Source organism: Pseudomonas petroselini, assembly GCF_045037875.1.
GTDB classification, from domain to species: domain Bacteria; phylum Pseudomonadota; class Gammaproteobacteria; order Pseudomonadales; family Pseudomonadaceae; genus Aquipseudomonas; species Aquipseudomonas petroselini.
On record NZ_CP173614.1, the window covers coordinates 5,747,226 to 5,977,911 of the forward strand.

The 230,686-nt window shown below is 60.9% G+C and carries 209 protein-coding genes, 1 other RNA gene, 1 pseudogene and 1 riboswitch (2 of these 212 only partly in view); of the genes and pseudogenes, 85 read left to right on the plus strand and 126 right to left on the minus strand.

The features are described 5' to 3' along the window. From flhA to ACI512_RS26620, 37 genes are all read right to left on the minus strand, one after another. Window positions 1-1,285 carry the 5' portion of a flagellar biosynthesis protein FlhA gene (gene flhA, locus ACI512_RS26440; protein WP_268947352.1) on the minus strand. It extends 830 nt beyond the left edge of the window, so 1,285 of the gene's 2,115 nt are visible here — the first part of the coding sequence; its start codon is at window positions 1,283-1,285; its stop codon lies beyond the left edge, outside the window. Window positions 1,286-1,615: 330 nt separating this feature from the next. After that, window positions 1,616-1,819: a cold-shock protein gene (locus ACI512_RS26445; RefSeq protein ID WP_236381078.1), complete on the minus strand. Its 204-nt coding sequence runs from the start codon at window positions 1,817-1,819 to the stop codon at window positions 1,616-1,618. A 352-nt stretch (window positions 1,820-2,171) separates the two neighbouring features. Next, on the minus strand, window positions 2,172-3,308 hold the full coding sequence (gene flhB, locus ACI512_RS26450) for a flagellar biosynthesis protein FlhB (RefSeq protein WP_064052733.1): 1,137 nt from the start codon (window positions 3,306-3,308) through the stop codon (window positions 2,172-2,174). Between the two features lie 3 nt (window positions 3,309-3,311). Then, window positions 3,312-4,097, minus strand: coding sequence for a flagellar biosynthetic protein FliR (gene fliR / locus ACI512_RS26455; RefSeq protein ID WP_064052732.1), 786 nt, complete (start codon window positions 4,095-4,097; stop codon window positions 3,312-3,314). A 4-nt stretch (window positions 4,098-4,101) separates the two neighbouring features. Further along, the gene (gene fliQ, locus ACI512_RS26460) at window positions 4,102-4,371 is read right to left on the minus strand and encodes a flagellar biosynthesis protein FliQ (protein ID WP_010208761.1); all 270 of its coding nucleotides are present in this window, start codon (window positions 4,369-4,371) and stop codon (window positions 4,102-4,104) included. 4 nt (window positions 4,372-4,375) lie between these two features. Beyond that, a complete protein-coding gene (gene fliP / locus ACI512_RS26465; RefSeq protein ID WP_015885180.1) occupies window positions 4,376-5,119 on the minus strand; it encodes a flagellar type III secretion system pore protein FliP in 744 nt (247 codons plus the stop codon). After that, the gene (gene fliO, locus ACI512_RS26470) at window positions 5,119-5,556 is read right to left on the minus strand and encodes a flagellar biosynthetic protein FliO (RefSeq protein ID WP_046036033.1); all 438 of its coding nucleotides are present in this window, start codon (window positions 5,554-5,556) and stop codon (window positions 5,119-5,121) included. Before fliO ends, fliP begins: the two co-directional genes overlap by 1 nt. Window position 5,557: 1 nt before the next feature. Continuing rightward, the gene (gene fliN / locus ACI512_RS26475; RefSeq protein ID WP_015885182.1) at window positions 5,558-6,025 is read right to left on the minus strand and encodes a flagellar motor switch protein FliN; all 468 of its coding nucleotides are present in this window, start codon (window positions 6,023-6,025) and stop codon (window positions 5,558-5,560) included. A gap of 56 nt (window positions 6,026-6,081) precedes the next feature. After that, window positions 6,082-7,050 carry a flagellar motor switch protein FliM gene (gene fliM, locus ACI512_RS26480; RefSeq protein WP_015885183.1) on the minus strand — a complete coding sequence of 323 codons (969 nt, stop codon included), beginning with the start codon at window positions 7,048-7,050 and terminating at the stop codon, window positions 6,082-6,084. A gap of 9 nt (window positions 7,051-7,059) precedes the next feature. Continuing rightward, complete coding sequence (fliL, locus tag ACI512_RS26485) at window positions 7,060-7,560, minus strand: flagellar basal body-associated protein FliL (protein ID WP_015885184.1); 501 nt, start codon at window positions 7,558-7,560, stop codon at window positions 7,060-7,062. Window positions 7,561-7,781: 221 nt separating this feature from the next. After that, window positions 7,782-9,128: a flagellar hook-length control protein FliK gene (locus tag ACI512_RS26490; RefSeq protein WP_236381076.1), complete on the minus strand. Its 1,347-nt coding sequence runs from the start codon at window positions 9,126-9,128 to the stop codon at window positions 7,782-7,784. A 336-nt stretch (window positions 9,129-9,464) separates the two neighbouring features. Further along, the gene (locus ACI512_RS26495; protein WP_064052729.1) at window positions 9,465-9,824 is read right to left on the minus strand and encodes an Hpt domain-containing protein; all 360 of its coding nucleotides are present in this window, start codon (window positions 9,822-9,824) and stop codon (window positions 9,465-9,467) included. Between the two features lie 30 nt (window positions 9,825-9,854). After that, window positions 9,855-11,573, minus strand: a complete 1,719-nt coding sequence (locus tag ACI512_RS26500) for a fused response regulator/phosphatase (RefSeq protein WP_043205711.1) — start codon at window positions 11,571-11,573, stop codon at window positions 9,855-9,857. After that, complete coding sequence (locus ACI512_RS26505) at window positions 11,570-11,875, minus strand: STAS domain-containing protein (RefSeq protein ID WP_236383433.1); 306 nt, start codon at window positions 11,873-11,875, stop codon at window positions 11,570-11,572. Before ACI512_RS26505 ends, ACI512_RS26500 begins: the two co-directional genes overlap by 4 nt. Before the next feature lie 264 nt (window positions 11,876-12,139). Next, the gene (gene fliJ / locus ACI512_RS26510) at window positions 12,140-12,589 is read right to left on the minus strand and encodes a flagellar export protein FliJ (protein WP_015885189.1); all 450 of its coding nucleotides are present in this window, start codon (window positions 12,587-12,589) and stop codon (window positions 12,140-12,142) included. A 3-nt stretch (window positions 12,590-12,592) separates the two neighbouring features. Continuing rightward, the gene (gene fliI / locus ACI512_RS26515) at window positions 12,593-13,951 is read right to left on the minus strand and encodes a flagellar protein export ATPase FliI (protein WP_046036030.1); all 1,359 of its coding nucleotides are present in this window, start codon (window positions 13,949-13,951) and stop codon (window positions 12,593-12,595) included. Beyond that, window positions 13,941-14,705, minus strand: a complete 765-nt coding sequence (gene fliH, locus ACI512_RS26520; RefSeq protein WP_236383435.1) for a flagellar assembly protein FliH — start codon at window positions 14,703-14,705, stop codon at window positions 13,941-13,943. The genes fliI and fliH overlap by 11 nt, the downstream gene beginning before the upstream one ends. 10 nt (window positions 14,706-14,715) lie before the next feature. Beyond that, entirely contained in the window at window positions 14,716-15,732 is a 1,017-nt protein-coding gene (gene fliG, locus ACI512_RS26525; RefSeq protein ID WP_015885192.1) for a flagellar motor switch protein FliG, read from the minus strand. Continuing rightward, the gene (gene fliF, locus ACI512_RS26530; RefSeq protein WP_064052726.1) at window positions 15,725-17,506 is read right to left on the minus strand and encodes a flagellar basal-body MS-ring/collar protein FliF; all 1,782 of its coding nucleotides are present in this window, start codon (window positions 17,504-17,506) and stop codon (window positions 15,725-15,727) included. Before fliF ends, fliG begins: the two co-directional genes overlap by 8 nt. 16 nt (window positions 17,507-17,522) lie before the next feature. After that, window positions 17,523-17,852 (minus strand): flagellar hook-basal body complex protein FliE, encoded by a 330-nt coding sequence (gene fliE, locus ACI512_RS26535; RefSeq protein WP_015885194.1) that lies wholly within the window; start codon window positions 17,850-17,852, stop codon window positions 17,523-17,525. A gap of 131 nt (window positions 17,853-17,983) precedes the next feature. Next, the gene (locus ACI512_RS26540) at window positions 17,984-19,360 is read right to left on the minus strand and encodes a sigma-54-dependent transcriptional regulator (RefSeq protein ID WP_405121428.1); all 1,377 of its coding nucleotides are present in this window, start codon (window positions 19,358-19,360) and stop codon (window positions 17,984-17,986) included. Between the two features lie 7 nt (window positions 19,361-19,367). Further along, on the minus strand, window positions 19,368-20,579 hold the full coding sequence (locus ACI512_RS26545; protein WP_236383557.1) for a PAS domain-containing sensor histidine kinase: 1,212 nt from the start codon (window positions 20,577-20,579) through the stop codon (window positions 19,368-19,370). Between the two features lie 110 nt (window positions 20,580-20,689). Next, entirely contained in the window at window positions 20,690-22,165 is a 1,476-nt protein-coding gene (locus ACI512_RS26550) for a sigma-54 dependent transcriptional regulator (RefSeq protein WP_015885197.1), read from the minus strand. A 170-nt stretch (window positions 22,166-22,335) separates the two neighbouring features. Next, complete coding sequence (locus ACI512_RS26555; RefSeq protein WP_015885198.1) at window positions 22,336-22,632, minus strand: flagellar assembly protein FliT; 297 nt, start codon at window positions 22,630-22,632, stop codon at window positions 22,336-22,338. Between the two features lie 41 nt (window positions 22,633-22,673). Then, window positions 22,674-23,078, minus strand: coding sequence for a flagellar export chaperone FliS (fliS, locus tag ACI512_RS26560; RefSeq protein ID WP_046036029.1), 405 nt, complete (start codon window positions 23,076-23,078; stop codon window positions 22,674-22,676). Window positions 23,079-23,217: 139 nt separating this feature from the next. After that, complete coding sequence (gene fliD, locus ACI512_RS26565; protein ID WP_231808606.1) at window positions 23,218-24,621, minus strand: flagellar filament capping protein FliD; 1,404 nt, start codon at window positions 24,619-24,621, stop codon at window positions 23,218-23,220. An 81-nt stretch (window positions 24,622-24,702) separates the two neighbouring features. Continuing rightward, window positions 24,703-25,053 (minus strand): flagellar protein FlaG, encoded by a 351-nt coding sequence (locus ACI512_RS26570; RefSeq protein WP_064052723.1) that lies wholly within the window; start codon window positions 25,051-25,053, stop codon window positions 24,703-24,705. A 73-nt stretch (window positions 25,054-25,126) separates the two neighbouring features. After that, window positions 25,127-26,584, minus strand: a complete 1,458-nt coding sequence (locus tag ACI512_RS26575; protein ID WP_064052722.1) for a flagellin — start codon at window positions 26,582-26,584, stop codon at window positions 25,127-25,129. Window positions 26,585-26,849: 265 nt separating this feature from the next. Next, window positions 26,850-27,779 carry a ketoacyl-ACP synthase III gene (locus tag ACI512_RS26580; protein WP_015885203.1) on the minus strand — a complete coding sequence of 310 codons (930 nt, stop codon included), beginning with the start codon at window positions 27,777-27,779 and terminating at the stop codon, window positions 26,850-26,852. A 276-nt stretch (window positions 27,780-28,055) separates the two neighbouring features. Next, on the minus strand, window positions 28,056-29,678 hold the full coding sequence (locus ACI512_RS26585) for a flagellar hook-associated protein 3 (RefSeq protein WP_015885204.1): 1,623 nt from the start codon (window positions 29,676-29,678) through the stop codon (window positions 28,056-28,058). Between the two features lie 14 nt (window positions 29,679-29,692). Next, complete coding sequence (flgK, locus tag ACI512_RS26590; RefSeq protein ID WP_236383741.1) at window positions 29,693-31,741, minus strand: flagellar hook-associated protein FlgK; 2,049 nt, start codon at window positions 31,739-31,741, stop codon at window positions 29,693-29,695. A 10-nt stretch (window positions 31,742-31,751) separates the two neighbouring features. After that, a complete protein-coding gene (flgJ, locus tag ACI512_RS26595) occupies window positions 31,752-33,023 on the minus strand; it encodes a flagellar assembly peptidoglycan hydrolase FlgJ (RefSeq protein ID WP_405121429.1) in 1,272 nt (423 codons plus the stop codon). 4 nt (window positions 33,024-33,027) lie between these two features. Beyond that, window positions 33,028-34,134: a flagellar basal body P-ring protein FlgI gene (locus tag ACI512_RS26600; RefSeq protein WP_236380890.1), complete on the minus strand. Its 1,107-nt coding sequence runs from the start codon at window positions 34,132-34,134 to the stop codon at window positions 33,028-33,030. A 9-nt stretch (window positions 34,135-34,143) separates the two neighbouring features. Beyond that, window positions 34,144-34,839 (minus strand): flagellar basal body L-ring protein FlgH, encoded by a 696-nt coding sequence (gene flgH / locus ACI512_RS26605; protein WP_015885208.1) that lies wholly within the window; start codon window positions 34,837-34,839, stop codon window positions 34,144-34,146. Between the two features lie 51 nt (window positions 34,840-34,890). Then, a complete protein-coding gene (gene flgG, locus ACI512_RS26610; protein WP_005790105.1) occupies window positions 34,891-35,676 on the minus strand; it encodes a flagellar basal-body rod protein FlgG in 786 nt (261 codons plus the stop codon). Between the two features lie 62 nt (window positions 35,677-35,738). Continuing rightward, on the minus strand, window positions 35,739-36,479 hold the full coding sequence (locus ACI512_RS26615; protein WP_015885209.1) for a flagellar basal body rod protein FlgF: 741 nt from the start codon (window positions 36,477-36,479) through the stop codon (window positions 35,739-35,741). Window positions 36,480-36,841: 362 nt separating this feature from the next. Further along, the gene (locus ACI512_RS26620; protein WP_236380888.1) at window positions 36,842-38,404 is read right to left on the minus strand and encodes a sigma-54-dependent transcriptional regulator; all 1,563 of its coding nucleotides are present in this window, start codon (window positions 38,402-38,404) and stop codon (window positions 36,842-36,844) included. 257 nt (window positions 38,405-38,661) lie between these two features. Between ACI512_RS26620 and phhA the strand changes: the two genes are divergently transcribed. The 3 genes from phhA (at window position 38,662) to ACI512_RS26635 (ending at window position 41,099) form a co-directional block, all read left to right on the plus strand. Next, window positions 38,662-39,453 carry a phenylalanine 4-monooxygenase gene (gene phhA / locus ACI512_RS26625; RefSeq protein ID WP_122810111.1) on the plus strand — a complete coding sequence of 264 codons (792 nt, stop codon included), beginning with the start codon at window positions 38,662-38,664 and terminating at the stop codon, window positions 39,451-39,453. A gap of 96 nt (window positions 39,454-39,549) precedes the next feature. Further along, on the plus strand, window positions 39,550-39,906 hold the full coding sequence (locus ACI512_RS26630; protein WP_236380886.1) for a 4a-hydroxytetrahydrobiopterin dehydratase: 357 nt from the start codon (window positions 39,550-39,552) through the stop codon (window positions 39,904-39,906). Continuing rightward, window positions 39,906-41,099: an amino acid aminotransferase gene (locus ACI512_RS26635; RefSeq protein ID WP_236380884.1), complete on the plus strand. Its 1,194-nt coding sequence runs from the start codon at window positions 39,906-39,908 to the stop codon at window positions 41,097-41,099. The genes ACI512_RS26630 and ACI512_RS26635 overlap by 1 nt, the downstream gene beginning before the upstream one ends. 126 nt (window positions 41,100-41,225) lie before the next feature. On the opposite strand, the gene ACI512_RS26640 is transcribed toward ACI512_RS26635, so the two are convergent. Continuing rightward, the gene (locus tag ACI512_RS26640; protein WP_015885213.1) at window positions 41,226-42,035 is read right to left on the minus strand and encodes a UDP-2,3-diacylglucosamine diphosphatase; all 810 of its coding nucleotides are present in this window, start codon (window positions 42,033-42,035) and stop codon (window positions 41,226-41,228) included. A 137-nt stretch (window positions 42,036-42,172) separates the two neighbouring features. Here ACI512_RS26640 and ACI512_RS26645 point away from each other — a divergent pair, with 137 nt between their 5' ends. The 3 genes from ACI512_RS26645 (at window position 42,173) to ACI512_RS26655 (ending at window position 44,320) form a co-directional block, all read left to right on the plus strand. Next, entirely contained in the window at window positions 42,173-42,922 is a 750-nt protein-coding gene (locus tag ACI512_RS26645; protein WP_046036026.1) for an AraC family transcriptional regulator, read from the plus strand. Window positions 42,923-43,021: 99 nt separating this feature from the next. Continuing rightward, on the plus strand, window positions 43,022-43,906 hold the full coding sequence (locus ACI512_RS26650) for a DMT family transporter (RefSeq protein ID WP_236380882.1): 885 nt from the start codon (window positions 43,022-43,024) through the stop codon (window positions 43,904-43,906). A gap of 132 nt (window positions 43,907-44,038) precedes the next feature. Further along, window positions 44,039-44,320 (plus strand): hypothetical protein, encoded by a 282-nt coding sequence (locus ACI512_RS26655; protein WP_236380880.1) that lies wholly within the window; start codon window positions 44,039-44,041, stop codon window positions 44,318-44,320. Window positions 44,321-44,360: 40 nt separating this feature from the next. Here the strand turns inward: ACI512_RS26655 and ACI512_RS26660 are convergent, their stop codons facing one another. Continuing rightward, on the minus strand, window positions 44,361-44,648 hold the full coding sequence (locus ACI512_RS26660) for a SelT/SelW/SelH family protein (RefSeq protein WP_015885217.1): 288 nt from the start codon (window positions 44,646-44,648) through the stop codon (window positions 44,361-44,363). Between the two features lie 84 nt (window positions 44,649-44,732). On the opposite strand from ACI512_RS26660, the gene ACI512_RS26665 reads away from it, so the two are divergent. Next, window positions 44,733-46,922, plus strand: a complete 2,190-nt coding sequence (locus tag ACI512_RS26665; RefSeq protein WP_046036025.1) for a patatin-like phospholipase family protein — start codon at window positions 44,733-44,735, stop codon at window positions 46,920-46,922. Between the two features lie 199 nt (window positions 46,923-47,121). Here the strand turns inward: ACI512_RS26665 and ACI512_RS26670 are convergent, their stop codons facing one another. Both ACI512_RS26670 and recQ read right to left on the minus strand, forming a co-directional pair. Continuing rightward, the gene (locus ACI512_RS26670; RefSeq protein ID WP_015885219.1) at window positions 47,122-47,556 is read right to left on the minus strand and encodes a MarR family transcriptional regulator; all 435 of its coding nucleotides are present in this window, start codon (window positions 47,554-47,556) and stop codon (window positions 47,122-47,124) included. A gap of 121 nt (window positions 47,557-47,677) precedes the next feature. Beyond that, window positions 47,678-49,804 (minus strand): DNA helicase RecQ, encoded by a 2,127-nt coding sequence (gene recQ / locus ACI512_RS26675; protein WP_015885220.1) that lies wholly within the window; start codon window positions 49,802-49,804, stop codon window positions 47,678-47,680. Window positions 49,805-50,080: 276 nt separating this feature from the next. Here recQ and ACI512_RS26680 point away from each other — a divergent pair, with 276 nt between their 5' ends. From ACI512_RS26680 to ACI512_RS26690, 3 genes are all read left to right on the plus strand, one after another. Next, window positions 50,081-50,668, plus strand: a complete 588-nt coding sequence (locus ACI512_RS26680; RefSeq protein ID WP_015885221.1) for a YecA family protein — start codon at window positions 50,081-50,083, stop codon at window positions 50,666-50,668. 20 nt (window positions 50,669-50,688) lie between these two features. Beyond that, entirely contained in the window at window positions 50,689-51,072 is a 384-nt protein-coding gene (locus ACI512_RS26685) for a YbaN family protein (protein WP_043205714.1), read from the plus strand. Window positions 51,073-51,190: 118 nt separating this feature from the next. Next, complete coding sequence (locus ACI512_RS26690; RefSeq protein WP_236380878.1) at window positions 51,191-54,661, plus strand: PAS domain-containing hybrid sensor histidine kinase/response regulator; 3,471 nt, start codon at window positions 51,191-51,193, stop codon at window positions 54,659-54,661. A gap of 25 nt (window positions 54,662-54,686) precedes the next feature. Here ACI512_RS26690 and rmuC read toward each other — a convergent pair whose 3' ends face one another. Together rmuC and ACI512_RS26700 are read right to left on the minus strand one after the other, a co-directional pair. Then, complete coding sequence (gene rmuC, locus ACI512_RS26695; RefSeq protein WP_175538080.1) at window positions 54,687-56,051, minus strand: DNA recombination protein RmuC; 1,365 nt, start codon at window positions 56,049-56,051, stop codon at window positions 54,687-54,689. A gap of 175 nt (window positions 56,052-56,226) precedes the next feature. Continuing rightward, the gene (locus ACI512_RS26700) at window positions 56,227-56,550 is read right to left on the minus strand and encodes a hypothetical protein (protein ID WP_015885225.1); all 324 of its coding nucleotides are present in this window, start codon (window positions 56,548-56,550) and stop codon (window positions 56,227-56,229) included. 457 nt (window positions 56,551-57,007) lie between these two features. Between ACI512_RS26700 and ACI512_RS26705 the strand changes: the two genes are divergently transcribed. From ACI512_RS26705 to ACI512_RS26720, 4 genes are all read left to right on the plus strand, one after another. Beyond that, a complete protein-coding gene (locus ACI512_RS26705) occupies window positions 57,008-57,313 on the plus strand; it encodes a hypothetical protein (RefSeq protein WP_015885226.1) in 306 nt (101 codons plus the stop codon). A gap of 443 nt (window positions 57,314-57,756) precedes the next feature. Next, entirely contained in the window at window positions 57,757-57,978 is a 222-nt protein-coding gene (locus ACI512_RS26710) for a hypothetical protein (RefSeq protein WP_024076751.1), read from the plus strand. A gap of 279 nt (window positions 57,979-58,257) precedes the next feature. Continuing rightward, window positions 58,258-58,740, plus strand: coding sequence for a hypothetical protein (locus tag ACI512_RS26715; RefSeq protein WP_015885227.1), 483 nt, complete (start codon window positions 58,258-58,260; stop codon window positions 58,738-58,740). Window positions 58,741-58,886: 146 nt separating this feature from the next. Beyond that, entirely contained in the window at window positions 58,887-60,182 is a 1,296-nt protein-coding gene (locus tag ACI512_RS26720) for an OmpP1/FadL family transporter (RefSeq protein WP_015885228.1), read from the plus strand. A 65-nt stretch (window positions 60,183-60,247) separates the two neighbouring features. Here ACI512_RS26720 and ACI512_RS26725 read toward each other — a convergent pair whose 3' ends face one another. The 13 genes from ACI512_RS26725 to cobO form a co-directional block, all read right to left on the minus strand. Next, complete coding sequence (locus tag ACI512_RS26725) at window positions 60,248-60,799, minus strand: glutathione peroxidase (RefSeq protein ID WP_236383453.1); 552 nt, start codon at window positions 60,797-60,799, stop codon at window positions 60,248-60,250. 150 nt (window positions 60,800-60,949) lie between these two features. Continuing rightward, window positions 60,950-62,149, minus strand: coding sequence for an MFS transporter (locus tag ACI512_RS26730; RefSeq protein WP_162471080.1), 1,200 nt, complete (start codon window positions 62,147-62,149; stop codon window positions 60,950-60,952). Between the two features lie 63 nt (window positions 62,150-62,212). Further along, window positions 62,213-62,617, minus strand: a complete 405-nt coding sequence (locus ACI512_RS26735) for a MarR family winged helix-turn-helix transcriptional regulator (protein WP_015885231.1) — start codon at window positions 62,615-62,617, stop codon at window positions 62,213-62,215. Between the two features lie 42 nt (window positions 62,618-62,659). Next, the gene (locus ACI512_RS26740; protein WP_231808613.1) at window positions 62,660-63,388 is read right to left on the minus strand and encodes an adenosylcobinamide-GDP ribazoletransferase; all 729 of its coding nucleotides are present in this window, start codon (window positions 63,386-63,388) and stop codon (window positions 62,660-62,662) included. A 2-nt stretch (window positions 63,389-63,390) separates the two neighbouring features. Beyond that, window positions 63,391-63,966 carry an alpha-ribazole phosphatase family protein gene (gene cobC / locus ACI512_RS26745; RefSeq protein WP_122810115.1) on the minus strand — a complete coding sequence of 192 codons (576 nt, stop codon included), beginning with the start codon at window positions 63,964-63,966 and terminating at the stop codon, window positions 63,391-63,393. Further along, window positions 63,963-65,018, minus strand: a complete 1,056-nt coding sequence (cobT, locus tag ACI512_RS26750) for a nicotinate-nucleotide--dimethylbenzimidazole phosphoribosyltransferase (protein WP_231808615.1) — start codon at window positions 65,016-65,018, stop codon at window positions 63,963-63,965. Before cobT ends, cobC begins: the two co-directional genes overlap by 4 nt. Then, window positions 65,015-65,536: a bifunctional adenosylcobinamide kinase/adenosylcobinamide-phosphate guanylyltransferase gene (gene cobU / locus ACI512_RS26755; protein WP_236383454.1), complete on the minus strand. Its 522-nt coding sequence runs from the start codon at window positions 65,534-65,536 to the stop codon at window positions 65,015-65,017. Before cobU ends, cobT begins: the two co-directional genes overlap by 4 nt. A 712-nt stretch (window positions 65,537-66,248) precedes the next feature. Further along, window positions 66,249-67,700 carry a cobyric acid synthase gene (locus tag ACI512_RS26760; RefSeq protein WP_236380178.1) on the minus strand — a complete coding sequence of 484 codons (1,452 nt, stop codon included), beginning with the start codon at window positions 67,698-67,700 and terminating at the stop codon, window positions 66,249-66,251. Beyond that, entirely contained in the window at window positions 67,697-68,686 is a 990-nt protein-coding gene (gene cobD, locus ACI512_RS26765; protein WP_236380176.1) for a threonine-phosphate decarboxylase CobD, read from the minus strand. Before cobD ends, ACI512_RS26760 begins: the two co-directional genes overlap by 4 nt. Further along, window positions 68,679-69,587 carry an adenosylcobinamide-phosphate synthase CbiB gene (gene cbiB, locus ACI512_RS26770; protein WP_236380174.1) on the minus strand — a complete coding sequence of 303 codons (909 nt, stop codon included), beginning with the start codon at window positions 69,585-69,587 and terminating at the stop codon, window positions 68,679-68,681. The genes cobD and cbiB overlap by 8 nt, the downstream gene beginning before the upstream one ends. Next, on the minus strand, window positions 69,584-70,234 hold the full coding sequence (bluB, locus tag ACI512_RS26775) for a 5,6-dimethylbenzimidazole synthase (RefSeq protein WP_015885239.1): 651 nt from the start codon (window positions 70,232-70,234) through the stop codon (window positions 69,584-69,586). The genes cbiB and bluB overlap by 4 nt, the downstream gene beginning before the upstream one ends. After that, on the minus strand, window positions 70,231-71,634 hold the full coding sequence (locus ACI512_RS26780; protein ID WP_236380172.1) for a cobyrinate a,c-diamide synthase: 1,404 nt from the start codon (window positions 71,632-71,634) through the stop codon (window positions 70,231-70,233). The genes bluB and ACI512_RS26780 overlap by 4 nt, the downstream gene beginning before the upstream one ends. Then, window positions 71,631-72,242 carry a cob(I)yrinic acid a,c-diamide adenosyltransferase gene (gene cobO / locus ACI512_RS26785; RefSeq protein ID WP_015885241.1) on the minus strand — a complete coding sequence of 204 codons (612 nt, stop codon included), beginning with the start codon at window positions 72,240-72,242 and terminating at the stop codon, window positions 71,631-71,633. Before cobO ends, ACI512_RS26780 begins: the two co-directional genes overlap by 4 nt. A gap of 77 nt (window positions 72,243-72,319) precedes the next feature. Next, a riboswitch (cobalamin riboswitch) is annotated at window positions 72,320-72,573 on the minus strand. Window positions 72,574-72,672: 99 nt separating this feature from the next. On the opposite strand from cobO, the gene ACI512_RS26790 reads away from it, so the two are divergent. Next, window positions 72,673-73,986, plus strand: coding sequence for a sorbosone dehydrogenase family protein (locus ACI512_RS26790; RefSeq protein ID WP_064052706.1), 1,314 nt, complete (start codon window positions 72,673-72,675; stop codon window positions 73,984-73,986). A 63-nt stretch (window positions 73,987-74,049) separates the two neighbouring features. Here the strand turns inward: ACI512_RS26790 and ACI512_RS26795 are convergent, their stop codons facing one another. The 5 genes from ACI512_RS26795 to ACI512_RS26815 form a co-directional block, all read right to left on the minus strand. Next, window positions 74,050-74,589 (minus strand): C40 family peptidase, encoded by a 540-nt coding sequence (locus tag ACI512_RS26795; RefSeq protein ID WP_046036011.1) that lies wholly within the window; start codon window positions 74,587-74,589, stop codon window positions 74,050-74,052. Between the two features lie 144 nt (window positions 74,590-74,733). Continuing rightward, window positions 74,734-75,363, minus strand: coding sequence for a C40 family peptidase (locus ACI512_RS26800; protein ID WP_236380170.1), 630 nt, complete (start codon window positions 75,361-75,363; stop codon window positions 74,734-74,736). A gap of 209 nt (window positions 75,364-75,572) precedes the next feature. Beyond that, complete coding sequence (gene hda / locus ACI512_RS26805) at window positions 75,573-76,277, minus strand: DnaA regulatory inactivator Hda (RefSeq protein WP_015885245.1); 705 nt, start codon at window positions 76,275-76,277, stop codon at window positions 75,573-75,575. A gap of 203 nt (window positions 76,278-76,480) precedes the next feature. Next, window positions 76,481-77,554, minus strand: a complete 1,074-nt coding sequence (locus ACI512_RS26810) for an AI-2E family transporter (protein WP_064052705.1) — start codon at window positions 77,552-77,554, stop codon at window positions 76,481-76,483. Between the two features lie 32 nt (window positions 77,555-77,586). Then, window positions 77,587-78,627, minus strand: a complete 1,041-nt coding sequence (locus ACI512_RS26815; RefSeq protein WP_236380167.1) for a DUF2066 domain-containing protein — start codon at window positions 78,625-78,627, stop codon at window positions 77,587-77,589. Between the two features lie 356 nt (window positions 78,628-78,983). Here ACI512_RS26815 and purM point away from each other — a divergent pair, with 356 nt between their 5' ends. The 4 genes from purM to ACI512_RS26835 all read left to right on the plus strand — a co-directional run bounded on the left by purM (window position 78,984) and on the right by ACI512_RS26835 (window position 81,866). Continuing rightward, entirely contained in the window at window positions 78,984-80,042 is a 1,059-nt protein-coding gene (gene purM, locus ACI512_RS26820; RefSeq protein ID WP_015885248.1) for a phosphoribosylformylglycinamidine cyclo-ligase, read from the plus strand. Next, entirely contained in the window at window positions 80,042-80,692 is a 651-nt protein-coding gene (gene purN, locus ACI512_RS26825) for a phosphoribosylglycinamide formyltransferase (RefSeq protein WP_236380166.1), read from the plus strand. Before purM ends, purN begins: the two co-directional genes overlap by 1 nt. 8 nt (window positions 80,693-80,700) lie before the next feature. After that, complete coding sequence (locus ACI512_RS26830; RefSeq protein WP_015885250.1) at window positions 80,701-81,414, plus strand: DUF3108 domain-containing protein; 714 nt, start codon at window positions 80,701-80,703, stop codon at window positions 81,412-81,414. A gap of 263 nt (window positions 81,415-81,677) precedes the next feature. Next, window positions 81,678-81,866 (plus strand): hypothetical protein, encoded by a 189-nt coding sequence (locus tag ACI512_RS26835; protein WP_003175379.1) that lies wholly within the window; start codon window positions 81,678-81,680, stop codon window positions 81,864-81,866. A gap of 180 nt (window positions 81,867-82,046) precedes the next feature. Here the strand turns inward: ACI512_RS26835 and ACI512_RS26840 are convergent, their stop codons facing one another. The 7 genes from ACI512_RS26840 to ACI512_RS26870 form a co-directional block, all read right to left on the minus strand. Next, window positions 82,047-82,592, minus strand: a complete 546-nt coding sequence (locus ACI512_RS26840) for a DUF2058 domain-containing protein (protein WP_003230516.1) — start codon at window positions 82,590-82,592, stop codon at window positions 82,047-82,049. A gap of 25 nt (window positions 82,593-82,617) precedes the next feature. After that, entirely contained in the window at window positions 82,618-83,451 is an 834-nt protein-coding gene (gene mazG / locus ACI512_RS26845; protein WP_015885251.1) for a nucleoside triphosphate pyrophosphohydrolase, read from the minus strand. 65 nt (window positions 83,452-83,516) lie between these two features. Further along, window positions 83,517-85,760, minus strand: a complete 2,244-nt coding sequence (relA, locus tag ACI512_RS26850) for a GTP diphosphokinase (protein ID WP_015885252.1) — start codon at window positions 85,758-85,760, stop codon at window positions 83,517-83,519. Between the two features lie 138 nt (window positions 85,761-85,898). After that, entirely contained in the window at window positions 85,899-87,251 is a 1,353-nt protein-coding gene (gene rlmD, locus ACI512_RS26855) for a 23S rRNA (uracil(1939)-C(5))-methyltransferase RlmD (RefSeq protein ID WP_236380165.1), read from the minus strand. Continuing rightward, window positions 87,251-88,153 (minus strand): cysteine synthase CysM, encoded by a 903-nt coding sequence (gene cysM / locus ACI512_RS26860; protein WP_015885254.1) that lies wholly within the window; start codon window positions 88,151-88,153, stop codon window positions 87,251-87,253. Before cysM ends, rlmD begins: the two co-directional genes overlap by 1 nt. A 232-nt stretch (window positions 88,154-88,385) precedes the next feature. Continuing rightward, on the minus strand, window positions 88,386-88,991 hold the full coding sequence (locus ACI512_RS26865) for a tRNA-uridine aminocarboxypropyltransferase (RefSeq protein ID WP_236380164.1): 606 nt from the start codon (window positions 88,989-88,991) through the stop codon (window positions 88,386-88,388). A gap of 6 nt (window positions 88,992-88,997) precedes the next feature. Then, window positions 88,998-89,891 (minus strand): LysR family transcriptional regulator, encoded by an 894-nt coding sequence (locus tag ACI512_RS26870; protein WP_049712094.1) that lies wholly within the window; start codon window positions 89,889-89,891, stop codon window positions 88,998-89,000. A gap of 296 nt (window positions 89,892-90,187) precedes the next feature. Between ACI512_RS26870 and speB the strand changes: the two genes are divergently transcribed. The 4 genes from speB to ACI512_RS26890 are packed head-to-tail and all read left to right on the plus strand — an operon-like array spanning window position 90,188 to window position 94,577. After that, complete coding sequence (speB, locus tag ACI512_RS26875) at window positions 90,188-91,138, plus strand: agmatinase (RefSeq protein ID WP_236380163.1); 951 nt, start codon at window positions 90,188-90,190, stop codon at window positions 91,136-91,138. After that, on the plus strand, window positions 91,138-91,560 hold the full coding sequence (locus ACI512_RS26880; protein WP_236380162.1) for a nuclear transport factor 2 family protein: 423 nt from the start codon (window positions 91,138-91,140) through the stop codon (window positions 91,558-91,560). The genes speB and ACI512_RS26880 overlap by 1 nt, the downstream gene beginning before the upstream one ends. 21 nt (window positions 91,561-91,581) lie before the next feature. Continuing rightward, window positions 91,582-93,171 carry a cytosine permease gene (locus tag ACI512_RS26885; RefSeq protein WP_236380161.1) on the plus strand — a complete coding sequence of 530 codons (1,590 nt, stop codon included), beginning with the start codon at window positions 91,582-91,584 and terminating at the stop codon, window positions 93,169-93,171. A gap of 23 nt (window positions 93,172-93,194) precedes the next feature. Then, window positions 93,195-94,577: a sodium:solute symporter gene (locus tag ACI512_RS26890; protein ID WP_064052699.1), complete on the plus strand. Its 1,383-nt coding sequence runs from the start codon at window positions 93,195-93,197 to the stop codon at window positions 94,575-94,577. 415 nt (window positions 94,578-94,992) lie between these two features. On the opposite strand, the gene ACI512_RS26895 is transcribed toward ACI512_RS26890, so the two are convergent. Next, on the minus strand, window positions 94,993-95,115 hold the full coding sequence (locus ACI512_RS26895) for a PA1414 family protein (protein WP_003193089.1): 123 nt from the start codon (window positions 95,113-95,115) through the stop codon (window positions 94,993-94,995). A 142-nt stretch (window positions 95,116-95,257) separates the two neighbouring features. Further along, entirely contained in the window at window positions 95,258-96,151 is an 894-nt protein-coding gene (locus ACI512_RS26900) for a putrescine utilization regulator PtrR (protein ID WP_236380158.1), read from the minus strand. 103 nt (window positions 96,152-96,254) lie between these two features. Here ACI512_RS26900 and ACI512_RS26905 point away from each other — a divergent pair, with 103 nt between their 5' ends. Further along, a complete protein-coding gene (locus ACI512_RS26905) occupies window positions 96,255-97,463 on the plus strand; it encodes an MFS transporter (protein ID WP_405121430.1) in 1,209 nt (402 codons plus the stop codon). On the opposite strand, the gene ACI512_RS26910 is transcribed toward ACI512_RS26905, so the two are convergent. The 3 genes from ACI512_RS26910 to ACI512_RS26920 form a co-directional block, all read right to left on the minus strand. Then, window positions 97,375-98,817 carry an NCS1 family nucleobase:cation symporter-1 gene (locus ACI512_RS26910; protein ID WP_405121431.1) on the minus strand — a complete coding sequence of 481 codons (1,443 nt, stop codon included), beginning with the start codon at window positions 98,815-98,817 and terminating at the stop codon, window positions 97,375-97,377. The two genes, ACI512_RS26905 and ACI512_RS26910, sit on opposite strands and share 89 nt — an antisense overlap. A gap of 197 nt (window positions 98,818-99,014) precedes the next feature. Next, entirely contained in the window at window positions 99,015-99,413 is a 399-nt protein-coding gene (locus ACI512_RS26915; RefSeq protein ID WP_236381301.1) for a DUF2177 family protein, read from the minus strand. 51 nt (window positions 99,414-99,464) lie between these two features. Next, entirely contained in the window at window positions 99,465-100,301 is an 837-nt protein-coding gene (locus ACI512_RS26920) for a S1 RNA-binding domain-containing protein (protein WP_015885267.1), read from the minus strand. Between the two features lie 324 nt (window positions 100,302-100,625). Between ACI512_RS26920 and ACI512_RS26925 the strand changes: the two genes are divergently transcribed. From ACI512_RS26925 to ACI512_RS26935, 3 genes are all read left to right on the plus strand, one after another. Then, complete coding sequence (locus tag ACI512_RS26925; RefSeq protein WP_003193095.1) at window positions 100,626-100,805, plus strand: hypothetical protein; 180 nt, start codon at window positions 100,626-100,628, stop codon at window positions 100,803-100,805. 206 nt (window positions 100,806-101,011) lie between these two features. Then, entirely contained in the window at window positions 101,012-101,734 is a 723-nt protein-coding gene (locus tag ACI512_RS26930) for a TorF family putative porin (RefSeq protein WP_015885268.1), read from the plus strand. Window positions 101,735-101,799: 65 nt separating this feature from the next. Continuing rightward, window positions 101,800-102,666, plus strand: a complete 867-nt coding sequence (locus ACI512_RS26935) for a DUF6279 family lipoprotein (RefSeq protein WP_405121432.1) — start codon at window positions 101,800-101,802, stop codon at window positions 102,664-102,666. Window positions 102,667-102,714: 48 nt separating this feature from the next. Here the strand turns inward: ACI512_RS26935 and ACI512_RS26940 are convergent, their stop codons facing one another. Next, window positions 102,715-103,104: a hypothetical protein gene (locus ACI512_RS26940; RefSeq protein ID WP_015885270.1), complete on the minus strand. Its 390-nt coding sequence runs from the start codon at window positions 103,102-103,104 to the stop codon at window positions 102,715-102,717. A 153-nt stretch (window positions 103,105-103,257) separates the two neighbouring features. Between ACI512_RS26940 and ACI512_RS26945 the strand changes: the two genes are divergently transcribed. Beyond that, complete coding sequence (locus ACI512_RS26945) at window positions 103,258-103,533, plus strand: hypothetical protein (RefSeq protein ID WP_064052693.1); 276 nt, start codon at window positions 103,258-103,260, stop codon at window positions 103,531-103,533. A gap of 50 nt (window positions 103,534-103,583) precedes the next feature. Here the strand turns inward: ACI512_RS26945 and ACI512_RS26950 are convergent, their stop codons facing one another. Further along, window positions 103,584-104,930 carry a DEAD/DEAH box helicase gene (locus ACI512_RS26950; protein ID WP_043205730.1) on the minus strand — a complete coding sequence of 449 codons (1,347 nt, stop codon included), beginning with the start codon at window positions 104,928-104,930 and terminating at the stop codon, window positions 103,584-103,586. Between the two features lie 193 nt (window positions 104,931-105,123). On the opposite strand from ACI512_RS26950, the gene ACI512_RS26955 reads away from it, so the two are divergent. Continuing rightward, window positions 105,124-106,422 (plus strand): mechanosensitive ion channel family protein, encoded by a 1,299-nt coding sequence (locus tag ACI512_RS26955; protein WP_236381299.1) that lies wholly within the window; start codon window positions 105,124-105,126, stop codon window positions 106,420-106,422. On the opposite strand, the gene ACI512_RS26960 is transcribed toward ACI512_RS26955, so the two are convergent. The 3 genes from ACI512_RS26960 to ACI512_RS26970 all read right to left on the minus strand — a co-directional run bounded on the left by ACI512_RS26960 (window position 106,419) and on the right by ACI512_RS26970 (window position 108,555). Then, complete coding sequence (locus ACI512_RS26960) at window positions 106,419-107,288, minus strand: carboxylate/amino acid/amine transporter (protein ID WP_236381298.1); 870 nt, start codon at window positions 107,286-107,288, stop codon at window positions 106,419-106,421. The genes ACI512_RS26955 and ACI512_RS26960 overlap by 4 nt on opposite strands. A 202-nt stretch (window positions 107,289-107,490) precedes the next feature. Then, a complete protein-coding gene (locus tag ACI512_RS26965) occupies window positions 107,491-108,090 on the minus strand; it encodes an FMN-dependent NADH-azoreductase (protein WP_236381297.1) in 600 nt (199 codons plus the stop codon). A gap of 150 nt (window positions 108,091-108,240) precedes the next feature. Then, window positions 108,241-108,555 (minus strand): 3-phosphoglycerate kinase, encoded by a 315-nt coding sequence (locus tag ACI512_RS26970; RefSeq protein ID WP_122810128.1) that lies wholly within the window; start codon window positions 108,553-108,555, stop codon window positions 108,241-108,243. A gap of 49 nt (window positions 108,556-108,604) precedes the next feature. Here ACI512_RS26970 and ACI512_RS26975 point away from each other — a divergent pair, with 49 nt between their 5' ends. From ACI512_RS26975 to ACI512_RS26990, 4 genes are all read left to right on the plus strand, one after another. Next, window positions 108,605-109,528: a LysR family transcriptional regulator gene (locus ACI512_RS26975; RefSeq protein WP_015885277.1), complete on the plus strand. Its 924-nt coding sequence runs from the start codon at window positions 108,605-108,607 to the stop codon at window positions 109,526-109,528. Between the two features lie 14 nt (window positions 109,529-109,542). After that, window positions 109,543-110,346, plus strand: a complete 804-nt coding sequence (locus ACI512_RS26980) for an alpha/beta fold hydrolase (protein WP_015885278.1) — start codon at window positions 109,543-109,545, stop codon at window positions 110,344-110,346. Window positions 110,347-110,349: 3 nt separating this feature from the next. Then, window positions 110,350-110,913, plus strand: coding sequence for a peptidylprolyl isomerase A (locus tag ACI512_RS26985; RefSeq protein ID WP_015885279.1), 564 nt, complete (start codon window positions 110,350-110,352; stop codon window positions 110,911-110,913). An 82-nt stretch (window positions 110,914-110,995) separates the two neighbouring features. Then, window positions 110,996-112,828, plus strand: a complete 1,833-nt coding sequence (locus tag ACI512_RS26990) for an ABC transporter ATP-binding protein (protein ID WP_236381296.1) — start codon at window positions 110,996-110,998, stop codon at window positions 112,826-112,828. 256 nt (window positions 112,829-113,084) lie between these two features. Here the strand turns inward: ACI512_RS26990 and ACI512_RS26995 are convergent, their stop codons facing one another. Then, window positions 113,085-114,209 carry a GNAT family N-acetyltransferase gene (locus ACI512_RS26995; RefSeq protein WP_064052687.1) on the minus strand — a complete coding sequence of 375 codons (1,125 nt, stop codon included), beginning with the start codon at window positions 114,207-114,209 and terminating at the stop codon, window positions 113,085-113,087. A gap of 284 nt (window positions 114,210-114,493) precedes the next feature. Between ACI512_RS26995 and ACI512_RS27000 the strand changes: the two genes are divergently transcribed. Next, on the plus strand, window positions 114,494-115,837 hold the full coding sequence (locus ACI512_RS27000; RefSeq protein WP_015885282.1) for a putative porin: 1,344 nt from the start codon (window positions 114,494-114,496) through the stop codon (window positions 115,835-115,837). 106 nt (window positions 115,838-115,943) lie between these two features. Here the strand turns inward: ACI512_RS27000 and ACI512_RS27005 are convergent, their stop codons facing one another. From ACI512_RS27005 to hrpA, 4 genes are all read right to left on the minus strand, one after another. Beyond that, entirely contained in the window at window positions 115,944-116,189 is a 246-nt protein-coding gene (locus ACI512_RS27005) for an anti-sigma factor (RefSeq protein ID WP_236381295.1), read from the minus strand. Next, on the minus strand, window positions 116,183-116,797 hold the full coding sequence (locus ACI512_RS27010; protein ID WP_405121433.1) for an RNA polymerase sigma factor: 615 nt from the start codon (window positions 116,795-116,797) through the stop codon (window positions 116,183-116,185). Before ACI512_RS27010 ends, ACI512_RS27005 begins: the two co-directional genes overlap by 7 nt. A gap of 144 nt (window positions 116,798-116,941) precedes the next feature. Next, window positions 116,942-118,063, minus strand: a complete 1,122-nt coding sequence (locus tag ACI512_RS27015; protein WP_064052685.1) for a beta-ketoacyl-ACP synthase III — start codon at window positions 118,061-118,063, stop codon at window positions 116,942-116,944. A gap of 308 nt (window positions 118,064-118,371) precedes the next feature. Continuing rightward, a complete protein-coding gene (gene hrpA, locus ACI512_RS27020; RefSeq protein WP_405121434.1) occupies window positions 118,372-122,283 on the minus strand; it encodes an ATP-dependent RNA helicase HrpA in 3,912 nt (1,303 codons plus the stop codon). A 394-nt stretch (window positions 122,284-122,677) separates the two neighbouring features. Here hrpA and ACI512_RS27025 point away from each other — a divergent pair, with 394 nt between their 5' ends. The 3 genes from ACI512_RS27025 to ACI512_RS27035 all read left to right on the plus strand — a co-directional run bounded on the left by ACI512_RS27025 (window position 122,678) and on the right by ACI512_RS27035 (window position 125,470). Further along, on the plus strand, window positions 122,678-123,304 hold the full coding sequence (locus ACI512_RS27025) for a hypothetical protein (protein WP_236380988.1): 627 nt from the start codon (window positions 122,678-122,680) through the stop codon (window positions 123,302-123,304). A gap of 23 nt (window positions 123,305-123,327) precedes the next feature. Continuing rightward, entirely contained in the window at window positions 123,328-124,566 is a 1,239-nt protein-coding gene (locus ACI512_RS27030; protein ID WP_236380989.1) for a hypothetical protein, read from the plus strand. A 301-nt stretch (window positions 124,567-124,867) separates the two neighbouring features. Next, complete coding sequence (locus tag ACI512_RS27035) at window positions 124,868-125,470, plus strand: hypothetical protein (protein ID WP_236380990.1); 603 nt, start codon at window positions 124,868-124,870, stop codon at window positions 125,468-125,470. Between the two features lie 6 nt (window positions 125,471-125,476). On the opposite strand, the gene aceK is transcribed toward ACI512_RS27035, so the two are convergent. Further along, a complete protein-coding gene (gene aceK, locus ACI512_RS27040) occupies window positions 125,477-127,192 on the minus strand; it encodes a bifunctional isocitrate dehydrogenase kinase/phosphatase (protein WP_236380991.1) in 1,716 nt (571 codons plus the stop codon). Window positions 127,193-127,596: 404 nt separating this feature from the next. On the opposite strand from aceK, the gene ACI512_RS27045 reads away from it, so the two are divergent. The 4 genes from ACI512_RS27045 to ACI512_RS27060 all read left to right on the plus strand — a co-directional run bounded on the left by ACI512_RS27045 (window position 127,597) and on the right by ACI512_RS27060 (window position 132,668). Continuing rightward, window positions 127,597-129,207, plus strand: a complete 1,611-nt coding sequence (locus tag ACI512_RS27045) for a methyl-accepting chemotaxis protein (protein ID WP_405121916.1) — start codon at window positions 127,597-127,599, stop codon at window positions 129,205-129,207. Between the two features lie 52 nt (window positions 129,208-129,259). After that, window positions 129,260-130,159 (plus strand): DMT family transporter, encoded by a 900-nt coding sequence (locus ACI512_RS27050; RefSeq protein ID WP_064052679.1) that lies wholly within the window; start codon window positions 129,260-129,262, stop codon window positions 130,157-130,159. Between the two features lie 78 nt (window positions 130,160-130,237). After that, the gene (locus ACI512_RS27055; RefSeq protein WP_236380994.1) at window positions 130,238-131,029 is read left to right on the plus strand and encodes a CPBP family intramembrane glutamic endopeptidase; all 792 of its coding nucleotides are present in this window, start codon (window positions 130,238-130,240) and stop codon (window positions 131,027-131,029) included. Window positions 131,030-131,102: 73 nt separating this feature from the next. Continuing rightward, a complete protein-coding gene (locus ACI512_RS27060) occupies window positions 131,103-132,668 on the plus strand; it encodes a PAS domain-containing methyl-accepting chemotaxis protein (protein WP_046035983.1) in 1,566 nt (521 codons plus the stop codon). Between the two features lie 101 nt (window positions 132,669-132,769). On the opposite strand, the gene ACI512_RS27065 is transcribed toward ACI512_RS27060, so the two are convergent. Continuing rightward, window positions 132,770-133,462 (minus strand): alpha/beta family hydrolase, encoded by a 693-nt coding sequence (locus ACI512_RS27065; protein WP_064052677.1) that lies wholly within the window; start codon window positions 133,460-133,462, stop codon window positions 132,770-132,772. Between the two features lie 79 nt (window positions 133,463-133,541). Here ACI512_RS27065 and ccoN (ACI512_RS27070) point away from each other — a divergent pair, with 79 nt between their 5' ends. The 14 genes from ccoN (ACI512_RS27070) to hemN all read left to right on the plus strand — a co-directional run bounded on the left by ccoN (ACI512_RS27070) (window position 133,542) and on the right by hemN (window position 147,686). Further along, on the plus strand, window positions 133,542-134,966 hold the full coding sequence (gene ccoN / locus ACI512_RS27070) for a cytochrome-c oxidase, cbb3-type subunit I (RefSeq protein ID WP_064052676.1): 1,425 nt from the start codon (window positions 133,542-133,544) through the stop codon (window positions 134,964-134,966). Window positions 134,967-134,976: 10 nt separating this feature from the next. Further along, on the plus strand, window positions 134,977-135,585 hold the full coding sequence (gene ccoO / locus ACI512_RS27075) for a cytochrome-c oxidase, cbb3-type subunit II (RefSeq protein ID WP_017735321.1): 609 nt from the start codon (window positions 134,977-134,979) through the stop codon (window positions 135,583-135,585). A 3-nt stretch (window positions 135,586-135,588) separates the two neighbouring features. Next, the gene (locus ACI512_RS27080) at window positions 135,589-135,789 is read left to right on the plus strand and encodes a cbb3-type cytochrome c oxidase subunit 3 (RefSeq protein WP_236380996.1); all 201 of its coding nucleotides are present in this window, start codon (window positions 135,589-135,591) and stop codon (window positions 135,787-135,789) included. Continuing rightward, window positions 135,786-136,733 carry a cytochrome-c oxidase, cbb3-type subunit III gene (gene ccoP, locus ACI512_RS27085; protein WP_064052675.1) on the plus strand — a complete coding sequence of 316 codons (948 nt, stop codon included), beginning with the start codon at window positions 135,786-135,788 and terminating at the stop codon, window positions 136,731-136,733. The genes ACI512_RS27080 and ccoP (ACI512_RS27085) overlap by 4 nt, the downstream gene beginning before the upstream one ends. A gap of 452 nt (window positions 136,734-137,185) precedes the next feature. Beyond that, window positions 137,186-138,628, plus strand: coding sequence for a cytochrome-c oxidase, cbb3-type subunit I (gene ccoN, locus ACI512_RS27090; RefSeq protein WP_015885300.1), 1,443 nt, complete (start codon window positions 137,186-137,188; stop codon window positions 138,626-138,628). Next, entirely contained in the window at window positions 138,628-139,236 is a 609-nt protein-coding gene (gene ccoO / locus ACI512_RS27095; RefSeq protein ID WP_003193167.1) for a cytochrome-c oxidase, cbb3-type subunit II, read from the plus strand. The genes ccoN (ACI512_RS27090) and ccoO (ACI512_RS27095) overlap by 1 nt, the downstream gene beginning before the upstream one ends. Window positions 139,237-139,242: 6 nt before the next feature. After that, window positions 139,243-139,428 carry a CcoQ/FixQ family Cbb3-type cytochrome c oxidase assembly chaperone gene (locus ACI512_RS27100; protein ID WP_003175465.1) on the plus strand — a complete coding sequence of 62 codons (186 nt, stop codon included), beginning with the start codon at window positions 139,243-139,245 and terminating at the stop codon, window positions 139,426-139,428. Further along, on the plus strand, window positions 139,425-140,402 hold the full coding sequence (gene ccoP, locus ACI512_RS27105) for a cytochrome-c oxidase, cbb3-type subunit III (protein WP_015885301.1): 978 nt from the start codon (window positions 139,425-139,427) through the stop codon (window positions 140,400-140,402). The genes ACI512_RS27100 and ccoP (ACI512_RS27105) overlap by 4 nt, the downstream gene beginning before the upstream one ends. 338 nt (window positions 140,403-140,740) lie before the next feature. Beyond that, window positions 140,741-142,168, plus strand: a complete 1,428-nt coding sequence (ccoG, locus tag ACI512_RS27110; protein WP_015885302.1) for a cytochrome c oxidase accessory protein CcoG — start codon at window positions 140,741-140,743, stop codon at window positions 142,166-142,168. Between the two features lie 21 nt (window positions 142,169-142,189). Next, window positions 142,190-142,729, plus strand: a complete 540-nt coding sequence (locus ACI512_RS27115; protein ID WP_015885303.1) for a FixH family protein — start codon at window positions 142,190-142,192, stop codon at window positions 142,727-142,729. Between the two features lie 111 nt (window positions 142,730-142,840). Further along, entirely contained in the window at window positions 142,841-145,285 is a 2,445-nt protein-coding gene (locus ACI512_RS27120; RefSeq protein WP_405121435.1) for a heavy metal translocating P-type ATPase, read from the plus strand. 22 nt (window positions 145,286-145,307) lie between these two features. Next, complete coding sequence (gene ccoS, locus ACI512_RS27125) at window positions 145,308-145,526, plus strand: cbb3-type cytochrome oxidase assembly protein CcoS (protein ID WP_064052672.1); 219 nt, start codon at window positions 145,308-145,310, stop codon at window positions 145,524-145,526. Continuing rightward, window positions 145,519-146,202 carry a sulfite exporter TauE/SafE family protein gene (locus ACI512_RS27130; protein ID WP_236382009.1) on the plus strand — a complete coding sequence of 228 codons (684 nt, stop codon included), beginning with the start codon at window positions 145,519-145,521 and terminating at the stop codon, window positions 146,200-146,202. Before ccoS ends, ACI512_RS27130 begins: the two co-directional genes overlap by 8 nt. Window positions 146,203-146,303: 101 nt before the next feature. Further along, complete coding sequence (gene hemN, locus ACI512_RS27135) at window positions 146,304-147,686, plus strand: oxygen-independent coproporphyrinogen III oxidase (protein WP_046035977.1); 1,383 nt, start codon at window positions 146,304-146,306, stop codon at window positions 147,684-147,686. On the opposite strand, the gene ACI512_RS27140 is transcribed toward hemN, so the two are convergent. Then, window positions 147,687-148,154 carry a FlxA-like family protein gene (locus ACI512_RS27140; protein WP_064052670.1) on the minus strand — a complete coding sequence of 156 codons (468 nt, stop codon included), beginning with the start codon at window positions 148,152-148,154 and terminating at the stop codon, window positions 147,687-147,689. Between the two features lie 153 nt (window positions 148,155-148,307). On the opposite strand from ACI512_RS27140, the gene fnr reads away from it, so the two are divergent. After that, window positions 148,308-149,042, plus strand: coding sequence for a fumarate/nitrate reduction transcriptional regulator Fnr (fnr, locus tag ACI512_RS27145; protein WP_236382008.1), 735 nt, complete (start codon window positions 148,308-148,310; stop codon window positions 149,040-149,042). Between the two features lie 106 nt (window positions 149,043-149,148). Further along, a complete protein-coding gene (locus ACI512_RS27150) occupies window positions 149,149-149,697 on the plus strand; it encodes an adenine phosphoribosyltransferase (protein WP_046035975.1) in 549 nt (182 codons plus the stop codon). Between the two features lie 134 nt (window positions 149,698-149,831). Here ACI512_RS27150 and ACI512_RS27155 read toward each other — a convergent pair. The 5 genes and pseudogenes from ACI512_RS27155 to dnaX form a co-directional block, all read right to left on the minus strand. After that, window positions 149,832-150,980: pseudogene (locus ACI512_RS27155) on the minus strand (acyl-CoA dehydrogenase family protein). 225 nt (window positions 150,981-151,205) lie between these two features. Continuing rightward, window positions 151,206-151,808 carry a recombination mediator RecR gene (gene recR / locus ACI512_RS27160; protein WP_015885312.1) on the minus strand — a complete coding sequence of 201 codons (603 nt, stop codon included), beginning with the start codon at window positions 151,806-151,808 and terminating at the stop codon, window positions 151,206-151,208. Between the two features lie 65 nt (window positions 151,809-151,873). After that, complete coding sequence (locus ACI512_RS27165; RefSeq protein ID WP_046036433.1) at window positions 151,874-152,908, minus strand: NADP-dependent oxidoreductase; 1,035 nt, start codon at window positions 152,906-152,908, stop codon at window positions 151,874-151,876. A gap of 133 nt (window positions 152,909-153,041) precedes the next feature. Next, window positions 153,042-153,380 (minus strand): YbaB/EbfC family nucleoid-associated protein, encoded by a 339-nt coding sequence (locus ACI512_RS27170; RefSeq protein WP_003175481.1) that lies wholly within the window; start codon window positions 153,378-153,380, stop codon window positions 153,042-153,044. Window positions 153,381-153,422: 42 nt separating this feature from the next. Beyond that, window positions 153,423-155,489, minus strand: a complete 2,067-nt coding sequence (dnaX, locus tag ACI512_RS27175) for a DNA polymerase III subunit gamma/tau (RefSeq protein ID WP_064052667.1) — start codon at window positions 155,487-155,489, stop codon at window positions 153,423-153,425. A gap of 133 nt (window positions 155,490-155,622) precedes the next feature. On the opposite strand from dnaX, the gene ACI512_RS27180 reads away from it, so the two are divergent. After that, window positions 155,623-156,372, plus strand: coding sequence for an ABC transporter substrate-binding protein (locus ACI512_RS27180; protein ID WP_236381997.1), 750 nt, complete (start codon window positions 155,623-155,625; stop codon window positions 156,370-156,372). A 53-nt stretch (window positions 156,373-156,425) separates the two neighbouring features. Beyond that, a complete protein-coding gene (locus tag ACI512_RS27185; RefSeq protein ID WP_236381995.1) occupies window positions 156,426-156,797 on the plus strand; it encodes a VOC family protein in 372 nt (123 codons plus the stop codon). Here the strand turns inward: ACI512_RS27185 and ACI512_RS27190 are convergent. Further along, a complete protein-coding gene (locus ACI512_RS27190) occupies window positions 156,711-157,670 on the minus strand; it encodes a DMT family transporter (protein WP_236381993.1) in 960 nt (319 codons plus the stop codon). The two genes, ACI512_RS27185 and ACI512_RS27190, sit on opposite strands and share 87 nt — an antisense overlap. A 103-nt stretch (window positions 157,671-157,773) precedes the next feature. On the opposite strand from ACI512_RS27190, the gene ACI512_RS27195 reads away from it, so the two are divergent. Then, on the plus strand, window positions 157,774-158,640 hold the full coding sequence (locus ACI512_RS27195) for a LysR family transcriptional regulator (RefSeq protein WP_046036428.1): 867 nt from the start codon (window positions 157,774-157,776) through the stop codon (window positions 158,638-158,640). Window positions 158,641-158,852: 212 nt separating this feature from the next. On the opposite strand, the gene ACI512_RS27200 is transcribed toward ACI512_RS27195, so the two are convergent. From ACI512_RS27200 to ACI512_RS27245, 10 genes are all read right to left on the minus strand, one after another. Then, the gene (locus tag ACI512_RS27200) at window positions 158,853-159,443 is read right to left on the minus strand and encodes a hypothetical protein (RefSeq protein WP_231807506.1); all 591 of its coding nucleotides are present in this window, start codon (window positions 159,441-159,443) and stop codon (window positions 158,853-158,855) included. A gap of 1 nt (window position 159,444) precedes the next feature. Then, window positions 159,445-160,491: an N-acetylmuramidase family protein gene (locus ACI512_RS27205; RefSeq protein ID WP_015885320.1), complete on the minus strand. Its 1,047-nt coding sequence runs from the start codon at window positions 160,489-160,491 to the stop codon at window positions 159,445-159,447. A gap of 157 nt (window positions 160,492-160,648) precedes the next feature. Next, the gene (locus ACI512_RS27210) at window positions 160,649-162,610 is read right to left on the minus strand and encodes a hypothetical protein (protein ID WP_236379488.1); all 1,962 of its coding nucleotides are present in this window, start codon (window positions 162,608-162,610) and stop codon (window positions 160,649-160,651) included. A gap of 20 nt (window positions 162,611-162,630) precedes the next feature. Next, entirely contained in the window at window positions 162,631-163,062 is a 432-nt protein-coding gene (locus ACI512_RS27215) for a hypothetical protein (protein ID WP_236379489.1), read from the minus strand. A 125-nt stretch (window positions 163,063-163,187) separates the two neighbouring features. Beyond that, window positions 163,188-163,284: signal recognition particle sRNA small type (ffs, locus tag ACI512_RS27220), an RNA gene on the minus strand. 175 nt (window positions 163,285-163,459) lie between these two features. Continuing rightward, a complete protein-coding gene (locus ACI512_RS27225) occupies window positions 163,460-164,626 on the minus strand; it encodes a putative zinc-binding metallopeptidase (protein WP_093545598.1) in 1,167 nt (388 codons plus the stop codon). 225 nt (window positions 164,627-164,851) lie between these two features. After that, window positions 164,852-167,209: an NAD-dependent DNA ligase LigA gene (gene ligA / locus ACI512_RS27230; protein WP_236379490.1), complete on the minus strand. Its 2,358-nt coding sequence runs from the start codon at window positions 167,207-167,209 to the stop codon at window positions 164,852-164,854. Between the two features lie 87 nt (window positions 167,210-167,296). Then, the gene (gene zipA / locus ACI512_RS27235) at window positions 167,297-168,160 is read right to left on the minus strand and encodes a cell division protein ZipA (protein ID WP_236379491.1); all 864 of its coding nucleotides are present in this window, start codon (window positions 168,158-168,160) and stop codon (window positions 167,297-167,299) included. A 259-nt stretch (window positions 168,161-168,419) separates the two neighbouring features. Beyond that, the gene (smc, locus tag ACI512_RS27240) at window positions 168,420-171,908 is read right to left on the minus strand and encodes a chromosome segregation protein SMC (protein ID WP_236379492.1); all 3,489 of its coding nucleotides are present in this window, start codon (window positions 171,906-171,908) and stop codon (window positions 168,420-168,422) included. A 2-nt stretch (window positions 171,909-171,910) separates the two neighbouring features. Continuing rightward, window positions 171,911-172,570: a GntR family transcriptional regulator gene (locus tag ACI512_RS27245; RefSeq protein WP_015885327.1), complete on the minus strand. Its 660-nt coding sequence runs from the start codon at window positions 172,568-172,570 to the stop codon at window positions 171,911-171,913. 280 nt (window positions 172,571-172,850) lie between these two features. Between ACI512_RS27245 and xdhA the strand changes: the two genes are divergently transcribed. From xdhA to guaD, 4 genes are all read left to right on the plus strand, one after another. Then, on the plus strand, window positions 172,851-174,299 hold the full coding sequence (gene xdhA / locus ACI512_RS27250; protein ID WP_405121436.1) for a xanthine dehydrogenase small subunit: 1,449 nt from the start codon (window positions 172,851-172,853) through the stop codon (window positions 174,297-174,299). Next, entirely contained in the window at window positions 174,292-176,691 is a 2,400-nt protein-coding gene (gene xdhB, locus ACI512_RS27255; protein WP_236379493.1) for a xanthine dehydrogenase molybdopterin binding subunit, read from the plus strand. The genes xdhA and xdhB overlap by 8 nt, the downstream gene beginning before the upstream one ends. Before the next feature lie 122 nt (window positions 176,692-176,813). Continuing rightward, entirely contained in the window at window positions 176,814-177,671 is an 858-nt protein-coding gene (gene xdhC, locus ACI512_RS27260) for a xanthine dehydrogenase accessory protein XdhC (protein ID WP_236379494.1), read from the plus strand. 7 nt (window positions 177,672-177,678) lie between these two features. Then, window positions 177,679-178,983, plus strand: coding sequence for a guanine deaminase (gene guaD, locus ACI512_RS27265; RefSeq protein WP_064052654.1), 1,305 nt, complete (start codon window positions 177,679-177,681; stop codon window positions 178,981-178,983). A gap of 126 nt (window positions 178,984-179,109) precedes the next feature. Here guaD and ACI512_RS27270 read toward each other — a convergent pair whose 3' ends face one another. Further along, window positions 179,110-179,874: a GntR family transcriptional regulator gene (locus tag ACI512_RS27270; RefSeq protein WP_015885332.1), complete on the minus strand. Its 765-nt coding sequence runs from the start codon at window positions 179,872-179,874 to the stop codon at window positions 179,110-179,112. A gap of 226 nt (window positions 179,875-180,100) precedes the next feature. Between ACI512_RS27270 and ACI512_RS27275 the strand changes: the two genes are divergently transcribed. Continuing rightward, window positions 180,101-181,291, plus strand: a complete 1,191-nt coding sequence (locus ACI512_RS27275) for a benzoate/H(+) symporter BenE family transporter (protein ID WP_015885333.1) — start codon at window positions 180,101-180,103, stop codon at window positions 181,289-181,291. A 36-nt stretch (window positions 181,292-181,327) separates the two neighbouring features. On the opposite strand, the gene ACI512_RS27280 is transcribed toward ACI512_RS27275, so the two are convergent. Next, window positions 181,328-181,672, minus strand: coding sequence for a YggL family protein (locus ACI512_RS27280; protein WP_046036418.1), 345 nt, complete (start codon window positions 181,670-181,672; stop codon window positions 181,328-181,330). A 237-nt stretch (window positions 181,673-181,909) separates the two neighbouring features. Between ACI512_RS27280 and dacB the strand changes: the two genes are divergently transcribed. Then, the gene (gene dacB, locus ACI512_RS27285; RefSeq protein ID WP_015885335.1) at window positions 181,910-183,370 is read left to right on the plus strand and encodes a D-alanyl-D-alanine carboxypeptidase/D-alanyl-D-alanine-endopeptidase; all 1,461 of its coding nucleotides are present in this window, start codon (window positions 181,910-181,912) and stop codon (window positions 183,368-183,370) included. A 269-nt stretch (window positions 183,371-183,639) separates the two neighbouring features. On the opposite strand, the gene ACI512_RS27290 is transcribed toward dacB, so the two are convergent. Both ACI512_RS27290 and rlmKL read right to left on the minus strand, forming a co-directional pair. Beyond that, window positions 183,640-186,036 carry a GGDEF domain-containing protein gene (locus ACI512_RS27290; protein WP_236379496.1) on the minus strand — a complete coding sequence of 799 codons (2,397 nt, stop codon included), beginning with the start codon at window positions 186,034-186,036 and terminating at the stop codon, window positions 183,640-183,642. Between the two features lie 140 nt (window positions 186,037-186,176). Further along, window positions 186,177-188,441 carry a bifunctional 23S rRNA (guanine(2069)-N(7))-methyltransferase RlmK/23S rRNA (guanine(2445)-N(2))-methyltransferase RlmL gene (rlmKL, locus tag ACI512_RS27295; RefSeq protein WP_236379497.1) on the minus strand — a complete coding sequence of 755 codons (2,265 nt, stop codon included), beginning with the start codon at window positions 188,439-188,441 and terminating at the stop codon, window positions 186,177-186,179. 532 nt (window positions 188,442-188,973) lie between these two features. On the opposite strand from rlmKL, the gene rmf reads away from it, so the two are divergent. Continuing rightward, window positions 188,974-189,189 carry a ribosome modulation factor gene (gene rmf / locus ACI512_RS27300; protein ID WP_002553055.1) on the plus strand — a complete coding sequence of 72 codons (216 nt, stop codon included), beginning with the start codon at window positions 188,974-188,976 and terminating at the stop codon, window positions 189,187-189,189. A gap of 132 nt (window positions 189,190-189,321) precedes the next feature. Here rmf and ACI512_RS27305 read toward each other — a convergent pair whose 3' ends face one another. The 4 genes from ACI512_RS27305 to sctC all read right to left on the minus strand — a co-directional run bounded on the left by ACI512_RS27305 (window position 189,322) and on the right by sctC (window position 192,909). Further along, entirely contained in the window at window positions 189,322-190,347 is a 1,026-nt protein-coding gene (locus ACI512_RS27305; protein WP_236379498.1) for a quinone-dependent dihydroorotate dehydrogenase, read from the minus strand. Window positions 190,348-190,433: 86 nt separating this feature from the next. Beyond that, the gene (locus ACI512_RS27310) at window positions 190,434-190,856 is read right to left on the minus strand and encodes a transglycosylase SLT domain-containing protein (RefSeq protein ID WP_279615280.1); all 423 of its coding nucleotides are present in this window, start codon (window positions 190,854-190,856) and stop codon (window positions 190,434-190,436) included. A gap of 31 nt (window positions 190,857-190,887) precedes the next feature. Continuing rightward, window positions 190,888-191,307 carry a winged helix-turn-helix domain-containing protein gene (locus tag ACI512_RS27315; RefSeq protein WP_064052651.1) on the minus strand — a complete coding sequence of 140 codons (420 nt, stop codon included), beginning with the start codon at window positions 191,305-191,307 and terminating at the stop codon, window positions 190,888-190,890. A gap of 156 nt (window positions 191,308-191,463) precedes the next feature. Continuing rightward, window positions 191,464-192,909: a type III secretion system outer membrane ring subunit SctC gene (sctC, locus tag ACI512_RS27320; RefSeq protein WP_236379503.1), complete on the minus strand. Its 1,446-nt coding sequence runs from the start codon at window positions 192,907-192,909 to the stop codon at window positions 191,464-191,466. 275 nt (window positions 192,910-193,184) lie between these two features. Here sctC and ACI512_RS27325 point away from each other — a divergent pair, with 275 nt between their 5' ends. From ACI512_RS27325 to cobA, 5 genes are all read left to right on the plus strand, one after another. Continuing rightward, window positions 193,185-194,411: a CmpA/NrtA family ABC transporter substrate-binding protein gene (locus ACI512_RS27325; RefSeq protein ID WP_236379499.1), complete on the plus strand. Its 1,227-nt coding sequence runs from the start codon at window positions 193,185-193,187 to the stop codon at window positions 194,409-194,411. A gap of 13 nt (window positions 194,412-194,424) precedes the next feature. Continuing rightward, window positions 194,425-195,000 (plus strand): ANTAR domain-containing response regulator, encoded by a 576-nt coding sequence (locus ACI512_RS27330; RefSeq protein ID WP_015885342.1) that lies wholly within the window; start codon window positions 194,425-194,427, stop codon window positions 194,998-195,000. Window positions 195,001-195,209: 209 nt separating this feature from the next. After that, a complete protein-coding gene (locus ACI512_RS27335) occupies window positions 195,210-196,421 on the plus strand; it encodes a NarK/NasA family nitrate transporter (protein ID WP_043205751.1) in 1,212 nt (403 codons plus the stop codon). Next, the gene (locus ACI512_RS27340) at window positions 196,421-198,091 is read left to right on the plus strand and encodes a bifunctional protein-serine/threonine kinase/phosphatase (protein WP_236379500.1); all 1,671 of its coding nucleotides are present in this window, start codon (window positions 196,421-196,423) and stop codon (window positions 198,089-198,091) included. The genes ACI512_RS27335 and ACI512_RS27340 overlap by 1 nt, the downstream gene beginning before the upstream one ends. A gap of 26 nt (window positions 198,092-198,117) precedes the next feature. Next, entirely contained in the window at window positions 198,118-198,861 is a 744-nt protein-coding gene (gene cobA / locus ACI512_RS27345) for a uroporphyrinogen-III C-methyltransferase (protein ID WP_015885345.1), read from the plus strand. Window positions 198,862-198,921: 60 nt separating this feature from the next. Here the strand turns inward: cobA and ACI512_RS27350 are convergent, their stop codons facing one another. From ACI512_RS27350 to ppsA, 8 genes are all read right to left on the minus strand, one after another. Continuing rightward, on the minus strand, window positions 198,922-199,902 hold the full coding sequence (locus tag ACI512_RS27350) for an OmpA family protein (RefSeq protein WP_015885346.1): 981 nt from the start codon (window positions 199,900-199,902) through the stop codon (window positions 198,922-198,924). Between the two features lie 107 nt (window positions 199,903-200,009). Continuing rightward, window positions 200,010-200,600 (minus strand): RNA polymerase sigma factor SigX, encoded by a 591-nt coding sequence (sigX, locus tag ACI512_RS27355; RefSeq protein WP_003175518.1) that lies wholly within the window; start codon window positions 200,598-200,600, stop codon window positions 200,010-200,012. Window positions 200,601-200,687: 87 nt separating this feature from the next. Further along, window positions 200,688-201,512, minus strand: coding sequence for a mechanosensitive ion channel family protein (locus tag ACI512_RS27360; RefSeq protein WP_003175519.1), 825 nt, complete (start codon window positions 201,510-201,512; stop codon window positions 200,688-200,690). Between the two features lie 2 nt (window positions 201,513-201,514). Further along, window positions 201,515-201,760 (minus strand): hypothetical protein, encoded by a 246-nt coding sequence (locus tag ACI512_RS27365; RefSeq protein WP_015885347.1) that lies wholly within the window; start codon window positions 201,758-201,760, stop codon window positions 201,515-201,517. Between the two features lie 86 nt (window positions 201,761-201,846). Continuing rightward, the gene (locus ACI512_RS27370) at window positions 201,847-202,842 is read right to left on the minus strand and encodes a zinc transporter ZntB (protein WP_064052647.1); all 996 of its coding nucleotides are present in this window, start codon (window positions 202,840-202,842) and stop codon (window positions 201,847-201,849) included. A 24-nt stretch (window positions 202,843-202,866) separates the two neighbouring features. Beyond that, window positions 202,867-203,358 carry a ribonuclease E activity regulator RraA gene (gene rraA / locus ACI512_RS27375; protein ID WP_064052646.1) on the minus strand — a complete coding sequence of 164 codons (492 nt, stop codon included), beginning with the start codon at window positions 203,356-203,358 and terminating at the stop codon, window positions 202,867-202,869. A 188-nt stretch (window positions 203,359-203,546) separates the two neighbouring features. Further along, window positions 203,547-204,536, minus strand: coding sequence for an alpha/beta fold hydrolase (locus ACI512_RS27380; protein WP_046036410.1), 990 nt, complete (start codon window positions 204,534-204,536; stop codon window positions 203,547-203,549). A gap of 106 nt (window positions 204,537-204,642) precedes the next feature. Beyond that, window positions 204,643-207,018: a phosphoenolpyruvate synthase gene (gene ppsA / locus ACI512_RS27385; RefSeq protein ID WP_236379501.1), complete on the minus strand. Its 2,376-nt coding sequence runs from the start codon at window positions 207,016-207,018 to the stop codon at window positions 204,643-204,645. Window positions 207,019-207,196: 178 nt separating this feature from the next. Here ppsA and ACI512_RS27390 point away from each other — a divergent pair, with 178 nt between their 5' ends. Continuing rightward, on the plus strand, window positions 207,197-208,015 hold the full coding sequence (locus ACI512_RS27390; RefSeq protein ID WP_003193298.1) for a pyruvate, water dikinase regulatory protein: 819 nt from the start codon (window positions 207,197-207,199) through the stop codon (window positions 208,013-208,015). An 83-nt stretch (window positions 208,016-208,098) separates the two neighbouring features. Here the strand turns inward: ACI512_RS27390 and ACI512_RS27395 are convergent, their stop codons facing one another. Then, window positions 208,099-209,523: a PLP-dependent aminotransferase family protein gene (locus ACI512_RS27395; RefSeq protein ID WP_046036409.1), complete on the minus strand. Its 1,425-nt coding sequence runs from the start codon at window positions 209,521-209,523 to the stop codon at window positions 208,099-208,101. A gap of 160 nt (window positions 209,524-209,683) precedes the next feature. Between ACI512_RS27395 and ACI512_RS27400 the strand changes: the two genes are divergently transcribed. Genes ACI512_RS27400 through ACI512_RS27420 form a run of 5 tightly spaced genes read left to right on the plus strand, consistent with a single transcriptional unit; the run spans window position 209,684 to window position 215,172 of the window. Next, window positions 209,684-210,577 carry a DMT family transporter gene (locus ACI512_RS27400; RefSeq protein WP_162471081.1) on the plus strand — a complete coding sequence of 298 codons (894 nt, stop codon included), beginning with the start codon at window positions 209,684-209,686 and terminating at the stop codon, window positions 210,575-210,577. A gap of 41 nt (window positions 210,578-210,618) precedes the next feature. After that, the gene (moeB, locus tag ACI512_RS27405; protein WP_236379948.1) at window positions 210,619-212,481 is read left to right on the plus strand and encodes a molybdopterin-synthase adenylyltransferase MoeB; all 1,863 of its coding nucleotides are present in this window, start codon (window positions 210,619-210,621) and stop codon (window positions 212,479-212,481) included. 15 nt (window positions 212,482-212,496) lie between these two features. Beyond that, window positions 212,497-213,411, plus strand: coding sequence for a PLP-dependent cysteine synthase family protein (locus ACI512_RS27410; RefSeq protein ID WP_236379949.1), 915 nt, complete (start codon window positions 212,497-212,499; stop codon window positions 213,409-213,411). 37 nt (window positions 213,412-213,448) lie between these two features. Then, entirely contained in the window at window positions 213,449-214,441 is a 993-nt protein-coding gene (locus ACI512_RS27415) for a serine O-acetyltransferase (RefSeq protein ID WP_064052643.1), read from the plus strand. Window positions 214,442-214,443: 2 nt separating this feature from the next. Continuing rightward, window positions 214,444-215,172, plus strand: coding sequence for an alanyl-tRNA editing protein (locus ACI512_RS27420; RefSeq protein ID WP_064052642.1), 729 nt, complete (start codon window positions 214,444-214,446; stop codon window positions 215,170-215,172). A 75-nt stretch (window positions 215,173-215,247) separates the two neighbouring features. Here the strand turns inward: ACI512_RS27420 and prpD are convergent, their stop codons facing one another. The 6 genes from prpD to ACI512_RS27450 all read right to left on the minus strand — a co-directional run bounded on the left by prpD (window position 215,248) and on the right by ACI512_RS27450 (window position 223,632). Then, a complete protein-coding gene (prpD, locus tag ACI512_RS27425) occupies window positions 215,248-216,732 on the minus strand; it encodes a 2-methylcitrate dehydratase (RefSeq protein ID WP_236379946.1) in 1,485 nt (494 codons plus the stop codon). Window positions 216,733-216,874: 142 nt separating this feature from the next. Next, complete coding sequence (gene prpF, locus ACI512_RS27430) at window positions 216,875-218,065, minus strand: 2-methylaconitate cis-trans isomerase PrpF (protein WP_236379945.1); 1,191 nt, start codon at window positions 218,063-218,065, stop codon at window positions 216,875-216,877. A 9-nt stretch (window positions 218,066-218,074) separates the two neighbouring features. After that, window positions 218,075-220,669: a Fe/S-dependent 2-methylisocitrate dehydratase AcnD gene (gene acnD, locus ACI512_RS27435; RefSeq protein ID WP_015885360.1), complete on the minus strand. Its 2,595-nt coding sequence runs from the start codon at window positions 220,667-220,669 to the stop codon at window positions 218,075-218,077. A gap of 189 nt (window positions 220,670-220,858) precedes the next feature. Continuing rightward, entirely contained in the window at window positions 220,859-221,986 is a 1,128-nt protein-coding gene (gene prpC / locus ACI512_RS27440; RefSeq protein ID WP_064052638.1) for a 2-methylcitrate synthase, read from the minus strand. Between the two features lie 42 nt (window positions 221,987-222,028). Further along, window positions 222,029-222,922: a methylisocitrate lyase gene (gene prpB / locus ACI512_RS27445; RefSeq protein WP_015885362.1), complete on the minus strand. Its 894-nt coding sequence runs from the start codon at window positions 222,920-222,922 to the stop codon at window positions 222,029-222,031. Next, a complete protein-coding gene (locus ACI512_RS27450; protein ID WP_046036402.1) occupies window positions 222,919-223,632 on the minus strand; it encodes a GntR family transcriptional regulator in 714 nt (237 codons plus the stop codon). The genes prpB and ACI512_RS27450 overlap by 4 nt, the downstream gene beginning before the upstream one ends. A 272-nt stretch (window positions 223,633-223,904) precedes the next feature. Between ACI512_RS27450 and ACI512_RS27455 the strand changes: the two genes are divergently transcribed. The 6 genes from ACI512_RS27455 (at window position 223,905) to ACI512_RS27480 (ending at window position 229,277) form a co-directional block, all read left to right on the plus strand. Next, on the plus strand, window positions 223,905-224,438 hold the full coding sequence (locus ACI512_RS27455; RefSeq protein ID WP_046036401.1) for an ATP-dependent zinc protease: 534 nt from the start codon (window positions 223,905-223,907) through the stop codon (window positions 224,436-224,438). A gap of 5 nt (window positions 224,439-224,443) precedes the next feature. Beyond that, a complete protein-coding gene (locus ACI512_RS27460; RefSeq protein ID WP_015885365.1) occupies window positions 224,444-225,976 on the plus strand; it encodes an inactive transglutaminase family protein in 1,533 nt (510 codons plus the stop codon). Further along, window positions 225,976-226,962 carry an alpha-L-glutamate ligase-like protein gene (locus ACI512_RS27465; protein WP_003193326.1) on the plus strand — a complete coding sequence of 329 codons (987 nt, stop codon included), beginning with the start codon at window positions 225,976-225,978 and terminating at the stop codon, window positions 226,960-226,962. Before ACI512_RS27460 ends, ACI512_RS27465 begins: the two co-directional genes overlap by 1 nt. An 84-nt stretch (window positions 226,963-227,046) precedes the next feature. Continuing rightward, window positions 227,047-228,393 (plus strand): aminodeoxychorismate synthase component I, encoded by a 1,347-nt coding sequence (pabB, locus tag ACI512_RS27470; RefSeq protein WP_236379944.1) that lies wholly within the window; start codon window positions 227,047-227,049, stop codon window positions 228,391-228,393. 225 nt (window positions 228,394-228,618) lie between these two features. After that, window positions 228,619-228,921 (plus strand): type II toxin-antitoxin system HigB family toxin, encoded by a 303-nt coding sequence (locus ACI512_RS27475; RefSeq protein ID WP_064052635.1) that lies wholly within the window; start codon window positions 228,619-228,621, stop codon window positions 228,919-228,921. After that, window positions 228,921-229,277, plus strand: a complete 357-nt coding sequence (locus ACI512_RS27480) for a type II toxin-antitoxin system HigA family antitoxin (RefSeq protein WP_236379943.1) — start codon at window positions 228,921-228,923, stop codon at window positions 229,275-229,277. Before ACI512_RS27475 ends, ACI512_RS27480 begins: the two co-directional genes overlap by 1 nt. 138 nt (window positions 229,278-229,415) lie before the next feature. Here ACI512_RS27480 and thrH read toward each other — a convergent pair whose 3' ends face one another. Beyond that, on the minus strand, window positions 229,416-230,033 hold the full coding sequence (gene thrH, locus ACI512_RS27485; RefSeq protein ID WP_015885369.1) for a bifunctional phosphoserine phosphatase/homoserine phosphotransferase ThrH: 618 nt from the start codon (window positions 230,031-230,033) through the stop codon (window positions 229,416-229,418). A gap of 151 nt (window positions 230,034-230,184) precedes the next feature. Between thrH and ACI512_RS27490 the strand changes: the two genes are divergently transcribed. After that, window positions 230,185-230,686: the 5' portion of a phosphoadenylyl-sulfate reductase gene (locus ACI512_RS27490; protein WP_015885370.1), read on the plus strand. Its footprint extends 233 nt past the window's final position; only the first 502 of its 735 coding nucleotides appear in the window; the start codon lies at window positions 230,185-230,187; its stop codon lies off the right edge, out of view.

The following is a 230,686-nucleotide window of genomic DNA, read 5'->3' on the forward strand; positions in this document are numbered from 1 at the left end:
CGCCCATCAGCGTCAAGCGGTAGGCACTGGGCGCCAGGTCGAGGTTGTCGCGGATATGCACGGTGGGCATCAAGAAGCCCAGGTCCTGGGACAGCTTCTTGCGCACACCCTTGATCCGCGCGAGCAATTGCCCGCCCTGGTTGCGGTCCACCAGCGGAATCAGGCGATAGCCGACTTCCAGGCCGATCATGTCGATCGGGGTCACGTCATCCCAGCCAAGCTCCTTGGTTTCCTGGGCGCGGGCCGGGGATGGCAGCAGCTCCTGCTGGCGCGCGACTTCCTGCAAGGCTTGAACCTTGACGGCGTTCTGCTTCTTCCAGAACAGGTACGCACCGCCACCGGCCAGCGCAGCCATGCTGAGGAACGACACGTGCGGCATGCCCGGCACGATGCCCATGATCGCCATAATGCCCGCCGCCACGGCCAGCGCCTTGGGCGAGGCGAACATCTGGCGACTGATCTGCTTGCCCATGTCTTCGGAGCCCGAAGCACGGGTCACCATGATCGCCGCTGCTGTGGATAACAACAGTGATGGCAATTGCGCCACTAAACCGTCACCGATGGTCAGCAAGGCGTACACCTTGCCCGCATCGCCGAAAGTCATGCCGTGTTGGAAGATGCCGACTGCCATGCCACCGATGAGGTTGATGAACAGGATCAGCAAGCCCGCAATGGCGTCACCGCGCACGAATTTGCTGGCACCGTCCATGGAGCCGTAGAACTCAGCTTCCTGGGCGACTTCCAGACGACGGGTTTTAGCTTGGTTCTGGTCGATCAGGCCGGCGTTGAGGTCGGCGTCGATGGCCATCTGTTTGCCGGGCATGGCGTCGAGGGTAAAGCGCGCGCTCACCTCGGATATCCGCCCGGCGCCCTTGGTCACCACCACGAAGTTGATGATCATCAGGATCGCAAACACCACGATACCGACCACGTAGTTACCGCCGATCACCACCTCACCGAAGGCCTGGATCACCTTACCGGCGGCGGCGTGGCCGTCCTGGCCGTGGAGCATGACCACACGGGTCGACGCCACGTTCAGCGCCAGGCGCAACAGGGTCGCGACCAGCAAAATGGTGGGGAATACCGCGAAATCCAGCGGCCGCAAGGCGTAGACGCACACCAGCAGCACCACCACCGACAGGGCGATGTTGAAGGTGAAGAACACGTCCAACAGGAACGGCGGCATCGGCAACATCATCATTGCCAGCATGACCAGCAACAACAACGGCACACCCAGATTGCCCCGCGAGAGGTCAGTCAGGGTGGTACGGGCCGTGCCGAACATTTGAGAGCGATCCACCACCGGTATTCCTCGTTTCCTTGAAGCAAACTTTTGACGCCGGGAGGCGTCCTGCAGGCGGTATTGCAAGAAGCCTTCCAACTTTTGTCTTGAGGGCGTAGATGGCTACAGACGTCCGATTTTTAAGGGGTGCGACCCCAATCAAATGTGGGAGGGGGCTTGCTCCCGATTGCAGTGTGTCAGGCCAAGTACAGGTCACTGACACACCGCTATCGGGAGCAAGCCCCCTCCCACATTTGGATTGGTGTACATCCGTAGCCCGCTCTAGCCGTTGCGCAGCTGATGGAGGCAGGGCGATTGTTATCAGATTAACGTTTACAGAACCCGTATGTTTTCGGCCTGCGGGCCCTTCGGTCCATCCGCAATTTCATATTCTACTTTTTGGTTCTCTTCCAGGGTTTTGTACCCATCCGATTGGATCGCCGAGTAATGGGCGAAAACATCTGCGCTTCCATCATCCGGAGTAATAAAGCCAAACCCCTTCGTCGCGTTAAACCACTTCACAGTACCCGTTGCCATTGCCGTTCTCCTGACTTGCGGGATAACGCTCACTGCGGATGCGTAGACCGCATCGGGCCCATGGATTCTCTGGACCTCCACCCGCAAGCCCACGGAAAGCTGAATGTATGGCGAAACCATGAAGCCCACTCGCACATCGTCTTCACCGTTTTCCAGGGCAATCAAACCCATCCCGGATTTCTCGTCGTAATATTTGACAGTGCCTCTGACCGCCTTCAAAACCACTCTCCCTGCCTCTCATCTACAGCCTTCGCGCAGTGCTTTAGGCAATAGAACCGCGAGAACGCCCCAGTGACTACTGTCAAAGTTGACAGGTAGACAGGCATTCACGACGAGTGGTAGCCGACAAAAATCAGGAATCGCGGCGCAATTCCGGCGGGATTGGCAGGTCTTTGAGCGGATCCGGGCGTTTGCCCTTGCCCGCGCGGTACTGGCGAATCTGATAGACATAGGCCAATACCTGCGCCACGGCCAGGTACAACCCGGCAGGGATTTCCTGGTCGAGGTCGGTGGAGTAGAAGATCGACCGCGCCAGCTCCGGCGACTCCAGCAGGAGGATGTCGTGGGCCACCGCAATTTCACGGATTTTCAACGCGGTAAAATCGCTGCCCTTGGCCAGCAGCATCGGCGCGCCGCCCTTCTCCGGGTCGTACTTGAGAGCCACGGCGTAGTGGGTCGGGTTGGTGATGATCACGTCGGCGTCGGGCACCGAGGCCATCATCTTGCGCTGGGACATTTCCCGCTGCAGCTGGCGAATGCGCTGCTTGACCTCGGGGCGGCCTTCCTGGTCCTTGTGCTCGTCGCGCACTTCCTGCTTGGTCATCAGCAGTTTCTTGTGGCTTTCCCACAGCTGGATCGGCGCATCCACCGCCGCGATGATGATCAGCCCCGCCGCCATCCACAGCGCGCTCCAGCCCACCACCTGCACGCTGTGGATGATCGCCGATTCCAGCGGTTCATGGGCAATGCGCAGCAGGTCGTCGATGTCGGACGACAACACCATCAACGCCACAAACAGGATCAGGATGAACTTGGCCAAGGCCTTGAGAAGCTCCACCAAGGCCTTGGCGGAAAACATGCGCTTGAGCCCGGCACCGGGGTTCATGCGGCTGAATTTGGGCGCCATGCTGCCGGCAGCAAACAGCCAGCCGCCGAGGGCGACCGGGCCGATCAGCGCGGCCAGCAGCAAGGTGATCAGGATCGGCTGCACCGCCAGGATCGCGATCTTGCCCGAGTGCAGCAGGTACTGGCCCATGGCGTCGGGGTTGAGCAGCACTTCGCGGGGCAAGGCAAAGTTGTGCTTCATCAGCTCCATCAAGTCCAGCGCCAGGCCACCGCCGTAGATCAGCAAGGCACCGGAGCCGGCCATCATGGTGGCGACGGTGTTGAGCTCTTTGGAGCGCGCAATCTCGCCCTTTTCCCTGGAGTCCTTTTTGCGTTTTTCCGTGGGGTCTTCTGTTTTGTCCTGACCACTCTCGCTCTCGGCCATGGCTCAGCGCGCCCGTGCCAGGTCACGTAAGAACTGCAAGGCGTCGGTCGCCAGCGGTTGATACTGATTGAGAATGTCCGCCAGGCCGATCCAGAAAATCCCCATGCCCAATACCAGGGTCAACGGGAAACCGATCGAAAAGATGTTCAGTTGCGGCGCCGCACGGGTCATTACGCCAAACGCGATATTGACCACCAGCAACGCAGTAATGGCCGGCAGCACCAGCAACAGCGAGGCACCCAACACCCAGCCAAGCCGCCCCACCACTTCCCAGAAATGGTTGACCACCAGCCCCGAGCCCACCGGCAAGGTGGTGAAGCTTTCGGTCAGCACCTCGAACGCCACCAGGTGGCCGTTCATCGCCAGGAACAGCAGGGTCACCAGCATGGTCAGAAACTGCCCGATCACCGCCGCCGACACACCGTTGGTGGGGTCGACCATGGACGCGAAGCCCATGCCCATCTGGATCGAGATGATTTGCCCGGCGATCACAAACGCCTGGAAAAACAGCTGCAGCGAGAAGCCCAGCAGCGTACCGATCAGGACCTGCTCGGCGATGAGCATCAGGGCACTGAGGTCCAGCGCATTGACCGGCGGCATCGGCGGCAGGCCAGGCACAAGCACCACCGTAATAGCCACGGCGAAATACAAGCGGATCCGCCGTGGCACGAGGGTCGTGCCGAACACCGGCATGGCCATCAACATGGCCGTTATCCGGAACAGCGGCAAAATGAAGGACGCCACCCAAGTGCTGATCTGGGTGTCGGTCAATGCCAGCAAGGATTGCATCGGGTCAGCCGATCAACTGCGGAATACTGCCGTACAGCTGCAGGATGTATTCCATGAAGGTCTGCACCAGCCACGGGCCGGCGACGATCAGGGTGACCAGCATCACCAGCAGGCGCGGCAGGAAGCTCAAGGTCTGTTCGTTGATCTGGGTCGCGGCCTGGAACATCGCCACCAACAGGCCCACCAACAGGCTCGGCACCACCAGCACCGCGACCATCACGGTGGTCAGCCACAGCGCTTCACGGAACAGGTCGACGGCGACTTCGGGAGTCATTGCGCTATACCCCGCCGAAACTACTGGCCAGGGTGCCGATAATCAGCGCCCAGCCGTCCACCAGCACAAACAGCATGATCTTGAACGGCAACGAGATGATCAGCGGCGACAGCATCATCATACCCATGGCCATCAGCACGCTCGCCACCACCAGGTCGATGATCAGGAACGGGATAAAGATCATGAAGCCGATTTGGAACGCCGTCTTCAATTCGGAGGTGACGAACGCCGGCACCAAGATGGTCAACGGCGCCTGGTCCGGGGTGGCGATGTCGGTCCGCTTGGACAGGCGCATGAACAGCTCAAGGTCGCTGGAGCGGGTCTGGGACAGCATGAAATCCTTGATCGGGCCCTGGGCCTTGTCGATGGCGTCCTGGGCGGTCATTTTTTCCGCCAGGTAGGGTTGCAGGGCTTGCTGGTTCACCTTGTCGAACACCGGCGCCATGATGAACAGCGTCAAGAATAAGGCCATGCCGGTGAGGATCTGGTTCGACGGCGTCTGCTGCAGGCCCAGGGCCTGGCGCAGGATCGAGAACACGATGATGATCCGCGTGAAGCTGGTCATCAGCATGACAAACGCCGGGATAAAGCTCAGCGCGGTCATGATCAGCAGGATCTGCAGGCTGACCGAATACTCCTGCGCACCCGCCGCGTTGGTCCCCAGCGTAATGGCCGGAATCGACAACGGGTCGGCGCCGAACGCCAATGGCGTCGCCAGCAACAGCATGAGCGTCAATAAAACGCGCATTACTTCTTATCCTTCTGATCCTTGCCCAGCAACTCCATCAGGCGCTGGGCGAATTCTGGCGTGGCGGGCTTGGACGAGTCCACGTTCACCGGAGTCTTGAGCACGTGCAAGGGGGTGATGCGGCCGGGGGTGATGCCCAGCAGGATCTGTTCCTCACCCACTTGCACCAGCACCAGCCGATCACGCGGGCCGAGGGCGCGCGAGCCGATCAGCTCGATGACCTGGGCGTTGCCCGGGCCGACGCTCTGCACTCGACGCAGCAACCAGGCCAGTACGAAGATCAAGCCGACCACCAGCAACAGCCCCAGCACCAGTTGGGTCAATTGCCCGCCCAGGCCAGTGCCCACCGGCGCGGCGGCCGCGGCCTGAGCCACCGGTTCGGCCGCCCAGGCGTCCAATGGCAGCGCGACTAACAGTCCCACCATCAGCCGTTTCATATCAGCGCAGCTTCTTGATGCGTTCGCTCGGGCTGATCACGTCCGTCAGGCGGATGCCGAACTTTTCGTTGACCACCACCACTTCGCCATGGGCGATCAGGGTGCCGTTGACCAGCACATCCAGCGGCTCGCCGGCCAGGCGGTCAAGCTCGATCACCGACCCCTGGTTGAGTTGCAGCAGGTTGCGGATGTTGATGTCAGTGCTGCCCACTTCCATGGAGATCGACACCGGAATGTCGAGAATCACATCCAAGTTCGGGCCATCAAGGGTCACCGGGTCATTGTTCTTCGGCACGCTGCCGAATTCTTCCATCGGCAGGCGCTTGCCGGCCGGTGCAGTGGCGGCATCAGCGGCCAGCAGTGCATCGATATCGTCCTGGCCAACATCGCCGGTTTCTTCCAATGCCGCTGCCCATTCGTCAGCCAGGGCCTGGTCTTCGGCGGAAGTGATTTCTTGTTCGGTAGCCATTACATGTCCTCGGCGGAGCAAACATTCATAAATAGGGGTGCATCAACAGCGGCGGCTCAGCGACGGGTGATCGACTCCACCACCTGCAGTGCCAGGTTGCCCTTGTGGGAACCCAGCTTGACCTTGAACGACGGCACGCCATTGGCGCGCATGATCATTTCTTCCGGCAATTCGACCGGGATGATGTCCCCCGGCTGCATGTGCAAAATATCGCGCAAGCGCAACTGGCGACGGGCCACCGTGGCGCTCAGCGGCACGTCAACGTCCAACAGGTCTTCGCGCAGGGCCTTGACCCAGCGTTCGTCTTGGTCGTCGAGGTCGGACTGGAAACCGGCATCGAGCATCTCGCGCACCGGCTCGATCATCGAGTACGGCATGGTCACGTGCAGGTCGCCGCCACCGCCATCGAGTTCGATGTGGAAGGTGGACACCACAATGGCTTCGCTGGGGCCGACGATGTTGGCCATGGCCGGGTTCACTTCCGAGTTGATGTACTCGAAATTGACTTCCATGATCGCTTGCCAGGCTTCCTTCAAATCGATGAAGGCTTGCTCCAGCACCATGCGCACTACCCGCAACTCGGTGGGGGTGAATTCACGGCCTTCGATCTTGGCGTGACGGCCGTCACCGCCGAAGAAGTTGTCCACCAGCTTGAACACCAGCTTGGCGTCGAGGATGAACAGCGCGGTACCGCGCAGCGGCTTGATCTTGACCAGGTTGAGACTGGTGGGTACGTACAGCGAGTGTACGTACTCACCGAATTTCATCACCTGCACGCCACCCACCGCCACGTCCGCCGAACGGCGCAGCATGTTGAACATGCTGATACGGGTATAGCGGGCAAAACGCTCGTTGATCATTTCCAGGGTCGGCATGCGTCCACGGACGATGCGATCCTGGCTGGTCAGGTCATAACTTTTGACACTGCCGGGTTCGGCAGCCATTTCGGTCTGTACCAGACCATCGTCGACGCCATGCAACAGTGCGTCGATTTCATCCTGGGACAGCAGGTCCTGCACGGCCATGTCGTGATCCTACTGCAATACGAAGTTAGTGAAGAGCGCCTGCTCGATCACGACTTTGCCGAGCTCTTTCTGGGCCACTTCCTGCACGCTGGCAGTGACCTTCTGGCGCAGCATTTCCTGGCCCACCGGGGTGGCGAGTGTGTCGAAGCTTTGGCCGGAGAACAGCATCACCAGGTTGTTGCGGATCACCGGCATATGCACCTTGAGGGCATCCAGGTCCGACTGGTTGCGCGCCAGCAAGGTGATGCTCACCTGCAGGTAGCGTTGACGACCGTTCTGATTGAAGTTGGCGACAAAAGCCGGGAGCATCGGCTCGAAGATTGCCGGTTGCTTGACGTTACTGGCGGTTTCGGCAGCGGGGGCCGGTTTGCTGGCGCTGCTGTGCATGATGTACCAGGTGCCACCCACCGAAGCGCCGATGGCCAGGAGCAGGCCCAGGACTATCAACAGGATAAGCTTGAGCTTACCTTTGCCTGCGGGTGCTTTTGCTGCGTCGTCGCTCTTCGCCATGCCAATAATCCGTCACTATTCGGGGATTCATAGATCTACGGAAAGGCAAGAGCAAGTGTTATGCCAGAGTTGTCTGAAGTGGGGGACGTACGGACGCGGCAAGTCAAATTGTGGGAGGGGGCTTGCCCCCGATAGCGGTGTATCAGTCACCCATGTTTCAGCTGACAAACCCTCATCGGGGGCAAGCCCCCTCCCACATTTCATCCGGCGCAAAAATCAGATCAGGCGTAGTAGTCGACGGCGCTGGAGCCGATCACTGTCGACGTTACCGGCGCTACCGCTTCAGCCACATCAACAGGGCTACCGCTGTCGCCGTTATCGCCACCCCGACCGCCGCTGCTGCTCACGCCACGGGTCTGGGCCTGTTGTTGCTGCTGCTCCTGGCCACGGGACTGGTCGGAGACGTTGACGTCCACCTGCCCCATGCCCTGCTGGGCAAACATCTCCCGCAGACGGCCGGACTGGCTTTCCAGCGCTTCACGCACCACCGGGTGGGCGCTCATGAAATTGACTTGGGCCTGCTGGTCGGCGGTCATGTTGACCTTGATATCCAGGCGGCCGAGCTCAGCGGGTTGCAACTGGATCTCCGCCGACTTGAGGTTGGCGCTGGACAGGTACATCACACGGTTGACGATTTCATCGGTCCAACCGCTCTGGTGCATGGCCAACGGCGCATTGGTCACCGGCGGCAAAGCGTTCGCCGTTTTCGGCGTGGCCGCTTGCGTCAACGCAGCCAGGCGGTTGGCGAAGTCATCGACACGGGTGTCGCTGCTGGCGTTCTTCAAGTCTTTAAGGCCGTCTTCGATCAGCCCGCTGAACGCCTTGTCGCCGCCCTGGTCGGTGCTGTCCTTGGTGGCTTGCTGGTCGACCATATTGGCCAGGCCAGCGGCAAAGTTCTGCGCGGCGGTCGGCTGATCCTGGGTCGGTGCCGGTGCCGGTGCGGCCTTCGCCGAGGCCTGGCTGCTGGCCGACACATGCCCGCCCTGCTCCATCGCCAGGCGCACGGCCGGCATGGCGTCCAGGGGATCGGCCTCCGGATCGAAGGCCGGCTTGGCCGCCTCGGTCGCGGCGACCGGCGCTGCAACCACCGGCTGAGCGTTGTCATCCTTGGCCGTGGTGACGGGCGCCGGAGTCTCAACCGGCACCGGCACGGCCACCGGGGTGACGGTGGCAATCAATGCCGGGTCGACCACCGGGTCAACCGGAGGCTGCTGCACCAAGGTCGGATCGGCCGGCGCGTCGTCATCTTTGCTGGCGCTGTCGTCGGTCTTGGCCGGCGGGCTGGCAGGCAAGGTATTGCCGCTATCGGCAACCGCTGGTGTGCTGGCGGCAGGCTTGTCGTTGCCTGATGCCGGCTTGGCGCTGGCGTCGGAAGGCTTGTCCCGCGTGGGTTTGGGCGAGTTGTCGTCGGCTTTGGCTGCGGGTTTGGAGCCTTGGCTGGCGAACACTTGAGCGAAGCCAGGGCCCTTGTCCCGTGGGTCCGCAGCCACCGCCGGTTGATTGGCGGCGGGCGCTTGAGGCTTGGCCGCGGGGGCAGCCTGCAGGAGGGAATTCGGGGCGACTGGCATAGGTAAAGGTCTCCACTGCATGGGGATCGGGGATGCAGTATCTAGAGGTAGAGCAAGAGTTGGGCCAGGTTTTGATTTTACGGTGTACCTATCCGTTGCGTACCTATCCGTTGTGTGGGTAACGGATGAAAGGGGTCCGCCCCAACACTCGGCACCCCGATTGCAATGTGTCAGCTAATACACCTGCAACTACCCCCACTGCTATCGGGAGCAAGCCCCCTCCCACATTTAACCGAGATCGACAGTAAGAACCTGGCAGGACGACGGGTTAGCCGCTGTAAGCGCGGCCCCCTAAGTGGCCGTTACCGCAGCAACGGATATGTACACAACCTCAACTCAAATCTGAAAGCGCTGCCGCTCCGTCTCATACAACGGCTTCACCAACGCAAACTCTCGATCAATCTGGTCCACCAACTCCCCCAAATCACTAATCCCAGCCCCAGCCCCAGCCCCAACCGACTCAACCTCCAGCCGCTGGCACAACTGCGCCAACCGCACTGCCCCAAGGTTCCCACTGCTCCCCTTGAAGCTATGCGCAATCCGCCCCAACGCCTTGGCATCATCCCTGGCCTTACGCAACGCTTCGACGCGTTTCTGGGAGTCATCAAGAAAGGTATCGAGCAACTTGGGATACTCACCCTCCATGACTTCCTGCAAACCCGACAACACATCAGGGTCCAGATGTAGATCAACCACTTGCTCGCTCCTTGATCAAGAATCGACGGATTATGCCAGAGCCTCCCAGGAAAACTCCACGCAGACACTGCGCCCGCCATCGGACCAGCGTACAGCGCTGCTCAACTGACGCACCAGGCTCAAGCCCCGGCCAGACAGACGGTCGATATCCAGCGGCCGCGCCAGCACCTGTTCCACGTCGAAACCAAGCCCGCTGTCTTCGACACGCAGGGTCATCGTGCCACCCGTCTCGGTCGGCACCACCTGCACATGCACGCGTATATGGCCGCTATCAAGCTGCGCCAGGCGGTCATTGCGCTGGCGGTAATACTCGGCAAACCCGTCGGCATCGCGCTTGAGCCGCGAATCCAGGCCCAGTACGCCATGCTCCAGGGCATTGGAGTACAACTCGGCCATCACGCTGTAGAGCGCCCCGCTCTGCTCGCGCAGGCCGTGGATCTCCAGCAGCAGTTGCAGCAGGTACGGCAATGGGTTGTAACGCTTTAAGGTCTCGGCGCGGAATTCGAAACTCACCGACCAATCCAGCGGGCACGACTGCCCGCTGTCGGCATACAACGGCCCGCTGGCACGCAGTGGCGGCCCGGCTTGCAGGGTGATTTCCACCATGCTCACGTCATCCCGTGCCTCACCTCGAAACGCCGCCAGGGCCTGTTCGATCGCTTCAAATAAACGATCAGGCTCGCGATTGGCAGCGAACACCTGCTGCAAGCGTTCGGCGCCGAACAGCTGGTCATTGGCGTCGGCGGTATCCAGCACCCCATCGGACAACAGGAACACCCGGTCGCCCAGGGCCATGGGCCAGACTTCGGTGCGGTCATCAAAGGTTTCGGCCGACAGCACCCCCAACGGCAGATGCCGCGACGCCAGCGGCGTACGCTTGCCGGTCGCGACTTCATGCACATATCCGTCAGGCATGCCGCCGTTCCACACCTCCACCACCCGCCGCTGCGTGCTCAGGCACAACAGGGTGGCGCAGCAGAACATGTCCACCGGCAGGATGCGCTTGAGCTTGGCGTTCATCTCGCGCAGGGTCTGCGCCAGGCCGTAGCCCTTGGCGGTCATGCCATAGAACACCTCCGCCAGGGGCATGGCGCCCACCGCCGCCGGCAAGCCGTGGCCGGTGAAGTCGCCGAGCAGCACGTGCATATCGCCGGACGGCGTGTAGGCGGCCAGCAGCAGGTCGCCGTTGAACAGCGCGTAGGGCGACTGCAGGTAGCGGATATTTGGTGCGGCATTGATACAGCCGGAATGCGCGACCTTATCGAACACCGCCTTGGCCACCCGCTGCTCATGCAGCAGGTAGTCGTGATGCTTGGCGATCAGGTCGCGCTGCTGCAAGACCGTGGCCTGCAGGCGGCGCAAACGGTCCATCGCGTTGATCTTCGCTGCCAGGATGAGCGGGTTGTAAGGCTTGGGCAGGAAGTCATCACCCCCCGCATCCAGGCACTGCGCCAGCGCCTCGCTCTGGCGCAGTGACGTGAGGAAAATGATCGGCACCAGCGCCTCCCCCGCCAGTTGCTTGATCTGCCGCGCAGCCTCAAAGCCGTCCATCACCGGCATCAGCGCATCCATCAACACCAACTGCGGGCGCTCACGGGTAAACACCTCGACCGCTTCAGCACCGTTGGTGGCGGTGAGCACCTGGTGGCCCTGGCGCCGGATAATGGTCGACAGCAACAGCAAATCGGCGGCGCTGTCTTCAGCGATCAATACACTCAGCGCTTGCGCAACCGGGGCCAGGACGCTCAAGTGAGGTCGAACAATTTGTCGAAGTTGGAAATGGCGAGGATCTTGCGCACGTCGGAGTTGCTGTTGACGACCTGAACCTCGGCCTCATCGCCGCCGGCATGGTCACGTAACAGCAGGAGCATGCCCAGCGCGGAGCTGTCCATGTACGTGGTGTCCTTCAAGTCCACCACGTAGATCTCGGGCACCTTGTAAAACCGTTCGTAGGCGTCACGAAAGGCTTGATGGCTACCGAAATCGAACCGCCCTTTGACTGAAATCGTCAACTTCTTCCCATCCAGGGATACATCTGACTCGACTGACATGTGACTGCTTCCTTGTCATTGGCAATGACACAAGGTTTAGCAGGTGAACCGGCTATGGGCAACACACCACATCAAATGTGTATGGGCTATGCATTATTTGTAGTGAGCGGGCTTGCCCCGCGCTGGGGGGGGCGAAGCCTCCCCCAAAAAGGCCATCGGGTTATTCAGGTAAAACGCGGTGTCAGGTTTTAGGGCCGCTTCGCAGCCCAGCGCGGGGCAAGCCCGCTCACTACACGCGTGTGTCATCGCAGGTAAGCCCGCGCCTTAATACTGTTCTTGGCGTGGAAGGCGCTGAGAGAGTTCGTCGAGCAGCTTTTGCTCGCGTTTGTCTTCAAGTGCCCGCGCTTCATCGATATAGCGCTGCACCAGCTTGCGCAGGCCTTCGACCCGGGCAAACGCCGCTTGCCAGCTCTCGCGCGCTTTATCGAGGTTGTTCTGGTGCCACGCCAGGCTCTGGCGCTGCTGGCCGACGGCCGTTTCCAACTGGTTGAGAAAGCCCTGGTAACCCATCAACCACTGGCCCGACACGCCTTTGGCGCCGCGTTCGATCCATTGTTGCTGGTATTCACCGCGAAAACGCTCCAGGTCGCCGAGTTTACTTTCCGCCAGGCGCACCTGGCCCTGGAAATAACCCAGGCGCTGAACGGCGGTTTTCTCGGCCTTTTCGGCCATGTCCACCACCGGAGCCAGGCGTGCGGCGCGGCTGTTGGCCATGGCTTAGCCGCCCGGCGCGGGGGCGAAGATCGACTGCAGGTGCGCTTCGCTTTCGCCCATGCTGATCTTGTCGTTGAGGCCTTGGCGCAAGTAGGTCACCAGTTGCGGTTGCAGGGCGATGGCCAGGTCGGTGTCGCGATCACCGCCGGCCACGTAGGCGCCGACACTGATCAAGTCGCGGCTTTGTTGGTAGCGCGACCACAGTTGCTTGAAGTGTTGCGCGCGGGCCATGTGTTCCGGGGTGACCACCGCCGGCATCACCCGGCTGATGGACGCTTCGATATCGATGGCCGGGTAGTGCCCTTCTTCGGCCAGACGCCGCGACAGCACAATGTGGCCGTCGAGCACGCCCCGCGCCGAGTCGGCAATCGGGTCCTGCTGGTCATCGCCTTCGGACAGCACCGTGTAGAACGCGGTGATCGAGCCCCCGCCCGCCTCGGCATTACCGGCGCGTTCCACCAGTTTGGGCAACTTGGCGAACACCGACGGCGGGTAACCCTTGGTCGCAGGCGGTTCGCCAATGGCCAGGGCGATTTCCCGCTGGGCCTGGGCAAAACGCGTGAGCGAGTCCATCAGCAACAGGACGTTCTTGCCCTTGTCGCGAAAATACTCAGCGATGCGCGTGCAGTACATCGCGGCGCGCAAACGCATCAGCGGCGCATCGTCCGCCGGCGAGGCGACCACGACAGAGCGCTTGAGGCCTTCTTCGCCGAGGCTGTGCTCGATGAATTCCTTCACCTCACGGCCCCGCTCACCGATCAGGCCCACCACGATGATGTCGGCCTCGGTAAAGCGCGTCATCATGCCCAGCAACACCGACTTACCCACGCCGGTACCGGCGAACAGGCCCAGACGCTGGCCGCGACCGACCGTCAATAATCCGTTGATGCTGCGAATACCCACGTCCAGCGGCACGCTGATGGGGTTACGGTTGAGCGGGTTGATGGTGGGGCCGTCCATCGGCACCCAATCTTCGGCCTTCATGCCGCCCTTGCCATCCAGCGCGCGACCGGCGCCGTCCAATACGCGGCCGAGCATGCTCATGCCCATCGGCAGGCGGCCGGTGTCGGCCAATGGCACCACGCGGGCGCCGGGGGCAATGCCCGCCAGGCTGCCCACGGGCATCAGGAAAATCTTGTTGCCGGAAAAGCCCATCACTTCGGCTTCGACTTGCACCGGGTGGTAGCTGTCGTCGTTGATGACCATGCAGCGGCTGCCCATGGCCGCGCGCAGGCCTTCGGCTTCGAGGGTCAGGCCGACCATGCGCAACAGGCGCCCTTCGAGGATCGGCTGGCCGGGCAACGCTGTGGCTTCGGCGTAACCGCTCAAGCGCTTGGCGAAGCTGGTGCGATCAAGGCGCATCGGCGGCGTCCAGGTCCACGCTCAGGTCAGGCTCGGCGGGGTTCAGAACCTGCTCATGCACCTGGTCCAGCAGCTTGGCCATGATCTGGCTGATGCGGGTTTCCACCGTCGCATCGATGCGACTGTGTTCGGTCTCGACGCGGCAACCGCCGGGCTGCAACGCGGCGTCTTCGACGATGCGCCAGGTTTCTTCGTGGCGCTCGCGCAGGGCTTTGACCTGTTCGAAATCCTGCGGGTTGATGTACAACCGCACATTGCCGACGCCCAGGGGCAGCAGCTTGAGGGCTTCGCGCATCACGCTTTCGATATGGCTGGAGTCCAGCACCAGCTCGCGCTGGATCACTTGGCGAGCGATGTGCTCGACCAGGCCGACCATGGCCTTTTCGATCTGCGAATCCTGCTCGGCAATGGGGTCGAACAGCACCCCCATCAAGCGCTCCAGGCTGGCCAGCTTGACGTTCAGCGCCGCCTCGGCTTCCTGGCGCACTTTGAGGGTGGTGCTGCGAAAACCATCTTTTTCACCGGCGGCGAAGCCTTCGTTGTAAGCCTCCTGACGGATGCTTTCCAACTCTTCCAGGGTCAGCGGCTGGACTTCATCCAGCGGCACTTCTTCCATTTCCACCGGCGGCTCTTCAACCGGTTCCGGCTCGGGCTCGGGCACATGCGGATCGAAGCTGGGCAACGACCAGATGTCGAACCCGCCGACATCCCGCGCGCGAATCAGATCGCTGGGAGCCTCATCTTTGTTCGACATGGAAAGCGCCTTAAATCATTTCTTCGCCGCCCTTCCCGCCGAGAACGATTTCTCCGGCTTCGGCCATACGGCGGGCAATGGTGAGGATCTCTTTCTGCGCGGTTTCGACGTCGCTGACGCGCACCGGCCCTTTGGCTTCCAGGTCGTCGCGCAACAGTTCCGAGGCACGCTTGGACATGTTCTTGAAGATCTTTTCCTTGACGCCTTCGTCGGAGCCCTTGAGGGCCAGCACCAGCACGTCGGAGGACACTTCGCGCAGCAACGCCTGGATGCCACGGTCGTCGACATCGGAGAGGTTGTTGAACACGAACATGAGGTCTTCGATCTGGCCGGACAGGGTGTCGTCGATCTCGCGGATCGAGTCCATCAGCTGGCCTTCGACCGAGCTGTCGAGGAAGTTCATGATATCGGCCGCGCGCTTGATGCCACCCAAGGTGGTACGCGAGGCATTCGAGTTGCCGGAGAACTGCTTCTCCAGAATCGTGTTGAGTTCTTTGAGGGCCGCCGGCTGCACAGTGTTCAGCGACGACACGCGCAGAATGATGTCCAAGCGCACTTTATGGTCGAAGTGGCCCAGCACTTCACCGGCCTGGTCCGGGTCGAGGTAGGCCACCACGATCGCCTGGATCTGCGGGTGCTCGTAGCGGATAACGTCGGCAACGGCGCGCGGCTCCATCCATTTCAGGCTGTCGAGGCCGCTGGTGTTGCCACCGAGCAGGATGCGGTCGATCAGGCCGTTGGCTTTGTCTTCGCCCAGGGCCGAGGTGAGCATCTTGCGGATGTAGCTGTCGGAGCCGACGCCCAGGCTGGTCTGGTCGCCGACGATCTCGACGAACTCGCTCATCACCTGTTCGACTTGCTCACGGTGCACATTGCGCATTTGCGCCATGGCCACGCCCACCCGCTGAACCTCTTTGGGGCCCATGTGGCGCAGCACTTGGGCGGCGTCGGTTTCACCGAGGGACAGCAGCAGGACTGCGGCTTTGTCGACCTTGGTAAGTTTGGCAACAGCGGCTCGATCACTCATCTGCGTTAATCCACTCTTTCACGACCTGGGCCACACGACCCGGGTCTTCTGCCACCAGACTTTTGATTGCGTTCAACTGAGCGTCGTAGCCTTCGCTCGGGCTTGGCAACAGGATGCTTTGCGGGCCGCCGAGGCTGACGCGGTCGTTGGCCAGTTCGCCATCCAGGCCGCCCATGCCACCCAACTCGACATCGCTGCCACCGAAGGCCGCCAGTTGTTTCTTGCCGTTGCCGGTGATGTTGTTGAGCACTGGGCGCAGCACGCCGAACACCAGTACCAGGATGAACAACACACCCAACACTTGCTTGACGATGTCCCAGAACCAAGGCTGCGAGTAGAACGCCGGCTCAGCGATCACTTCGCCACGCTCTGCGGAGAACGGCATGTTGATCACGCTGACACTGTCGCCACGGCTGGCATCGAAACCGACGGCGTCCTGCACCAACCGAGTGAAGCGCGCCAATTCATCGGCGCTCCACGGGGCACGGGTAACGGCGCCATCGGCCGCGTTGACCTTGACTTGGTCATCGACCACCACCGACACCGACAGGCGATTGACGCGGCCTTGTTGCTGCTTGGTGTGGCTGATGGAGCGGTCGAGCTCGAAGTTCTTGGTGGACTGGTTACGCTTGTCCGCCGGGTACGGTGCGAGCATCGGCTGGCCGGTGGCCGGGTCCATGATCTGCTGGCCGTTGGCGTCCAACAGCGGTTGGCCCGGCTGGATAGCGCCGGCGGTAGCGGCAGCGCCACCGGTGGTTTGCGGGGCCGAAGCCGGCGCTGGTGGCTGGTTGCTCAGGGCACCCGGTACACCTTGCGGCGGGCCGTTGGCGGCGGTGCGTTGTTCGCTGGTGGATTGCTCGCTGCGCAGCGCCGGCTGGTCCGGGTTGAATTGCTCGGAGGTCGACTCGACGGCGCTGAAGTCCACGTCGGCGGACACTTCAGCCTTGTAGCGGTCGTTGCCCAGCACCGGTTGCAGGATGTTATGCACACGCTGGGTGAGCATGCTTTCTACACGGCGGCTGTAGTCGAACTGCTTACCGGCCTGGGTCAGCGCGGAGTTTTCGCCCTGGTCGGACAGCAGGTTGCCCTTTTGGTCTACGACGGTGATCTGCGACTTGCTCAACTCAGGAACGCTGGTGGCCACCAGGTTAATGATCGCCAGTACCTGGCCCGGCTCCAGAGAGCGGCCGGAGAACAGTTCGACCAATACCGAGGCGCTCGGCTTGCGCTCATCGCGCACAAACACTGAGCTTTTCGGAATGGCCAGGTGTACGCGTGCACCCTTGACGTTGTTCAGGCTGGAGATGGTGCGCGCCAGTTCGCCTTCCAGGCCACGACGGTAGCGAGTGGCTTCCATGAACTGGCTGGTACCCAGGCCCTGGTCCTTGTCGAGGATTTCAAACCCGATATTGCTGTCGGACGGGGTCACGCCGGCTGCCGCAAGCTTCATGCGTGCACGGGCTACATCGTCGGCCTTGACCAGCAGGGCCCCGGAGTTGGGCTCCACGGTGTAGGCGATATCGGCGGCGGCCAGGGTTTCCATGATCTGCTTGGAATCCATGCCCGCCAGGCTGCCATACAGCGGCCGGTAATCGGGTTGCTGCGACCACAACACCACGGCAAAACCAATCGCCACGCTGGCAGCCAGGCCGACCATCAGGCCCACCTGACGCAACATGGTCATTTCGGAGAGGTTTTCCAGGAACGACAGGCCAAACAGCGGCGGCTTGCCGTCTGCCTTGGCGGGTGCGTTGTCCACGACTGCTTCTGCCATGACTTAAATCTCGTCCTTAAACCGGCATCTGCATGATGTCTTGATAGGCCTGAACCAGCTTGTTACGCACCTGGGTCAACGCCTGGAACGAAACACTGGCCTTTTGCGAGGCAACCATCACATCGGTAAGGTCCACGCCGCTTTTGCCGATCTCGAAGGCGTTGGCCAACTGGCTGGAGGCTTGCTGGGTGTCACTGACTTTGTTGATGGCCTGGCCGAGCATGTCGGCGAAGCTGCTTTGGCCCAATTCTGGCGCTGGCGCGACAGATTTCGGTTGAGCCATGGCATCCATTTGCATGGAGCGCATATCCAACATCAACCGATTGAACTCAATACCCTGGCTCATGAACTTCTCTCTCCGACAACCCGCATGTTTTTTGACGCTACGCCGCAATTACTAGGGAGGTAGCAACAAGGGTGCCAGCTCTGGATCAACTCGTAAGAAAAGGCGACAAAGGTTGTCGACCTTGTTACCAGTTATGTGGCGAAAAGATACGCTTCCACATCCATTCCGGCGTCGCGCATCTGTGCCAGCTTGTAGCGCAAAGTCCGTGGGCTGATGCCCAGGCGCTCGGCAGCCTCTTTGCGGCGACCGCGCTCGGATCGCAGGGTGTCGATGATCATCTGGAATTCGCGACGACGCAGGTCGTCACCCAGCGCACCCGCGGTTTCGGCTTCCGCGACGATTGCCGCGGGCGCCAGGCTGGGCAGCGGCGCAACGCCGCTGCCCATGGCCAGGCAGAAATCCTGGGGCTGGATCAGGCCGCCCTGTTGCAGGATCAGCGCGCGCTGGATGGCGTTGTCCAACTCCCGCACGTTGCCCGGCCACGGATAACTGATCAGGCAAGCCTGGGCCTCGGCCGACAGGCGTGCCTGGGCATGCTTCATTTTTTTGACGTGGTTGTTCAGCAGGCGCTCGGCCAGCGGAATGATATCCGCCGGGCGCTCGCGCAACGGCCGCCAGGCCAGGGGGAACACCGACAGGCGGTAGAACAAATCCTCACGGAAGCGCCCCGCCGCCACTTCACCCGCCAGGTCGCGGTTGGTGGTGGCGACCACGCGAATATCCAGCTGGATCGGCTTGCGCGCGCCGACGCGCTCCACTTCACGCTCCTGCAGCACCCGCAGCAACTTGGCTTGCAGGCCCAGGGGCATTTCCGAGATTTCATCGAGCAGAATGGTGCCACCGTCCGCCTGTTCAAACTTGCCCGCCTGGGCCGCGATGGCGCCGGTGAACGAGCCTTTTTCGTGGCCGAACAGCGTGGCTTCGAGCATGTTGTCGGGGATCGCCGCGCAGTTGATGGCGATAAACGGCTGCTTGGCGCGGGTCGACTGCTGATGGATGTAACGAGCCAGCACTTCCTTGCCGGTGCCGGACTCGCCGGAAATCAACACGGTGGAATCACTGCGCGCCACGCGGGCCGCCAGTTCCAGCAATTGTGCACTGGCGGGCTCGAAGGCAATCGGACCTTCGCCGTCACTGGCCGGGATCACGCCCAAGGCATGCCGTGCGACCAGCTCAATCAACGCTTTAGGTTCGAATGGCTTGACCAGGTAATCCGCCGCGCCCTGACGCATCGCATCCACCGCGCGCTCGACAGCGCCGTGGGCGGTCATCAGCAAGACCGGCAACTGCGGTTGACGCGCGCGCAGCAGGCTGAGCAGTTGATGGCCGTCCATGCCGGGCATGTTTACATCGCTGACCACCAGGCTGAAGGACTCCTGCTCCACCGCCTCCAAGGCGTCCTCGGCAGAACCGACCGCCCGGTAATCGTGGCCCGCCAACAGCAGCGTGTCAGCCAATGCTTCACGCAGGGCGCGATCGTCTTCCACCAATAGAACCTTGATAGCCATAACCTTTTTACTCCGCGCTTGCCGCGCATGAAAACAGCGGCAAGGTCATCAATGCACAGGTGCCACGCCCAACCCGGGAATGCAGCTGCAATTCTCCCTGATGCGCACGTGCCACGGCCTTGACCACGGTCAGGCCGAGGCCGGTACCGTTGGTCTTGGTGGTGAAAAAAGGTTCGCCCAAACGCTGCAGCACGGCGGGCTCGATACCGCTACCGCTGTCGCTGATGCACAGGCGCAGGTTTTGCTCGCGGCTGTACAGGTGCACCTTGAGCCGCGCGCCGGGGCCGCTGGCCTGGGTGGCGTTCTCGATGAGGTTGAGCAGCGAACCGACCAGCGTGTCGCGGTTGCACAGCAGCTCGCCGAGGTGGCTGTCGCACTGCCAACGCACGTGCACGTCCTGGATATGGGTAGCGGCCGCCGCTTGCAGGGCCTGCATCAACTCGGCCGGCGTGATGCGGTCGGTCAGCGGCAATTCGCCGCGGGCAAACACCAGCATGTCGCGCACTTGGTGCTCCAACTCATGCAGGCGCTCCTTGAGCCGACCGGCAAAACGTTGGTGGGTGGCGACGGGCAATTGTTCATCAGTCAAATGACTGGCGTAGATCAACGCGGCCGACAGCGGTGTGCGGATCTGATGCGCCAGAGAAGCGACCATGCGTCCCAACGACGACAACCGCTCGTGGCGCGCCAGTTGGTCTTGCAGGTGCCGGGTTTCAGTCAGGTCGTTGAGCAGCACCAATTGGCCCGGCTCTGCGTCCAGGGAACGCGTGGCGATGGACAGGCGGCGCCCGTCCTTGAGGGAGATTTCGTGGCCATCGTCTTCACGCGGCGCAAAGCAGCGGGTGATGACGTGGCGCCACAGCTCACCTTCGAGCGGCAGCCCGAGCATGTCGCAGGCGGCCGGGTTGGCTTCGCGGACGCGGCCTTCTTCGTCGATGACGATCACGCCACCGGGCAACAGCGACAGCAGGTTTTGCAGACGGTTGGCCAAGCGCTCTTTCTCGGCCAGCTCTTCCATGCGCTGGGCACTGACCACCGCCAACTCGCCCTTGAGCTCGGAAACCCGGGCTTCGAGCAGGCTGTAGGAATCGGTCAGTTGGCTCGACATCTGGTTGAACTGCGAGAACGCCTGCTCAAGACCCTGCCGGGTCGGCGGTTCTACAGGCGGGACCAGCCCCTGGATGGCAGGGGCCGTAGATAGTTGGGCGGCGTGGGGCATCATGCTCTCTCGCTTGGCTGACCGTCAGTTAAACGGAACGTTGCGAGGGCTGTAGCAATACTTGTGCCGAAAAAAAACTACCTACAAAACAGTAACTTGAAAAACAGGCGTCAATCATCCGCCTGTTCATCACCTTCTTTGCGGCTCATACCGTACTTGCGCATCTTCTCCACCAGCGTGGTTCGACGGATACGCAGGCGCTCGGCGGCGCGCGCGACGATGCCGTTGGCGTCGTCCAGGGCCTGTTGGATCAGGCCTTGTTCCAGGTTGCCGAGGTAGTCCTTCAGGTCCAGGCCTTCGGGCGGCAGCATGGCAGTGGAGCCGAAATCCGGGGTATGACCGTTGATCGCCACCCGCTCTTCCATGTCGCTGCGCAGGCTGTCGACCAGTTGCTCGTCTTCGTCGTCGACGTAGCGGAATTTCTTCGGCAACTCGACCACGCCGATCACCCCGTAGGGGTGCATGATCGCCATGCGCTCCACCAGGTTCGCCAACTCGCGTACGTTACCTGGCCAGCCGTGACGGCACAGAGACATGATCGCGGCGGAGTTGAAACGGATCGAGCCGCGCTTTTCGTGTTCCATGCGCGAGATCAGTTCGTTCATCAGCAGCGGGATGTCTTCCACGCGCTCACGCAACGGGGCCATCTCGATAGGGAATACGTTGAGGCGGTAGTACAGGTCTTCGCGGAAGCTCCCGACCTCGATCATGCTTTCGAGGTTCTTGTGGGTCGCCGCGATGATGCGTACATCGACGCTCTGGGTCTTGTTGCTGCCCACGCGTTCGAAGGTGCGCTCCTGCAACACGCGCAGCAGTTTGACTTGCATCGGCAGTGGCATGTCGCCGATTTCGTCAAGGAACAGGGTGCCGCCGTTGGCCAGCTCGAAACGCCCGGCACGGCTGGTGATCGCCCCGGTAAAGGCGCCCTTCTCATGGCCGAATAATTCGCTTTCGAGCAGCTCTGCCGGGATCGCCCCGCAGTTGACCGGCACAAAAGGCCCGTCGCGGCGCTTGGAGTGATAGTGCAGGTTGCGTGCGACCACTTCCTTGCCCGTGCCTGACTCGCCGAGGATCAGCACGCTGGCGTCGGTGTCGGCCACTTGCTGCATCATCTGGCGTACGTGCTGGATGGCGCGGCTGGTGCCGACCAGGCTGCGGAACAGGTTGGGTTCGCGATGACGACCGCGCTCGCGGGCCTGGTCGTACATCTCGCGATAGACCTGGGCGCGGTGCAGGGAGTCGAGCAATTTGCTGTAGCTGGGGGGCATTTCCAGGGTGGAAAGCACGCGGCGGCGCTGGTCTTCCGGCAGCTCGACAGAAGAAATATCGCCCATTAGCAACACGGGAAGGAACTCATCCCAGGTAGACAGTGTCTTTAACAAGCCCAAAACAGCGCCAGGAGCGTTTACCGTCCCGATCAGCACGCATATGACTTCACGGCTCGACGACAATGAGCTGACCACCTGCTGCCAATCATGGCTGCCGCAGGGCAAATTTTCTTCACCGAGAAAATTTAAAATCACCGCCAAGTCGCGGCGGCGGACGCTATCGTCATCGATCAGCAGAATTTTGGTTTCACGCCACATGCAATAGCAACTTCCCTAGTAAAACTTCCTGCCCGAGATTGAGGGCAATCGAGGCGCCTGTAAGACTTCTTACCTTACTAGACGTCTGAAATCTGAAAACAGCACTAGTTAAGTCAAAAAAGCTGGCACGGTCAAATTTATGACGCACCGGTAGGATTAACTGCGACTGTTCAGCCGAACAGATGGTAAACCTTTGACGCGTTTTTCGCTTGGTTGATCTGCGACATCTCTTCGAAAATCGCCTGGCGCTCGCCAGTCGTCACCTCAAGTAGTTGCTGGTATACCGCCAGCAAGCTTTCAAGCTTCTCCCGCAACGCATCCTCATCTACCGGCGCTTCGCTGAGTACTTCGTCGATCACGTGACGGCAGCCCAGGTCCAGTTCGCCGATGGCGTCCCAGTTGCGGTCCGCCAGCGCGCCCATCAGCGCCTCACGGGTTTCATCAATGCGTTGCAGTGCTTGGCTCATGATGTGTTCCTCAAGGCCCTCAGGCCTTTCTCTGCTGCGCCTTACTCGGTAACAGCCTGTGGCGCCGCGATAGCGTCCCAGCCTTCTTTTACGGTGATCAGCAAACGCGCCACTTCATCGATCATGTCGGCGTCGTTATGCACGTTCGCTTCCATCAGTCGGTTGGTCATATATGCATACAAACTTTCCAACTGCTGGACGTAAGCCGGGTTATCACTCTTTGCTGCATCCAAGCCGTCACGCAGGCCGATCACGATATCAATCGCCTTGCCGAGCATCAGGCCCTTGGCCGCGATGTCGCCACGCGCCAGCGCACCCTTGGCTTGGGCCATGCGATCAAGGCCGCCTTCCATCAGCATCTGCACCAGGCGATGTGGGCTGGCTTCGGAGATCTGAGCATGGGAATTGACCTTCTGGTATTGGCGAAGGGCTCTCATGGGATTCATGTTTCTACCTCGTGACAGGCGACAGCGAAAAGGATTTCAGTAACCAATATGTCGACTGGCTCGCAAAAAGCTTTAGCGCGAGTCGTCGTCTGATACAAAAAGGCCAGGCAGTTAGCCTGGCCTTTTGCGTTAGCTGGGATCAACTATTAGTTTTAGGGTTGTTCAAGGCATTTAGCGTGGTCATGACGCTGGTGCTTTGCTGGCGCAATTGAGCGACCAGGGTGTCCATGGCGTTGTATTTGTCGGAGAGGCTCTTGGTCAGCAGGTCCATGCGTTCGTTCAAGGTATCCTGCTGTTTAGACAGGTCTTTCAGACTGTCGGACAATGAGGTTGAACGCGTGGCTAGAACGCCCGTGGACGCCTTGGCAAAGTCGTCCGTGGCGCTTTTCATGCGCGCCAGCATGCCGTTTTTACCTGTGAACATGCTATTGATGTCAGCCGCATTGGTTTTAGCCGCCGCATCCCACTTTTTGTCATCCATTGTCAGCAGCCCAGTCGTGGAACTGGTGCTCACGCCAAACTGAGCCAACGACTTGAAGGTGCCGGTTCCGGAAATGGTATTGAACTCATTCCGGATTGAAGCCTGCAGCGACCGCATGGTCGAATCGCCCGTGAGCGCTGCCGCAGTGGTGCTACCGTCCAGGTTCTTGGTGATCTTGGTTTCAGCGTTCATGGCCGTGATCAAGGCGTTGTAACTATCGATGAAGCCTTTGACCCCGGACTTCAAGGCGGTGTTATTGGTACTTACAGTGATGAGCGTCGCAGTTCGCTCAGCTGTAGGGCTCGTATCGCCAACCGTTTTGGTCGCTGAAACCGACAGCAACTTGATGTTGACGCCACTGAGTGCGCCTTCGATATTGTTGGTCTTGGAAACGGACGCAACGCCATCGATGCTGTACAGAGCGTCCTTAGGAGGATCGACCACTGTCGAGCCTACGTCCAGCCCGGAATTACCCGACAGCGTCAGGTCCGAGCCCGTGCCCATGGTGGTGGAGGTCAGGATCAACCGCGAACCATTGGAGTCGGTCTGGATGTTGGCACTCAAACCAGAGGTGCCGAACTGGGTATTGATCGAATCGCGCACTTGCTGCAAGGTCGCGCCGGCCGGAATATTGACGTCGTAGTTCTTGCCCGACTGACTGATTGTCAAGGTCGTCGGCTTGTCCGTGGCGTTTACCACAGTAGACGTGCCGCCGGCGAAGTTCTTAGTCGACAGCTTGGACGCTTGGGCCAATTGGCTGACAATCAAGCGGAAGCTACCGTTCGACGCGGTGTTACTGGCCGTCATGGTGGCGACCTTTTCATCCGAGGATGAGCCGGTCAAGCCCGTGAAGCTGGAGCTGGCAGTCATATTGTCCAGGGCGCCGCGAAAAGCATCCAGTGCCGCCTGAATCTTACCTATCGAAGACAGCGTGGTGGTCGCCTTCTGGGACGCGGTATTGATCTGCGTCTGCTTGGGCACCTTCTCGGCGTCCACCAAGGACTTCACGATCGCTTGCGTATCGATATTCGAACCGATACCACTTACCGTTGAACCCGCCATCTTCGTTTCTCCTGTTCGGTGGCTGCCGTTATCTTGACTGACGAAGCCTCAAGACATGACAGCAACAAATTTCATGCCAGCTTAGACCTTGTCATCAAACAACAAGTGGCTCGCGCTGGAAAGGTTCTGGGCCAGCTTCAATGCCGTTTCCGAGGGGATCTGGCGAATCACTTCACCGCTATCGGTGGCGATGACCTTGACGACCACACGATGGGTGGAGTCATCAATGGAAAAATCCAGTTTACGCTGGGACGCTTGTACGAATTCGCGAATATCGGTAACTGCTTTTTCCAGGTCCGCACGCTCAGGCTCTTTGCCTGTGGCCGGGGTTTCCTGGACTTTAGTGACGCTCTTGTCGGCGGACACCTGCACAGGTGCGCCTTGAGGGGCAACCGGCGGATAAGACTGGTTCAGCTTTACACTCATGTCCATGTCCAATCTCCTCTAAACCGAAAAAACGGAAGGGCACTCAGCGCGCCCTTCCGTTAGTGACCAAGCGCTGGAGTTACTGAAGCAGCTTCAGTACAGCGGATGGCAGCTGGTTAGCCTGCGACAGGATCGCGGTGGAAGCCGATTGCAGGGTTTGTTGCTTGGTCAGCTCGGCGGTTTCGGAAGCGAAGTCGACGTCCTGAACGGTGGAACGTGCAGCGGTGGAGTTCTTCTGAATGTTCTGCAGGTTGTCTGCAGTGGTAGTCAGACGGTTCTGGGTAGCACCCAGGCCCGAACGAACGCCGTCGATGGTGCCGATGGCTTTGTCGAGTACAGCAATAGCGTTTTGTGCGTTGTTGGCGTCAGTTACGTCGGTTTGGGCAACAGACGTCTTCTTGGAAGAGATCTGAGCTGCGCCAAACAGGTCGGTTACCGAAGTACCGGTAGCGCCGTTGGCCAAGGAGTAGCCTTTAGCCGAATCCAGCGAGATCTGGCCAGTTGCAACAATCACGCCTGCAGCAGCAGCGGCAAGAGGAGTAGCAGTAGCAGCGTATGCGCCGGAACCGTCTTTGACCTTGATACCAACGGCGTCAGCGCCAACAGCGTCGCTGGTGAAGCTCAGGTTTTCGCCGGAGTCGGATTTGACTTGCAGAGTGCCTTTAGCTTCGTCGTAGTTAACGCTGATGCCCAGTTTGGCAGCGTTAGACTTCAACTGGTCAGCCAGGTCAGCAGTGCTGGTTACACCAACGAACTTAACGGAGGCGGAACCGACGCCGATGCTGAAGTTAGCTGGAACACCGGTAGCACCCTTGGTCTTGGTCTCGTCTACCGAGAATTCAACTTCGGTGCTGGCAGTAGCGCTCAGGCCACCGACGGCGCCATTCAGGCTTGCAGCGATGGTCTTGGCCGAGTCGCCGGCGTTAACTGCAACTGTCGAAGACTGACCGTTACCGGTGATGGCGATGGAGCCAGCAGCCAGGCCAGTAGCGCTAGGGGTAACCGCTACGCTCTTGATTTGCTGCGAACCAATATTGTTGGCTGCAACGTTTTCCAGGCTCAGGTTGATGGTTTCGTTAGCGTTGGCGCCAACCTGGATTGCTTTGGTACCGTACGAACCGTCCAGCAGCTTCTGGCCACCGAAAGTAGTGGTTTGCGAGATACGGGTCAGTTCCGAAGTCAGAGCCTGGTATTCGTCGTTGTTCGACTTACGGTCGTCAGGGCTGAGCGAGCCAGTAGCGGAAGACAGAGCCAGGGTACGCATTTTTTGCAGGATGTCGGTCGAAGCCTGCATCGCGCCTTCAGCGGTCTGAGCGATCGAGATACCGTCGTTCACGTTTTTGACTGCTTGGCCCAGGCCGTTGATTTGGCTGGTCAGGCGGTTAGCGATCTGCAGGCCGGCAGCGTCGTCTTTAGCGCTGTTGATACGCAGGCCGGAAGACAGGCGCTGCATAGAAGTGGCCAGGGCGCCGCCAGCTTTGTTCAGGTTGCTCTGAGTAGTGATCGAAGCAATGTTGGTGTTTACTGTTAAAGCCATGACGAAATCCTCGTTGGATGGATACTGCGGCTTCCGGCCCTGGCAACCGCCGGGTGTGGCCTGAGAACCTACGTAATAGTTATCGTCGTGGTAGCCGGTTGCTTGAGGATTTTTTTGAAAATATTTACTGGCGTCGTGCCACCCCTTGTAATTCAAGGGTTTACGCAGGCTCGAAACCCCGATTTCATTGGGTTTTCTGGCGCCAAATAAAAAACGCCGATGATCTTTCGATCATCGGCGTTTTTTTATTGAAGCGATTAAAGCATCAAGGGCGATAAAGAATCGCCGAACCCCACGACAGGCCCACACCAAAACCACTGATGGCCACGCGCTTCCAGGTGGCGTCCATCACGTGTTTTTCCAGCAGCAACGGAATGCTCGATGAAACGGTGTTGCCGGTCTCGACCATGTCCTTGATGAACTTGTCCACCGGAGCGTCTTCAAACCGACGCGCCACGGCGTCGACAATAGCCGCACTGCCCTGGTGAATGCAGAAGGCATCAATCTCGTCAGCCTTGAGGTCCGACTCGTTGAGCAGCTCGTGCAAATGCGCCGGCACTTTAAGCAGCGCGAAGTTGAACACCTGGCGGCCATTCATAAAGAACACGCCGTCGCTGACCTTAAGGTGCGGTGCGCCGGAACCGTCGGTGCCGAACTTGGACTTGCCGAGCAACCACGGCGCGTCTTCGCCCATCCAGGTGGCGGTGGCAGCATCGCCGAACAGCATGGTGGTGTTGCGGTCTTCCGGGTCGACGATCTTCGAGTACGGGTCGGCGGTGATCAACAGGCCGTTTTTCAAGCCCGTGGCCTCCATGAAGCCTTTCATCGCATAGATGCCATACACATAGCCCGAGCAGCCCAGGGAAATATCGAACGCCGCGACGTGAGTCGGCAGGCCGAGTTTGTCCTGGACGATGGCGGCGGTGTGGGGCAAGCCCTCTTCATCACCGTTCTGGGTCACGACGATCAGTGCGTCGATGGACTCGCGCTTCAAATCCGGGTTGTTGGCAAACAAAGCGTTGACCGCTTCGACACACAGGTCAGACGTTTCCTGCGCGGCATCCTTGCGCGGCAAAAACGCCGAACCGATCTTGCCAATGATGAACTCTTCATCCTTGGCGAATTTGGCACCCTGAGCGTAGTTATCGATCCCGTCTGCCGGCACGTAACTGGCGATGCTTTTTATGCCAATCATTGTGGCTTCCCAATACTAAATAGCTGGAGAACACCCCAGGGCCTGGGCCCGGAGTGCTGACAATAAAGGGGATAACCCCATAAAAATCTCGCTGAAAGCCGCCTCGCAAGGACCCTGTGACGACTTATCCTTTTCACACGATACAGTGAAGATGCGCTTTATGACTCACAGGTCACTCAATTTTGTGTGCTTTGTGCAAAACCTTCAAACAATTAAACCCCATAAACGACAACGGCCCGCCCTGTTTCCAGAGCGGGCCGCTTGACGTAATGCCGCTTACATCTTGTTGAACAGGCTCAACTGCGAGATTTTCACGAAGGCCAATTGCGAGGCTTCCAGCATGGTTTGCTGAAGTGTCAGGTTGATCGCGGCCTCGCCCATGTCGATGTTCGCCAGCGCGCTCATTGTGGTTTTATTGGCTAGGCCGACGCTTTCGTTTTCGCTGGACTGCACCGTTAGGGCGTTCTGCCGCGCGCCAATGGAGCCGCGCACATTGTCCACCTGATCGGAAGAACTGGTCAGGTTACTTACAGCGGAGTTCAGGGCATCCTGCAGCTTAATGCGTGCCCCCGGGATACCATCAGCCGGTTGCTCCAGAGCCTTGCGCAACTGACTCAAGGTGTCGAGGGCACTCTGGGTTTTCTGGGTGCTTGCGCCGACCGAAAACTGATCACCGACATTGGGCGTACCGCTCAGGCCAAAGGTAACACCCGCTGCCGTGATCGAATTCGGCGTGGTGGTGGTGTCGATGACGCCCGAATCAATCGCCTTGCTGTTGGCGCTGTACGGCTGCGTAAACACCTGGAAAGCCGTCGGGTCGGTGTCGCTGAACTTGATCACCACGCCGCTGTTGGCCGGAAAGGTGCTGGCATATTTGGCAGGGCTGCTGACGGTGGCATTTGTCAGTTGCGTCGCTGAGGTATTACTCGCGGTGCGCGACACGTTGAACACGTCCGGCTTGGCGGAAAGGCTGAACTCGCGGCCTTTGACCATCGCATCAGCGTCAGGCCCAGTAGCCTTGTCGGTGAGATCAACGGTGATATCAAATTTGACCCCACGCAGGTTGACGCTGGCGCTGCCCTCCTTGGTAGAGTCGAATGTCCCATTACCTGGGAGCTGCGAGGTAATGTCGTTGTTGTTTTTGTCCGTTACCACGTACTGGGTGCTGCTGGTAAAGGTCAGCTTGTACGGCTGGCCGTCGGCGAAGGACTTGTTGTAGTCGACACCTGATGTCACCAAACCGGCCGAGATGGCGACTTTGTTGTCATCCACTTGCGACGGTGTTGTCGCAGGTGGCACAGGAGCAGGCGTGGTGTATTTGGTCTGGGTGCGGCTGTTGTTGGCCGCCCCTTCCAGAATGGTCTTGCCGGTGTCGCCTGCGCGAACGGTCAACGTCTCGGAAACCTGCAGACTGAGCTCATTCTCGTCACCCTGATAGTTGTAGGTGCCGTCAATGTTGCGTGAGTACGGTGGCGTCTCGGTCTTGGAACCGGAGAACAGGTAGTTGCCCGCCGCATCCTTGCTGTTGAGCAAGCCCAGCAGTTGGTCCTCAAGGGCACCCACCTCGACCGAGATGGATTTGCGGTCGGCATCACTGGTGACGCCACCGGCCTTCAACGCCAACTGGCTGGCGGCCTGGATCGTCGCACTGATCGCCGTCAGCACACTTTCTTCGTTAGTCAGCGAACTCTGGATGTTGGAAATATTGCCGCTGAACTGCGCCAGCATATCTTTCTGCTGCTGCAACATCAGCAAACGCTGCGCGGCCACTGGATCATCTCCAGCGGTCTGTACACGCACGCCGGAACTCGCCTGCTCTTGAGCCTGTACTACGCCGGAATAGTTGTTCTGGTACTTGGCGGCACTGGTGTCGAAATACTGCTGTGTAGAAATGCGCATCGTCCCAGACTCCCTTAAAGACTATTAATCAGCGTGCTGAAGGTTTCTTGCGCAGCCTTGATGATCTGCGACGACGCTGTGTAGTACTGCTGGAACTTGATCATGTCGCCCGCCTCTTCGTCCAGGTTGACCTGGGACACGGAGTTGCGCGCATTTTTGTTAGCCGTCAGCAACGCATTGGTGGCCGTGGTGTCAGTGGTGGCCGCAGCGGCCTTGGCGCCAACGGTGGACACCAACTTGCTGTTGGCCCCGACCAGGCTGGTGCCGCCGGTACCATCTGTCGCCACGCCCACGGTGGCCTTGGTTTGCAGATTCAGCAGTTGCTGGGCATTGCGGTTGTCGGATACGCCCGTGGCGTTAAACGAAAAGGTGGTGCTGTCCCCATCGGTCGGCGAGCCCGCAACCGTGGTGTCAAAGCCAAAACTCTTGGCCGGCACCACCAGGGCACCGCTGGCATCACGCATCGGCACGTTGACGGTGATTTTATTGGCCTGCCCCGGAATGATGGTCCCCGAGCCGATAGGATCGCCCTTGGCGTCGTTAAGGGTATAGCTCTGAGTGCCATCAGCCGCCGGCTTGCCGAACACCATCTTCACCGGCATCGAATTTTCAATGCCAACGCGAAGCTGCGCGGTAGTGGCGCCACCCTGGATATCCAAGGGCAGGGTCAGGGTCGGCGGAGTGAAGCTACCGGTACCCTGGTTGGTTTTGCTGGCCTCCCCTTTCAGCGGCGCGGCAAACGCAATCTTGCTCGGGTCGTTGAGGACGGTACCGATATCCTGGGCGCCACTGGCGGTCGGGCTGACTTTAAAGCTGTCACCCGCCTGCATCGGTCCGTTCGTGAGTTCCAGGGTAAAACCATCGATCACCGAGGGCGGTGTAGCCGAGATATCAAACGCGCCCATGGCTTTGCCATCAGAGCGCTCGACGGTGACTTTGTTGAGATCGGCAGGGTCGCTGAAGGTGACCTTGTAATCGAAGTTGGTCAGCTTGCTGGTGTCCTTGATCGTAACACCCAGGCTACCAACGCCCTGATTGCCTTGAGCGGAAAGGCTACGCAGCGCGACAGACGCAGCGCTGTTGATGTCCTTGAACATCGACGAGCCGAATTCGCCGTTCAGATCGATGCCCTGGCCCAGCTGGCTGTTGATCGTATCGGCAGTGACGATAGCAATGCGACCCAGGTCATTGATGGCCGGCATCAACACATCGCTGCGATAGCGCAACAAGCCGCCGATGCTGCCACCACTGATCACGTTGCCCAGGTCCATCGCCGTCCCGCCAGACGCATTCATCTGAATCGTGTACTGGCTGGTGTCGCTCTTGCTCGGTACGGCGGAAAGGGTGTTGGACCGATCGCCCAGCACCAGGGACTGGCCAGTACCGGTGCTGACGCTGAACACACCGTTCTTCTCGCTGGCGTTCACGCCGATCAACTCATTGAGCGAACGTACGGCTTCGGCGCGCGCGTCCAGCAGGTTGGCCGGGGTGGTGTTCGAAGACCCCTGCACCTGGGTGATCTGCTTGTTGAGCGAAGCAATCGACGAAGTCAGCTGGTTGACCTGGTCGGTCAAGGAGGTCAGCTGGCTGTTAATGGTTTCTTTCTGCTGGCTCAACTGGCTGGAGATCGAGTTGAAGCGGTTGCTCAATGTCTGGGCGCTGGTCAGCAGTATCTGGCGAGCCGAGGTATCGCTCGGGTTGGCCGAAGCGGTCTGAACAGCGGCAAAGAACGAACTGAGCACGGCCGACATGCCCGTCGTCTTGTCCGACAACGTCTTGTCCACGGCGCTCACTTGATCCAGGTAAGCCTTGGCATCGCTATTGAGCGAGGTGCTGTTCTGGTACGCCGTGTCCAGGTATTCGTTGTACACCCGGCGCACGTCGGCCAGGGTGGTGCCGCTGCCGATGAACACGCCGCCATACTGGTTCGACGCATTGGCGCTCTGGGTGGTCTGCTGACGCGAATAGCCTGCGGTATTGGCGTTGGCGATGTTGTTACTCAAGACCGACAACGATCCTTGAGCGGCGTTAAGCCCCGACATCCCGATATTGAGCAAACTCATGGTTCAGACCTTATAAATGAGTGGTTGCGCCAGCGGCAGCGTAGTTCTGGTAACTGTTCATCGTTTTAGCGATCTGCGAAATCTTGCTGGCGTAGGCCGGGTCGGTTGCGTACCCGGCTTTTTGCAACTCGCGTACAAACTGTTCCGGGTTGTCGGCCGACTTCACAACTTCTTTATAGCGATCATTGCTTTGCAGCAAGGTCACCAGGTCGTGGAAGCTGTCCTGGTACGAGCTGTAGGAACGGAACTGCGCCGTCTCCTTGACCATCGCCCCGTCGCGGAACTCGCTGGTGATTGCACGGGCCTGGCCGCCCTGCCAACTCTGGCCGGCCTTGATGCCGAACAGGTTATGGCTGCTGCTGCCGTCTTCGGCGCGCATCACCGATTTACCCCAACCGGTTTCCAGTGCGGCCTGGGCCACCAAGTACTTCGGATCGATACCAATGCGCGCGGCAGCCGCCTTGGCCATCGGCAACATGGTGGCGACAAATTCATCCTGCGAACTGAAGGCTTTTTTCGCCGGCGCCAGCGGTGGCTGGGCAACGGCGCGACCGTAGACCTGCATGCGCCCGCTCGGCACGGCGAAGGTGCGCGCGGTGCTGTTGACCACGTTGTCGTCGGCGGCACTGTTACGCAGCGGTGCGCTTTTGGCATCGATCGCGACCGGCGCGTTCGGCACGATGCCGGCGAGCAAGCGATCGGTCAGTTTGCTTGGCAAGGCGATACGGCGCTGGTTCATCAGCTCCATGTCATTGCTGTGGGACGCTGCGGCGCCAGCCTGGGGCTCAGCCACGCGATACGCCCACAACGGGCGCTGGCCATTGGAGCGGCCCAACGGACCCTCAGCCTGGGTGCCTGCGGCAATTTCCGTCGGCACCGCGACTTTTTTCGCCGACTCGACCGCCGCCGGGCCTTGCAGCGTGGCGGCCTGGGCCGCCACCGGTTTGTTCTTCTGCATCTGGCGCATCAGCACGTCGGCCAGGCCGATACCACCGCCTTCACGGGACATCGAGACGGCCAACTGCTGGTCGTACATTTCCTGGTACTGCTTGGCCGCCGGCGTGTTCAGCGGGTTGTCTTTACCCAACGCCTCGGTAGCCGAACGCATGGACTTGAGCATCTCGCTCAAAAACAGCGATTCGAACTCCTGCGCCACCTTGCGCATGTTGCCTTCGCTGTTCTTGTCGTCGCCGACCTTGAGCTGGTTAAGCCGGTTCAAGTCGGAGTAAGACCCCGAGTCCGCCGTACTGCTTATACCGCTCTTGCGCATGTCCATGACCATGGCCTCAGATCACGATCAGGTCGGCTTGCAAGGCGCCGGCCTGTTTCAATGCTTCAAGGATCGCCATCAAGTCGCCGGGCGCTGCGCCCACTTGGTTCACCGCACGGACAATCTCATCCAGGGTGGTGCCGGGGCCGAACTTGAACATCGGCTTGGCTTCTTGCTGGGCGTTGACGCGCGAGCGTGGCACCACCGCCGTCTGGCCGTTGGACAAAGGCCCAGGCTGGCTGACGATAGGGTCTTCGGTGATGGTCACGGTCAGGCTGCCGTGGGTCACCGCAGCGGGCGACACCTTGACGTTCTGGCCGATCACGATGGTACCGGTCCGCGAGTTGATGATGACTTTGGCCACCGCCTGCCCTGGGTCCACTTCGAGGTTTTCCAGGATCGACAGGTAATCCACGCGTTGGCTTGGGTCCAGCGGCGCGGTGACGCGGATCGAGCCGCCGTCGATGGCCTGGGCGACGCCAGGGCCGAGCATGTTGTTGATCTTGTCGACCACGCGCTTGGCGGTGGTGAAGTCGGAGCGGTTGAGGTTCAGGGTCAGGCTGTTGCCCTGGTTGAAACCGCTCGGCACGGTGCGTTCAACCGTGGCGCCGCCCGGAATACGACCGGCCGACGGCACGTTGACGGTGATCTTCGAACCGTCACGGCCTTCGGCATCGAACCCGCCCACCACCAGGTTGCCCTGGGCGATGGCGTAGACGTTGCCATCGATACCTTTCAAAGGCGTCATCAGCAAGGTGCCGCCGCGCAGGCTTTTCGAGTTACCGATGGACGACACCGTAATGTCCACCACCTGGCCCGGCTTGGAGAACGCCGGCAAGTCGGCACTGATGGACACGGCCGCGACGTTTTTCAACTGCACGTTGCCCGAGCCCGCCGGTACCTTGATGCCGAACTGCGAAAGCATGTTGTTGAAGGTCTGCAGGGTGAACGGCGTCTGGGTGGTCTGGTCACCCGTACCGCTGAGCCCCACCACCAGGCCGTAGCCGATCAACTGGTTGGAACGCACGCCGGAAATGCTGGCGATGTCTTTCAGGCGCTCGGCCTGGGCGACAGCGCTCAAGGAAAGCAGGAGTGCGGCCGCCAACAGCTGTTTGAAGTTCAAAGTGGCCACCTAGAAAGGGAACAGCGGGCTAAGGAAGAAACGGTCGAACCAGCCCGGCTGACTCGCATCAGCAAACGAACCTGTACCCGAGTAGGTAATGCGCGCATCGGCAATCCGCGTCGACGGCACGGTGTTGTCGGTGGAGATGTCATCGGCGCGGACCATACCGGCAATGCGCACCAATTCGTCGCCGGTGTTAAGCGTCATCCACTTCTCACCGCGTACGGCAATGATGCCGTTGGGTAATACATCGGCGACGGTCACGGTGATCGAACCGGTCAAGCTGTTGCCCTGCCCTGCGGAACTCTTGCCGTTGGTGGCGCGGTCACCGCTGTAGCCGGCGCTCAAGCTCAAGTCGCCATCGCCCAGGGGGTTGTTGGTGTTCGGCACGGCACCAAACAACGAGGTCAGGCCGATCCCCGTCTTGCTGGTCTTGCCCACCTGCGAGTTGGCGTTCTTGCTGGCCTGGGTCTTCTCGTTCAGGGTGATGGTGATGATGTCACCCACGCGGAACGCCTTGCGGTCGCTGTACAGGTTCTGTTCGAAACCGGCCTGGTAGATCGAGCCATTGTTGGCCGCCGCCGGCAACGGCGTGCGTGGCAACACCGGCGCGTAGTACGGGTCATTGGGCTTTGGCGTCGGGGCGACACAGCCCGCGAGCACGGCAATCCCACTCAATGCCAAAACAGAAACATAGCGATTCATGACCCTTACCTCACGGTGTTGCAGGCGCCCTCAAGAGCGCCCCAGACTTGATTACAGATTCTGCGTTACGAACGAAAGCATCTGGTCGGCGGTGGAGATCACCTTGGAGTTCATCTCGTAGGCACGCTGGGTAGTGATCATGTTGACCATCTCCTCAACGGTGCTGACGTTGGAGGTTTCCAGGGTGCTTTGCAGCGTGGTGCCGAAGCCGTTCAGCCCAGGGGTGCCGATTTGCGGCGCGCCGCTGGAGGCGGTTTCCAGGAACAAGTTGTTACCCATGGCTTGCAGGCCAGCCGGGTTGATGAAATCGGCGGTCTGCAGGTTGCCGATCACTTGCGACGCCGGGTTGCCGGCGACGGTGATCGACACGGTGCCGTCGTTGCCAACGGTAAAGGTTTTGGCATCTGCTGGAACGACCACGGCCGGCTCCAGGGCAAAACCGTTGGCGGTCACGATCTGGCCGTTGGAGTCCAGGTGGAAAGTACCGTCACGGGTGTAGGAAGTAGTGCCGTCCGGTTGCAGGATCTGGAAGAAGCCACGGCCGTTGATGGCCATGTCCAGCGGCTGGCCGGTCTGTTGCAAGTTACCGGCGCTGAAGTTCTTCTGGGTGCCGACGATCTGCACACCGGTACCCAGTTGCAGGCCCGACGGCAGCTCGCTGTCCTGGGTCGACTGAGCGCCCGGCTGTTTCTTGATCTGATAGAGCAAGTCCTGGAACTCGGCACGGTCACGTTTGAAACCCGTGGTCGATACGTTGGCCAAGTTGTTGGAAATGGTGGTCAGGTTGGTGTCCTGGGCGGACAGGCCTGTTTTGGCAACCCATAGAGCCGGAAGCATGCTGTTCTCCTCTGTGCGCCTGTTTGTTGGCGCGACATCACAAATTAGTTAATGGGCTGCAATCAGCTCATCTGCATGACGCGCGTCATGGCCTGGTCGTCTTCTTTAGCGCTGTTCATCATCTTGATGTGCAGCTCAAACTGCTTGGAAAGCGCCAGCACTGCGGTCATTTCTTCCACCGCATTGACGTTGCTCGCCTGCAGGAAACCCGAGGTCAGCGTGACCGTCGCGTCAGCCTGGGCCGGCTGGCCATCCTTGGTGTGGATGGTGCCGTCCAAGCCTTTATTCATGTTCTTCAGGTCCGGCTGGACCAGCTTGATGCGGTCCACTTCCGCCATCACGCGCGGGCCTTCACCCATGGCGCGGATGCTGATGGTGCCGTCGGCACCCACTTCGATCTTCTGCTGCGGCGGCACGGCAATCGGCCCACCGTTGCCCATGATCGGCATGCCGTTGCCGGCCCGCAGTACGCCCAATGCGTCGACGTTCATGCTCGCGCTGCGCACGTAGGCTTCGCTGCCGTCCGGGGTCTGCACGGCCATCCAGCCATTGCCGCTGACGGCCACGTCCAGGTCTCGACCGGTCTCGATCATCGCGCCAGGAGAGAAGTCAGTGCCCGGGCGCTCGGTCAAGGCAAACGCCCGCGCCGGAAAGCTGTCACCGAACACCGGCATCGAACGCGCCTGTTCCAGGTCACGTTGGAAACCATTGGTGGAAATGTTCGCCAGGTTGTTGGCATGGGCCTTCTGCGCCAGAGCATTCTGGCTGGCGCCGGTCATTGCCACATAAAGGTACTTGTCCACGCTCTTTCCTCTTTCTGACGGACGCTTGCCGCCCACCGCTGTACTGATGAGGCTTAAGCAATTTGCGAACCAACTTTTGAAAAGAGCAGGAAGTGCAGGCGGGGCGGGGGTTTGCGGCGAGGTATGAAGATTTCAGGATTGAGCGAGAGTCGAAAAAACGGCGGACTACTGCCGCCTGCGGCAAACCCCGTCCTTGAAAACGACAAAGATCGAATGTGGGAGGGGTTTACTGTGGTGAGCAGGCTTACCCTGTGGTGAGCAGGCTTGCCCTGCGCCGGGCTGCGAAGCAGCCCCCCTTGAGTCGGCGGCGAACCCGTCGGGGCACAAGCCCCACTCACCACAGCACCCCCTTCCCAAAGGATTTATTTATTAGCCTTGAGAATTTCGTAGTCGCGCAGCTTGTTAGCGATGGTGGTGTGGGACACCCCCAGACGCTTGCCCATCTGCCGGCTGCTGGGATGCTCGGCATATAAGGCTTCGAGCACCGCTTTCTCGAACCGCCCGACAATCGCTTCCAGGCCACCCTCCAGCGAAAAATCGCCAAGCGGCTGACGCACCCCATAGTCCGGCAGCCGAATATGTTCGGCCTGGACCGTCCCGCCGTCACACAACGACACCGCCTGGAACAGTACGTTTTCCAACTGCCGCACATTGCCTGGCCAATGGTAATGACTCAGGCGATCCATCGCGGCGGGCGCCAGCGTGGGCAACGGGCAGCCGATCTGACGGCTGGCCTGGTCGAGAAAGTGCTCCACCAACGGCGCCAGGCCGTCGAGGCATTCGCGCAGCGGTGGGATATGCAAGGACAGCACGTTGAGGCGGTGGTAGAGGTCCTGGCGGAATTCGCCACGGGCGCACAGCTCGGACAAATCCACCTGGGTGGCGCAGATCACCCGCACATCCAGGTAAACCTCCTCATCACTGCCTACGCGGCGAAAGCAACCGTCCTGCAGGAAGCGCAGCAATTTCACCTGCAAGCGCGCGCTCATCTCCCCCACACCGTCAAGAAACAACGTACCGCCCGCCGTCAGTTCCAGCAGCCCCAACTTGCCTTCTGCACGTGCACCTTCGAACGCGCCGGGGCCGTAGCCGAACAACTCGGTCTCCGCCATCGACTCGGGCAGGCCGGCGCAGTTGAGCGCCATCAACGGCGATTGCCCACGCGGGCTGGCCAAGTGACAGGCGCGGGCCAGCAACTCCTTGCCGGTGCCGGTTTCGCCTTCTATTAATAGAGGCGCATCCAGCGGCGCCATGCGCCGGGCTTCGCGCACTACCGCAGCCATGACTTTGGAGCTCTGGAAAATGCTGTCAAAGCCGCGCAGCTCCTGCTTGCGCACGTTGTAGATGCGCTCACCCACGCGGTCCGCGCGGTGCAGGGTCAACACCGCGCCGGCCATGGCTTCGCTGTCGTCATGTTCGGATGATTGCAGCGGCGCGATGTCCGCCAGGAACACGTCACCCTTGACCTTGACCCGCAGACCATTGATCCGCGATTTGCTCGCACGCACCAGCTCCGGCAAATCAAAGTCTTCGGCATACCGCGACAACGGAATCCCCGGCACCTCGTCCACCCGCACCCCGAGCAACTGCGCCGCTGCACGGTTGGCGGCGACGATGGAGCCGCCCATGTCGATCGACAGCACCGGAAACTCCAGGGCGCCGAGCAGCGCATTCAGCTCCATGTGGCGCCGTTCGCTGGGCATCAGCCCTACCCTTTTCACCCCGAACACCCCGGTAATCGCCTCGAACTGCGGGCGCAGCGCCTGAAACTGCATGTTCACCAGGTTCGGGCAGTACAGGTAAATGGCATTGCCATGCTCACCGCCCACTTCGCCCTTGGCGACGTTGACGCCGTACTCCACCAGCAGGTTGAGAATGTCCCGCAGGATGCCGATGCGGTTCTGGCAGTGCACTTTGATACGCATGAAGAGGCCCGAAATGTGGGTAGGCGCCGCGTGTTTTTGTCGCAGGACGCAGATAGTCGTCAAGATTATGTGACAGCCAGAAGGGTTTTCCCAGCCCAGCGCAACGGCCGAGCGCACAAGCGTAACGAATACTTTACGTAAATCGGTAAATTTTCCTACACGATGGCGTTTTAAACAGATGGAATCCGGTCACGCACAGGTTATCAATAGGGTCATCGCAGGACATAACAAGAACGAATGCCTAGCAGGAGAGCCGTATGAAGCAGACGCAGTACGTGGCCCGCGAGCCCGACGCGCAAGGTTTTATCCACTACTCGCCGGAAGAACACGCGGTGTGGAACACCCTGATCACTCGCCAATTGAACGTGATCGAGGGCCGCGCCTGCCAGGAATACCTGGACGGCATCGACAAGCTCGGCCTGCCCCATGATCGGATTCCGCAACTGGGCGAAATCAACCAGGTGTTGGCCGAGACAACCGGCTGGCAAGTCGCCCGCGTACCGGCGCTGATCCCCTTCCAGACCTTCTTCGAATTGCTCGCCAACAAACAGTTTCCGGTGGCGACGTTTATCCGTACCCGTGAAGAACTGGACTACCTGCAAGAGCCGGATATTTTTCACGAGATCTTTGGCCACTGCCCGCTGCTGACCAACCCCTGGTTCGCCGAGTTCACCCACACCTACGGCAAGCTCGGTCTGGCGGCCACTAAGGAGCAACGGGTTTACCTGGCGCGCCTGTACTGGATGACCATCGAGTTCGGCCTGGTGGACACCCCCGAAGGCCGGCGTATCTACGGTGGCGGCATTCTGTCGTCGCCCAAGGAAACGGTGTACAGCCTGTCCTCCGAGCCTGAGCACCAGCTGTTCGACCCGCTGGAAGCGATGCGCACGCCCTATCGCATCGACATCCTGCAACCGCTGTACTTCGTGCTGCCCAACCTCAAGCGCCTGTTCGAAGTGGCGCAGGAAGACATCATGGGCATGGTTGAGCGCGGCATGCAGCTGGGTCTGCATGCGCCCAAGTTTGCGCCCAAACCCAAAGCCGCGTGAACCTTACATCTTGAGGCCAGGTGAGTCTGTTCCCTGGCCGCGCGTTGCTTTAGGGTGACGCTACTGACCTTCAACTTTCGAATTCAGGACACCCCCATGACCACCTTGAACCAAGCCCACTGCGAAGCCTGCCGCGCCGATGCCCCGCAAGTCAGCGATGAAGAGTTGCCGGTGCTGCTCAAGCAGATCCCCGACTGGAACATCGAAGTGCGCGACGGCGTGATGCAGTTGGAAAAGGTTTTCCTGTTCAAGAACTTCAAATTCGCCCTGGATTTCACCAACGCCATGGGTGAAATCTCCGAAGCCGAAGGCCATCACCCCGGCCTGCTCACCGAGTGGGGCAAGGTCACCGTGACTTGGTGGAGCCACTCCATCAAAGGCCTGCACCGTAACGACTTCATCATGGCCGCGCGCACCGACGAAGTGGCCAAGGACGCCGAGGGGCGCAAGTAATGCATTTCGATGCCATTGGCCGCGTTCCCGGCGACCCGATCCTCGGGCTGATGGACCTGTACGCCCAGGACGCCAACCCGAACAAGTTCGACCTGGGCGTCGGCGTCTATAAGGACGACCAGGGCCTGACGCCGATCCCGCACTCGGTGAAACTGGCCGAGCAGCGCCTGGTGGACACCCAGGCCACCAAGACCTACATCGGCGGCCACGGTAACGCTGCGTTCGGCAAGCTGATCAGCGAGCTGGTACTCGGCGCGGACTCCGCGCTGATCCGCGAACGCCGTGCCGGCGCCACCCAGACCCCAGGCGGCACCGGCGCCCTGCGACTGAGCGCCGACTTTATTGCTCAAAACCTGCCGGGCCGTGGCGTCTGGCTGAGCAACCCGACCTGGCCGATCCACGAATCCATCTTTGCCAAGGCCGGGATCCCGGTCAGCCATTATCCGTACGTGGGCGCCGACAATCGCCTGGATGTGGCGGCGATGCTCGCCACCCTGTCCAGCGTGCCCCAGGGCGATGTCGTGCTGCTGCACGCCTGCTGCCACAACCCGACCGGTTTCGACCTGTCCCAAGACGACTGGCGCCAGGTGCTGCAGATCGTGCGCGAGCGCCAGTTGCTGCCGCTGATCGACTTCGCCTACCAGGGCTTTGGCGACGGCCTGGAGCAGGACGCCTGGGCGGTGCGGCTGTTTGCAGCCGAGCTGCCGGAAGTGCTGGTCACCAGTTCCTGTTCGAAGAACTTCGGCCTGTACAGCGACCGTGTCGGCGCGTTGATCGTGTGCGCGGCGGATGCGGAGAAGCTGACGGATGTGCGTAGCCAGTTGGCGAACACGGCGCGTAACCTGTGGTCGACGCCACCGGACCATGGCGCAGCGGTGGTGGCGACCATCCTCGGCGATGCCGAGCTGAAAAAACGCTGGAGCGACGAAGTAGAAGCCATGCGTTCGCGCATCGCACACCTGCGCTCCGGACTGGTGGAGGCGCTGGCGCCCCATGGCCTGTCGCAGCAGTTTGCGCACATCGGCGCGCAGCGCGGCATGTTTTCCTATACCGGCCTGAGTGCCGAGCAGGTTAAACAACTGCGGGAGAAACACAGCGTGTACATGGTGAGTTCTGGCCGAGCGAATGTGGCAGGGATTGATGCCACGCGGTTGACGCTGCTGGCCAAAGCCATCGCCGACGTGTCCAACTGAAGAAACAGCATTAAAACTGTGGGAGGGGGCTTGCCCCCGATGGCGGTATATCAGTCAAGCTTACAGCGACTGACACTCTGCAATCGGGGGCAAGCCCCCTCCCACATTTGTGACCTGAGTAGCCCTTTAGCCTGTGACCATCTCGGCCTTAAGCTGCGCCTCCTTCGCCTGCGCATCCGCCAACCGATACAACTCGATACTCCCATCCCAGTGCTCGATCAACGCCGTGCACGACTCCACCCAATCCCCGCAGTTGAGGTAATCCACCTCGCCCACCTTGCGAATCTCCGCGTGGTGGATATGCCCGCAGACCACGCCGTGCAACTCGCGCTTGGTTACTTCGTGGGCGATGGCTTCTTCGAAATCGCTGATGAAGTTCACCGCCGTCTTGACCTTGTGCTTGAGGTACGCCGACAGCGACCAATAGCCATAGCCGTAGCGCGCACGCCAATGGTTCAGCCAGCGGTTCAGTGTGAGGGTGAACTCATAGGCCGAGTCGCCGAGAAATGCCAGCCAGCGGTGATAGCGAGTGATCACGTCGAACTGGTCGCCGTGGATCACCAGCAGGTGCCGGCCATCGGCAGTCACGTGCACGGCCTCGTCCACCAGTTGGATATTGCCCAGGATCAGCTTGGAGTAGCGGCGCAGGAATTCGTCGTGGTTGCCGGTGACGTAGATCACCTCGGTGCCGCGCTTGGCCATGGTCAACAGGCGGCGGATCACGTTGGTGTGGGCCTGGGGCCAATACATGCCGCCACGCAGTTTCCAACCGTCGATGATGTCCCCTACCAGGTAGACCTTATCGGCGTGGTAGCCCTTGAGGAACTGCGACAAATGTTCGGCCTGGCAATCCCGTGTGCCCAGGTGCACGTCGGAAATCCACAGGGTACGCACCCGTTGCTTGCGGCTGGGCTTGGTCAACTCGGCACTGGTCATGGGCATCCCTCGACGGTGTTTTCGCGAGCTTGCGCCAGTGCGATTAATAGCCCATGACAACTGTGCGTCAGTCTGATGACAGCGCCCACCGACCGCGAAGCGTTGTAGACTGCCGACTTGCCGCCCAGGAGACCGCGATGAGCCCCACTCTCACGCTACGCCACTACCTCGAAGCGCCCATCGCCCACAGCCATGACCATGCGCAGTTGGTGTTCGGCCTGTCCGGGCACCTGGACCTGGAAGTCGACGGGCGTGGCAGCCAAGTGCGCGAAAGCAGCGTGATGGTGCTGCCCTTCTCCGCCCACCACGCCTGCGGCAGTCGCGACGGCAGCCGCTGCCTCGTGCTGGACGTGCCCACCGAGCACTGGGTGCTGCAATCGTTGGGCACGCATGCCGATGCCAGTCGCCGCCTGCTCGACCAACCGGCACGGCTGGCCCTGGACTCGCGGCAACACCAGTTGGTGCAATGGCTGGCGCAGAGCCCGGTGGATGACCCGCTGATCGCCCAGCAAGGCGCAGTGCTGTTGCTGGCCAGCCTCAACCATCCGTCTGCCCAACCGCTGCCGGGCCGGCGCCTGCCGTATGCGGCGTTCAACGCGCACATCGAGCGCCACGTAGCGCACCCGCTGCAGGTGGCTGACCTGGCACGCATCGCCGACCTCTCGGTAGCGCGCTTGCACGCACGCTTCATGGCGGAATGCGGGCAAACACCCATGGACTATATCCGCAGTCGCCGCCTGCACATGGCCTTGGACCTGCTGCGCCAAACGCCTCTGCCGGTTGGTGAAATCGCCGATCGCGTCGGCTATACCTCGCAAAGTGCCTTTGCGGCCGCGATGCTGCGCGAGTTTGGCGCCTCGCCGGGCGCATTGCGACGCAACGCCTAGGAAGAGCCTTGCGATAACAATCGCGAGCCGCACGACAGACGCCTGCACGGCCGAGCCACTAAACTGCGCTTCTGTCACCCGCTTGATTCAAGGACTGCAATGACTCCCCGCTCAGCCCTCGGCGCCCTGCATATCGGTGCATTGATGTTTGGCCTTACCGGCGTATTCGGCAAACTGGCGGCCGCTTCACCGGCCATCATCGTCTTCGGGCGCGCCGTGTTTGCCGTAGTGGCCCTGGCGGTATTCGCACGGTTCGCCAGCAACACGGCCTGGAAAACACTCGAGCGGCGCGACTGGCGTCGACTGCTGGTAAGCGGCGTGTTGCTGGCGGCGCATTGGGTGACCTTTTTTATTGCGGTAAAGGTCGCCGGCGTTGCGGTGGCGACCCTGGGTTTCACTGCGTTTCCGGCCTTTACCGTGATTCTTGAAGGGCTGATTTTCCGCGAGCGTATCCGCGCCAATGAAATAGTACTGGTGGTACTGGTCAGCGTCGGCCTGGTGCTGGTCACCCCGGACTTCAACCTCGTCAGCGAAGCCACCGGCGGCTTGCTCTGGGGGATCGCCTCGGGGCTGCTGTTTTCCCTGCTGTCACTGAACAATCGCGCCAGTTCCGGCCGCATTCCGGCGGTGCAGGCCGCGTTGTGCCAGAACGTGGTGGTCGCGGTGTGCCTGTTGCCCGTGGCGGCACCGGGGCTGACCGAGGTGCGGGCGATTGACTGGCTGTGGATCGGCCTGCTCGGCGTGTTCTGCACCGGCCTGGCCCACAGCCTGTTTGTCGCCAGCCTCGCGGTGATCAAGGCGCGCACGGCCTCGGTGGTGTTTGCCATGGAGCCGGTGTACGGCATCACTGCGGCTTGGCTGCTGTTTGCCGAAACCCCGACGCTGCGGATGCTGCTGGGTGGCGTGCTGATCGTCGTCGCTATCGTGCTTTCCGGACTGATGGGCACTGCCAGCCAGGCCAAACAGCCTGCGGCGACGGCGTGATCTACACTTTAAACATCCGCAACAGTTTGTCGTCGTTCAACGGATAACCGACACCTCGACGACAGCCTGGGTATTTTCTGAAGTTGCTGCACGCGAGTGGTCACAACCTCAACGCGATGCGGGAGCTTTACCATGGAAATGCTCATCAGTTTGTTGGTGCAGATAATCAGCGGGACCATCGGCGGCAACATCGCCGGGATGACCAAACAGAGTCTTGGGACAGGGCTTAACACAGTGATCGGGGGTGTCGGCGGGGCGCTGCTGGGCCAGATCGTCGCGGTACTGACGGGCGCCTCCGGTGGCGAAGCGCTGGATGTAGCGACGGTTGGCAGCAACATTGTCGGCGGTGGCGTCGGCGGGCTGGTGCTGACCTGGGTGATTGGCTTCATCAAGCAAAAAATGGCCGCCAAATAATCCCCCCTGCACGGTCACCGCCCGCCGACGGCGGTGACTTTTACTGCGTACGGTCGTTGTGCCCCAGGTCACGCTGCGGGTCGATCTGGTCGCGCACGCGCTGCTTGAGCACCTTGGCTTCAGGGAAACCACCGTCGGCCTTACGCTCCCAGATCTGCACGCCATCGCACGTGATGCGAAATGCGCCACCGGTTGCCGGCGCCAGCGACACCTGGCCCAAGTCATCGGCGAACGTGCTCAACAATTCCTGCGCCAGCCACGCCGCGCGCAGCAACCACTGGCACTGGGTGCAATAGGTGATAACGATCTCGGGTTTGATCGAGGACATAATTTGAGAGGCTCCTGGCGTAACGGGCTCGGCGGATCGAGTGGCTATAATAGCGGCCTTTATCGCCCAGCCTCGAGATTCATGATGCGCCGCCTGCTGTCCTGCCTGTTCCTGTGCCTACTCCCTCTTGTTGCCGACGCCCTTGAACCGCCACGCCCAAAAATCGGCCTGGTGCTGTCCGGTGGCGCCGCCCGTGGGCTGGCGCATATCGGCGTGCTCAAGGCGCTGGAAGAGCAAGGCATCCAGATCGATGCGATTGCCGGCACCAGCATGGGTGCGGTGATCGGTGGGCTGTACGCCTCCGGCTACAAAATCGACGAGCTGGAAAAGCTCGCGCTGAGCATCGACTGGCAACAGGCCCTGTCCGACGCACCGCCCCGCGAGGACGTACCGTTTCGGCGCAAGCAGGATGACCGGGATTTCCTGGTCAAACAGAAACTCAGCTTTCGTGACGACGGTAGCCTGGGCCTGCCACTGGGCGTGATCCAAGGCCAGAACCTGGCGCTGCTGCTGGAAAGCATGTTCGCCCACAGCAGCAACACGCGAAATTTCGACAAGCTGCCGATTCCCTTCCGCGCGGTGGCGACCGATATCACCACCGGAGAGAAGGTGGTGTTCCGCAAGGGCCACCTGCCTCAGGTGATCCGTGCCAGCATGTCGATCCCGGCGGTATTCGCCCCGGTGGAGCTGGACGGTCGGCTGCTGGTGGACGGCGGCATGACCGATAACATCCCGCTGGACGTGGCGCGGGAGATGGGCGTGGATATCGCCATCGTCGTCGACATCGGCACCCCACTGCGCTCGCGCAAGCAACTGGCGACGGTGGTGGACGTGCTCAACCAGTCCATCACGCTGATGACACGGCGCAACTCCGAAGAACAACTCAAGGACTTGCACCCCAAGGATGTGCTGATCCAGCCACCGCTCGCCGCCTATGGCGTGACCGACTTCGGCCGCGCCAAGGACATGATCGACGCCGGCTACCGCGCGACTCGCGCCCTCGACGTGCGCCTGGCCCACCTGCGTCCTGCCGAACCGATCGACCCGCAACTGGTGGCCGCGCGTACCCCCGGCGAGCGCACCCCGGTGATCACCGCGATCACCGTGGAAAACGATTCGAAAGTCAGCGACGACGTGATCCGCTACTACATTCGCCAACCCCTGGGCGAGCCGTTGAACCTGGGCCGCCTGCAGTCGGACATGGGCACCTTGTACGGCCTGGATTACTTCGAGCAGGTGCAATACCGCGTGGTCAAGAAAGGCCAGGACAACACCCTGGTGATCAGCGCGCGCGGCAAACGCAGCGGCACCGATTACCTGCGCCTCGGCCTGAACCTCTCGGATGACATGCGCGGCGACAGCGCCTTCAACCTCGGCGCCAGCTACCGCATGAACGGTATCAACCGCCTCGGCGCCGAGTGGCTGACGCGGGTGCAGATCGGTGATCGGCAAGAGCTGTACAGCGAGTTCTACCAGCCGATGGACACCGGCTCGCGTTACTTTGTCGCGCCTTATCTCAGCGCCCAGGCACAGAACGTCGAGCTGATCCTGGACAACGATCCCATCTCCGAATACCGCCTGGAACGCTACGGCTTCGGCTTGAACGTCGGCAGGCAGATTGGCAACAGCGGCGAGATCCGCTTCGGCGTCGGCGAGGCCTGGGGCAAGGCGGATGTGCGCATCGGCGACCGGGACCTGCCCAGTGTGAGCTTCAGCGAAGGCTTCTATGAACTGAAATACTCCTTCGACTCTCTGGACAATGTGTACTTCCCCCATACCGGCGAAGACATCGGCCTGGCCTACCGCGAATTCGAACCGGGGCTGGGCTCGGACCAGCGCTACCGCCAATGGGAATTCAAGTTGGACAAGGCCATGAGCCACGGCCCGGACACCCTGGTGCTGGGGGGACGCTACGGGCGCACGCTGGATGATTCGGATGTGGTGATTTCCAGCTTCCTGCTGGGCGGTGCGCGGCAGCTGTCGGGCTTCCGCCAGGACGCCATCTCAGGCCAGAACATCAGCCTGATGCGAGCGGTGTATTACCGTCGACTGACGCCACGTTCGTACCTGCCGCTGGATTTCCCGCTGTACCTCGGTGCATCATTGGAACGCGGCCGGGCGTGGAACAACGACAATGAATTCGACAGCGGCTACATCAACGCGGCGAGTATCTTCCTGGGGTTTGATACACCGTTGGGGCCGCTGAATTTCAGTTATGGGTTCAACGATGATAATCAGAAGGCGGTGTATCTGAACCTGGGGCAGACGTTCTGACACACGAGGGGATTGTAGTGAGCGGGCTTGCCCCGCGCTGGGCTGCGAAGCGGGCCCGAACCGAGGCGACTGATTTCTGACTGAAGAAGCGCGGTGACTGCAGTGGGGCTGCTTCGCAGCCCAGCGCGGGGCAAGCCCGCTCACCACAAAAGCCCATTCACCACAAAAGCCTGCTCACCACAGCAGACCCGCGTTTGCCTCAGGACTTTTCCAGATTCGCCAGAATGTGCCCATGCACCCGCATACACACTCGCAAATCGGCTTCATCCACCCCCACAAACAACTCATGACGCAAAGCGGTAGCAATCGTCTCGATCTGCTCGATCAACGGCCGGGCGGTATCACACAGCAGAATGCGCTTGGCACGACGGTCTTCCACCACCGCCTGGCGTTGCACCAGGCCTTGACCTTCCAGGCTGTCCAGCAGGCGAGCCAGTGTCGGCCCTTCGACGCCGACGCTTTGCGCCAATTCGCGCTGGGTGGGTGCATCCTCGAAACGGGCCAAGTGCAACAGCACCAGCCAGCGCGCCTGGGACAAGCCCAGCCCCGCCAAGCGGCGGTCGAGCTCGGCGCGCCAACCACGGGACATTTGCGCCAGCTGCATGCCAAATCGGTGTTGATCGGTTAACGGCATAAAAAACTCATGTTTTAGACTGAAAATAAAGTGTGGCTAATTATTAGTCAGCTAAGCATGCGCTCTGCCCGTAGGCAAGAGTTGCTATGTACTGATTCGTTACATTGTCGTAATTGGCGCACTAAATTTCGAATTCAGACTGCAAAGCGGCCCTGACGCAGTACAAGACGCCCTCAGGAACACGTCCGGTAAACAGCGGTGCGATCTCCGCGACGGGTGGCAATTCGCCCTCTCCGTCCAGGAACGCGTCCTGGATCTCGCCGAGCAAATCTTCCGGCAAATCAAGCGCCTGCTCCAACGACAGCTGCTGCTTGCCGATGGATTCAGCCAACAACGTGTAGACGTTTTTTTCCGAGCATTGCAGCTGACCGGCGATCTGGATCGGGGTCATGCCGGCGCGGGCCAGGCTGATCAATTCATGGCGAATATCGGCGATTTCCTTCGGCGCTTCGGCCTGGCCGCCCAGCACTTCGAGGAAGGCCTGGCCGTAGCGCTCGAGCTTGCGCGCACCCACGCCGCTGACCCGCGCCATTTCGGCCATGCTGGTGGGCTGCTCGCGCAGCATCTCCAGCAAGGTGGAGTCGGGGAAGATAACGTACGGCGGCACGCTGTGTTCCTGCGCCAGTTTGCGCCGCAGGGTGCGCAAGGCTTCCCACTGTTCACGCTCTTCGCCACGCACCAGTTGGCTGGCCTGGCTGGTGCTGCTCTTGGCGGTGGTCTGCGGCTTGAGATCGCGGCGCAGCTCAAGGCTGACTTCGCCCTTGAGCAATGGCCGGCAACTGTCATTCAGGCGCAAACCGCCATACCCTTCGATGTCGATATCCACCAAGCCACGCGCGACCATCTGCCGGAACAGCGAACGCCATTCGCCCTCAGCGCGGGCCTTGCCCACGCCATAGACCGACAGTTTTTCGTGGCCGAAGCTGCGGACCTTCTCGTTATCCTTGCCCAGCAATACATCCACCAGATGACCCACGCCATAACGCTGGCCGGTGCGGTAAATAGCGGACAAACCCTGGCGCGCGGGCTCAGTGGCGTCCCAGGTCTGCACGCCGTCGACGCAGTTGTCGCAATGGCCGCAGGGCTGGGGCATGTCTTCGTCGAAATACGCGAGCAAGGTCTGGCGACGGCAACGGGTCTCTTCACACAGCGAGAGCATCGCGTCGAGCTTGTGCTGCTCCAGGCGCTTGTGACGCTCGTCACCCTCGGAGTTTTGCAACATCTGCTTGAGCATCACCACGTCTTGCAGGCCGTAGACCATCCAGGCATCCGCCGGCAGGCCATCACGGCCGGCTCGCCCGGTTTCCTGGTAGTACGCCTCAAGGGATTTGGGCAGGTCCATATGCGCCACGAAGCGCACGTTGGATTTGTCGATGCCCATGCCGAACGCGATGGTGGCCACCATGATCAGGCCTTCCTCGTTGAGGAAGCGCTTCTGGTGGGCGGAGCGCGTTTCGTTAGGCAGGCCCGCGTGGTAAGGCAGCGCCGGGTAACCTTGTTCGCAGAGGAACGCGGCGACTTCATCGACCTTCTTGCGCGACAGGCAATAGACGATGCCGGCATCGCTGCGCCGCTCGGACAGGAAGGCCAGCAACTGCTTGCGCGGCTGCTCCTTGGGCACGATGCGGTAGAAGATATTCGGCCGGTCGAAGCTCGACAGGAAGCGCTCGGCGTTCTGCAGGTGCAGGCGCTCGACGATTTCTTCGCGGGTGCGCTTGTCGGCGGTGGCGGTCAGGGCAATGCGCGGCACATCGGGAAACAGTTCCGCCAACTGGCCGAGCTGCAGGTATTCGCGACGGAAATCGTGGCCCCATTGCGACACGCAGTGGGCCTCGTCGATCGCGAAGAGGGCGATTTCCAGGCTTTGCAAAAAGGCCAGCATGCGTGGCTGCACCAGGCGCTCGGGAGCGAGGTAGAGCATCTTCACCTCACCGCGCTTGATGCGTGCAGCCAGGTCGCGCTGCTGCTCGGCGCTGAGGGTGGAGTTCAAGGACGCGGCGGCGACACCCAGCTCTTCCAGGGTCGCCACCTGATCGTCCATCAACGCGATCAGCGGCGAGACCACCACGGCCAAGCCATTGCGCAACAGCGCCGGCACCTGGAAGCACAGTGACTTGCCACCACCGGTAGGCATCAAGACCAGGGCGTCACCGCCACTGGCCACGCGCTCAATGATCGCACCCTGGCGGCCACGAAAACTGTCGTAGCCGAAGATGTCCTTGAGGACGCGTTGAGCCTGCTCGAGCATGTATAACTCCAAAATAGTGCCGAAATCCCTCTGTACAGGCTGGCCGAGAAAACACGTTCTCACGGGAAATAATCCGTAAGCGAAGTTTTCTCGGACTGGCGCTTGGCCTGCAAGGGCATCACAAAACGCGGCAGTATACCCGAGCGATACCCGGCAAAGGGCGCCACTGACGAACAGCGAGCGCTATCTAAAACCTGGCAAATATGCAGTGTGGCTGGCCTGGGCGCTCAAGAAGGCCTAGAATTCAGCATCGTTTATTCCCAAGGTAGTCCTTCAATGTCCTTCGCTGAGCAACTAACCCGCCTGCAAGCCTTCCTCGACGCCGATGAGCTGCATGACGAGGCGCTGGACTACGTGGCCGCCCACGGCTACCTGACCGCCCTGTCGATCTGCTCCGAGGTCGTGCCCGACCGCGAATGGATCGACGCACTGTTCGCCGAAGAGCCGCACTACGCCGACGCCGCCCAGCGCGAAGAAATCGAATCCACCTTGCTGGCCCTCAAGGCCCACATCGGTCGCCAACTGGCCTCCGACGAGGAATTCGAATTGCCATGCGAGCTGGACCTGGGCGAAGAGCCGGATGATTCCGACCTGCGCGGCTGGTGCATCGGCTTCATGGAAGGCGTGTTCCTGCGCGAAGCCGCCTGGTTCGAAACCGCCGAGGAAGAAGTCAGCGAAATGCTGCTGCCGATCATGGTCGGTTCGGGCCTGTTCGACGACCAGCCGGAGTTCTCCGACATCGCCGCCGACGCCAACCTGATGGACGACATGATCGTACAGATCCCGGAAGCCCTGACCGCGCTGTACCTGCTGTGCAACGCCCCTGACGAAAAACCGGCGATCCTCAAGCCACGTCACCACTGAGTCGCTTGCCCGTGACACCCATGGGCAATCGGTCACTGCTCCTGCGCTACGTGCTGCTGGCCATCGGCTGGTTGAGCGTAGCGCTGGGGGTGATCGGCATTTTCCTACCGGTATTGCCGACAACGCCCTTTCTGTTGCTCGCCGCCGCCTGCTTCGCTCGAAGCTCTCCGCGCTTCTACCACTGGCTGGTGCAACACCCGCGCCTGGGCCCGTGGATCCGTGACTACCTGGACGGCAACGGTATCCCCCTCAAAGGCAAGGTCTACGCCATTGGCTTGATGTGGCTGAGCATCGGTGTTTCCTGCTACCTGGTGCCCCTGCCGTGGGCGCGTGGCTTCATGCTGACCAGCGCCGTGCTGGTGACACTCTACATCCTGCGCCAGAAAACCCTGCCACCTCGCTGAACGCCCCTGCGACATTCGATCCCACACGACCTTGGTCGACACTGACTAACCCCAGCCATCATGCGAGACTGTCCAACCGGGCCTGGAATGCCTGGGTGTTCCTATGCTCGGAGTTACCATGACGCTGTCCAGCGGGCTGATCGCCGCCGTTGCCCTGGCCTATATGGCCATTATGTTTGCCATCGCCTTCTACGGTGATCGTCGCCGTGCGCCCTTGCCGCCACGTGTACGTGCCTGGGTGTATAGCCTGTCGCTCGCCGTTTACTGCACCAGCTGGACCTTCTTCGGCGCCGTAGGCCAGGCTGCCGAACAGCTGTGGGCATTTTTACCGATCTACCTCGGACCGGTTCTATTGCTGGTGTTGGCACCTTGGGTGCTGCAGAAGATGATTCTGATCAGCAAGCAGGAAAACATCACCTCCATCGCCGACTTTATTGCGGCGCGCTACGGCAAATCCCAATCCCTGGCCGTGGTGGTCGCACTGATCTGCCTGGTCGGCGTACTGCCCTATATTGCGCTGCAACTCAAAGGCATCGTGCTGGGAGTCAACCTGCTGATCGGCGCGGGTGCCGACACCACCGGCACCCGCGCGCAGGACACCGCACTGATCGTGTCGCTGGTATTGGCGCTGTTCACTATCGTCTTCGGTACCCGCAACCTCGACGCCACGGAACACCACCGTGGCATGGTGCTGGCGATTGCGTTTGAATCCCTGGTCAAGCTGTTCGCGTTTCTGGCGGTCGGCGCGTTTGTGACCTACGGCCTGTACGACGGTTTCGGCGACCTGTTCAGCCAAGCCATGCTGGCGCCACGGCTGGAGGAATACTGGAAGGAGACCGTCAACTGGCCGTCGATGGTGGTGCAGACCGGCGTGGCCATGATGGCGATCATCTGCTTGCCTCGGCAATTTCATGTCACGGTGGTCGAGAACATCGACCCGCAGGACCTGCGCCTGGCCAAGTGGGTGTTTCCCGCGTATCTGATTCTTGCCGCGCTGTTTGTAGTACCGATCGCCTTGGGCGGCAAGATGATGCTGCCCGGCTCGGTGCTTCCGGACTCCTACGTCATCAGCCTGCCGATGGCCGAAGCCCACCCCGCCCTCGCGGTACTGGCATTTATTGGCGGCGCTTCAGCGGCCACCGGCATGGTGATCGTGGCGAGCATCGCACTGTCGACCATGGTGTCCAACGACATGCTGCTGCCGTGGTTGCTGCGTCGCTCCAGCGCCGAGCGGCCGTTCGAAGTGTTCCGCCACTGGATGCTCTCGGTACGCCGTGTGAGCATCGTGATCATCCTGTTGCTGGCCTACGTCAGTTACCGCCTGCTGGGTTCGTCCGCCAGCCTGGCGACCATCGGCCAGATCGCCTTTGCCGCCGTGACCCAATTGGCGCCGGCGATGCTCGGTGCGCTGTACTGGAAACAGGCGAACCGACGCGGTGTATTCGCGGGCCTGGCAGCGGGCACCTTCCTGTGGTTCTACACCTTGGTCCTACCGGTGACGGCGAAAAGCCTGGGGTGGTCCCTCAGCCTTTTCCCAGGGCTGACGTGGATGCATTCGCACCCGCTGGGCCTGTCCGTCACTTCGCTGACCCTGGGCACCGTGTTCTCACTGGCGGGTAACTTCACGCTGTTTGTGTGGGTGTCGATGCTCTCGCGCACGCGGGTGTCCGAGCACTGGCAAGCCGGGCGCTTTATCGGCCAGGAAATCAGCCAGCGCGCCAGTGCCCGCTCGATGCTGTCGGTGCAGATCAGCGATCTGCTGAGCCTGGCTGCGCGCTTTGTGGGTGAAGAACGGGCCCAGCAAAGCTTTATCCGTTTCGCCTATCGCCAGGGCAAAGGCTTCAACCCCAACCAGAATGCCGACAACGATTGGATCGCCCACACGGAACGCTTGCTGGCCGGTGTACTCGGTGCATCCTCGACCCGTGCAGTGGTAAAAGCGGCCATCGAAGGGCGGGAAATGCAGTTGGAGGACGTCGTACGCATCGCCGACGAAGCGTCGGAAGTGCTGCAGTTCAACCGCGCGTTGCTGCAAGGCGCCATCGAAAACATCACCCAAGGCATCAGCGTGGTCGACCAGTCCCTCAAGCTGGTGGCCTGGAACCGGCGCTACCTGGAGCTGTTCAATTACCCCGACGGACTGATCAGCGTGGGCCGGCCGATTGCCGACATCATCCGCTACAACGCCGAACGCGGGCTGTGCGGGCCGGGCGAGGCCGAAGTACACGTGGCGCGACGCCTGCATTGGATGCGCCAGGGTCGCGCGCACACGTCCGAGCGTTTATTCCCCAATGGCCGCGTGATCGAACTGATCGGCAACCCGATGCCCGGCGGCGGTTTCGTCATGAGCTTCACTGACATTACCGCGTTCCGCGAAGCCGAAAAGGCACTCACCGAAGCCAACGAAGGCCTGGAGCAACGGGTGACCGAGCGCACCCACGAGCTGTCCCAGCTCAACGTGGCGCTCACTGACGCCAAGGGCGTGGCCGAGTCTGCCAGCCAGTCGAAGACGCGCTTCCTGGCGGCCGTCAGCCATGACCTGATGCAGCCGTTGAATGCTGCGCGCCTGTTCTCCGCCGCCCTCTCCCACCAGAACGACGGCCTGTCCAGCGAAGCCCGGCAATTGGTGCAGCACCTGGACAGTTCGCTGCGCTCTGCCGAAGACCTGATCAGCGATCTACTGGATATTTCGCGCCTGGAAAACGGCAAGATCAACCCACAGCGCCAGCCCTTTGTGCTCAATGAGCTGTTCGACACCCTCGGCGCGGAATTCAAGGCGCTCGCCCAGGAACAAGGTCTGCGCTTCCGCCTACGCGGCAGCCGTTTGCGCGTCGACAGCGACATAAAGTTGTTACGACGGATTCTGCAGAATTTTCTCACCAACGCCTTCCGTTATGCCGACGGCCCGGTGCTGCTGGGCGTACGCCGACGTAAAGGCGAGCTGTGCCTGGAGGTGTGGGACCGTGGCCCGGGTATCCCGCAGGATAAACAGAAGGTGATCTTCGAAGAATTCAAGCGCCTGGACAGCCACCAGACCCGCGCGGAGAAAGGCCTGGGACTTGGCTTGGCGATCGCCGACGGCCTGTGCCGCGTGCTGGACCACCGTTTGAGCGTGCGCTCATGGCCAGGCAAGGGCAGCGTGTTCAGTGTGCGCGTGCCGCTGGCACGCAACCAGGCCACCCCGCTGGTCAAGACGCCGCAGGAAACCGGGCTGCCGTTGAGCGGTGCGCAGGTGCTGTGCGTGGATAACGAAGAGAGCATCCTGATTGGCATGCGCAGCCTGTTGACGCGCTGGGGTTGCGAAGTGTGGACCGCCACCGACCAGGCGCAATGCGCGGCGCTGCTGGCCGAAGGCGTGCGCCCGCAGCTGGCACTGGTGGATTACCACCTGGATCATGGCGAGACCGGTACTGAGTTGATGGGCTGGCTGCGTGCGCAATTGGCGGAGCCGATTCCCGGCGTGGTCATCAGTGCCGACGGCCGCCCGGAGATGGTGGCCGAGGTGCATGCGGCGGGGCTGGATTACCTGGCCAAACCGGTGAAGCCGGCGGCGTTGCGAGCGTTGCTGAGTCGGCATCTGCCCCTTTAGGCCAGTGCCACATTTTGGTTTGTGTTTATTCGGGCAGATGGGCCACGCCGTCGGAATCGGTCATCGCCCGCTCCAGCAGATCGGCCGGCAAGCTTTTACTCGCCCGCGCGCCGAGCAACCTCAATTGCTCGGTCCGGCTGACCAGATTCCCGCGTCCATCTGTCAGCTTGTTACGCGCGGCGCTGTAAGCCTTATCCAACTGTTGTAGACGATTCCCCACTTCGTCCAGGTCCTGGATAAACAGAACGAATTTGTCGTAAAGCCAGCCCGCACGCTCGGCGATTTCCCGGGCGTTCTGGCTCTGGCGTTCCTGCTTCCACAGGCTATCGATCACCCGCAGGGTAGCCAGCAACGTGGTGGGGCTGACGATGACGATATGGCGATCGAAGGCTTCCTGGAATAAGTTCGGTTCGGCCTGCAACGCGGCCGAAAAAGCCGCCTCAATCGGTACGAACAGCAACACGAAATCCAGGCTGTGCAGGCCTTCCAGGCGTTTGTAGTCTTTGCCGGCCAAGCCTTTGACGTGATTGCGCAGCGACAGCACGTGCTGCTTCAACGCCGCTTGGCCGATCACATCATCCTCCGCTGCCACGTACTGTTGATAAGCGGTGAGGCTGACCTTGGAATCCACCACCACCTGCTTGTCGCCGGGCAACATGATCAGCACGTCCGGCTGGAAACGCTCGCCGTCCGGGCCCTTAAGGCTGACCTGAGTCTGATACTCGCGGCCCTTCTCCAGGCCCGCATGCTCCAACACCCGCTCAAGGATCAGCTCGCCCCAGTTGCCTTGGGTTTTCTGGCCCTTGAGGGCGCGGGTCAGGTTGGTGGCCTCGTCTGACAGACGCAGGTTCAGTTGCTGTAGGCGTTCAAGCTCCTTAGCCAGGGAAAAACGCTCGCGTGCTTCGTTCTGGTAGCTTTCTTCTACGCGTTTTTCGAAGGACTGGATGCGTTCCTTCAACGGATCAAGCAACTGGCCCAGGCGTTCCTGGCTGGTTTCGGCGAAGCGCTGTTCACGCTCGTCGAAGATCTTGCCCGCCAGTTCGGCGAACTGTGCGCGCAACTCATCCCGTGAGCCTTGCAGGTCGTTAAGGCGTTGTTGATGGCTGTCCTGCTGCTCACGCAGTTCGGCGCGCAGGGCGGACGACAATGCATCCAGGCGACGTAGCTCGGCCTCCTTGGCGCTGCGGTCCAAGTTCCATGCATGCGCGGCATCGCGGGCATTGTCGCGGTCGATCTGCAGCAGTTCGACCTCGCGGCGCACAGCGGCCAAGTCAGCCTGTTTGGCAGCATTGGCCTGGCTCAGGTCGCTGATTTCATCGCGACTGGCATCCAGCTGCGCGGCGAGGCCTTCCTGGGCCAGTTGCGCAGTGGCCAGACGCTCTTCGAGCAGTTCCCAGCCGGTCATGCGCGCGGTCAGCCGTCGCTGAAGCTGCCAGCACAGGGCCAATAACGGCACAGCAGCGCCAGCGAGGCCAAGGGCAATACTGGTCCAGTCGAACGCCATAGACATGTCTGCCATCACCGAAAAAAAGCAAGGTTAGCGGAGCACAGGGCCTGAGGACAGCTCAGTCTTCGACCTGGCCCAGTTCACGTTGGGCGCGGCGGTCACCGGCACGGGCCGCGAGGCGCAGCAGGTCGTGGCCGATGCGGCGGTCACGGGCATTCCCGCACTCACGGCACATCAGTTGGCCCAGCCGGCTTTGGGCAGCGACCACGCCTTCACGGGCCGGCTGCTTGAGCAAGCGCCCGGCGAAGTGTTTGACGTTGACGTTGTGACCCAGGCGCGGGCTGTCGAGCAACCACAAAGCCACTTTCAAGGAAAAGCGCTTGGGGGCGGTAACAGTGTGAGGGGCGTCGGTAACAGAAGGTGATACTGAGCGAAACTTCATAAAGCACTGTGGGACAGAACGGAAGGGGCGCCACTCTACTCTTTTTTTCGTACAGGTAAAGCTGAAAAAACTCTGCACGCCCGTTCTAGAGCAAGCGCTCGGGACAATCCACAGAAGCTGTGGATAACTCAGTGGACAACCCCCCTTTAACCCGCGCAAACCCCCATGGAATGGGGGCCCCAGTCAAACTGACGATTTTTTCACCAATAAAAAAAAGCCAGATTTTTCATTGACTTAAATTTCCATTGCAGGCAAATGGCGGCGCTGCAGTGCAGTTGACAGCGCGGTTACACCCCGCGCAACCAATGTGCACAAGTACCCCTCCGATGGTTATATCACTGGCTTTTTTTGAAGCAACTTGCTGCAAAAATGTTACCGCCGGGGCAAACCAGGGACTTTTCAAATCTTTCCCGGCTCGCCACACTCCCCGACCTACAGCGCAACGTTGGAAGGGTCGATGAAAGGAATTCTGTTATTCGCTGTGTTGCTACTGGCCATCTGCGCCATTTCCTTGGGGATCAATGCGGCGCTGCCCTCCCCGGACGGCGCACTGTTTGCCATCGCTATCTTGCTGTCGGCGGCGTTTACCGCCGTAAGCCTGTGCATTGAACTGGGCGAAGGCCGGATCAACGACATGGCCGATGTGATGAAAGTGGTGGAGACCGGCCAGTCCCTGCGCTTGACCCTCGCCGCTTACGGGCTGGGCTGTTCGTTGGCAGCGGCAACCACGGTGCTGGTCTATCGGGGCCTGCTGGGCGGCTGATTGAAGTTTTTTGGCCAGAGCCCTTCCATTACCAGATTCATTCCGTTACTATCCGCGGCGTTAGTACCAAGCTGAAAGTCAATTCTGGTCGAACAAGTCCCCTGAACAACACGGGATCGACCACCTCGATGGTTTCCAGGTATCACTTGCGACGACACGGCCTTTGAACAAGCAAAGGGTGTCGCGAAGTTTCAATACTCTGACCGAACCAACCTGCAAATTGATCAGGATCTCCACCCTGGGCCCAGAACCTTTGCCCCTGTTGTGTTGCCTGCCCTCCTAAGTACCTACCTGCCAGCCCAAGCGCGCCTAACTTATTAGCGCTTCAAACTGGCTGCTTTGTTCCAGTCGGGTTCTTCGTTCGATCAATGGTGATCAACGTCACTGGAACGTTTTAACGTTGCACGGTTCTTAACCGTGTCATTTGTAGGAACACCAATAATATGTCCACTATCCATACTCAGGATGCCATTCGCACCCTCACCAATGCTTTTGCCCCAATGAACTGCCTGATCATGGCCGCTCGTAAAGGCTGCTTCAGCTTCACCCTGGTCAATGAACACGGCATCGCTCGTCACAGCGAACGCCTGTACCCCGATCAATACTCCAGCGCAGAACCGCTGCAGGCTGTGATCGAACGTACTCGTCAGGCACTGGTTGCCTGATCGACCTGAGTCGCTGAAACATAAAAAAAACCCTGTTTAAAAAACAGGGTTTTTTATTGCCTGGCGTTTATGCACAGGCGATGACATTAAGTTCAAATAGATATAAACGTTATAACTAAATGAATAAGATGTTTTAAAAACAGTCCTTTACATCACAAATATGACACTACACTTCAACTCAGGCGGCATGATCCGCCTCCGGCGAGCCTGAGATCCGATCCACTGCTGCCAAGCCCCCTCCTCAGGCCTCGCCGACCACTTTCACGGATTGAGGCTCGTATGGGTATCGCCGCCAGCGAATTGTGTCGTTATGTGATCCGGCCGACGTTACTGTACCTCGGCCGCCATAACCCGACGGCTGAGTCCCTGCTGCTGGGCATCGCCGCCAGCCAGTCGGAACTCGGTTCCGCTTTGCACGACCGACGCGGGCATGGCCTGTACAGCATCACCGAGCCCCGCCATCGCGATTTATGGGACAAGTACCTGGCGCTGGACCCTGAACGCGCCAGCCTGGTACGTGGACTGGCCAGCCAACATGCCTTCCTCAGCGCGCCGCAACTGGAGTTGACGGTGAACCTGCGCTACGCCACGGCAATCGCCTGGCTTTTGGTTGAACAACACACCTGCACCCTGCCACCGCCCGGTGATGTCTTGGCAATGGCGCGTATCTGGAAAGAAATATTTCACCCACAAGGAAGGCTGCGCGATTTCACTCAAGCCTGGCAAACCTGTGTTTCACCCATGAATCACGTGGCTTGCTGACCGGGCAATTTGCAAGATTCGCCAAAAACCCCGAATTATGGTCGGATTGTCCTACAAAAACGCTCTATCTCCTGCGTTACAGCCTATAGCGCGATCTTAAATTTATTGTTACTTTCCGCAGCGGTGATCACCACGGAGTTCTAATAATGAAAAAAGTAATGCTCAAGACCACACTTAGCCTCGCCGTTGCCATGGCATCCTCCCAACTGTTTGCAAGCGGTTTCGCACTGAACGAACAGAGCGTCAGCGGGATGGGTACGGGTTTCGCAGGTCGCTCTTCTTCTGCCGATGATGCAAGCACTGTTTACGGTAACCCTGCCGGTATGGCTCGGCTGGAAGGCCAGCAAATCACGGGCGGTGTTGCAGCGATTGATGCTTCGACCGATATCAGCCACGTCAGTGGCAACACCAACACCACCGGTAGCAACAAAGGTGACATGGTGCCCTTCACCGCCGTTCCATTCGGCTTCTACACAAACAAGCTCAATGAACAGTGGGCCATCGGTTTCGGCGTCTATGCTCCGTTCGGTTTGGTGACCGACTACGAAAATGGCTTCCAGGGCCGTGGCTTTGGCAGCAAGAGCGAAGTGAAGGTCATGACCTTCCAGCCGACTGTCAGTTATGCCTTCAACGACAGGGTTTCCATCGGCTTTGGCCCAACCATCAACCGGATCTCCGGCGTGCTGGAGTCGGATGTTTCGTTGCCTCAGGTTCCAGGCAGCGGTCCGAATAACATCAAGATCAAGGGTGACGATACTGCCCTGGGCTTTAACTTCGGCGTTCTGGTTCAAGCCACCGATACCACGCGTGTGGGCCTGACTTATCACTCGAAAGTGAAGTACAAGCTCGAAGGCCATACTGAAGTGACCCCGGGCACGGGCGTTCCAGGCATTGCCCTGCGCGGAAATCGGTACGATGCCTCGCTGAAAATCGACACCCCTGAATCTTGGGATCTGTCGGTCACTCAGGACATGAACGATGCGTGGAAACTCTATGCGGGTGCGACCTGGACCCGTTGGAGCCGCCTGAAAGACATCACCGTCAACAACGAAGGCGTCACCGCTGCCAACGGCGGCGGCGTTGCTCCGGCGCTGGTCGGTACCATCAAAGAAGATCAGAACTGGCACGACACTTGGGCATACGCGGTGGGTACTTCGTACCAACTGACCAAACAAGTTGTACTGCGTACCGGCCTGACCTTCGACCAGTCGCCTACCAACAATACCGATCGTTCACCGCGCATCCCTACTGGCGACCGTACAATCTTCAGTGTGGGCCTGGGCTACGCGGTCATGGATAACATGACCGTCGACCTGGCTTACTCGTACCTCAAGGAAGAAGACGTCAAAGTGCAGCGCACCAATGCCCTGCGTCAGACGTACAACGCCAAGTACGAAAACAGCGCTAACGGTTTCGGCCTGGGCTTGACCTACAAGTTCTAACCCGACGCCGCATAAAAAAGCCCCGCTCTCCTGCAAAGGAGGCGGGGCTTTTTAATGCACGCCGATCACGGTTTGGAGGCGATCGCCTCCTCCACCGCCTTGATCAGCTCCGGACTGTCCGGCTTGGTCAGGCTGGAGAAATTGGCAATCACCTTGCCCTGCCGATCCACCACATACTTGTAGAAATTCCACTTCGGCGGCGTGTCGGTCTGCTGCGCCAATACCTTGAACAAATGCACCGCGTCCGGCCCCTTGACCCTTTGTGGCTCGGTCATGGTAAAGGTCACGCCATAATTCACGTAACACACCTTGGCGGTCTCTTCACCGGTCTTGGCTTCCTGCTTGAAGTCATCGGACGGCACGCCGATCACTTCCAGCCCTTCGCCCTTGTAGCGTTGATACAACCCTTCGAGCCCTTTGAACTGTGGGGCGAACCCGCAGAAGCTCGCGGTATTGACAATGACCAAGGGTTTGCCGGCAAAACGTTGGCACAGGTCGATGGATTCCTTGGCGCGCAGCTTGGGCAATTGGCCTTCCAGCAGCGGCGGGCAACTGGCGGCCAGGGCGACACTGCCGATTGCCATCAGGACGGGTACAGCGAGCCAGCGCATCTGCATGTCGGGTGTCCTTCAAAATATTCAGGCTACGAACTTAACAGATCGACATACCCAGTTGCATCAACGCGAGCCCGCCGTGTTGCCAGCCCCACCAGGCCAGCAGCATCAGGACCAACCCTGCGATAAGTATCACACCGCGTACCGCTAGGCTCATGCTGCCTCCATCTGCGCCTGCAATCGTGCCACCGGCCGCTCGCGCACAGGCCAGTTAAGCGCCGCGGCGAGCAGGCTCAACAGAATTGCCACCTGCCAGATCAAATCGTAGTTGCCGGTACGATCATAGACCACCCCGCCCAACCAGCCACCCAGGAATGAACCAAGCTGGTGGAACAGGAACACGATCCCACCGAGCATGGAGAGGTTTCGCACACCAAACAGTGTCGCGACGGTGCCATTGGTCAGCGGTACGGTGGACAGCCACAAGAAGCCCATGGCCATGCCAAACAGGTAGGCCGTGACTTCGGTGACCGGCGCCCACAGAAACAGCACAATCACCACCGCACGCAACAGGTACAAACCCGTCAGCAAGCGCGGCTTGGACATGCGCCCACCGAGCCAGCCGGCGGTGTAGGTGCCGAAGATATTGAACAGGCCAATCAGCGCCAACACGGTGGTGCCGACGGTGGCTGGCAGGTGCTGGTCCACTAGGTAGGCCGGCAAATGCACACCGATGAACACCACCTGGAAACCGCAGACAAAAAAGCCGAAGGCCAACAGCCAGAAGCCGGAATGGGAACAGGCTTCCTTCAACGCTTCACGCAAGGTTTGCTGACCGGCCATCACCGGTAACGGCCGGTCCTTGAGCATCGCGACCAGCGGCAGAATCAGCGCCACCATGAGGCCCAGCGCCAGCAGTGCTGCAGACCACCCCAACCAACTGATCAAGCCCAAGGTGCCCGGCACCATCGCAAACTGGCCGAACGAACCGGCAGCGCTCGCGATGCCCATGGCCATGCTGCGTTTTTCCGGGGCCACGGCGCGGCCGACCACACCGAGAATCACCGAGAACGAGGTGCCGGACAGGCCGATACCAATCAGCAGGCCGGCACTCAGGGACAGCGACCACGCCGAATCGGACATGCCCATCAGCACCAGGCCCACCGCGTAAAGAACGCCGCCGACAAACACCGCTCTGGTGGCGCCAAACCGATCGGCCAGGGCGCCGGTAAACGGCTGTGCCAGGCCCCAGATAAGGTTCTGCAAAGCGATGGCGAAGGCAAAGGTCTCACGGCCCCAGCCGAACTCGCTGCTCATCGGCGCCAGGAACAGGCCGAACCCGTGTCGCACACCCAACGACAACGCCAGGATCAGCGCACTCCCCACAAGAATCCAGCCACTGGTGCGCCACATCGAGGTCATTTCTTATTCTCCGCTTGCGGGTATATACCCGCTTATAGTCGAACAAACCCGCGATCAGGCGAGTTCGTCCAGCAAGGCCAACAAGGTTTCGCGTTTTTCCGCGCCGAGTTGATCGATCAATTTCTGCTGCGCCGCCTCCCAGGCAGGTAATGCGGCGGCGAGTCGTGCTTCACCGTCGTCGGTCAACTTCACCAGGCGGTTACGCAAGTCATCCCCCTCAACCAACTGCACCAGGCCCTCGCCTTCCAACACCCGCAGGTTGCGCCCCAAGGTGCTGCGATCCAGGCCCATGGCGTCGGCCAGGTTGGAAATGCTCGGCTGATCGAGCCGCTGCAGGTTGCACAGCAAGGAATACTGGGCGACGTTGATCCCGAAGCCATCAAGGGCGCCGTCGTAATGCCTGCTGACGCCACGGGCGGCACGTCGCAGGTTGGTACATAAACATTGGGAGGCAAGCATGGAACGTGTATATACCCGCGATTAAGGAAATGCAAGAAAGTGTTACAGCGCCAGGCCGACCAATACCGCGACTTCCAGCAGCTCCAGCAAGGCGCCCGCGGTGTCGCCCGTGGTGCCGCCCAGGCGATTGACCATCAGTTGGCGCAGCCCGATAAAACAGATCGCCGCGAGCAATACCGCGACACCACCGCTGAAGCCGCCGATCAGGATGCACGCCAGACCACTGAGGATCAGCACCTGTTGGCCGACGATCCTCGGTAAATGATCCGACAATGCCTGGCCCAATCCGCCAGCACGCACATAGCGCGTGGTGAGAAACAGCGCCAGCATCGATGCGCGGCCGATCAACGGGGCCAGGATCAGTGCGGCGCCGTTCTGCTGTTCGATCAAGGCGACCAAGGCGGTGAATTTGAGCAGCAGCACCAGCCCGAGCGTGACCACGGCAATCGGCCCGCTGCGCGGGTCCTTCATGATCGCGAGCGTTCGCTCGCGATCGCCGAAGCCGCCCAGCCAGGCATCGGCGCTGTCCGCCAGACCGTCCAGGTGCAGGCCGCCACTGAGCAGCACCCAGGCCGTCAGCAACAGTGCGGCATGCAGCAACAGCGGCGCGCCGATCAATGCCGTATTCAAGGCCCACAACAGCACACCGAACAACACACCGACGACGGGATAAAACAGCAACGAGCGGCCCAGCTCCTGAGGCTGCGGCATGCCCGGCAGGCGAATCGGCAGGCTGCTGAGAAATTGCAGGGCGATCCAGAATGGCAGCATGGTTACCCCACTTCCTTCAGCGCGCCGTCGTTGGCGACCTGCAGGCTGAATAGCCCACCGTGGCCAACTTCCACGTTTAGCAATTGCTCCCGAGGCAAGCCACGCGCTTGCGCCAGTAACAGGCGCATCACGCCGCCATGGCTGATCAACAACACACGCTCACCGGCGTAAGCCTGATGCAAACGTGCGACAGCGCCCAGCACCCGACCGGAAAAGTCGCTGACAGGCTCCCCCTCCGGCGGTGTAAAACTGTAGGGATCAGCCCAGAACAAGCCCAGCCCCTCGGCGTCGGTCTCCATCAAGGCGGCGGCACTTTGCCCCTCCCAGGCACCGAAGTGCAGCTCTTGCAGATCCTTTTCCAGCGTGACCGGCAGGTTGAGTTGAGCGCCCAATGCCTCGGCAAACCGCGCACAACGTTGCAATGGCGAACTGACCAAGCGGTCCCACGGCCCTTGCGCCACAACAGCAGCACGCATCTGCGCCCAGCCCTTGGTGGTGAGTGCGTCATCCAGGCTGCCGCGCAGGCCGCCGCCCAGCTCGGTTTCGCCGTGGCGCAGCAGGTCCAGGCGCAAGGTCATGCCGGACGGTCTGCCACGGCGGCTTCGGCGAAGGTCGCCATCTGCCCGTGCAGCGCGCAGGCCAGGCGCAACAACGGCACCGCCAGCGCAGCACCGCTGCCCTCACCCAGGCGCAGCCCCAGTTCCAGCAATGGCTGCGCGTCCAGACGCTGCAGCACATGACGATGACCAGGCTCGGCACCGCGATGGCCAAACACCAGCCATTCACGGCACGCCGGGTTCACGCGTGTCGCCACCAGCGCCGCGACCGTGCAGATGAACCCATCCACCAGCACCACGATGCCTTCCTGGGCGCAGGCCAGATACGCGCCCACCAGTGCGGCAATTTCAAAGCCGCCAAGATTGAACAGGGTCTGCAACGCATTACCGCGCTGGCCGGCATGCAACGCCAGCGCGCGTTCGATCACGGCCACTTTGTGGCTGACACCCTGGGCATTCAACCCGGTGCCCGGCCCGGTGAGGTCGCTGACCGGACAATCGAGCAAGGCACACGCCAGCGCACTGGCGGCGGTGGTGTTGCCGATGCCCATCTCGCCGCCGATAAACAGTTGCGCCCCGTTTGCCAACGCACGCCGCGCACTGTCGCGACCGGCTTGCAGGGCGAGCTGCCCCTGAGCCTCGGTCATCGCCGGGCCGTTGACGAAGTTGGCCGTGCCCGCGCCGATATTCAAGTGCCGTACACCCGGCAGATCCAGCGACGGCGTCACCGTCCCCAGGTCGACCACTTCCAACTGCGCACCCAACTGCCGCGCCAATACGCTGATGGCCGCGCCACCGGTGACAAAGTTCTGCAGCATCTGCCCGGTGACTTCCTGGGGAAACGCCGACACGCCTTCCGCAACCACGCCATGGTCACCGGCGAAAATGGCGATCCACAGCGAATCCACCGACGGCTTGACCTGGCCCTGCAGGCCGGCCAATTGCACTGCCAGCGCCTCCAACTGACCGAGGGAACCGGCCGGCTTGGTCAATTGTTGCTGGCGCGCCAGGGCTTGTTCGTACGCTTGAGCGTCGATCGCCTTACAAGGGTTGAGCCACCAGGTGTCAGTCATAACGCAGTACCTTTCAAAGTCAGGGGCAGGCCGGCAACGGTCAGGACAACACGCTGACACCGCTCGGCCAAGGCTTGATGCAGCCAACCGGCTTCATCCACATAGCGGCGAGTCAATTCGCCCAGCGGCACGACACCCAGACCGGTCTCGTTGCTGACAAAAATGATTTCACCCGGCAGCGAGGCCAGGGTTTCCAGCAGTTGTTCGCGTTCGAGCGCCAAGCGTTCGACGTCCTCGAGCATCAGCAGATTGGTCAGCCACAGCGTCAGGCAGTCCACCAGCAGACACTGCCCCACGGCAGCGTTCTCCCGAAGCACCCGCGCCAGCTCAACAGGCTCCTCGATCAAGCCCCAATCGTCCGGGCGACGTTGGCGATGCAGCGCGACGCGCGCGTTCATCTCGCCATCCAACGGTTGGCTGGTGGCAATGTAAATGACGGGCAAGGCACTGTCGTTCGCAAGCCTTTCGGCGAGACGGCTTTTGCCGGAGCGAGCGCCACCGAGGATCAGTTGAAGCATGGGATGGCACCTTGGGTTGGCTGAAGTGGGTCCGCTGTCAGGCCGCCATCGCGGGCGAGCCCGCTCCCACATTTGGGACATGGGGCATCAGGTAAAGGGTGGTCGGCCGTCGGGCCGCCATCGTGGGCAAGCCCACTCCCACATTTGGAGTGTGGGGCATCAGGTAAATAGGGGTCGGCTGTCAGGCCGCCTTCGCGGGCAAGCCCACTCCCACATTTGGAGTGTGGGGCATCAGGTAAATAGGGGTCGGCTGTCAGGCCGCCTTCGCGGGCAAGCCCACTCCCACATTTGGAGTGTGGGGCATCAGGTAAATAGGGGTCGGCTGTCAGGCCGCCTTCGCGGGCAAGCCCGCTTCCACAGAAAAGCAGATCCGCGTTTGATCTGGCTTTTGATTTTGATCTCTGGCGCCCCGTAAAACCACGCTGGCCGAACGCAGGCTTTGGAGCGTGGGTAACCCGGCAGGACGCCGGGTTAGCCGCGCTGGGCCAAGGATGGCCCATCGCGGCGGCCCACGCTCCAAAGCCGGAGTGAGGGCATGCCGAGCCTAGGCGAGGCACCGAGTGGTGGGGCGAGAGCCTTTTGGTTACTTTTGGGCTCTTCCAAAAGTGACCCGCTGTAAGAGCGGAACCACCAGCAGCCGTTACCGCAGGAATGGATATGCACACCGACCCAACGCCTTCGCGAGCAAGCCAGCTCCCACACAGGAATCGCGTCAAATCCCACATAGCTCACGTAACAGTTCAGTATCCAAATGGTTTTCCACCAAGTCAGCCAAACGCTCGATATCACGCTCGCGCAAGGCGTGATAGTCCACTGCCTGCACATCCTCCAACCCCGCCCAACGCAGCAAAGCACTGCACGCCGCCGCCGTTTCGAACAAGCCGTGCAGGTAAGTGCCAAGGATCTGCCCATCCGCACTCTGGGCGCCATCGCTGCGCCCGTCATCCAACAACACCGCAGCATTCGACAAGCCATCGCCGGTCGTCACGCCCGCATGGATCTCATACCCGCTGACCTGCGCATCCTCGAGCAACAAACGCCCGCGCACGTTGCGCAGCTGCTTCTCTTCTTCCAGCGTGGTGCTGAACGCCAGCAATCCCAGGCCATCGCTGGAACCGGCGGACCCTTCCAGGCCCAGCGGGTCATGCACCTGCTCGCCGAGCATCTGCAAACCGCCGCAAATACCGAGCACCTTGCCGCCATAGCGCAGGTGCCGTGCCACGGCGGTTTCCCAGCCGTTGGCGCGCAGATAGGCCAAGTCACTGCGCACGCTTTTTGAGCCTGGCAGGATGATCAGGTCGGCGGCAGGAATCGGCTGGCCTGGGCCGACGAACTGCAGATCCACTTGGGGGTGCAGGCGCAGCGGATCGAAATCCGTGTGGTTGCTGATACGCGGCAACACCGGCACCACCACCTTGAGCACCTGCGCCGCCTTGTCGATCTGACGCCGGTCGATGCCGTCTTCGGCTTCCAGGTGCAGGTCCATCACGTAAGGCAATACGCCCACCACCGGTTTGCCGGTGCGTGCTTCCAGCCAATCCAATCCCGGTTGCAGCAATGCAATGTCGCCGCGAAAACGGTTGATGATGAACCCTTTGACCCGCGCCTGTTCCGTGGGCGACAGCAATTCCAGGGTGCCGACCAGGTGGGCAAAAACACCGCCGCGATTGATGTCGGCGATCAGCAGCACCGGGCAATCCACCGCCTCGGCGAAGCCCATGTTGGCGATGTCATTGGCGCGCAGGTTGATCTCCGCCGGAGAGCCTGCGCCTTCTACCATCACCACCGGGTAGGCCTCGCTCAACCGTGCGTGGGAGGCCAGCACCGCTTGCATCGCGATGGCTTTGTAGTCGTGATAGGCCACCGCGTTCATGCTGGTCACGGCGCGGCCATGGATGATCACTTGGGAGCCGGTGTCGCTGTTGGGCTTGAGCAGCACCGGGTTCATATCGGTGTGCGGCGCCAGGTTGGCGGCCTGGGCCTGCACCGCCTGGGCGCGACCGATCTCGCCGCCTTCGGCCGTCACCGCGCTGTTGAGCGCCATGTTCTGCGGTTTGAACGGCGCCACCGCCACGCCCTGGCGTATCAGCCAGCGGCACAGCGCCGTCACCAAGGTACTTTTGCCGGCGTCGGAGGTGGTGCCTTGCACCATCAGCGTACTCATGCAGCTTCCTTATAGGCGGCCAGGGCCTCGTCGAGGCGCAGCCAGTCGACCTCAGTGCCGGGCAAGCCAAAACGCAGGCTGCTGTCGTGAACAAACAGGCGCAGCAGGATGCCGCGCTGGGCCATGAATTCGTGCAGGCGTTCGGCGTGGGGCGTGATCAGCCATTGGAATAAGGCGCAGCCGCCCTGGGGTTGAAAGCCGTGGCGCTCAAGCAAGGCGAACAAGCGCTGTCCCGCCTCGATGCAACGCACGCGTTGCCGCGCCTGCCCGGCGGTGTCGCGCAGGCACACTTGGCCCAGCACCCGCGTCGGGCCGCTGACGGCCCAAGGCCCGACCTGTTCGGCGAGCAGCTTGAGCAGCTTGCGTTCGGCCAATACAAAGCCCAGTCGCACGCCGGCCAGGCCGAAGAATTTACCGAACGAGCGCAGCACAATCAGGCCGACTTGATGCGCCTGGCCCGCCAGGCTCAGTTGCGGGGTGACGTCCATGAAGGCTTCGTCCACCACCAGCCAGCCGCCGCGCCGGGCCAGCCGCGAATGCCAGTCCAGCAAGCGTTGCGGGGTGAGGCTCAGGCCAGTGGGATTGTTGGGATTGACCACCACCAGCACGTCGAGGCTATCGAGAAAGAAGTCGACCTCCTGCTCCTGCACTTCGCGCACCACGTAACCGGCACGGCGCCAGGCTTCGGCGTGTTCGGCATAGCACGGCGACAACACCCCGACCTTACCGGCACGGCGCAGGCGTGGCAGCAACTGGATGGCCGCCTGGGAGCCCGGCACCGGCAATAGGTGCGCAGCGCCGTAATACTCGCTGGCAGCCTGCTCCAGGCCGTCGTCGGTTTCCGGCAGGCGCGCCCAGGCGCGCAAAGGGATCTCGGGAATCGGCCAGGGCCAGGGCGCGAGGCCGCTGGACAGGTCAAGCCAATTGGCTTCGGCTATCCCGTACTGAATCGCTGCCTTGCGCAGCCGGCCACCGTGTTCAAGCATAGAATTGCGCCCCCGCACATAGGATCAGCAGCCACAACCATACGCCGCGCTGCACCAGTTGCCAGCCCCGGTCGATGGAATCGGCATCCGCCGCCGGGCCTTCGCCCAATGGCGGGCGCTGGTGCACTTCACCGTGATAGATCGCCGCGCCGCCCAGCTCCACGCCCAGGGCGCCGGCACCGGCAGCCATCACCGGACCGGCGTTGGGGCTGTCCCACGTCGGGCCTTGAGTGCGCCAGCATTGAAGCGCCAGTCGGGTTTTGCCGAGTACGGCGTAGGTCAACGCCACCAGGCGCGCGGGAATGTAGTTCAACACATCGTCGATTTTTGCCGCCGCCCAGCCGAAACGTTCAAAGCGTTCGTTGCGATAGCCCCACATGGCATCCAGGGTGTTGCTCAGGCGGTAAAGCACCACGCCCGGCACGCCAGCGACCACAAACCAGAAAATCGCGGCGAATACCGCATCGCTGCCGTTTTCCAGCACCGATTCGGTGGCGGCGCGGGCAACTTCGGTGCGGTCCAACTCACTGGTCTGGCGACTGACCAGGTAGCTCACACGCTTGCGCGCTTGCTCCAGGTCATCGCTGCGCAGGGCCTGGGCCACGGGCACCACATGTTCGCCGAGGCTGCGCATGCCGAGTGCGCAGTACAACGCCAGGATCTCCAGGACCCAACCGATATACGGCGCCCACGACAAGGCGGTGGCCAGCAGCGTCAACGGCACCACGGCGATCACCCACGCGGTCACGCCATGGCTGCGCCAGCCGCGACCGCCGCTGTTGAAACGTTGCTCGATGCGCCCGGCGAAATTGCCGAACGCCACCAGCGGATGCCAGCGCCTCGGTTCACCCAGCAGCGCGTCCAGCGCCACGGCAGCGACACACAGCAAGGCCACACTCATTGACTCACTCCCCACACATTCTCATACAACATGTCACTCAATGGCCGAGGTTCGGTCCAGCCTTCGAGCTGCAACATCGGTGCCGGGTAGAACGCGTCCACTGGTCCCAGGCACAGCACGGCCAAGGGTTTCGCGCCGGGCGGCAAACCCAGCAGATCGGCCAGGGCCTGAGGCTCGAACAGCGACACCCAGCCCATGCCCAGGCCTTCGACGCGGGCCGCCAGCCACAGGTTCTGGATTGCACAGGACAACGACGCCATGTCCATTTCCGGCAAGGTACGCCGGCCGAAGATGTGCCGCTCGCGATCGTCCATCAACGCCGCCACCAACACTTCGGCGCAATCGTGAATACCTTCGACCTTGAGCTTCATGAACGCGTCGGAGCGTTCGCCCAGGGCCTCAGCGGTACGCACGCGCTCTTCCTCCACCAACTGTTGAATCTGGCTACGTAACACGCGGTCGCTGATGCGGATAAAGCGCCAGGGCTGCATCAGGCCAACGCTGGGGGCCTGGTGCGCGGCCTGCAGCAGGCGGTGGAGCAATTCGGGGGCGACAGTGCCGCCGCTGAAGTGGCGCATGTCGCGGCGTTCGGCGATGGCACGGTAGACGGCCTGGCGGTCGGCCTCGGGGAAGGCGTTGTCGGTCATGGCCTCTTCGCGGGCAAGTCGAATCCTCGCACCGCCCCTCCCACAGGTTGATCTGTGAACACTGTCGCGGTGGGAGCTGGCTTGCCTGCGATGGCGGTCTCAAGGTCCGGCGCAAACAAGGCGGCCACCGCGGCCGGATTCGACGGGAAATAAAAATGCACGTAGGAAGCCGTCATCCGCCCCTGCCGATACACCGCCTCGGCCCCGCGCCCACCGTTGGGGCTCAGGCCACGGGCAATCGGTTGCCACTCGGTGCTGGTCAGGGAGTGATGATAGGTATGGCCGCGCAGGGTGCCTTCCGGCAACTCGACACTTTGCAGCGCCAGGGCCGCCAGTTTCTTTTGCATCACGGCATCGCCCTGCAGCAGGCCGAGCAGTTTGGCACGGGTGCCTTCGACGTCAGTCAGCGAGTCGAGCAGGTAGAGCATGCCGCCGCACTCGGCGAGCAAGGGTTTGCCGGCCACGTGATGGGCACGGATGGCGTCGAGCATCGAGGTATTTTCCGACAGCGCCTGATGATGCAACTCCGGGTAACCACCCGGTAGATAGAGACTGTCGGCGTCAGGCAATTCGCGATCGTGGATCGGCGAGAAGAAGCTCAACTCGGCCCCCATCGCACGTAGCAGGTCGAGGCTGGCGCCGTAGGTAAAGGCAAAGGCTTCGTCGCGGGCCACAGCGATGCGCACGCCATTGAGCAACGGCTCAGCGTGGATCATTTGCGGCGCGGCAAAGGTCACGGGGGGCGGCAAGGCCACTTCGCAACTGCTGCCCAGCGCTTGCGCAGCGGCGTCCAGGCGCACATCGAGGTCATTCAGTTCACTGGCCTGCACCAGGCCGAGGTGGCGGCTGGGTAATTCGATACCGGTCTCGCGGGACAATGCGCCGTACCAGCGCAAGCCTTCGGTGAGGCTGCCTTCAAGCAATTGCGCATGCCGCAGGGTGCCGACGCGGTTGGCCAGCACGCCCGCGAACGGCAAGTCCGGCTGATAACGCGCCAAGCCCAACGCCAGGGCGCCGAACGTCTGCGCCATCGCGGTGCCGTCGATCACACCCAGCACCGGCACGCCGAAGTGCCGCGCCAGGTCGGCGCTCGAGGGTGTACCGTCGAACAGGCCCATCACGCCTTCGATGAGGATCAGGTCCGCCTCCCCTGCCGCTTCCCACAGCAAACGGCGACTTTCCTGCTCGCCGACCATCCACATGTCCAATTGATACACCGGCGCACCGCTGGCACGCTCATGGATCATCGGGTCGAGGAAGTCCGGGCCGCATTTGAACACGCGCACCTTGCGCCCCAGGTTGCGGTGCAAACGGGCCAGTGCGGCGGTAACGGTGGTTTTGCCCTGGCCGGACGCCGGTGCGGCGATCAATACGGCCGGGCAATGACGGGGCTGATTCAAAGTTCGACGCCCTTCTGTGCCTTGATACCGGCCTGGAACGCGTGCTTGAGCATGCCCATTTCGGTGACGGTGTCGCCCATTTCGATCAACTCAGGCTTGGCGCCACGGCCGGTGACCACCACGTGTTGCATCGGCGGGCGGGCTTGCAGGTCGCTGAGGACCTGGTCCAGGTCTAGGTAGCCGTGCTTGAGGGCGATGTTCAATTCGTCCAGCACCACCAGGCCGATGGTCGGGTCTTGCAGCAATTCACGGGAAACCGCCCAGGCGGCTTCGGCGGCGGCGATGTCGCGCTGGCGGTCCTGGGTTTCCCAGGTGAAGCCTTCGCCCATCACATGGAAGCGCACTTGCTCGGGGAAGCGGCGGAAGAACAATTCTTCGCCGGTGCTGTTGCGCCCCTTGATGAACTGCACCACACCGCACTGCATGCCGTGACCCATGGCCCGTGCCAGCATGCCGAACGCGGAGCTGCTCTTGCCTTTGCCGTTGCCGGTCAATACCAGCAGCAAACCGCATTCGTTGGGGGAATTGGCGATGCGTTCGTCGATCACGGCTTTTTTGCGCAGCATGCGCGCCAGATGGCGTTCGTCGCGTTCGGGGGAATCGGTCATGGCAGCTCTCCGTTGGGGCTGGACAAAAACGGCGGGCAGGAAAAAGAAACACAGACAGCCAAGCATCGCCCACCGTGATGCTGTTGGATGTTTCAGGCCGGTCTCCGGGCTCATGAGTGGCGCTTGCTTTAATCAAGCAGGCAGGCCGAAGGTGCGCCTTCCCATATCGCTGGCGATACAGTGGCAAAAGGCACCGTCTTGACTCATTTACCGTTGCGGGGGCAGCGCCGGAATTGCGGCAGCACTGTGTACAAGTGCGCTCACTCACCGGCTTCCCTGTTTCACTCCGTCGACCCATGGGTCACGGAGCACCTGGAACAAGCCGCGAAGGTTAGTGGGTTGGGGGTGGAGCGTCAATTAAAGCTGGCCTTGGACTTGAACCAACGCCTCGGCTACCTCCTCTACCCTTACAGGTATTAAGGAGAACACCATGCATAAAACCAGACTTGCCCTACTCATCATGGTCGCCGGCACCCTCGCCGCCTGCGGTGAAAGCTCCACCCTCCAGGTCTCCGACGGCACCGGGCCTTCGCCCAAATTGCCGGAACCGAACAAAACCCTGATCCCCACGGTGAATATCGCGCCCGCCATCGGCTGGCCCGAAGGCGTGAAGCCAACCGCCGCTGCCGGCACTCAGGTGGCGGCGTTTGCCGAAGGCCTCGATCACCCGCGCTGGCTGTATGTACTGCCCAACGGCGACGTGCTGGTGGCGGAAACCAACGCGCCACCCAAGCCGGATGATTCCAAAGGCATTCGTGGCTGGGTCATGGAAAAGGTCATGGGCCGCGCCGGTGCCGGGGTACCGAGCCCGAATCGCATCACACTGCTGCGTGATGCCGACCACGACGGCGTCGCGGAAACCCGCACGGTATTCCTGGAAAATCTTAATTCGCCCTTTGGCATGACACTGGTCGGCAACGACCTGTACGTGGCGGACTCGGACAAGCTGTTGCGCTTTCCCTATCAACCGGGCGAAACCGCGATCAAGCAAGCCGGTACTAAGGTGGTCGACCTGCCAGGCGGGCCGTTGAACCACCACTGGACGAAAAACGTGGTGGCCAGCAAGGATGGCAGCAAGCTGTACGTGAGTGTCGGTTCCAACAGCAACGTGGGGGAAAACGGCCTTGAAGCGGAACAGGGCCGTGCGGCGATCTGGGAAGTGGACCGCGCCAGCGGCCAGCACCGCATTTTCGCCTCCGGCCTGCGCAACCCCAACGGCATGGCCTGGGAACCGCAGACCGGCAAGCTGTGGACAGCGGTCAATGAGCGCGATGAGATCGGCAGCGACCTGGTGCCGGACTACATCACCTCGGTCAAGGATGGCGCCTTCTATGGCTGGCCGTTCAGCTACTACGGCCAGCATGTAGACGTGCGCGTCAACCCACAGAATCTCGACCTGGTGGCCAAAGCGATTGCACCGGATTACGCGGTAGGCCCGCATACGGCGTCGTTAGGCCTGACATTCGCAGAGGGCAGCAAGCTTCCAGCGCAATTCAGCCACGGCGCGTTCATCGGCCAGCATGGTTCGTGGAACCGCAAGCCGCACAGTGGCTACAAGGTGATCTTCGTGCCGTTCGAAGGTGGGCAGCCCAAAGGACAGCCGGTGGACGTGCTGACCGGGTTCCTCGACAAGGATGAGAAAGCCATGGGCCGGCCGGTAGGTGTGGTGATTGATCAGCAGGGGGATTTACTGGTGGCGGATGACGTGGGGAATAAAGTGTGGCGCGTGTCGGCGGCTAAATAAACACCGCAAAACCAATGTGGGAGGGGGTTTGAACTCCCTCCCACCTTTGGGCCTGGGTTTAATTCAGGGATTACGCGCCAGATTCGCCGGCAACACGCGTTTGGCGCTCAGGTAGGCATTCTGCCAATACGCCTTGGACAGGGTATCCAGCTTCACCGTACCGCCGGTTTGCGGCGCGTGCACAAAGCGGCCCTCCCCCACGTAGATCCCAGCATGGCTGACCTGGGAACCGCCACCGGTGGCGAAGAACAAGAGGTCGCCGGTCTGCAGGTTCTGCTCGCTGACATCTTGGGCGCGCATCACGATCAGTTCACGGGTGGTACGCGGCAAGGAGATCCCGGCAGCATCACGGAAGACAAACCCAATCAGGCCGCTGCAATCAAACCCCGAGTCCGGGGTATTACCCCCCCAACGGTACGGCGTGCCAACCAGGCCAAGCGCACGGAAAAGCACGTCTTCGGCTGCAGGCGAGAAATTCTGGGTGGAGTAGTTGAACACCGGCTTAGGTTTCACCGCGACAGGCGCGGGCGGCGGTGGACGGCTTGCGCAGGCGCTGAGCAGCGCGGCGCAAACAATAAGAATCAGGCGGGCCGAGGTCGACATGTGCAGAACAATCCTGGTCTGGATGCGGCTTTCGCTGCCGAACGCTGAAAACCAGAACGCGCAAGCAAAGCTCGCGCGAACGGATTACAACAATGTCCAAGGATTCTAGCGCTTACACGTCAAACTTCAAGTATCACTTTAAGTTTACTTGCTGGCGGTAACCGTAGTCGGGGCCATGGCGAGTGCGCGCTTGGCTTCGATGAAGGTTTTGCTCCAGTAGCTGTCACCCAGGCTGTCGACTCGAACACCGCCACTGCGACGGCTGCTGGAGTGGATAAACTGGTTATCGCCCAGGTAGATACCCGCATGGCTCACTCGACCACGGCCAGCTGTACTGAAGAAAAGCAGATCACCGGGCTTGAGGTTGTTGCGTGCGACCAACGGTGCATTCACGTTGATCATTTCGCGGGTAGAACGCGGCAGGTTCATGCCAGCTTCTTCGCGAAACAGGTAACCGATGAAGCCGCTGCAGTCGAAACCGGCTTCAGAGGTACCACCGAAACGGTAACGGGTACCGATCAGGGACATGCCGCGTTCGAGGATGCTGTCGGCGAGCACTGGAAGCTGATAAGGCTTGCTGCCGGCGAAGTTGGCCAGCTCTTTTTCGGTTGCCATTTCTTCTTCGTAAACAGAAGCAGACTGTGCAGCAACGAACTTTGCCTGATTTTGAACCTGTGGTTTTTGCTGTTCCGCCACCTGCTGAGGGTGGGAGGCGCAACCAAACAACAGGGTAACGAGTGCGAGAGGCACGAGGGGTGCGAAGCGATTTAGCATGGGCACGACCGTGGCTGATATGTAAAGAAGTCGAGACTATGCCCACTATCACATCGATTTGCAAATTCAATCGTGATCTATGTGACTTCGCGATTGGACTATGACATCTAAGCCGTAATTCCATTTATCGGTTCAAATGCGTAGCCAACGCGGCTCAAACGCAGGTTTCCTGGCGCCTGAAAACTGGCGAAACCCGTAAATTCAACGAGTTACCAGCCCAACGTTTCCTTGAGAAAAGGGATCGTCAATTTTCGTTGAGCTTGCAAAGAAGCCTGGTCGAGCTGTTCGAGCAAGTCGAACAACGCGCTCATGCTGCGCGTGCCACGGGTAAGGATAAAATGCCCGACCTCGTCAGTGAGGTGCAGGCCGCGGCGGGAGGCGCGCAGTTGCAAGGCACGCAATTTGTCTTCGTCGGACAGCGGGCGCATTTGGAAGATCAGTGCCAGGGTCAGCCGTGACTTGAGGTCGGCCAGCTTGATCGGCAGCTCACGTGGCGAGCTGGACGCCGCAATCAGCAGGCGCCGACCGCTGTCCCGCAAGCGGTTGAACAAGTGAAACAGCGCTTCTTCCCAATCGGCCTTGCCGGCGATCGCTTGCAGATCGTCCAGGCAAACCAGCTCGTATTGCTCGAGGTGGTCGAAGATGCCGATGCCACGGTCCATCAACTCAGCCAGAGGCAAGTAAACCGCCGGCTCACCCATCTGCTCGAAACGCAAGCAAGCGGCCTGCAACAGGTGGGTACGCCCTACGCCGTGCTTGCCCCACAGATAGATCAGGCTTTCGGTCCACCCGGCGTCGGCTTCGCAAAGCCGCTCGACATAGCCGAGTGCAGCGGCATTGGCGCCTGGGTAGTAGTTGATAAAGGTGGCGTCATCACGCAGACGCACACCCAAGGGCAGCTGAATCGGTTTCATGCTGACTGAACGGCTCCAAACGAACCGTTAGTGGCCTCTGTGTAAAGTTTGCAAAGTTTATACCCGTGACGCCGGGCGCACAATGCAACAGACCCCAAGCAAAATCAAAGGTTTGCGTTAACTTGTTGGATTTACGCAGATTGTTTGACGCCGCTGCTCCAGAAACAACAAACCCGGCCTGGGCCGGGTTTGCAAAGAAGCGGTTACAGATCGGGGTCTTCGACCCCTGTATACACTTCCGAATCCTTGTACAGATCATGCACATGGCGCACCAGCACCATGATCACCGCCGCCACCGGCAGCGCCAGCAGGATGCCGGTAAAGCCGAACAGCTCCCCGCCCGCCAGGATCGCAAAGATCACCGCCACCGGGTGCAGGCCAATCCGATCGCCTACCAGCAACGGCGTCAGCACCATGCCTTCCAGGGCCTGGCCGACCATGAACACCGCCACAATGCCCAGCATCGGATACAGGTCACCGCCAAACTGGAACAGCCCGGCCACCAGTGCCGCACCGATACCGATCACAAAGCCCATGTACGGCACGATCGCGGCGAGGCCGGCGATCAGGCCGATCAACAGGCCCAGTTCCAGGCCGATGGCCATCAAGCCGGCCGCGTAGATGATCCCCAGGGCCAGCATCACCAGCAACTGCCCACGCACGAATGCACCGAGCACCTCATGGCATTCCTCGGCGAGCGAGACGATACGCTCCTCACGGTTGCGCGGCAGCAGGCTGCGGATCTTGGCCATCATGATGTCCCAGTCGCGCAGCAGGTAGAACGCGACCACCGGGATCAGCACCAGGTTGGTCAACCAGCCAATCAGCGCCAGGCTGGATGCGGTTGCCTGACTGAGAATGACACCGACGATATCGGTGGTCTGCCCCATGTGTTCGCTGATGGCCGCCTTGACCTTGTCGAACTTCCAGAAGCCATCCGCCAGGCCTAACTTAGCCTGGGCCCACGGCATGGCCGTGTGCTGCAGCCAATCGAGCATCTGCGGCGCCAATTCATACAAGCGGAACAGTTGCTTGGCCAACATCGGCACCAGCACCAACACCAACGCCGTGATAATCAAGGTAAACAGCGCGAACACCGCCACCACCCCCCAGGTCCGCGACAGCCCGGCCTTCTCCAAGCGATCCACCACCGGATCGAACAGGTAGGCCAGCAGCAACGCGACCAGGAACGGCGTCAGGATCGAATGCAGCAAGAAGACAAAAACGCACAGCAGGACGATCCCGCCAAGCCACACCCAACGACGCGTATCCGCCATATACCACTCCACCTATATAAAGAAGAAAACTTCTACCAACGAAAACGCAGCTGCGCCTGAGGCTCAGGTGCAACCGCAGGCTGTGTGCCATCTGTCACGGGTTGCTGGGCCGGCGCCTCGCCTGCCGGAATCTCCTGCAACTTGGCCAAGCTCAACTGGGTGCGCAACTGATCGGCACTGCCGTTGACGCGATACACAATACGATTGCCATCCACTAACTGTGGCTGGCCGCCAAAAGGCTCCAGCAGATGACCCAGCGCTGCATAGCGCTCCAGGGTCATGCCTTGCACTTCGAGCAGTTGTTCGGTGCTCACGCCCGGCTTGACCGCAAAACGTGGCGCCAGCTTCTGGCTGACCGCCAGCATCACCGCATCCGCCACGGCGCCGGTGTCGGCCCCTTGGACGGTGCCCTGCTCGCTCTTGTCGCCCAACCACAAACGCCATTTGGCTTGCCATTGACTGCCTTCCTGGCGCGCATGCACAGCCAGCAAGGCGTCGGCGCCGTAACGCTCGGAAGCGGCACGCAAAGGTGTGGCGTCAGCACTTTCCAGATTCGGTGCGGTGGCGACCACCTGCTCATCCAAGTCACCCAGTGGCAGGCGCAGCGGCAGGCCACGGTGTTGTGCCGCACGACGCAGCGCCTGGGCCACGGCCTGGCCATCGCCCACCAGGCTGCTGCCTTCGGTGGAGTCGTTCAGCCACCAGCCGAGGATCGATGGCCGATTGCTGCCCCAGATCGACAGGCCCGCTTCACGCAGGACGCGATCAGTGCTCACCGGGTCGAAATCCACTTGCAGGCTTTCCGGCGGGCCGGCGTCGTAGCCGTATTGGCTGATGATTTGTTGCGGGTCCTTGCGAACCGCCGCCAGGCCCGGGCCATCGGCGACCTTGGCGTCGCCGGTCAGGCGGATCACCAGGGTCTGCACGGCACGCTGGGTGGCTTGGTCGCGCTCTTGCGGCGATTGGCTGCTGACGGGTTCGAGTACTTGATAAAGGCCATTGAGGGTTTCGGCATGACTCGCCAGGCTGACCAACGACAAGCAGCCTACAAAGAAGAATTTACACAGACGCATGGAAGATTCCCGAACGACAAATTTAGCGGCTGGAACAGACCGCGTGAACTCGGTTTGGCAAGGCTGTGACCACAGCCACCGGTAAAACATTCACAGGGTCTTGGTAAGTTTTCGTACTGTCATAACGATAGCGGGTTAAAGGCTATACCTTAATACGCGCCGAAGCAGACCCCATCAGCATTTTTTTAACCGGCTTTTTTAACCTATATGGCCCTGCCCGTCGGCCCGAGGATGGCCGCTGCCCCTCAAGCCTGATAAAATCGCGCGCCTTCGCAGACCGTCAACGGCTGGGCCTTTTACCAAAAGCGCCTGCCCGCTCGGTCGTTACCCCTGAATCCCCCCTAAAGGCCTGGATCATGAGCAAGCAACCCTCCCTGAGCTACAAGGACGCCGGTGTAGACATCGACGCCGGTGAAGCATTGGTCGAACGCATCAAGAGCGTCGCCAAGCGCACTGCGCGCCCCGAAGTCATGGGCGGCCTGGGCGGTTTTGGCGCCCTCTGCGAAATCCCGGCCGGCTACAAGCAGCCTGTCCTGGTGTCCGGCACCGACGGCGTGGGCACCAAGCTGCGCCTGGCACTGAACCTGAACAAGCACGACACCATCGGCATCGACCTGGTTGCCATGTGCGTCAACGACCTGGTGGTGTGCGGCGCCGAGCCGTTGTTCTTCCTGGACTACTACGCCACCGGCAAGCTGAACGTGGACACCGCTGCCCAAGTGGTCACCGGCATCGGCGCGGGTTGCGAGCTGTCGGGTTGCTCCCTGGTCGGCGGCGAAACCGCTGAAATGCCAGGCATGTACGAAGGCGAAGACTACGACCTGGCCGGCTTCTGCGTCGGCGTGGTGGAAAAAGCCGAAATCATCGACGGCTCCAAAGTCGCTGCCGGCGACGCCCTGCTGGCCCTGCCCTCTTCCGGCCCACACTCCAACGGTTACTCGCTGATCCGCAAGATCATCGAAGTGTCCGGCGCCGACATCGAGAACACCCAGCTCGACGGCAAGCCGCTGACCGACCTGCTGATGGCCCCGACCCGCATCTACGTCAAGCCACTGCTCAAGCTGATCAAGGACACTGGCGCAGTCAAAGCCATGGCCCACATCACGGGCGGCGGTCTGCTGGACAACATCCCGCGCGTACTGCCAAAAGGCGCCCAGGCGATCGTCGACGTGGCCAGCTGGCAGCGTCCTGCGGTATTCGACTGGCTGCAAGAGAAAGGCAACGTTGACGAAACCGAAATGCACCGCGTGCTGAACTGCGGCGTGGGCATGGTCATCTGCGTGGCGCAAGAACACGTTGAAACCGCGCTGAACGTATTGCGTGAAGCCGGCGAGCAGCCATGGGTCATCGGCCAGATCGCCACTGCCCCGGAAGGCGCAGCTCAGGTCGAACTGAAGAACCTCAAGGCTCACTGATGCCTCAGACCTGTGATGTCGTGGTGCTGCTTTCCGGCACCGGCAGTAACTTGCAGGCCTTGATCGACAGCACGCGCACCGGCGACAGCCCAGTGCGCATTGCTGCGGTGATCTCCAACCGCAGCGACGCCTACGGCCTGCAACGCGCCAGGGACGCGGGTATCGAAATCCGCTCTCTGGATCACAAGACGTTCGATGGCCGCGAAGCCTTCGACAGTGCCTTGATCGAACTCATCGACGCCTTCAACCCCAAACTCGTGGTACTCGCCGGTTTCATGCGCATCCTCAGCGCTGATTTCGTGCGGCATTACGAAGGGCGCCTGCTCAATATCCACCCTTCCCTGCTGCCCAAGTACAAAGGCATGCACACGCACCAGCGTGCGCTCGACGCCGGCGACAGCGAGCATGGCTGCAGCGTGCACTTCGTCACCGAGGAACTCGATGGCGGGCCTCTGGTCGTACAGGCAGTGGTTCCGGTAGAGTCTGACGACTCGGCGCAGAGCCTTGCGCAACGGGTTCACACCCAGGAACACAGGATTTACCCGCTGGCCGTTCGCTGGTTTGCCGAGAGACGGTTGATTCTCGGTGACCAGGGTGCATTATTGGACGGTCAGTTACTTGCGGCCAGCGGCCACTTGATTCGAACCTAGGAGATTTTATGCGTCGCGCCCTGCTCTTCGCTTTTGCGCTGTTCGCCTTGCCTGCCGTGCAAGCAGCAGACCTACACCCTTTCTCCGTCAGCTACACCGCCGACTGGAAACAGTTGCCCATGAGTGGTTCGGCCGAACGCAGCCTGGCCAAGAATGGCGATGGCACTTGGACCTTGAACTTCAAGGCGTCCATGATGATCGCCAGCCTGACCGAAACCAGCGTGATCCAGTTTGACAAGGACACCCTGCAACCGAAGAGCTACACCTTCGAACGCGGTGGTCTGGGCAAGGCGAAGAAGATCAACCTGGACTTCGACCAGACCGCCAAGAAAGTCACCGGTTTTGAAAACAAAGACCCGGTCAACGTCGCCCTGCAAAGCGGCATGCTCGACAAGTCGACCTACCAGTTGGCCCTGCAGCGCGATGTGGCTGCCGGCAAGAAGAGCATGAGCTACAACGTGGTCGAAGGCACCGACGTCGACACCTACGACTTCCGCGTGATCGGCCCGGAAAAGGTCCAGACCAAGGTCGGCTCCATTGACGCCATCAAGGTCGAGCGCGTGCGTGACCCGACACAAAGCAAGCGCATCACCCAGATGTGGTTTGCCAAGGACCAGGGCGGCATCCTGGTTGCCCTGCGCCAGGTGGAAACCGACGGCAAGGAATACAACATCATGCTGCAGGATGGCACCGTTGACGGTAAGGCTGTCAAAGGTAGCTGATCGGTAGATGGAATAAAGAGCCTCGCAGATGCGGGGCTTTTTTTCGTCTGTCGATTGAGCTGCCCCTGACGTGAACATGAAACTTTTGTCATAAAACTCAGCACCCTGCGGCGCAATGTCGCGGTTTACGCGGCCTGCAGGACTGTTGCATTTGCTGCAATGAATTGTTGCGCGAAAAGTCGGTTTACTTAGCAAGCTAACAAATCATATAACAAAGGCCTGCGACGACTTGCCGCAGATCCACCAGAGATTGGAGCAAGCAGATGACTGTAAAAGTAACTGAACGCGACGACGAACATATGTCCCACGAAGCATTGGGCCATGGGATTCACATCTGGGATGTACACCAGCAAGACCTGCTGGTCGGCATGTTTCACAATGAGAGCGACGCTCATAATTATAAAAACGAGCTTGAATCGCTTGAGATGAAACGCCAGGCACAAAGCTCCTGAAGCTACCGTGTAGTGAGCGGGCTTGCCCCGCGCTGGGTGGCGAAGCCGCCCCACTAAAAACGCCGCATTCTTTCAGGGAGAATGCGGCGTTTGCGTTTTCGGGGCCGCTTCGCAGCCCAACGCAGGGCAAGCCTGCTCACCACAGGGCAAGCCCGCTCAGCACAATGGGTTGCTAGCGCCTCACCACATCAGATCATCCGGGATCTGGTAGGCGGCGTACGGATCATCCTCGTCCGGCACCTGGCTTTCGGTGAGGATGTTGAGCTGCACGATACGCTCCGGTGCGCGCTCCTGGATCTTCAGCGCCGCTTCGCGCGGGATCACCTCATAGCTGCCACCGTGATGCACGATCGCCAGGGAGCCGTTGCTCAGCTTGTTGCGCATCAGTGTGTTGACCGACAGGCGCTTGACCTTCTTGTCATCCACGAAGTTGTAGTAGTCCTCGGTGGTCAGCTTGGGCAGGCGCGAGGTCTCGATCAGTTGCTTGACCTGCGCCGTACGGGCCTTGGCCTCGGCTTTTTCCTGCTGCTGGCGGTTCAGTTCCTGATCGCGCTTGACCTTCTCGGCATGTGCCTCGGCTGCCAGGCGGGCCTGGGTGTCATCGACCTCGGCCTGGCCTTTGTGAACCAGGCGTTGCTGTTTCTGTTTCTCTTTGCCGACCTGCTTGGCCTGCTTTTGGTTGACCAGACCTGCTTTGAGCAACTGGTCGCGAAGGGAAAGGCTCATGGTGCTTACTCACTTAGGCAACTGCTCAACCGCAGCTGGACACGTTCTTTTCCTGACGTTTGGCTTCGCCCCAGAGGGCATCCAACGTTTCGAGGGTGCAATCTTCTATGGGTTGGTGCGTGTCGCGCAATGCCTGTTCGATAAATCGGAAACGTCGTTCGAACTTGGCATTGGCCCCACGCAGCGCGGTTTCCGGGTCGACCTTGAGGTGACGGGCCAGGTTGACCGCGGCAAACAGCAGGTCACCAACCTCATCGGCAATGGCCGACGGATCGTTATCGGCCATGGCCTCGAGCACTTCATCCAACTCTTCGCGCACGTTATCCACCACCGGCAAGGCAGACGGCCAGTCGAAACCGACCTGGCTGGCGCGCTTTTGCAATTTGGCGGCACGGGACAAGGACGGCAACGCGGTAGGCACATCGTCCAGCAGGGATAGTTGCTCCGGTGCGTCGGACTTTTCCGCGCGCTCCTCGGCCTTGATCTGCTCCCAACGTGCCTTGACCTGCTCTTCGCTCAGGTGCGGGATATCCAGCGGCGCATACAGATCGCCGGTGGGGAACACATGGGGATGGCGACGGATGAGCTTGCGCGTAATGCTGTCGACCACTCCGGCAAATTCGAAGCGCCCTTCCTCCCGTGCCAGCTGGCTGTAATACACCACCTGGAACAACAGGTCGCCCAGCTCGCCTTGCAGGTGATCGAAGTCACCGCGCTCGATGGCGTCGGCGACTTCATAGGCTTCTTCCAACGTGTGCGGGACGATAGTCGCGTAGGTTTGCTTGATGTCCCATGGGCACCCGTATTGCGGGTCGCGCAGGCGGTTCATCAGGTGCAGCAGGTCTTCGAGTGAATACATCGGTCTTTTTCCGCTGAAGATCAAATGTGGGAGGGGGCAAGCCCTCTCCCACATTTATGACCGCATCAAGGGGTGCGGTTGCGCCGGGTTTCAATGATGTTCGGCAACTGGGAAATCCGCCCCAGCAACCGACCCAATGCGTCCAACCCCGGAATCTCGATGGTCAGGGACATCAACGCGGTGTTGTCCTCTTTATTCGAGCGGGTGTTGACCGCCAGCACGTTGATGCGCTCGTTGAGCAGCACTTGCGACACGTCACGCAGCAAGCCGGAACGGTCGTAGGCGCGGATGATGATGTCCACCGGGTAGGTGAGCACCGGTACCGGCCCCCAGCTGACCTGGATGATCCGCTCCGGCTCACGCCCGCCCAGTTGCAGCACCGAGGCGCAGTCCTGGCGGTGAATACTCACGCCACGGCCCTGGGTGATGTAACCGACGATGGCATCGCCCGGCAACGGCTGGCAGCAGCCGGCTATTTGCGTCATCAGGTTGCCCACGCCCTGGATCTGGATATCGCCGCGCTTGCCGGGCTTGTAGCCGGTGGCCTTGCGTGGGATCAGCTCCAGCTGTTCGCTGCCGCGCTCCGGCTCGACCAACTGCTGGGCCAGGTTGACCAGTTGCGCCAGGCGCAAGTCGCCGGCACCCAGCGCGGCAAACATGTCTTCGGCGATCTTCATGTTGGCTTTTTCGGCCAACTTGTCGAAGTCCACCTGAGGCAGGCCCAGGCGTGCCAGTTCGCGTTCAAGCAAGGTTTTACCCGCCGCGACGTTCTGGTCACGCGCCTGCAACTTGAACCAATGGACGATCTTCGCCCGCGCCCGCGACGTGGTGATGTAGCCGAGGTTGGGGTTCAGCCAGTCACGGCTCGGCGTGCCGTGCTTGCTGGTGATGATCTCGACCTGCTCACCGGTCTGCAGGCTGTAGTTGAGCGGCACGATGCGCCCGTTGATCTTGGCGCCCCGGCAGTTGTGACCGATTTCGGTGTGTACGCGGTAGGCAAAATCCAGCGGCGTGGCGCCCTTGGGCAGGTCGATGGCGTGTCCGTCGGGCGTGAAGATATAGACCCGGTCCGGTTCGATATCCACACGCAACTGTTCGGCCAGGCCGCCGATGTCGCCGAGTTCTTCGTGCCATTCCAGCACTTGGCGCAGCCAGGAGATTTTCTCTTCGTACTGGTTGGACCCGGCCTTGACGTCGGTGCCCTTGTAGCGCCAGTGCGCACAGACACCCAGCTCGGCCTCTTCGTGCATGGCGTGCGTGCGGATCTGCACTTCCAGCACCTTGCCCTCGGGGCCGATCACCGCCGTGTGCAAGGAGCGATAGCCGTTTTCCTTGGGGTTGGCGATGTAGTCGTCAAACTCCTTGGGAATGTGCCGCCACAGGGTATGGACGATACCGAGCGCGGTGTAGCAGTCACGCATTTCCGGCACCAGCACACGCACGGCACGCACGTCGTAGATCTGGCTGAAGGCCAGGCCCTTGCGCTGCATTTTGCGCCAGATGGAATAGATGTGTTTGGCGCGACCGCTGATGTCGGCCTCGACGCCGGTGGCCTGCAACTCGGAGCGCAACTGGTTCATCACGTCGGCGATAAAGCGCTCACGGTCGAGCCGCCGCTCGTGCAGCAAGGTGGCAATCTGTTTGTATTGATCGGGTTCGAGGTAGCGGAAGGACAGGTCCTCCAACTCCCATTTGATATGGCCGATACCCAGGCGGTGCGCCAGGGGTGCATAGATGTCGAAGACTTCGCGGGCAACGCGGTTGCGCTTTTCGTCGTCGGCCGTCTTCACCGCCCGGATGGCGCAGGTGCGTTCGGCCAGCTTGATCAGGGCGACACGAACGTCGTCGACCATCGCCACCAGCATCTTGCGCAGGTTCTCGACCTGGCCCTGGGTGCCCAGCACCATGGATTGACGCGGGCTGAGGCTGGCGCTGATCGCGGCCATGCGCAGCACGCCGTCGATCAGCTTGGCCACCACGGTGCCGAAACGCTGGCTGACGATGGGCAACGCGATGTGCCCTTCGCGTACGCCGCGATAAAGTACGGCGGCGATCAGCGAGTCCTGGTCCAGTTTAAGATCGGCGAGGATCTCGGCGATCTCCAAGCCGGTGCGAAAACTTGAAGTGCCTTCGGCCCACAGGTTCTTGGCCGCATTGTCTTGCTGCTCAGACTCACGAGCGAACTCGCAGGCTGCTTTCAAGGCTTCACGGTCCAGTGCCGGGTCGACACTGACGGCATGATCCAGCCATGCCTCGAGATTGATACTGCCGTCGGTGTTGATCGGCTGGTGTGCTCTCACCTGTACCATCTTGCTTACCTTCCCTACGACGCACCTTGGATGCGTCAAAAATCATCGCTGACCTGCTTTACCTTGATAAAGCTTACACACACTCCCTGGCAGGTCGCGGCCTTGGAGAATGCAGGCCAGTCGGATTAAACGGGCATCCTAGCCCGCTTCAAATAACGCCATGGCCTCGACATGCGCGGTTTGCGGAAACATGTCGAGGATCCCGGCACGTTTTAGCCGGTAGCCTTGCTTGACCAACTCAACCGTGTCCCGCGCCAGCGTGGCCGGGTTGCAGGACACATACACCAGACGCTTGGCCTTGAGGGTCGCGAGCTTGCGCACAACCTCCAGGGCACCGTCACGAGGTGGGTCCAAGAGTACCGCAGAAAAGCCCTGTTTGGCCCATTCCGCGTCGGTCAAAGGCTGAGACAAATCGGCCTGAAAAAACTGCGCATTATGCAAATTGTTGCTGACGGCGTTGACGGCCGCCCGGTCCACCATGGTCTGTACGCCTTCCACCGCCACCACTTCCCGCACTTGGCGAGCAAGCGGCAGGGCGAAATTGCCCAGGCCGCAAAACAGGTCCAACACCCGCTCATCGGGTTGGGGCGCCAGCCATTCCAGGGCCTGGGCGACCATCGCCGCGTTGACCCCGGCGTTGACTTGGACGAAGTCTCCAGGCCGGTAAGCCAGTTCCAGATCCCACTGTTCCAATCGGAACCCCAGAACCGCATCGGCGTCGACCGGTTCCGGCTGACCCTCGCCATACAGCCACAGCTGGGCGTCATGGAAGGTGCAGAATTCTTTCAAAATGTGCAGGTCCGCTTCGGACAGCGGCGCCATATGCCGCAGCAACACGGCGATGGACGTCCCACTGAACACTTCGACATGCCCCAGCGCCTGAGGTTTGCTAAGGCGGCGGAGCATGTTGGGCAGACGTTGCATGATCGGTTGCAAGGCCTGTACCAGTACCGGGCAATCGTCAATGGCGACGATGTCCTGGCTGGCCACGGCGCGGAAACCGACATCCAGATGTTTCGCCTTGGCGTCCCAACGCACGGCCACACGGGCGCGGCGACGGTAGCCGAATTCCGGCCCACTCAAGGGTGCGGCCCACTCTTGCGGTTCGACACCGGCCACACGGGACAGTTGCTCGGCGAGCATGCGCTGTTTCAGGGCAAGTTGTTCGGCGTGGGGCAAGTGCTGCACGCTGCAACCGCCGCACCGGCCGAAGTGCGCACACGGCGCCGGACGCCGCAGTTCGCTGGCTTTGAACACCCGTTCGGTGCGCGCCTCGACGATTTTGCCGTGGGTGCCCAGCACCCGCGCTTCCACGTCTTCGCCGGCCAGCGCGCCGTTCACAAACCAGGTGCGGCCTTCAAAGAACACGATGCCGCGGCCGTCATTGGCCAGGCGCTCGATGGTCAAGCGTTGTTTCTTGCCTACCGGAATCTGCGGGGCCCGGCTGCCGCCCGTCGGCTGGAAGCGCAGGCCTCTCTCGTGCTTGGCCATCAGTTGGGTTCGTCGAAAATGCCGGTCGACAAGTAACGGTCGCCTCGGTCACAGATGATCGCGACGATCACCGCGTTTTCCACCTCTTTAGACAAGCGCAACATGCCGGCCACGGCACCACCGGAGGACACACCGCAGAAGATGCCTTCTTCACGGGCCAGGCGGCGCGTGGTGTCTTCGGCTTCACGCTGGGCCATGTCGATGATGCGGTCCACGCGGGTCGCGTTGTAGATCTTCGGCAGATACTCTTCGGGCCAGCGGCGGATGCCCGGGATGGCCGCGCCTTCCATGGGTTGCAGCCCCACGATCTGGATCGCCGGGTTCTGCTCCTTGAGGTAGCGCGAGTTGCCCATGATGGTACCGGTGGTACCCATGGAACTGACGAAATGGGTGATGGTGCCCTGGGTCTGGCGCCAGATTTCCGGACCGGTGGTGGTGTAGTGCGCCTCGGGGTTGTCACCGTTGGCGAACTGATCCAGCACCTGGCCACGGCCTTCGGCGGCCATGCGCTCGGCGAGGTCGCGGGCACCTTCCATGCCCTCTTCCTGGGTCACCAGCACCAGCTCGGCGCCATAGGCGGTCATCGCCGCCTTGCGCTCGGCGCTGCCGTTGTCGGGCATGATCAGCACCATCTTATAACCCTTGATCGCCGCGGCCATGGCCAGCGCGATCCCGGTGTTACCGGAGGTGGCTTCGATCAGGGTGTCGCCGGGCTTGATCTGCCCGCGCAACTCGGCGCGGGTGATCATCGACAGCGCCGGGCGGTCTTTTACCGAACCGGCCGGGTTGTTCCCTTCAAGCTTGAGCAACAGGGTATTGCTGGTTTCACCCGCCATGCGTTGCAAGCGGACCAGGGGGGTGTTGCCGACGCAATCGGCGATTGTAGGGTACTGCAAGGTCATGGCGTATTCGCAATCCAGACTGCGGGGGCGAACATCATACCGGGAAAGGCCGGCGGGCCATATCACGCAAAGTGCGGTGCTTATGGCTTATAGGAATAAGCGAGCGAGGTGGTGGCTGGGCAGACGCTATCGGGAGCAAGCCCCCTCCCACATTCGCGCGCATTCTCATGCTGGAATTCGGTCAACTGTGAGAGGGGGCTTGCCCCCCGATGGCCGCACCTCGACAACCCGCCTAGCCCAAATGTCGATCGCCATGGTTTTTCTGAAAAACCTCCTCCCCCATCGCCGCAATCTGCCCGTCGATCAGCGCCTCAAAGGGTTTGAGCAGCAGCTCGAACGATGCCGGTGCCTCCAGCACCTGCAACGCCTGCACAATGGCCTCAACCGTTGACAGGGCTCCCGGCCCAGGCGCTTTGCGCAGCCGATAACGCGACACAGCGCCCTCGGCCAGCGTCACCCGTGGCAGCGCTGCCAGCAACGGATTGAGGTGCAGCAATTTGCGCGACTTGCGCCAGGTGCCGTCGGGAACCACCAGCAACAGCGGTTGATCCCCAGGCACATAGGCTTGCAGCGGCTGGGCGTCGTCAGCCGGAAACAACAGCCGCGCCTGATAACCAGGCGGGTTCAATAGAGCCGGCAGATCATCAAAGACCTCACCCACTATCAACTGCACATTGTTCAAGCCCAACGCCGCCAACCGCGCGGTATTGAGCGCATGGTTGACCTCGCTCGGGTGCTGCAACAGCAACACGCGGGTGCGGCTGTCGAGGCTGGGGATCAACGCGCACAGGCAATGGGTGGCGGGTCGCAGGCAGCGCGGGCATTGGGGTCTGGACATGGATTATCAGGCCTGGTTGAGCTGGGCTTTGAGCAGATCGCGGAAGGTCTGGATCAACGGTTCACGGCTGCGCCCGCGGCGCATGATCATCGAAAACGGCGCCTGGTAACCGAAGGTGGCCGGCAGCAATACGCGCAAATCCCCCTTGTCGGCCCAGGCCTGGGCGTAGTGCTCAGGCAGGTAGCCGATATAGGCGCCGGACAGCACCAGGATCAACTGAGCCTCCATACTTTCCACGGTCGCCGCGCTGTGTTTGAAACCATGGCGCGCCAGTTCGGCCTGGCTCCAGTAGCCGCGACCGACCATGCGTTGCTGGGTGATCACTTGCTCCGGGATGCGGCGCTCGTTGAACAGCGGGTGCCGGGTGCTGCAATACAACCAGTGCTGCTCGCGGTACAGCGGCATGTAGATCAGCCCGCTCATGCGGTTGGAGAAAGCGCCGATGGCCAGGTCGAGGCGATTGTCCTGCACGCCGAGTTGCAGTTCGTAGGGGCTCATCACCGACAAATGCAGGTGCACCGCCGGGTGCTCCTGGCTGTAGGCGCCGATGACTTCGGCGAACGGCAGCGCCTTATCGCTGACGGTAGAGTCGAGCACCCCGAGCTTGAGGGTGCCGCGCAACTCGCCTTTCAAGGCTGCGGCGTATTGCTCGAAACCTTCCAGTTCGCCCAGTAACCGCAGGGTTTCCTGATGGAACAGCTCGCCTTTGCTGGTCAGGCTGAAACCGCCCCGGCCGCGATGGCACAGCACCAGGCCCAACGCCGATTCCAGTTGGCTCATGTAAGTGCTGATGGCCGACGTGGACAGGTTGAGTTCGTGCTGGGCATTGGCGAATCCCTGGTGCCGCACGACGCTGACGAAGATCCGCAGGAGTTTCAGGTCGGGCAAGGCGTTGGCCATGGGGTCTCCAAGATGATCGGGCTACTTGTAGTGAGCGGGCTTGTCCCGCGCTGGGGGGCGAAGCCGCCCTAAACCCAGGCACCTCGGTCTGTCTGAAACACTGCGGCGTCCTCATTGGGGCGGCTTCGCCCCCCAGCGCGGGGCAAGCCCGCTCACTACAGTCCGGCTGTCGTAGTTTAACCGCTGGTATTAGTTTAGAAAAATCTGAACTAAGTATTTGCCCCTGCCGATTCTTTCGTATCGGTGTATTTCGCAGAATCGGCCCCTAATAAACAAAACAACGATGAGGCACTCCCGTGGACAAGATTTTCCACCAACCACTGGGCGGCAACGAAATGCCGCGCTTTGCCGGCATCGCCACCATGATGCGTCTTCCCCACCTGCAAACGGCCAAGGGCCTGGATGCCGCCTTTATCGGCGTGCCGCTGGACATCGGCACCTCGCTGCGCGCCGGTACCCGATTCGGGCCGCGTGAAATCCGCGCCGAATCCGTCATGATCCGCCCCTACAACATGGCCACCGGTGCCGCACCGTTCGACTCGCTGTCGGTCGCGGACATTGGTGACGTGGCGATCAACACTTTCAACCTGCTGGACGCCGTGCGCATCATCGAAGAGGCCTACGACGAGATCCTCGAGCACAACGTAGTCCCGATGACATTGGGCGGCGACCACACCATCACCCTGCCGATCCTGCGGGCGATCCACAAGAAACACGGCAAGGTCGGGCTGGTGCACATCGATGCCCACGCCGATGTGAACGACCATATGTTCGGCGAGAAAATCGCCCACGGCACCACCTTCCGCCGCGCGGTTGAAGAGGGCTTGCTGGACTGCGACCGTGTGGTGCAGATCGGCCTGCGCGCCCAGGGCTACACCGCCGAAGACTTCAACTGGAGCCGCAAGCAGGGCTTCCGTGTGGTCCAGGCCGAAGAATGCTGGCACCACTCCCTCACGCCGTTGATGGCCGAAGTGCGTGAGAAAGTCGGCGGCGGCCCGGTGTACCTGAGCTTTGATATCGATGGCATCGACCCGGCTTGGGCGCCGGGCACCGGTACGCCGGAAATCGGCGGGCTTACCACCATCCAAGCGATTGAGATCATCCGCGGCTGCCAGGGCCTCGACCTGATTGGTTGCGACCTGGTCGAAGTTTCGCCGCCCTACGACACCACCGGCAACACTTCGCTGCTGGGCGCCAACCTGCTGTACGAAATGCTCTGCGTACTGCCTGGCGTGGCCCATCGCTGATGAGCACCCACGAAGTGCTGCAAGCCGCCGCCGACCTGGTCGCGGCCTTTGCGCGCAATGACCGCGCCGCCTACTTCGGCGCGTTCACCGCCGATGCGAGCTTTGTGTTCTACACCCTCCCCCAGCCACTGCTGAGTCGCGATGCCTACCAGGCGTTGTGGGACAGCTGGCGCCGGGACGAGGGGTTCGAGGTGCTGTCCTGCGCCTCAAGCAACGCCGTGGTCAGCCTGCAGGGTGACGTGGCGATTTTCATGCATGACGTAGCCACCGAGCTGCGCATGAACGGGGAGCAATTTTTTAGCCAGGAACGCGAGACCATTGTCTTCACACGGCAAGGGTCTGGCACACAACAAAAACAAGGCCTGTGGCTGGCCTGTCACGAACATTTGTCCGCTATGCCGGAAGGGCTGCCGCCCCCTTAGCCAATGTGATCGGAGCTGATCATGAATAATAAAAACAACGATAAAAGTATTCGAAAGATAGAAACCAACGGGGTCGAGCAGATCCCGGACCACGAACGTACCGCCGGCCCCAAGGATCTGTTCCGACTGATCTTCGGCGGTGCCAACACCTTTGCCACCGCCGTGCTGGGCTCCTTCCCGGTGTTGTTCGGCTTGTCGTTCCAGGCCGGCGTCTGGGCGATTGTGCTGGGCGTGCTGGTGGGTGCGCTGATCCTGGCGCCCATGGGCCTGTTCGGGCCGATCAACGGCACCAACAACGCGGTGTCTTCCGGTGCGCACTTTGGTGTGCACGGGCGGATTGTCGGCTCGTTTCTCTCACTGCTGACGGCGATTGCCTTCTTCTCACTGTCGGTGTGGAGTTCGGGCGATGCGTTGGTGGGGGGTGCGAAACGTCTGATCGGCCTGCCGGAAACCGACTTGACCCTGGGCCTGGCCTACGGCGTGTTCGCCATTCTCGTACTGACGGTGTGCATCTACGGCTTTCGCTTCATGCTCTGGGTCAACCGCATTGCGGTGTGGGCGGCGAGCCTGTTGTTCCTGTTGGGCATCTTTGCCTTCGCGCCGGCGTTCGACAGCCACTTCGCGGGCACTGTAGCCATGGGCCAGACGGGCTTCTGGGCCGCCTTCATCGGCGCCGCGCTGGTGGCCATGAGCAACCCGATTTCCTTCGGTGCGTTCCTGGGTGACTGGTCGCGCTACATCCCGCGTGAGACGCCGAAAATGCGCATCATGCTGGCAGTGGTGCTGGCGCAAATCGCGACGTTAATCCCTTTCCTGTTTGGCCTGGCCACCGCGACCATCGTCGCGATCAAGGCGCCAGACTACATCGCGGCGAATAACTATGTCGGCGGGTTGCTGGCGGTAGCGCCGACCTGGTTCTTCCTGCCGGTGTGCCTGATCGCGGTGATCGGCGGCATGTCCACCGGCACCACGTCGCTGTATGGCACCGGGCTGGACATGTCCAGCGTGTTCCCGCGCCTGTTGTCACGGGTGAAAGCCACGCTGCTGATCGGGGTGATGTCGATTGCCTTCATCTTTATCGGACGTTTCGCCGCCAACCTGGTGCAAAGCGTGTCGACGTTCGCGGTACTGATCATCACCTGCACCACGCCGTGGATGGTGATGATGATCATCGGCCTGATCGTGCGTCGCGGCTTCTACTGCCCGGATGACCTGCAGGTGTTTACCCGCGGTGAGACCGGCGGGCGCTACTGGTTCAGCCATGGCTGGAACTGGCGCGGGTTGGGGGCGTGGATTCCGAGTGCATTGGTGGGCCTGTGTTTCGTCAATTTGCCGGGGCAGTTTGTGGGACCGCTGGGCAATTTGGCCGATGGCATTGATATCAGCTTGCCGGTGACGCTGGGGTTGGCGTCGGTGGTGTACCTGACCTTGCTGCGGGTGTTTCCGGAACCGGCGGCTGTCTACGGGCCGACCGTTGTGGCGAGGGAGCTTGCTCCCGTTCGACCGCGAAGCTGGAGCCGGCTTTTTTGGGGCCGCTTCGCAGCCCAGCGGGAGCAAGCTCCCTCGCCACAAAAAGCGCCTTCACCACAGCAAGCACGCTCACCACAATAAAAAATAATTGGAGAACCGCCGTCATGGCTTTGGATTTATTCGTCGTACTCATCTACGCCGCCGGCATGCTCGTGCTCGGCTATTACGGCATGCGCCGCGCCAAGACCCACGAAGACTACTTGGTGGCCGGACGCAACCTGGGCCCGTCGCTCTACATGGGCACCATGGCCGCCACGGTATTGGGCGGTGCCTCTACCGTCGGCACCGTGCGCCTGGGCTATGTGCATGGCATCTCCGGCTTCTGGCTGTGTGCCGCGCTGGGCATGGGCATCATTGCGCTCAATCTGTTCCTGGCCAAGCCGCTGTTGAAGCTGAAGATCTTCACCGTGACCCAGGTCCTCGAAAAACGCTACAACCCCATGGCCCGCCAGGCCAGTGCGGTGATCATGCTGGCCTACGCGTTGATGATCGGCGTGACCTCGATCCTGGCCATCGGCACCGTGCTGCAAGTGCTGTTCGGCCTGCCGTTCTGGATCTCGGTGCTACTCGGCGGTGGCGTGGTGGTGGTGTACTCGACCATTGGCGGCATGTGGTCGCTGACCCTCACCGATATCGTGCAGTTCGTGATCAAGACCGTCGGCCTGATGTTTATCCTGCTGCCGATCTGCCTGTACCGCGTCGGCGGCTGGGATGAGCTGGTGGCCAAGCTGCCCGCGTCGAGCTTCAGCTTCACCGCGATCGGCTGGGACACGATCATCACCTACTTCATGATCTACTTCTTCGGCATCCTGATCGGCCAGGATATCTGGCAGCGCGTGTTCACCGCCCGTGACGAAAAGGTCGCCAAGTACGCAGGCACTTTCGCCGGTTTCTACTGCATCCTCTACGGCCTGGCCTGTGCGTTGATCGGTATGGCGGCACACGTGCTGATCCCAGACCTGGATAACGTCAACAACGCGTTTGCCGCTATCGTGAAAGCCTCGCTGCCAGACGGCATTCGTGGCCTGGTGATTGCCGCCGCCCTCGCAGCGATGATGTCCACCGCCAGTGCCGGCCTGCTCGCCGCCTCCACCGTGCTGACTGAAGACCTGTTGCCGCGTTTGCGTGGCGGCAAACAGTCGAGCCTGGCCGTCAACCGCCTGTTTACGATGCTGACCGGCATCGCCGTGCTGGGGATTGCGCTGGTGGTGAGCGATGTGATCAGCGCACTGACGCTGGCCTACAACCTGCTGGTGGGCGGTATGTTGATCCCACTGATTGGCGCGATCTTCTGGAAACGCGCGACCACGGCGGGGGCGATCACCTCCATGACCCTGGGATTCGTGACCGCGCTGGTGTTTATGCTCAAGGATGGGTTGGACGCGAACACGCCGATCTACTACAGCCTGGCCATTGGGCTGGTGAGTTTTGTGCTGGTGAGCGTGTTGTCACGCCGGCCAGAGGGTGTGGCGACCCGCGCGGTTTGATCAACAACAAACGTTAAAGCGGTTTCTTCAGCGGGGGCGACGTCGGATGTCGCACCCGTTTTTTATTCGTCGCCATTGCGCCGCGCCTTCAAACAAATCACCGCAATCCTTGCAGCCAAAATACTGCTCGGTCGCCGGGCACTCAATTTCCCCGGTAGCCCCCGCCCTCACCCGCCAGACGCAGGCCTTTTGCTGATATTTCAGCGTGCCTTCAAGGTAACAAGGGGCCCAGTCAAACTCATCGTGCAGCGTGCGACCATCAATAAGCGCGGCGCGTTTGAAAAAGGACGCTATCTGCCGCTCATCCAGCGCAACGTCACTGGGTCGGCAGCGTTCGGGCTCTTAGGAGTGAAAGCCAGAAATGCGCCCGATAGTACAGCGCCCGCACGGTTCGGCCGCGTGAGCGCTTCAGGGCTTACCTGCGACGTGGGCGACGCTGCTCATCATCGGTGCGAATCGGCACGGGTTGCAACGGCGGCTCGATCAAGCCAAGTGCAACACCCAGATCATGGAGCCAGTTTTGAATTTTCTCTTTCATGGTTGCCCCCTTTGAGGGTAATGCTGGTAGGCGCAAGTTCTTTCGCCTTTTCCTACACTGATAGTAGCCCTAAGTCCTACGTATTGCTTGAACGAAAACACAACGAACTATTACTGAATTGATCCAAATCCTGACGGATCGCTCAAGCAATCGCGCGTGCGTCGTGCAGCGCCTCGGCCCTGTCAGCTTGCTGCAGGTCGATCCATGCGTTGAGGTTAGCGCCGAGCATACCCTTTCGCCACATCAGCCAGGTGGTCGCAGTGGCAAAAGGCCCTGTCAACGGATGAACGGACACACTGTCCTTGCCTGGCAGGCTGTTGAGCATGGACTCGGACATCAACGCCACCCCGGACCCGGCGATCACACAGGCGAGCATGCCTTGGTAGGACTCGATCTCAATCGCCCGCCCCATGGCCACGTGCTCGTGGGAAAACCAGGTTTCCAGCCGCGCGCGGTAGGCGCAACTGCGGCGGAAGGTGAACACCGACCGGCCCGCCACATCTTGCGGCCCGCGTACCGGCGGGTGATCGGCCTCGCAGATCAGCACCAGACGCTCCTCACACAGGGGAACACCGTCCAGGGACGCGATGGTGATAGGACCGTCCACAAAGGCAGCATCGAGGCGACCGGTAATCAAGCCTTCGAGCAGCTCGCCGCTCGGCGCCGATTGCACCTGTAGGTTCACCGTCGGGTAAGCCTTGTGGTAACGCGCCAGCAGCTTCGGTAAATGAACGGCGCCCGTGCTGTACATGCTGCCTAATACAAAGTCGCCAGCCGGTTGCCCACCCTGCACGGCGCTGTGGGCTTCGTCGTGCAGGGCCAGCAGACGGGCGCTGTAGTCCAGCAACACTTTGCCCGCCGGAGAAAGCTGCAGGCGTTGGCGCTCGCGCACGAACAGCTCCACACCGAGCTGTTCCTCCATCTGCTTGAGCCGGGTCGACAGGTTTGACGGCACGCGATGCAGGCGCTCGGCGGCACGGGTAATGGAGCCCTCTTCCGCCACCGCCTGGAAAATGCGCAATTGACTGAATTCCATACATTTCTCCAAAACTGAACAAGTTGCTCACTATTATTCAATTTTACAGAAAGTCAATGCGCTTTAGCCTGAGGGTATTCGCTTATCCGCAGGAAACCTGACCATGTCCCCCTTGATTCGCTTACTTGCCAGTGGTGTCGCCTTGATGATGGCGATGGGCATCGGCCGCTTCGCCCTCACCCCACAAATGCCGCACCTGCTCAGCGAGGGGCAGATCGACCTGACCGGCGCTGGCCTGATCGCCGCCGCCAACTACCTGGGCTACTTTGTCGGGGCGGTGGATTCGATCTTTGCGCGCAGCCATCAGCATGTGCGTGGGCGCTTGTACGGCGGGTTGTGGCTGTGTGTGCTGCTGACCCTGGCGTCGTACTGGGCTCATGGCTTCTGGCCGCATCTGTTGCTGCGCTTTGGTACCGGTGTCGCGAGTGCCTGGGCATTGGTGATGATCACCAGCCTGAGCCAGCCGCTGGCGATTGCCGCCGGGCGTCCGCGCCTGGGCGCATTGGTATTCGCCGGGCCCGGACTGGGGATCCTGCTGACCGGGTTGCTGGCGTTGGGCTCCAACTTGCTGGGGCAAAGCTCGGCAACCTTGTGGTGGGTGTACGGCACAGTGGCGCTGGTGATGTTGTTGGCGATTCTACCGTTCCTGCCCAAGCCTTCTGCCGCCAGTGCCTCGGTTGCCAGCCCTGCGGACGCGGGCAGCAACGGCAGCATTGCGCATTTGTGCTGGATCTATGTGTTGTTCGGCCTTGGCTACATCATCCCGGCGACGTTCCTGTCGCAGATGGCCAGTGCGCAGTTCAAGGGCGCCTGGCAGGCCGATCTGTTCTGGCCGTGCTTTGGCCTGGCAGCCGCGATGGGGGTCGGCGTGGCGACCCTGCGCCGCAAAGATCCGCACACGACTCGCCGCTGGCTGATGACCACCCTATGGCTGCAAGCGGCCGGCGTATTTGCCTGCTTGCTGGGCAATGGCTGGGGCCTGGCATTGGGGGTGTTGCTGTGCGGCGGGCCGTTCCTGGCGTGCATGCAACTCGTGATGGCACGTTTGCGGGACGTCGCGCCCCACGGCTACCAGCGCAGCACCGGGCTGCTGACCGCAAGCTTTGCCATCGGCCAATTGAGCGGCCCTTTGTTGGCATCGGTGAGCAGCCACCTGAGCGGCGGCCTGCAACCGGCGCTGGTAGTCGCCGGTGCAGGCTTGCTGGTGGCGGGTTCGGTGTTGGTCAGCCGGCAACCAAAGGCGCAGGTGCGCGCACCTGTTCACGCCGTGCCAGCACCAGGAAAAACAGCCCACCCAGGAAGCATCCGGTAAACCAGGCGAAGTTGGCCATGCCCTGCAACGCTGGGGTGAAGGTGATCGCAACGCCCGACAGCGTCGCGGGCACCAACGCCTTGACCGCTGTCCAGTTCACGCCACCGTCGAAGTAATAGCGCCCGCTGGGGCTGTCATCAAACAGCGCATCCACATCGATCTTCTGCTTTTTGATCAGGTAGAAATCCACCAACAGGATCCCGAACAGCGGTCCGATAAAGGCCGCGAGGATATCCAGGGTGTAGTGGATCATCAGCGGGTTATTGAACAGGTTCCAAGGTGTAATGAAGATCGATGCCACGGCAGCGATCATCCCGCCTGCGCGCCAGCTGATTTTGCTGGGGGCGACGTTGGCGAAGTCAAACGCCGGGGAGACGAAGTTGGCGACGATATTGATGCCAATGGTCGCAGTGACAAACGCAAAGGCGCCGAGCAATACCGCCACGTTGTTATCGATGCGCGAAACCGTGGCGATCGGGTCGTGGAGCATTTCACCAAACACCGGCAAGGTGCCCGAGACGATCACGACGGTGACCAGGGAAAACGCCAGGAAATTCACCGGCAGCCCCCAGAAATTTCCGCGTCGCACGTCTTTCATACTGCGGCAGTAGCGGCTGAAGTCACCGAAATTCAGGGTCGGCCCAGAGAAATACGACACCACCAGCGCCGTCGCCACGATCACTTGGCCAAACGCCTGCCATCCCGACAGCGACTTCTCCGCCAAGGTAAAGCTGATGTTCGACCAACCGGCCTTCCACACGATCCAGCCGGCCAGGGCAAACATCACCGCATACACCACCGGCCCCGCCCAATCGATAAAACGGCGGATGGACTCCATGCCCGCCCAGAACACCGCCGCTTGCAACAGCCACAGGCTGAGGAAACCAAACCAACCAAGGTAGGAAAGCCCAGCGAAATGCGGCTCTGCGTACACGGCCATCTGTGGGAAGAAACGCAGCACCACGATGATCAAGGCACTCGACGCCAAATACGTCTGAATCCCGTACCAGGCCACCGCGATCAAGCCGCGAATCACCGCAGGAATATTCGCGCCGAACACCCCAAACGCCAACCGACAAATGACGGGGTAAGGCACTGCGGCTTGCTGGCTCGGCTTGGCCACTAGATTAGCGATCAATTGCACAATGCAGATACCGGCGAGCAAGGCGATCAACACCTGCCAACTGGCCAGCCCCAAGGCAAACAGGCTGGCGGCAAACACATAACCGCCGACGCTGTGCACGTCACTCATCCAGAAGGCGAAGATGTTGTACCAGTTCCACTTTTGCGGCAGTGGCCCAAGGTCCTGGTTATACAGGCGCGGGCTGTAGCCTTTGGGCAATTGTTCGGTCATCGCTGGGCTCCTCGAAATACCAGCCTGCACATGCGTCGCGGTGTGCATACGGAAGGCGGCATAGTTTGTATACGAGAGAGTCAGCAGAATACGTGCCAATTGAACGCAATCCCTCTGGCACGGCGCTCCAAAGGGATTGATATGGGTATAGACATGGGACGATGCTCAGCAACGGTGCACCGAAATCCTGTACACAATCAGCGGTGCACTCGATGTGCACACCATTGACCGACCGTGCAGCACGCGGCAGTCAGGAAGGTGCCCCAGGCCATGTCCATGATCGCTAACTGGGCTGACCAGCCCTGCAGCGTGGCCCAGTTACTCAGGTCGTAGGTGCCATAAGCGACCAGCCCAAGCAATGCCCCCCTGCGCGCTGCGCGCTGCCAACTGACACTGGGCAGAACCACGAATACCACGCAACCGACCACATAGAGGAGGTAGAAGAGCAGAGCCGGCATTAGGCGGGGCTGGTCCAGCATCAGCGGGCCCAGCAGGGATTTGTAGGTTGGCCCCATGAGCACGCCGAGCCAAAGGCCGTCGAGGACCAGGAAAGCCAGCAACGTGCCGAGGTAGGCGAAAGATGTTTTCTTGGTCATTGATGCACCTCTGTAAGCGCCAACGGGCGCCTACAGAAGAGCAAAGCGTACTCAGCTTAGTTCAATGCGATCCGCGTGAATCACAATCTGGCCCTGCTTATACAGCGCACCAATGGCTTTCTTGAAGTTACCCTTGCTCACGCCGAACAAGTTGCTGATCACCGCCGGGTCGCTCTTGTCGCTGACCGGCAAGGTGCCGTTGTTTTCACGCAACTTGGCAAGGATCTTCGAGTTCAGGCTCGAGGCTGCTTCCTGGCCAACCGGTTGCAGGCTCAGGCTGATATTGCCATCCGCACGGATCTCCTTGATAAAGCCTTTTTCTTCCTTGCCCGGGCGCAGGAACTTGAACACTTCATTCTTGTGGATCAGGCCCCAATGCTTGTTGTTGATGATCGCCTTGAAGCCCATGTCGGTGGCTTCGGCCACCAGCAGGTCGACCTCCTGGCCCACCTGGTAATTGGCAGGCGTCTTGTCCAGGTAGCGGTCCAGGCGTGCGGTGGCCGTGATGCGCTTGGTGTGTTTGTCGAGATAAACGTGCACCACGCAGTATTCGCCAGCGGTCATCTGACGCTTTTCTTCCGAATACGGCAGCAACAGATCCTTGGGCAAGCCCCAGTCGAGAAACACGCCGATGCTGTTGACTTCCACCACTTTCAAACTGGCGAATTCGCCCACTTGGACTTTGGGCTTTTCGGTCGTGGCGATAAGTTTGTCATCGCTGTCCAGATAAATGAAAACGTTTAGCCAGTCTTCATCTTCACTGGGAATATCTTTGGGGATATACCGATTAGGCAAGAGGATTTCGCCATCTTGCGCACCGTCCAGGTACAAACCAAAGTTAGTGTGTTTAACCACTTGCAAGCTGTTGTAGCGCCCGACTAAAGCCATTTCCAAATACCCTCATTGCGTGGGCGGCATTCTACCCGAGTTGCGCTCGTCACGCGCGCGCGCCTGAAAAATCAAGGCCTGGCGTGGCCTTGCGATGGCATCGCCCCGCTCGTCCGATCAATCCGCCTGATTTTCCTCAGGCAACCCACCGCAGCCAGCACCAGGGTTTCGAATTAAAACAGTAAGTTAGGGGTTCATTTCAAAGATGAAACTTGGCTGTTTTCAGCCGCCGCACTTATTCTTCGAGGATATTTACCAAGCAATTGTCAAGTATTTCCTGTACGATGCCTGGCCAAGTTAATTTTCTACAGGTTAGTGGCCGCCATGCGTGTAAAAGCATCCAACAGCAAAGCAAAGCCAGCTCCCGCCGTTGAAACCAGCGAATCGATCAACAGCCAGATTGCTGCTTTCCTCAAGTCCGGCGGCGAAATCCAGCAAATTGCCAAGGGCGTCAGCGGCCAGACTTTCGGCCCATCCAAGCAGATCAGCCTGGGTAAAAAGTAACACCGCGCAACACCACTGGTCCCTAAGCGTCTTGCCTTCAAGGCGCTAGGACTAGAGCCCGAAATACCCTCGCTGCCTATTTTTCATTAGCGCTAATCGACGAACGGGCCTCACCTCCCGACGTTCGCCGGTATCCTTGCACACGTCTAGCACGGGCATCTGCCCGATTCCTTCGTCACTGCTCCTCGCTTTTCATGGAGTGAAGCATGCTCAAACCGTGCATCTTTCTGGTCAGCGCCCTTGTCGCGTGCCCCCTTGCCCAAGCGCAAATATTCCAGCGTGAACTCGGCGACTTCGACCTGAAATTGGGCACCACCCCCAGCCGCAGCATGGCCCAGGGCCTGGTCAAGCCGACGTCTCCCGGCAGCGACTCGTTCCACGGCGGGCTGGACCTGAGTCATGACAGCGGCCTGTATTTTGGTCAGTTCTCACCGAACATGGGCCTGTCCTCGGCCAGCACCCTTGAAGTCGATTCCTACATGGGCTTCAAACACCCTTTCGACCAGACCCTGGGCTATGAAGTCGGCTTGATCCACTACAGCTACCCCAAGCTCAGCCCGCTCGACAGCCAGGAGTTCTATGGCGGCCTGAACCTGCTGGGTAATCGCTTCGGTGCCTCCTTCAGCAACGATCCGGATCGCCAGGACAGCACACTGTTCGCCGACCTGGGTGGCACCCAGCCTTTCGGTATTGGCGTCAGCATGAAATACACCACGCATCAGTTGGGCACGCCGGTCTCGGTGGACGGCGGCTCCATTCGCAGCTTCAGCGACTGGTCGGTGCAATTCTCCCGAGAATGGATGGGCGTTGACCTGAACCTCATCTACAGCGACTCCAGCCTCAGCGGCGGGGACTGCTCGGCCTATTCCGGACACAATTCGCAATGCGATGGTCTGTTGACGCTGAAGGCGGCGCGGTCGTTTTATTAATCGGCTGAACTGTCGCCCCCCGCGCAGGCTCACATGTGATAACCCACATTGCGAAGGACCCGCCCATGCTGCGTCGGCTCAAATTACTCGTCGTACTGCTGACCCTGAGCCTGGTGCTCGCCGGCTGCAATCGCGTAGGCCTGGCCTATCGCAACCTGGACGTGATCATTCCCTGGACCCTCAACGACTACCTGGACATGAACGCCGGGCAGAAGAGCTGGTTCAACGACAAGCTCAAGGAGCACCTGGCCTGGCATTGCACCACACAACTGCCGGGCTACCTGGACTGGCTGGACCGCCTGCAGCAGATGGTCGACGACAACCAGGTTACCGAAGCGGCCTTGCAGACGCGCACCGTAGAGGCCAAGCAGGCCATCGCCGAGATCGCCCGCGAGGTCACACCGTCAGCCATCGAGTTGTTGCAGGGGCTGGACGATCAACAGGTCAAAGAGATGAACGACGCGTTGTCCAAAGACCTGCGCAAGCGCCAGGACGAGTACCTCAAGCCACCGCTGGCCAAGCAGATCCAAGAACGCGCCGAACGCATGAATAAACGCCTGGATGCGTGGATGGGGCCGCTGAGCGATAGCCAGAAAAACCGCGTCACGGCCTGGTCCATCAGCCTGGGTGAGCAAAACCAGCAATGGATCGGTAACCGCGCGCATTGGCAGGCGCAATTTATCGACGCCGTGAAGCAACGCCAGAGCGCCGACTTCCCGCAGAAAATGCAGCAACTGCTGGTGGACCGGGAAAGCCTGTGGACGCCGGAGTACCGCGTCGCTTACGCCGAGACAGAAGCGGCAGCACGCAGCCTGATCGTCGACCTGATGGCGCAAAGGAGCGTGCAACAGCGCCTGAAACTGACGCAAAAAATCGACGGTGTACGCAGCGACTTCAAGGCACTGAAATGCCTCAAGGGCAGCGCAAGTTAATGTGAGAGGGGCTGGCCCCCGCCCACATTAGATGAGCGCAGTGGCGGATCAGGCAATCTGAGCCTTGGAAGCCACCTCGGCAAAGGTCGCCGGATCCAGCGCGTCCGCCTGCTCATCCAGCACCTGACGTGGGTGATCATTGCCGGGAATCGAACTGTCGATCAGCGCCAACAGTTGTGCGCCCAGCGGAGTGAGGATGAAATTCTCGCCATTTCCGCCCTCTTCCTCAGGGCGCGACTCAATAAAGCCACGCTTGAACAGCAGCGCTTCATAATCTGCCGCCGTCTTCTTCAGCGCATCCAGGTTGCCGGTGGACTCGCCCGCCGTGGCCTTTTCGGCCGCTTCCTGCTCGGCGTATTTGCGCGGGGCGAAGCTGCCCTCGCCGTTCTGCACTTCATGCAGCAGACGTTCGATCAGATCCCAGTTGTAAGTCGTCATCCTGATTCCTCCTGCAGGCTGGTGGAAAGTAGCCCGTCAAGGTTGTGACAGGCCACGTCACTGGCCGTTCAGCCGAATAGACGGACGTCATTTCTCTGAACTTTCCAGACGTTCGCGCCCTCAACAGCACATAACCGCCAAGGAGGTCTGCCCATGAAAACCCTGATGAACCTGGCCATCGTCGCCACGCTAACCGCCGCCCTGCCCGCTTGGGCCTGCACGCCCGACGAGGCCACGGCCAAGCGCGAGCAACTGGCCCAGGAAGTGGCCAAACTGACCGAACAGAACCCGACCAAGGCCAAGGAGATGAACGACGAGCTGCAGAAGATGGACCTGGATACCGAAAGCGCAGAGTTCCCGGACAAATGCCAGTTGATCGACGCCCGCCTCAAGGAGCTCAAGGAAGCAGCGGCCAAAGCCAAAAGCTGATGGCATAAAAAAACCGGACAAACGTCCGGTTTTTTCATATCACTCAAGCCTTATTCAGCAGCCGGCGCTTCCGGCTTGCGGCGCTTGAGTGGCGCCATGCCGTCCTTGCTGACGAGCGACAGGTTGTCGGTCTTCGGCCGGTTGGCAATCTTGCGTTTGGTCGGCGACTTGGCGCCGGCCTTTTTCTTGTCGCCCTTGGCGTCGGTCTTTTTCTTCTTCACGCCAACGGCCTTGCCCGATGCCTTGACCTTCTTCGGCCCGGTGTAGGTGCCTTTGACTTCCTTGATGGTGCGACGCTCGAACGACTGCTTGAGGTAGCGCTCGATGCTCGACATCAGGTTCCAGTCGCCATGGCAGATCAGCGAGATCGCCAGGCCATCATTGCCGGCACGCCCGGTACGGCCGATGCGGTGCACATATTCGTCGCCGCTGCGTGGCATATCGAAGTTGATCACCAGGTCCAGGCCGTCCACGTCCAGGCCGCGCGCGGCAACGTCGGTGGCCACGAGGATCTTCACACCGCCGGCCTTGAGGCGGTCGATGGCCAGCTTGCGGTCCTTCTGGTCTTTCTCGCCGTGCAGCACGAACGCCTTGTATTCCTGGGCAACCAGGCGGCCGTAGATACGGTCGGCGGCAGCGCGGGTATTGGTGAACACGATGGCTTTCTGATAGGTCTCGTTGGCCAACAGCCAGTTGAGGATCTGCTCTTTGTGCACATTGTGGTCAGCCGTGACGATCTGCTGGCGCGTGGTCGCGTTGAGGTCGCTGACGTTGTTGACCTGCAGGTGCTCAGGGTTGTTCAGCACCTTGGCGACCATCTCGCGCAGGGTGGAACCGCCGGTGGTGGCGGAGAACAGCATGGTCTGCTGGCGATTGATGCACTCGGCCACCAGGCGCTGCACGTCATCGGCAAACCCCATGTCGAGCATGCGGTCGGCTTCGTCGAGCACCAGCACTTCGACTTCCTTGAGGTCGAGGTTGCCGGCGTTGAGCTGCTCGATCATGCGGCCTGGGGTGCCGATCAGGATGTCCGGCACCTTGCGCAGCATGGCGGCCTGCACCTTGAAGTCTTCACCGCCGGTGATCAGGCCGGACTTGATGAAGGTGAACTGCGAGAAGCGCTCCACTTCCTTCAAGGTCTGCTGGGCCAGCTCGCGGGTCGGCAGCAGGATCAGGGTCTTGATGCTGACCCGGACTTTGGCCGGGCCGATCAGGCGATTCAAAATCGGCAGGACGAAAGCGGCGGTCTTGCCACTCCCGGTTTGAGCCGTCACCCGCAGGTCACGCCCTTCGAGCGCGAGCGGGATGGCCGCTGCTTGCACCGGCGTAGGCTCGACAAATTTAAGCTCGGCCACGGCTTTGAGCAGGCGTTCGTGCAGGGCGAATTGGGAAAACACGGGTGCTACCTCGAAGAAATACAAAAAATCAGCTGCATAGGGTACCGGTTTCGGCCGTCCAAACCGAGTTTCTTTACGCGAACGGTGTCATTCAGGCGCTTTTTTGTCAGGGCATTTGTCCATGACATCAACTTTGTTGCACTTAAATGCTCTAATCGCCCCGTCTTGTCCCATAGAAGAATCGGTTTCACCCATGGATATCAAACAGCTCTGGCTCAACGTCCAAGACCTCTGGGGCGCCCTCGATCAACACCCGCTGCTGCATGCCAGCCTCGGTTTTGTGGTGTTGTTGGTGGTGGCTCTATTGCTTGGACGAGTGGCACGTTACCTCATCCTCCACGCCATCAAACTGCTCGGCCGGCAACCGGCCCTGCATTGGCTCAATGACCTGCGGCACAACAAAGTCTTCCATCGCCTGGCACAGATGACGCCCTCGCTGGTGATCCAATTCGGCCTGTACCTGGTGCCGGACCTGAGCAAGACCGCCATCCTGTTTATCGGCAACGTGGCCCTGGCGCTGACCATCCTGTTCCTGGTACTGGCCATGAGCGCCCTGCTCAGCGCCCTGCTGGACATCTACGCCCGCACCGAACACGCCCGCACCCGCTCGATCAAGGGCTACGTGCAGTTGGCGAAGATGGTGCTGTTCGTGTTTGGCGCAATCATCATCGTCGCCACCCTGATCGACCGTTCGCCGCTGTTGCTGCTGTCGGGTCTTGGCGCCATGTCAGCCGTGATCCTGTTGGTGTACAAGGACACGCTGCTGTCGTTCGTCGCCAGCGTGCAGTTGACCAGCAACGACATGCTGCGGGTGGGCGACTGGATCGAGATGCCCCAGGTCGGCGCCGACGGCGATGTCGTGGACATCACCCTGCACACGGTCAAGGTACAGAATTTCGACAAGACCATCGTCTCCATCCCTACCTGGCGCCTGATGTCCGAGTCGTTCAAGAACTGGCGCGGCATGCAGGCCTCCGGCGGGCGGCGCATCAAGCGCAGCCTGTTTATCGACGCCAGCGGCGTGCGCTTCCTGCGCGACGACGAAGAACTGCGCATGACCCAGGTGCACCTGCTCACCGACTACATCGGGCGCAAGCAGGCTGAGCTCAAGGCCTGGAACGAAGCCCAGGGCCACAGTGCACAGCTGTCGGCCAACCGCCGCCGCATGACCAACCTCGGCACCTTTCGCGCCTATGCCCTGGCCTACCTGAAAAGCCATCCGGACATCCAGCCGAACATGACCTGCATGGTGCGCCAGATGCAGACCACCGCCCAGGGCGTGCCGCTGGAAATCTACTGCTTTACCCGCACCACGGCGTGGGCCGATTACGAACGGATCCAGGGGGACATTTTTGATTACTTGCTCGCGGTGTTGCCGGAATTTGGCTTGAGTTTGTATCAGCAGCCGAGTGGGAATGACTTGCGCGCGGGGGTGTTGCCGGCGGTGTTGGGGGCCAGTCATTTGCCGGCCCCTGAAAGTCGCGCTGGCTAAACCACGGAGCGGTTGGGCGCCTTCACGCCCAACCGGCTGATCCACACCGCCGCCAGAATCACCAACCCACCCAATGCCAGTCGCCCCAACGGCTCGTGCTGATTCCAGATCAGCAGGTTCAGCAGCAACCCCACCGGCACATGCAGGTTGTTCATCACCGCCAGGGTGCCGCCCTGCACCAGGCAAGCCCCCTTGTTCCACCAGTACATGCCCAGCGCAGTGCTGACCAACCCGAGGAACACCAGCACCCCCCATTGCAGCGGCGCCTCGGGCAGGAAGTTGGCTTTGCCGAACAACAGGAACGCCGGCAATACCACCAGCAACGCGCCCAGGTAGAAATAACCAAAGCGTCGGTAATGCGGCAAATTACTGGGATAACGCGCCACCAAGTGTTTGTACATCACTTGCCCGGCGGCATAGGTGAAGTTGGCCAGTTGCAGCAGCAGGAAGCCTCCGAGGAAGTGCGGGGTGATCTGGTCGAAACGGATCACCGCCGCACCCGCCACCGCGACCAGCGCGGCGATCAGCGCCCAAGGGTTGAAGCGCCGGTTCAAGGCGTCTTCGATCAGGGTCACGTGCAACGGCGTGAGGATGGTGAACAGCAACACCTCCGGCACCGTGAGCACGCGAAAGCTCAGGTACAGGCACACGTAGGTCACGCCAAACTGCAGCGCGCCGATCACCAGCATGCCCCGCATGAACGCCGGTTCTACCGAGCGCCAGCGGGTCAGTGGGATAAACACCAGACCGGCCAGCAACACCCGCACCAGCACCGCGAAGTAACTGTCGACGTGACCGGCGAGGTATTCGCCGATCAAGCTGAAGGAAAATGCCTGAATCAGGGTGACAACCAGTAAGTAGCCCATGCGCGCCTCATTTCGAATGGGCGGGACATTAAAGGTTTTCGGCGAGTGAAGAAACTCGGGGTAAAAAAAACCCGACCTCGCTAAAGCGTCAGTCGGGCGGTAGCACTCAGGAGCAAAAGTGCAAAGGGAGGTTCGTTACGCGTACTTGAAGGGTTTGCGTGGAGCGATATAAACACTGCGCGATTATGTGGCGATTAAAGGATCAAGCGACCTGTGCCAGCAGCGCCTTGGCGTGGTTGATGCCCTTCTCCTGGAAGTCCCCGCTCAAGTTCACCCCTTCGGCATGAATGAACGTGACATCGTGAATCCCGATAAACGCCATGACCTGACGCAGGTAGGGTTCCTGGTGATCAGAGCTGGCACCGGTATGGATGCCGCCGCGAGCGGTGAGCACGACGGCACGCTTGCCGGTCAGCAGACCCTGAGGGCCGGTGGCGGTGTACTTGAAGGTCACGCCGGCCCGCAACACATGGTCCAGCCAGGCTTTGAGGGTGCTGGGGATGGCGAAGTTGTACATCGGCGCGGCCATTACCAGCACGTCGGCGGCCAACAGTTCGTCGGTCAATTCGTTGGAGCGATCCAGGGACGCCTGTTCGTGGCCATTGCGCTGATCCGCCGGCTTCATCCAGCCGCCGAGCAGGTTGGCGTCCAAGTGCGGCAACGGGTTGAGGGCCACGTCACGCACGGTGATCTGATCCGCCGGGTGGGCGGCCTGCCATTGGCTGATGAACTGCTGGGTCAGTTGGCGAGAGATCGAATCCTGCTGGCGGGCACTGCTTTCGATGATCAGAACATTGGACATGGCGTTGTAGGCTCCATCTGTAATTGCTGTAAGTCGATGGAGTGAAGATTAAACAGAGCCAATTCGATTAAAAAGCGCAAAAAACTGCTATAACCCATCTATAAATTTGTTTATAGGCGGAGTGCGCCGTGGGCATGCTCCGCTGCAGCGTTACTTGGGTGCGCAGGTCAGTGCAATGCGCATCTTGATAATGGCGCGGTTGAACTTGACCGTGGTGTTAGTGCTTTTGCCTGCCGGCACCGTGACCGTTCTGCGACGCGGCGCTTCCGGGCCGTTGGTGAAGATTACCGAGCAGACGGCGTCCTGGGTGCCGTAGTTATTGAGTTGGATCGAACTGATATCGCCGTCCACATCGGAGGCGGTGTAATCGATGCTCACGCCGTCGATCTTTTTAGTCACGTCGATGGGGTAGGCAAACGCGCCCATCGGCAGCAGCGCCAGCAACACACAACAGAATTTTCTCATTCGGCAGTCTCCAATAAGGACCGCCAGCTTAGGACAAGAGGAACCCATCTTGAAAGCGCCCCGCGTTACCCTCGATCAATGGCGCACGCTGCAAGCCGTGGTCGACCATGGCGGCTTCGCCCAGGCGGCCGAAGCGCTGCACCGTTCGCAATCCTCGGTGAGCTACACCGTGGCCCGCATGCAAGACCAGCTCGGCGTGCCGCTGCTGCGCATCGATGGGCGCAAGGCGGTCCTCACCGACGCCGGTGAAGTGCTGCTGCGCCGCTCCCGGCAATTGGTAAAAAACGCCAGCCAACTGGAAGACCTCGCCCACCATATGGAGCAGGGCTGGGAAGCCGAAGTACGCTTGGTGGTGGACGCGGCGTATCCGAACGCACGCCTGGTGCGCGCGCTCACCGCGTTCATGCCGCAAAGCCGTGGTTGCCGGGTGCGCCTGCGTGAAGAGGTGTTGTCGGGCGTTGAGGAGTTGTTGATCGAGGGCGTCGCCGACCTGGCGATCTGCGGCTTCAGCATCCCCGGTTACCTGGGCACGGAAATGAGCGACGTAGAGTTTGTCGCGGTAGCCCATCCCGAACATGCCTTGCACCGCATGCACCGCGAACTGAGCTTCCAGGACCTGGAAAGCCAGATGCAGGTGGTGATCCGCGACTCCGGCCGCCAGCAACCACGCGACGTCGGCTGGCTCGGCGCCGAACAGCGCTGGACCGTCGGCAGCCTGGCCACCGCCGCCGCCTTTGTGGGCAGCGGCCTGGGCTTCGCCTGGTTGCCTCGGCACATGATCGAACGCGAACTCGCCGAGGGCGTGCTCAAGCAGCTACCCTTGGAACAGGGCGGCAGCCGCCACCCCACGTTCTACCTGTATTCCAACAAGGACAAACCCTTGGGGCCGGCGACGCAGATCCTCGTGGAACTGCTGCGCACCTTTGACACTGCCCCGCTGGACGCGCCTTTCGCCGCGCCCCGGCAAGCCTGAAACGGAGTTCACCGATGGCCTGGTTCGACCACGAAGGCTGCAGCCTGCACTACGAGGAATACGGCCACGGCACGCCGCTGATCCTGATCCACGGCCTGGGTTCCAGCAGCCAGGATTGGGAGTTGCAGGTTCCGGTGCTAGCCAGGCATTACCGCCTGATCGTGGTGGATGTGCGTGGCCACGGGCGCTCGGATAAGCCGCGCGAACGCTACAGCATCCAAGGGTTCACCCACGACGTGCTTGCCCTTATCGAGCACCTGCACCTGCCGCCGGCGCATGTGGTGGGCTTGTCGATGGGCGGCATGATCGCCTTCCAATTGGCGGTGGACGAGCCTGCACTCGTTAGAAGCCTGTGCATCGTCAATAGCGCGCCCGAGGTCAAGGTGCGCAGTGCCGACGACTATTGGCAGTGGGCCAAGCGCTGGACCCTCGCGCGGGTGCTCAGCCTGGCCACCATCGGCAATGCGCTGGGTGAACGGCTATTCCCCAAACCGCACCAGGCCGACCTGCGCCGCAAGATGGCCGAGCGCTGGGCAAAAAACGACAAACGTGCTTATCTCGCCAGCTTCGATGCGATTGTGGGCTGGGGCGTGCAGGAACGACTTTCGAGGATAACCTGTCCAACCCTGGTCATCAGCGCCGACCACGACTACACCCCCGTGGCGCAGAAAGAAAACTATGTAAAACTGCTGCCCGATGCGCGACTGGTGGTGATCGAAGATTCCCGCCATGCCACGCCCTTGGATCAACCCGAAGTCTTTAACGCAACCCTGCTCGATTTTCTAAAGACAGTCGAAACCACTACCCAGGATCACTGACCCATGCTGAAAAAAATCGCCTTCTTTGCCGGTTCTGTTTTGTTCGCTGCTAACCTGATGGCGGCCCAGCCGGCCAAGGCGCCCCACGTATTGATCACTACCACCAACGGTGACATCGAGATCGAACTGGACCCGGTCAAGGCGCCGATCAGCACCAAGAACTTCCTGGCCTATGTCGATAAAGGCTTCTACACCAACACGATTTTCCACCGCGTGATCCCAGGCTTCATGGTCCAGGGCGGCGGCTTCACCCAGGCAATGACACAAAAACCCACTGATGCACCGATCAAGAACGAAGCCAACAACGGCCTGCATAACGTACGTGGCACCCTGTCCATGGCGCGTACCAGTGACCCGGATTCGGCCACCAGCCAGTTCTTCATCAACGTGGCCGACAATGCCTTCCTCGACCCAGGCCGTGATCGCGGTTACGCGGTATTCGCCAAAGTGGTCAAGGGCATGGACGTCGTTGATGTGATCGTCAACTCGCAGACCACCACCAAGCAGGGCATGCAGAACGTGCCAATCGATCCTGTGTACATCAAGTCGGCCAAGCGCATCGACTGAGATAGCAGGTAGTTCCGCGCGCAGCCCACAAGGCCGCGCGCGCATTTGAACAGGAGAGCCCGCGCGGCGGGCGTCAACCCTAATGCTCTATCGTCGTTTTGAACAACTGATCGATATTTTCCGCGATGCCCCTGGCGCCGCTCCTCCCGATAAAGCCCTGCCCTTCTATCTCTTCTACCTGCGCCAAGTGTGGCCGTGCTTCGCCGCGTTGCTGGTGGTGGGCCTGGTCGGCGCCCTGATCGAAGTGGCGCTGTTCAGCTACCTCAGCCGCATCATCGACCTGGCCCAGGGCACGCCACCGGCGAACTTCTTCCAGATCCACAGCACTGAGCTGATCTGGATGGCCGTGGTCGCCCTGCTCCTGCGTCCGATTTTCAACGGCCTGCATGACTTGCTGGTGCACCAGACCATCAACCCTGGCATGACCAGTCTGATCCGCTGGCAGAACCACAGCTACGTGCTCAAGCAGAGCCTGAACTTCTTCCAGAACGATTTCGCCGGGCGTATTGCCCAACGCATCATGCAAACCGGTAACTCGTTGCGTGACTCGGCGGTAGCGACGGCGGAAGCCATCTGGCACGTGTCGATCTACGCGATCACCTCCCTGGTGTTGTTTGCAGAAGCCGACTGGCGGCTGATGATTCCGTTGATCACGTGGATCATTGGTTACTGCCTGGCCTTGCGTTACTTCGTGCCGCGGGTCAAGGAACGTTCGGTGATCTCCTCCGAAGCACGCTCCAAACTCATGGGGCGTATCGTCGACGGCTACACCAACATCACCACCTTGAAACTGTTCGCCCATACGCAGAATGAGCAGGAGTACGCCAAGGAAGCGATCATCGAGCAGACCGAAAAGACCCAATTGGCCGCACGCGTGCTCACCAGCATGGATGCGGTGATCACGGTCCTGAACGGTCTGCTGATCGTCACCACCACCGGCCTTGCGTTGTGGCTGTGGACCCAGTCGCTGATTACCGTGGGCGCCATCGCCCTGGCCACAGGGTTGGTGATTCGCATCGTCAACATGTCCGGCTGGATCATGTGGGTGGTCAACGGCATTTTCGAAAACATCGGCATCGTGCAGGACGGTCTGAAAACCATCGCCCAGCCGCTGGCCGTGATCGACCGCGACAACGCCCCGCGCCTGAGCGTACCCCGTGGCGAGGTGCGCTTTGAGCAGGTGGATTTCCACTACGGCAAGAAGAGCGGGATCATTGGCGGCCTCAACCTTGAGATCAAGGCCGGTGAAAAAATCGGCCTGATCGGCCCGTCCGGTGCGGGCAAGTCGACCCTGGTCAACCTGCTGCTGCGTCTCTATGACCTGCAAGGCGGGCGCATCCTGATCGACGGCCAGAACATTGCCGAGGTCGCCCAGGAAACCCTGCGCGAGCAAATCGGCATGATCACCCAGGACACCTCGCTGCTGCACCGTTCGATCCGCGACAACTTGCTGTACGGCAAGCCGGATGCAACCGATGAAGAGCTCTGGGCGGCGGTGCACAAGGCGCGCGCCGATGAGTTCATTCCGCTGCTGTCGGACGCCGAAGGCCGTACCGGGATGGACGCACACGTGGGCGAGCGCGGGGTAAAACTCTCCGGCGGGCAGCGTCAACGCATTGCCATCGCCCGCGTGCTGCTCAAGGACGCGCCGATCCTGATCATGGACGAAGCCACCTCGGCGCTGGACTCGGAAGTGGAATCGGCGATCCAGGAAAGCCTGGAGACCCTGATGCAGGGCAAGACAGTGATCGCGATTGCGCACCGCCTGTCGACCATTGCACGGATGGACCGCCTGGTGGTGCTGGAGAAAGGCCAGATTGCCGAGAGCGGCAGCCACGCCGAATTGCTGGAACACGGCGGTTTGTATGCACGGTTATGGCAGCACCAGACCGGGGGGTTTGTCGGCATCGACTGATGCCACGGTTTTCTAAATGGGGGAGCAGGCTACTGTGGTGAGCGGGCTTGCTGTGGTGAGCAGGCTTACTGTGGTGAGCGGGCTTGCCCCGCGCTGGGCTGCGCAGCAGCCCCAACCCCTGGCACTGCGGCTTTCCTGAAAGAATGCAGTGCCTTGGTCAGGGTCGCTTCGCAACCCAGCGCGGGGCAAGCCCGCTCACTACAAATACCTGCCAGTTCTTCTGCACTTGCGCGCACAGCAGGATATAGCACGCCCTTTACACCTGCCGATAAGGCAGGGCTGCCCTCGCCTCTTCGGCATACGCCACAATCCCCACCCGCTCGCGTTCAAGAAAATCCTCCACGGCGTTCTTCAACCCCGGATGGCGCAGGTAGTGCCACGAGCGCGTAATCACCGGTTCAAACCCGCGAATCAACTTGTGCTCGCCCTGTGCCCCCGCGTCGAAGCGTTGCAGGCCGTGGGCGATGGCGTAGTCCATGCCCTGGTAGAAGCAGGTTTCGAAGTGCAGGCGATCGAACTCTGCCAGGCAGCCCCAGTAGCGGCCATAGAAGCTGTCGCCGCCGATCAGGCTGAAAGCCATGGCCACCGGGCGTGTGCCTTGTTTGGCCAGCACCACGCGGATCGATTCGGGCATGCGCTCGGCCAACAGGCTGAAAAACGCGCGGGTCAGGTAGGGCGATTGGCGGCGCACGGCGTAGGTGTTGGCGTAGCAGGCGTAGACGAAATCCCACTGGGCTTCGCTCAGTTCATGACCTTGCAGCCACTCGAAGTCGATCCCCTGCCCCGCCACTTGTTCACGCTCTTTGCGCATTTGTTTGCGCTTGCGTGAACTCAAGGCGTCGAGGAAGTCCTGGAAGTCGCGGTAGCCGCGGTTCTGCCAGTGAAACTGGCACCCCAGGCGCTGTAACCAGCCCGGTTGTTGGGCCAGTGCCTCATCGGCCAGGTCATCGGTGAAGTTGATATGGGCACTGGAGAGCCCTTCGATTTCCAGGTAACCCGGCAGGCTTTTGAGCAGCTCGAAACCGTCCTCGGCACGGACCGCCAACAGGCGTGGGCCACCCACGGGACTGAACGGCACCGCCGTCAGCAGCTTGGGGTAGTACTCGATACCGGCCCGCTCACAGGCATCGGCCCAACCGTGATCAAACACGTACTCGCCGTAGGAATGCCACTTGCGATAACTGGGTAACGCCGCCACCAGTCGATCGCCCTCCCAATGCAACAGATGCTCCGGTTGCCAGCCCGATTGCGGGCCCAGGCTGGCGCTGTCTTCCAACGCGCTCAGGAACGCATGGCGCACGAACGGCTGGGCCTGTGGCACCAGCGAATCCCAGGCTTGCGGGGCGATTTCGGACAGGCTGTCCAGGCGTTGCAACGGCATCGGCATCCTCACTACTTCAGGGCGTGAAAGCCTGGCGAGTATCGCTGATCGCTGGCCTTCGCACACCCCCGATTCGCGCGACAAGGCTCTAAACCAATAGTTCCGAAGATGAATAATTTGTCATGTAGATGACATCACTTAGCCACTGCGGCGTCATAAACGATCGTGATACTGACGCCTGTTTTTAGAGCGCCTGGTTCTATCAGGTGGTTATGTGTTCCGTCCGTCATCGGTCGGTTGTGTCCTGGATGGTTTGCCATCCCTCCTCACTTTCGGAGATTGATATGCGTCTTGCTTCCACTAAAACTGCGGCGGTCCTGTGCGGCGGCCTGTTACTGGCCCTGAGCGTTCCGGCCAGCGCTGCAGTCGACGCTAAATTGCTCGACATGCTCAAGGCCAACGGCCAGATCACCGCTGCGCAGTACACTGAACTGCAAAGCGAATTGGCCAAAGACCAGAAAGAACAGCAGATCGCACGGCAAGCTCAACAAGAGACCAACGAACAGATCGCGGCCACCGCGAAAAAAACCAACGAGCTGAGCAGCTTCGACCAGAAGCTGGCCTGGGCCGCCAAGACTCAGTTCAAGGGTGATGTGCGCATGCGCCACGAGACCATCAAGGTCGAAGGCGAAAATGGCGTCACCCGCGCCGGCGTCACCGGCCGTGACAAAGATCGCGAACGGATCCGTGCGCGCCTCGGCGCCTACACCGAGATCAACCCGCAAGTGGACACCGGTATTCGTATCGCCACCGGCGGCGGCAGCGATGCGCGCTCCACCAACCAGGACCTGGACGGCTACTTCGATAAAAAATCGATCTGGCTGGACCTCGGCTACATCGACTACCACCCCGACCAGATCAAGAACCTGCACATCATTGGCGGCAAAATGCTGCAGCCGTGGGTCAACATGGGCGACGTGATCTGGGATAGCGACATCAACCCCGAAGGCCTGGCAGTCACCTACAAGTACCCACTGGGTGGCAGCGCCGAGCTGTTCGGCAGCCTGGGTAACTACAACCTCAAGGACAACGTGGACGGTGACGGCGTGCAGTACCGCCACGACCTGCGCCTGACTACCGGCCAGTTGGGCACCCGTTTCTCGGTGACCGACAACCTGAAAGTGACCCTGGGCGGCAGCATCTACGCCTACCAGAACGACGAAGACAGCCGTGCCTCCGGGACCAGCACCCCGAACGTACTGGCGACCAACGGCAACACGCCAAACGGCGAGTTCCGCCTGTATGAAGGTTTCAGCCAAGTCGATATCGGTGGCCTGGCAGTGCCTCTGGCGTTCTACGGCCAGTACGTAAAAAACAACGACGCTATCGACGATGCCGACACCGCCTGGTTGTTGGGTGCCAAGTCCAAGGTGTTCGGCTTCAACCTGGACTACAACTATCGCGACGTAGAGAAAAACGCCGTGGTGGGTGCCTTTACCGACTCGGACTTCGGCGGCGGCTTCACCGGCTCCCGTGGCCACAAGTTCAAAGTCGGCTATGACATCGACAAGAACTTCGCCATCGGCGCCACCTACTTCCTGACCAAGACCGACACCTACAGCCGCACACTCGTGGACCGTAGCGCGAAAGCCAACACCTTCCAGCTGGACGCAGAAGCCAAGTTCTAACTGCACGCGTCATAAGCCTTGGGCCAGGACGGCCCGAGGTGGCTCTACAGCCTTGCGTGGGTGGATCGGTCCCCATCATCCGTCCGATTCAACCACGCGAGCCTGCTTATTCCCCGCCTTTGTGATCCTTGAGCCGCTCGCCAGCCAGCCGCTGCGCCAGGGCATCCACACCCTCTACCGGCTCATCCGGCATGATCTTCAGCGTCGCCTGCAGCAGGCGCATCTGGCGGATAAACCGACGGCAGTTCGGGCAGAACATCAAGTGATGACGCACCAGCAGACGCTCGCGAAAGGTCAATTGCCCATCGAGGTAGTCACTGGAACGTGCCACTTGCTCTTTACAGGTCAACATTCGCCCGTTTCCTCAAAATGCTCCACCGAGGCGAAGACTTTAAGCCGCGCCCGATGCAACAGCACACGGACATTGGAGAGCGACAGCGTCAGAAGATTACAGATCTCTTCCAGCTCCAGGCCCTGGCGTTCACGCAGCACCAGCACGCTGCTTTGCAACTCCGACAGGCTCAGCAACGTATGCTCCAGGCATTGGCGCAGTTCATCTTCGGTCAGCAGCGCTTCCGGGGTGTCTTGATGCCAGGCGTAGGGGGCGACGGCCCAGTGGCCATCGTCCGGGGAAAAGCGCTCGTCACCGATGGTGCCATGGGGCGAAGGCAAATCGTCGAGCAACACCTCACGACGGTTCTGCTTGTAGCGGCCTTTGGCGGCGTTGGCGGTGATGGTCAGCAGCCAGGTCTTGAGGCTGGACCGTCCTTCGAACTTGGCCAGGTTGCGTACCACTGACAGCCAGGCGTCCTGCACGACTTCGTCGGCGTGGCGCTGGCCGACGATGGCATAGGCCACCGCCCGCATGGCGCTCTGGTAGGTGGTGACCAATTCCTTGTAGGCCCGCTGCTCACCCTTGAGCAGGCGTTCAAGCAGGTGCGTGTCGTCCGCTGCTGCCATGTCTACCTCGATTCCACCGTGGAAACCCGATTCCTGTGGGAGCTGGCTTGCCTGCGATGCAGACACCTTGGTGTATCAGTCACACCGCAGTGATGCTATCGCAGGCAAGCCTGCTCCCACATTTGACCGAGTCCGACCGACCAATCAGCGCTTGCGCAGGATCACGCTGCCGATCGAATAGCCCGCACCAAACGAACTGAGCACTGCCACGGAGCCCTTGGGCAAATCATCCTGGTAGGTGTGAAACGCAATCACCGAACCCGCCGAGCTGGTATTGGCGTAGGTATCGAGGATCACCGGCGCTTCTTCCACCGAGGCTTCGCGGCCCAGCAGTTTTTTCACGATCAGGTGGTTCATGCTCAGGTTGGCCTGGTGCAGCCAGAAGCGCTTCACATCGGCCACGTTCAACTGGTTCTCTTCCAAGTGCACGCCGATCAATTCCGCCACCATCGGGCATACGTCACGGAACACCTTGCGGCCTTCCTGCACGAACAGCTTGTCCGGCGCGCCGACGCCCTCTTCCGCGGCGCGGTTGAGAAAGCCGAAGTTATTGCGGATGTTATTGGAGAACTTGGTCAGCAACTTGGTGCTCACCACGTCGAACTGATGCTCGGAGGTCGCCAGGTCGGCGCGCTCCAGCACCACGGCAGTGGCCGCATCACCAAAGATGAAGTGGCTGTCACGGTCGCGGAAGTTCAGATGCCCGGTGCAGACTTCCGGGTTGACCATCAGGATCGCCCGCGCCTGGCCCAATTGGATGCTATTGGCGGCGTTCTGGATGCCGAAGGTGGCCGAAGAACAGGCCACGTTCATGTCAAAGCCAAACCCTTCGATGCCCAGGGCTTCCTGGACTTCAATGGCGATGGCCGGGTAAGCGCGTTGCAGGTTGGAGCAGGCGACGATTACACCGTCGATGTCGGCGGCAGTCTTACCGGCGCGTTGCAGGGCTTGCTCGGCGGCGCCGACGGCCATCTGGCAGAGCACCGACCATTCGTCGTTGCTGCGCTCGGGCAGGCGCGGGGCCATGCGCTGCGGGTCGAGAATGCCGTCTTTGTCCATCACGAAGCGACTCTTGATGCCCGAGGCTTTCTCGATGAAGGCCGCGCTGGATTCGGTCAGCGGCTGCACGTCACCGCGCTCGATGGCGGCGGCGTTATCGCTGTTGAACTGATGCACGTAAGCATTGAAAGACTGCACCAGCTCTTCGTTGGAGATGCTGTTGGCCGGGGTGTACAGGCCAGTGCCGCTGATGACGACGTTATGCACGGTCGTTCCTCTAAATCTGTCAGGCAGAAGATATTGGTACCGTCGTACCAAACTTTAGGTAGTCCAATGCCGCGCAGCGGACATCAAACTGGCGTCGCTTTATTCCATCGCGCCGTAGCCCTTCACGACGATCCCGGCATTTATAACCGCGAAGTTTGCCACAAACCTCGAAATTTGGCGCTATCTGTGGGAGGGGGCTTGCCCCCGATAGCGGTGGGCCAGTCAACACATCCTTTACTGACAGACCGCAATCGGGGGCAAGCCCCCTCCCACACTGGACCTGTATTGCCCTGGAAACCGTGTAAATATCAGGCTTCGACCAGACTCCAGTGTTTGCTCAGACGTTTGTCGGAAATCGGCACCTTGGTGCCCAACTGCTGGCCAAACAACGACACCCGATACTCCTCCAACCACCAGCGGTAAAGCTCCAGCTGCGGATCGCGCTTGCCTTCCTGGGCGTGTTTTTTCAGGCGGTTTTCATACTGCGTCCACAGTCCGCCCAGCTCGCTGCTCCATACCCGGTCTTTTTGCACCTGGCTCGGCAGTTTCTCCAGGCGCAATTCGATGGCCTTGAGGTAACGCGGCAACTCCTTGAACCACTGCGCCGGGGTTTCCCGCACAAAACCGGGATACACCAGGTTGCTCAGTTGCTGCTTGATATCGTTCAGGGCCACGGCCTGGGCCAGGTCGATCTTGCCTTTGAAGCGTTTTTGCAGGCCGTGCCAGAGTTTCAGCACCTCCAGGGTCAGGCGCGCCAAACGCTCGGCGTGCTCGGTCCAGCTGCCGCGCTTACGCTCGGCCAAGGCCGCCAAACCGGCGCCATCACGCGGCAAGCTGGCTTCGCCTTCGAGTACGCAGGTGTCGAGGCTGGCCAACAGGATGTCTTCCACCAGCGCATCGATGCGCCCCAGTTCGCGGTACATCAGCCCCAGTTCGGTCAGACCCGGCAATTTGCCACGCAGGAATTTCGCCGGTTCCGCCAGTTGCTGCATCAGCAAGCGTTGTAAGGCGCGGCGATGCTGGAATTCAGCCTCGGCGGCGGTGGAGAAGCGCCCTTCCTTGACCGTGCCGTTGTCTTCCACCAATGCTGGGTACACCGTCATCGACAGCCCGGCGATCTTCTGCTGAGTCTTTTCCGCCACCGCCGCAAACACCTTGGCCTCGACCGGCTGCTGGCTTTTCGCGGTTTGCGGCACGGCCAGCGCGGCCTGGCTGGCCTCGGCGAAGCGCGCCGTCAGTTCAGCCAGGTCACGGCCTTCGCCGAGGAACTTGCCCTCGCCGTCGACCACTTCAAGGTTCATCTTCAGGTGGTTTTCGACCTGCTGCGCGGCTTCGGCCCAGGCTTCATCGCTGACCCGCGCCCCCGTCATGCGCAGCAATTCACGGCCCAGCGCCTGGGGCAACGAGCCCTGGCCGAACTCAATCCGTTGCAGGGCGGCCTTGACGAAGTCCGGCACCGGCACGAAATTCTTGCGCAGCGCCTTGGGCAGGTTGCGCACCAGGGCGATGCATTTGGCTTCGATCACCCCCGGCACCAGCCACTCCAGGCGCTCCGGCGGCAAGGCCGGCAGCAACGGAGCCGGCACGCGCAGGGTCACGCCGTCACGCGGGTGGTTGGGTTCGAAGTGGTAACTCAAGGCCAGTTCCAGGTCGCCCAGGTGCAGGGTGTCCGGGTAATGCGCGGCGGTGACTTCACTGGCTTCGCGGGCCAGCACATCTTCCTCGCGCATGATCAGCAGTTGCGGGTCTTTCTGGCTGTTGACCTTGTACCAACTGTCGAAGGTCGCGGTCTGGTGAATCTCCGCCGGCAAGCGCGCATCGTAGAAGGCGAACAGGGTTTCTTCATCCGCCAGGATGTCGCGACGGCGCGCCTTGGCTTCGAGTTCGTCGAGCTGTTCCAGCAACTGCTGGTTGGCCGTGAGGCATTTGGCTCGCGACTGGATCTCGCCACGCACCAGGCCTTCGCGGATAAACAGCTCGCGCGACACCACCGGGTCAATCGGCCCGTAATGCACCGGCCGGCGGCCGACCACAATCAGGCCGAACAGGGTGATCTGCTCAAAGGCCACGACTTGGCCGCGCTTCTTCTCCCAGTGGGGTTCGAAGTGGTTTTTCTTGATCAGGTGCCCGGCCAGCGGCTCGATCCAGTCCGCGTCGATCTTGGCGACCATGCGCGCATACAGCTTGGTGGTTTCCACCAGTTCGGCAGTCATTAACCATTGCGGGCGCTTCTTGCCGATGCCCGAGGACGGGTGAATCCAGAAACGCCGCTGACGTGCGCCGAGGTAATCGCCGTCTTCGGTCTTCTGGCCGATCTGGCTGAGCAGGCCGGACAGCACGGCCTTGTGCAGTTTCGGGAAGTCCGCCGGCTCTTTATTGACGGTCAGCTGCATGTCGCGGCAAATCAGGCTCAACTGGCGATGGGAGTCGCGCCACTCGCGCAGGCGCAGGTAGTTGAGGAAGTTCTTGCGACACCAGTTACGCAACGGGCTGGCGGTCAGTTCCTGGCGCTGCTCCTCAAAGCCGCGCCACAGATTGACCAGCCCCGCGAAGTCCGAATCCGGGTCTTTCCACTGTGCGTGGGCCTGGTCGGCGGCCTGTTGACGCTCCGGCGGACGCTCGCGCGGGTCCTGGATCGACATGGCGCTAGCGACGATCAGCACTTCCTGCAAACTGCCGAGCTTGGCGGCTTCGAGCAACATGCGGCCCATGCGCGGGTCGACCGGCAGGCGCGCCAGCTGGCGGCCCAACGGGGTGAGCTGGCTGTTACGGTCCACTGCCGAAAGCTCTTGCAGCAGGTTGAAACCATCACTGATGGCCTTGCCGTCCGGCGGTTCGATAAACGGGAAATCGGTGATTTCGCCGAGGCGCAGGTGCAGCATCTGCAGGATCACGGCGGCGAGGTTGGTGCGCAGGATCTCAGGGTCGGTAAATTCCGGACGGCCGATAAAGTCTTCTTCGCTGTACAAGCGAATGCAGATGCCGGGCTCGACCCGACCGCAACGGCCTTTACGCTGGTTGGCGCTGGCCTGGGAAATCGCTTCGATCGGCAGGCGCTGCACCTTGGCGCGGTAGCTGTAGCGGCTGATGCGTGCAGTACCGCTGTCGATCACATAACGAATGCCCGGCACGGTCAGCGAGGTTTCCGCGACGTTGGTCGCCAGCACCACGCGCCGGCCGGGATGAGACTGGAAGATGCGCTGCTGTTCGGCCGGCGACAGGCGCGCGTACAACGGCAGGATTTCGGTGTGCTTGAGCTGGGCCTTGCGCAACATGTCGGCAGCGTCGCGAATCTCGCGCTCCCCCGGCAGGAACACCAGCACATCGCCGGGGCTGCGCCGCTCGCTGCGCTCATAAGCGGCGATTTCGTCGAGGGTCGCGAGGATCGCCTGATCGACCGTCAAGTCGTCTTCGACACGGTTGCCCTCCTCGTCCTGTTCCAGGGTCAGCGGGCGATACCAAGTGTCCACCGGGAAGGTGCGGCCCGACACCTCGACAATCGGCGCATCGTCGAAGTGCTTGGAGAAACGCTCCAGGTCGATGGTCGCCGAGGTGATGATGACCTTCAGGTCCGGGCGGCGCGGCAGCAGGGTCTTCAGGTAACCCAGCAGGAAGTCGATGTTCAGGCTGCGTTCGTGGGCTTCGTCGACGATGATCGTGTCGTAGCGTTCGAGGTAACGGTCGTTCTGGGTTTCCGCCAGCAGGATGCCGTCGGTCATCAGCTTGATCAGGGTATTGGAATCACTTTGGTCTTCAAACCGGACTTGATAGCCGACCAGCGCGCCAAGCGGCGTGGCGAGTTCTTCAGCGACACGGCTGGCGACACTGCGCGCGGCGATCCGGCGCGGCTGGGTGTGGCCGATCAAACCGAACTGGCCACGACCGATCTCCAGGCAGATCTTCGGCAACTGGGTGGTTTTACCCGAACCGGTTTCACCGGCAATGATCAGCACCTGATGCTTGAGCAGCGCGTCCTTGATTTCATCGCGCTTGGCCGCAATCGGCAGGCTGTCGTCATAGCGGATCACCGGCAGGCTGGCGCGCCGCGCCGTGACCTGCGCGCAGGACGCCTGCATGCGCGCCACCCACTGCGCCAGCTTTTCCTCGTCGGGCTTCTTGCGCAGCTCAAGCAACTGCCGGCGCAAGCGGTGGCGGTCGGCGAGCATGGCGTGGTCGAGGGTTTTGAGCAGTTGGTCGATAGTGGGTGCTTGGTCAGTCATCAGGTACGCAAAGGTCTTCTAGTGAGGCAGGTGAGCCTGCGGTGACGTGATCGTGGGTGGCAATTGTCGCAGATTTCAGTCGCTGTGAACGAGGCAAGCCATTTCAAAGCCGCAAAGCCACCGCTTCATACAAGGGTGGCAGGCTGTTTGAGCCTGACGGGAACGTCCCAACCCACACCCTTACATGACTTTTCGCACGCAACCATCAGGGTTTTCTATATGGCTTGCCCATGATTCGGCGCGCTCTACTGCGGCACGCAAAAAACGCCTCCTTCATGCCCAACGCGGCCCGCACCGGAAAAACGTCATGCCAAGCCCAACAGCCAATTTGCCCCCCCTCTCAACGACATGGACCTCGCATGCGGCCCCCACTTACACGGAGCAGGATCCTGCCTTGGAACCGCGCGCACGTGCTGCCCAGACCTACGTCGATACGTTGGGCATGTACGCCGAAGATACGCATCCGGATTCGGTCAGGCAGCTCGAATCACGACGGCCGTCGTCTCTTGCGCCGACTTACTGGCAAGCCATGGGCAGGGACAGCCCCCTGCCTGAACAGGTTGGAAACACCCCCTCCATCGACGAGGACCCAGTGAGTTTTTCACCCAGCCTATCAGGCAGGGTGCTGGCGCAGGCGGTGAAGCATGTGGACCGCCTCAACCATGTGCTCGAACAGGCCGAGCAATTAGGCACGCTGTTGCTGGAGCGTGATCAGCAGGGCGGAACGTCCATCGACTTACAAACCGTGGTGACGCTTTGTCGCAAGTTGGATCAGCTCAGGTCTGCCTGGGCCGCTGGCGCATTTGCAGGGTCATCGCGGATGGGCACGCAATTGGCCAGTCATTGCGCTCCCGCCCCGCGAACACTGCAGGAGGACGCTTTGAAAGCATTGATAAACAACCTGTGGGATGTTGCAAAAACGGAGTACCGGGATAAGTACCTGGCCGACCCACTGAACGCAGACCACATCCTGGTAGACGTCTACAGGTTGGTTGAAGGCCTGAAAAATTCTCGAATCTGAAGCCATCACCCGGAGAAGCCCCTGTGATCAGACCCACACCGTTTTCACCCCCCGAGTCCGGCGCCACCCTAGGCCGACTGGTACAACAAACCCACTTTATCCAGGGCGCCTTGGTTAAAAGCCTGGTCGATCAAGGGCACAGTCACCTGCTCGGGAACACCCGCAACCTCGAACACGCATTGCTTCGCCCCATCAGTCGAATGCCGGAAAGTGCGCCACAGGAAAAAGGGCATCAACTTCAAGCCTGGATGCACGTTTCAAGGCTCGACGCGGCGCTTGAGGCCTTCGACCAGGAAAGCCGCAAACGCTTTGCCCTGCCACCGGATGCAAACACACGCCTGCAAGCACTTACGCAACGCAATGAGCAACTGGCAACCCGCATGGAAGCACGCAACGCCCTGATGGATCGACGCGCCGCATGGGCGGCCGCCACCCCTCCAGCGTCCAGTGAGCTGGACCCGATCACACTCCACGTTCTGCTACCTGCACCGCTGAACAGCAGGTTGACCGCGCAAGACCTGAAACAGGCCGTCAAACACGTCAACGCCCTGGATAAGGAGACGGGCCTGCTGGATGCTCACATCAAGCAACAACCGCAACCGTTGTCTCAAGTCGAGGAAGAGATCTTTATCAAGCAACGTAACGCCCTGACCGAATACCGCAACGCCTGGGCAACGGGGCGCCTGAAAGGCAGCAGTCAATTCACCACCACCGTTGGCCTCACCCCGGAGCGTAAACGCTTGGAGCAGAATCTTGAGCGCAACCATCAATCTGCACCGGTGGAACTGACACTCCACCGACTGGAGCGCACGCTCGAAACCGCCCACCGCAACGGCGTGGGAGAAAAACTGTCGCCACAAGCGGTGAACGCGGCGCGCAATGCCCTGGCGAATTTACGCGATGCCTGGCGTAACGGCAGGCTTGATGGCAGTTCGGAGGCAGGCATGGACCCCATGCTGATTTTAACCTCGCCGAATAATCAGCGAATCAAACTGGAGCTGGCGGTTATCGAACATGCCTTTGTGCAACTGAACACCGTTCCCCGCACGGAGCAAGCCGGCAGCGCCAAGGATCGCCAGGCGTTCAAAGCGTTGATTCAGTCGGCCAACAACACCCATGTCAAACATGCCGCCATCCGTCAGCTTAAAGACGACAACAAACAGCGGGCGCTGATTGCTGAACTGAATACCGATTTGCACACCCTCTACACCGACCTCAGAAGCCACCTGGCCATTCACCACATAACCACGTCCCTTCCCTAACGTTGCCGGGATGAACCCAGGTAGGCAAAAGACTTATGGGGCTACTCCACAGAGATTCTTACTACAAAAAATGACCAGTTCATCCGACGGTTGAAAAGCAAAAGTCCGATTTTCCGTAAGCGCTGGCAGGCGCCCAATAAGTCATCCAGAGAGGTCTGGACAACCAGGATATTCCAACCTGAGGGCGAATCGAATCGCCCACTTCCACGCGACTCGCCAGGCCTTTCGAGGAAGGAGTTTTACGAGTGGCCTATAACGACAACGCTTGATTGATTTCGTCTTTGACTTCCAAGGAGTTCCTATGCCCATTGAATCCAGCCGTTACTCCAGCGCCTCCAATAGCCACTTGCACCATTACGCCGAAAAATTTCAAGACATTGCACCTCAATCCTATTCCACAGGTTCCTCTTGGACTTCACACCCCTCAGGCGCTGAGGATGCGTCCAGGAAAAACAGGCATGACGACTATCCAAAGCTGACCAATACAAGAGCCAGAGACCTGAACGCGGAGATGCATCTGGCGGGCGCGGCGACAAATCCCAGAAACCCGACAGCCACCGTGATCTCCGTGAAAAAACCAGAAGACCTGAACGTCATGAGGAAACCGAATACGGTCACCAAGTTTGTCGTGACGGGAGACGGGCAGATGGTGGTCGCCAATATCAATAAGAACATAGCGCCAAAGATGGTATCCCACCCCGCCGCCGCCGAAATGGGCGCCGGTTTCGGGCAGTCGAATAATGTCGTCAGTGCCGGCTACTTAAAACAAACACTGACGGGGAAAACTTACTTGTCCAATACCTCCGGCCATTATCAACCCACCAAAAACGATTTGAGGCCCGCGCAAGCACGCTTGGAGACACTGGGTATCAAGGCGTCCATGAACCGATTAGGGGTTTCCTGAATGCCGTTATAAATGATCGCGCTCTTTGCGCCGGTAGGGGAACACATCAATGACCTTGCCGGCGCGAATCGCGGCCTGCAGGCCCTTCCAGTAATCGGCGTTGTACAACTCGCCATGCAGCTCATCGAACAGCTTGCGTTGGCCGGCGTCGGCGAACAGGAACGGCGGGAACTCCTCGGGGAACACATCCAGCGGGCCGATGGAATACCAGGGCTCGGAGGCCATTTCATCCTCTGGGGTGCGCGGTGCGGGGATGTGACGGAAGTTGGCTTCGGTGAGAAAGCAGATTTCATCGTAGTCGTAGAACACCACGCGGCCGTGACGGGTGACGCCGAAGTTTTTCAGCAGCATGTCACCGGGGAAAATATTCGCCGCCGCCAGTTGCTTGATCGCCAAGCCGTAGTCTTCCAGGGCTTCGCGCACTTGGGCGGCGTTGGCGTTATCGAGGTAGAGGTTGAGCGGGGTCATGCGCCGCTCGGTCCAGCAGTGACGGATAAGCACGGTATCGCCTTCCACTTCGACGGTACCGGCGGCCACTTCCAACAGCTCGGCCAGGCACTGCGGTTCAAACTTGCTCAGGGGAAAACGGAAGTCGGCGAACTCCTGGGTATCGGCCATGCGCCCAACGCGGTCGACGCTTTTGACCAGGCGGTATTTCTCGATCACCGTGGCGCGGTTGACGTTTTTCGACGGCGAAAAGCGGTCCTTGATGATCTTGAACACCGTGTTGAAGCCCGGCAGGGTGAATACGCTCATGACCATGCCGCGCACGCCGGGGGCCATGATGAACTGATCGTCGGTGGTCGCCAGGTGGTTGATCAGTGCGCGGTAGAACTCCGACTTGCCGTGCTTGTAGAAACCAATGGAGGTATACAGCTCGGCAATATGCTTGCCCGGCAAAATGCGCTTGAGAAAGCCAATGAACTCCGCCGGTACCGGCACGTCGACCATGAAGTAGGAACGGGTGAACGAGAAGATGATCGACACTTCGGCTTCGTCGGTGATCAGCGCATCGATCTGGATGCCCTGGCCTTCGCGGTGCAGCAGCGGGATGACCAGCGGCCATTGTTCGTCGCGGGTGTAGATGCGTCCTACAAGGTAGGCGCCTTTATTGCGGTAGAGCACCGAAGAAAACAGCTCGACCTTGAGGTCCGGGTCCTTGCACACCCAGTCCGGCAGGTTTTCCCGCAGCTGGACTTCGAGGCGGCGCAGGTCGGCTGCCAAGTCCGCATAGGGTTCGCTGAAGCGATAGTCGGCAAACACCTGCGCGAGCATCTGCGGGATATTCCCGGCGGGCGTGTAGGTGCGCGTCTGCGCGGCCCGTGCCCGGCGCAGGCTGGGCCGCGTGGTGTGGATAAACATGCAACCGTCGCTGATCAGGTCGTGGCTGAACAGGCCGCAGAAGATCGAGTTGTACCAGGTTTCGGACAGCTCATCGTCGAAGCGCAGGTCGATCAGGCCGATGTAGGCGCTTTTCACCACGGGCCACGCATCAATGTCGAGCAATGTGGCGTCATCGAAGTGCTCATGCAGACGCGCGGTCACGTCATTGACCTTCTCTTCATAGAGGTTGATCCGCGCCGCTGAAGCGGCCTGGGCTAGTTGCCACTGGGCTTTTTCAAAACGCTCGCGGGCGCCATCGGTGATCTGGCGGAAGTGTTCACGGTAATCGTCGAAGCCATCGAGGATCATCTGGGCGATAGCGCGGGCGGAAGGCGACATGCGGGAAACCTCGACGAGCATCTGGAGCCCCTGAGCTTAGCCAGTGTACGGAAACAGGAGAAGGGTCATTTTTTTCGCCAGCTTGTACAAGTTCGTTCATTTCGTACATTTATTTGCAATTTTTAAATTCGACCATCCGGTCAATAAATACACCTGCGAGTTATCGCGAGTTTTACCTGCACGCCTGCAACCCTGGGGCTTGGAAGGTTGAGGCAGGCAAAGGGCCCGCCGCGCTGGTCTTGATGAACCTCTTAGAGTGTTGGATCCAACTAAGGGAAACCCTGATTACTACCTTGATGGCACTTTGATATACAGCGCGCCCTCTCCCACCCTAACAAGGTCAGAAGACCGATCCGGGAACAGGTTCTAATCGCCTAAGGAGCATTGAGATGTCATTGAGGAACATGAAGATCGGTCTGCGTGCCAGTCTGAGTTTTGCGGTTTTGGCCAGCTTGCTGGTAATTGTCGGGATGTTCGGCCTGGGCCAGATGGCCAAGCTGCGGCAAAGTGCGCTGGTCATCGAACAGTCATGGATGCCGAGCATCGAGAACATCCACGACAGCGCGGCCTATGTGGCCAGCATCCGCCTGGAGGCGTTGCGCCTGGCGACCACCGACGAATCACGGGTGCGCGATACCAGCAAAGCCCTCCTCACCCGCCATCGCGGCGAACTGCAAGGGCTGCTGGACCGCCAGGAAACAATGCTGAGCAGTGATGGTGAGCGCGAGTTGCTGAATAAGTTGAAAGCCAATGTGGCCACCTACCTCAACATCGTGACCCAGATGGTCGCCCTGGTGGACAAGGATCAACAGCAAGACGCCATCGACCTGCTCACCAGCCGCCTCGCCCCCCAGGGCACAGTGCTGAACAAGAGCCTGGAAGACCTGATCGTGTTCAACCAGAACGGCGTCGAGGCCGCGGCGGATGCAGCGGCGCAGATGTACGCCAGTGCACAGTGGGTTGTCGGCCTGATCATCGTCGTCGCACTGATCGCCACCTTGCTGCTGGCGTGGCTGCTGACCCGCAGCATCACCGCCCCGCTCGGCCAGGCACTGACCGTGGCACGCACCATTGCCGGCGGCGACCTGAGCCAGCCGATCGCCGTCAGCGGCAAGGACGAACCCGCCCAGTTGCTCACCGCCCTGGCCACCATGCAGGCGCAGCTGCAAGGCACCATCCGCGGCATCAGCGAGTCGGCGCAACAACTGGCGTCGGCTGCCGAAGAGATGAGTTCGGTGATGGAACAAAGCACCCGTGGCCTGCAGGCGCAGAACGATGAGATCGAACAGGCGGCCACGGCCGTCACCGAAATGAGCGCGGCGGTGGACGAAGTCGCCGGCAATGCGGTGTCCAGCGCCGAGGCGTCCCAGGCTTCCGACGAGGACAGCAAGCACGGTCACTACCAGATCAGCGAAACCATCAGCTCGATCCAGAACCTGGTGGACGAAGTGCTCGGTGCGTCGAACAAGGCCGAAGGCCTGGCGGTGCAGGCCCAGGACATCAGCAAGGTGCTGGAAGTGATCCGCGGCATCGCCGGGCAAACCAACCTGCTGGCGCTCAACGCGGCGATTGAAGCCGCCCGCGCGGGTGAGGCCGGGCGTGGTTTTGCGGTGGTGGCGGATGAGGTGCGCTCCCTGGCGCAACGCACCCAGGACTCCACCGAAGAAATCGAGCAGATGATCGTCGGTATCCAGCGCGGCACCCAAGACACCGTCGAAGCGCTCAACAGCAGCGCCGATCACGCCGGCCAGACTCTGCAACGCGCCAACAGCGCCGGCAGCGCGCTGGAAAAAATCACCGCCGCCATCTCGCAGATCAGCCAGCGCAACCTGGTGATCGCCAGCGCCGCCGAGCAGCAGGCGCTGGTGGCGCGCGACGTCGACCGCAGCCTGGTCAACATCCGCGACCTGTCTACCCAGACCGCCGCCGGCGCCACCCAGACTTCGGCAGCCAGTCAGGAGTTGTCGCGCTTGGCGGTGGATTTGAATGGGCTGGTGACGCGGTTTGTCCTGTAATCAATGAAAGCGGCGTGCAACACTCGCCGCCTTATTGATAGGGGAGTTTTCCGTGAGACCTGTGGACACCTTGTACTTGCTGGGGCTCGCCGCCATTTGGGGGGCGAGCTTCCTGTTCATGCGCATCATCGCGCCGGAGATCGGCACGGTACCGACGGCGTTTTTCCGCGTGTCGATTGCCGCCGCCGGGTTGCTGGTGATCCTGGCGGCCATGCGGGTGAAATGGGACTTCCAGGGCAAGTTCAAGACGGTGTTGCTCTTGGGGGTGATCAACTCCGGAATCCCGGCGACGATGTATTCGGTGGCCGCCCAAGTGCTGCCGGCGGGTTACTCGGCGATTTTCAACGCCACCACGCCATTGATGGGCGTATTGATCGGCGGGCTGTTTTTCAGCGAGCGCCTGACCCCGTCGAAAGTCGCCGGCGTCTGCCTGGGCCTGTTGGGCGTGGGCGTGCTGACCCGCGCGGGGCCCGTGGCGTTTGACCTGGAATTGCTGATGGGCGCGCTCGCGTGTTTGCTGGCGACCACCTGTTACGGCTTTGCCGGGTTCCTCGCACGGCGCTGGTTGGATCAGCGCGGAGGGTTGGACAGCCGCCTCTCTGCCCTGGGCAGCATGCTCGGCGCCACCTTGTTCTTGTTACCGTTCTTCGCTTACAGCGCCGTCAGCCAGCCGCCCGCCAGTTGGGGTGGGTGGCAGGTGTGGTTGTCGCTGCTGGGGTTGGGCCTGGTGTGCACGGCGTTTGCCTACATCCTGTACTTCCGCCTGCTGACCTCCATCGGGCCGGTGAAGTCGATGACCGTGACCTTCATGATCCCGCCGTTCGGCGTGCTGTGGGGCGCGTTGCTGCTGGATGAGCCGTTGTCGATGGCGCACCTGTATGGCGGGGTATTGATCGCGGGAGCGTTGTGGTTGGTGTTACGCCCGAAGAGACTGTCAGCGCGCTTGGGGTGAGCGGGCTTGCCAGAGTTTTCATGTGGCCCCCTGGGGCGGGTCGCTATAATGCCGCCCAGATTTTTCCAAGGACTCCCCATGATCGCATTGCCCTGGCTGTACCTGGCGCTTCTTTCCATCGGCTATCTGCTGGCCTTGATCTACGGGCAACTGGGGATGCTGGCGGGCGTGTCCATCGCGTTGCTGCTGATCGCCGGCTACGCGGTCCGCCAGCAACGCACGCCTTGGGCGCGCTACCTCGGCCACGGGCTGTTTATCGTACTGGCCCTGAGCCTGGCGATGCATTGGCTGCCGGGTTTCTACAATGGGCACGGCATTGCCCCGCAGCGTTTCACCGAGGATGCCGTGCCCTTCTCGATGTACTTGAACCAGGACAAGCCGCTGATTGGCTTCTGGCTGTTGCTGGCCTGCCCGTGGATCGTGGCGCGGCGCTCGCTGCGCCTGTCGATCTGCGTGGCCGCCCTGGCCCTGACCCTCACCGCCATCGCCGCGCTGGGCGGCGCCACCTTGCTGGGTGTGATCAGTTGGGCGCCGAAATGGCCGGAACAGGCGTGGCTGTGGGTCCTCAATAACCTGCTGTTGGTGACCCTGGTGGAAGAGGCCTTGTTCCGGGGCTATGTACAGGGCGGCTTGAGCCGACGCTTCAAACACCTGCCTTACGGCGAGAACCTCGCCTTGTTGCTGGCATCGCTCTTGTTCGGCCTGGTGCACATCGGAGCGGGCTGGCACTGGGTGCTGTTGGCGAGCATCGCCGGCGTGGGGTATGGCCTGGCTTATCGTTTTGGTGGCATGGGCGCGGCGGTTGCCACGCACTTTGGTTTGAATCTGCTTCACTTCGGGTTGTTTACCTACCCGATGCTGGCCGGGTGATTGTTGCAAAATTAAGTTAAATAAAAGCGTTTTCCGGCCGACAACCCTTGAAAGCCTTGCGGATTGAACAATCATGCGTAATAACCAACCCGTTACCCAGCGCGAACGTACCTTCCCCGCTCAGCAACGGTTGATCTCCACCACCGATGCCAAAGGCGTGATCACCTACTGCAACGACGCCTTTGTCGAGATCAGTGGGTTCTCCCGCGACGAACTGGTGCGTGCCCCGCACAACCTGGTGCGTCACCCGGATGTGCCGGGCGCGGTCTTCGCGCATATGTGGTCGACGCTCAAACAAGGCTTGCCATGGATGGGCATTGTCAAGAATCGCTGCAAGACCGGTGATCACTATTGGGTTAACGCCTACGTGACGCCGGTTTTCGAAGGCAACCAGGTGGTCGGCTACGAATCGGTGCGCATCAAGCCCACCGCCGAGCAGATCCGCCGCGCCGAAGCGCTCTACCAACGCATCAATCAAGGCAAGTCGGCGATTCCCCAACGCGATAAGTGGCTGCCGGTGTTGCAGGACTGGCTGCCGTTTATCCTGGTGAGCCAGTTGAGCTTCATGATCGGTGCGTCACTCAACTCCCACTGGGGCTTTGCCCTGGCGGCAGGGTTGTCGGTGCCGTTGGGCCTGCTCGGCCTGAGCTGGCAACAGCGCGGTCTCAAGCGTTTGCTGCGCCTGGCCGAGCAGACCACCTCCGACCCGTTGATCGCGCAGATGTACACCGACAGCCGTGGCGCCCAGGCGCGCCTGGAGATGTCGATCCTCAGCCAGGAGGCGCGTCTTAAGACCTGTCTCACGCGCTTGCAGGACACCGCCGAACACCTCAACGACCAGGCCGCGCAGTCCAACACCCTGGCGCATAACAGCTCCAGCGGCCTGGAACGCCAGCGCGTGGAAACCGAACAGGTGGCCACGGCGGTCAACCAGATGGCGGCCACCACCCAGGAAGTCGCCAGCCACGTGCAGCGCACGGCCGACGCCACCCAGGAAGCCAACCGCCTGACCGGCCGTGGCCGCGACATCGCCGGGGAAACCCGCGAGGCGATCCAACGCCTGTCTGTCGCGGTGGGCGAAACCGGCGTGACCGTCACGCAACTGGCCAAGGACAGCGATGAAATCGGCGGCGTGGTCGATGTGATCAAAGGCATTGCCGACCAGACCAACCTGCTGGCGCTCAACGCCGCCATTGAAGCGGCGCGTGCCGGCGAGATGGGCCGCGGGTTTGCGGTCGTTGCCGACGAAGTCCGTCAACTGGCACAGCGCACGGCTGAATCGACCGGGCAGATCCACGCCCTGATCGCCAAGCTGCAGCAAACCGCCGCCGCCGCCGTGCAAACCATGGACGCCGGGCATCGCCAGGCCGAAGAAGGCGTGGCGCGGGTGATGGAAGCGGATCAGGCGTTGGTGGGCATCAGTGAGGCGGTAGCGCATATCACCGACATGACCACGCAGATCGCCGCTGCCACCGAAGAGCAAAGCTCGGTGGCCGAAGAGATCAGTCGTAACATCAGCACCATTGCGCTGTTGGCCGACCAGACTTCGGAACAGGCGATGAACTCGGCGCAGTTGAGTGAAGAATTGACGCATACCGCGAATACTCAGTATTCGCTGGTAGAGCGTTTTAACCGGTAGACCGCTTTCGCGAGCAAGCCCGCTCACACATTTGACGGTGTTCACATATTCATCTGTGTGAATACAGTCAATGTGGGAGGGGGCTTGCTCCCGATAGGGCCCTAGCAGGCAAACAGAAACTCAGCCACTGCCACCGCCGCAGCCTCCAGATGCTGCTCATGACTGAACCCCGACGCTTTCAACGGCTTCAAGTCATGATCCCCCGCCACCAGCCACATCATCTCGATGCTCGGCGATAATTCATACCCCTCCACCGCCGCCCGATTGCCCAGCGCATCGCGCTCGCCCTGCACGATCAACGTCGGCGTCTTCAACCCGGCCAAATGCTCGACCCGTGGCTTTTCCGGCTTACCCACCGCATAGAACGGATACCCCAGGCACACCAGTGCATCGGCGCCTAATTCATCGGCCAATAAACTGGCCATGCGCCCGCCCATCGACTTGCCACCAACGGCCAGTTTCCCAGCGACATGACGTCGCACCTCGGCATACACCTCACGCCAGGCTTCCAGCAGTTTGGGCGCCGGGTTCGGCGGGCGTTTGCCACCGTCCACACGGCGCTGGGCCATGTAGGGAAACTCGAAGCGCAACACGTTCACGCCATGCCCCGCAAGGCGCGCAGCCATGTCGTTCATGAAGGCTGAGTCCATCGGTGCGCCGGCACCGTGGGCCAGGATCAGCGTCACGGGCGTGCCCTTCGCGGCAGTCGACGCGGCATCCCACAACCCGCCGCGTTCGCGCACACACTGCGCCCATTGATCCCCGTCAATACTGGCCTTGTGCTCTTTGCCCATGCTTGCCTCGCTTTTTAGTCTGCCTATAACTCCAGCCCAAGTGCCGCATCTGCTTGGGTTGAACCGTGGATGGGGAACCATGAACACTACTTTAAGTACCGCCTATAACTACAAGGTGGTCCGCCAATTCGCCATTATGACGGTGGTGTGGGGCATCGTCGGCATGGGGCTCGGGGTTTTTCTCGCGGCCCAATTGGTCTGGCCTGCACTCAACTTCGATTTGCCGTGGACCAGCTTCGGGCGCCTGCGCCCGCTGCACACCAACGCGGTGATCTTCGCCTTCGGTGGCTGCGCCTTGTTCGCCAGCTCCTTCTACTCGGTACAACGCACCTGCCAAACCCAGCTGTTCGCGCCGAAGATCGCCGCGTTCTGCTTCTGGGGCTGGCAGTTGGTCATTCTCTTGGCCGCCATCTCCTTGCCGCTGGGCTACACCAGCTCCAAGGAATACGCCGAGCTGGAATGGCCGATCGACATCCTGATCACCATCGTGTGGGTGGCTTACGCCATTGTGTTCTTTGGCACCGTGGCCAAGCGCAACACCAAGCACATCTACGTCGGCAACTGGTTCTTCGGTGCGTTCATCATCACCGTGGCTATCCTGCATATCGTTAACAACCTGGAAATCCCGGTCAGCCTGACCAAGTCCTACTCCCTCTATGGCGGTGCGACGGATGCCATGGTGCAGTGGTGGTACGGGCATAACGCGGTAGGCTTTTTCCTCACCGCCGGCTTTCTGGGGATGATGTACTACTTCGTGCCCAAGCAGGCCGAGCGTCCGGTGTACTCCTATCGCTTGTCCATCGTGCACTTCTGGGCGCTGATCACCCTGTACATCTGGGCCGGCCCGCACCACTTGCACTACACCGCACTGCCGGACTGGGCACAGTCGCTGGGCATGGTGATGTCGCTGGTGCTGCTGGCACCGAGCTGGGGCGGCATGATCAACGGCATGATGACCCTGTCGGGCGCCTGGCATAAATTGCGCAGCGACCCGATCCTGCGCTTCCTGGTGGTGTCGCTGGCGTTCTACGGCATGTCGACCTTCGAAGGCCCGATGATGGCGATCAAGACCGTCAACGCCCTTTCCCACTACACCGACTGGACCATCGGCCACGTCCACGCCGGCGCCCTTGGCTGGGTGGCAATGATCTCCATCGGTGCGCTGTACCACATGATCCCGAAAATCTTCGGCCGCGAGCAGATGTACAGCCTCGGCCTGATCAACGCGCACTTCTGGCTGGCCACCATCGGCACCGTGCTCTACATCGCCTCGATGTGGGTCAACGGCATCGCCCAGGGCCTGATGTGGCGTGCGATCAACGAAGACGGCACGCTGACCTACTCCTTCGTCGAAACCCTGGTGGCCAGCCACCCAGGCTTCATCGTGCGGCTGGTGGGCGGCGCCATCTTCCTCAGCGGCATGTTCCTGATGGCTTACAACACGTGGCGCACCGTGCGTTCCGCGCAGCCCGTCGAAGCCGCCACTACTGCGCAGCTGGCCTGAGGAGTCGATGATGAAACACGAAACGATTGAAAAGAACGTCGGCCTGCTGATGCTGCTCATGGTGCTCGCCGTGAGCATCGGCGGCCTGACCCAGATCGTCCCGCTGTTCTTCCAGGACGTGACCAACAAGCCGGTCGAAGGCATGAAGCCCTACACCGCGCTGCAACTGGAAGGCCGTGACATCTACATCCGCGAAGGCTGCGTACAGTGCCACTCGCAGATGATCCGCCCGTTCCGCGCCGAGACCGAACGCTACGGCCACTACTCGGTCGCCGGCGAGAGCGTCTGGGACCACCCGTTCCTGTGGGGCTCCAAGCGAACCGGTCCGGACCTGGCGCGCGTCGGCGCTCGCTACTCGGACGACTGGCACCGCGCGCACTTGTACAACCCGCGCAACGTCGTGCCCGAGTCGAAAATGCCGGCCTACCCATGGCTGGTCACCGCCGCCGTCGACAGCAGCCACACCGAGACCAAGTTGAAAGTGATGCGCACCCTCGGCGTGCCGTACACAGACGACGACATCAGTGGCGCCGTCGCCAGCCTCAAGGGCAAGACCGAGATGGACGCGCTGGTTTCGTACCTGCAAGTGCTCGGTACTGCCATCAAGAGCAAGAGGTGAGCCATGGGATTTGAATTCGATGCGGGCACCATCCGCGGCCTCGGCACGCTGGTGGTCGCCATCGCCTTTATCGGCCTGTCGCTGTGGGTGTTCAACAACCGGCGCAATGCGGAATTCGAGCAGGCGCGCCTGCTGCCCTTCGCCGATGAAACTTCTCCATCCGACGCTCAAGAAGAGCCTGCAATAAGGAGCACACGGCCATGACCCTATTCTGGAGTACATGGATCTGCGTACTGACCCTCGGCAGCCTGATCGGCCTGACTTGGCTCTTGATCGGCACCCGTAAGGGCGAGACCAAGGGCAGCGTCGACCAGACCATGGGCCACGCCTTCGACGGTATCGAGGAATACGACAACCCGCTGCCCCAGTGGTGGTTCATGCTGTTCGCCGGCACCTTGGTGTTCGCGGTCGGCTACCTGATCCTCTACCCGGGCCTGGGTAACTGGAAAGGCGTGTTGCCGGGCTATGAAGACGGCTGGACCTCGGCCAAGGAGTGGGACAAGGAGATGGCTAAGGCCGACACCAAGTTCGGGCCGATCTTCGCCAAATTCTCGGCCATGCCCGTGGAAGAAGTCGCCAAAGATCCGCAAGCGTTGAAGATGGGCGGTCGCCTGTTTGCCTCCAACTGTGCGGTGTGCCACGGCTCGGACGCCAAGGGCGCGTTTGGCTTCCCGAATCTGGCGGATAACATCTGGCGCTGGGGCGGTTCGGCCGAGGCGATCAAGACCACCATTCTCAACGGCCGTCATGCGGCAATGCCGGCCTGGGGTGACATGCTTGGCGATGAAGGGGTGAAAAACGTCGCCGCCTATGTACGTCACGACGTGGCCAAACTGCCGTTGCCGGCTGACAGCAGCGCTGACTTGGCAGCAGGCCAAACTGCGTTCAACACCACCTGTGTCGCTTGCCACGGTCCGCAAGGCCACGGCATGGAAGCCATGGGCGCGCCCGACCTGACCAAACCGGCCGGTTACATCTACGGCACCAGCCTTGCGCAGTTGCAGCAAACCATCCGCCACGGCCGCCAGGGCCAGATGCCGGCGCAGGAAGTGCTACAGGGTAATGACAAGGTGCACTTGTTGGCCGCCTACGTGTATAGCTTGTCCCATAACGCTGATGGCGCAACGCCAGAAAGCCAGCCCCAGTAACCTCTGAATGCCGCCCCACCTTGGGGCGGCAACTCTACCTGTGGCGAGGGAGCTTGCTCCCGTTGGGCTGCGAAGCGGCCCCAAAATCTTGGCAGCGCTTCTCACGCCAACGCGAGCAAGCTCCCTCGCCACAGCAGTACCTTCTTGTGCGACCCAGTGTCACACCCTTCAAAAGCACACCTTTCCCCTCCTGCCATTCGGGTCTACGCTTCCCTGCACAGCGGACCGATTCTGGCGTACGCAACGACAACCGTTGCGACCCCATAAATATCCTGTCCACTTGATCAGCTTTCTATTTCGGATTTTATCCTTACACGAAACATGGAAAGGGCGCAGAATCTGGCGTGGAACGCATTGATACAGGTCAGCCATTGCGTTGCAATGGCCCCTCGCTTTCTCCATACTTGCGGCCGATTTTACCTATAAAAAAACCTAAACCGTGGAACCTTAGAATGAGCACAGCAATCAGTCCGACTGCTTATAACTATAAGGTAGTCCGCCAGTTCGCCATCATGACGGTGGTCTGGGGGATCCTTGGCATGGGGCTCGGGGTGTTCATCGCCTCGCAACTGGTTTGGCCGGAATTGAATTTCGGTTTGCCATGGACGACCTTTGGCCGCCTGCGCCCGCTGCACACCAACCTGGTGATCTTCGCCTTCGGTGGATGTGCACTGTTTGCCACCTCCTACTATGTCGTGCAGCGAACCTGCCAGACGCGACTGATCTCCGACAGCCTCGCGGCCTTCACCTTCTGGGGTTGGCAAGCGGTCATCCTGGGCGCCATCGTCACCCTGCCGCTGGGTTACACCACCACCAAGGAATACGCCGAGCTGGAATGGCCGATCGCCATTTTGCTCGCCATCGTGTGGGTGACCTATGCCGTGGTGTTCTTCGGTACCATCGTCAAGCGCAAGACCAAGCACATCTACGTGGGCAACTGGTTCTACGGCGCCTTTATCCTGGTGACGGCGATGCTGCACATCGTCAACCACGCCTCGTTGCCGGTGAGCCTGTTCAAGTCCTACTCGGCCTACGCCGGGGCCACGGACGCCATGATCCAGTGGTGGTACGGCCACAACGCCGTGGGTTTCTTCCTGACCACCGGTTTCCTGGGGATGATGTATTACTTCGTGCCGAAACAGGCCGAACGTCCTATTTACTCGTACCGCCTGTCCATCGTGCACTTCTGGGCGCTGATCACCCTGTACATCTGGGCCGGTCCTCACCACTTGCACTACACCGCGCTGCCGGATTGGGCGCAGTCCCTGGGCATGGCGATGTCGATCATCCTGCTGGCCCCGAGCTGGGGCGGCATGATCAACGGCATGATGACCCTGTCGGGCGCCTGGCATAAATTGCGCACCGACCCGATCCTGCGTTTCCTCGTGGTATCCCTGGCGTTCTACGGCATGTCGACCTTCGAAGGGCCGATGATGGCGATCAAGACCGTCAACTCGCTGTCCCACTACACCGACTGGACCATCGGCCACGTTCACGCCGGCGCGCTCGGTTGGGTCGCGATGATCTCCATCGGCGCGATCTACCACATGATCCCCAGACTGTTCGGCCGCGTGCAGATGCACAGCGTCGGGCTGATCAACACGCACTTCTGGCTGGCGACCATCGGTACCGTGCTCTACATCGCGTCGATGTGGGTCAACGGCATCACCCAGGGCCTGATGTGGCGTGCGATCAACGATGACGGCACCCTCACCTACTCCTTCGTCGAAGCGCTGCAAGCCAGCCACCCGGGCTATATCGTCCGCGCCCTGGGCGGTGCGTTCTTTGCCACCGGCATGCTGTTCATGGCCTACAACGTCTGGCGCACCGTGCGTGCCTCGGACCCTGCAGAAGCCGAAGCCGCCGCCAAGATCGCCGTTGTGGGAGCCCACTGATGAAGCATGAAGTAGTCGAGAAGAATATCGGCCTGCTGGCCTTCTTCATGGTCATCGCCGTGAGTATCGGCGGCTTGACCCAGATCGTTCCGCTGTTTTTCCAGGACGTCACCAACAAACCGGTCGAAGGCATGAAGCCGCGCACCGCGCTTGAACTGGAAGGCCGCGACGTCTACATCGCCAACGGATGTGTCGGCTGCCACTCGCAGATGATCCGCCCGTTCCGTGCCGAAACCGAACGCTACGGCCACTACTCGGTCGCCGGTGAAAGCGTGTGGGACCACCCGTTCCTGTGGGGTTCCAAGCGCACCGGCCCGGACCTGGCCCGTGTGGGCGGGCGTTACTCCGATGACTGGCAACGTGCGCACCTGTACAACCCGCGCAACGTGGTGCCTGAGTCGAAAATGCCGGCGTACCCGTTCCTCGTGGAAAACAAGCTCGACGGCAAGGACACCGCGAAGAAGATGGAAGTCTTGCGCACCCTGGGCGTGCCCTACACCGACGAAGACATCGCCGGTGCAGCCGCAGCCGTGAAGGGCAAGACCGAAATGGACGCATTGGTGGCCTACCTGCAAGGCCTTGGCACCATCATCAAAAGCAAACGGTGATTCTTCATGGATATCGGGATGATTCGTGGCTTGGGCACCGTTGTGGTGATGGTGGCCTTTATCGGCCTGGCGTTGTGGGTGTTCAGCCCCAAGCGCAAGTCGGAGTTTGAAGACGCGACCTTGCTGCCTTTTGCGGATGATCCCGAAGCCATCAAGCACGTCGAGCAAGCTTCTAGGAGTAACAAAGAATGACTACGTTCTGGAGTCTGTACGTCACAGTCCTCAGCCTGGGTACCATCTTCGCCCTGACCTGGCTGCTGCTGTCGACCCGCAAGGGCCAGCGCGCCGAGCAAACCGACGAGACCGTCGGCCACTCGTTCGACGGCATCGAGGAGTACGACAACCCGCTGCCCAAATGGTGGTTCATGCTGTTCGTCGGCACCATCATCTTCGCCCTCGGCTACCTGGCGCTGTACCCCGGCCTGGGCAACTGGAAGGGCCTGTTGCCGGGCTACAACTACCTCGACAACGACAAGCAAACCCCCTTCGCCAACGGCCAGACCGGCTGGACCGGCGTGCACGAATGGGAAAAGGAAATGGCCAGGTCGGACGCCAAGTTCGGCCCGATCTTCGCCAAATTCGCGTCGATGCCCATTGAAGAAGTGGCCAAGGACCCGCAAGCCTTGAAGATGGGTGGCCGCCTGTTCGCCTCCAACTGCTCGGTGTGCCACGGTTCCGACGCCAAGGGCGCCTACGGCTTTCCCAACCTGACCGATGCCGACTGGCGTTGGGGCGGCGACCCGGCCACCATCAAGGAAACCATCATGAAGGGCCGCCATGCGGTGATGCCCGCCTGGCTGGATATCCTCAAGGAACAAGGCGTCAGCGATGTGGCCGCGTTCGTCGTCACCAACCTCGACGGGCGCAAACTGCCGGAAGGGGTGAAAGCCGACGTGGCCAACGGCGAAAAACTCTTCGCCGCCAACTGCGTGGCCTGCCACGGCCCGGCCGGTAAAGGGACGCCCGCCATGGGCGCACCCGACCTGACCCACCCGGGTGCATTCATCTACGGTTCGAGCTTCGCCCAACTGCAACAGACCATCCGTTGGGGCCGCCAGGGCCAGATGCCTGCGCAGGAGCAACTGCAGGGGAACGACAAGGTGCACTTGCTGGCAGCCTATGTTTACAGCTTGTCCCATGGGGATAAGAAGGCTGAAGAGCAATAAAAGCCGCTGCAATAGCAATGTGGGAGGGGGCTTGCCCCCGATAGCGGTGGGTCGGTAGCAGTTGCTCTGGCTGACACACTGCAATCGGGGGCAAGCCCCCTCCCACATTCGAAGGCCTCCAACACTTTTGAGGTCAGGGTCGGCAAAAACCGTCCATACTTCCCAAGTCAATTGATCCAGATCACGTACACCATCAATTGATTTCACCCAACGCGACCAAAGGTCGCACCCTTGACGTACTATCGGGGGCGTATCATTAAGCCACTGCAACACCCTTCATTTGACCCCGGTTGGCACGTACTGGCCGAGGCAAATCTCCACCGCCGTGGGATGCAATGATGAGCAACCAGATACCGGTACATGACGTTACCCCGCCTGCCAAACACACAAACGGTTCCGACAGTAAAACCGTCGACCTCTACGCCTCGCGAGAGAAAATCTACACCCGCGCCTTCACCGGCCTGTTCCGTAATTTGCGCATGCTCGGCGGTGCCGGCCTGTTCCTGCTCTACTTCGGCACCGTGTGGCTGAACTGGGGTGGCCACCAGGCCGTGTGGTGGAATCTGCCCGAACGTAAATTCTTTATTTTTGGCGCGACCTTCTGGCCCCAGGACTTCATCCTGCTCTCAGGTATTTTGATTGTTGCGGCGTTTGGCCTGTTCTTTATCACCGTGTACGCCGGTCGCGTGTGGTGCGGTTATACCTGCCCGCAAAGCGTATGGACATGGATCTTCATGTGGTGCGAAAAGGTCACCGAAGGCGACCGCAACCAGCGCATCAAGCTGGATAAAGCGCCGATGGGCGCCAACAAATTCCTGCGCAAATTCAGCAAGCACACCCTGTGGCTGCTGATCGGTTTTGTCACCGGCATGACCTTCGTCGGCTACTTCTCCCCCATCCGCGAACTGGTGTTCGAGTTCTTCACCGGCCAGGCCGATGGCTGGTCGTATTTCTGGGTCGGCTTCTTCACCCTCGCCACCTATGGCAACGCCGGTTGGCTGCGCGAACAAGTGTGCATCTACATGTGTCCGTACGCGCGCTTCCAGAGTGTGATGTTCGACAAGGACACCTTGATCGTTTCCTACGACCCACGCCGTGGCGAGGTGCGTGGCCCGCGCAAAAAAGGCATCGACTACAAGGCTCAGGGCCTGGGGGATTGCATCGATTGCACGATGTGCGTACAGGTGTGCCCGACCGGTATCGACATCCGCGACGGCCTGCAGATCGAGTGCATCGGCTGCGCCGCCTGTATCGACGCCTGCGACAACATCATGGACAAGATGGACTACCCGCGCGGCCTGATCAGCTACACCACCGAGCACAACCTGTCGGGGCAGAAAACCCACAAGCTGCGCCCGCGCCTGATCGGTTACGCCCTGGTATTGCTGGCGATGATGGGCCTGCTGGCGGCGGCATTCTTCATGCGCTCGCTGGTGGGTTTCGACGTAAGCAAGGACCGTGTGCTGTACCGCGAGAACGCCGAAGGCCGTATCGAAAACGTCTACAGCCTGAAGATCATGAACAAGGACCAGCGCGACCACACCTACGTGCTCGATGCCGCGGGCTTGCCGGACCTCAAGCTGCAAGGCCGTCGCGAAATCAAGGTGGCTGCCGGCGATATCGTCAGCATGCCGGTGGAGCTGTCGAGTGCGCCGGAACAGTTGCCGTCGAGCACCAACGAGGTGACATTCATCCTCACCGATGCCGATGACGCCAGTGTCCACATTGAAGCCAAGAGCCGATTCATCGGCCCCCAAGTCCGCTAATCGCTAACAGAGAACCGAACAATGTCCGTAGCAACTGCCGCAAGCCCTTGGTACAAGCACCTCTGGCCCTGGATCATCATTGGGATCCTGGCCTGCTCGGTGACCTTAACCTTGTCCATGGTGACCATCGCGGTGAATAACCCGGACAACCTGGTCAACGACAACTACTACGAGGCCGGCAAAGGCATCAACCGTTCCCTGGACCGCGAGCTGCTGGCCCAGACCCTGCAACTGCGCGCCAAGGTGCACCTGGATGAGCTGACCGGTGAAGTCGAGGTGAACCTCACCGGCAACAGCAACCCGACCACCCTGGAATTGAACCTGATTTCCCCGACCCAGCCAGAGAAGGATCGCAAGATCAACCTGGCCCGCAGCGACAGCGAACCCGGCCGCTACATCGGCCAAGTCACCGATAAGGTCGAAGGCCGGCGCTTCGTCGAGTTGCTCGGTGTGGAAGGCGATCGCACCTGGCGCATGTTCGAGGAAGAACAGGTCAGCCACGACAAAGACTTGCTGCTGGGTGATGAACCGTTGCAGGGTGCCGAAGACCTGAAAAAATAAACACCTGCGCTTCGTGCATCGCGGGCAAGCCCGCTCCCCCTGGATCGCGGTCCCCTGTGGGAGTGGGCTTGCCCACGATGAGGCCCTCCCAGCCCCTATAGATTCCAGATCATGACCACCCCCTGCTACCACTGCGCCCTCCCCGTCCCCTCCGGCAGCCGGTTTACCAGCGTGATACTCGGCGCGCGCCGCGAGCTGTGCTGCACCGGCTGCCAGGCCGTGGCCGAAGCGATTGTGGCCGGGGGCCTGGAAAGCTATTACCAGCACCGCAGTGAAGCCTCGGCCAACCCCGAAACGCTGCCGGTGCAGTTGCTGGACGAGCTGGCGCTGTATGACCGCGCCGACGTGCAAAAACCCTTTGTGCGCCACGAAGGCGACCTCGCCGAAGCCACCCTGCTAATGGAAGGCATCAGCTGCGCCGCCTGCGGCTGGCTGATCGAAAAACACCTGCGCAGCCTGCCCGCCGTGGCCGAGGCGCGGCTGAACCTGTCCAACCACCGCTTGCAGGTGCGCTGGGCGGATGGGCAACTGCCGCTGAGCCAGCTGCTCAGTGAGCTGCGCCATATCGGCTACGCCGCCCACCCTTATCAAGCCGACCGCGCCGCCGAGCAACTGGCCGGAGAAAACCGCCTGGCCCTGCGCCAACTGGGTGTGGCCGGGCTGTTGTGGTTCCAGGCGATGATGGCAACCATGGCCACCTGGCCGGAATTCAATATCGACCTGAGCCCGGAGCTGCATGTGATCCTGCGCTGGGTGGCGATGTTTCTCACCACGCCCATCGTGTTCTACAGCTGCGCACCGTTTTTCAAGGGTGCGATGCGCGACCTGCGCACCCGCCACCTGACCATGGATGTCTCGGTGTCATTGGCCATCGGCGGTGCGTACCTGGCGGGGATCTGGACCGCGATCACCGGTGTGGGTGAGTTGTACTTCGATGCGGTGGGCATGTTTGCACTGTTCCTGCTGGCCGGTCGCTACCTGGAACGTCGTGCCCGCGAGCGTACGGCCGCCGCCACCGCGCAGTTGGTCAACCTGCTGCCCGCCTCCTGCCTGCGACTCAAGGCCGATGGCCAGAGTGAACGCATCCTGCTCCCCGAACTGGCGCTGGGCGACCGTGTACTGGTGCATCCTGGCGCGGTGCTGCCGGCGGACGGTGTGATCCTCGACGGCCAATCGAGCATTGATGAATCCCTGCTCACCGGGGAGTACCTGCCGCAACCGCGCCAAACCGGGGATACGGTCACGGCGGGCACCCTTAACGTCGAAGGTGCCTTGACCGTCGAAGTCCGCGCCCTGGGTCATGACACGCGCTTGTCCGCCATCGTGCGCCTGCTGGAACGGGCCCAGGCCGAGAAACCGCGCCTGGCGCAGATCGCCGACCGCGCCGCGCAGTGGTTCCTGTTGTGCTCGCTGATCGCGGCCGCGCTGATCGGTCTGCTGTGGTGGGAGCTGGACGCGTCACGGGCGTTCTGGATTGTGCTGGCGATGCTGGTAGCGACCTGCCCCTGTGCATTGTCCCTGGCCACGCCCACTGCCCTCACCGCCGCCACCGGCACCTTGCACAAACTGGGGCTGCTGCTGACCCGTGGCCATGTGCTGGAAGGGCTGAACCAGATCGATACGGTGATTTTCGACAAGACCGGCACCCTCACCGAAGGGCGCCTGGCATTGAGAGCGATCCGGCCCTTGGGCAGCTTGAGCACCGACCTGTGCCTGAGCCTCGCCGCCGCCCTCGAAAACCGCTCCGAACACCCGATTGCGCGTGCCTTTGGGCGTGCACCGCTGGCCGCCGACGAGGTGCTCAGTTCGCCAGGACTGGGCCTTGAAGGCCGCGTGGGCGAGCGCCTGCTGCGCATTGGTCAACCGGGCTTTGTCTGCGAACTCAGTGGCTGCGCGATTCCCGCTGCGCCGGAGCTTTCCGGCCAATGGCTGCTGCTTGGCGATCGCGAAGGCGCCCTGGCCTGGTTTGTGCTCGACGACCGCCTGCGCAGCGACGCCCCAGCGTTGCTGGCCGCGTGCAAGGCGCGCGGTTGGCGCACGCTGCTGCTGTCCGGGGACAGTTCGCCGATGGTCGCCAGCGTCGCCGCCGAGCTGGGTATCGATGAAGCCCACGGCGGCCTGCGCCCGGATGACAAGCTGCGCGTGCTGCAACACCTGCACAAGGAAGGCCGCAAGGTGCTGATGCTCGGCGATGGGGTCAACGATGTGCCGGTACTCGCCGCCGCCGACATCAGCGTGGCCATGGGCACGGCCACGGACCTGGCCAAGACCAGCGCCGATGCCGTGCTGCTGTCCAATCGACTGGACGCGCTGGTACACGCCTTTACCCTGGCACGGCGCACCCGCCGGGTGATCATTGAAAACCTGCTATGGGCCGGGCTGTACAATGGCCTTATGCTGCCGTTTGCCGCCCTGGGCTGGATCACCCCCATCTGGGCCGCGATCGGCATGTCCCTCAGTTCATTGACCGTGGTGCTCAACGCCCTGCGCCTGACTCGCCTGCCGAGCGCGCCGGCGGCCCGAGCCCCCTCAGTAACCCGCCCGCTGCCGGTGTGAACCGCGCGAGCATGGAGTGCAGATGCCAGCTTTATACGTGATGATTCCGGCGGCGCTGCTATTAGTGGGTGTGGCCATCTACATCTTCTTCTGGGCCGTGGACAGCGGGCAGTACGACGACCTCGACGGCCCGGCCCATAGCGTGTTGTTCGACGACCAGGACCCGAACCACCTGGCTGCCATCGACGAAGCCAACGACGCCGAACACCCGTCCAAGCCCAAAGACCCGCCCCATGCTTGAGCTGGCGCCGCTGTTGGTCTCCGCGCTGATTCTCGGCCTGCTGGGGGGCGGCCATTGCCTGGGCATGTGCGGCGGGCTGATGGGCGCGCTGACCCTGGCGATTCCCAAGGAACAGCGTGGCCGCAGGTTTCAACTGCTGCTGGCGTACAACCTGGGCCGAGTGCTCAGCTACGCCGCGGCCGGGCTGTTGATCGGCCTGGCCGGCTGGGCGGTGGCGAACAGCCCGGCGGCGATGTTCATGCGCGTACTGGCCGGGCTGTTGTTGATCAGCATGGGCCTGTACCTGGCCGGCTGGTGGAGCGGCCTCACCCGCATCGAAAGTCTCGGACGCGGCCTGTGGCGGCATATCCAGCCCGTGGCCGGTCGTTTGTTGCCGGTCTCCAGCCTGCCGCGCGCATTGCTGCTGGGCGCGTTGTGGGGCTGGTTGCCGTGCGGGTTGGTCTACAGCACATTGCTGTGGGCGGCCAGCCAGGGCAATGCGCTGGACAGCGGACTGTTGATGCTGGCGTTCGGGCTGGGGACCTGGCCGGTGCTGTTGGCGACCGGCCTGGCGGCTGAGCGCGTCACGGCGCTATTGCGCAAACGCAGCGTGCGCATGGCCGGAGGGCTGCTGGTGATGCTGTTCGGCATATGGACATTGCCCGGTCCGCATCAGCACTGGTTGATGGGCCACTAACGCGCTGTGGCATAGCGCCGCTCCCTGTTGATGCAAATCAAGGTGCGCCCCTCGGCCAGCCCCTAGACTCGGCCCACTAGCCTATCCGGGGGAACGCCCGCATGCTCGACGCCATTCGTTGGGACACCAATCTGATTCACCGTTACGACCTGGCGGGACCGCGCTACACGTCCTACCCCACCGCCGTACAATTCGACAGCCAGGTCGGCACCTTTGACCTGCTCCACGCCCTGCGTGAGAGCCGCAAGGCCGCGCGGCCGCTGTCGCTGTATGTGCATGTGCCGTTCTGCGCCAACATTTGCTATTACTGTGCCTGCAACAAGGTGATCACCAAGGACCGCGGCCGCGCCCTGCCCTACCTGCAACGGCTGGAGCAGGAAATCCAGCTGGTGGCCTGCCACCTCGACCCGAAACAACCGGTGGAACAGCTGCACTTCGGCGGCGGCACGCCGACCTTTCTCAGCCACGACGAATTGCGCCAGGTCATGAACTGCCTGCGCCAGCACTTCAACCTGCTGGATGATGACTCCGGCGACTACGGCATCGAGATCGACCCGCGTGAAGCCGACTGGGCCACCATGGGCCTGCTGCGTGAGCTGGGTTTCAACCGCGTAAGCATCGGCCTGCAAGACCTCGACCCCGAGGTGCAACGGGCCGTCAATCGCCTGCAAAGCCTGGAGGAAACCCGCGCGGTGATCGATGCGGCACGTACGCTGCAATTTCGCTCGATCAATATCGACCTGATTTACGGCCTGCCCAAGCAAACGCCCATCAACTTCGCGCGCACGGTAGAGGAAGTGATCAAGTTGCAACCGGACCGCCTGTCGGTGTTCAACTACGCCCACCTGCCGGAACGCTTCATGCCCCAGCGGCGCATCAACACCGACGACCTGCCCTCCCCGGCGGAAAAGCTGCTGATGCTGCAAACCACCATCGAGCAACTGACCCAGGCCGGGTACCGCTACATCGGCATGGACCACTTCGCCCTGCCGGACGACGAACTGGCCATCGCCCAGGAAGAAGGCACCCTGCAACGCAACTTTCAGGGCTACACCACCCACGGCCATTGCGACTTGATCGGGCTCGGGGTGTCGGCGATCAGCCAGATCGGTGATCTTTACTGCCAGAACAGCAGTGACCTCACCGGCTACCAGAACACCTTGGCGGGCGCGCAACTGGCCACCAGCCGCGGGCTGGTCTGCACCACGGACGATCGCTTGCGACGGGAAGTGATTCAGCAGTTGATCTGCAATTTCAGCCTGGCATTCGAGAACATCGAGCAGGCATTCAACATTGATTTTCGTGGGTATTTCGAGGAGATCTGGCCGCAACTCCAGGCAATGGCCGAAGATGGCCTGATCGAACTCGACGCCCAGGGCATTCGTGTATTGCCCGCCGGGCGACTGCTGGTGCGGTCGGTGTGCATGGTGTTCGATGCCTACCTGGAGCACCAGAATCGGCAACGATTTTCACGGGTGATCTGATTACATCGACAACGAGGCGGCCTTCATCGAGTCGTTGGCGCTCATACCTTTCATCGACTTGGCCAGGGAGGTCTGAGCCGACATCAGGCCCGCCTGCAAAGCACTGATTTCGCTTTGCAGAGCACTGGTCTTGGCTCGAGCCTCTTCGGGCGAGAGGTTATTGGCCGCCGCGACTGCCGCCAGTTCGGCCTGTTTTTCGGCGATCTGCTGTTTCAGTTGGCGGATCATTTTCAGCACCTGTTTGACGTTGTCGTCCAAACCACTGTCATCGATATCCGCATTGGAGCTTTTCGCCGCACCAGCGGCTTTGAAGGCATCGGCGGAAATAGTCACGGTCACACCTTCAACCACCTTGGGTGCAGTAGCCGTTTCAGCGCCTGGTGCTTCTTCCTTGGCCTCAGCCAATGGTTTTGCATCCGGCACAGTCGGAATGCGGATGGCAGGGTTGTAGGCGGCTATAACAGACATGATCCAGGCTCCGGCTAAATAGGTATGCCTGCTGTATCGACCTCGATACAAAAAGCTTTATACGGCTGTCGTTTTTTTGTACAGGCTGGCCTCACTGCCACCCGGTGCGTTACCCTTACGTCTTATGTGTGTTTTCCCACAAGGATTTAAGAAATGTCCGAGCCAGTTAAACTGCGCGCTCACAGCCAGGCCCATTGCAAGGATTGCAGCCTGGCCCCCCTCTGCTTGCCACTTTCACTGAATTTGGAAGACATGGAAGCGCTGGACGAGATCGTTAAACGCGGTCGCCCGCTGAAAAAAGGCGAGTTTCTGTTTCGCCAGGGCGACAAGTTCGATTCCGTTTATGCAGTGCGTTCGGGCGCGTTGAAGACGTTCAGCCTGAGCGATGGCGGCGAAGAGCAGATCACTGGTTTCCACCTGCCCAGCGAACTGGTGGGGTTGTCGGGCATGGACACCGAGATTCACCCCGTGTCGGCCCAGGCCCTGGAGACCACATCGGTGTGCGAAATCCCTTTCGAACGCCTGGACGAACTGGCCCTGCAATTGCCGCAACTGCGTCGCCAGCTGATGCGGGTGATGAGCCGCGAAATTCGCGACGACCAGCAAATGATGCTGCTGTTGTCGAAGAAAACCGCCGACGAGCGCATCGCCACGTTCCTGGTCAACCTGTCCGCACGGTTCCGTGCCCGTGGTTTCTCGGCCAACCAGTTCCGCCTGAGCATGTCGCGCAATGAAATCGGCAACTACCTGGGCCTCGCGGTGGAAACCGTGTCCCGCGTATTCACCCGCTTCCAGCAGAACGCACTGCTTGCCGCCGAAGGCAAGGAAGTGCATATCCTCGACCCGATCCAGCTGTGTGCACTGGCCGGTGGTTCGCTCGAAGGTTAAGGCACTCGAAGGTTAAGAGAAGGGTTGATCCAGACACCTGCGGCGCGCCAATCGGCGAGGTCGCAGGTATACTTCGAGTCCGTTTCCAGCCCAGGACTCTTCGACGATGACCTTCGATTCGTTCGACATCAAATCCCTGATCCGCCCCGTCATCGACTTCCCCAAGCCTGGGGTGATCTTTCGTGACATCACTCCCCTGTTCCAATCGCCCCGCGCCCTGCGCCTGGTAGCGGACAGCTTTGCCCAGCGTTATGTCGAAGCCGACTTCACCCATATCGGCGCGATGGATGCACGGGGCTTCCTGATCGGCTCGATCATCGCCTACCAACTGAACAAGCCGCTGATCCTGTTCCGCAAGCAGGGCAAGCTGCCCGCCGACGTGCTGGCCGAGGGTTATCAGACCGAGTACGGCGAGGCCTTCCTGGAAGTGCACGCGGACAGCCTGTGCGAGGGCGACTCGGTGTTGATGTTCGATGATTTGATCGCCACCGGCGGCACCCTGATCGCCGCGGCGAACCTGGTGCGGCGCATGGGGGCGAAGATCTTCGAAGCAGCGGCGATTATTGATCTGCCGGAGCTGGGTGGCTCGCAGCGGTTGGAAGATATGGGGATTCCGACGTTTTGCTTGACGCAGTTTGCGTTGACTGAACGTTAAGGTTTACCTGGGCCGGCCTCTTCGCGGGCAAGCCCGCTCCCACATTTAATGGAGTTCACACATTCATATGTTGTGAATACGATCAAGTGTGGGAGGGGGCTTGCCCCCGATGAGGCCATCCGCAGCACTGCACATCACAACCCCATCTGCTTGCTGATGATCTCATTCATCACTTCACGCGTACCGCCACCGATGGACAGGATGCGGTTGTCACGGTACAGCCGCTCCACCAGGCTGCCGCGCATATACCCCTGGCCACCGAGGATCTGCACCGCGTCGTAGGTGACGCGGTCGGCGGTGTCGGTGGCCAGGTTCTTGGCCATCGAAATCTCCTTGATCACGCTGATACCTGCGGCCATTTTTGCCGCCTGGCGGTAGGTGAATTCGCGGGAGACCTCCACGGCAGTGGCCATCTCTGCCAGGCGATGCTTGAGCACTTGGAATTTACCGATAGGCTTGCCGAACGCTTCGCGCTGGGCCGCCCATTTGAGGCTTTCCTCCAAGGCCATCTGCGCGGTCATGTTGGCCATCAGGGCCAAGGCCAGGCGTTCGCTCTGGAAGTTGCCCATGATGCAGGCAAAGCCCATGTTCTCGGCGCCGATCAGGTTGCCTACGGGCACGCGGCAATCGTCGAAGAATAATTCAGCCGTGTCCGACGCCCACCAGCCCATTTTCTTCAGCGGCTGGCCGACGCTGAAACCGGGGGTGTCTTTTTCGATCAGCAGCAGACTGATACCGGCAAAGCCCGACCCGCCGGTGCGCACGGCCACGGTGTAGAAATCGGCGCGGATGCCGCTGGTGATGAAGGTCTTGCTGCCGCTGACGCGGTAATGGTCACCGTCGCGAATGGCGCGGGTCTGCAGGCTGGCCACATCGGAACCGCCGCCCGGTTCGGTGACCGCCAGGGCGATGATCTTTTCACCCGACAGCACCTGGGGCGCCACCCGTTCGCGCACCTCGGGCCGGGCCCATTTGACGACGGGCGGCAGGCCGATATCCAACGACCCCAGCCCCGCCACGACACCGCCAGAGCCGCAGCGCATCAACTCCTCGCTGGCGGCCACCTTGGCGAACAGATCGCCTTCATGGCTACCCCCCAGGGCTTCGGGATAACCGATGCCGAGAATCCCCGCTGCGCCGGCCTTGAGGTACAGCTCGCGGGGAAAGCTTTCCGCCTCCTCCCACTACTCGATGCCGGGCAACAGCTCACGCTCGACAAAGCGACGCACGCTGTCGCGGACCAATTGGTGGTTGGGGTCGAAGTAGTCCAGGTAGGCAGACATCGGCAAACTCCACGGGGGGGGGGAGGAGGGAAATTACCAAGCGCTTGCTTGGTTATCAAGCCGTACTCAGCGATTGCTAATGGCACAAACGCGATGTGGAAGGGGGCTTGCTTTGGTGAAGCAGCCAGTCTCCCAGCGAATCTAATGGGGCTGCTTCGCAGCCCAGCGCGGGGCAAGCCCGCTCACCACAGCAAGCCAGCTCCCACATTTGTAGTGCGGTGGTCTTTAGAGGGCGATGGGTTTACGCCCGGCGAAGGAATGCGCCAGCGTCCCACCATCCACCAACTCCAACTCGCCACCCAGCGGCACGCCGTGGGCGATGCGCGAGGTGATCAGGCCTTTGTTGGTCAGCAATTGGGCGATGTAATGCGCGGTCGCCTCACCTTCCACCGTCGGGTTGGTGGCCAGGATCACTTCGGTAAAGGTGCCCTGCTCTTCGATGCGCGCCACCAGTTGCGGAATGCCGATGGCTTCCGGGCCCAGGCCGTCCAGCGGCGACAGGTGGCCCTTGAGCACAAAGTAGCGCCCACGATAACCGGTCTGCTCTACCGCGTAGACATCCATCGGCCCCTCCACGACGCACAGCAGTGTGTCGTCGCGGCGAGGGTCGGCGCATTGCGGGCAGAGCTCTTCCTCGGTGAGGGTGCGGCACTGGCGGCAGTGGCCCACGCCGGTCATGGCCTGGCTCAGGGCCTGGGCCAACCGGGTGCCGCCGCTGCGATCACGCTCGAGCAATTGCAGCGCCATACGCTGGGCGGTTTTCTGGCCGACACCCGGCAATGTGCGCAGGGCGTCGATCAGTTGGCGAATCAGGGGGCTGAAGCTCATGGGCAATGGTCCGACAAAACAACGAGACGCGGTTTATACCCGCGCCCCGGATTAGCGTCAAATCCTCAATCCTGCGCGACGCGCACCACCAACTTGCCGAAGTTGCGCCCTTCCAGCAAACCGATAAAGGCCTCGGGTGCCTGCTCCAGGCCGTCGACCACGTCCTCGCGGAATTTAATCTTGCCATCGCGCACCCAAGGCGCCATGGCGCTGAGGAACTCCGGCTGGCGATCACCGTAGTCATCGAACACGATAAAGCCCTGGATGCGCACACGCTTGGTCAGCAACGTACGCTGCAGTGCGGGCAACCGGTCAGGACCGCTGGGCGCCTCGTGGGCGTTGTAGCCGGCGATCAGGCCGCACAACGGAATGCGCGCCTTGGGGTTAAGCAGCGGCATCACGGCATCAAAGACCTTGCCGCCGACGTTTTCAAAATAGATGTCCACACCGTTGAAACACGCTTGGGCCAAGTCATCGGCAAAATTCGCACTCTTGTGGTCGACGCAGGCATCAAAGCCCAATTCGTCCACCACGTAGCGGCATTTGTCGGCGCCCCCTGCGATGCCCACTACACGCAAGCCTTTGAGCTTGGCCACCTGCCCCACCACCGAGCCCACCGCGCCGGACGCTGCGGCGACCACCAGGGTTTCGCCCGCCTTGGGCTGCCCGATGTCCATCAGGCCCATGTAGGCGGTCATACCCGGCATGCCCAACACACCCAAGGCCATGGACGGGCTCGCCAGGCCGCTAGGCACCGGGATCAGGTTGCGACCATCGGAAATGCTATGGCTCTGCCAGCCGGTAGCGCCGACGACCAGGTCGCCCACTTCGAATTTCGGGTTACGCGACTGTTCGATACGGCTGACAGCGCCACCGGTCATCACTTCGTCGATTTCCACCGGAGCTGCGTAGGACGGTGCATCGCTCATACGTCCGCGCATGTAGGGGTCGAGGGACAGGTACAGGGTTTTCAGCAGGACCTGGCCGTCAGCCAAGTCAGGCAGATTCACACGCTCCAGGCGGAAATTTTCCGGGGTCGGTGCGCCTTGAGGGCGTGAGACCAGGACAATGCGCTGGTTCAGGATCGGTTCTTGAGGCATGAAGGGGCTCCTTTATCGAATGTATCGGTATAGGGTGCAGACCCTGCGTGGCGTACCAGGGTTCGATCCAATTGGCACACAAAAAAATGCCAGGCACGTGGCCTGGCAGTGGAGTGTAGCTAAAACACATCGATCAGAACGGCAGCTTCATGCCCGGTGGCAGTTGCATGCCGGCGGTCACGCCGCCCATTTTTTCCTGGCTGTTGGCTTCGATCTTGCGCACGGCGTCGTTAACGGCCGCGGCGAACAGCGCCTCGAGCATTTCCAGGTCATCTTCGCCAACGCCCGGCAGGACGCTTGGGTCGATGCTCACGCGCTTGATGTCGTGACGACCGGTCATCACCACACTGACCATATCGCCACCGGCTTTACCGGTGACTTCGGCGTTGGCCAGTTCTTCCTGCATCTTGGCCATCTTTTCCTGCATCTGCTGCGCCTGCTTCATCAGGCCGGCCATGCCACCTTTCATCATGGGAATCACCTCAAAGTACGTGGATCAATTAGTAGCCCGGTGTTATGACGCCTGAGGCACCGGGGCTTCGACGGGTTCAATAGTATCGTGACGGACGACCGCACCGAACTGTTGCATCATTTGCTGGATGAGTGGATCACCCTGGATCGAATCCTCGGCCTCGCGCTGGCGGTTGATACGACGGCGGGTCGCGGCCTGGGCCGGGGTTTCCTGCTCGGGCTTGATCAGCTCGATGGTGATGGTCAGCGGGCGCTCATGATACTGGTTCAGTGCATCGTTGAGGCGGCGTTGCTGGGTCGCGTTGAACAGGGCGCTGTGGGCCGGGTCCAGGTGCAACAGCCAGTGGTCGCCCTCAATGGAGATCAGTGTGCAGTTGGCGGCGATGCTGCCGGTCATGCCGGAAATCGGCAGTTTCGGGAACAGCTCCAGCCATTGCAGGGCCAGGCCGGTGGCCGGGGCCGCAGCGGGTTCCGCCTCGGGCTCGGGGGCCGGCTCGGCGGTGTGTTCGCTGGCCAGGTCGTCCAGGTAGCTGTAGGCCGAATCCATGTCCGGCTCGATGTAGTCCTCGTCCAGCGGCGGTTCGTCGTCGAGGTCGATGCCCGGCGTGGCAGCTTCCACCTGGGCCACGGTGGGCTCGGGGACCGGCGCGGACACCCACTCGGGGGCATCCGGCACCACGCTGTCCGGGGTCGGCGTGGGCATCGGCGTCAGCTCGGGCTGCTCGCCGCTGGTTTCCAGCACGGGCTCTACGGCAGGCACCCGCTCGACGTCGGCGTCAGCCTCCACCGGGTCATTCCAAGGCAGGTCGACGACCGGCTCAGGCGCGCTGACCGGTTCCGGCTCAACCGCCGGCGCAGCAGACACTGGTTCAGGCTCAGGTTCAGGCGCAGGCACCGAAGCAACCGGCGCGGGTGCAGCAACCACTGGCGCAACCACCGCCGCGCCAGCCACTGGTTTGGCGGAATCAACTGTGGCCTGGCTGATCCCCACTGGCTTTAGCGGCTGTCTCGGCGCGTCTGCCGAGTCGGCAGGCCGGAAGGCCAGCATCCGCAGCAGCACCATTTCAAAGCCGCCCCTCGGGTCGGGGGCCAGGGGCAGATCGCGGCGACCGATCAGGCCCATCTGGTAGTAGAACTGCACGTCTTCGGCCGGCAACGCCTGGGCCAGGGCCAACACGCGGTCGCGGTCGCCATGGCCGTTGTCGACACCCTCAGGCAGCGCCTGGGCGATGGCAACGCGGTGCAGCACATTAAGGATTTCCGAGAGCACGCCATTCCAGTCGGGGCCTTGCTCCGACAAGTGGCGCACGGCCTCGAGCAAGGCCTTGGCGTCGCCTTCGATCAGCGCGTGCAGCACGTCGAATACCTGGCCGTGGTCCAGGGTACCGAGCATGGCGCGCACGTCGGCGGCCATGACCTTGCCCTCACCAAAGGCAATGGCCTGGTCGGTGAGGCTCATGGCGTCACGCATCGAACCATCGGCGGCGCGGCCGAGCAGCCACAGGGCATCGTCTTCGAACGGTACGTTCTCGACGCCCAGCACGTGGGTCAAATGCTCGACCACCCGCTCAGGGGTCATGTTTTTCAGGGAGAACTGCAGGCACCGCGACAGAATCGTTGCAGGAAGTTTCTGCGGGTCGGTGGTGGCCAGGATGAATTTGACGTAGGGCGGCGGCTCTTCCAGGGTTTTCAACAAGGCGTTGAAGGAGTGGCTGGAGAGCATGTGCACTTCGTCGATCAGGTAGACCTTGAAGCGACCGCGGCTTGGCGCGTACTGCACGTTGTCGAGCAGTTCACGGGTGTCTTCGACCTTGGTGCGGCTCGCGGCGTCGATCTCGATCAGGTCGACGAAACGCCCTTCGTCGATTTCCTTGCACACCGAGCACGTGCCGCAGGGCGTCGAAGTGATACCGGTTTCACAGTTCAGGCATTTGGCGATGATGCGCGCAATGGTGGTCTTGCCCACCCCCCGAGTACCGGTGAACAGGTAGGCGTGGTGCAGCCGTTGGCTGTCCAAGGCATTGATCAGAGCCTTGAGCACATGAGTCTGGCCGACCATTTCGCGGAACGAGCGCGGACGCCATTTACGTGCAAGAACCTGATAACTCATCGAAAACCGTCGCAACTGGGAAGCGGAAGCCGGTAATGCTAGCGGAGCAAAGGGGAAATTGCATCCGGCACGCTCGCCTAATCTGACTAAGCTTGCCTGATTGGCCCCAAAAAGGCCTGAACCCGGAGAGTGTATGCGCGGAGTCCTGGGCGCTTTATGGATGATCACCTCGGCTTGCCTTGCAGCCCCCACCCCCTTGCGCTTCTCGGTCTCCGACAGCTGGGCCATGCCCGTGGTGCAGTTGGAGGACGGCCGGCCGACCCAGGGTATTTTGTATGACCTGATGTTGAGCCTGGCCACCCAAGTTGGCCGACCGGCCGAATTCCACGTGCTGGCGCGGGCGCGCATCTCCGGCGCCATGGAGCATGGCGACATTGACGTGCGCTGTTATGTCACCCAGGCCTGGGTCGACAACCTGTCCGACGACTTCAGCTGGAGCATCCCGCTGATGGTGCAGCGCAACCTGCTGGTCAGCACCCACATCCCCGCGCAGCCCGTACACGTCAGCAAACTCGCGCCGCAAGCCATCGGCACGGTGCTCAATTACCGCTACGCCACCCTCGACCCGCTGTTTGCCAGTGGCCAGCTCAGCCGCGACGATGCGCGCAGCGAGGAGCAAGTGCTGCACAAACTGGTGGCCGGGCGCTTCAAGTTCGCCGTGGCCAATGAATGGATACTCGACCGTTTCAACCAACGGATGCCGGTCGGCAAACGGCTGCACAAGGTGGCAGTGATGGATGAACAGCACCTGGGCTGCGCCGTACGCAACGACCCGGATGTGCCGGTGCAGCAGATCCTGCGCACCTTATTGCGGATGAAGCTGTCGGGCGAGATCGATCAACTCATCCAGCTCTACACCGGTGAGACTCCTGACAGGAACTGACAGCACCGCCTTATAGACTCGGCTCCCCAAACACGCATGTCCAAGGAGCCCGCATGAACACCATTGCCCACTATTTCCTGCTGTACGTCGACAGCCCGGCCACCAGCGCCAACTTCTATAGCCGCCTGCTGGACAAGCCACCGGTGGAGCTCAACCCGACCTTCGCCCTGTTCATTCTCGACAATGGGGTAAAACTGGGGCTGTGGTCGCGCCATACCGTACAGCCGGCGGCCCAGCTCACGGGCGGTGGCGGTGAAGTGGGCATGTCCCTGGCCGACAAGGCCGCCGTGGATGCCTTGCACGCCCTGTGGGTCGAGCGCGGTGCGACGATCATCCAGTCACCGACCGCCCTGGACTTCGGCTACACCTTCGTCGCCCAGGACCTCGATGGTCACCGGCTGCGCGCGTTCTGCCTGCACGATTGACCGCCAATGCCCTTCCAGGCTGATGGCGGCCACGCTGGCCAACACGATCACGCCGCCCAGCACCACTTGCAGGGCAATGTGCTCGCCCAGCAGCGTTGCCGCCATCGTCATCGCCACCGGCGGGATCAGGTACATCGCGACTGAGGCGCGGCTGACCTCGACATGTTTCAACACATACCCCCAGGCCAGGTACGCCAAGGCGCTGGGAAAAATCCCGAGGACCAGTACCGCGAGGTTTTCCGGCAACGGCGCCTTCATCACCGCCGAGGGCAGACCTGGCAGATTCACGCAGAGCATCAAGGTGCCCGCCCACACCATGTAGCACGCCATCGTCAGCGGGCTGTAGCGGTGCGCATAGTGTTTCTGGATGGCGAAGTACAAGCTCCACGACACGGCCGCGAGCAGGATCAGCAAGCCGCGCGGGTCGATATCGCCCACACCGTGATCGCCCCAGATCACCACCAGCACGCCGAGCAAGCCCAGCAACACGCAGCTCCAGCGCCAGAGGCTGACCCGTTCCTTCAAGCAGAAAAACGCGAGCAATACACTGAACAGCGGCGCCGATTGCGCCAGCACGCTCGACGCCGCAGCGGTCACGAATTGCTGCCCGTAATTGAGGCTGGTGTGGTGCAGGAACACGCCGAAAAAACTCAATACCAGCAGCCACGGCAGATCCCGCACGCGGGGTCGACCGATGCCCAGCACCAGCGCCACGCCCGCCATGAACACTGACGCGATCAAGAACCGCAGCAGCGCGAGCTGGCCAGGGCTGTAGCTGTGCAGGCCCATATGCACGCCAATCGGTGAATAGGCCCAACAGAGGATGACGCTGGCGATGACTAGCGTAAGCTTCAGGGGTAACGGGGTATTCATTGACGGCCATCCGAAAACTGAGAAGGAATGCCGTCAGTCTTGGCCCAGGCAAGGCGTAGGACAATTAACCGTTTCTGACTTCTGAAATCACGGGAACTGAGCAATGGAACTGGCCCAACTGAACATGGTGCGAGCCGTGGCGCGAACCGGCAGCGTGGCCCAGGCCGCCGTGCAATTGCATTGCGTGCCGTCCAACATCACCACGCGCATCAAGCAGCTGGAAAGCGAGTTGGGCACGCCACTGTTTATTCGCGCCGGGCGTGGGCTGGTGATCAGTGCTGCCGGTGAGATCTTCCTGGAGTATTGCGAACGCATCCTGGCCTTGGTGGACGAGTCCAAACGCGCCGTGGACGCCAACGCCATTCCCCGTGGCACCCTGCGTATCGGCGCCGTGGAGTCCAGCGCCAGCGGGCGTCTGCCGCCCCTGCTGGCCGAGTACCACCGGCGCTACCCGGACGTCAGCCTGGAACTGGTGACCGGTGCCTGGGGCGAGCTGCTCGACGACCTGCAACACCACCGCCTGGACGTGGCGCTGGTGGCCGCCGGCAACAAACGCGCGAAGCTCGAACACAGCGTGGTCTACCGCGAACGCCTGGTGCTGATCGCCAGCGCCTCCAGCGACCCGATCCACAGCGCCGAAGACCTGGCTGGCCGCACCTTGCTGGTGTGGCCACCGGGCTGCCCTTATCGGGCGGCGCTGGAGAACTGGGTCAAGCCCCACGCCTTCAAACCGGCGATTGCCAGCTATGCCAGCTGGGGCACGATCATCGGTTGCGTGAGTGCCGGGATTGGCGTGGCGCTGGCACCGGAAGGCATCCTGGCCCGCTATGAGCAGGCCAATCAGCTGGCGTCGTACCGCTTTGAGGAATGGCAGGCAGTGGACAACCTGCTGTTCTGGCACAAGGACACCCAGCGACACCTGGCGCGGGATGCGTTTGCCGACTTGTTGCGTGAAACCTTTGGCGGATGAAAATCCAAAATGTGGGTGTGGGCTTGTTGGGCTAAATGGGGCTCTTTGTGATGTACGGTTTTTTGTAGTGAGCGGGCTTGCCCCGCGCCGGGCTGCGAAGCAGCCCCATCAGATCTACAGTGAACCCGCAGGGGAACAAGCCCCGCTCCCCCCAAAAGCCCCATTCCCCACAACCCCCCGCGTCCAGACTTAGACGCTTATCGTTGTCGAGATCAGCCTTTGGGGGCCGCCAACCGCGCATACTGATCCTGGCTGATCCACCCCGTAAACGAGCGATCATCCGCATTGATGAACTCGACCTGGGCCCAGCCATCCTTGAAGGCCAGCACACCGACCACGTCATTCTTGACGATGTACGGCCGTTTCGCCGCCTTGGCACTTGGGTTTTTCAGCAGGTAAGCCTTGTCGGCGGACACCTTCACCAGGCCGATCCATTTTTTGCTGGCGGTCTGGGTCAGGTCCAGGCCGGTGGCAATCTCCGGCATCAGCACATTGAGGCAACCCGGATGCTGGCGGCCTTCTGCCACGGTCAGGGTCACGCCGTCAGACGACGCTGCCACGCTGCCGGGGTAAGACTCGTCGAGCCAGGTGGTCAGCGCGCCGGGCTGGCCTTGCAGGTAAAACGTGCAGCCGCGCGTCACGCCTTCGCCCATCTGTTCCGAGTAGTAGCCTTCGACCTGGTGCTCAGGCGTCACCGCGAGCATCAGCCCTTCGTATTTGCCTGAATGCAACGCGGGCGAACCGGCAAAGGCAGGCGCTACGGCGCACAACGACAACACACCCAGTGCTAGAAAACGGATCATCTTATTTTTTCCCTTCAAGTTTCTCGTAGGCTTTTTGCATCAGGACGTCGTAGTTGCCGTAGTCCTCGCCGTTATAGTTACGCGCCATGCCGGTAAAATCTTTAGTCTTCATGGCCTTCATCAACGCCGGGCTCTTACTGCAAAACCCGAGAAACGCCTTTAGTTGGTTGCCCGCATTCACTTTTAATGCCGCAGAAAACTCAAACACGGTCTTGTAACCACAGGATGCAAAGTTGAACCCCATGATCTGAAACATGCCCCACGACGCCGACATCAAGGCCGCTTCCTGATCCAGGGCAAAGGCGGTGGCCATGGTTTCCCAGGCCTTGGTCTGGTCCTTGTTGTTAATCTGCCACTGGGGCCCGGCCTTTTTCTTATAGGTGTAGGACAGCAGCGGGTGCGCCTGGTCGTAGATGTGCTTGGTGTACCGCTGAAACAGGTGCCCTTCAAACGCGATCACCGGCAACTTGGCCGGCCCGAACCCCGAACGCCCGCCGGACTCCACCGTGGCGAAAGCCTTGATGATATTCACCGAAATGCCGCTGCCCAACTGCGTGGCGGCGTTCTGAAAGTCGCTCTCGCTCAGCGTCATGCCCCCGTCGCACGTGGCCTGGAGCATCAATTGGCGGTTACGCCGCTCGGCCTCGATCACCGCGCGCATGCGGTCCAGGTACACATTGACCGTGGCTTGCACCGCATCCCCCTGGTTATTGCCGAACGTATTCAGAAAGCTCGGAATACGCAGGGTCGGGAAGGCCTTCACCGGCACCTTGACCGCCTCTTCGATCAAACTGTTGAAGGTTTTACCGGTAGGGTCGATCACGCCATCGGGGTGGGCATATTTGAGGTGGCGAAACTGGTACTGGCTGATGCACTGCACCAACTGGCCGTCGCACTTGCCGTTTTCGGCCAGCGGAAACCCCAGCTTGGGAATGATCAAATTGAATAGATACTGGATGCACTGCACATCGGCGGGCAAGTTACGGGCTTTACCGGGGGCGCCCACCGAAGCACTGATAAGACGGGGCAACCCTTGCAGGCTTTTCATCACAGACATCCTTGTTAGTTAAAGAAGTAGTGGCACTTCAATATCAACTCCACCACCTTGTCATACTCTGAAACAAGTGGCTGGCGGAAACTAACAAGGCGGTTTGGGGTTGTCCAGAGCGACCGGTAAAAGTTGTGAAACAGCCGAATATATTTGATCAGTAACCGTGGAACTCTCGGGTTTTCTGATACGTGTGGAAATCAATCCACTCGACCACGTCGTAAGGCAGGTACAGCTGCGCGCGAGCCCTGGAAATGGCGATGTACACCGCGCACAGTCGCTGATCGAACGCGTAGGCATCCTTGAACTTAACGTTGGTGAGCAGCTCGGGCGTGAGCAATACGCGGTCGAACTCCATGCCGCCCGCCTCTTCCGCGAGCATCAGCAGGCAGCGCTTGCCGGGGACGCCGCTCAACCGGTTCAAACGGGTAATGTCGGCGACGTTGAAGCCTTTTTCCAATTCACTCTCGACCCACAGGAACGATTCATCGAACTGGCCGGCATCGCGCACCTGCTGCCAGTCGTCCATGTCGCTGAAATACGCATGCGGGCCGTTGTGGTTGTGCTCGTTGCTGTAGAACTCCGGCTTGAACAAGGCGACAGCGCTGATCATGAAGCGCTCGAGGTCCTGCTGCGCGGCGTTGTCGAGGAGACCAAAGGGGCAGTTGGCCTGCTGCAACTGAATCGCCCATTTCATGGTGTCCCAATGGGAGGCAGTCAGCACCACGCAGCCTTCCGGCGGCACGAAGCCTTGGGGGTAATGCTCAATGCCGACATCGGCATCCCGGGCGCCTTCAAAGGGCGTCTTGCCCTTCTGCGAGTGCACGCTGATCAACGGATTGACCAGACGCTCGACGTTGCGGCCTGAGCGGACGGAGTAACTGATGTCAGTGTGCCGGACCTCACGCTTTCTCCGGACCATCACACCGCTGGCCAATTGGTATTCATCGCCGAGGGTGATCAGCACCTGGCGGCCGCGCTCGATAATTTGCAGCAACGACGGCGGGATGTCTTGGCTTTCGTCGATCAGTACATGGGTGTACCGGGGCGGCACCACGCACCCTTCGAGGCTCGCACGCTTGATCAGCCACAGCGCCGCGAAGCCGGTCTGGTTGGCCCATTGCGGGTTGGCTTCCAGGTAGGTCCACACGCGGCTGGCATACTCCAGCAACGCTTGGGCGTCGACGCTGGACAGCGGTTGCTTGAAATGCGGCAAGTGCCTCGCCGACAGGCTGTGATGGTTGGAGTGGCAGTAGCTTTCGAGCACCTTCAGACAGATATCGAGTGTCACCGCGCCATCGTGCCCCCGCCAGCCATGGATATTGAGGGCCTGGGACACATCGTGCTTGCCGGGCAACCTCACCGGCGAAATCTGCGCGGAGGGCCGTGGCCCCTGAAGCAGGGCCTTGGCGAAGGCGGCAAACGTCGAGCCGGCCTTGCTGTCACGCGCCAACCCCATACGCTCGCGAAGCGTCGCCAGTTTTGCCCCCGTGCGCGCCAGTACAAGGGTCTGAGCGGGCCGCAGGCACTCCATCAATGCGCCGAGCAAGTGGCTCTTGCCGATGCCCGCATAGCCTTGCACATGCAGGTCTTCGTTCAGGTTGGCGCGAAAGGTGCGCACCAGCTTGTCCTGGGCCGGACTGAGCCAGCGTTCGCGGTGCCGGGGCGTGATCATCTGCTGGCTGAACGGGTCATTGCTGCGCAGGTGGCGGACCTTGTAGCCGATATCCCATTTGCCCGAAGGCAGCAGGTAATCCCGCGCCGCGACTTCTTCAGCCGACACCAGCCGCAGGTTGACCGTTTTGAGCGCATTGAAGCCAAAGTACAGTTTGCGCGGATCGAACAGCCGCTGGGCTTCGGACAGTAATCTCGCGGTGCCTTCTGCCTGCGTGTCCACCGCCCAGTCGATCAGCTTGGTCAGGATGCGCTCGGCGCCCATGCAGGTCAGGTCTTTTTCTGCGGTCTGGGCCAGGTTCTGGATGACCAGCACGGCGGCCAACTCCGGGTCCGTCAGGCCGGCAAGGGCGGTGGCACCGTCGGTGCCCAGCAGGGCCGTGCAGGTCTCATCCGTCACGGGCAGGAAGACGGGGCTGGATAAATCAAAGTGTTCCGGTTGCATAGTTCCTCGCAGCCAGGCAATCAGGCATTGCCCTGACCGCCCAGCTCAAACCGATATTCCCCAAGAGACCCCGACATGCCGCCGCTATGAGGATGCACGTGCGGCGTAGAGGCCATCGCATTGATCTGCTGTTGGAGTTCGAACACCGCCATATCGAGCAGCCTGCGCATGTCCTCGGCACTCTGTGCGGCCACATTCAACTGCAGCGTGCAGGCACCCGCGAGTGGCGGCGACGCGGGCTCGGCCGGCGGCGCGGGTTCATCGGCCACCTGCGCAACTTGGATCATTTGCGCCTGGCTGAGGATCTCCGCGTGCTCGTCATCCATCAGGTCCAGCACCCTCGCTAATTCCAGGGTCTGTTCAGGGTGCGATTGAATACGGTCCTTGATCTCCAGGCGCCGCATCTGCCACTCCCGCAGTTTTTCGCGAGTGAGGTCGTCGACTTTTTCCACGTGTGTTGTCTCCGCATGCCAGGCACTGGAGTATGCCGCCATGGACCGCCCGATGGCAGATGGCGTGAAAGCATTTTTGAAGTGAAATTTAAGAGGTCATGCAAGGAAGAGCGTTATGGAGGCAACCCCACCAGCCACACCCCGGCACACAATGTTCCCGCTGTGGCTGCTGCCTTCCGGCTCTGACCAGGTTCACGGGTAATCGTTGCGGGGGGACCGATGGGGTCACCATAACGACGCTGGCCTCTCGGCAAGCGGGGCCATTGTACCGATCTCATCGGAAGTTACAACCGTTGGGGCCGGATTAAAAAATGAGGGGGTTCAAGTACTTGTCATAGCTATGGAGATTGGTGTGTTCTCCTGTGGGAGGGAGCATGCCCCCTCCCACCTTGGCTCATCACTGTGCGTGCACGACCTCATCTGCCCTTCCGCCCTCTTCCTGGATCACCAAGTGAATAAAGTGCAGCTTGGCGATCACTGCCGGTGGCAGCACGAAGGGATAGAAATCTGGCTGACCCATGCTGCGCGACAGTTCGTTGAGCATACCAGCCAGTTCGATCCAGGCGTTGACGAACGATAGGAACGCCGCGCCGCCAGGGTGCTCGGGGTCGTAGAGCGTGCTGAGGGGGAATGGCTGGTAATCCAGGTCCATCTCGCGACCGCTCATGCCAAAGCCGAGGGCGGTGTCGACGGCGTCCATCATGTGCAGGTAGTGGGCCCAGGTTTCGGCCCAGTCTTCCCAAGGGTGCATGGTGGCGTAGGCACTGACGCAGGTTTGCTGCCAGTCGGGGCGCGGGCCGTTCTGGTAGTGCTGGTCGAGCGCCTCGGCGTAACTGGCGCGTTCATCGCCGAACAGGGCGCGAAAGGCTTCAAGCCAGTGGGTATCGGCGATCAGGCGGTCCCAGTAGTAATGGCCGACCTCATGGCGAAAATGGCCGAGCAGGGTGCGATAGGGTTCACGCATCTGTACGCGGACTTTTTCACGGTGGGCATCGTCGGCTTCCTTGATGTCGAGGGTGATCAAGCCATTCGCATGGCCCGTCATCGGCGCATTGCCTTCCAGGTCGATACCGACGAAGTCGAAGGCCAGGCCGTTGTCTTCGTCGGCGGTTTTGGGCACGACTTGCAGGCCGAGGCTGATCAATTGCGCGACCAGGCGGCGCTTGGCGGTTTCTACTTTGCGCCAGCGTTCATGGTTTTCCGGAATCGACAGGTCGGGGATGGTGCGGTTGAGGCTGCACGCCACGCACAGCGGCGCAGTGCTGTGGGCAGGGATCAGCCAGTTGCAGGCAGCCGGCGTGTCGAGGTTGGCGCAGCGGCGAAAGGCGCCGGCGTCGAGATTGTCATCCTGCAGCCACGTGCCTTCCACGGGGCCGGGCTGCAGGGACGCGAGTCGACTTTGTTGCGGTTGATAACCCAGCAGTGCCTGACAGGCCAGGCACTGGCTGTTGCGAAAGAACAGGGATTGGCCGCAGCGGCACTGCCATACCTTGCTGTCGCGAGACGGGCCGGCCGCGAAGGGCGCAGCAATACGCGAACTGAGTTGCTCGAAGTAGCGGAACATGGCGATCTCTCCCAGGGTGACTGAGACTAGATCATTTCCCCGTCGAAATCGTTCCACATTATTGTAGTGAGCGGGCTTGCTCCGCGCTGGGTGGTTAAGCTGCCCCAGATCCAGGCACTTCGGTCTATTTGAAACACCTAAGCGTCTGTGTGGGGGCTGCTTCGCAGCCCGGCGCGGGGCAAGCCCGCTCACCACAGCAATCGGGCTCACCACAACGGTCCCGAATCAGACGGGGATGTTGTGTTTGGCGAGGAAGGCGACGAAAGCTTCTTCATCCAACACTTTCAGGCCCAATTCACTGGCCTTGGCCAGCTTGGAACCGGCACCCGGCCCCGCCACCACGCAGTGGGTTTTCGCCGAGACCGAACCCGCCACCTTGGCGCCCAGGCTTTCAAGTTTGTCCTTGGCCACGTCACGGCTCATCAGCTCCAGGGAGCCGGTGAGCACCCAGGTATGCCCGGCCTCGGGTAAGCCTTCGACCACCTTCTTCTCGCTGTCCCAATGCATGCCAAAATCCTTGAGCTGCTGCTCGATGGCCAGGGCGTGGTTGGCGTTGTCTGCGTTATCGAAGAATTCGCGCACGGCCTTGGCCTGCTTCTCGGGCAGTGCCTGACGCATATCCAGCCAGTCGGCCTTGATCACGCCCTCCAGGGTAACGAACTTGTCCGCCAGCTTCTGCGCAGCGCCAGGGCCGACGCTGGGCACGTGGAGCTTGTCGAGCAAACCACCCAAGGTGGTGCTGGCGGCGAATTCGGCGCTCAGCTCGCCCTGATCCTGCAATTGCAGGGCGCATGCCTGCGGCGACAGCAGCGCGCCGATCACGTCTTGGTTGTGGCTGTCTTCGAAGAAGCTGTGAATCTCGTGCGCCACTTCCAGGCCCACGTCCGGCAAGTACGTCAGCACTTCCGGCAAGGCTTTTTGCACGCGCTCCAGAGACGCCAGGGAGCGCGCCAGCACCTTGGCGGTTTCCTCGCCTACGTCGGGAATGCCCAAGGCGTAGATAAACCGCGCCAGGGTCGGGGTCTTGCTGTTTTCGATGGCGGTGATCAGCTTTTTGCTGGAAATATCGGCAAAGCCTTCCAGGTCGATGATCTGCTCGTACTTGAGCGTGTAGAGGTCGGCCGGCGAGCCGATGAGCTTTTCATCCACCAGTTGCTCGATGGTCTTGTCGCCCAGGCCGTCGATGTCCATGGCGCGGCGCGAAACGAAATGGATAATCGCCTGCTTAAGCTGGGCGCCACAGGCCAGACGGCCGACGCAACGGTACACCGCGCCTTCGCTGACGGTTTCCTTGCCCTTGCTGCGCTTGACCAGTTGCGTGCGCTCCACATGGGAGCCACACACCGGGCAGCTTTCGGGGATCTGCACCGCGCGGGCATTTTCCGGGCGGCGCTCGGGGACGACCGACACGACCTGCGGGATCACATCACCGGCGCGGCGGATGATCACGGTGTCGCCGATCATCAGGCCCAGGCGCGCAACTTCATCCATATTGTGCAACGTGGCGTTGGACACGGTCACACCCGCGACCTTGACCGGTTTAAGTCGCGCGACCGGCGTGACGGCACCGGTACGGCCGACTTGGAATTCCACGTCGAGCAGTTCGGTCAGTTCTTCCATGGCCGGAAATTTATGCGCGATGGCCCAGCGCGGTTCGCGGGCGCGGAACCCCAACTCGCGCTGGGAGGCGATGCTGTTGACCTTGAATACGACACCGTCGATTTCATACGGCAGGCTGTTACGCCGCTCGCCGATGTCGCGGTAGTAATCCAGGCAATCCTGGATACCCTTGGCCAGTTTCAGCTCGTGACTGATCGGCATGCCCCACTTCTTCAGTTGTTGCAGGTTGCCGATATGGGTATCACTGATGTCGGTGGTCACACCGTAGCAGCAGAACTCCAACGGGCGGCTGGCAGTGATCTTCGAGTCCAGCTGGCGCAGGCTACCGGCAGCGGCGTTACGCGGGTTGGCGAAGGTCTTGCCGCCGACTTCCAGTTGCGAGGCATTGAGCCGTTCGAAACCGGCCTTGGACATGAACACTTCACCCCGCACTTCCAGGGTCGCCGGCCAGCCGCTGCCGTGCAGCTTCAACGGAATATTGCGCACGGTGCGTACGTTGACGCTGATGTCTTCGCCGGTGGTGCCGTCGCCACGGGTGGCGCCGCGTACCAGCTCGCCGTCCTGATACAGCAGGCTGACCGCCAGGCCATCGAGCTTCGGTTCGCAGCTGTACTCCACCGCTGCCCCGCCGCCAAACAGATCGCCCACCGGCAGGTCGAGCCCTTCGGTCACCCGGCGATCAAATTCGAGCATAGTGGTTTCATCGAAGGCATTGCCGAGGCTGAGCATCGGAATGTCGTGCTTGACCTGGGTGAACGCCGACAACGCCGCACTGCCGACCCGCTGCGTCGGTGAATCACGCGTGACCAGGTCAGGGTGCTCGGCCTCCAGAGCCTTGAGCTCGTGGAACAGCCGGTCGTACTCGGCGTCCGGAATGCTCGGTTCGTCAAGGACGTGGTAACGGTAGTTGTGCTGATCCAGTTCAGCGCGCAGTTCGAGGATGCGGGTGTGAGCGGCGGTCATGGGTGTTCTCTCATAAAGCAAAAGAGCAGCCGAAGCTGCTCAATATGTTAGTGCACGGATTCTACAGACAACGCTTAAGATCGAACCTCAGCGTTTCTGTGTCAGGGCGCGACGCTCGAACTCGACGATGCGCTGACGGTAGTGTTCGATGGTTTGCGCGGTCAAGACGCTGCGTTGGTCATCCTTGAGCTCGCCGTTCAGTTCCTGGGACAGCTTGCGGGCTGCCGCCACCATCACGTCGAACGCCTGTTTCGGGTGACGCGGGCCTGGCAGGCCGAGGAAGAAGCTCACGGCCGGGGTGCTGAACAGATCGATATCGTCCAGGTCGAACGTGCCCGGCTTGACCGCATTGGCCATGGAGAACAGCACTTCGCCGTTACCCGCCATGCTTTCGTGACGGTGGAAGATATCCATCTCGCCAAACCGCAGGCCGCTTTCCAGGATGTTCTGCAACAGGGCCGGGCCTTTGAAGCCGGCGGCGTCGCGGCAGATCACGCTGATCACCAGCACTTCTTCGGCGGGCGGCTGATCGTTCACGGACTGGCGCGGTGCGTTCTTGCCCGCGTTTTCATCCGGGAAATCATCATCGCGGCTGCTGAAGCTCGGGCCTTCATCGACGTCGAGGTTCAGGTCACCCTGATGCGGCTCGGCCACGCCGGCGCTGGCGCGTTTGCCACGCTTGGAGGACGGCTCGCGGGCTTCACGCACTGGCGCGCTCATCGACGGCAAGTCGTGCTCGTCCAGTTGGGGTTCTTTATGGGTATCCAGCACGCGGGGCGGCCCCAGCAGCTCGGCGCTGCCGTCGTCGTCGGGCAAGTTGGACAGGTTGCGGTCCAGACGGAATTTGAGCTTGCCCTTGCCACCGCGCATTCGGCGCCAGCCATCAAAAAGAATACCGGCAATGACAATAATGCCGATGACGATCAGCCACTCGCGCAGACCGATTTCCATGTAATCCCGTGCCTCTAATAAAAAATGCTGAAAAATAAGGGGTTTAGCACCGTGCAAACCGCTTTAAAACGTGGCGCCAACTCTATGTTCTGACTGACGTTTTGCCCACGCATACGAAAAATTGACATTAAACTAGCACGACCAAAGATAACTTTACACCGTCTGTCAAAATGCCTTGAACAAATATGTCCATTTGCCACTTTCGCCAGACCGGTAAACCGTCTTACAGCGTGCTAAAAAAATTCTCTCGCGGCAGGGTTCAAGACTCCACCATCGCCATCGCCTCTTCCACATCCACCGCCACCAAACGCGAACAGCCCGGCTCGTGCATCGTTACCCCCATCAACTGATCAGCCATTTCCATGGCGATCTTGTTGTGGGTGATATAGATGAACTGCACGGTCTGGGACATCTCTTTGACCAACCGCGCGTACCGTCCAACGTTAGCGTCATCCAGCGGAGCGTCAACTTCATCGAGCATGCAGAACGGCGCCGGGTTCAACTTGAAGATGGCAAATACCAGGGCCAATGCGGTCAGGGCTTTCTCGCCGCCGGACAACAAATGGATGGTGCTGTTCTTCTTTCCCGGAGGCCGCGCCATGATCGTTACCCCTGTATCGAGTAGATCTTCGCCCGTCAGTTCCAAGTAAGCGCTGCCACCGCCGAAAACTTTTGGGAATAAGGCCTGTAAACCGCCATTAATCTGATCAAAGGTATCTTTGAAGCGGTTACGGGTTTCCTTGTCGATCTTGCGGATCACGTTCTCCAGGGTGTCCAGGGCCTCCACCAGGTCGGCGTCCTGGGCATCCAGATAACGTTTACGCTCGGATTGCTGCTGGTATTCGTCGATGGCGGCGAGGTTGATCGCGCCGAGGCGTTGGATACGTGCAGCAATGCGCTCAAGTTCTTCTTCGGCGTCTTTCTCGTTGGCCTGGGCGGTCAGCGTATTGAGCACGCCGTGCAGGTCATAGCCGTCTTCCAGCAATTGGTCTTGCAGGGTCTTGCGGCGCACGGTCAGGGCTTGCCATTCCATGCGCTGTTGTTCGAGCTGGCCGCGGATCAGCTGGGATTGCTGCTCGGCCTGGGTCCGGCGTTTTTCGGCGTCGCGCAGTTCGCGGTCGGCGTCTTCCAGGGCGATCTGTGCGGTCTTGAGTTCTTCGTCGACGGTCATGCGCTTGTCGAGCAACTCTTCGAGCTTGAGGCGCAACTCTTCCAGCGGCGCCTCGCCTTCTTCCAGGTTGAGGCTCAGTTGCTCGCGCTTTTCGGTCAGGCGCTCGGACTGCATCTCCAGGCGCTCAAGGGCCTGGGCCGTGGACGCGTGCTGGGCCTTGAGCGACCCCAAGCGTACCGCCAACTGGTGAGCGTGGTCCTTGTGCTGCCGCGCTTCCTGGCGCACGCGGTCAAGGCGCTCGCGCAGGCTGTCGCGCTGGGCCAGCAGCAATTCGCGCTGCTCGGTGTCCAGCGCCATGCTGTCGAGGGCTTCCTGCAACTGCAGGCGGGCTTCGCCGATCTGTTCGTGTTCGAGGGCGCGTTGCTCGCCCATCTCGGCAACTTCTTCGTCCAGACGGGTGCGGCGCAGGGTCAGTTGCTCGACCTTGGCTTTGCTCGCGGAGAGCTGGGCTTTCAATTCGCCTTGCTGGCGCGCTTCGTCCTGCAACAGGCGGCGCAGGTGTTCACGACCGGTCTCTTGCTGGCGCTGGGTGGCCCGCAGGGTTTGCAGTTCGGTTTCCAGGCTCTCCAGCGTGGCTTCGCGCTCTTCACGCTCGGCGATCAGGTTGACGATTTCCTGGCCACGGGCCAGAACACCGCTTTCCGCTTCACTGGCGCGCCGTACGCGCAGGAAATGGCGCCCCACCCAATAGCCGTCGCGGCTGATCAGGCTTTCGCCGGCCGCCAGTTGGCCGCGCTGGGCCAGGGCCTGCTCAAGAGATTCGACCGGTTTGACTTGGCCGAGCCACGGCGACAGATCAATCGCCGCCTCAACTTTATCCAGCAAACTGCCCGGCACCCGCGCGCCGTCAGCGGCCGGGCTGAGCAAACGCAAATCGCCCTGGGCAAAACCGGTCAGGTCAAAACCGCCAAAATCGTCCACCAGTACGGCTTGCAGGTCGGCGCCTAAAACGGTCTCTACCGCCAGCTCCCAACCGGCTTCAACTTTTAATCCTTCAGCCAGGCGCGGGCGTTCGGCCAGGTGCTGGTCGCGCAGCCATTCGGCGGTGCCGGTGCCTGGGTCCAAAGCGGCTTGCTGCAACGCCTCAAGGGATGCCAGGCGGCCATTGAGCCGCTGCAAATCCCCCTGGGCCTGTTGCTGAGCCTGGGTCGCCTGTTGCAGTTGCTGACGCAATTGCTCCAGGCGCTCCACTTGTTGTTCTTCGCTGGCTTCCAGTTCCTCCAGCGTCATTTCGCTTTCGGCCAGTTGTTCGCTCAGCTCCATGATCGCCGCGTCTTCCGGCTCGGCGGCGAGCAACACGCGCTCTTCCTGCAGACGCCGCTGGCGCTCGGCCAGGCGCTCCATGCTGGTTTCCAGCTGTTGGATGCGTGACTGCTGCACCTCGGCCTGGCGGCGTGGTTCGGCGGACTTCAGGTTGAAGGTATCCCACTGTTCCTGCCAGCCGTGCATCGTGGTTTCGGCTTCTTCCAGAGCGGCGGCGGCTTCTTCGGCGGCGGCGCTGGTGAGTTCCTGCTCGGGCGTGAGCATGTCCAGCTCTTCGCCGAGGGTCAGCAGCAAGGTGCGATCGTGGCCCAGGTGCGATTCGGTTTCCAGGCGCGCGCGTTCGGCTTCCTTCAGGTCATCCTGCAATTGGCGCAGGCGCTGCTGACCGTGCTGGATGCTCTGCTCCACGCGAGCAATGTCGCCACCCACCGAATAGAAACGGCCTTGCACCAGATTGAAGCGCTCGGACAGGTCATGGTGGCCGTCACGCAGGCGCTCGATGCTGGCGTCGGCATTGCGCTGCTCGGCCACCAAGGCTTCAAAGCTGATTTCCTGGGTGCCAATGATCGCTTCGCGCTGCCCCACCTGATCATTCAGCGCCTGCCAGCGCAGGGCCGAGAGTTGCGCCTTGAGCTGGCGCTCCTCGCCTTTGTATTCCTGGTACTTCTCGGCGGCCTGGGCCTGGCGGTGCAGGCGCTCCAATTGGCGCTCCAGCTCTTCACGCAGGTCGGTCAGGCGGGCAAGGTTCTCGTGGGTGCGGCGGATACGGTTTTCGGTCTCGCGGCGGCGCTCCTTGTACTTGGAGATACCGGCCGCTTCCTCGATAAAGTTACGCAGGTCTTCGGGCTTGGCTTCGATCAGCTTGGAGATCATGCCCTGCTCGATGATCGAGTAGCTGCGCGGGCCCAGGCCGGTGCCGAGGAAGATATCGGTGATGTCCCGACGGCGACACTTGGTGCCGTTGAGGAAGTAGCTGTTCTGGCTGTCGCGGGTCACTTTGCGGCGGATCGAAATTTCCGCGTAGGCCGCGTACTCGCCGATCAAGGTGCCGTCGGAGTTATCGAACACCAGTTCGATGCTCGCCTGGCTCACCGGCTTGCGGCTGGTGGAGCCGTTGAAGATGACGTCGGTCATCGACTCGCCACGCAGGTTTTTAGCCGAGCTCTCGCCCATCACCCAACGTACGGCGTCGATGATGTTCGACTTGCCGCAACCATTGGGCCCGACCACCGCCGCCATGTTACTGGGGAAGTTGACCGTGGTCGGGTCGACGAAGGATTTAAACCCCGCCAGTTTGATGCACTTGAGCCGCACGCTTAGGCGTCCGCCAACGCAGCGATGACCAGCGAGGAACTGCGCTGGCAGTAAGCCGACAGCACGAGGCGAATCTGCGGCAGGTCACGGGCGAGTACGGCGGCGAGCAGTTGCTCGAACAGCGCCAGGTACTCGCTCATGGACGCCTTGCGTTGATCCAGGGCCAGGTAATAGGCACGGTTCATCGCCGGCTGCAGGTTCTCGACCGTCTCCTGCAGATACGGGTTGTTGGCGAAGGGGTAAGCGGCGCGCATCACATTGAAGCACTCTTCGACGAAGGCGCGGATGTCCTGGCGCTCGAAATTGGTCACCAGGCGCTGTTGGATCTGCACAAAGGGCGCCATGTCCACCTGGGTCTGCCAGCCTTGGGCAACCGCATTGCCCAGGAGGATGTACAACTCGCTCATCAAGGTGCACAGGCTCTGCACTTTGTGCGCGGTGAGTTCGGTGACGTGGGCGCCACGGCGCGGCAGGATCGCGATCAGGTGACGGCGCTCGAGGATCAGCAAGGCTTCGCGCACGGAACCACGGCTGACATTGAGTGCCAGCGTGACCTTTTGCTCCTGGATCCGCTCCCCAGGCTTGAGATCGCCGCGAATGATGCGTTCGGCGAGGTGGTGAGCAATTTGCTCGGCGAGACTGTCCGGCGCCTTGAACGTCATGTTTTCCCTTCAAAATCTTCTATCGGTACAAGCGCGGCAGTGTAGCGCATTGGCCCGCTGATGGCGCTACGCCCACGGCGGCGAATTTGGCATGAAATAAGCAACGTTGAACACCCAAAAGCCTTTAAAAACACCGGTTCCAGAAGACTGAACCATAATTGAAAGTGTTGTGACTGCATTTTCTTGACCCTTAAGTCAGAAAACCATTGACCGAAAAGTCAGACATGACTAGATTCGGCGCAAAGCGGTTAACAACAATAATGAGTCTGCGAGGCCTTCCGTGATCCAGTTTTTACTTAACCAGGAACTCCGTAGCGAGCACGCCCTGGACCCCAACCTGACCGTGCTCAACTATTTGCGTGAGCACCTGGGCAAATCCGGTACCAAGGAAGGCTGCGCGAGCGGCGATTGCGGTGCGTGCACTGTGGTGGTCGGCGAACTGCACACGGATGACCAAGGCACCGAGCAGATTCGTTATCGCAGCCTCAATTCCTGCCTGACCTTTGTGTCATCGCTGCACGGCAAACAACTGATCAGCGTCGAAGACCTCAAGCACCAGGGCCAACTGCACAGCGTGCAACAGGCCATGGTCGAGTGCCACGGGTCGCAATGTGGCTTTTGCACCCCCGGTTTTGTGATGTCATTGTTTGCCCTGCAAAAGAACAGTGACGCCCCTGACAGCCAGAAAGCCCATGAAGCCCTGGCCGGCAACCTGTGCCGCTGCACCGGTTATCGCCCAATTCTCGCCGCCGCCGAGCAGGCCTGCTGCAACAAGCCCCAGGACCAGTTCGACAGCCGGCAAGCTGAGACCATCGCCCGCCTTAAAGCCATCGCGCCGACGCAAACCGGTGAACTCAACAGCGGCGACAAACGCTGCCTGGTGCCGCTCACCGTCGCTGACCTGGCCGACCTCTACGACGCCTACCCGCAAGCCCGCCTGCTGGCCGGTGGCACCGACCTGGCGCTGGAAGTCACCCAGTTCCACCGCACGCTGCCGGTGATGATCTACGTCGGCAACATCGAAGAAATGAAGCGCATCGAACACTTCGACGACCGCCTGGAAATCGGCGCCGCCGCCGCCCTCTCCGACTGCTATACCGCCTTGCACCACGCCTACCCGGACTTCGGCGAACTGCTGCACCGCTTCGCTTCCCTGCAGATCCGCAACCAGGGCACCCTCGGTGGCAACATCGGCAACGCTTCGCCGATTGGTGATTCGCCGCCGCTGCTGATCGCTCTCGGCGCGCAGATTGTGCTGTGCAAGGGCGAGACACGCCGCACCCTGGCGCTCGAAGACTACTTCATCGACTACCGCGTCACCGCCCGCCAGGACAGCGAGTTCATCGAGAAGATCATCGTGCCCAAGGGCCACGCGTTGTTCCGTGCCTACAAGGTGTCCAAGCGCCTGGACGATGATATTTCCGCCGTCTGCGCCGCGTTCAACCTGAAGATCGACAACGGCGTGATCCGCGAGGCCCGCGTTGCATTCGGCGGCATGGCCGCCACGCCCAAACGCGCCAAAAGCTGCGAAGCCGCCTTGGTCGGCGCCACGTGGAACACCGCCACCGTGGAGAAAGCCTGCGCCGCCCTGGCCGAGGATTTCACCCCGCTGTCGGACTTCCGCGCCAGCAAGGAATACCGCCTGCTCAGCGCGCAGAACCTGCTGCGCAAATACTTCATCGAACTGCAAACGCCGCACATCGAGACTCGGGTGACCGCTTATGTCTAACCATCACGCCGTCGTTAAAACCCAGGCCGAGCTTGCCGAGCTGTTCGCCCAAGACCTTACCTCCGGGGTCGGCCGCAGCGTCAAGCATGACAGCGCTGCCAAACACGTGTCCGGTGAAGCGCAGTACATCGATGACCGCCTGGAATTCCCCAATCAGTTGCACCTGTATGCGCGCATGTCCGACCGCGCCCACGCGAAAATCATCAGCATTGACACCGCGCCCTGCTACGCCTTCGATGGCGTGCGCATTGTCATCACCCATGAAGATGTGCCGGGCCTGAAAGACATTGGCCCGTTGATGCCCGGCGATCCGTTGTTGGCCATCGACACCGTGCAGTTTGTAGGTCAAGTGGTGCTGGCGGTGGCCGCCCGCGACCTGGAAACCGCACGCAAGGCCGCGATGGCGGCGGTGATCGAATACGAAGACCTGGAACCGGTGCTGGACGTGGTCGAGGCCTTTCGCAACAAACATTTCGTGCTGGACAGCCACACCCATCAGCGCGGAGATTCGGCCGGCGCACTGGCGACCGCGGAAAATCGTATCCAGGGCACGCTGCACATCGGCGGCCAGGAACACTTCTACCTGGAAACCCAGATCTCTTCGGTGATGCCCACCGAAGACGGCGGCATGATCGTCTACTGCTCCACGCAGAACCCCACCGAAGTGCAGAAGCTGGTGGCCGAAGTGCTGGACGTGTCGATGAACAAGATTGTGGTCGACATGCGCCGCATGGGCGGCGGTTTCGGCGGCAAGGAAACCCAGGCCGCCAGCCCGGCATGCCTGTGCGCGGTGGTGGCGCGCCTGACCGGCCAGCCGACCAAGATGCGCCTGCCGCGCGTCGAAGACATGTTGATGACCGGCAAGCGCCACCCCTTCTACATCGAATACGACGTGGGCTTCGACGATAGCGGCCGCCTGCACGGAATCAACCTGGAACTGGCGGGTAACTGCGGCTGTTCGCCGGACTTGTCCAACTCGATTGTCGACCGCGCGATGTTCCACGCCGACAACTCGTATTACCTGGGTGATGCCACCGTCAACGGTCATCGCTGCAAGACCAACACCGCCTCCAACACCGCCTATCGCGGCTTCGGCGGCCCGCAAGGCATGGTTGCCATCGAGGAAGTGATGGACGCCATCGCCCGTCACCTGGCGCTCGACCCGCTGGCGGTGCGCAAGGCCAACTATTACGGCAAGACCGAGCGCAACGTCACTCACTACTACCAGACCGTCGAGCACAACATGCTCGAAGAGATGACCGCCGAGCTGGAAGCCAGCAGCCAATACGCCGAGCGCCGCGAAGCCATCCGCCTGTACAACACCCACAGCCCGATCCTGAAAAAAGGCCTGGCGCTGACCCCGGTGAAATTCGGTATTTCGTTTACCGCCAGCTTCCTCAACCAGGCCGGCGCGTTGATCCATATCTACACCGACGGCAGCATCCACTTGAACCACGGCGGCACCGAGATGGGCCAGGGCTTGAACACCAAGGTCGCGCAGGTGGTGGCCGAGGTGTTCCAGGTCGAAATCGACCGCGTGCAGATCACCGCCACCAACACCGACAAGGTGCCCAACACCTCGCCGACCGCGGCGTCCAGCGGTGCCGACTTGAACGGCAAGGCCGCGCAGAACGCCGCCGAAACCATCAAGCAGCGCCTGGTGGAGTTCGCCGCCCGCAAATACGACGTGAGCGAAGCCGATGTGGAGTTCCGCAACGGTCATGTGCGAGTGCGTGAGCAGATCCTGTCCTTCGAGGCGCTGATCCAGCAGGCGTATTTCGCCCAAGTCTCGCTGTCGAGCACCGGGTTCTACAAGACCCCGAAAATCTTCTACGACCGCAGCCAGTCACGGGGTCGGCCGTTCTATTACTACGCGTTCGGCGCGGCGTGCTGCGAAGTGATCGTCGACACCCTCACCGGCGAATACAAGATGCTGCGCACCGACATCCTCCACGACGTGGGCGCCTCGCTGAACCCGGCCATCGACATCGGCCAGGTCGAAGGCGGCTTTATCCAGGGCATGGGCTGGCTGACCATGGAAGAGCTGGTGTGGAACAACAAGGGCAAGCTGATGACCAACGGCCCGGCCAGCTACAAGATCCCGGCAGTGGCAGACATGCCGCTGGACCTGCGGGTGAAGCTGGTGGAAAACCGCAAGAACCCCGAAGACACGGTGTTCCATTCCAAGGCCGTGGGCGAGCCGCCGTTCATGCTCGGGATTGCATCGTGGTGCGCGATCAAGGATGCGGTGGCGAGCTTGGGTGAGTATCGCCATCAGCCCAAGATTGATGCGCCGGCGACGCCGGAGCGGGTGTTGTGGGGTTGCGAACAAATGCGCCAATTGACTGTGGCGAAGGTGGTTGAGGCTGATACCGAGATGGCTTCGCTTTAGATCGAGGCGCTGCCATCGGGGGCAAGCCCCCTCCCACACTGGAATGTATTCGCAGCTCTAAATGTGGGAGGGGGCTTGCTCCCGATGACGGCCGAACTGACAACAGAAATGTTGAGGTAAACATGAACAATTGGATCAGCGCCCTCGCCGACTTGCAAAACAGCGGCGAACCCTGCGTCCTGGTGACCATCATCGAAGAGCTCGGCTCTACACCGCGCAATGCCGGTTCCAAGATGGTGATCAGCGCCACACAGACCTTCGACACCATCGGCGGCGGGCACCTGGAATACAAGGCGATGCAGATCGCCCGCGACATGCTCGTGCGTGGCCAGCAGAATACCCACCTGGAGCGCTTCAGCCTGGGCGCGAGCCTGGGCCAGTGCTGCGGTGGCGTGACCGTGTTGCTGTTCGAACCCATGGGCCAAGTGCAAGCGCAGATTGCCGTGTTTGGCGCCGGCCACGTGGGGCGTGCCCTGGTGCCGTTGCTGGCAAGCCTGCCATGCCGGGTGCGCTGGATCGATTCGCGTGACCAGGAGTTTCCGGAACAGATCCCGCAAGGCGTGCGTAAAATCGTCAGCGAAGAACCGGTCGACGAAATTGCCGAATTGCCGGTGGGCAGTTACTGCATCGTCATGACCCACAATCACGCGCTGGACCTCGAACTGACCGCCGCCCTGCTCAAGCGCAATGACTTTGCCTACTTCGGCCTGATCGGTTCGAAGACCAAACGCGTCAAGTTCGAACACCGCCTGCGCGATCGTGGCTTCGACGCCGCGCAATTGCAACGCATGCGCTGCCCCATGGGCCTCACCGAGGTGAAGGGCAAGTTGCCGGTGGAGATCGCCATCTCCATCGCCGGCGAAATCATCGCCACTTATAACGCGAATTTCGGCCAGCACACTGCCGGCGCCGAACCCATTGCCAAACTGCTTGTGGCTTCGCGCCGCAGCCAAGCTTTGACTTCTTTTGCCAAGAATTGAGACGACCATGCCTTTGACCCGCAAAGCCTACCGTGCCGCCCTTCTGCACAGCCTCGCCGACCCCGCTGAAGTGGGCATCGAAGCCTCCTACGAGTATTTCGAAGACGGCCTGCTGGTCATCGAAAACGGCCAGATCAGCGCCGTCGGCCACGCCAGCGACTTGCTGCCGACCCTGCCCGCCGATATCGACATCACCCATTACCAGGACGCGCTGATCACCCCCGGCCTGATCGACACCCATATCCACCTGCCGCAAACCGGCATGGTCGGCGCGTATGGCGAGCAGTTGCTGGATTGGCTCAACACCTACACCTTCCCGTGCGAAAGCCAGTTCGCCGACAAGGCGCACGCCGAAGAAGTCGCGGATATTTTCATCAAGGAACTGCTGCGCAACGGCACCACCACCGCGTTGGTGTTCGGCAGCGTGCATCCGCAATCGGTGAATGCGTTTTTCGAAGCGGCCGAAAAGCTCGACCTGCGCATGATCGCCGGCAAGGTGATGATGGACCGCAACGCGCCGGACTATCTCACCGACACCGCCGAATCCGGCTACCAGGAAAGCAAAGCACTGATCGAGCGCTGGCACGGCAAGGGCCGCCTGCACTATGCGGTGACGCCACGCTTTGCGCCGACCAGCACGCCGGAGCAACTGGCGCTGGCCGGGCAACTGCTGGGCGAATACCCGGATCTGTACATGCAGACGCACATCAGTGAGAACAAGCAGGAAGTGGAATGGGTGAAGGAACTGTTCCCGGAGCGCACGGGCTACCTGGATGTGTACGACCACTATAAACTGCTGGGCGAGCGCTCGGTGTTTGCCCATGGCGTGCACCTGTGTGATGACGAATGCGCACGGCTGGCGGAAACAGGTTCGGCGATCGCGTTCTGCCCAACCTCGAACTTCTTCCTCGGCAGCGGTTTGTTCAACCTGCCGATGGCTGAGAAACACAAACTGAATGTGGGCCTGGGCACTGACGTGGGCGGCGGTACCAGTTTTTCGCTGCTGCAAACCCTGAACGAAGCCTACAAAGTCATGCAGTTGCAGGGTGCACGGTTGAGCCCGTTCAAATCGCTGTACCTGGCCACCCTGGGCGGTGCGCGGGCGCTGCGGTTGGAAGACAAGATCGGTACGTTGCAACCGGGCACGGATGCGGACTTTCTGGTGCTGGACTACAACGCCACGCCGCTGCTGAGCTACCGCCTGAAGCAGGCGAAGAACATTGCCGAGACGTTGTTTGTGTTGATGACGCTGGGGGATGATCGGACGGTGTTGCAGACGTATGCAGCCGGGCAATTGGTGCACCAGCGCTAATTCCACAAACACCCTAAAACAAATGTGGGAGGGGGCTTGCCCCCGATAGCAGAGTGTCAGTCTCTGGATTAATTGACTGATGCACCGCTATCGGGGGCAAGCCCCCTCCCACATTGTTGGTCGTATTTACAACTTTATGGACGAACGCCCCGGCTTCTTGGTCTGCAACAAATGCGAGAACACCGCATGCAAATCATCCGACGCACTTTCCTCATCGAGGTTGAGCTTGCTGTCGATATGGTCCATGTGGTGCATCATCAGGTTCACCGCCAGCGCCGCATCCCGTGCTTCGATCGCATCGATCAATTGGGTGTGTTCATCGTAAGAACAGTGCGAGCGGTTGCCGCTTTCGTACTGGGCGATGATCAATGAGGTCTGGGACACCAGGCTGCGCTGGAAGCTGATCAAGGGCGCGTTCTTCGCCGCTTCGGCCAGCTTGAGGTGGAATTCGCCGGAGAGGCGGATACCGGCACCGCGATCGCCACGGGAGAAGCTGTCGCGCTCGTCATTGACCATCTGACGCAGCTCGGCCAGTTGTTCGGCCGTTGCATGCTGCACCGCCAATTCAGTGATCGCCCGCTCCACCAGACGCCGCGCGAGGAACACTTGGCGCGCTTCCTCGACGCTCGGGCTGGCCACCACCGCACCGCGATTGGGCCGCAGCAACACCACGCCTTCATGGGCCAGGCGCGACAGGGCGCGGCGAATGATGGTGCGACTGACGCCGAAAATTTCGCCCAGAGCCTCTTCACTCAACTTGGTACCGGGTGCCAGGCGTTGTTCGAGGATCGCCTCGAAGATATGCGCGTAGACGATATCGTCCTGGGTTCCGCTGCGACCGGCCTTGCCGGCTCGCGGTTGTTTCTTGAGAGGTTGCAACTGTTCGTTCATGGGCACTCGGGTTTGGAGAACGGCGGCGAATTAACGGTAATACGGCAACGGCGTGTCGCTGGCAAGTATCACCTAAAAACAGGGCACATTGTACACAACCGGATGCGCCAACACACTGTACGGCTGTTTGCGGCGCCGGCTGTATTGCAATGACTTGTCAGGTTTGAGTTTAGGCTTGAATCCGTGCCGTCACCGGCAAACTTCCAGGTAAAAGGAACACCGCTCCATGACCGACGCCACCCAAGCGCCTTTGCGCCCGCTGGCCGACACTTCTGCGTCGGCCGTCGTCGCCGGCTTCATCGCCATGATGACCGGCTACACCAGCTCCCTGGTCCTGATGTTTCAGGCCGGACAGGCCGCCGGTTTGACTACGGCGCAGATTTCTTCCTGGATCTGGGCGATTTCCATCGGTATGGCGGTGTGCAGCATCGGCCTCTCGCTGCGCTATCGCACGCCCATCACCATCGCCTGGTCGACGCCGGGCGCAGCGCTGCTGATCACCAGCCTGGGCGGTGTGAGTTATGGCGAGGCCATCGGCGCCTACATCACCTGCGCCGTGCTGGTGACGATTTGCGGGTTGACCGGCAGCTTTGAAAAACTGGTCAAGCGCATCCCGGCATCGCTGGCAGCCGCCTTGCTGGCGGGGATTCTGTTCAAGATCGGCAGCGAGATCTTCGTCGCCGCGCAGCATCGCACCGGGCTGGTGCTGGGGATGTTCTTCACCTACCTGGTGATCAAGCGCCTGTCGCCGCGTTATGCGGTGCTGGCCGCGCTGCTGATCGGTACCGCCTTGTCGGGGTTGATGGGGCTGTTGGACTTCAGCGCTTTTCACCTGGAAGTGGCGACGCCGGTATGGACCACGCCACACTTCTCGTTGGCGGCGACCATCAGCATCGGCATCCCGTTGTTTGTGGTGGCGATGACGTCGCAGAACATGCCCGGCGTCGCGGTGCTCAGGGCCGACGGCTATAACGTGCCCGCCTCACCCTTGATCACCGCCACGGGCCTGGCCTCCCTGGTGCTGGCGCCCTTCGGCTCCCACGGCATCAACCTCGCGGCGATCAGCGCGGCGATCTGCACCGGGCCGCATGCCCATGAGGACCGCAACAAGCGCTATACCGCGGCGGTGTGGTGCGGGGTGTTCTACGGGATTGCAGGAGTGTTCGGCGCGACCTTGGCGGCCTTGTTCGCGGCCTTGCCCAAGGAACTAGTGCTGTCGATTGCAGCGTTGGCGTTGTTTGGCTCGATCATCAATGGCTTGAGTATCGCCATGAATGAGCCGAAGGAACGGGAAGCGGCGCTGATCACCTTTATGGTCACGGCGTCTGGCTTGACGCTGTTTTCCATCGGCTCGGCGTTCTGGGGGATTGTGGCGGGGGTTTTGACACTGCTGATTCTGAATGGGCGCAAGGCATAAAAAAACGGCGACCCTGAGGTCGCCGTTTTTTTAGTATCACTTAGCCGCGTTGATCGGCTTTTCCGGATACCAAACGTCCAGCAGCGGGCTGACTTCAGCGCTTTTCAGTTCGCTGCGGCCTTTGAGCCAGCTTTCAACAGCTGCGCGCTGTTCTTCGTTGACCGAGCCACGCTTCTGCAGGCAAACCAGACCGAAGTCATCGCCGCCGACATAGCCCAGACCATTGGCTTCCATGGCTTCTTTGATGAATGCTTCGAGGAAAGCATCGGTAGCTTCTTCACTCAGGCCTTCTTTGAAGTCCAGGTTCAGTTCGAAACCCAGCTCTTGAAATTCATCAACGCACAGTTTTTTGCGCAGACGCTGGGAACGGTTAGTCGCCATTGGAACAATCCTCATAAGTAATAACGGGCGGCACTTTAGCAGTTTAAGGCGGCGATTGCCCGACTCTCTGGGACAGGCGGCCATTTACTGGTAAAAAAAACGCCCATTACCCGCTATCGTTCAGCTACAAGTGGCTACGCCTTGGGGCATAATGCCGACACTTTCATGACCATTGAGGGATTTTCTTATATACCCCTCGCCTTTTTCACCCTCCTCAGCAGTAGGGTTTTACTTCTTATGATCAAATCTTTGCGCTCCGTACTACTTGCCGGTTTTCTCCTTCCACTGGCTTTTTCCACCTCCGCTGCCCCCGTCAATAACACCCTGCCACCGAATGTTCAGCAGGCGCTTGCGAAAGCCAAGCTGCAAAACACCGCGCTGTCCCTGGTGATGATCCCCCTGAACGGCCCCGGCACGCCGACCGTGTTCAATGCCGACGTGTCGGTGAACCCGGCCTCGACCATGAAGCTGGTTACCACCTATGCGGCCCTGGAAATGCTCGGCCCCAACCACCAGTGGAAAACCGAGTTCTACACCGACGGCACCCTCAGCGGTGGCGTGCTGCACGGCAACCTGTACCTCAAGGGCGGCGGCGACCCCAAGCTGAATATGGAAAAACTCTGGCTGCTGATGCGCGACCTGCGCGCCAACGGCGTGCAGCAGGTCACCGGTGACCTGGTGCTGGACCGCAGCTTCTTCAACCAACCGCTGTTGCCCGAATTCAATGACGATGGCAACGACGAGAACAAGCCCTTCCTGGTCAAGCCGGACGCGCTGCTGGTCAACCTCAAGGCCCTGCGCTTCGTGACCCGCAATGATTCCGGCCGGGTGCTGGTGTCGGTCGAGCCACCGATTGCGAGCATTCGCATCGACAACCAGGTCAAGGTCTCCAACGCCAAGCAGTGCACCGGCGACGTGCGTTACAACCCGGTCACCGCCGCCGATGGTAGCGTGACGGTGACGGTCAGCGGCCAGTTGGCCGATGGCTGCAGTTCGCAGACCTATCTGTCGTTGCTGGATCACGCCACCTACACGGCCGGTGCCGTCCGGGCGATCTGGAAGGAACTGGGCGGTACCATCCAGGGCCGTGATATCCAGGCGCCGGTGCCCAAGGATGCCAAAGTGCTGGCTCGGGCGTTTTCGCCGGACCTCGCGGAAATCATCCGCGACATCAACAAATACAGTAACAACACCATGGCCCAACAGCTGTTCCTGAGCCTGGGTGCGCAGTTTCGCAACGATGCCGACGGCGACGATGCCAAGGCCGCGCAACGCGTAGTGCGCCAGTGGCTGGCGAAAAAAGGCATCACCGCGCCGCACCTGGTGATGGAGAACGGCTCCGGCCTGTCACGTGCCGAACGGGTCAGCGCCCGCGAGATGGCCGCCATGCTGCAAGCGGCGTGGAAAAGCCCTTACGCGGCGGAGTACATCAGCTCGATGCCGATTGCCGGCACTGACGGCACCATGCGCAAACGCCTGAAAACCACCGCCATGCGCGGCGAAGCCCACGTCAAGACCGGCACCTTGAACACCGTGCGCGCCATCGCCGGGTTCAGCCGTGACAACAACGGCAACACTTGGGCCGTGGTGGCGATCCTCAACGATCCGAAGCCATGGGGTGCTTCGTCGGTGCTGGATCAGGTGCTGCTGGATTTATATCGCCAGCCAAAGGCAGTGGCGGCCGCTCCGGTCCTCTGAAACCGAGTGAGCAACTGTGGTGAGCGGGCTTATTGTGGTGAGCGGGCTTGCTGTGGTGTGCGGGCTTGCTGTGGTGAGCGGGCTTGCCCCGCGCTGGGGTGCGAAGCAGCCCCAAAGCAGGCGCTGAGAAAAACCTGATTCACCGCAGTGTTCTTATTGGGGCCGCTTCGCGCCCCAGCGCGGGGCAAGCCCGCTCACCACCACAATCCAGTGCATCACACACAATCCCGAGCACCACAACAATCCCGCGCATCAAACAACAGGGCCGGTCAGCAAACCGGGGGCGCTTCGACCCGGTCGCGGCCGCCCTGCTTGGCCACGTACACCGCCGAGTCGGCGCGCAGCAACAGCCCGTCGATACCTTCATCCACCCGCCAACTGGCCACGCCAAAGCTGGCGGTGACAATGCCGACCGGCTCCATCGGCGCACTGCGCAGCGACGCCCACAACTCCGTCGCCAGGCTGTAGGCCTGCTCGCCGTCCGTGTGAGGGCACAGCACCATGAATTCCTCACCGCCCAGGCGGCAGAACACATCGGTGCGGCGCAGGCGCTGGCTGATGCGTTTGCACAGCTCCTGCAACACCCCATCGCCAACAGCATGCCCATGCTGATCGTTGATACGCTTGAAGTGATCGATATCAAGCATGATCACCGACAATGCCCCCGAGGTGCGGTTGAGCCTCACCATCTCGGCCTTGAGGCGATCCTGGAAATAGCGGCGGTTGTGGATACCGGTCAATGAGTCGGTGATGGACAGCGCGCGCAGCTCTTCCTCCACCCGTTTGAGATCGGAAATATCCGACACGTAGCCATGCCACAACGTGCCGCCTGCGGGTAACTCTTCCGGCGTCGCCTCGCCACGAATCCAGCGCAGGCCGCGTTGCGGCAACTGCACCCGGTACTCCTCGCGCCAATGACTCAACTGCAATGCCGACAAGCGAATCGAGGCGCGTACCCGTTCCGCGTCCAGCGGGTGAATACGCTCGAAGACCTTCTTCGCATCCTGCTGCAACACACCGGGCTCGATTTCATAGATGTCGCGCATGCCATCGCTGGCGTAGATGAATTTCCAGTTGTCCTGGGGCTCCAGGGTGAACTGGAAGATTCCGCCGGGGACATGGGCGCTGAGCTTTTTGAGCAGGCGATCCCTGGCAGCCAAGGCCTCGTAAGCGCGCTTTTGTTCGGTGATGTCCAGGTAAATCGCCAGGTGACCGATCCACAAACCATGGTCGTCCAGCAACACCGTGGCCAACATGTTCACCGTCAATGGGCTGCCGTCTTGGCGGATCAGGGTCCATTCACGGGCTTCGTGCAGGTTGTCAGGGCTTTCCACCAGCATGGCCTGGCTCGCCGGAATACGCTTGCCCAAGGCCACACTCAAGCTGGCCGCACGCACTTCCAACTCCGTCCCCAGGTGCAGGCTTTCCAGGGTATATGTCCCCACCACGTGCTCGGCCTGGAACCCCAGCATCTGTTCCGCACCGGCATTGAAGGTGTTGATGATGCCGCGCAGGTCGGTGGCAATAATCGCCACCTGCGTGGCCGCGTTGAGCACGCTGCGCAACTGACCATGGGCACCGCGCAACTCCTGCTCGCGCAGACGCAGTTGTACGGTACGTTGCTCAACCAGTTTCAACGCGCGCTGGCGTTGGCTCACCAGCATATAGAGCAAGGCGCTTAGCAGCAGGCTGAGCAGGCCGCCCATGGTCAAGACGGTGGACAGCGAAGAGTGGTTCGCTTGGTCGAACACCTGGCTCGGACGCAGGCTCAAGGCGTACACGTGATCGCCCAAGGTGAGTCGACGCGCGCCGACTAGGTCACTGTCGGACACAACCGTGCCGGACTCGAAGAGCACGCGCTTTTGCAGGTCGGAGGTATCGACTATCTGCATCGTCAGGTTGTCCCGGTCGGGCTTGGGCAAACCGTCGGCCACCAGCTGACGCATGCTGATCACCGCCATCACGTAGCCATAGGGCTCATTCTGGGACTGTTCGTAAGTGGGCAGGCGGCTCACCGGCGCGACCAGTAAAACCCCGGTGGAATAAGCCGGCTCGACCCCCACTAATTGCATCGGCTGAGAGACCGCCAGCTTGCCGGTCTTCTGCGCACGCTCAAGGGCCGAGCGCCGCAGCGGCTGGGCCAGCAGATCAAAGCCCAGCGGTGCCCCCAGCAAGCTTTGAGTCTGGCTGTACAGCACCGGCACGTATTCATCGCGCTCGGGCGCAGGCGCCAGTTCACCGGCCGAATTCAATTCACGGATAACAAAGGGTGTGCCGCGCTGGTCGGACACCGTCTGCTCAAATTGCTCGCGCTGCTCGCGATACACGCGGGGCGCCCAGGAGTAAGCGCGGGCGCGCAACAACAAGGGCAGGGCAAACCCTTCGAACTCTTCACGGGACACCTCGTCGGAATTGACGAAGAAACGCCGTAGGCTGTTGAGGCGTTGCTCCTGGTCTTCGAAGCGTTCCTGCAAGCGGGTATAACGCTCGTTGACCAGCAACTGAAAGCGCTGGCGCACCTGTTGCTGATAAAGGTCGGACGCGGCCCAGGCGACGATTGCCGTCAGGGTAAACCCTGCCAGCAACACCACCAATGCCACCAGCCAAGCCGACGCCTGCTCACTGATAAAGCCTAGGATTTTCGGGCGAACGGCTTGCAACGGCATAGGCAACACTCACAACGCCAGCCTGCGGGGGGTGTCACTTTGGCTAGGTCTTAAGTTATAGCTACCGACCCAGCGTTTGACCAGCGTAAAAAAGCCGCAAGGCCGGAATAATCCAGGCTTGCGGCTTTGGGTGACGGCGATCAGCGCGCGGTGATTTTCCACGCCCGGTGGATCTTCGCGTTACGCGCGAAATCCGGGTCGAGGGTCTTGTCGCTGATTTCCTCGACCGAATAGCGCTCGCTGAGGTTGTCCTCGAGCACAAACTTGCGGAAGTTGTTCGAGAAATACAGCACGCCACCCGGCGCCAGGCGGGCCATGGCCAAGTCGAGCAACTGCACGTGGTCGCGCTGTACGTCGAAGATGCCTTCCATGCGCTTGGAGTTGGAGAAGGTCGGCGGGTCGATGAAGATCAGGTCGAACTCATCACGGCTGGCCTCCAGCCACGCCATCACGTCACCCTGCTCCAGACGGTTCTTGTCGGAGAAACCGTTGAGGGAGAAGTTGCGACGCGCCCAGTCCAGGTAAGTCTTGGACAAATCGACGCTGGTAGTGCTGCGCGCGCCGCCCTTGGCCGCGTGCACACTGGCGGTGGCGGTGTAGCAATACAGGTTCAGGAAGCGCTTGCCGGCCGCTTCCTTCTGGATGCGCATGCGCATCGGACGGTGGTCGAGGAACAGGCCGGTGTCCAGGTAGTCGGTGAGGTTGACCAGCAGCTTCACGCCGCCTTCGCTGACTTCAGTGAACTTGCCCTGGGCGCTCTGGCGCTCGTACTGCTTGGTGCCGCTCTGACGCTCGCGACGCTTGACCACCACACGGCTCTTGTCGATGTTCAGCGCCTGGGGAATCGCCGCCAAGGCATCGAACATACGCGCGGAGGCTTTTTCCGGGTCAATGGACTTCGGTGCGGCGTATTCCTGTACATGGACCCAATCGTGGTACAGGTCGATGGCCATGGAATATTCCGGCATGTCGGCGTCGTACACACGGTAGCAATCCACGCCTTCACGCTTGGCCCACTTGCCCAGCAGCTTGAGGTTCTTCTGCAGGCGGTTGGCAAACATCTGCCCGCCTTCGCTCAGGCGCGCCTGCTCGACCACCGGTGCCGGGGCGGGTTTGATCGGGTTGCCGTTCTTGTTGTACTGACGCTCTTGCGGCTCGACCGGGGCTTGATCGTAAGCGGCTTGCTCACGCTCGGCCTGGCGCTGCTCCGGGGTGCGACGCTCGCCGGTGACGAACTGGTCAGGGTTGACCTTGATCAGCAGCAATTTGCACGGCAACGCGCCGTTCCAAAACGAATACTGTTTGTGACTGCGAATGCCCATGCGCTTGCCCAGGTCCGGCGCGCCGGTGAACACCGCCGCCTCCCAGCCCATGCACGCCTGGCGCAAACGTTCGCCGAGATTCTGGTAGAGGTACAACAGGCTGGCTTCGTCACCCAGGCGCTCGCCGTACGGCGGGTTGCAGATGACCAGGCCTTTCTGGTTCTGGTCCGGGCGCGGCTCGAAGGTACCGACTTCGCCCTGGTACACCTTGATCCAGTGGCTCAGGCCGGCGCGCTCAATGTTGTTGCGCGCGGGTTGGATCAGCCGAGGATCAGCTTCATAGCCACGCACCCACAGCGGCGGCTTGTTCATGCCGATGGCCGCGCGCTCAGTTGCCTCAGTGTGCAGCTTCTTCCACAGCGCCGGGACGTGACCGAGCCAGGTGGTGAAGCCCCACAGTTCGCGATTCAGGTTGGGCGCCATATCGGCAGCGATCATCGCGCCTTCGACCAGGAAGGTACCGACGCCGCACATCGGGTCGGTCAGCGCGCCGCCTTCGGCAGCAATGCGCGGCCAGCCCGAACGAATCAGGATCGCGGCGGCCAGGTTTTCCTTCAACGGTGCCGCGCCCTGCTGCAGGCGGTAGCCACGCTGATGCAGGCTGTGGCCGGACAGGTCGAGGGACAGGATGGCTTCGCCACGGTCCAGGCGCAGGTGGATGCGCAGGTCCGGGTTGATCTTGTCGATGGACGGGCGTTCGCCGGTCGGGGTGCGCAGCTTGTCGACGATCGCATCCTTGACCTTCAGCGCGCCGAAGTGGGTGTTGTCGATGCCAGAACCGTGGCCGCTGAACTCAACCGCCAGGGTGCCATCCGGCACCATGTGGTCAGCCCACTCGATATCCAGTACGCCGTGGTAGAGGTCTTCGGCGTCCTTCATCGGGAAGCGCTTGAGCACCAGCAGCACGCGGTTGGCCAGTCGCGACCAGAGGCACAGGCGGTAGGCGGTCTCCATGTCGGCCATGCCGCGCACGGCCGAGGTGTGCTCGCGGGCTTCCTCAAGGCCAAGCCCGACGGCTTCCTCGATCAGCAGGCCTTCGAGGCCCTTGGGGCAAGTGAGGAAGAGTTCAAAACGGTCCGACATGGGGCAATCCAGGCTTTTCAGCAATAAATGAACGGGCGACGCATCGCCGGTTCGGTTTTCAATCAAGCACTTTTCTTGAAGAGTGCTCGCGTGGCACGAATGTGCCGTCCCACCCCGTCTAACGAGCCCTTGGACCTTTATCGACGGGGCAGAGAGAGAATTTGCAGCAACAAAAAGAAATATTCCGACCCTTCGTCGAATAATAACCGACTGCAACGGGCGGGCATTCTCACTAAAGGATTAAACCCATCCTCTTTGCAGGGTGCATCATAGCTGGCTTTGCCCAATAAAAGGGGCGAAAAGCCATCCCAGCTTATGGCTATAGCATCGTTATCGTTACGTGCTTATGACAAAACGATCATTGAATCCATGTGACCTATTGGTTAGAACTCAACACAGGTTGGCGCCGTAACGACGCCGACACCTAGGCTCGCCACGCCGGCAGCGAGCCCACCAACGGCAGAAAAACTCTGCCCGGCCTCAGACGAGGCCGAAGGATATCAAGACAGTCAACAAGTGAGGGAAACACCCTATGAGAAGACTTAAGCGTGATCCGTTGGAAAGAGCATTTTTACGCGGATATCAATATGGCGTTCATGGCAAATCCCGTGAGCTTTGCCCATTTACTCTACCGTCGGTACGCCAAGCCTGGATCAACGGCTGGCGAGAAGGACGCGGCGACAACTGGGACGGTATGACTGGCACTGCGGGCATCCACAGACTCAACGAACTTCACGCCGTCGGCTAATCAAGGGCAATACATTCCGACACCACCACGAATATGTAACGACTTAACCACGCACGCCCTATCCAGGCGGCGGGCTTCGGCCCAGGGGCTCCTTTTAAGGAGCCCTTTTTAATGGGCGCTGTTTAGGGTTTCTCAGGCTTTGGGCAGGGCTGCAATCGCATCCACCGACTGGCGAATCAGTGCCGGCCCCTTGTAGATAAAGCCGGAGTACAACTGCACCAGGCTCGCGCCGGCAGCAATCTTCTCCGCCGCGTGCTTGCCTTCGGTAATGCCGCCGACCGCGATGATCGGCAAGCGCCCGGCCAGCTCGGCAGCCAGTACCTTGACGATATGCGTGCTCTTGTCACGCACTGGCGCACCCGACAGGCCGCCCGCCTCGTCGCCATGGGCCAGGCCTTCGACACCGACGCGGCTGAGGGTGGTGTTGGTGGCGATGACTGCATCCATGCCGGAATCGACCAGGGCCTGGGCCACGAGCACGGTTTCTTCGTCGCTCATGTCCGGGGCAATCTTGATTGCCAACGGCACGCGCTTGCCATGGCGCACGGCCAGGTCTTCCTGGCGCTGGCGCAGAGCTTCGAGCAATTGCTTGAGCGAGTCGCCGAACTGCAGGCTGCGCAGGCCCGGGGTATTGGGTGAGCTGACGTTAACGGTGACATAGCTGGCGTGGGCGTAAACCTTGTCCAGGCAAATCAGGTAATCATCCACTGCACGCTCAACCGGGGTATCGAAATTCTTGCCGATATTGATGCCCAGGATGCCCTTGTACTTTGCCGCTTGAACCCGCGACAACAGATGATCAACGCCCAGGTTGTTGAACCCCATGCGATTGATGATCGCCTCGGCTTCCGGCAGGCGGAAGATACGCGGCTTGGGGTTGCCCGGTTGTGGTCGCGGGGTCACGGTGCCGATCTCGACAAAGCCGAAACCCAACTGTGCAAAACCATCGATGGCCGCACCGTTTTTATCCAAGCCAGCCGCGAGCCCGACCGGGTTGGGGAAATCGAGCCCCATCACCGATACCGGCACCTTTGCCGGTGCCTTGGATACCAGGCCATTGAGCCCCAGGCGACCACCGGCACCGATCAGGTCCAGGGACAGATCGTGGGAGGTTTCCGGGGAGAGTTTGAACAACAGCTGGCGGGCCAGGGTATACATGGGCGGGCTAGACTCGGATGGCGGCGAAAGGTGGCGGCGATTATAGCCGGGGTGATAGGGAGCGTGCGAGGCGTGAACCTCAATCGTCAGTAGCGATGCGCAACCAGTTGCTCATAATACGCCCAGATTTTCTGTGCATACTGCATGCGCAACGCCTCACGCTCGGGCCCGGCCCCCGTCCCTGCGTTATAGGAACCTACCGCTGTCCAGTTGTAGCCAAAGCGCTGGATGAACTCGGCGAGAATCGAGGCGCCCACCTCCACCGACAGGCAGGGCTCATTGAGCAACCGATCTTCGGTAATGCCCTGCTTGAGCAGGCGAGGCAAGTGGATACTGTTGATCTGCATCAGGCCGATGTCTCGGGTGCCATTACGGTTGGCATGATTCATCGCTTGCGCCCGATAACCCGACTCTACGGCGGCGATCGCTTGCAGTAACTCCGGCTCGATATTGTAGTGACTGGCCGCCTCCTCCCAGCAATAGGCCAGCGCCTGGTTGCTGGTCATCATCACACTCAACACCCAGCCCTTGCTCCAGAACCTAGCCACGGGTTACCGAACCACGCTTTAACCCGCCATGGCTGACTTGGCCGCATACCGAGCACACATGCGCCCTATGACCCGGTGCATGCCCTTCGACGCTCACCGGGCAGGTAAAACGGTAGCCACGACCGTATATCGTCTTGATAAACCCCTTGTCGGCGCCAAGGTACTTGCGCAGCGAATATATGCAGCGTGTCAGTGACTCCTCGGCGACCTCCCCCTGGGGCCAGGCCAGCTCCAACAACCGATCCTTGGTCATCAAAACGCCCTCGGACTCCAGCAGCAATCGCAACACCTGCAGTTCCTTGGGCGGTAACTGGTCGTCCGAACCCTCGCCGACCAGGCGACCATCGTCATGCAAGGCCCAATGCGAAAAAAACAGGGTAATGGCCGTCCCTCCATTATCCATGACAGCCATTACCACCTCGACCTCCGACGACTGACATTGAAGACCCCATTTCCATTTCTGGCTCAAGTACCGATGTCACGACTATATAGAGCCTGCCTCGCCGCTCACGTTAGGAAAAGGCTCATACGCGCAGCGCTTTTCAAAGTCATGTTGTAAGACGTTTCGCTATTCACCTGATGCAGGTGCGAGATCACGCTCCGTCCGTACAAATGCACGTTGAACACGGTCGTATTGTGCAGCCGTCAAGGGGGGTGGCCCTGCGCGCTCGACCGCGTCCTTCAACTCGCCGCCCACGGCTCTGGCCTGGACCACAAATAGCCGCACTTGAGCCGGACGCCCTCGCCCTTCTGACTTGCGGTTAAACGCGCCCAGCCATAGGCGCCTGCCTGGAGGTAAACGCACCACACTGTTGACACCCACTCGCCCCACCGCCGTGTTTTTTTCACGCCCCTGCGCCTCACTCATCTGGCGTCCGTCCTGAACCTCAAGGCGCATCTCGATCTGGTTAGCCTCGGCAAAACGCGGCAGTACGCTGACCTGGGTGCCATAACGCACAGGTTTCCAGTCAGTTCGGTCACTTCCGGGAGGTGGCATATAGAACGTGTGGTTATCTTGAAACACCGCGGGGACGTTCTCCTGGGTGAGAATCACCGGCAATGTCGCCACCGTCGCCCGCCGCCGACGCTCCAATGCGCCGATGCTGGCCATCAAGTGACTGTCGTCCACGGGCGCCAGGACACGCGTGGTCGAAGTGTTGGTGTCGTCGCCCCAGTCCATGCCCAGCTTCTTCAGTTCGTCGCGCTCCAGATCCACCAGCCACAGCGAGACTTCGATCGATCGCTTAGGTATGTCGAGTTCCGCCACCAGTTTCTGGATGAAACTCACCTGCGCCGGCTTGCCCTTGATCAGTAGGCTGTTGCTATCCGGGTAGGCAATCACGCCAAGGCTCTTGTCGGCCAGCATCCCCTGATGCTCACTGGCCAGCAGGGTTTCGATCATCGACGCCATCCCGGGTACGGTGACCGGGCTGTCGCTCGTGCCGTACTGTCGGTCGGCCACATCGGTATTGAGCACCTGCACTACGCCAAAAGCCTGCTTGCCCACCCGCAGATCGGCCCTTTGCCGGTCCATCAATTGGGTCAGGCGCAGCACTTGGTCGACATAGTTTGGTGGGCCGGACACATAAAATGTGCGCACTCCACTTTCACGTAAGGGATAGCGTGACTCATCGAGACCCGATCGGCGCATGAGGCTACGCAGCCTGTCGACGGAAATATGCCGCAAGGTCACCGCAGAGCTTTTCGCCTCGTCAGCGTCATAGACATAGAGCGCTTGACCGTCGCTGTACCAGATCAACCCTTGTTGCAGTGCAAGCGCCTCCAGGGCCGGCTGCGGCGTCTCGAAATCAAGCGCTGCGCTGACGCGTTTGCGCGCCACCGCGGCGCTGACAACGATGGGCAACCCCAGCGGCTCCGACAGGGCCGTGAACACGGTATGCAGGCTTTCGTCCTGCGCCTGGTAAAGCTCGCCCCAGACGAGCGCACTTTCCGACACCAGCACGGCAAGCAACACGGCAAACAATAACCGACGGCACAGCCAGAGGCGGGGCATCGTTGCAATGAAGTCGGCGTACACCGGGGGGGATTCCTGGGCAGTCTGGCATTGAGAGTGCCGCCATACTGAAAGGCCGCCCGGTTTCAATCTTGATGGAAAGTTGATGGCTGCCCGAGGCGCACCGCCCGTGGCATGTGCCTTGCTATGAACTCAGTATCAGAGCACGCACCAACGGCGGCGCGAGCTGACAGACAAAGGCGTCGTTACCCGCAGTGGCTTACATCGCCATCTGGGGGAACGACGCTTTTTTTTGAATGAATAGGTAGGTGTAGATGAACGATTCGGTTGGCAACAGCCCGATGAACGACCCGCTGGCCTGGGTCAACGGCAGTGATGCCCCGGAAAAGAGCAGCCTCGACCTCGGCTTCATGGCCCTGAGCGACTGCGCCTCGATGGTGGTGGCAGCCACCCAAGGGTTCGCTCAACCTTACGGCCTGACCCTGAACCTCAAGCGTCAATCGTCCTGGGCCAACCTGCGCGACAAACTGGTCAGCGGCGAACTGGATGCCGCCCACAGCCTGTACGGGTTGATCTATGCCGTGCACCTGGGCATCGGCGGCGTCGCGCCCACCGACATGGCCGTACTGATGGGACTCAACCAGAACGGCCAGAGCATCAACCTGTCCCACGGTTTGCAGCAGCAAGGGGTGATCACTCCTGAGGCGCTGGACCGTCACGTGCACCAAAGCCGAACAAAACTGACCTTCGCCCAGACCTTTCCTACAGGCACCCACGCCATGTGGCTTTATTACTGGCTGGCGAGCCAAGGGATTCACCCGTTACAGGATGTGGACAGCGTGGTGGTGCCGCCACCGCAAATGGTGGCGCACCTGCAAGCCGGGCGCATCGATGGGTTTTGCGTCGGGGAACCCTGGTGTGCCAGCGCGGTAAAGCAAAACCAAGGATTTACCTTGGCAACCACCCAGACGATCTGGCCGGATCATCCGGAAAAAGTGCTCGGTTGCACCCAGGCGTTTGTCGAACAGTACCCCAACACCGCGCGTGTACTGGTGATGGCGATCCTGGAAGCCAGTCGGTTTATCGAAGAGAGCAGCGAAAACCGCCGCTCCACCGCGCAATTGCTCAGTGGCCGCGAGTACCTCGACGCCCCGCTCGATTGCATCGAACCGCGCCTGCTGGGCGCCTATGACGACGGCCTGGGCAACCGGTGGCAGGATCCGCACGCCCTGAGGTTTTTTGCCGGTGGTGACGTCAACCTGCCCTACCTCTCCGACGGCATGTGGTTCATGACCCAATTCCGACGCTGGGGCCTCTTGCGCGAAGACCCCGACTATCTCGGTGTCGCACGCCAGGTGCAGCAACTTGGGCTTTATCGCCAGGCCGCCGAGGCGCTGGGTATCACCACGAAAGACCAGGACATGCGCAGCAGCCAACTGATCGACGGCAAAATCTGGGACGGTTCCGACCCCGCCGGCTATGCCCGCAGCTTCCGCCTGCATGCCCTGGCCGATCACACCCACCGCCAAGCCTTGCGCTGACAGGAGGACGTCCATGCTGCGAATCCTGTTAATCAACGACACCCCGCGCAAGGTCGGCCGTCTCAGGGCAGCGCTGATCGAAGCCGGTTTTGAGGTGATCGATGAGTCCGGCCTGACCATCGACCTGCCCGCGCGCGTCGAAACGGTGCGCCCGGATGTCATCCTGATCGATACCGAGTCACCGGGCCGCGATGTGATGGAGCAAGTGGTCCTGGTCAGCCGCGATCAACCTCGGCCCATCGTGATGTTTACCGACGAACACGACCCGAACGTGATGCGCCAGGCGATCAAGTCCGGCGTCAGCGCCTACATCGTCGAAGGTATCCAGGCCCAGCGCCTGCAGCCGATCCTCGACGTGGCCATGGCTCGCTTCGAAAGCGACCAGGCCTTGCGCGCCCAACTCCAGGCGCGGGACCAACAGCTCGCCGAGCGCAAGCGCATCGAGCTGGCCAAGGGCATGCTGATGAAAATGAAGGACTGCAACGAGGAAGAGGCGTACACGCTGATGCGCCGCCAGGCCATGAGCCGCCAGCAGAAGCTGATCCAGGTAGCGGAGCAGATTATCGCCATGAGTGAGTTGCTTGGCTGATTTGGCGCAGCTCTTGCTAAGTAAACATCACAGGTAGCCAACGGCGGTTGCCCCTCCACGACAAAGACGTCGCACACCCGGTTTGCCCTCGCGAACCCGGTGGCGGCGTTTTTTTGTTTTGGCCCCGGAAACGGGGCCGGTGGGGCGGCCTTAGCCGGCTGTTCCATCACCAGGCCTTCTTACAAGACTCCCAACCGTTGAGGTGCGTGATGAAATCAAGCTTCTGGAAATCCGGGCACACCCCGACCCTGTTTGCCGCCTTCCTGTATTTCGACCTGAGTTTCATGGTCTGGTACCTGCTTGGCCCACTGGCAATCCAAATTGCCGCCGACCTGCACCTCACCACCCAGCAGCGCGGCCTGATGGTGGCGACGCCGATTCTAGCCGGCGCGGTGCTGCGCTTCTTGATGGGCATGCTCGCGGACAAACTGTCGCCCAAGACCGCCGGCATGATTGGACAGGTGATAGTCATCTGCGCCTTGTTCGGTGCCTGGAAACTGGGCATCCACAGTTACGAGCAAGCCTTGTTGCTGGGCGTGTTCCTGGGCATGGCCGGCGCGTCGTTTGCGGTTGCACTGCCGCTGGCGTCCCAGTGGTACCCGGCCGAGCATCAGGGCAAAGCCATGGGCATCGCCGGTGCAGGTAACTCCGGCACGGTGTTCGCCGCATTGCTGGCGCCGGTATTGGCCGCCGCATTTGGCTGGAGCAACGTCTTCGGCTTTGCCTTGATCCCACTGGTGCTGACCCTGATCGTCTTTGCCTGGCTCGCCCGCAACGCCCCTGAACGGCCCAAAGCCAAGTCCATGGCCGACTACTTCAAGGCGCTCGGCGACCGTGACAGCTGGTGGTTCATGTTTTTCTACAGCGTGACCTTCGGCGGCTTTATCGGCCTGGCGAGCGCTCTGCCCGGCTATTTCAACGACCAGTACGGCCTGAGCCCGGTGACCGCCGGCTACTACACCGCCGCGTGCGTGTTCGGCGGCAGCCTGATGCGCCCACTGGGCGGCGCCCTGGCGGACCGTTTCGGCGGGATCCGGACCCTGTTGGGCATGTACAGCGTAGCGGCGATCTGCATCGCGGCGGTGGGTTTCAACCTGCCGAGTTCCTACGCGGCGCTGGCCCTGTTCGTCTGCACCATGCTCGGCCTGGGGGCAGGTAATGGCGCGGTGTTCCAACTGGTGCCACAGCGTTTTCGGCGTGAGATCGGCGTGATGACCGGCCTGATCGGCATGGCCGGCGGCATCGGCGGCTTCGCCCTGGCGGCGGGCATGGGTGCGATCAAACAAAGCACCGGCAGCTATCAAATGGCGCTGTGGCTGTTTGCCAGCCTGGGCGTGTTGGCCTGGTTTGGCCTGCATGGCGTGAAACGTCGCTGGAGAACCACCTGGGGCTCGGCCGCTGTGACGGCTGCCCGCGTCTGATGAGCCTGCAGCTGAGCGTCGCCCAGGCCAGTGCCATCGGCCCACGCACGGAAAACCAGGACGCGCTGCGGGTGGTGACGCCTGTGGCCGAACTGGCGGCCAGCAAAGGCTACCTGTGCGCCATCGCCGACGGCGTAAGCCAGTGTGCCGATGGTGGCTTGGCCGCGCGCTCGACCTTGCAGGCGCTGGCCTTGGATTACTACGCCACGCCGCAAACCTGGGGCGTGGCCCAGGCCCTGGAACGTTTGCTACTGGCACAGAATCGCTGGTTGCAAGCCAATGGGGGTGGCCAGCCCTTGCTGACCACCCTCAGCGCCCTGGTGTTTCGCGGCCAGCGCTTTACCCTGGCGCATGTTGGGGATTGCCGGGCGTATCGCTGGCTGGACGGTGAGTTGCAGCGCATCAGCGAGGATCACGTCTGGGAACAGCCGGGCATGCAACACGTGCTGAAGCGCGCATTGGGCCTGGACCAGCACCTGGTGCTGGACTTCCTGGATGGCCAATTGCGCGAAGGCGAGTGCTTCCTGCTGCTCAGTGACGGCGTGTGGGCAACCCTGGGCGATCGCAGCATCAGCGCCATCCTGCGCGAACAAACGGACTTGGATCTGGCGGTCAACACGCTAGTGAACGCCGCGCACCTGGCGGGCAGCCAGGACAACGCCAGCGCCCTGCTGGTGCGCGTGGACACCCTCGGCGCGGCCACGTTGGGCGATGCGCTGGTGCAATTACAGCAATGGCCACTGCCGCCAGCCTTGAAGGCCGGACAACGTTTTGAAGGCTGGCAGGTAGAAACCGTGCTGGCGCAAAGCCGACAGTCGTTGCTGTACCGGGTGCGGGATGCCCAACAGCAACCCTGGCTGCTGAAAACCCTGCCGTTGAGCCGCGACGATGACAGCGACGCCGGCCAGGCGTTGTTGTCGGAGGAGTGGTTTTTACGACGCGTCGCCGGGCGGTCCTTTCCTGAAGTCCATCCCGCCAGCGGGCGTCAGCATTTGTACTACGTCATGCGCGAATACCCAGGGCAAACCCTGGCTGAAGTGTTCAAGCAACAGGGTACGTTGCCCCTGGCGCAGTGGCAGTCCATTGCCGAGCGCTTGCTGCGGGCGGTGGGCATGCTGCATCGACGGCAAATCCTGCACCGCGACATTAAGCCGGAGAACCTGCTGCAAGGGGACGACGGTGAACTGCGGGTGCTGGATTTCGGCCTGGCCTACTGCCCCGGCCTTTCGGAGGACCGCGCTCACGTACTGCCTGGTACGCCGAGCTTTATCGCACCCGAGGCATTCAATGGTGACCCTCCTACCGCTCAACAGGATTTATATAGCGTCGGCGTCACCCTCTATTACCTGCTGACCGGGCATTACCCCTACGGTGAGATCGAGGCCTTCCAACGCCCCAAGTTTACCCAGCCGGTCAGCGCCAGCCGTTATCGCCCCGACTTGCCGGATTGGCTGCCGCTCAGCCTGGAGCAAGCCGTGGCCGCCCAGCCTGAGCATCGATATGAAACCGCCGAGGAATGGTTGCTGGTGCTGGAACAGGCAGACCGCCAGGAACTGAGCATCCGGCCCAGGCCTTTGCTGGAGCGCGAGCCATTGAAAGTCTGGCGGACCCTGGCGCTGGCTTCGCTGCTGATCAATCTGGTGTTGCTGTATTCACTCTTTCACCGCTGATGTCATCTCTACACGAGGGAAAACACATGAACGCAAAAGTCTGGCTGGTGGGCGCAGGTCCCGGTGACCCAGAACTGTTGACCCTCAAGGCCGTACGGGCCATGCACGAAGCCGATGTGGTGCTGATCGATGATCTGGTCAACCCGGCCGTACTGGAACATTGCGCCGGGGCACGAGTGATCACCGTCGGCAAACGCGGCGGCTGCCGCTCAACGCCGCAAGACTTTATTCACCGCCTGATGCTGCGCTATGCCCGTCAAGGCAAGTGCGTGGTGCGCCTGAAGGGCGGCGACCCATGCATTTTCGGGCGCGGTGGCGAAGAAGCTGTTTGGCTGCGTGAACGAGGTGTCGAAGTGGAGTTGGTTAACGGGATTACGGCGGGGCTGGCGGGCGCGACGAATTGCGCGGTTCCGCTGACGTTGCGCGGCGTAAGTCGTGGCGTGACCCTGGTCACAGCGCACACCCAGGACGACAGCAGCCTGAATTGGCGTGCACTGGCAGAGGGCGGGACCACCTTGGTGGTGTACATGGGCGTAGCGAAGCTGGAGGAGATCCGTCAGCAATTGCTCGACGGCGGGATGGCGGCGGATATGCCGGTGGCGATGATCGAAAACGCATCGCTGCCCCAACAAAGGGAATGCCGCAGCGAGCTGTCCCGGATGTATGAAGATGCACAGGCATTTGCCCTGAAGAGCCCCGCGATCCTGGTGATCGGCCGTGTTGCCGCCGCCGAACAGGCCGCCTACCTCGCAGAAGCCGTACGCGCCTGAGGCAAATTGCAGGCGAAAAAAAGCCCGGCCTAAGCCGGGCTTTTTTCTACCACTCAGTAATTACTGAGCTTGAGCTTCAACCGACGCTTCTACGCGACGGTTAACAGCACGACCAGCTTCAGTTGCGTTGTCAGCAACTGGGCGGGATTCGCCGTAACCTACTGCGGTGATGCGGCTTGGAGCAACGCCATCTTTAACCAGGACTTGCTTAACAGCGTCAGCACGACGCTGGGACAGCTTCTGGTTGTAAGCGTCTGGACCTACGGAGTCAGTGTGACCAGCAACTTCTACGTTGGTAGCTGGGTACTGAGCCATGAAGTCGGCCAGGTTTTTCACGTCGCCGTAGCTGTTAGGCTTAACAACCGACTTGTCGAAGTCGAACTTAACGTCCAGCTCAACACGAACAACCTGAGCAACTGGAGCTTCTGGCTCTGGAGTTGGCTCTGGAGCTGGTGCTGGGGTAGGAGCTGGAGCAGCTGCGCCAGCGTTACCGCCGAAGTTCACGCCCAGGCCGACCAGTGCGGAGTAATCCCACTTGCCGTTGTCCAGACCGTAGTCAGCTTCAACACCGGCACGAGCGTACAGGTTGTTGGTGAAGTAGTACTTCACGCCAGTACCAACGGTAGCGAAGGTAGTCTGGTCGCGACCGCTGTGGCCGTCAGCCTGAACGTTGGTACGGCTCTGGTGGCCGAAACCGCCTTCTACGTATGGACGCAGGCTGTCTACGCCAGCTTGACCGAAGTGATACTGGGCAACCAGGCTGCCGGTATCGCCTTTGATCTTCTGGTTACCAGTACCGTCGTTCGAACGGGTGTGGTTGGTTTTGTCGTAGGACAGGTTCAAGGACAGGTCGTCGGTCAGGAAGTAACCGATGCGAGCGCCAGGATTGAAGCCGTCTTCGATGTGCTTAACGCTATCGTTGTACTGCTTCTTGTAGAACAGCTCGCCTTCAACTGCGCCTTGGCCTTGTGCCAGAACGCCGAAAGAAGTAGCGGCAATAAGAGAACCAATGGCCAAGCCCAAGGTGTTTTTCAGTTTCATCCGTTAAATCCCCATCTGGTGATTGTAAAGCAGTCCCACAAACCGGGGGACAACTCGGCGACAAGTCTAACAGAACTTGCCTACACGTAAGAGATATTTGCCACGCACTAAGTTTCAGTCTCGCCCGCAAATTTCTCACGTAATTTATCAAGAGCACGTTTGTAACGCATTTTTGTAGCACTCAAACCCATGTGCATGATGTCGGCGATTTCCTGAAATTCCAGCTCTGCGACAAATCGTAGCACCAGAATTTCCCGGTCAATCGGATTCACATACACCAGCCAGCGATCGAGTCCGCCCTTCTCCTCGGGTGCCGGCGCCTTTTCTTCAGACGCCTCCTCAAGGGGGTCCAGACTCAAAGCGTCCATCAAGCGACGCTTTCGCCGTTCCTTCCGATACTGCGTGATGCACTCGTTGTACGTGATGCTGTACAGCCAGGTCTTGAACTTCGATTTGCCCTCGAAGTTCTTCAGGCCGTACAACACCTTGAGCATCACTTCCTGACAGACATCATCCGCATCTCTATCGTTCCCTAAATACCTTGAACAAACGTTGAACAAAGTGCGTTGATATCTGCGCATCAATTCTTCGTACGCGCGAGTTACGTGAAACAGCTCCGTGTGCGCACGCGCGACCAACTCCTCATCAGAGAGCTCACGGGGGTCATAGCGCGTGGACAGCGTTTGGGCTTTATTCAAAACAAGTCGTGCCGACAGTCAGGTCAATGTCCGCCACAGCCCGATCAGCCGGGTTCGCGGCGGCGTACATTAGCAGGGTTTGCCGGGTTAGCGGCTACTGACCTGCTGTTCCAGGAGAATCCGATTGGACAGCGACACCAGGTCGCCGTCATCGGTCAGCACCGTTGTCTTGACTGTGCCGATCTCCTCGATTTGCCCTTCGACCTCGCCCACACGCACCTGTTGCCCAACCTGATACAGCTCACGCACATAGATTCCCGCAAGAATCTGACCGGCAATTTCCCGGCTTCCCAAGCCCATGGCCAGCGCAACTGCCAGACCAACGGTAATCAAAACGATCACAATCACATGGTTGAGCAGGTCAGTCTTGACCTCCAACTGGCTGATCGCGACCGAAATACTGATGATGATCACCAGCCCTTGAGCGATTCGCCCCAAGCCGGCGGCGTAATCCAGTCCCACGCCTTCGGCGGCGCCACGCACCAGCCCATTGGCCAATTGTGCCAGCAAAACGCCTACCAGCAGTACCAGCGCGCCGCCAAAAACCTTCGGCAAATACAGCGCCAGCATGTCGAGCGTAGCTGAAACTCGCTCAAGTCCAAGGGATTGAGCCGCAGAAACCAGAAAAATCAGCAAAACAAACCAATAAACGATCTTGCCGATCAATGTTGAGATCGGTACTTGCAGCCCGGCACGGCCCAACAGCTTGGTCAGGCCGGTGCCTGCCATAAGCCGGTCCAGGCCCAGTTTTGCCAGCAATTTGGACAGCAGGGTGTCGAGCAGCTTGGCTACGACAAAACCCAACAGCACCAGCACCAGCGCACCAAACAGGTTGGGAATGAAATTCGCCACCTTGGTCCACAATGCGGTCATCGCGGTGACCAGGCTCTGCGTCCAGAGATCAAGTTCCATATTCAATCAGCCTTATCAGCAGTACGAGCAAGAGGTTTACGACGGGAAACAGGCGATACGTGGGCCGAACCATTGTTCAGCGCCATCATCAGCGCCGGCATCCAGCGGCCGAGCAGACCGAACAGGTCACCCGCACCCACCTGGCGGTTGGCGGTTTTCAACACGCGGCCCAGGCAGGCATCGTCGTCCCGATTGGACGGCGAGGCATTGAGCATGTCACGCAAAGACTGTTCGAACGGATCGTGCATAAAGACCTCTCGCAAGTGATTTAAAAGACGAGGGTAAAATTCCTGAGGTCACATAGGACCCTTCATACGTTCAGGTCATATTCAGCTCAAACCCAGCGCAACCGTCGAAAAAGCCACCATTGTCCAAGCGCGACCGAGACCATCAACAGGCACGCAATCATGAATCCATAGGGGCTGGCAGAGAACGGAATCCCGCCCACATTTATACCCAGCAGCCCGGTGAGAAAACTCATCGGCAGGAAGATCCCGGTGATGATCCCGAACCGGTACATGGTGCGGTTCATGCGTACGCTCAAGCGCCGGTCTTCGGCCTCAAGCACAAGCCCCACGCGCTCCCGGGTCAATTCGAGCTCTTCCAGGTAGCGGGTCAGGCTGTTGTTCAATTCGTTCCAATAGTCGGCATCGTCGTCACAGAACCACGGCAATTTGATCCGCGTGAGCTGGGCAAAAATATCCCGCTGCGGTGCGAGGAATCGCTTCAGCCCAGCGGCGCGTCGACGGATCTGCAAAACGCTGCCATGTTCCGGCGTATACCGTTCGTCGGTATCGAGTTTTTCTTCCTCTGCATCGACGACTTCAGACAAGTCCGTGACCAGATCCTGCACTTTATTGGTCAGGTACTGCGCCATATAAAGGATAAGTTCCGAGGCCGTTTTCGGGCCCTTGCCGTCCGCCAACTGCACCAGCAGCTCGTCAGTAGCGCGCAATGGGCGCAAACGCAGGGAAATCACACGACTGGCTGCGGCGAAGATACGCACCGAAACCATGTCTTCCGGCTCAGCCCCTGGGTTGAGGTTAATCCCACGCAGAAACAACAGCAGTTCCGCGTCCGGCAACGGCAACAGACGCGGACGGGTGTTCTCCTCCAGCAACAGGTCACAGGCGAACTCGCTCAAGCCACTGGATTTACGCAGCCAGGTCTGGGTCTGCGGATGGCTGCGATCCCAATGCAACCACAGGCTTTCCTGAGGTTGCAGTTGCAAGTCGTCGAGCTCTGTCCGGGCAATCGAACGCGCACCGCCTTTACCGTCCAGCACCAGGGCATGCACCAGCCCCCATTGCGCGTTTTCTTCCTCGAACATCCTCACCCCGTCGATTATTGCGGTTTATTCAGGCATTTTCAGCGGGCTGGGCGACACAATCACGCCGTTGTTGTCGGCGTAGATGTACTCACCCGGACGGAACGTCACCCCCGCAAACGTGACCACCACGTTCAAGTCACCGATGCCGCGTTTGTCGGTCTTCATCGGGTGACTCGCCAAGGCCTGCACCCCCAGGTCGGTCTGGGCGATCACATCGACGTCACGGATGCAGCCGTAGATCACCAGGCCTTCCCAGCCATTTTTTGCGGCTTTCTCGGCGATCATGTCGCCCAGCAGCGCGCGGCGCAGGGAACCACCCCCATCGACCACCAGCACCTTGCCGGCGCCAGGCTGGTCGGCCTGTTCCTTGACCAAGGAGTTATCTTCGAAACATTTTAGGGTGACAATTTCACCACCAAAGGAATCTCGGCCGCCGAAATTGCTGAACATCGGCTCAAGCACCTGCACCAGTTCCGGGTAGGCGTCGCACAGGTCAGGGGTCACGTAATGGTTCATTGAAAAATTCCTTTCTGTCAAAGAGGTGTCTTTCGAAAGAAGCGCCAGCCCAAGCAGGGGCGAAACATCCCATCCGCATCGCCGCAACGCAATAGCCACTGCGCGACTGAATATGACCAGAAGCGTTTAACGCGTCATATCTTAGCCGCAACCACACACGAGTGAAACGCCCTTGGCAGAGCGTTGCCTCAAACCGTGGCCAGCACCTCGGCCTGCACACCGAATAAGGGTGTGAGCGGATCTTTCAACCACTGCTCCACCAATGGCCACACTTGAACCTGTGCGGCTTTGCTGACCAGCATTTCCACGTGCCCGAAATCCTCGGTAAACCCTTGCTGGCGGCCCAGGCACAGGTATTGACGGTGCTCGGATCCGACTTGCTCGAACAATTTGCGACACGCCCAGTCAGGGTCCTGATGATCGCCGGCGGCGCTGACCGCCAACAACGGCACATCGACACTTGCCAAGCCTTTCCACCAGTCGTTTTTACCCTCGCCAAAGCGGCCGAACAGACCATTCCAACGCATGGCTTCGATCAACACGCCCGCGGGCTCGTCCTCCGGGCCACGCTTGAACCGTGAGCCGGACAGTTCGCCGAAGCGTTTCAGCAGCAAGCGGCCAGTCCACTCCACCGGTGGCAATTTCAACGGCCAGTGGGTGCGGCTGACCTGGCAACCAAACAACGCCACCGAAGCCACTGCCGGCGCGCCAAGGTGGTGCCCACCCAGCGCCGCAGCCAGGCTTGTGCCGCCCAGGGAATGGCCGATCCAGTGGGGAATCTGCGCGCTCTGCTCACGCACAAACGCGCCAATCGCCGGCAAGTCATAGCGTGCATAGTCAGCGACGCGATTGCGGGCGTAGTCATGATTGCGCTTGGACAAACCATGGCCGCGCATTTCCGGGATCCACACATCAAACCCCTGGCGTGCCAGGTAAGCCCCCAGGCCAATGCCCTTGGGTGAGTACCAGAAGCGCCGGTTGGAAAAACTGCCATGCAACAAAATAACCGGGATGCCCCGGTTTTCCGGGACATCGGCCAAGCCCAAACGAGTAACGGCCAGCTCGACGGTACCGTCGGGGCTGTTACCGGGTTTGAGGCGGTACACATCTTCACTCAGGTCGCCACGACGTTCAGCGCTGATCAGGGCGACGGGAAACAGGTTGCTGCTGCTTTGCATAATGCTCTTGCACAAAAAAGGGCGGCGTCCGGAAGGAATCCCGCCCTGCACAGATAAGAATGCCGGTCACCCTCGACAGGTGACCGGCACTTTTGACGTAACGACCTTAGACGGACGCTTGGCCTTCCGCCAGGAAGAACCAGGTTTCCAGCACGGAATCGGGGTTCAGCGAGACGCTTTCGATGCCCTGTTCCATCAGCCATTTGGCCAGGTCAGGGTGGTCGGAAGGGCCTTGGCCACAGATACCGATGTACTTGCCGACCTTGTTACACGCCTGGATGGCATTGGCCAGCAGCTTCTTGACCGCAGGGTTACGCTCGTCGAACAGGTGCGCGATGATCCCGGAGTCGCGGTCCAGGCCCAGTGTCAGCTGGGTCAGGTCGTTGGAGCCGATGGAGAAACCGTCGAAGAACTCCAGGAACTCTTCGGCCAGGATGGCGTTGGACGGCAGTTCGCACATCATGATCACGCGCAGACCGTTTTCGCCACGCGACAGACCGTTTTCAGCCAGCAGGTCGACCACCTGGCTCGCCTCGCCCAGGGTGCGCACGAACGGCACCATGATCTCGACGTTGGTCAGGCCCATCTCGTTGCGCACGCGCTTTAGGGCGCGGCATTCGAGTTCGAAGCAATCACGGAACGCTTCGCTGATGTAACGCGAGGCACCACGGAAGCCCAGCATCGGGTTTTCTTCTTCCGGCTCGTAGAGCTTGCCGCCGATCAGGTTCGCGTATTCGTTGGACTTGAAGTCCGACAGGCGCACGATGACTTTTTTCGGGTAGAACGCCGCCGCCAAGGTGCTGATGCCTTCCACCAGCTTCTCGACGTAGAAGCCGACCGGGTCGTTGTAGCCGGCGATGCGCTTGTCGACGCTTTCCTTGATGTCCAGCGGCAGGCCGTCGTAGTTCAACAGGGCCTTGGGGTGCACGCCGATCATGCGGTTGATGATGAACTCCAGGCGGGCCAGGCCCACACCGGCGTTCGGCAACTGCGCGAAGTCAAAGGCGCGGTCCGGGTTGCCGACGTTCATCATGATCTTGAACGGCAGGTCCGGCATGGCGTCGATGGAGTTTTGCTTGATGTCGAAGCCCAACTCGCCTTCGAAGATGAAGCCGGTGTCGCCTTCGGCGCAGGACACGGTCACGCCCTGGCCGTCCTTGAGCAGTTGGGTGGCGTTGCCGCAACCCACTACGGCCGGAATCCCCAGCTCACGGGCGATGATTGCCGCGTGGCAGGTACGCCCGCCACGGTTGGTGACGATGGCGCTGGCGCGTTTCATCACCGGTTCCCAATCCGGGTCGGTCATGTCGGAGACCAGAACGTCGCCTGGCTGGACTTTGTCCATTTCGGACACGTCCTTGATGATCCGCACCTTGCCCGCGCCGATGCGCTGGCCGATGGCGCGACCTTCCACCAGCACCGTGCCGGTCTCTTTCAACAGGTAGCGTTCCATGACGTTGGCCGAAGTACGGCTCTTCACGGTTTCCGGACGGGCCTGCACGATGTACAGCTTGCCGTCGTCACCGTCCTTGGCCCATTCGATGTCCATCGGGCACTTGTAGTGCTTTTCGATGATCATCGCTTGCTTGGCCAACTCGCTGACTTCCGCGTCGCTCAGGCAGAAACGGGCGCGTTCGGCCTTGTCCACCTCAACGGTTTTAACCGAGCGACCGGCTTTGGCCTCGTCACCGTAGATCATCTTGATGGCCTTGCTGCCCAAGTTGCGGCGCAAGATGGCCGGGCGACCAGCCTCAAGGGTATGTTTGTGTACGTAGAATTCGTCGGGGTTGACCGCGCCTTGTACGACGGTTTCGCCCAGGCCGTAGGCGCCGGTGATAAACACCACGTCACGGAAGCCCGATTCGGTATCGAGGGTGAACATGACGCCGGCAGTGCCGGTTTCCGAACGCACCATGCGCTGTACACCGGCAGACAAAGCCACCAGCTTATGGTCGAAACCCTGGTGCACACGGTAGGAAATCGCGCGATCGTTAAACAGCGAGGCGAAGACTTCCTTGGCTGCGCGAATCACGTTTTCGACGCCGCGGATGTTCAGGAAGGTCTCTTGCTGGCCGGCGAAGGAGGCGTCCGGCAAGTCTTCGGCGGTGGCCGAGGAGCGCACGGCAACAGCCATGTCCGAGTTGCCGGCCGACAGGGTGGCGAAGGCGGTGCGGATTTCTTCGTTGAGCTTCTCAGGGAACTCGGCGTCCATGATCCATTGGCGGATCTGGGCACCGGTCTTGGCGAGGGCATTGACGTCATCAACGTCCAGAGCGTCCAGCGCGGCGTGGATCTGAGCATTGAGGCCGCTCAGTTCGAGGAAATCGCGGTAAGCCTGGGCCGTGGTGGCGAAACCACCGGGCACCGATACACCTGCGCCTGCAAGATTACTGATCATCTCGCCGAGGGATGCGTTCTTGCCCCCCACGTGCTCTACATCATGGACGCCGAGCTTATCGAGGGAAACTACGTACTCTACCAAGGTGATCTCTCCACTTTCTGTGTTGGAAAAGCTCAGGACGCCGGCTGCTCAGTAGGAGCGTTCGCCAGCGCTTGTGGCCTGGACCTGGAAAATAAGTGAGAATGCGGCCCACCGCGGGACGGCAAAATCGCGCCTATCATATCCAAGATTCGCCATCAGCTTAAGGCCCAGGGCTCAAATGAAACGATCTGCTTTCTTTATCTCCGACGGCACCGGCATCACAGCCGAAACATTGGGCCAGAGCCTGCTCGCGCAGTTCGAAAACATTACCTTCGCCAAATTCACGCGTCCGTACATCGACAGCGTGGATAAAGCGCGGGCCATGGTACAACAAATCAATCTGGCGGCTGAAAAAGACGGTTTCCGGCCGATCATTTTCGACACCATCGTCAATCAAGACATCCGTGAGATTCTCGCAACGTCGAATGGTTTCATGATCGACATTTTCTCGACCTTCCTGGCGCCGCTGGAGCAGGAGTTGAGTGAACACTCCTCCTATTCGGTCGGAAAGTCCCATTCCATTGGGCATAACTCCAATTATATGGAGCGTATCGAGGCGGTGAACTTTGCCCTCGACAACGACGACGGCGCCCGTACCCATTACTACGACAAGGCCGACCTGATCCTGGTCGGCGTGTCGCGCTGCGGCAAAACGCCCACCTGTCTATACATGGCCATGCAATTTGGTATTCGCGCAGCCAATTACCCGCTGACCGAGGACGACATGGAGCACCTGACGCTGCCGGCCGCCCTGCGCGCGCACTCGCACAAGCTGTTCGGCCTGACCATCGACCCGGACCGTCTCACGGCGATCCGCAATGAGCGCAAGCCCAATAGTCGCTACTCGAGCTATGCGCAGTGCGAGTTCGAAGTGCGCGAAGTAGAAAATCTGTTCCGTCGCGAGAATATTGCGCACATCAATTCCACGCATTTTTCGGTGGAGGAGATTTCGGCGAAGATTCTGGTGGAGAAAGGCGTGGAGCGGCGCTTCAAATAGTCATTACCGCCTGCCGCTTTTGTAGTGAGCGAGCTTGCCTCGCGCTGGGCAAGCCAGCTCACCACGATAAAGCGAGCCCGCCGTTACAGGTGGAAGCGCCCGCCTCCCTGCCCCAATGCTGTAGCCAGCGCATCAAACCCCGCCCGTAACAACTGATCATCCCCCGACGTATTGCAGATACTCGCCCGAATGAACTGAGGCACCGCCGTCTGCCCCACCGCAAAGGCTTCAGCGGTAGCGATCAGGTAATTATTCTGCTTGAGCTCCGCCTCGATTTCCGACGCACGCCACGGCTCCGGCACTTCAATCCAGAAATGCGGGCTGTTGAGATGGGTGCGGTATTCCAGCCCGGTCAGCAGGTCGCGGACCAGGGCTTTACGTCGGCTGATTTCGTTGATCTGCTGGCGCAGCAGGTATTCCGCCGTGCCGTTTTCGATCCACTGGGTGGCCAGCTCAAGGGTCACGGGCGTGGCCATCCAGCAGGTCGAACGCAGGGCTGCCGAAATACGGCTGACCAACGCCGGCGGCGCATGCACATAGCCCACGCGCAGCCCGGCGGACACCGCTTTGCTCAGGCTGCTGATCAGAATCGTACGCTCAGGGGCGAAATAGCTGAGTGGCGGCGGCCGGTCTTCGACCAACACACCGTGGGCTTCATCCTCAAGAATCAGCAGGTTGTGTTCCCGACACACTTTGACCAGCGCTTCGCGACGCGCGACCGAGAGCACCGCCGTGGTCGGGTTCTGGATCGTGGGCGTGCAGTACAGCGCTGAAATCCGGTGATTACGACAGACTTCGTCCAGCGCGCTCGGCAGCACGCCCTCCTCGTCCATGTCCAGGCCGATCAGGCGGATACCCAGCATCCGCGCGGCCGTAATAAGGCCCGGATACGTCAGCTGTTCGGTGACCACCGTATCGCCCGCCCGCAACAGCGCCATCATTGAGCACAGCAGGCCGTGCTGGCCGCCGTTGACGCAGATGACTTGCTCGGGAATCGGATGAAAATCACGCTGCACCAGCCATTGCGCGCCCGCTTCACGGTAGCGCGGCAGGCCGGCGTCCGGGGTGTAGGCACTGATGTCCTGGAGGAACTTGGCGTTGGTCGACAGGGTTTGGAAGCTCTGGGCCAGGAACACCGTCTCCTGCCCGGGGATGTGCATGTTGCGGCTCATGTCGAAGTACTGACGCGGCTCTTCGCTGAAGTTGCGAAAACCTTCATCGCGCTGGCGCTCCATCCCACGCTTGCGCACGAACGTGCCGTCGCCGACTCGCGCCACAACCAAGCCCAAGCGTTCCAGTTCGCCGTAGGCCCGGCTGATGGTGCCTATCGTCACACCCAGGTTGTCGGAAAGCACCCGATGGGGCGGCAGTTTTCTTCCCGGTTCAATCAAGCCTTCAAGGATGCCCCGTTCCATGACATCGGACAGGCGCTTGTACTTCACGCCCTGCCCGTTGGACAACCCCTCACGCATAATTGACACCATGTCAATATTTGTTTTGACAGCCATCTTTCGCCCTAATAGTGTGCTTTTACGGGTTCAATCGCCGATTTTTACAACTCATTACAAGCTCAATATAGAGTTCAATTCCGGCTCAGGGAAGCAATAAACGATGCCAATGTCCGCCGTTCTCGAAAACACCGCCAAGACCAAAACCCAAAAACAGTGGCTGGCCGGGCTGATCACCAGCGTGATGTTCCTGATCGTTTGCCTGAGTTGGGGCACTACGTGGCTGGGGATCAAGATTGCCGTGGAGAGCGTGCCGCCGCTGACGTCCGCCGGCCTGCGCTTCCTGATCGCTTTCCCGCTGTTCCTGTGTTTTGCCATGGTGCGCCGCGAGCCGATCCTGTTTCCCCGTGAAAGCCGCTGGTTTTTTGTGTTTGTAACCCTGTCCTACTTCAGCGTGCCCTACTACCTGCTCAACTACGGCGAAATGCATGTCTCGTCCGGCCTTACCGCGCTGCTGTTCAGTTGCATGCCGGTGTTCATCCTGATCTTCTCCGCGCTGTTCCTGCGCGAGCGCATCTACTTTTCCCAGGTGGTCGGTATCGGTATCGGTTTCGGCAGCCTCTACATGATCATCAAGAGCCAGGGCCTGCACCTGGACCACGCCGAGTTCTTCGGGGTACTGGCGATTCTGACCGCTGCGATCATGCATGCCTTGTGCTACGTCATTACCAAGCAGAAAGGCAGCGCCATCAGCGTGATCACCTACAACACCCTGCCCATCGGCATTGCCGGGCTGATGCTGTTCGTCGCCGGGCTGTGGTTTGAAGCGCCGACCTTCGACGCCATCACCTTGCGCTCTTGGGGCGCCCTGTTCTACCTGGGCCTGGTGGCCTCGGTGGGCGGGTTCATCGTGTACTTCATGCTGCTCAAGCGCTTGAGCCCGATCATCCTGTCATTCGTGTTCATCATCTTCCCAGTGTTCGCGGTGATCATTGGCGCCTGGTACGAAGGCGTGTCGATTTCCCGTGACTTGATGCTGTATTCGGCCATCCTGCTGGCCGGCTTTGCGATCACCAAGTTGCCGGTTGAAAAACTCCTGGCCAAGAAAAAATGACCCCTTCCCTGCCCCATCAACATCAGCAACGCGAGAGCCACATGGACGTCCTCCGCCCCACCGCCCTGGAACAGATCTACGCCCACGCCAGCCGCAGTTACCCCGAAGAATGCTGCGGTTTCATCTTCGCCGACGGCAGCGTGTACCTGGGCAGCAATATCCAGAATGAACTGCACCGCAAGAACCCCGAGGTGTACCCGCGCAGCGCAGCCAACGGCTACACGTTCTCGGTGGCCGACACCCTGCTGATGAACAAAGCGTTTCGCAGCGACAACCCAGTGGTGGTGATCTACCACTCCCACCCGGACGTCGGTGCCTATTTCAGTGACGAAGACCAGGACAAGGCGCTGTTCCTGGGCGAGCCGATCTACCCCGTGAGCTACCTGGTGGTCGACGTTCGCCAGGGCCAGGCCCTGGGCTCCAAGCTGTTTGCCTGGGATGGCAAGCATTTCGCCCTTCAACCTTTCAACGACCTGCACACGGAGTTGTCCATGAACGCTGTCTCTTTCCCCGACATTCTGGTTCGCGTGGCCAAGCTGCCGGAATCGACCCTAGAGGGCACCGGATCGACATTGCGCGAAGTCATTGAAAACCTCTGCAGCAGCCACCCACAGTTGCGTTCGCACCTGTTCCACGAGAAGAACAACCAGCTCAAGGAACACTTCCTGTTTACGGCAGAGGAAGCGCTGATCGATGCCGACGAGCCTTTGCCGCAAAAGGCCAAAATCGAAGTCCTGCTCGCGACCTCTGGCGGCATGGATGTCGACGCACTGAGCAATGAAGAAGTACAGCGCTACGTGCGCCATATCACCCTGCCCGGCGTCGGTCGCGAAGGCCAGTTGAACCTCAAGAAAGCCAAGGTGCTGATCATCGGCACCGGCGGCCTCGGCTCACCGATCAGCCTGTACCTGGCCGCCGCCGGCATCGGCACCCTGGGGCTGGTGGACTTTGATGTGGTGGAAAGCAGCAACCTGCAACGCCAGATCGTCCACGGCAACAGCACACTCGGCATGCCCAAGGTCGAGTCCGCCAAGCAACGCCTGCAAGACCTCAACGGCCATATCCAGATCAACGCCCACGACACCGCGTTGAACGCTGACAACGCCCTGGAATTGGTAGGCGCCTACGACCTGGTGATCGACGGCACCGACAATTTCGACACCCGCTACCTCGTCAACGATGCCTGCGTGCAACTGGGAAAACCCTTGGTGTACGGCGCCATCTACCGCTTCGACGGGCAGATCAGCGTGCTCAACTATCAAGGCGGGCCTTGCTATCGCTGCCTGTTTCCCAGCCCGCCGCCCGCCGAACTGGCACCCAATTGCAGCGCCGGTGGCGTGATCGGGGTATTACCCGGCGTGGTCGGGATGATCCAGGCCACCGAGGCCATCAAACTGCTGATCGGTATTGGTGAACCCTTGTCGGGCCGCTTGATGCGCTTTGACGCGCTGGCGATGAAGTTCAGCGAGATCCGGTTCAAGCGCCGCGCCGATTGCCCCTGCTGTTCCGAGGCGCGCCACAGTGAAACCCTGGCGCCCGCTGTCTGCGCGGATGCCGTGCCCAACCCACCGTCCCTGGCCGAAGAGCGCTACATCAAGCCCCGGGTACTCAAGCAAGTGCTTGAACACCCCAGCAGCGCCGACGTGCTGCTGGACGTGCGCGACGCCAGCGAATTGGAGGTGTGCAAGTTGCCGGGGGTGGTGCACATCCCCCTCGCCGAACTGGACGGCCACCTCGACAGCCTCAGCCGTGACAATACCCACTACCTGATCTGCTACGCCGGCAGCCGTGCCGAGCAAGCCGCCAGCACCTTGCTGGCCGCCGGTTTCGCCAACACCAAAGTCCTGCAGGGCGGCATGAAACATTGGGTTCGCGACGTCGAACCCGACATGCCTTTGTATTGAACCGAGGGCTGAATGATGTTGCATAACTCCATTCTTGAGGTGATCGGCCAAACGCCGATCGTGCGTTTGGCGCAGTTCTCCGAAGACCTCGGTATCGAGGTCTACGCCAAGCTCGAATCCCTCAACCCCGGCGGCAGCCACAAGGCGCGCATCGCCTTGGGCATGATCCTCGACGCCGAGCGCCGGGGCGTGCTGATCCGTGACTCCGGGCAAACCATCATCGAGCCAAGCGGCGGCAACACCGGTATCGGCCTGGTGATGGCCGGCAATGTGCTGGGCTACAAAGTGGTGCTGGTAATCCCCGACAACTACAGCCCCGAAAAACAGAAGCTGCTGCGTTTATATGGGGCCAAGGTGGTGCTGTCGGACAGTCGTCTGGGTAACAATTCCCACGGCGAAAAGTGCATGGAACTGCAGCTGGAAAACCCCTGCTACGTGATGCTCAACCAGCAGCGCAATGGTGCCAACCCGCAGACCCACCGCGACACCACCGCACCGGAAATCCTCCGCGCCTTCGGCGAGCGACGCGCAGACTACTTTGTCAGCGGCATCGGCACCGGCGGGCATATCACCGGCATCGGCGAAACCCTGAAAGCCGCCTGGCCGGGCCTGCGCGTCATGGGCGTGGAACCGGAAGAATGCGACCTGCTGAAAAACCAGCACGCGCCGCATCATATCCAGGGCCTGTCGATCGGCCTGATCCCGAGCATCCTCAACCTGGACGTGATCGACGGCATGCTCAAGGTCTCGCGCCAGGACTGCATCGATATGATGAAACGCATCATGCGCACCGACGCCATCAGCCTGGGTCTGTCGTCCGCCGCCAATATGGTGGCTATCGCCAAGCTCGCTCCCGAACTACCGCCCGACACGGTGGTGTTGACCATGGTCTACGACAATGCCGACAGCTACCTGCCCAGTTTTGAATAACGGGTTTTCCAACCACACAGAATGCGGGGGTGCCTCGATGGGCGGCTTTATCGACATGCAACAATTGCACGATGAGTTGCTGACTCACCTCATCAAGACCCTCACACCCGTACAGATGAAGCAGCTGGAACCGCACCTCGCGCCGCTGATCCAGAATGCCGCCCAGGCGGTGGCCGAAGACCTGATCGCCTATGCCTACCGTGACCCGGCGTCGCGTGGGCGCGGCGAGTTGATCCTGGAGTCCTACGCCTCGTTCAAGGCGGTGCTGTATTACCGCCTGGCACACGTGGTGTGGAATTTCCCCGACCAGCACAACGGCGTGTTCTCGCGCATCGCGCTCAAGCTGAGCAACCAGGGCAAGATCCTGTCCGGTGCCGAAATTCACCCGGCGGCGCGCATCGGGCGACGCTTCGTGCTCGACCACGGCTACGGCACTGTGATCGGCGAAACCTGCGAGATCGGTAACGACTGTTACATCCTCTGCGGCGTGACCCTAGGCGCCCGCGGTATCGCCAACAACCCCGACGGCAAGCGCCATCCACGCCTGGGCAATAACGTTGAGGTCGGCGCCGGCGCACGCGTGCTGGGTTATGTGTTGATCGGCGACAACGTATTTATCAGCCCATCCTGCGTGATCACCCAAGACGTGCCCGCCGGCACCAAGGTCAAGGTGGTCAACCAGATTCAGCTGCAAAAAAACGATGAATCGGACAACAGCAACTACCTCGGTGCATTCGCCCTGGACGAGCGGTTGCATGTGGTCGGCGAGATCAACGCCAGCCACAAGGTCACCGTGCTGGACGCCGACTTTCATCCGTTGCAGGGGCTGATGCTGGAGCCCACGGTGAAGGAGCGTCATCACCTGCAATTTCGCCTGCACCGCGTCGAGTCGGGCCACCACTTGCCGCGCCTGCCGCTGAACCTGAAGGTCTGCGGCCCCGAATTTGAAATCACCCTGCTCTCCCCCCCTGGCTTGAGTGCAATGGTGCGTCACCTGCTGCAAGCCAGCCCATTGATCGTCGGAGGTTGAACATGTCCGTGCACACCATGGAAACCCTGGCGCTGTTCGACAGCGCGCCTTATCAGAACGCGTTCAGCGCCCGGGTGATTGCCGTCAGCGAACACGGCATTGCCTTGGAACACACGCTGTTCTATCCCACCGGCGGCGGGCAGCCGGGAGACACCGGCCACCTGACATTGGCGGACGGTACGCGCGTCGAGGTGACCGGCACAGTGCGAGACCCTGTGCTGCGCTCGATTATCTGGCACCAGGTGGAGCACTGGCCCGAGCAGTTGACCGCAGGGGTGCAGGTGGACGCCGGCCTCGATTGGGAACGTCGTTACCAGCACATGAAAATGCACACCTGCCTGCACCTGCTGTGCTCAATCATTGATGCCCCGGTGACCGGTTGCAGCATCAGTGCCGACAAGGGCCGCCTGGATTTCGACCTGCCGGAAATGACCCTCGACAAAGACAGCATCACCCGCGACCTCAACGCCCTGATCGAACAGGCCCACGCGGTGAAAACCCTGTCGATGCCGGCCTCGGAATATTCCACCCTGCTGCAGATCACCCGCACCCAGGCGGTGGCGCCGCCGGTAATCCAGGGCTCGGTGAGGGTCATTGAAATTGCCGGGATCGATATCCAGCCCTGCGGGGGCACCCATGTGCTCAGTACCGAGGAAATCGGCCGGGTGTTCTGCGAGAAGATCGAGAAGAAGAGCAAGCACAATCGCCGGGTGATACTGCGATTCGAGTGAACACGGTCAACTGTGGGAGGGGGCTTGCCCCCTCCCACATTCATTGGGTTTAGACAGATGAATACGGGGTGTCTGCTAGATCACGAACAAGTCCACAAACCGATTGACCGCTGTGGCTTCAAGCGTCGCCTGGTCCTTGCACAGCGCAAAAATCTCGGCACTGCGCTGCGCGGTAAACCGTGTGGCCAGGTTAGCCTTGAACTTGTCTTCCAGCAACGGAATGCCATCGACCCGACGGCGGCGATGGCCGATCGGGTACTCCACCGCCACTTGCTCGGTGCAGCTGCCGTCATTGAAAAACACCTGCACCGCGTTGGCAATGGAGCGCTTGTCGGCCTCCAGGTATTCCCGGCTGTAGCGTGGGTCTTCGACGATGACCATCTTGTCGCGGAGCGCATCGATGATCGGGTGGGCAGCATGGAATTCATCTTCGTACTGCTCCGCCACCAAATTGCCGAACGCCAACGGCACGGCGGTCATGTATTGCAGGCAATGGTCGCGGTCGGCGGCGTTGGCCAGTTGGCCCACCTTGGAGATGATGCGAATTGCCGACTCATGGGTGGTGATCACGATACGCTCGATTTCGTGCAGGCGATCTTTCACCAACGGGTGCAAGGTCACCGCCGCTTCGCAGGCGGTTTGCGCGTGGAACTCGGCGGGGAAGCTGATCTTGAACAGCACGTTTTCCATCACATACGTGCCGTAGGGCTGGGAAAGGCTGAACGCGCGCTGGTCCTGCGGCTTGAGTGCCAGGTCCTTGTTGGTGTGGCTGAACAGCACGTCGTAGAACCCCCATTGCGGCGCGCTCAATACCCCGGGAATGCCCATCTCACCGCGCAACGCGATATCCGCCAAACGCACGCCCCGGCTCGACGCATCCCCCGCCGCCCAGGATTTGCGCGAACCGGCATTCGGTGCATGCCGATACGTACGCAACGCCTGCCCATCGACAAACGCATGGGACAACGCCGCAAGCAACTGCTCACGGTTGGCGCCCATCAGCTTCGCGCTCACCGCCGTAGAGGCGACTTTCACCAACAGCACATGGTCGAGGCCGACACGGTTAAAAGAGTTTTCCAGGGCAATCACCCCCTGGATTTCGTGGGCCATGATCATTGCTTCCAGTACCGCGTGTACTGTCAGCGGTGCGTCGCCGTTGGCCACGCGCTTTTGCGACAGGTGATCAGCCACGGCGAGGATGCCGCCGAGGTTATCCGAGGGATGACCCCATTCGGCGGCGAGCCAGGTGTCGTTGTAGTCGAGCCAACGCACGATGCAGCCGATGTCCCACGCGGCCTTGACCGGGTCCAACCGGAACGAAGTGCCCGGCACCCGCGCGCCAAACGGCACCACCGTGCCCTCGACGATCGGCCCCAGGTGCTTGGTGCATTCGGGGAAACGCAAGGCCAGTAGGCCGCAGCCCAACGTATCCATCAGGCAGTTGCGGGCGGTGTCCAAGGCGTCCTGCGAGTCGATCCGGTAGTTGAGGACATAATCGGCGATGTCCTGCAGGACCTGGTCATAGTCGGGACGGTTGTTCTGGTCGGCGTTGGCGCTCATGGCAGTTACTCCTAAAAGGTTGGGTTAGTCCTCAGGATCACGGTTGATCGCTCCATCGCAGATCTGGCCGCCTGCTTGGGGGTATGGAGATCCAATGTGGGAGGGGGCAAGCCCCCTCCCACATTGGAGACAGTATGGGTTGCTAGAAAGCGTCGCCCGGGACGCGGACGAAGCCTTCCATCAGCACTCGGGCGCTGCGGCTCATGATGGCTTTCTTCACCACCCATTCGCCGTTCACCTGAGTGGCTTCAGCACCGACACGCAAAGTGCCGGACGGATGCCCGAAGCGCACCGCATTGCGTTCAATACCACCCGCCGCCAAGTTGACCAACGTCCCGGAAATCGCCGCGGCCGTGCCAATCGCCACGGCTGCCGTGCCCATCATCGCGTGGTGCAATTTGCCCATGGACAGCGCACGCACCAGCAGGTCCACATCATCGGCCTTGATCGCCTTGCCACTGGACGCCACGTAATCCGCCGGCTTGGCCACAAACGCCACCTTCGGCGTGTGCTGGCGCTGGGCAGCGTCGTCCAGGTGCTTGATCAGGCCCATGCGCAACGCGCCGTAGGCCCGCACGGTTTCGAACATCGCCAGGGCCTTGGGGTCGCTGTTGATCGCGCCTTGCAGCTCGGTGCCGGTGTAGCCAAGGTCTTCGGCGTTGATGAAAATCGTCGGGATACCGGCGTTGATCAACGTGGCCTTGAAGGTGCCGACACCGGGCACTTCCAGGTCGTCGACCAGGTTGCCGGTGGGGAACATCGAGCCGCCGCCGCCCTCTTCTTCCGCCGCTGGGTCCATGAACTCCAACTGCACCTCGGCGGCCGGGAAGGTCACGCCGTCAAGCTCGAAGTCGCCGGTTTCCTGCACCGCACCGTCGGTGATCGGCACGTGGGCGATGATGGTTTTACCGATATTGGCCTGCCACACCCGTACCACGGCTACGCCGTTGTGGGGCACGCGGGCGGGGTCGAGCAGCCCGGCGCTGATGGCGAAGGCGCCGACCGCCGCCGACAGGTTGCCGCAGTTGCCGCTCCAATCAATAAACGGCTTGTCGATGGAGACCTGGCCAAACAGGTAGTCAACGTCGTGATCGGCGCGGGTGCTTTTCGCCAGGATCACGGTTTTGCTGGTGCTCGATGTGGCGCCGCCCATGCCGTCGATCTGTTTGTCGTAAGGGTCTGGACTGCCGATTACCCGCAACAGCAAGGCGTCACGCGCCGCCCCCGGCACCTGCGCCGACTCGGGCAAGTCCTTGAGGTTGAAAAATACGCCCTTGCTGGTACCGCCACGCATGTAGGTGGCGGGGATCTTGATTTGCGCTACGTGTGCCATGGTTACCCCTCAGGCCGTCGCCGCCGATTCCAGGAAGTCCTGGGCAAAACGTTGCAACACGCCGCCCGCTTCGTAGATCGACACTTCTTCGGCGGTGTCCAGGCGGCAGGTCACCGGCACTTCGACACGCTCGCCATTCTTGCGGTTGATCACCAGGGTCAACCGCGCACGCGGGGTGCGCTCGCCAACCACATCGTAGGTCTCACTGCCGTCGATCTTCAGCGTGTGGCGGTCGGTGCCGGGCAGGAACTCCAGCGGCAACACGCCCATGCCCACCAGGTTGGTGCGGTGGATGCGCTCGAAACCTTCAGCGGCAATCGCTTCCACACCGGCCAGGCGCACGCCCTTGGCCGCCCAGTCACGGGACGAGCCCTGGCCGTAGTCGGCGCCGGCAATGATGATCAGCGGCTGCTTGCGTTCCATGTAGGTCTCGATGGCTTCCCACATCCGCGTGACCTGGCCTTCCGGCTCGAGGCGCGCCAGGGAACCCTGCTTGACCTTGCCGTTTTCAACCACCATTTCGTTGAACAGTTTCGGGTTGGCGAAGGTCGCGCGCTGCGCGGTCAAATGGTCGCCGCGATGCGTTGCGTAAGAGTTGAAGTCCACTTCAGGCAGGCCCATTTTCGCCAGGTATTCGCCCGCGGCGCTGTCGAGCATGATCGCGTTGGACGGCGACAAGTGGTCGGTGGTGATGTTGTCCGGCAGCACCGCCAGCGGGCGCATGCCCTTGAGCGGGCGTGCACCCGCAAGCGCGCCTTCCCAGTAGGGTGGGCGGCGGATATAGGTGCTTTGTGGGCGCCATTCGTACAGCGGCGCGACTTTCGGGCCGGTGTCTTCGTGAATCGCGAACATCGGAATGTACACCGCGCGAAATTGCTCAGGCTTCACCGAAGCCTTGACCACAGCGTCGATCTCTTCGTCGCTCGGCCAGATGTCTTGCAGGCGGATTTCCTTACCGTTGGCGTCGAGGCCGAGCACGTCCTTCTCGATATCGAAACGGATGGTGCCGGCAATCGCATACGCCACCACCAGCGGCGGCGACGCGAGGAAGGCTTGCTTGGCGTACGGATGAATCCGTCCGTCGAAGTTGCGGTTGCCGGACAACACGGCCGTGGCGTACAGGTCGCGGTCGATGATTTCCTGCTGGATCACCGGGTCCAGTGCACCGGACATGCCGTTGCAGGTGGTGCAGGCGAAGGCCACCACGCCGAAACCGAGCTTCTCCAACTCAAGGCCCAGCCCCGCCTCTTCCAGGTACATGGCCACGGTTTTCGAGCCGGGTGCCAGGGACGACTTGACCCACGGTTTGCGCGTCAGCCCCAGTTTGTTGGCATTGCGCGCCAGCAGGCCTGCCGCGATCACGTTGCGCGGGTTGCTGGTGTTGGTGCAGCTGGTGATGGCCGCGATGATCACCGCACCGTCGGGCATTTGCCCTGGCACGTCATCCCACTGGCCGGAAATGCCTTTGGATGCCAGGTCGCTGGTCGCCACGCGGGCGTGCGGGTTGCTCGGGCCAGCCATGTTGCGCACGACGCTGGAAAGGTCGAAGGTGAGGCCACGCTCGTATTGCGCGCCCTTGAGGTCATCGGCCCACAAGCCGGTGTGGCGAGCATATTGCTCCACCAGGGTGACTTGTTCGTCCTCGCGACCGGTGAGTTTCAGGTAGGCGATGGTCTGCTGGTCGATGTAGAACATCGCCGCCGTGGCGCCGTATTCCGGGGCCATGTTGGAGATGGTTGCGCGGTCGCCGAGGGTGAGGTTTGAGGCCCCTTCACCGAAGAACTCCAGCCAGGCACCCACCACTTTCTGCTGACGCAAAAATTCGGTCAGCGCCAGCACCATGTCGGTCGCGGTGATGCCCGGCAACAATTTACCGGTGAGCTCTACGCCGACGCTTTCCGGCAGGCGCATCCACGAGGCGCGGCCAAGCATCACGCTTTCGGCTTCGAGGCCGCCGACGCCGATGGCGATCACGCCCAAGGCGTCTACATGCGGGGTGTGGCTGTCGGTGCCGACGCAGGTATCCGGGAAGGCCACGCCGTCGCGTACCTGGATCACCGGGGACATTTTCTCCAAGTTGATCTGGTGCATGATGCCGTTGCCGGGCGGGATGACGTCGACGTTCTTGAAGGCCTTTTTAGTCCACTCGATAAAGTGAAAACGGTCTTCGTTGCGACGGTCTTCGATGGCGCGGTTCTTCTCGAACGCATCCGGGTCAAAACCACCGGCTTCGACGGCCAGGGAGTGGTCGACGATCAGTTGAGTCGGCACCACCGGGTTGACCTGCGCCGGGTCGCCGCCTTGCAGGGCGATGGCATCGCGCAGGCCCGCGAGGTCCACCAGCGCGGTCTGGCCGAGGATGTCGTGGCAGACTACGCGTGCCGGGAACCACGGGAAGTCGAGGTCGCGTTTGCGGTCGATCAGTTGGCTCAGGGAAGCATTGAGGGTGGCCGGGTCGCAGCGGCGTACGAGGTTTTCGGCGAGCACGCGGGAGGTGTAGGGCAACGTGGCATAGGCGCCGGGGGTGATTGCCTCGACAGCCGCGCGGGCGTCGAAGTAATCCAGGCGGCTGCCGGGAAGCGGTTTGCGAAATTCAGTGTTCATCGTCAGGACTCGGTCACGGTGGTTGCAAAAGGAGCCGATTGATCCAGCGTTGAAATGCAGTTCAAGTGTGGGAGGGGGCTTGCCCCCGATGGCAGTGTGTCAATCAACCCATCTGTTACTGATACACCGCTATCGGGGGCAAGCCCCCTCCCACATTTGACCCCATTCCAATTCCGGAAGAGCCAGCCTTCAGCGACGTTCGATTGGCACGAACTTGCGCTGCTCAACGCCGGTGTACTCGGCGCTTGGACGGATGATGCGGTTGTTGGCGCGCTGCTCGAACACATGCGCCGCCCAGCCCGTCAGGCGCGAGCACACGAAGATCGGCGTGAACAACTGGGTCGGGATGCCCATGAAGTGGTACGCCGAGGCATGGTAGAAGTCGGCGTTGGGAAACAGCTTCTTCTGCTCCCACATGGTTTTGTCGATGGCTTCGGACACCGGGAACAACACCGTGTCGCCCACTTCGTCGGCGAGTTTTTTCGACCAACCCTTGATCACTTCATTACGTGGGTCGTTGTCTTTGTAGATCGCGTGACCGAAGCCCATGATCTTGTCCTTGCGCGCCAGCATGCCGAGGGTGCCTTCGACGGCTTCTTCAGCCGACGAGAAACGCTCGATCATTTCCATCGCTGCTTCGTTGGCGCCGCCGTGCAGCGGGCCGCGCAGGGAGCCGATGGCGGCAGTGACGCAGGAATACAGGTCGGACAGGGTCGACGCACACACCCGGGCGGTGAAGGTCGAGGCGTTGAATTCGTGCTCCGCGTAGAGGATCAGCGACACGTTCATCACCTTGACGTGCAGTTCGCTCGGCGGCTTGCCATGCAGCAGGTGCAGGAAGTGGCCGCCGATGGTTGGCTCGTCGGTCACGCAGTCGATGCGCTTGCCGTCGTGGCTGAAGCGGTACCAGTAGCACATGATCGCCGGGAAGGCGGCGAGCAGGCGGTCGGTGACGTCGCGCTGCACGCTGAAGTCTTTTTCCGGCTCGATATTGCCCAGGAACGAGCAACCGGTGCGCATCACGTCCATTGGGTGGGCGTCGGCGGGGATGCGCTCCAGCACTTCTTTCAACGCCTGCGGCAGGTCGCGCAGCTTGCTCAGCTTGGCGCTGTAGGCCGCCAGCTCGGCCTGGGTCGGCAGCTCGCCGTACAGCAGCAGGTAGGCGACTTCTTCAAATTGCGCATCGGCGGCCAGTTCGCGCACGTCGTAGCCGCGGTAGGTCAGGCCGGCACCGGCCTGGCCCACGGTGGACAGTGCGGTCTGCCCGGCGACCTGGCCACGCAGGCCGGCGCCACTCAGTACTTTTGCTTCAGCCATGGTTTTTCTCCAATTTTGTCTTTATTCAGGGAGGCGTGTTCGTCACTTTTTCGCGGCAAACAACGCGTCAAGCTTCTGCTCGAAGGTGTGGTAGTCGATGCGATCGTAAAGCTCCATGCGGGTTTGCATGGTGTCGATCACGTTCTGCTGGGTGCCGTCGCGACGGATCGCGGTGTAGACGTTTTCGGCGGCCTTGTTCATGGCGCGGAAGGCCGAAAGCGGGTACAGCACGATGGAAACATCGGCAGATTTCAACTGTTCGGTGGTGTACAGCGGCGTGGCGCCGAACTCGGTGATGTTGGCCAGGATCGGCGCTTTCACACGGGCGGCGAAGAGCTTGTACATCTCCAGTTCAGTGATGGCCTCCGGGAACACCATGTCGGCGCCGGCTTCGATGCAGGCGGCGGCGCGTTCCAGGGCCGACTCCAACCCCTCGACGGCCAGGGCATCGGTACGGGCCATGATCACAAAGCTGTCATCGGTGCGCGCATCCACAGCGGCCTTGATGCGGTCGACCATTTCCTGCTGGGACACGATTTCTTTGTTCGGACGATGACCGCAGCGCTTGGCGCCGACCTGGTCTTCGATGTGGATCGCGGCGGCGCCAAACTTGATCATCGACTTGACCGTACGCGCCACGTTGAAGGCCGAGGAGCCGAAACCGGTGTCCACGTCTACCAGCAGCGGCAGGTCGCATACGTCGGTGATGCGGCGTACGTCAGTGAGTACGTCGTCCAGGCCGGTGATGCCCAGGTCCGGTACACCGAGGGAGCCCGCCGCCACCCCGCCACCCGACAGGTAGATCGCCTTGAACCCGGCGCGCTTGGCCAGCAGGGCGTGGTTGGCATTGATCGCGCCAACGACTTGCAACGGCTGTTCACTGGCAACGGCGTCACGGAAACGCTGGCCTGGAGTGCTCTTATTGTTGGAACTCATGACTCACCTCGTGATTGGGCAGCACCGTCCGGGAAGTGACGGGCAATGTTGCGTTTGGAAGCGCCGATATGCCGGCGCATCAACAGTTCGGCCAGTTCACCGTCGCGATCGGCAATCGCGTCAAGAATGCGGTGGTGCTCGGCAAAGGCCTGGCGTGGACGATTGGGGGTAGCGGAAAACTGGATGCGGTACATGCGCACCAATTGGTACAGCTCACCGCAGAGCATTTGCGTGAGGGTGCGGTTGCCGGCGCCTTGAATGATCCGGTAATGAAAATCGAAGTCGCCTTCCTGCTGGTAGTAGCCGACACCGGCCTGGAACGCGGCATCGCGTTCATGGGTGTGCAGCACCTGGCGCAGCTCTTCAATCTCCGCGTCGGTCATGCGCTCGGCCGCCAGGCGGCAGGCCATGCCTTCGAGGGATTCGCGGATTTCATAGAGTTCGATCAGTTCAGCGTGGCTCAGCGACACCACCCGCGCGCCGACGTGAGGCACGCGCACCAGCAGGCGCTGGCCTTCCAGGCGGTGGATCGCCTCGCGCAGCGGGCCACGGCTGATGCCGTAGGTGCGCGCCAGCTCCGGCTCGGAAATTTTGCTGCCGGGGGCGATCTCGCCTTTGACGATGGCGGCCTGGATACGCCGGAAGACGTTCTCGGACATGGTCTGGGAATCGTCTTGCACCACCACTGGGGTTTCCAGCTGATCCAGCATATTGTCGACACCTTTAAAAGCAATGTGGCAAAAACTAGCCAATAAGCCCCCATTAGTCAAAGAATAAATCAACATTGTCGACAATCGTCTAATAACCCTGAGTGCACGCTCCTGGGGCATGGCCGCCTGCCAGCGCTGGCGCCAAAAAAGCATCATGTTAGAATGCCCGCCGCATTTGCCTGACATCACTAGATGAAACGGCGCACGAGGGAGCTTGCGCAGTAATGCCAGTCGCCTTGAATCAAACATCGCACTGCACCGCCTCAGGATTTATGAGACTCAAGCCCTTCCCCCTGTTTTGCCTAATGTTCATTCCAGGCCTTGGCGCTGCCGCCGAGAAAACGGTGTATGGACTCAACGAATACGCCCAATTGGCCGGCATCGACCTGGAAGTCGCCGCCAAACTGGACACCGGCGCCAAGACCGCTTCCCTCAGTGCCCGTGATATCAAGCGCTTCAAGCGCAACGGCGAGTCCTGGGTGCGCTTCTACCTGGCCATCGACACCGCCCATTCCCATCCCATCGAGCGCCCCCTGGCCCGCGTCAGCAAGATCAAGCGCCGCGCCGGTGACTACGACCCCGATGAGGACAAGAACTACACCGCCCGTCCGGTGATTGCTCTGGATATCTGCATGGGCACTGCTTTACGCAGCATCGAAGTGAACTTGACTGACCGCAGCGCCTTCCAATATCCGCTGCTGATCGGCTCCGAAGCGTTGAAACGCTTTGATGCGCTGGTCGACCCCAGTCTTAAATATGCAGCAGGCAAGCCCGCCTGTGCCGCCGACGCTCATACCGCCGAGTAAACCGAATGCGCTCTCTGACCCTGCACCTGAAAATCCTGATCGCCATCCTGGTGGTGCTGGGTATTTCGGTCACCGCCTATCAGATCTTCGTGTTGGGGATCCCCGTCACCGAGGACGCCACCGACGACTTGTGGAACATCGACGCCAAGGTCGAGTTCGTCGCCAACCCGAAAGACCCGGTGAAAATCCAGATGTTCGTGCCGCCCTTGAGCCGCGACTTCGTCAGCCTCAACGAAAGTTTTATCTCGAACAACTACGGGGTGAGCGTCAACCGCACCGACGGCAACCGCAAGGTCACCTGGTCGGCACGCCGCGCCAAGGGCAACCAGACCCTGTATTACCGGCTGGTGCTGACCAAGCGTTACAGCGGCGAAAAGGTCAAGGTCAAGGGCCCTACGTTCCGCGACAGCATCGCCGTGGAAGGTCCGGAGAAAATCGCCGCCGAAGCCTTGCTGGCGCCGATCCGCCAGCACTCGGCCGACGTCGAGACCTTTATTACCGAAGCCATCAAGCGCACCAATAACCTCAACGACGACAATGTAAAGCTGCTGCTGGCGGGCGATCCGTCTATCCCGCACAAGGCCAAGATTGTCGAGTTGCTGCTCTCTATTGCTCACGTGCCGGTGGAAAAGGTGCATACCATCCGCCTGGTGGCCGACCAGCCGCAAACCCCGGAACTGTGGCTGCGCAGCTTCAACGGCAATGACTGGTTGTACTTCAACCCTGAAACCGGCGAACAAGGCCTGCCCGCCGACCGCCTGCTGTGGTGGACCGGTGATGAAAACCTGATCACCGTCGACGGCGGCAAGAAGGCCATGGTGACCTTCAGCCTGAACAACAGCGAGATGAACGCGATTCGCCTGGCCAAGCTGACCGACGAGAATACTGACGCCAACTTCCTCGAATACTCGCTCTACGGCCTGCCGCTGCAGACCCAGCAGACGTTCATGATCATGGTGATGATCCCGATTGGCGTGCTGGTGATCCTGATCCTGCGCAACCTGATCGGCCTGCAGACCCTGGGCACTTTCACCCCGGTGCTGATCGCCCTGGCGTTCCGCGAGACGCAGTTGGGCTTCGGGATTGTGCTGTTCACGATTATCACGGCACTGGGGCTGTCGCTCAGGTCGTACCTGGAACACTTGAAATTGCAGATGCTGCCGCGGTTGTCGGTGGTGTTGACCTTCGTGGTGGTACTGATCGCAGCCATCAGCCTGTTCAGCCATAAATTGGGGCTGGAACGCGGGTTGTCGGTGGCGCTGTTCCCTATGGTGATCCTGACCATGACCATCGAACGCCTGTCGATCACGTGGGAAGAGCGCGGCGCCAACCATGCGCTGAAAGTGGCGATTGGTACGCTGTTCGCCGCCTCCCTGGCGCACCTGATCATGAGCGTGCCGGAGCTGATCTACTTTGTGTTCACCTTCCCGGCGATCCTGCTGATCCTGGTGGGTTTCATGCTGGCCATGGGTCGTTATCGCGGCTACCGCCTGACCGAGCTGGTGCGGTTCAAGGCTTTTCTCAAGGCTGACCAGTAATGTTCGGTTTCTGGAAGACCTGGAAGGCCCTCGAGGCGCGGGGGATCATGGGCATCAACCGGCGTAACGCCGACTACGTGCTCAAGTACAACAAGCGCAGCCTGTACCCGATTGTGGATGACAAGATCATCACCAAGGAGCGCGCGCTCGCGGCGGGCATCCACGTGCCGGAAATGTACGGCGTGATCTCCACCGAGAAGGAAATCGACAAGCTCGACGAGATTATCGGCGGGCGCAGCGACTTTGTGATCAAACCGGCCCAAGGTGCCGGCGGTGACGGCATCCTGGTGGTGGCGGACCGCTTTGAAGGGCGCTATCGCACAGTGTCCGGCAAGATCATCAGCCATGAAGAGATCGAGCATCAGATCTCCAGCATCCTCACCGGCCTCTATTCACTGGGCGGCCACCGTGATCGTGCGCTGATCGAATACCGCGTGGTGCCTGACCAGATCTTCAAGAGCATCAGCTATGAAGGCGTGCCGGACATCCGCATCATCGTGCTGATGGGCTACCCGGTGATGGCCATGCTGCGCTTGCCGACCCGCCAGTCGGGCGGCAAGGCCAACCTGCACCAAGGGGCGATAGGCGTGGGTGTCGACCTCGCCACCGGCCTGACCCTGCGCGGAACCTGGCTGAACAACATCATCACCAAACACCCCGACACCACCAACGCGGTGGATGGCGTGCAACTGCCCAACTGGGACGGTTTCATGAAGCTCGCGGCCGGTTGCTATGAACTGTGCGGGCTGGGTTATATCGGTGTGGACATGGTGCTGGACCAGGAGAAAGGCCCACTGATCCTGGAGCTGAATGCACGGCCAGGATTGAATATCCAGATTGCCAATGACTGTGGTTTGACCCTGCGCACCCATGCGGTGGAAGCGCGGTTGGAAGAACTGAAAGCCGCCGGCGTGACGGAAACGCCGGAGGAACGCGTGAAGTTCGTGCAGGAAATGTTTGGGCATATTCCGCCTGTGGAAGGCTGAAGACCGCATCGCCGGCAAGCCGGCGCCTACAGTGGAATGCGGTACAATCCCCGCCCCTCTATGCTCATAGCTGATTCGCCTCGCATGTCGACCTGCTCCGTACACTCACTCCCCTACCGGGCCAACCCCGCCGAGTTTTTTGCGGCGATTCGCCATGCGCCTGGTGCCGTGCTGTTGGACAGTGGCCGACCCGCGGCCGAACGCGGGCGGTATGACCTGCTGAGCGCCTGGCCCCAGGCGACGTTGACGGTATCGCCTGACGAAAGCGGTAGTGATTTCCTGCAACGCTTGCGGGAAAACCTCACCCAGTTGGGGAAAGCGGACTTGCCGACCGGTTATACGCTGCCGTTTGCCGGTGGCCTGATCGGTTACCTGAGCTACGATTTCGGCCGCCACCTGGAACAAATGCCGCATCTGGCCACAGACGATCTGCACCTGCCGGATGCGCGCTTCGGGCTGTATGCCTGGGCATTGATCAGTGATCACCAGGCGCAGACCAGCCAGTTGGTCTTTCATCCCGCGCTGGCCGATAGCGAGCGACACCGCTTGATCGCCTTGTTCAGCCAGGATGTTGTCGACACCTCGGCCACCTTCACACTTCAGGGCAGCATGGCGCCGGACCTCACCGCCGAGGCTTACCGGCAAGCCATCGTGCGTATCCAGGACTACATCCAGGCCGGCGATTGCTATCAGGTCAACTTCGCCCAGCGTTTTCGAGCGCCGTGCAGCGGCGATCCGTGGGTGGCTTATTGCGCCCTGCGCGAAGCCTGCCCGACGCCGTTCTCCGGGTTCCAAAGCCTGCCGGACGACGGCGCGGTGCTGAGCCTGTCGCCGGAGCGTTTCGTGCGCATCACCGAACGCCAAGTCGAAACCCGCCCGATCAAAGGCACTCGCCCACGGGGTGTAACGCCCGAAGAAGACGCCGCCAACGCCGCCGAACTGCTGGCCAGCCCCAAGGACCGCGCCGAAAACCTGATGATCGTCGACCTGCTGCGCAACGATCTCGGCCGCACCTGCCGCACCGGCTCTGTGAGCGTGCCGGAGCTGTTCAGCCTGGAGAGCTACCCCAATGTGCACCACTTGGTCAGCAGCGTCATCGGCACACTGGCCGACGACAAAGACGCCCTCGACCTGATCGCCGGCAGCTTTCCCGGCGGCTCCATCACCGGCGCGCCGAAGATTCGCGCGATGCAGATCATCGACGAACTGGAGCCAACCCGGCGCGGCTTGTACTGCGGCTCGCTGCTGTACCTGGACGTGCGCGGCGAAATGGACAGTTCCATCGCCATCCGCAGCTTGCTGGTCAAGGATGGGCAGGTCTGCTGCTGGGGCGGCGGTGGGATTGTGGCGGATTCGCAGTGGGAGTCGGAGTATCAAGAGTCGCTGACGAAGGTACGGGTGTTGTTACACACGTTGGAAAACCTGCCTTAGCCACGCCCCTCCTGGCTCTCGGGTGCAGAGCCGCTCGACTGGAAAGAACCTGAATCAGAACGTCTATGGACGGCGTTTGAGCTGGAAGATAGCGTCCAGCCCGAACGCCCAATGGCCGTCTGTGAGGGATCACATGAAACGACTGCTTACCTGTCAGAAATTATTTCCGAGATTGCATCTCACCCAAACCGCACCTATCATCTCCCAAATTGGGAGGTTGCAGCGATGCGAATAATCGCTCTCTCTACCCTAAGACTGTTTTGGGAAAGCCACTCAGCCTATTCCGACGCCAAAACACCGCTGGTCGAGCTGTACCGCCATATGGAAAAAGCGACTTACCCGACACCACAAGCGCTCAAAGCGGAACTTAGAACGGCAAGCATCCTTAAAAGTGGCAGGGTTGTATTCAACGTCGGCGGCAACAAGTATCGAGTAATCATGGCGATCGACTATCAGCGACAGCTTGGGTTCGTACGTTTCGTAGGGACTCACGCGCAGTACGATCAGATCAACGCGGAGACCGTGTGATGAACATCAAACCTATACATTCCCAGGAAGACCTGACCGCTGCGCTCGCACGGGTGGAGCAGCTCTGGGGAGCGAAAATGGGCTCACCCGAAGGGGACGAGCTGGAAATTCTTGCAGTGCTCATTGAGAAGTACGAGGCAGAGCATTTTCCGATGCCACCTTCGGATCCAGTGGAGGCCATCAAGTTCAGGATGGAGCAACTGGGTATGACCGCCCGCGATCTGGAGCCATTTATCGGCACCAGTGGGCGGGTGTCGGAGGTGTTGAACCACAAACGCAAGCTGAGCCTGTCGATGATCAAGCGCCTGCATGAAGGCTTGAGCATTCCTTATGAGCGGTTGCTTGCAGGAGTTTAACGGGGAAATATACGCTGGCTGTACTGGCCCTTTCGCGAGCAAGCCCGCTCCCACATGGGTACGCGTACATCCCGTGGAATGCGGTCGAATGTGGGAGCCGGCTTGCTCGCGAAGAGGCCATCAGCAATGCCGAATAACCTACAGGCTCAACGGCCGGTTCGACGCCTTGATAAATTCTTTCTTCAACGCCTCAAACGTATGCACCGCCGGAAACTGCGGGAATTCACGAATCACATTCTCCGGTGCATGGAACAGGATCCCCCGATCGGCTTCGCCCAGCATGGTGGTGTCGTTGTAGGAGTCGCCGGCGGCGATCACGCGGTAGTACAGCGTCTTGAAGGCCAGTACCGATTGACGCTTGGGGTCTTTCTGGCGCAACTGGTAGCTCACCACGCGGTCGTTTTCGTCGGTGATGAGACGGTGGCAGAGCAAGGTCGGGAAGCCCAGCTGGCGCATCAGCGGCTGGGAGAATTCGTAGAAGGTGTCTGACAGGATCACCACTTGGAAGCGCTCGCGCAGCCAGTTGACGAACTCGATGGCGCCGTCCAGCGGCTTGAGGGTGGCGATCACTTCCTGGATGTCGGCGAGCTTGAGGCCGTGTTCATCGAGGATGCGCAGGCGTTGCTTCATCAGTACGTCGTAGTCGGGAATGTCCCTGGTAGTAGCCCGCAGGGATTCAATACCGGTTTTTTCGGCGAAGGCGATCCAGATTTCCGGAACCAGCACCCCTTCCAGGTCGAGACAGGCAATTTCCACAAGACACTCCATTTTGATGTTGTTGATTGAGCGAGCAAAAGGACTGCCGAACTCTAGCGATTCAAGCTCGTCGCCGCAACGCAGAGCGTATTTTGATACCATCGCTTCCCTATAGAGCGCTCAGCGCCACTGACCTGTAGGAACCGTCCTGATGAACCAAACCTTCGACGTCGCTGAACTCGCCGCGACTTACGCCAACAAATCCGCCCAGGACATTCTCAAACTGGCGTTCAGCCAGTTCGGTGATGACCTGTGGATTTCCTTCAGCGGCGCCGAGGACGTGGTGCTGGTCGACATGGCCTGGAAGCTGAACAAGAACGTCAAGGTGTTCAGCCTCGACACCGGCCGCCTGCACCCGGAAACCTACCGGTTTATCGAGCAGGTGCGCGACTTCTACAAGATCGACATCGAGCTGATTTCGCCGGACCAGAGCAAGCTGGAACCCTTTGTCAAAGAGAAAGGCCTGTTCAGCTTCTACAAGGACGGCCATGGCGAATGCTGCGGCGTGCGCAAGATCGAGCCGCTGCGCCGTAAACTCGCAGGCGTGAATGCCTGGGCCACCGGCCAGCGTCGCGACCAGAGCCCCGGCACCCGCAGCCAGGTGGCAGCGCTTGAAATCGACACGGCCTTCTCCACGCCGGAACGTACCCTGT

Coding starts and splice junctions, on each gene's coding strand:
- ACI512_RS26895 (WP_003193089.1), bottom strand. CDS start 95,115: ATGAAAGAGAAAATTCAAAACTGGCTCCATGATCTGGGTGTTGCACTT.
- ACI512_RS27335 (WP_043205751.1), top strand. CDS start 195,210: ATGAAATCAAGCTTCTGGAAATCCGGGCACACCCCGACCCTGTTTGCC.
- ACI512_RS26880 (WP_236380162.1), top strand. CDS start 91,138: ATGAGCACCCACGAAGTGCTGCAAGCCGCCGCCGACCTGGTCGCGGCC.
- rlmD (WP_236380165.1), bottom strand. CDS start 87,251: ATGGCCAAGCACGAGAGAGGCCTGCGCTTCCAGCCGACGGGCGGCAGC.
- ACI512_RS26905 (WP_405121430.1), top strand. CDS start 96,255: ATGTCCCCCTTGATTCGCTTACTTGCCAGTGGTGTCGCCTTGATGATG.
- ACI512_RS26760 (WP_236380178.1), bottom strand. CDS start 67,700: ATGAGTACGCTGATGGTGCAAGGCACCACCTCCGACGCCGGCAAAAGT.
- ACI512_RS26705 (WP_015885226.1), top strand. CDS start 57,008: ATGAAAGGAATTCTGTTATTCGCTGTGTTGCTACTGGCCATCTGCGCC.
- ACI512_RS26925 (WP_003193095.1), top strand. CDS start 100,626: ATGCGTGTAAAAGCATCCAACAGCAAAGCAAAGCCAGCTCCCGCCGTT.
- ccoP (WP_015885301.1), top strand. CDS start 139,425: ATGACTACGTTCTGGAGTCTGTACGTCACAGTCCTCAGCCTGGGTACC.
- ACI512_RS27460 (WP_015885365.1), top strand. CDS start 224,444: ATGCGCTCTCTGACCCTGCACCTGAAAATCCTGATCGCCATCCTGGTG.
- ACI512_RS26985 (WP_015885279.1), top strand. CDS start 110,350: ATGCTGAAAAAAATCGCCTTCTTTGCCGGTTCTGTTTTGTTCGCTGCT.
- hrpA (WP_405121434.1), bottom strand. CDS start 122,283: ATGACTGACCAAGCACCCACTATCGACCAACTGCTCAAAACCCTCGAC.
- xdhB (WP_236379493.1), top strand. CDS start 174,292: ATGTCTAACCATCACGCCGTCGTTAAAACCCAGGCCGAGCTTGCCGAG.
- prpC (WP_064052638.1), bottom strand. CDS start 221,986: ATGGCTGAAGCAAAAGTACTGAGTGGCGCCGGCCTGCGTGGCCAGGTC.
- cobD (WP_236380176.1), bottom strand. CDS start 68,686: ATGCTTGAACACGGTGGCCGGCTGCGCAAGGCAGCGATTCAGTACGGG.
- ccoG (WP_015885302.1), top strand. CDS start 140,741: ATGAGCAACCAGATACCGGTACATGACGTTACCCCGCCTGCCAAACAC.
- ACI512_RS26940 (WP_015885270.1), bottom strand. CDS start 103,104: ATGACGACTTACAACTGGGATCTGATCGAACGTCTGCTGCATGAAGTG.
- ACI512_RS26960 (WP_236381298.1), bottom strand. CDS start 107,288: ATGGGCTACTTACTGGTTGTCACCCTGATTCAGGCATTTTCCTTCAGC.
- ACI512_RS27180 (WP_236381997.1), top strand. CDS start 155,623: ATGCGCGGAGTCCTGGGCGCTTTATGGATGATCACCTCGGCTTGCCTT.
- ACI512_RS27225 (WP_093545598.1), bottom strand. CDS start 164,626: ATGTTCCGCTACTTCGAGCAACTCAGTTCGCGTATTGCTGCGCCCTTC.
- recQ (WP_015885220.1), bottom strand. CDS start 49,804: ATGCTCGAGCAGGCTCAACGCGTCCTCAAGGACATCTTCGGCTACGAC.
- ACI512_RS27270 (WP_015885332.1), bottom strand. CDS start 179,874: ATGAACGAACAGTTGCAACCTCTCAAGAAACAACCGCGAGCCGGCAAG.
- ACI512_RS26730 (WP_162471080.1), bottom strand. CDS start 62,149: ATGTGGCGCACCAGTGGCTGGATTCTTGTGGGGAGTGCGCTGATCCTG.
- ACI512_RS26670 (WP_015885219.1), bottom strand. CDS start 47,556: ATGCCGTTAACCGATCAACACCGATTTGGCATGCAGCTGGCGCAAATG.
- hemN (WP_046035977.1), top strand. CDS start 146,304: ATGCTCGACGCCATTCGTTGGGACACCAATCTGATTCACCGTTACGAC.
- ACI512_RS27360 (WP_003175519.1), bottom strand. CDS start 201,512: ATGGAACTTGATCTCTGGACGCAGAGCCTGGTCACCGCGATGACCGCA.
- ACI512_RS27315 (WP_064052651.1), bottom strand. CDS start 191,307: ATGGCTGTCATGGATAATGGAGGGACGGCCATTACCCTGTTTTTTTCG.
- ACI512_RS27450 (WP_046036402.1), bottom strand. CDS start 223,632: ATGCTGGATCAGCTGGAAACCCCAGTGGTGGTGCAAGACGATTCCCAG.
- prpD (WP_236379946.1), bottom strand. CDS start 216,732: ATGAGCGCCAACGCCGACCAGAACAACCGTCCCGACTATGACCAGGTC.
- fliO (WP_046036033.1), bottom strand. CDS start 5,556: ATGAAACGGCTGATGGTGGGACTGTTAGTCGCGCTGCCATTGGACGCC.
- ACI512_RS26885 (WP_236380161.1), top strand. CDS start 91,582: ATGAATAATAAAAACAACGATAAAAGTATTCGAAAGATAGAAACCAAC.
- ACI512_RS26655 (WP_236380880.1), top strand. CDS start 44,039: ATGGAAATGCTCATCAGTTTGTTGGTGCAGATAATCAGCGGGACCATC.
- fliD (WP_231808606.1), bottom strand. CDS start 24,621: ATGGCGGGTTCAACGGTAAGTGGTATCGGTTCGAATATCGATACGCAA.
- ACI512_RS26930 (WP_015885268.1), top strand. CDS start 101,012: ATGCTCAAACCGTGCATCTTTCTGGTCAGCGCCCTTGTCGCGTGCCCC.
- ACI512_RS27480 (WP_236379943.1), top strand. CDS start 228,921: ATGAACATCAAACCTATACATTCCCAGGAAGACCTGACCGCTGCGCTC.
- ACI512_RS27330 (WP_015885342.1), top strand. CDS start 194,425: ATGCTGCGAATCCTGTTAATCAACGACACCCCGCGCAAGGTCGGCCGT.
- ACI512_RS27390 (WP_003193298.1), top strand. CDS start 207,197: ATGAAACGATCTGCTTTCTTTATCTCCGACGGCACCGGCATCACAGCC.
- ACI512_RS26865 (WP_236380164.1), bottom strand. CDS start 88,991: ATGTCCAGACCCCAATGCCCGCGCTGCCTGCGACCCGCCACCCATTGC.
- ACI512_RS27280 (WP_046036418.1), bottom strand. CDS start 181,672: ATGGCGACTAACCGTTCCCAGCGTCTGCGCAAAAAACTGTGCGTTGAT.
- cobC (WP_122810115.1), bottom strand. CDS start 63,966: ATGACCTTGCGCCTGGACCTGCTGCGCCACGGCGAAACCGAGCTGGGC.
- ACI512_RS26870 (WP_049712094.1), bottom strand. CDS start 89,891: ATGGCCAACGCCTTGCCCGACCTGAAACTCCTGCGGATCTTCGTCAGC.
- ACI512_RS26965 (WP_236381297.1), bottom strand. CDS start 108,090: ATGTCCAATGTTCTGATCATCGAAAGCAGTGCCCGCCAGCAGGATTCG.
- ACI512_RS27290 (WP_236379496.1), bottom strand. CDS start 186,036: ATGCCGTTGCAAGCCGTTCGCCCGAAAATCCTAGGCTTTATCAGTGAG.
- ACI512_RS26970 (WP_122810128.1), bottom strand. CDS start 108,555: ATGAGAAAATTCTGTTGTGTGTTGCTGGCGCTGCTGCCGATGGGCGCG.
- fliN (WP_015885182.1), bottom strand. CDS start 6,025: ATGGCTACCGAACAAGAAATCACTTCCGCCGAAGACCAGGCCCTGGCT.
- flhB (WP_064052733.1), bottom strand. CDS start 3,308: ATGGCCGAGAGCGAGAGTGGTCAGGACAAAACAGAAGACCCCACGGAA.
- ACI512_RS26935 (WP_405121432.1), top strand. CDS start 101,800: ATGCTGCGTCGGCTCAAATTACTCGTCGTACTGCTGACCCTGAGCCTG.
- ACI512_RS27340 (WP_236379500.1), top strand. CDS start 196,421: ATGAGCCTGCAGCTGAGCGTCGCCCAGGCCAGTGCCATCGGCCCACGC.
- ccoP (WP_064052675.1), top strand. CDS start 135,786: ATGACCCTATTCTGGAGTACATGGATCTGCGTACTGACCCTCGGCAGC.
- relA (WP_015885252.1), bottom strand. CDS start 85,760: ATGGTACAGGTGAGAGCACACCAGCCGATCAACACCGACGGCAGTATC.
- recR (WP_015885312.1), bottom strand. CDS start 151,808: ATGAGCTTCAGCCCCCTGATTCGCCAACTGATCGACGCCCTGCGCACA.
- ACI512_RS26720 (WP_015885228.1), top strand. CDS start 58,887: ATGAAAAAAGTAATGCTCAAGACCACACTTAGCCTCGCCGTTGCCATG.
- flgJ (WP_405121429.1), bottom strand. CDS start 33,023: ATGGTCATGGACATGCGCAAGAGCGGTATAAGCAGTACGGCGGACTCG.
- ACI512_RS27170 (WP_003175481.1), bottom strand. CDS start 153,380: ATGATGAAAGGTGGCATGGCCGGCCTGATGAAGCAGGCGCAGCAGATG.
- fliF (WP_064052726.1), bottom strand. CDS start 17,506: ATGGCAGAAGCAGTCGTGGACAACGCACCCGCCAAGGCAGACGGCAAG.
- ACI512_RS26645 (WP_046036026.1), top strand. CDS start 42,173: ATGAGCCCCACTCTCACGCTACGCCACTACCTCGAAGCGCCCATCGCC.
- ACI512_RS26555 (WP_015885198.1), bottom strand. CDS start 22,632: ATGAGCCAAGCACTGCAACGCATTGATGAAACCCGTGAGGCGCTGATG.
- dacB (WP_015885335.1), top strand. CDS start 181,910: ATGATCAAATCTTTGCGCTCCGTACTACTTGCCGGTTTTCTCCTTCCA.
- hda (WP_015885245.1), bottom strand. CDS start 76,277: ATGAAACCGATTCAGCTGCCCTTGGGTGTGCGTCTGCGTGATGACGCC.
- ACI512_RS26640 (WP_015885213.1), bottom strand. CDS start 42,035: ATGACCAGTGCCGAGTTGACCAAGCCCAGCCGCAAGCAACGGGTGCGT.
- zipA (WP_236379491.1), bottom strand. CDS start 168,160: ATGGAAATCGGTCTGCGCGAGTGGCTGATCGTCATCGGCATTATTGTC.
- prpB (WP_015885362.1), bottom strand. CDS start 222,922: ATGAGTTCCAACAATAAGAGCACTCCAGGCCAGCGTTTCCGTGACGCC.
- ACI512_RS26630 (WP_236380886.1), top strand. CDS start 39,550: ATGACCACCTTGAACCAAGCCCACTGCGAAGCCTGCCGCGCCGATGCC.
- ccoS (WP_064052672.1), top strand. CDS start 145,308: ATGCCAGCTTTATACGTGATGATTCCGGCGGCGCTGCTATTAGTGGGT.
- rraA (WP_064052646.1), bottom strand. CDS start 203,358: ATGAACCATTACGTGACCCCTGACCTGTGCGACGCCTACCCGGAACTG.
- ACI512_RS27130 (WP_236382009.1), top strand. CDS start 145,519: ATGCTTGAGCTGGCGCCGCTGTTGGTCTCCGCGCTGATTCTCGGCCTG.
- ACI512_RS26725 (WP_236383453.1), bottom strand. CDS start 60,799: ATGCAGATGCGCTGGCTCGCTGTACCCGTCCTGATGGCAATCGGCAGT.
- ACI512_RS27245 (WP_015885327.1), bottom strand. CDS start 172,570: ATGACGTTCAAGGCGCCGGACAGTCTCGCCGAGCAAATTGCTCACCAC.
- ACI512_RS27455 (WP_046036401.1), top strand. CDS start 223,905: ATGAGACTCAAGCCCTTCCCCCTGTTTTGCCTAATGTTCATTCCAGGC.
- ACI512_RS27410 (WP_236379949.1), top strand. CDS start 212,497: ATGTTGCATAACTCCATTCTTGAGGTGATCGGCCAAACGCCGATCGTG.
- pabB (WP_236379944.1), top strand. CDS start 227,047: ATGTCGACCTGCTCCGTACACTCACTCCCCTACCGGGCCAACCCCGCC.
- ACI512_RS26795 (WP_046036011.1), bottom strand. CDS start 74,589: ATGTCGACCTCGGCCCGCCTGATTCTTATTGTTTGCGCCGCGCTGCTC.
- moeB (WP_236379948.1), top strand. CDS start 210,619: ATGGACGTCCTCCGCCCCACCGCCCTGGAACAGATCTACGCCCACGCC.
- ACI512_RS27350 (WP_015885346.1), bottom strand. CDS start 199,902: ATGAAACTGAAAAACACCTTGGGCTTGGCCATTGGTTCTCTTATTGCC.
- flgH (WP_015885208.1), bottom strand. CDS start 34,839: ATGAATCGCTATGTTTCTGTTTTGGCATTGAGTGGGATTGCCGTGCTC.
- ACI512_RS26660 (WP_015885217.1), bottom strand. CDS start 44,648: ATGTCCTCGATCAAACCCGAGATCGTTATCACCTATTGCACCCAGTGC.
- purN (WP_236380166.1), top strand. CDS start 80,042: ATGCCTCAGACCTGTGATGTCGTGGTGCTGCTTTCCGGCACCGGCAGT.
- ACI512_RS26945 (WP_064052693.1), top strand. CDS start 103,258: ATGAAAACCCTGATGAACCTGGCCATCGTCGCCACGCTAACCGCCGCC.
- dnaX (WP_064052667.1), bottom strand. CDS start 155,489: ATGAGTTATCAGGTTCTTGCACGTAAATGGCGTCCGCGCTCGTTCCGC.
- ACI512_RS26735 (WP_015885231.1), bottom strand. CDS start 62,617: ATGCTTGCCTCCCAATGTTTATGTACCAACCTGCGACGTGCCGCCCGT.
- ccoO (WP_003193167.1), top strand. CDS start 138,628: ATGAAGCATGAAGTAGTCGAGAAGAATATCGGCCTGCTGGCCTTCTTC.
- ccoN (WP_064052676.1), top strand. CDS start 133,542: ATGAACACTACTTTAAGTACCGCCTATAACTACAAGGTGGTCCGCCAA.
- ACI512_RS27055 (WP_236380994.1), top strand. CDS start 130,238: ATGATCGCATTGCCCTGGCTGTACCTGGCGCTTCTTTCCATCGGCTAT.
- acnD (WP_015885360.1), bottom strand. CDS start 220,669: ATGAACACTGAATTTCGCAAACCGCTTCCCGGCAGCCGCCTGGATTAC.
- ACI512_RS26445 (WP_236381078.1), bottom strand. CDS start 1,819: ATGGCAACGGGTACTGTGAAGTGGTTTAACGCGACGAAGGGGTTTGGC.
- ACI512_RS27010 (WP_405121433.1), bottom strand. CDS start 116,797: ATGGCAGCAGCGGACGACACGCACCTGCTTGAACGCCTGCTCAAGGGT.
- ACI512_RS26740 (WP_231808613.1), bottom strand. CDS start 63,388: ATGCTGCCATTCTGGATCGCCCTGCAATTTCTCAGCAGCCTGCCGATT.
- rlmKL (WP_236379497.1), bottom strand. CDS start 188,441: ATGTCGGACCGTTTTGAACTCTTCCTCACTTGCCCCAAGGGCCTCGAA.
- ACI512_RS26665 (WP_046036025.1), top strand. CDS start 44,733: ATGCGCCGCCTGCTGTCCTGCCTGTTCCTGTGCCTACTCCCTCTTGTT.
- ACI512_RS27035 (WP_236380990.1), top strand. CDS start 124,868: ATGCCCATTGAATCCAGCCGTTACTCCAGCGCCTCCAATAGCCACTTG.
- phhA (WP_122810111.1), top strand. CDS start 38,662: ATGAAGCAGACGCAGTACGTGGCCCGCGAGCCCGACGCGCAAGGTTTT.
- ACI512_RS27120 (WP_405121435.1), top strand. CDS start 142,841: ATGACCACCCCCTGCTACCACTGCGCCCTCCCCGTCCCCTCCGGCAGC.
- ACI512_RS27150 (WP_046035975.1), top strand. CDS start 149,149: ATGACCTTCGATTCGTTCGACATCAAATCCCTGATCCGCCCCGTCATC.
- ACI512_RS27140 (WP_064052670.1), bottom strand. CDS start 148,154: ATGTCTGTTATAGCCGCCTACAACCCTGCCATCCGCATTCCGACTGTG.
- ACI512_RS27305 (WP_236379498.1), bottom strand. CDS start 190,347: ATGTATACCCTGGCCCGCCAGCTGTTGTTCAAACTCTCCCCGGAAACC.
- ACI512_RS26800 (WP_236380170.1), bottom strand. CDS start 75,363: ATGCTAAATCGCTTCGCACCCCTCGTGCCTCTCGCACTCGTTACCCTG.
- ACI512_RS26915 (WP_236381301.1), bottom strand. CDS start 99,413: ATGACCAAGAAAACATCTTTCGCCTACCTCGGCACGTTGCTGGCTTTC.
- ACI512_RS27365 (WP_015885347.1), bottom strand. CDS start 201,760: ATGCACGATCCGTTCGAACAGTCTTTGCGTGACATGCTCAATGCCTCG.
- ACI512_RS26790 (WP_064052706.1), top strand. CDS start 72,673: ATGCATAAAACCAGACTTGCCCTACTCATCATGGTCGCCGGCACCCTC.
- ACI512_RS27080 (WP_236380996.1), top strand. CDS start 135,589: ATGGGATTTGAATTCGATGCGGGCACCATCCGCGGCCTCGGCACGCTG.
- cysM (WP_015885254.1), bottom strand. CDS start 88,153: ATGACCTTGCAGTACCCTACAATCGCCGATTGCGTCGGCAACACCCCC.
- ACI512_RS27065 (WP_064052677.1), bottom strand. CDS start 133,462: ATGGGCAAAGAGCACAAGGCCAGTATTGACGGGGATCAATGGGCGCAG.
- ccoN (WP_015885300.1), top strand. CDS start 137,186: ATGAGCACAGCAATCAGTCCGACTGCTTATAACTATAAGGTAGTCCGC.
- ACI512_RS27005 (WP_236381295.1), bottom strand. CDS start 116,189: ATGTTGACCTGTAAAGAGCAAGTGGCACGTTCCAGTGACTACCTCGAT.
- ACI512_RS26980 (WP_015885278.1), top strand. CDS start 109,543: ATGGCCTGGTTCGACCACGAAGGCTGCAGCCTGCACTACGAGGAATAC.
- ACI512_RS27475 (WP_064052635.1), top strand. CDS start 228,619: ATGCGAATAATCGCTCTCTCTACCCTAAGACTGTTTTGGGAAAGCCAC.
- ACI512_RS26910 (WP_405121431.1), bottom strand. CDS start 98,817: ATGACCGAACAATTGCCCAAAGGCTACAGCCCGCGCCTGTATAACCAG.
- ACI512_RS27465 (WP_003193326.1), top strand. CDS start 225,976: ATGTTCGGTTTCTGGAAGACCTGGAAGGCCCTCGAGGCGCGGGGGATC.
- fliH (WP_236383435.1), bottom strand. CDS start 14,705: ATGTCGAACAAAGATGAGGCTCCCAGCGATCTGATTCGCGCGCGGGAT.
- ACI512_RS26540 (WP_405121428.1), bottom strand. CDS start 19,360: ATGGCTATCAAGGTTCTATTGGTGGAAGACGATCGCGCCCTGCGTGAA.
- ACI512_RS27185 (WP_236381995.1), top strand. CDS start 156,426: ATGAACACCATTGCCCACTATTTCCTGCTGTACGTCGACAGCCCGGCC.
- ACI512_RS26710 (WP_024076751.1), top strand. CDS start 57,757: ATGTCCACTATCCATACTCAGGATGCCATTCGCACCCTCACCAATGCT.
- ACI512_RS26830 (WP_015885250.1), top strand. CDS start 80,701: ATGCGTCGCGCCCTGCTCTTCGCTTTTGCGCTGTTCGCCTTGCCTGCC.
- ACI512_RS26955 (WP_236381299.1), top strand. CDS start 105,124: ATGGATATCAAACAGCTCTGGCTCAACGTCCAAGACCTCTGGGGCGCC.
- fliE (WP_015885194.1), bottom strand. CDS start 17,852: ATGAGCCAGGGTATTGAGTTCAATCGGTTGATGTTGGATATGCGCTCC.
- ACI512_RS26570 (WP_064052723.1), bottom strand. CDS start 25,053: ATGGACATGAGTGTAAAGCTGAACCAGTCTTATCCGCCGGTTGCCCCT.
- ACI512_RS26505 (WP_236383433.1), bottom strand. CDS start 11,875: ATGTCAGTCGAGTCAGATGTATCCCTGGATGGGAAGAAGTTGACGATT.
- mazG (WP_015885251.1), bottom strand. CDS start 83,451: ATGTATTCACTCGAAGACCTGCTGCACCTGATGAACCGCCTGCGCGAC.
- ligA (WP_236379490.1), bottom strand. CDS start 167,209: ATGACCGCCGCTCACACCCGCATCCTCGAACTGCGCGCTGAACTGGAT.
- ACI512_RS27310 (WP_279615280.1), bottom strand. CDS start 190,856: ATGATGACCAGCAACCAGGCGCTGGCCTATTGCTGGGAGGAGGCGGCC.
- fliR (WP_064052732.1), bottom strand. CDS start 4,097: ATGCAATCCTTGCTGGCATTGACCGACACCCAGATCAGCACTTGGGTG.
- ACI512_RS27210 (WP_236379488.1), bottom strand. CDS start 162,610: ATGCAACCGGAACACTTTGATTTATCCAGCCCCGTCTTCCTGCCCGTG.
- cobU (WP_236383454.1), bottom strand. CDS start 65,536: ATGCTTCAACTGATCCTCGGTGGCGCTCGCTCCGGCAAAAGCCGTCTC.
- ACI512_RS26835 (WP_003175379.1), top strand. CDS start 81,678: ATGACTGTAAAAGTAACTGAACGCGACGACGAACATATGTCCCACGAA.
- sctC (WP_236379503.1), bottom strand. CDS start 192,909: ATGCCCCGCCTCTGGCTGTGCCGTCGGTTATTGTTTGCCGTGTTGCTT.
- ACI512_RS26690 (WP_236380878.1), top strand. CDS start 51,191: ATGACGCTGTCCAGCGGGCTGATCGCCGCCGTTGCCCTGGCCTATATG.
- ACI512_RS27060 (WP_046035983.1), top strand. CDS start 131,103: ATGCGTAATAACCAACCCGTTACCCAGCGCGAACGTACCTTCCCCGCT.
- ACI512_RS26815 (WP_236380167.1), bottom strand. CDS start 78,627: ATGCGTCTGTGTAAATTCTTCTTTGTAGGCTGCTTGTCGTTGGTCAGC.
- fliM (WP_015885183.1), bottom strand. CDS start 7,050: ATGGCCGTGCAGGACCTGCTGTCCCAGGATGAAATCGACGCACTGTTG.
- ACI512_RS26715 (WP_015885227.1), top strand. CDS start 58,258: ATGGGTATCGCCGCCAGCGAATTGTGTCGTTATGTGATCCGGCCGACG.
- ACI512_RS26685 (WP_043205714.1), top strand. CDS start 50,689: ATGGGCAATCGGTCACTGCTCCTGCGCTACGTGCTGCTGGCCATCGGC.
- ACI512_RS26840 (WP_003230516.1), bottom strand. CDS start 82,592: ATGAGCCTTTCCCTTCGCGACCAGTTGCTCAAAGCAGGTCTGGTCAAC.
- fliS (WP_046036029.1), bottom strand. CDS start 23,078: ATGAATCCCATGAGAGCCCTTCGCCAATACCAGAAGGTCAATTCCCAT.
- prpF (WP_236379945.1), bottom strand. CDS start 218,065: ATGGCACACGTAGCGCAAATCAAGATCCCCGCCACCTACATGCGTGGC.
- fliG (WP_015885192.1), bottom strand. CDS start 15,732: ATGAGTGATCGAGCCGCTGTTGCCAAACTTACCAAGGTCGACAAAGCC.
- ACI512_RS26810 (WP_064052705.1), bottom strand. CDS start 77,554: ATGGCGGATACGCGTCGTTGGGTGTGGCTTGGCGGGATCGTCCTGCTG.
- fliQ (WP_010208761.1), bottom strand. CDS start 4,371: ATGACTCCCGAAGTCGCCGTCGACCTGTTCCGTGAAGCGCTGTGGCTG.
- ACI512_RS26550 (WP_015885197.1), bottom strand. CDS start 22,165: ATGTGGCGTGAAACCAAAATTCTGCTGATCGATGACGATAGCGTCCGC.
- ACI512_RS27045 (WP_405121916.1), top strand. CDS start 127,597: ATGAAGATCGGTCTGCGTGCCAGTCTGAGTTTTGCGGTTTTGGCCAGC.
- fnr (WP_236382008.1), top strand. CDS start 148,308: ATGTCCGAGCCAGTTAAACTGCGCGCTCACAGCCAGGCCCATTGCAAG.
- flgK (WP_236383741.1), bottom strand. CDS start 31,741: ATGAGTTTGCTCAATATCGGGATGTCGGGGCTTAACGCCGCTCAAGGA.
- fliP (WP_015885180.1), bottom strand. CDS start 5,119: ATGCGCGTTTTATTGACGCTCATGCTGTTGCTGGCGACGCCATTGGCG.
- ACI512_RS27165 (WP_046036433.1), bottom strand. CDS start 152,908: ATGCCTCAAGAACCGATCCTGAACCAGCGCATTGTCCTGGTCTCACGC.
- cbiB (WP_236380174.1), bottom strand. CDS start 69,587: ATGAGTGTGGCCTTGCTGTGTGTCGCTGCCGTGGCGCTGGACGCGCTG.
- flgG (WP_005790105.1), bottom strand. CDS start 35,676: ATGCTTCCGGCTCTATGGGTTGCCAAAACAGGCCTGTCCGCCCAGGAC.
- ACI512_RS26650 (WP_236380882.1), top strand. CDS start 43,022: ATGACTCCCCGCTCAGCCCTCGGCGCCCTGCATATCGGTGCATTGATG.
- ACI512_RS27000 (WP_015885282.1), top strand. CDS start 114,494: ATGCGTCTTGCTTCCACTAAAACTGCGGCGGTCCTGTGCGGCGGCCTG.
- purM (WP_015885248.1), top strand. CDS start 78,984: ATGAGCAAGCAACCCTCCCTGAGCTACAAGGACGCCGGTGTAGACATC.
- cobO (WP_015885241.1), bottom strand. CDS start 72,242: ATGACCGATTCCCCCGAACGCGACGAACGCCATCTGGCGCGCATGCTG.
- rmf (WP_002553055.1), top strand. CDS start 188,974: ATGAGAAGACTTAAGCGTGATCCGTTGGAAAGAGCATTTTTACGCGGA.
- ACI512_RS26900 (WP_236380158.1), bottom strand. CDS start 96,151: ATGGAATTCAGTCAATTGCGCATTTTCCAGGCGGTGGCGGAAGAGGGC.
- ACI512_RS27200 (WP_231807506.1), bottom strand. CDS start 159,443: ATGATCCGTTTTCTAGCACTGGGTGTGTTGTCGTTGTGCGCCGTAGCG.
- ACI512_RS26680 (WP_015885221.1), top strand. CDS start 50,081: ATGTCCTTCGCTGAGCAACTAACCCGCCTGCAAGCCTTCCTCGACGCC.
- fliI (WP_046036030.1), bottom strand. CDS start 13,951: ATGCGCCTTGATCGCACCAGCTTCGCCAAGCGCTTGAGCGGTTACGCC.
- ACI512_RS27380 (WP_046036410.1), bottom strand. CDS start 204,536: ATGCAAAGCAGCAGCAACCTGTTTCCCGTCGCCCTGATCAGCGCTGAA.
- ACI512_RS27275 (WP_015885333.1), top strand. CDS start 180,101: ATGACCGACGCCACCCAAGCGCCTTTGCGCCCGCTGGCCGACACTTCT.
- guaD (WP_064052654.1), top strand. CDS start 177,679: ATGCCTTTGACCCGCAAAGCCTACCGTGCCGCCCTTCTGCACAGCCTC.
- bluB (WP_015885239.1), bottom strand. CDS start 70,234: ATGACCGACAACGCCTTCCCCGAGGCCGACCGCCAGGCCGTCTACCGT.
- ACI512_RS26545 (WP_236383557.1), bottom strand. CDS start 20,579: ATGCCCCACGCCGCCCAACTATCTACGGCCCCTGCCATCCAGGGGCTG.
- ACI512_RS26995 (WP_064052687.1), bottom strand. CDS start 114,209: ATGCCGTTGCAACGCCTGGACAGCCTGTCCGAAATCGCCCCGCAAGCC.
- ACI512_RS26920 (WP_015885267.1), bottom strand. CDS start 100,301: ATGGCTTTAGTCGGGCGCTACAACAGCTTGCAAGTGGTTAAACACACT.
- ACI512_RS26990 (WP_236381296.1), top strand. CDS start 110,996: ATGCTCTATCGTCGTTTTGAACAACTGATCGATATTTTCCGCGATGCC.
- ACI512_RS26580 (WP_015885203.1), bottom strand. CDS start 27,779: ATGATTGGCATAAAAAGCATCGCCAGTTACGTGCCGGCAGACGGGATC.
- fliJ (WP_015885189.1), bottom strand. CDS start 12,589: ATGGCCAACAGCCGCGCCGCACGCCTGGCTCCGGTGGTGGACATGGCC.
- ACI512_RS26575 (WP_064052722.1), bottom strand. CDS start 26,584: ATGGCTTTAACAGTAAACACCAACATTGCTTCGATCACTACTCAGAGC.
- ACI512_RS27190 (WP_236381993.1), bottom strand. CDS start 157,670: ATGAATACCCCGTTACCCCTGAAGCTTACGCTAGTCATCGCCAGCGTC.
- fliL (WP_015885184.1), bottom strand. CDS start 7,560: ATGGCGAAGAGCGACGACGCAGCAAAAGCACCCGCAGGCAAAGGTAAG.
- ACI512_RS27195 (WP_046036428.1), top strand. CDS start 157,774: ATGGAACTGGCCCAACTGAACATGGTGCGAGCCGTGGCGCGAACCGGC.
- ACI512_RS26890 (WP_064052699.1), top strand. CDS start 93,195: ATGGCTTTGGATTTATTCGTCGTACTCATCTACGCCGCCGGCATGCTC.
- ACI512_RS27395 (WP_046036409.1), bottom strand. CDS start 209,523: ATGGCTGTCAAAACAAATATTGACATGGTGTCAATTATGCGTGAGGGG.
- aceK (WP_236380991.1), bottom strand. CDS start 127,192: ATGTCGCCTTCCGCCCGCGCTATCGCCCAGATGATCCTCGATGGCTTC.
- ACI512_RS27370 (WP_064052647.1), bottom strand. CDS start 202,842: ATGTTCGAGGAAGAAAACGCGCAATGGGGGCTGGTGCATGCCCTGGTG.
- ACI512_RS27420 (WP_064052642.1), top strand. CDS start 214,444: ATGTCCGTGCACACCATGGAAACCCTGGCGCTGTTCGACAGCGCGCCT.
- ACI512_RS27415 (WP_064052643.1), top strand. CDS start 213,449: ATGGGCGGCTTTATCGACATGCAACAATTGCACGATGAGTTGCTGACT.
- cobT (WP_231808615.1), bottom strand. CDS start 65,018: ATGACTGACACCTGGTGGCTCAACCCTTGTAAGGCGATCGACGCTCAA.
- ACI512_RS26635 (WP_236380884.1), top strand. CDS start 39,906: ATGCATTTCGATGCCATTGGCCGCGTTCCCGGCGACCCGATCCTCGGG.
- ccoO (WP_017735321.1), top strand. CDS start 134,977: ATGAAACACGAAACGATTGAAAAGAACGTCGGCCTGCTGATGCTGCTC.
- ACI512_RS26620 (WP_236380888.1), bottom strand. CDS start 38,404: ATGCGTATCAAAGTGCACTGCCAGAACCGCATCGGCATCCTGCGGGAC.
- cobA (WP_015885345.1), top strand. CDS start 198,118: ATGAACGCAAAAGTCTGGCTGGTGGGCGCAGGTCCCGGTGACCCAGAA.
- ACI512_RS26585 (WP_015885204.1), bottom strand. CDS start 29,678: ATGCGCATTTCTACACAGCAGTATTTCGACACCAGTGCCGCCAAGTAC.
- ACI512_RS26700 (WP_015885225.1), bottom strand. CDS start 56,550: ATGAAGTTTCGCTCAGTATCACCTTCTGTTACCGACGCCCCTCACACT.
- ACI512_RS27205 (WP_015885320.1), bottom strand. CDS start 160,491: ATGAAAAGCCTGCAAGGGTTGCCCCGTCTTATCAGTGCTTCGGTGGGC.
- ACI512_RS27100 (WP_003175465.1), top strand. CDS start 139,243: ATGGATATCGGGATGATTCGTGGCTTGGGCACCGTTGTGGTGATGGTG.
- xdhC (WP_236379494.1), top strand. CDS start 176,814: ATGAACAATTGGATCAGCGCCCTCGCCGACTTGCAAAACAGCGGCGAA.
- ACI512_RS27325 (WP_236379499.1), top strand. CDS start 193,185: ATGAACGATTCGGTTGGCAACAGCCCGATGAACGACCCGCTGGCCTGG.
- ACI512_RS26490 (WP_236381076.1), bottom strand. CDS start 9,128: ATGCCAGTCGCCCCGAATTCCCTCCTGCAGGCTGCCCCCGCGGCCAAG.
- ACI512_RS27115 (WP_015885303.1), top strand. CDS start 142,190: ATGTCCGTAGCAACTGCCGCAAGCCCTTGGTACAAGCACCTCTGGCCC.